Here is a 217,511-nt window from a genome sequence, read left to right as displayed (position 1 = left end):
TGTACAACCTCGCCCTCGCCGGATAGGCCAGCGGATCGCACCGCGACCGACCCTGCCCAGGGCGACTCGAAGATCATTTACGGGACAAGTCTTAGGCTCCATGGTTTGGCGCGCACTGGTTCATGCAGAAAAGCCGGAATCCGCGCTTGGTGCGCAGAGACCGCGTCGGCCATGCGTGAGCAATGCTGCCCTTGGCCGCAGGGCAGTAGTCACCACCGGTAGCGGTTTGGCGCATCGGCCGGGGCTGCAGAGAGCCGGCGATGTCGTCCTCGCCGATCGAAGCCCGTGCGCCGATGTTGGCGTGCCAGACTGCCCGCCGGTCGTTGTACCGCAGGCGGCAGACCGGCCAGCTTGGCGATGGTCAGCTGCTCGGGCTGCGTACGTGCCGGTCCGTTGACCTCCTGCAGCCAGCCGGCAAGCCGGGTGGGGCTGTACTGGCGGTCATCTCCCTCGAAGACCTCGGCGGCCTGCGTACTCACCGGATCTCCCAGACATCGCGGTAGTAGTCGGTCTCGTCGGCTGCGGGCGCGCTCTCCTCGCCTGGGAAGGCGGCTTCCAGCTCGGTGTCCTCGTCATTGTCTCCGCCGGGGACCGGCTCGCCGTCACCGACCGAGCGAACTTCCTCGTCTCCGAAATCCGTCTTGTCTGCCCCGGGCCCGCCCATGGCCGCGAGCCGCCGAAGGGACGGAAGAGAGGCGACCGTGTCTTTCGCCGGCAGGTCCTCGCCTGCCCTGGCCAGCCGCAGCCGTTCCTGCGACAGCCCTAGCGCCATGCGGCGTTCGGTCCGGTCCCGGGGCCCCACGACGCTGCGATGTCACGCAACCTGGAGCGCTCGGCCCCGGCGAGTGCAGGGGACAGGCGAGGTGAATTCGCGAAGACGACGACGGCATCGGGCGCAAGCCGTGCGCTCCTAAGAGGTACGGGCGTGTGTCAGGGCTGTCCAGCCGTCCAGCCTGTGCTGTGTTGGGTGTATGAGCCCGATTGAAATCCGCGTCCACGGCGTCGGCGATCACGGTCCCCTGAGCGCATTGGGCAGTGTGGGCCTTGAACCGTCGGCGCGGCCCCACAGGGGCATCGAGTCCTACGTTGTGCCCAACACCCCGGCTCATGACCTCGCCCTCGTCAACTGGTCGCGGACCTCGCGCGGCGTCGCCGGCTTCCTCTGGTACCTCGCCATCCCCTTCACCCTTCTGAACGTCGTCGGTTACATGAAACCCGCCGGACGGTGGCGCGACTGCTACACAGCCGTCACTCACCTGGCGTGCGTGTTGGCCACCGTGGTGCTGACGGCATGGCTGATCGTCATCACGGAGACGGTGCTGGAGTACGTACCGGGCCTGGCCGGCGAGGCGCTCCTGGCGGAGGCGCTGTCCGCGTGGCTTCCGGCTGCGGCCGTCGCCGTGGCGATCCTGTGCCGGACCTGGCTGCGGCCGGAACGTAGGATCCCCCCGGTCCTCGCGTGCGCCCACGCGCTGTTCGCCCTGGTCGTGGCCGCGGTCGTGTTCGGGTGCAAGCCAGCCCGGATGGAGCGCAGCAGCTGGCCCAACAGCTTCGGCTACGGCGGCGACGTACCCGCTGCGGCACTCGGGACAGGCGCCGATCCACGCGCCGACGCGATGATGCTCTTCGTACTTGGCTCCACCTTCATCGCCCTGGTCCTCGCCTGGGCACTGTGGAACTCGGCAGCCGCAGTCGTAACGATGCTCGTCTTCCTCGTACTCCACGCGACCGGCGCGATTCTTCGGCTCGGCGCCGGGTGGCTGATGGCGTACCTGGAGTACATCGGGGCCGTCGTCGACCGGAGCTCAGGCATGGCAGCTTCGTCCCACCTGCTCAGGGCGGCCGACCCCGAAGGGGACCGGGTCCTGCTTCTCGACCTCGTGCCCATCGTCGCGTGTGCCGCGATCGGGGGCTTCGCCGTGGCGTTCGCGTTCACGGCCTTCACCTCTAAGTGGAAGGACGCAGCCGAGAGGGAGGAGAACCATGCCTACCGGCTTCGGAGTTTCGTCCACCTCGTCGTGACCGCGCTGCCGCAGTTGATCCGGCGTGCCCTCGGCGCGGCTGTCGTCGTCTACGCCGCCCTGGCGGCCGTGGTCTGGGTGGTGGCCATCCTCACGAGCTGGAGCGGCTGGCCGCTGACCGTGGCACTGGTCCTCACACACGCCACCGTCGCCGGAGTGCTCGTGTTCGTCATCATGCGCGGAAGGCTCTCGGCGGTTCCCAAGGTCTTCGGCACGATCGCCGATGTCGCCGGCTTCTGGCCGGTCCGGTACCACCCGCTGGCGGGCAGCTCCTACCGCGACGAGGTCGTGGACGGGCTGCAAGGTGAACTCGAATGCCACCGGGAGGATCGCGTCGTCCTGTTCGCCCACAGCCAGGGTTCGGTCCTGGGCACCTGGTTGCTGGCCAATGAGAAGGTCCCCGAGAATCTCCGGGACGCGGCGGGGCACCTCGCCATGGAAGGGCCGTCATCGCTGCCGCTGAAGGAGAACCTCCATCTCCTCACGTGTGGATCCCCGCTGAAGTCCCTGTACCGGGGCTTCTTCCCGTCCTACTTCCACGACTGGTTCTTCCTCCGCGCCTCGGAGAGAACCGCCGGATGGCTCAACGCCTGGCGGGAGACGGACCCGATTGCGACGGCGATGCCGCAAGCGGTGAGCGATCAGGTGCATAACGAGCAGGTCGCCGAAGTGAATCTCGGCCGCTTGCGTGCCCACAGTGACTACTGGATCGAGGACGTGCCGACAACCTGGATTCAAGCGGCGCTCGCACCGCCCGGTGGAGCCACACCGTGACCGGACTGCGTCGGCACAGCCGCCCGGGGCGCGATCCGCATCCGTAAGCCGTCCCACATCACGGTCTCTGCGGGCCCAGCCTCCCCGTCGGCCCAGGTGTATTGATCACGAGCGCTGTTGACACTGGTCTGGTCTTGAACATGACGAAGACCTCCGGTGTGGTGGGAGCTGCGGCACGGAGCCCCCGGCGTGCCCCTCTCCGAAAGACCGCAAGAGATCGACAACGACAGCTACGGACTGTAACGAATGCGCACTGATCCCTGGATTTGCGCACGTCTTGCGGCAGCCGCCGCGGGACGCGGAAGCCAGGGATGGATGCCGCACCTCGAATTGCAGCCCCCTGAGGGTCCTCGTAGCCTACCCACAGAGGGTCCAAATCTGTCTACTTACATTAGACAAGGCTGTCTAGTATGCTTAGCCAACGACGATGAGACGCAGCGCACTCCTCGCGGAACTGAAGCTGATCGCCGAGAAGAAGGACCTCGACCTGATCCGCGTCCGGGTGGGCCCCAACACTGCCCTCTATGTACTAGGCACGGTGCAGCTCACCGTGCCTCGCCGGGCAGAGATCAACGACATCACTGCTGCGAGGATCATCGAGGAGGCGAGCCGCGCATGAGCTTTTACCGTGCTCTGGCCATTCGCGCCGGGAAGTGGTGGGCCGTTGACGTGCCCGAGGTTCCCGGAGTACACACTCAGGGTCTCAACCTTATCGAGGCGGCCAAGATGGCGCGCGAGGCTGTCGCGCTAACGTTCGACATCTCTGTCGACAAGGTCGAGATCGAGCTTGAGGCGGAGCTGCCGGAGGAAGCCGCAGCGGCGGTGCGTGGGTTCGAGCGTGCCCGGGCTGCGCGGCAGGCAGCCGAGGAAGCGGAGCGTACCGCCCAGCAGGAAGCTGCTCGGTCGCTGATTCGGGCGGGTCTGACCGTGCGGGACGCCGGCGCTGTGCTCGGTGTTTCACATCAGCGCATCGCGCAGCTTGCCCCAGCTGGCGGAAAAGATCGGCCCGGGACGAAACCGCCGGCAAAAGAAGGAGGCACGGTAGGCCAACGGAGAAGGTCGAGCCGTCCAGCGATCGCTCGCATCACAGTGGCAGATCCTCGCATGCATGGCGTCGAGGTGCTCAAGGAGGCCGCCGAAAGGGCTGCGCAGTACTCGCAGCCGCGCGTCAGTCAACGAGCCTGATCCGCGCGGGGTCTCCAGCGCCACATCAGACAGCTACACGGATTCCGCGGCGAGGTAGCGTACAACAGCAGGCATGGTCCCGCCCCCACCTCCCGCATGGCCCGCCTGCGCTCACCCCGGCTGCCGAGGCAGGCGGGTCGAACGGCCGTCCTATAGTCACTGTCTCTCTCATCTATCCAGGCGCCAGCAACGCCGAGCCCTTGCTGGCCTGGGCCCGCGTGCGGACGTCGACTTTAGGGGCGTGCGCTTTACTTCATCCCTGCTGTTTGACCTGCTGAACGCCCTGCGCGATGCGGGCGGAACCGCGATCTTCGGCAATACCTTTTTCGAAGAGGCTGAGTTCAGTGACGCCAGCTTCAGTGAAGTCCAATTTGTCGGCAGCGACACTGTGTTCGCTGACGTCAAGTTTGCGGGCCGCACCAATTTTGACTTCGCTGTTTTCTCTAACGGGAATGTTTCCTTTAAGGAGGCGGAGTTTTCTGGCGGGGTAATTTTCGATGACGCACGGTTCGGTGGCGGTGATGTTGACTTCGCCGGTGCGAAATTTTCAGGGGGTGACGCCTCACTCGCCGGGGTTGATTTCGGGAATGGTGACGTCTCATTTGTAGGGGCACAATTGGATGGCGTCGTGGGCAGCTTCGACGGTGCGCAGTTCGCTGGCGGTCTTGTGGATTTCGGTGGAGTCAGCGCCACGGGGAGCAAGCTTAGCTTCGAAGGTGCGTCCTTCCGAGGTAGGTTCGAAGCGACGATGACTTGCGCCGACGTTCTATCACTTCGCGCTGCGGAGTTCAATGAACAGGTTCACTTGGATGTCGCTGCCGTTTCTCTTGCGTGCCGCGAAACACGCTTCGGTGGTCCAGCTAGAATTCGGGTCCGGTACGCGCTAGTCGACCTGTCCGATGCAGACTTTAGCCATCCGGTTACTTTGGCTGCTCATCCGACACAGTTCAGTGATAGCCAGGGGAGCCTAATGCTTGAGACGCCCCTGGCAGGTCGGGATCCCAAAGTCCGTATTACGTACTTGAACGGCGTTGACGCTGAATACTTGACGCTGACCAATGTCGACCTCTCCGGCACCGTGTTCTCTGGGGCTTCCCACCTTGATCGGCTCCATCTCTCAGGACGCGCCAACTTTCTGCGCCCTCCAGCCAATCGGAGCAGGCGAAGTGTGCTTGCCGAGGAGTACCAATGGCGGGGCTGGCAGAAAAGCGATGCAACAACGCGTGATGGCTCCGCTGCAGATCTACAGCACCTCGCTGCCCATCCTTCCGTCGACCCGGAGCTGCTGGCCTCACTGTATCGGCAGCTACGCAAAAGCCTGGAAGATGGGAAAAATGAGCCGGGAGCCGCTGACTTCTATTATGGCGAAATGGAAATGCGTCGCCGCAGTCCACACACGCCATGGGGGGAAAGTATTCTCCTGAGGGTGTATTGGTTTGTTTCTGGTTACGGACTCAGGGCCTCCCGGGCGCTAGCCTGCCTACTGGCTTCAATGCTCTTGACCATCTTGGCGCTAATGGCATGGGGCCTACCGAACAAAGCCCCAAAGCCGGAGATTACCGGGGTCCTCCCGGCTGCGGGGAAGATGCTGAACCTGAAGGTGGACACCCCTGATGTGAAGTTTCACGGTGGAGGACGGGTGTCCACTGAGCGGCTGGGCAGAGCCGTCCCAGTGGCCCTCAACTCGGTCCTCTTTCGCACCAGTGCTCAAAACCTCACCCCTATCGGGACCTATGTTGAGATGGCCAGTCGGCTAATCGAACCAATCTTCCTAGGCTTGGCTCTCCTCGCCATGCGTGGCCGCATTAAGCGTTAACCAGGCAATGACGTTGTCGGCTTCTGCTGCTTCGGCGGCGGCGTGGACGGCTGTGTGCCTTCGGAGCGAGACTGGAATGTTCTCGCGGAGGGCCAGTTGGGGATCGCTCAGCACCTTGTCCCGAAAGATCACAAGAGGTCAGTACCACAGTTGCGGTCCGGAGTCATTGCGCAATGACTCCCGGATTTGCGCATTCACTGCGCATCAGGCGCCGACATTGCGCATCGACTCGCGGATCCTAGAGGCAGGCGGTGCGGGCCGGTCAGCCGTGCCAGGAGCGCCACAAGGCCGCGTACGCGCCATCGGCCGCGACCAGCTCGTCGTGCGAGCCCAGTTCGCTGATCCGGCCTCCCTCGACCACCGCGATCACGTCCGCGTCGTGCGCGGTGTGCAGCCGGTGCGCGATCGCGATCACCGTACGGCCGTCCAGCACCCGGGCCAGCGAACGCTCCAAATGCCGCGCGGCCCGCGGGTCCAGCAGCGAGGTGGCCTCGTCCAGCACCAGTGTGTGCGGATCTGCCAGCACCAGCCGGGCCAGCGCGATCTGCTGCGCCTGCGCCGGGGTCAGCGCCGTACCGCCCGAGCCCACCTCGGTGTCCAGGCCGCTCTCCAGCGCCCGGGCCCAGCCGTCCGCGTCCACCGCGCCCAGCGCCGCCCACAGCTCGGCGTCACCGGCCCCGGTGCGCGCCAGCCGCAGGTTGTCCCGCAGCGAGCCCACGAACACGTGGTGCTCCTGGTTGACCAGCGCCACCTGCTCGCGCACCCGCTCCGCGGGCATCCGCGACAGCTGCGCCCCGCCGAGGGTGACCTCGCCGGTCCGCGGTGCGTAGATCCCCGCCAACAGCCGGCCCAGCGTGGACTTGCCCGCCCCCGAGGGGCCGACCAGCGCCATCCGGGTGCCCGGCGGCACGGACATCGACACCTGGTGCAGCACGTCCACGCCCTCCCGGTAGCCGAAGCGCACCTCGTCGGCCCGGACGTCCCGCCCCGCCGGGGAGACGCCCGCGTCACCCGCGTCCGGCTCGATCTCCCGTACGCCCACCAGGCGGGCGAGCGACACCTGGGCGACCTGCAGCTCGTCGTACCAGCGCAGGATCAGGCCGATCGGATCGACCATCATCTGCGCCAGCAGCGCACCGGTGGTCAGCTGTCCCACGGACATCCAGCCCTGGAGCACGCAGTAGCCGCCGATCATCAGCACGGAGCCGAGGATCGTCACGAAGGTGACGTTGACGACGGGGAAGAGGACCGTCCGCAGGTACAGCGTGTACCGCTCCCACGCCGTCCACTCCTTGATCCGCCGCTCCGACAGGGCGATCCGGCCCGGCCCGAGGCGGTGCGCCTCGACCGTGCGTCCGGCGTCCACCGTCTCGGTGAGCACGGCCGCGACCGCCGCGTACCCGGCCGCCTCCGAGCGGTACGCCGACGGCGCCCGCCGGAAGTACCAGCGGCAGCCGGTCACCAGCACCGGCAGCGCCACCAGCGAGGCCAGGGCCAGCGGCGGCGCGGTCACCGTGAGCGCCCCGAAGAGCAGCCCGATCCAGACCACGCCGATGGCCAGCTGCGGCACGGCCTCGCGCATCGCGTTGGCCAGCCGGTCGATGTCGGTGGTGATGCGCGACAGCAGGTCACCGGTGCCGGCCCGCTCCAGCACGCCCGGGGGCAGGCCCACGGACCGCACCAGGAAGTCCTCGCGCAGATCGGCCAGCATCTCCTCGCCGAGCATCGCGCCGCGCAGCCGGACCAGCCGCACGAAGAACGTCTGGACCACGAGGGCCAGCGCGAACAGCAGGGCCACGCGCCCCAGATGGAGCTCACGGGCCCCCGCCGCCAGCTGGTCCACGACCCGGCCCAGCAGGTACGGGCCGACCATGGAGGCGGTCACCGCGGCCGCGTTGACCGTCACCAGCACCACGAAGGCCCGCCGGTGGCGGCGCAGCAGGCCGCGCACATAGCCCCGTACGGTCGCCGTCGTGCCCACGGGCAGGGTGGCGGCCGATGCGGGGGCCGCCGGGTCGTATTGCGGCGGCGCCACGCCGATCATGCAGATTCCTCGATCTCTGTGAGTACGTCTTCCAGCCGGGTCAGCTCCAGCCGGGCCACCCGCTGTTCCTCGTCGGTCTCGCGGGTGACGACCGCCCTGTAGAGCGGTTCGCCGTGCAGCAGTTCGCGGTGCGTACCGGTCGCGGCGACCGCGCCCTCGTGGATCAGGACCACCCGGTCCGCGCGGTCCAGGAGCAGCGGCGAGGAGGCCAGCACCACCGTCGTGCGCCCGGCGCGCAGGGTGGTGATCCCGTCCGCGATCCGCGCCTCGGTGTGCGAGTCGACCGCCGAGGTCGGCTCGTCCAGGACCAGCACCTCCGGGTCGGTGGCCAGGGACCGGGCCAGCGCGAGCCGCTGGCGCTGCCCGCCGGAGAGGGACCGGCCGCGCTCGGTGATCCGCGCGTCCATCGGGTCCTCCACCCCGTCCGGCGCCGACTGCAGCAGCGCGTCCAGGACGTCCGCGCACTGGGCGGCGGCCAGCGCCGCCCCGGGCTCGACCGCTCCGGACGCCGGTACGGCGAACAGTTCGCGCAGCGTCCCGGACAGCAGCACCGGGTCCTTGTCCTGTACGAGGACCAGCGTGCGCGCGGTGTCCAGCGCCAGCTCGTCCAGCGCGACCCCGCCCAGCAGCACCGAGACCCGCTCGGCAGCCGGGCCGTCGTCCGCCGGATGCCCGCCGAGGCGCTCGGCGAGCCGCCCCGCCAGGTCCGGATCCCCGCACACCACGGCGGTGAACCGGCCCGCCGGGGCCAGCAGCCCCGTCGCGGGGTCGTACAGGTCCCCGCCCGGGGCCGGAGCCCGCGGGATCCCGGCGTCGGGTGCCTCCGGCTCGGGGGCGTCCGTACGCGTCAGCGACAGCACCCGCGCGGCCCGCGCGGCGGAGGGCCGGGAGAAGGAGTACGCCATGGCGATCTCCTCGAAGTGCCGCAGCGGGTAGAGCATCGTGGCCACCGCGCTGAAGGCGGCGACGAGTTCACCGACCTCCAGCCGGCCGTCCAGCACGAGCACGGAGCCGTACCAGACCACGGTGATCAGCAGGGCGCCCGGGAGCAGTACCTGGATCGCGGAGATCAGCGCCCACATCCGGGCGCTGCGCACGGCCGCCTTGCGGACCTCCTGCGAGGCCTCGCGGTAGCGGCCCAGGAACAGCTCCTCGCCGCCGATGCCGCGCAGCACCCGCAGGCCGGCGACGGTGTCGGAGGCGAGTTCGGTGGCCTTGCCGGCCTTCTCGCGCTGCACGTCGGCGCGCCGGGTGGCGCGCGGCAGCAGCGGCAGCACGGAAAGCGCCAGCACGGGGACGCAGATCGCGACGACCACGCCGATGGCGGGCGCGTAGAACAGCAGGCCGACGCAGATGGCGACGACGGAGAAGGCGGCGGCGAGGAAGCGGGAGACCGCCTCGACGAACCAGCCGATCTTCTCCACGTCGCCCGTGGAGACCGCGACCACTTCGCCCGCCGCGACCCGCCGGGTCAGGGCCGAGCCCAGTTCGGCGGTCTTGCGGGCGAGCAGCTGCTGCACCCGCGCGGCGGCGGTGATCCAGTTGGTGACGGCGGTCCGGTGGAGCATCGCGTCGCCGACCGAGATGGCGACGCCGATCAGTACCAGCAGCACCCCGACCAGCAGCAGCCGGGTGCCGTCGCGCCGGACGACCGCGTCGACGCCCAGGCCCACCACGTACGGCAGCCCGGCGACGCCGCAGAAGTGCACCAGTCCCCAGCACAGGCTCCTGGCCTGTCCGCCGAGTTGGCCGCGCCCCAGCCACACGAGGAAGCGCGGGCCTGAACGGGCGTCGGGTACCCCGGGATCCGGATACGGAAGATCGCTGATCTGCATGACGCCCCATGACTGGTCGAGTGGTCCAAACCGTGCAAGGTTCGCCTTCCGGACCGGTTCCGGGCAATCGATTTTGCGTTGGCCAAGGCCCTACGCAGCGGGGTGTGCGGCGCGTCCGGCCGCGGACCGCCCGGTCAAGGACGGGTCGCCCACTCCAGCTCCAGCAGCGCCGAGTGGTAACTGCGGCCGGTGGCCCGGTCCATGCCCACCTCGCACATCCGGTTCGCCGACAGATGCGCGTCGAACGGGCGCGAGATCACCTCCGCCGCCTCGCGCTCCGTCGCCGAGGCCGTCAGCTCCGGATGCAGCATGCCCCGGTCGCCCGCGAAGGCACAGCAGCCCGCATCGTCCGGAACCACCACCTCCGTCGCACAGGCCTCGGCCACCGCCCGCAGCTGCGCCACGTCACCCAAGTGGTGCATCGAGCAGGTCGGATGGAGCACGGCCGAGCCCACCGTGCGCCGGACCTCCAGGTGCGGCAGCAGCTCGTCCGCCGCCCACACGACGGAGTCGATGACCGTCAGCTCCGCGTGCAGCGCCCGGTTGTCGTCCGTCAGGTACGGGACCACCTCGTGCGCGATGCCCAGCGTGCACGAGGAGGCGTCGACCACCAGCGGCAGCCGCCCGCCGGCGGTCCAGCCGTAGGCGGCCTCCACGATCCGGTTGGCCATCACCCGGTTGCCGGCGTCATAGCCCTTCGAGTGCCAGATCGTCGCGCAGCAGGTGCCCGCGACGTCGCCGGGGATCCACACCGGCTTCCCGGCCCGCTCCGACACCGCCACCACGGCCTCGGGCAGTGAGGGGCCGGGCCGGCCCTGCGGGCCGCCGAAGATCCGGTTCACACAGGCCGGGTAGTACACGGCCGCCGCGCCCACCCGCTCGGTCCGGGGCAGCTTCCCGGCGGCGGCGCCGGGAAGCTGCGGCAGCCACTGCGGAACCAGGTCGGGTCGTACGGCCTTGCGCGCGAGCGCGGTGACGGCCTCCAGCAGACGGTCACCGACCCGGGCAGTGATCTTGTCGGCGGCGGCCACGGCCAGCCGGGCGGAGCCCTCCACGGCCTTGAACCGCTGCGCGGCGAGCTCGGCGGCCCGCTCCTCGCGCGGGCTGTGCCGGCGGTGGCGGAACTCCCGCATCAGCGCACCCGTGTCGATGCCGACGGGGCAGGCCAGCTTGCAGGTGGAGTCGCCCGCGCAGGTGTCCACGGCGTCGTAGCCGTAGGCGTCGAGGAGTCCGTCCAGCACCCGGGAGCCCGGTTGCTGGCGCATCATCTCCCGGCGCAGCACGATCCGTTGGCGCGGCGTGGTCGTCAGGTCCTCGCTGGGGCAGGTCGGTTCGCAGAACCCGCACTCGATGCAGGGGTCGGCCACCGCCTCCACCCGCGGGATCGTCTTGAGCCCGCGCAGATGGGCCGCCGGGTCGCGGTCGAGGAGGATGCGCGGGGCGAGCAGCCCGTCCGGGTCGACGACCCGCTTCGTCCGCCACATCAGCTCGGTGGCCCGGGGCCCCCACTCCAGTTCCAGGAAGGGGGCCATGTTGCGGCCGGTGGAGTGCTCGGCCTTCAGCGAGCCGTCGAACCGCTCCACCGTCAGCCGGCAGAAGGCGTCCATGAAGGCCCCGTACCGCTCGACGTCGGCGGGCTTCGCCGCGTCGAAGGCGAGCAGGAAGTGCAGGTTGCCGTGGGCCGCGTGGCCGGCGACGGCAGCGTCGAAGCCGTGCTCGGTCTGGAGCGAGAGGAGCGCCTCGCAGGCCTCGGCCAGCCGGGAGGGCGGCACCGCGAAGTCCTCGGTGATCAGGGTGGTGCCGGGGGCGCGGGCTCCGCCGACGGCGGTGACGAAGGCCTTGCGGGCCTTCCAGTACCCGTTGATCGTCCTCGCGTCGCGGGTGAACGCGTTGGTGATCGAGGCCACCGGAGCGACCAGGTCCAGCCCGGCGAGGACCTCGGCGGCGCGGCGTTCGTACTCCACGCGGCCCGCCTCGTCCGGCGCGCGGAACTCCACCAGCAGGGCGGTGGTGTCCTTCGGCAGCCCGGCCCAGTCGGCGGGGACGCCCTCGACGCTGACCGAGGCGCGCAGGGTGTTGCCGTCCATCACCTCCACGGCGAGGGCGCCCGCCTCGTTGAACCGCGGTACGGCAGCCGCCGCGGCGGGCAGCGAGGGGAAGAAGAGCAGCGCGCTGGTGAGCTCGCGGTCCAGCGGCACGGTGTCGAAGACGACCTCGGAGATGAACCCGAGCGTGCCCTCCGAGCCGACCATCAGGCCGCGCAGGATCTCGACGGGGGTGGCGCCGTCCAGGTACGCGTCGAGGCGGTAGCCGGTGGTGTTCTTGATCTCGTACTTGGCCCGGATCCGCGCGACGAGCTCCGGGTCGGCCTCGATCTCGCGCCTGATCTCCATCAGCCCGCGGCACAGCGCCGGTTCCGCGTGCGCCAGTTCCTCGTCCGCCAGGGGATCGGCGGTGTCCACGACGGTCCCGCCGGGCAGCACGAAGGTCAGCGAGGAGAGGGTGCGGTACGAGTTCCTCGTGGTCCCCGCCGTCATGCCGGACGCGTTGTTGGCGACGACCCCGCCGAGCGTGCAGGCGATGGCGCTCGCTGGGTCGGGGCCGAGGACGCGGCCGTGCCGGGCGAGGGCGGCATTGGCCCGCGCCACGGTGGTGCCGGGCCGGATCCGGGCGCGGCGGCCCTCCTCCAGCACCTCGATGCCGGCCCAGTGGCGGCGTACGTCGACCAGGATGTCCTCGCCCTGGGCCTGGCCGTTCAGCGAGGTCCCGGCGGCGCGGAAGACGACCTCGCGCCCGCGGCCGTGTGCGTACGAGAGGACCGCGGAGACGTCGTCGATGTCCTCGGCGATCACCACCACCTGCGGCACGAACCGGTACGGCGAGGCGTCGGAGGCGTAGCGGACCAGGTCGGAGATCTTCCACAGCACCTTTTCGGCGCCCAGCAGCGCCGTCAGCTCGGTGCGCAGCGGCTCAGGGGTGCCGGCGCCGCGGTGGTCGGGGACCCGGTCGGGGGCGGGGCCGCCGACGCTGTGCGGCCGCAGGGCGCCGGGCTTCGGTTCCAGCAGCGGCATGCGTGACCCTCGCTTACTCGTTCGGCCCAGTCCGAGGAACTCTCTGCGGCCCCGGGGCGGCCCTCTCAGCAGCCGTGCTCCAGTGGGGCGTCCGTCAGAGCGTTCAGCAGGCCGCCGAGCACCTCGCGCTGCTCGGCGGTCAACGGAGCCAGGATCTCCTCTGCCGCGCCGGTTCGCGCGCTGCGCAGGCGGCGCAGCGTGGCGCGGCCCGTGTCGGTCAGCTCGATCCTTATGACCCGCCGGTTCGCCGGATCGGGCGCGCGGCGTACGCATCCGGCGGCCTCCAGGCCGTCCACCAGCGTGGTCACGGCCCGGGGCACGACTTCCAGGCGGGCGGCGAGGTCCGCCATCCGGGGCGGCCGGTCGCCGTCGTAGTGCGAGACGAGGCGCAGCAGCCGGCTCTGGGCGGGGGTGATGCCGAGCGGTTCCAGGTGGTGCTTCTGGATCCGGTGGAGCCGGCGGGTCAGCCGCAGCAGCTGCTCGGCGAGCACGCCGTCCGTGCTGTCGGTTTCGGAAGCGGTCCTCATACTGGGAAACAGTACCAGGACCACATTCATTGTGAGTATAGGTAACAATGAGCTATGCTCATTTGAGTCTCGTAGTTCTTGTACTCAGTCAGGTCTCGCCAGAAGGAGGCCCATGCGCCCCGAAGAGCCGAAATGGATCCCATCGAAAGAAGCCCTCGATCCCAACCGCCCCGCCCCCGCGGAGCAGCCGCGCGAGCTGCGCCGGATCGTGGGCCTGTTCCGCCCCTACCGCGGCCGCCTCGCCGTCGTGGGGCTGCTCGTCTGTGCCTCCTCGCTGGTCGCGGTGGCCTCGCCGTTCCTGCTGAAAGAGATCCTGGACGTCGCCATCCCGCAGGGGCGCACCGGGCTGCTGAGCCTGCTCGCGCTCGGCATGATCCTCACCGCCGTCGTCACCAGCGTCTTCGGCGTGCTCCAGACCCTGATCTCCACCACCGTCGGCCAGCGCGTCATGCACGACCTGCGCACCGCCGTGTACGCCCAGCTCCAGCGGATGCCGCTGGCCTTCTTCACCCGCACCCGGACCGGTGAGGTGCAGTCCCGCATAGCCAACGACATCGGTGGCATGCAGGCGACCGTCACCTCCACCGCGACCTCGCTCGTCTCCAACCTGACGGCCGTGATCGCCTCGATCGTCGCGATGCTCGCGCTCGACTGGCGGCTCACCCTCGTCTCGCTGCTCCTGCTGCCCCTGTTCGTGTGGATCAGCCGGCGCGTGGGCCGCGAGCGCAAGAAGATCACCCTGCAGCGTCAGAAGCAGATGGCGGCCATGGCCGCGACGGTCACCGAGTCGCTGTCGGTGAGCGGCATCCTGCTCGGCCGCACCATGGGCCGCGCCGATTCGCTGACCCGGTCCTTCTCCGACGAGTCCGAGAAGCTCGTCGACCTCGAGGTGCGCTCCAGCATGGCCGGGCGCTGGCGGATGTCGACCATCGGCATCGTCATGGCCGCCATGCCCGCGCTCATCTACTGGGCCGCCGGCATAACCCTCCAGCCGGGCGCCCCCTCGCTGTCGGTCGGCACCCTCGTCGCCTTCGTCACCCTCCAGCAGGGCCTGTTCCGGCCCGCCGTGAGCCTGCTGTCGACCGGCGTGCAGATCCAGACCTCGCTCGCCCTGTTCGGACGCATCTTCGAGTACCTCGACCTGCCGGTGGACATCACCGAGCGCGCGGACGCGGTACGCCTGGACCGGGCCCGGGGCGAGATCCGGCTGGAGGACGTGCACTTCGCGTACGAGGCCAAGCACGGGCCCACGCTGACGGGGATCGACATCACCGTCCCGGCCGGCGGCTCGCTCGCCGTGGTCGGCCCGACCGGCTCCGGCAAGAGCACGCTGAGCTACCTCGTGCCCCGGCTCTACGATGTGACCGGCGGCCGGGTCGCCCTCGACGGGGTGGACGTCCGCGATCTCGACTTCGACTCGCTGGCCCGCTCCATCGGCGTGGTCTCCCAGGAGACCTACCTGTTCCACGCCTCGGTCGCCGACAACCTCCGCTTCGCCAAGCCGGACGCCACCGACGAGGAGATAGCAGAGGCGGCCCGCGCGGCCCAGATCCACGAGCACATCGAGTCCCTGCCCGACGGGTACGACACCCTGGTCGGCGAGCGCGGCTACCGCTTCTCCGGAGGCGAGAAGCAGCGCCTCGCCATCGCCCGCACCATCTTGCGCGACCCGCCGGTGCTCATCCTCGACGAGGCCACCAGCGCGCTCGACACCCGCACCGAGCATGCCGTGCAGCGGGCCATCGACAACCTGTCCCAAGGCCGCACCACGATCACCATCGCGCACCGGCTCTCCACCGTCCGCGACGCCGACCAGATCGTCGTCCTGGACAAGGGCCGTATCGCCGAGCGCGGTACGCACGAGGAGCTGCTGGAGGCGGACGGCCGGTATGCGGCCCTGGTCCGCCGGGACCGGGAAGCCGCGCTCGTGCCCGAGAAGGTCGCGCAACCCGCACCGGTAAACGTGTGATCGTATGACCGGCGTGCGAGTGTGGTGCCGTAAATATGGCGTTTCGCGGGTTAGCGTGCCCGCATGCGCCATGAGTACCAGCCGCCACGGCGTCGCTCCCGGCTCACTCGCCGGGGCCGTCTGGCGCTCTTCCTCGGCATGATGCTCGCCATCGGTGCGGCCGCTCTGTTTCCGCTGCTGCGGAACGGGGACGCCCCCGAGAAGCCGCGCCAGTTGACCATCCCGGAGGGCTGGCGGGCACCCCAGGTGTACGCCGCGATCGACCGTGAGCTGAAGCTCCCGGCCGGCTCCACCAAGGCGGCGGTTCCCACGGCCGGACTGGCCCTGCCCACGGAGGCGAAGGGCAATCCGGAGGGCTTCCTGTTCCCGGCGACGTATCCGGTGACCTCCAAGTCCACGCCGGCCGCCCTGCTCGCGTACATGGTGGACACGGCCAACCGGAAGCTGGCGGCCAAGGCCGTCGCCGACGGCTCCAAGGCGCACGGGATGACCCCGTATCAGACGGCCACGCTCGCCAGCATCATCGAGGCGGAAGCCGAATCGCGCAGCGACCGGGGCAAGGTCGCCCGGGTGGTGCACAACCGGCTGGCGCGGTCGATGCCGCTTCAGATGGACTCCACCATCAACTACGCGCTGGGCCGCAGCACGGTGGACACCAAGCTGAGCGAAACGCGGATCGACAGCCCCTTCAACACCTACGAGCGCCAAGGGCTCCCGCCGACGCCGATCGACAGCCCGGGCCTTGAGGCCATGACCGCGGCCGTCGCGCCGACGCCCGGAGACTGGCTGTTCTTCGTCACCGTGAAGCCGGGGGACACCCGCTTCTCGGCGACGTACGAGGAGCACAGGAAGCACGTCGCCGAGTTCAACCGGATCCGGGCCGGTGCCGGTGCCGGTGCGAGTACGGGGACGGGTTCGGGGACCCGCGAGGCCGCCGCCGGGCCCGCCCGGGCGGGCTCCCGCGCCGGCTAGGCGGAGTGGACGGCGGCCGGTTCGAGGGTGCCGTCCGTGCCGCCCGTACGGTCGGTCCCGTCCGTGCCGTCCGTGCCGCCGACCAGCAGGCGGCGTATCTCACGGACCGCGGCGCCGCCGGCGCGGTTCGCGCCGATCGTCGACGCCGACGGGCCGTAGCCGACCAGGTGGATCCGCTCGTCGCGGACCGCGCGGGTGCCCTCGACCCGGATGCCACCGCCGGGCTCGCGCAGGTGCAGCGGTGCCAGGTGCTCGATGGCGGCCCGGAACCCGGTGGCCCACAGGAGCACGTCGGCCTCCGCCTGCCGCCCGTCCGCCCAGGCGATCCCCGTCGCCGTGATCCGCTCGAACATCGGCCGCCGCTCCAGCACCCCCGAGGCCAGCCCGGCCCGGACGGCCTCGTTCAGCGGGAGCCCGGTCACGCTGACCACGCTCTGCGGCGCCAGCCCCTGGCGCACCCGCTCGTCGACCAGGGCCACCGCGGCACGGCCCTCGGCCTCGCCGAAGCTCCCGTCGCGGAACACCGGGGGCCGGCGGGTCACCCACGTGGTCTCCGCCGCCACCTCGGCGATCTCCAGCAGGTGCTGTACCGCTGAGGTGCCGCCGCCCACCACGACGACCCGGGCCCCGGCGAACTCCTGGGGACCCGGGTAGTTCGCGGTATGCAGCTGTCGGCCCCGGAAGGCCTCCTGGCCCGGGTAGCGCGGCCAGAACGGCCGGTCCCAGGTCCCGGTCGCGTTGATCAGCGCCCGCGCGGTCCAGATCCCGGCCGGGGACTCCACCCGCAGCCCCCCGTCACCCCCGTCCCGTACGGCCGTGACGTGTACGGGTCGCCGTACGCGCAGCCCGAACCGCTCCTCGTACGCCGCGAAGTACTCCCCGATCACCGCCGAGGACGGCCGCAGCGGGTCGGCGTCCGTGAGCTCCATGCCGGGCAGCGCGTGCATCCCGTGCACCTTGCCGTACGTCAGCGACGGCCAGCGGAACTGCCACGCGCCGCCGGGACGCGGTGCGTGGTCGAGCACCACGTACCCGATCCCGGCCCGGGCCAGGTGGTACGCGCTGGACAACCCCGCCTGACCGCCCCCGACGACCACCACGTCGACGTCCGCCGCACCCTGCCTGAAATCGTTCACGGTTCTACCAACTCGGGGATCCGGCGAGATCTTCCCGGCCGCCCGATGGCGGAGCCCTCCCGGGGACGGGGCCGCTGGCCCGCACCCGTGCGGCAGTGGATCAACGTCGCCGACCGCGGCGACCTCGTGGCGCTGGCCAAGGAGCTCGGGCCGCGCTTCGGGGAGCGGGTGCGGGACCTGTCGGTCCACAACGGGGGCTCGGGCGCACGACGTACGGCCCTATCTGACGGCGGCACCGACCGGCCGGGCGATCGCCGGAGCCCTGACCGGCCCGGGGTGACTCCGGAGGGGTGATTCAGGCGGGGTGATTCGGGCGGGGCGATTCAGGCGGCCGGGTGCTCGCAGAGCCACTCGTAGGCCGCCTCCGCGCTGAAATCGGGCTGCCCGCCGCGGAACAGCAGGCCGGCACCGGCGAACGCCGGGTCGTTGGCGGTCGCTGCCACGTACGGGATCGCCACGCAGGCCATGCCGGCCGCGTGGGCGGCCTGCGCCCCCGGCGCCGCGTCCTCGACCACCACGCAGTCGGCGGGGTCCGCGCCGAGGCGGCGGGCCGCCTCCAGGAACACGTCGGGGGCGGGCTTGCCGTGCGCCACCTCCTCGGCGGAGACCACCGTGGTCAGCAGCGCGTCCAGGCCCGTCCCCGCCAGCACGGCGTCGATCGCCTCGCGCGAGGACCCGGACGCCACCGCCATCGGGACCCCCTCCGCGTGCAGCCGCTCCACGAACTTCCGCATCTCCGGGAAGGACTCGGTCCCGGCCCGGGCCAGCTCCAGGTAGGCGGCGTTCTGCTCGGCGAGCAGCTGTTCCACCGGGGCCTGGATCCCGTACCGGTCCCTGAGGATCTCCAGCGTCTCCAGGGTGCCGATGCCGATGAAGCGCGCGTGCTGCTCCCATGTGAAATCCGGGACCCCGTGCCGCGCCAGGGTGCGGCGCCCGGACTCGTAGTAGTTCGGCTCGCTGTCCACGAGGGTGCCGTCGAGATCGAATATGACGGAGATCATCCGCTCTGCCCGTCCTGCCGGTTACATGCCTGCCCCAGCCATCCTGTCAGGATTTGCGCGCTGCCCGTCCCACGGACTCCACCAGCGGCAGCAGCCGGTGCGCGACGCGCTCGCGCAGCGCCACCTCCGTACGGGTGCGGACCACGCCCGGCAGCCGGATCAGCTGCTGGATCACGTCCTCCAGATGCCCGTTGTCCCGGGCCGCCACCCGGGTCAGCAGGTCCCCGCCGCCGGTGATCGAAAAGGCCTCGATGATCTCGGGTACGGCGGCGAGAGCCTCGCCCACCTCGTCCAGGTGCCCCTGGGTGACCTCGATGTGCACGAACGCCAGCACCGGATGCCCGAGTGCGGCGGGGGAGAGGACGGGACCCGTTCCGGTGATCACCCCGGTGCGTTCCAGCCGGTCCAGCCGGGCCTGCAGGGTGCCGCGCGCGACCCCGAGGGTCCGGGCGTACTCGCGGACGCTGGTGCGCGGCTGTTCGATCAGCAGACGCAGGATCCGGGTGTCGAGCTCGTCCACCGCCATGCCGCGACTGTACCAATGGCCCAGTGCGGTGCCCTTCCGGCGAATGCGGCCGAGGTGCATCCGCCGTCACCGTTCCGCGGGAATCCCTTACGGGACTGCCGGGCGGACACGTTCGAGGAGCGGAGAGAGCGATGAAGGCCACCACCGGTCTGCACTGCCTGGTCACCGGGGCCAGCGGATACATCGGGGGCCGCCTCGTGCCCGAGCTCCTCGACGCCGGACACCGCGTCCGGTGCCTGGCCCGGTCCCCCGAGAAGCTGCGCGACCACCCGTGGGCCGGGGACACCGAGGTCGTCCGCGGCGACGTCGTCGACGCCGAGTCCGTCGCGACGGCCCTGCGCGGCATCGACGTCGCCTACTACCTCGTCCACGCCCTCGGAGCCGGATCCGGATTCGAGGACCGCGACCGCACGGCCGCCCGCGTCTTCGCGGAACAGGCCCGTGCGGCCGGCGTCCGCCGCATCGTCTACCTCGGCGGGCTCACCCCGGCCGGGATCCCGGTCCGCGACCTCTCCCCGCACCTGCGCTCCCGCGCCGAGGTCGGCGAGATCCTCCTCGGCTCCGGGGTGCCGGCCACCGTCCTGCGCGCCGCCGTCATCATCGGCTCCGGCTCGGCCTCCTTCGAAATGCTGCGCTACCTGACCGAACGGCTCCCCGTCATGGTCACCCCCAGCTGGGTCGGCACCCGCGTCCAGCCCATCGCGGTTCGCGACGTCCTGCGCTACCTCGTCGGCAGCGCCGCCATGCCGCCCGAGGTCAGCCGCGCCTTCGACATCGGCGGTCCCGACGTGCTCACGTACGAGGAGATGATGCGCCGCTACGCCGCCGTCGCCGCCCTGCCCCGCCGGCTCATCCTGCGTGTCCCGATGCTGACCCCGCGGCTGTCCAGCCACTGGATCGGCCTCGTCACCCCCGTGCCACGGGCCCTGGCCCGGCCGCTCGCCGAATCCCTGCGCCACGAGGTCGTGTGCGCGGAACACGACATCGCGCGCTACGTCCCCGACCCGCCCGGCGCCCCGATCGGCTTCGACCGGGCCGTGTCCCTGGCCCTGCGGCGGGTGCGCGAGGCGAACGTGACCACCCGCTGGTCCTCCGCCTCCCCGCCCGGTACGCCCAGCGACCCGCTGCCGACCGACCCCGACTGGGCGGGCGGCAGCCTCTACACCGACCGGCGCGAACGCGAGGTCGACGCCACGCCCGCCGCGCTGTGGCGGGTGGTGGAGGGCATCGGCGGGGAGAACGGCTGGTACTCGTTCCCGGCGGCCTGGGCCGTACGGGGCTGGCTCGACCGGCTCGTCGGCGGAGTCGGCATCCGGCGCGGCCGACGCGACGCGGTCCGGCTGCGGGTCGGGGATTCCCTGGACTTCTGGCGGGTGGAGGAGATCGAACCGGGCCGCCTGCTGAGGCTGCGCGCGGAGATGCGGCTGCCGGGGCTGGCCTGGCTGGAGATGTACGCGGACCCGGCCGCGCCGCCGGGCCGGGACCAGGGCGGTGCCGTCCGGGGCGCCCGGTACCGGCAGCGGGCCCTGTTCCATCCGCACGGGCTGCTCGGCCACCTCTACTGGTGGAGCGTGTCGCCGTTCCATGCCGTCGTCTTCGGCGGCATGGCCCGCAACATCGCCCGCGCCGCGCAACGCCTGGACCAGGAGGCCGCCGCGACCCGGGACCCCGCATCCGACGGGCCCGCATCCGACGGACCCGTATCCGACGGGTCCGCATCCGGCCGGCCCCGGTCCGCCGAAGTACCGGACGACAGCCGTCCCCCCGGTCCCGACGCGGAGCGAGAGAACCCATGAACGTCGCGGTGGTCCTGTACACCTCCGACCTGCGCCTGCACGACCATCCGCCGCTGCGCGCGGCCCTCTCCTCCTGCGACCGGGTGGTGCCGCTCTTCGTCCGCGACCGGGCCGTGGACGCGGCCGGCTTCGCCGCGCCCAACCGGCTGGCCTTCCTCGCCGACTGCCTGGCCGATCTCGACGCCGGACTGCGCGAGCGCGGCGGCCGCCTGGTGCTGCGTTCCGGCGACGCCGTCGCCGAAGTCCGCGCCCTCGTCCGGGAGTGCGACGCCGACGAGGTCCACATGGCGGCCGGGGTCAGCGGGTACGCCCACGCCCGCGAGGAACGGCTGCGCGCCGCCCTCGAAGCCGAGGGCGTGCGGCTCTACGTGCACGAGGCGGTGGTCACGGTCGCCGCCCCCGGGGCCGTGCTCCCCGCCGGATCCGACCACTTCGCCGTGTTCACCCCGTACTTCCGCCGCTGGTCGGAACTGCCGCCCCGCGCCGTCGCCCCCGCGCCACGCTCCGTCCGCGTGCCCGGCGGCATCGGCTCCGAGCCGCTGCCGCGCCGCGCGGACGTCACCGGGGTCTCCCCGGGCCTTGCCCGCGGCGGCGAGCGCGAAGCCCGCGACCTCCTCAGGCGCTGGCTGCGCGCGGGCCTCTCCCGCTACGCGGACTCCCACGACGACATGGCCGGCGACGCCACCTCCCGGATCTCCCCGCACCTGCACTTCGGCACGCTCTCGCCCACCGAGGCCGTCCACCGAGCCCGCGCCGCCGCCGGCCCCGCCGCGGACCCCGGAGCCGAGGCCTTCGTCCGGCAGATCTGCTGGCGCGACTTCCACCACCAAGTGCTCGCCGCCCGCCCCGAGACCGCCGTACGGGACTACCGCGACCGCCGCGACCGCTGGCGTACCGGGGCGGCCGCCGAGGAGGAGACCGAGGCCTGGAAGGAGGGCCGCACCGGCTACCCGGTGGTCGACGCGGCCATGCGCCAGCTCCGCCACGAGGGCTGGATGCACAACCGGGGCAGGCTGCTCACCGCCAGCTTCCTCACCAAGACCCTGTACGTGGACTGGCGGGTCGGCGCCCGGTACTTCCTGGACCTCCTGGTGGACGGGGACCTCGCCAACAACCAGCTCAACTGGCAGTGGGTGGCCGGGACGGGCACCGACACCCGACCCAACCGGGTCCTCAACCCGGTGCGCCAGGGCCTGCGTTACGACCCGGCGGGCCGCTTCGTGCACCGCTGGGTGCCGGAGCTCGCCGGGCTGGACGCCCCGAAGGTGCACGAGCCCTGGCGGCTGCCCGCGCCCGAGCGGGCCCGGTACGCCTACCCGGACCGGATCGTGGAACTCGCCGACGGGCTCGACCGGTTCCGGAGCGGCCGGGGAGCGCAGTGAACGGCGGGCCCGGCCCCGGAGCCCTATCGTGAGCGGGTGGACCGCGTGCCCCAGACACCACCGCCGCCCCAGACGCCACCGCCGCCCCAGACGCCACCCCACCCCCAGACACCGCCGCCGCCCCGGCCCGCCGCCGCACTGAGCACCGGCGCGGTCGCCCGCCGCCTCGGGGTCTCGCCGACGACCCTGCGATCCTGGGAGCGCCGGTACGCGATCGGCCCGGCCCGCCGGGAGCCCGGCCGGCACCGCCGCTGGACCCCGGGGGACATCGCCCGGCTGGAGCTGATGTGCCGGCTCACCGCCGACGGGGTGCCGCCGGCCGAGGCGGCCCGGGCCGCGCTCGGCGGGGCCCCCGGAGCGCGCCGCGCCGAGGCGGCGCCGTCGCCTGCTCCCGGCGGGCCCGACGCCCTGCCGCTCGGCGCTGTCCGTCCGGAGTGCCGGGGGCTCTCGCGGGCCGCCGTACGCCTGGACGCGCCGACCGTGGCGGAACTGCTGGAGGTGGCCTTGGCCGAGGACGGCCTCGTCACGGCCTGGGAGGAGGTCATCGCGCCGACCCTGCACGCCGTGGGCCGCAAATGGGCCACCGCCGGGGAGCGCTACGTGGAGGTCGAGCACCTGCTGTCCTGGCAGATCTCCGCGGCGCTGCACCGGATCCGGCCCCTGCCCGAGCCGCCCCGGAGCCCACCGGTACTCCTCGCCTGCGTCCCCGGCGAGCAGCACAGCCTGCCCATCGAGGCCCTGACCGCGGCCCTCGGCCAGCGGGGCGTGCCGGCCCGGATGTTCGGGGCCGCCCTGCCCGCCGAGGCCCTGCGCGACGCCGTGCGGCGCACCGGTCCGCGGACCGTCGTCCTGTGGGCGCAGTCCCGTACGACCGCCGACCCGGCCCTGGCCCGTTCGGTGGCCGGCATCGAGTGGGGACTGCGCGGTGCCCGGGCCCGTCCGGCGCTGCTGCTCGCCGGACCCGGCTGGGGCGCGGACGTACCGGCGCCGCGCACCGAGCGGCTGTACGGGCTGCGCTCGGGCCTCGCGGTCATCGAGTCGCTCGCGCCGCCTCGGGCAGCGACCGGCGCAGCCGGTGCAGGGCCCTTCGCATATGGCTCTTGACGGTGCCCAGGGGGAGCCCCGTGCGGTCCGCGATCTGCGTCTGGGTCAGGTCTGCGTAGAAGGCGAGGTGCAGCACCCTCCGCTGCTCGGAGGGCAGCCTGGCCAGCTCCCCGAGGACCAGCACCCGGTCCAGGACCTGCTCCGCCTCCTGCCGCGCCGGGCCTTCGGGAGGCTCGGCCGCACCGCAGGAGGCGCGCGAGGCGGCCTCGGCCGCCCGGGCCCGCCGGGTCCGCGCCTCCAGGGCGTCGGCCACCTTGTGGCGGGTGATGCCGGTGATCCAGGCCCCTAGCCCGCCGGGCCCGGGCCGGTAGCGGCGCCGGCCGTGCCAGGCGGCGAGGAACACCTGCTGGGTGACGTCCTCGGCCTCCCGCTCGTCGCCCAGGTACCGGTGGGCGAGCGAGTGCACCAGCGGCCGCCAGCGCCGGTAGACGGCCTCCATGCACCGCTCGTCGCCCGCCGCGAAACCCGCCGTGAAACCCGCCGCGGAACCCGCCGCGACGCACTCCTCGCGCTCGCTCTCGTCCATGCTCCGAGCCTCACGAGTGCGCACCCGACGAGCCACTCGCAGCGTTTGCGCATCGATTTCCCGGACCCGTACCCGAACGCGCCGTCCTGCCCCGGAACAGCAGGAATCCTCCGGCGCCGACATGCCGGAGGGTTTAGGGTCCGGAGCATGAGCGACCTGTTGCTGGTGAGGCACGGCGAGACGGCCTGGAGCGCCAACGGGCGCCACACCGGGCGGACCGACATCCCGTTGACCGCCACCGGCGTCGAGGAGGCCATCTCGCTGGCCCCGTACTTCCGTGACCGGCACTTCGCCCTGGTGCTGACCAGCCCGCTGCGCCGGGCCGTCGCCACGGCCGAACTCGCCGGACTGAGCGGCGGCGTCACCGACCCCGATCTGTACGAATGGGACTACGGCGGCTACGAGGGCATCACCACGGCCGAGATCCGGCGGACCCGGCCGCACTGGTCCCTGTGGACCGACGGCGTCCCGCCCGGCGACGCCGAACACCCCGGCGAGAACGCCGCCCAGGTCGGCGCCCGCGCGGACCGCGCCCTGGCCCGGGCGGCCGCGGTCCTAGCCGAGGACCGCGGCGATGCCGTCCTCGTCGCCCACGGCCACTTCCTGCGCGTCCTGACCGCCCGTTACCTGGGCCTGCCCCCGCAGGACGGCCGGCTCTTCCTGCTGCGCACCGGCACGGTCAGCATCCTGTCCACCGAACACGGCCTCCCGGTGATCGCGGGCTGGAACACCCACCCCTGAGTTCCGCGTCCCCGGGTCCCGCGGCCGTACACGTGGGATTCTGAGAACGTGCGAGCCCTTGGGGAACTCGAACGGGAACTCCGGACGGGCACCGGCCCGACGCCGGCGGCCGCACGACGGGCCGTCCGGACCACGCTCGCCGCCTGCACCGGTTTCTTCGTGTTCCTGTACGGATTCGACCGGCCCATCGGCGCGACCTACGCCCTCTTCTCCGCCGTCTCGCTGGCCGGGCTCGCCCGCATCCCGGGCACCGGACGGCAGCGGGCCGCCGTCATGGTCAGGCTGCTCCCGGTGGCCTGCTTCCTGGTGACCGTGGGCACCTTCCTCGCCGTACGGACCTGGAGCGCCGTCCTCGGCATGGCCGTCGTCGGCTTCTGCCTGGCCTTCTCGGCAGCGGCCGGACCCCGGCCGGCGGGCGCCGCACCCGGGCTCCAACTGCTGTACATCCTGCCGAGCTTCCCGCCGTACCTCCCGCACACCCTCGGCGAGCGGCTGGTCGGCACCCTCACAGGCCTCCTGCTGCTGATCCTCGCCGAGGCCTTGATCCTGCCCGACCCCCGTCCGGTGACGTACGCGGAGCGGGCCGCGGGCGCCACGGCCGAAGCGGCCCGGTGCGCCGCCGCGCTGGGGCAGCCGCCCCACGTACTGACCGCTCCGGCTGCCGACCGGGCCCGGGCAGCAGCCGAGGCGCTGCGCCCCTCCCGCGTCCCGGAGGCCGAACGGCCCGCCGGGCCGGGCCTGCGCGAGCGGGCCATGGCCCACACCGGGCTCGCCGCGCGCACCCTGCTCTCCCGGCTGCGGAACCTGCCCGCACCGCCGGCCGGGCGGGAGCCGAGACAGGCCGGGCTCGACCTCCTCGGCGCGGTCCGGGAATCGGCGACCGGGACCGCCACCCTGCTCCGCGACGGGCGCCCGCCCTCGGTGGACTCGGCGGAACTGCTGCGCCTGCGCGCCCGCAACGCCCGTACCCCGGCCGACCTGCCCGAGTCCCGCCGCCGGCAGGCCGCGCTGCTGGAGGTCGCGGACGCCGCCGTGGCGCTCCGCACGGCATCGGAGATCGCCGTTGAGGGGCGCGGGGCGCACCCGGACGCGGACGCGGCGGACCGGTTCTGGTACGTCCGGCTGAGCACCCCCCGCCTCTGGTGGCACCGGCTCGCCGCGCACACGGGGCCGCGCTCCGTGCACTTCCAGAACGCCGTACGGATCGCGCTGGCCCTCGCGGTGGCCCGTACCGTGGCCGGGCTCGACTCCCTCCCGCACGGCTTCTGGGCCATGCTCGCGGTCATCAGCCTCACCCGGACCACCGCCGTGCAGACCCGGGGCACCGTGCGCAGCGCGCTGATCGGCACCTGCCTGGGCGCGCTCGCCGCCGGCACGGTGCTCGCCCTGGCCCGCGAGGAGTCCACCGTGTACGCGATCGCGCTCGCGCCGCTGATGCTGCTCACGTTCACCCTCGGTCCCGTACGGGGCGTGGGCTGGGCGCAGGCGATGTTCACGCTGGTCGTCGCCGTCGTCTTCGCCCAGCTTGCGCCGGTCACCTGGCAGCTGGCCGAGGTCCGCTTCCTGGACGTGCTCATCGGCAGCGCGATCGGGATCGTGTGCGGGCTGTTCGCCTGGCCGCGCGGGGCCCAGGATGAACTGGGCCGGGCGGTGGCCGGGCTGCTGCGCGCCTGCGCCGACGACGTCGAGTCGACCACCGCCGTCGTCGCGGCGCCCGGGCGGCTCCCGGAATCCCCCGGGGACGAGGAGCACCGGGTCCGGCTCACGCTGACGATGGCGGAGTCGGCGTACGCCCAGTACCAGACCGAGACGCAGCGCCCGGTGGGGCCCGGCGCCGACTGGCAGGCCGCGGTGATGACCGGGCACCACGTGCTCTGGGGCGGCGGGCGGGTGCTGGGCAGCGCCGACGGGACGCCGCTCGCGCGCAGTGAGGCGGCGGGACTGCGGGAGTACGCGGCCCGGGTGGCGGCCGGACTGCGCCGCGCGGCGGCGGCGGCCGACGCCCCGCGCAAGACCCGGCACGGCCCGCCGGGCGGCCCCCAAGCCCTCCTTCCGGACACACTGCCCGCGCCCACCGACGCGGCGCCGCCCGATGCCGGGCCCGCGTACTTCGCCACGACGGCCTGGCTCGACTCCCTGACGTCGGACCTCCAGCTCATCGCGTCGGGCCGCGCCGCGGCCCACTCCCCGGGGTGAGCGCCGGGACCCCCGCCGTTTCCCGGCCGCCGGCGCGGGCAGAACCTCCACGGTGTGCGGACCGGCCGGGCCGCTGCGAACACGGATCGAGGGTGAAGGTGGGGGAGCCGATGAAGGGTGGCAAGTCCGCGGCAGAGGTCTTCGACGACGTCGGCGCACGGTACGAGGAGGTGTTCGGGCGCGTCCCCGGACAGCTCGCGGCGCTGGACTGGCTCACCGCCCGCCTCGCCCCCGGCGCCCGCGTCCTGGACGTCGGCAGCGGTACGGGCCGCCCGGCCGCCGAGGCGCTCGCGCGGGCCGGCTGCGCGGTGACCGGCATCGACGTCTCGGCGCACATGGTCGACCTCGCGCGCTCCCGGGTCCCGCAGGCCCGCTTCGAGCAGGCCGACGTCCGGACGTACGAGCCCGCGGAGGGCCCCTTCGACGCGGTGTGCTCCTTCTTCCCGCTGCTCGTGATGGACCAGCGGGCGATCGCGACGGCTCTGCAGCGGATGGCCTCGTGGGTGGCGCCGGGCGGGTACTTCGTTCTGGCGACCGTGCCGGGGGACATCAGCGACCTCGACATCGTCTGGATGGGGCACGAGGTCACCGTCAGCAGTCTGTCCCCGGCGGAGCACCTGCGGCTGCTGGGCGCGGCAGGCCTGGAGGTGGTGGAGCACCACACCGCGCTGTTCCGGCCCGCGGGGGTCGAGCCCGAGGAGCACTTCTTCTGCTACGCCCGCCGCCCCGCCTGAGCGAGCGCTGGTCCGTTGGCCGCAGGTGGCCGAAGAATACCCTTCAGTACTGGGCCAATGGCCCAGTGATACGGAGGTGTGTTGAGCCAGTGGGCCCTCGGATGCTTATCTGTGTCGTATCCATGTACTTACGGCGCCGCGCAGCGCCGGGCGGCAACGAGGCCGGTCCGGAGCGCGGTGCCTTCGCCGTGCCCGCCTGCCGCCCACCACCCCCGGGCGGACGCCGGACCGGCGCGCACCACTGCAAGGGGGGCGGCACACCGCCGTGAAGAGGATGTTCGTGGCTCCGGATCCGGGGCGCCTGAGACTGAGGAACTCGCTGCGGGCCGTGCTCGGCGTCGGGCTCGCCGTCGCCGTGGCCGAGCTCTGCGGCCTCTCCCTCACCGCTTCCATCACCGGGGGACTGGCGGCCCTGCTCACCCTGTTCACCGTGCTCGACACGACCGTGCGGGCCCAGCGCGTGACCAGCGCCCTGCTGCCCGTCGCCGGATTCCCCGTCCTCGCACTGGCCACCACCCTGCACGGGGTGCCGCTCGCCCGGGACGCCGCCTTCCTCGCCGTCGTGTTCGCCGGGGTCTACGCCCGCCGCTGGGGGCCGCGCGGGCACGCCCTCGGGATCTTCGGCTTCATGATGTTCTTCGTCACCCAGTTCCTGCACGCCGTGCCCGGCCAGCTGCCCGAGCTGTACGCCGCCGTCGGGCTGGCGCTGCTGTCCGCCGGAGCGGTGCGGTTCCTCCTCTGGCCGATCGAGCGGCGCACCCCGCCGCCCGCCGCGCCGCCCGGCCTGCCCGGCACCGGCCTGGCCCGGCCGACCACGCGGCAGGCCTTCCAGGCCACCGCCGCCTGCGCCTTCGCGCTCGGCATCGGCCAGGCGCTCTCCGACGACCGCTGGTACTGGGCCGTCGGCACCGCCTGGTGGATCTTCGTCAACACCGCCTCCCGCGGCGAAACCCTCGTCCGCGGGTTCCGCCGGGTCCTCGGCACGGTCGTCGGCATCGCCGCCGGGCTGCTGATCGCCGTACCCCTGCACGGGGCGCCCGCGCCCACCGCCGCCCTGGTCGCGGTATCCGTCTTCGGGATCTTCTACACCGCGGCGCCCTCGTACTCCTGGATGATGTTCTTCGTCACCGTCATGGCCGGACTGCTCTACGGGCTCCTCGGCGTCCTGCACCCCGGCCTGCTGCTCCTGCGCTTCGAGGAGACCGCGATCGGCGCGCTGGGCGCGGCCCTCGCCGTGGTGCTCGTCCTCCCGGTGACCACGCACGCCGCCAACGACGCCTGGATCCAGCGCGCCCTGCACTGCGTACGGGCCTCCACGGCGGCCGCCCAGGGCCGCCTCGCCGGGGACCCCGAGGCCGATCCCGCCCCGCACGCCGCCGAACTCGAACTGCTGCTGGCCCGCGTACGGATGGCCCTCGCGCCCCTCGTCCACCCGCTGAGCCCGCTGCGCGCCCGCAAGGCCCGGGCCCGGCAGGTCCTCGGGCTGCTCGACGACTGCGCCCGCGAGGTGCGCGGACTGGTGGCCGTCGCCGCCGACCCGCAGGCCTCGCACGACGCCCGGCTGGCCGCCGCGTGCTGGCGGGTGGAGAGCGCCGTGGAGGCGCTGACCGCCCCTCGGGCCGTGGCGGAACGCGCCGTTCCCGCCCACCCCCGGCCCGCCGCCGCGGAGCCGGCCCTCGCGCACCTGCACGGCCTGGAGCACGCCCTCGCGGCCCTCCACACCCCTCTGCGCACCGACCCCCGCGCGCCCCTCGCCATCGGCGCCTGATCCGGCCCGGGTCCTGATCTACGAGGTCAGGGGCCTGATGGCGGCAGATCTTACGCCCTGTCAGGACCGCTCCGCAGGGCAATGGCCCGAAGATCACTCGGTGGAGTTGTTCCGGCCGTGCGTGCCATACGCCGCTGACTTGCGGCATGTACAACGGGTGGTTGTTGACAGCACATTCATCTGGCACGTACAGGGTGGATCTGGTCGGACAGGGGGTAACCGCCCGGGATGGAAATACTTCAACAGCGCTCGACCACAGCCCAAGTGTGGGAAGCAGCCGAGGAGTTCATCCGACTCTTCCACCGGGAGAATCCGCCGGCGGGTGATCCGCGGGCCCGGCTCGCCGCCGTGCGGGCCGAGCTCGCGGACACCGGAAGCTATCGGCACACCCCGCAGGAGCTCGTCCACGGGGCCCGTGTCGCCTGGCGCAACAGTAACCGCTGCATCGGCAGGCTGTACTGGAACTCGCTGCGCGTGCGCGACCGCCGCGAGATAACCGACGCCGACGACATAGCCGCCGAGTGCTTCGAGCACCTGCGCGACGCGACCAACGGCGGCCGGGTCAGACCGACCATCACCGTCTTCGCCCCGGACACCCCGGACCGCCCCGGCCCGCTGATATGGAGCGAGCAGCTCGTCCGGTACGCCGGATACGGGGACCACCACTCCGTCACCGTGGGCGACGCCCGCAACGCACCGCTCACCAGCGCCCTGCTCGGCCTCGGCTGGACCGGGGGCGCGGGCACCCCGTTCGATCTGCTGCCGCTGGTGGTCCAGGGCGTCGACGACAAGCCCCGCTGGTTCGAGACCCCGGCGGACGCCGTGCTGGAAGTCCCGATCGAGCACCCCGACGACGCCGGCTGGGCGGACTGGGGGCTGCGCTGGCACGCCGTACCCGCCATCTCCAACATGTGCCTGGAGATCGGCGGCATCCACTATCCGGCCGCGCCCTTCAACGGCTGGTACATGGGGACCGAGATCGGCGCCCGCAACCTCGCGGACACCGACCGGTACAACCTCCTCCCCGCCGTCGCCCGGCGCCTCGGCCTCGACACCGCCAGCGACCGCTCGCTGTGGAAGGACCGCGCGCTCGTCGAGCTCAACCGGGCCGTACTGCACTCCTTCGACCGGGCCGGGGTCACCATCGCGGACCACCACAGCGAATCCCGGCGCTTCCTCAGCCACATGGAGCGCGAGGAGCGCAAGGGGCGGGAGGTGGGCGCCGACTGGTCCTGGATCGTGCCGCCGATCTCGGGCTCCGCGACCCCGGTCTTCCACCGCACGTACGACGACCGGCCGAGCTCGACGGCGTACGTGCACCACCCGGGCGCGCAGGAACGGACCCAAGGGCGGGATCTGGTCTAGACCTTCTGTTACCGTCGGCTCCGCACGGATCGATCCGGAACGGTGGAGAGGGGCATCCCGTGGGCGGCGCGGACGGTACGGATCTTGCGAACGGCACGGACGGCAGGGGCGGCACGGACGGCAGGGATGGCCGGAGCGGCGGACTGCGGGCCCACATCGGCTCGTTCACCTCGGGAGGCGGCCGCGGCATCACCACCGCGGCCGTGGACCCGGCGACCGGTGCGCTGACCTTCCTCTCCGCCACCGACGCGGTCGCGGACCCCTCGTACCTCGCCCTCGACCGGGACACCGGGGTGCTCTACGCCGTGAGCGAGACGGAGCAGGGTGCGGCCGCCGCCTTCCGGCCCACCTCCGAGGGCCTCACCGCCCTCGGCCCCGCCGTCCGCGTCGGCGGCTCCGGTCCGACCCACCTCGGCGTGGCCGGGCGCCGGCTGCTGACCGCCAACTACACCTCCGGCAGCGTCAGCAGCCTCCCGCTCGCCGCGGACGGCAGCTTCTCCGGGCCCGCCTCGGTCCTCGCGCACGAGGGTTCGGGCCCCGACGCGAGCCGCCAGGAACGGCCGCACGCCCACCAGGTGCTGCCCGATCCGAGCGGCCGCTGGGTGCTCAGCGTGGACCTCGGCACCGATTCGGTCCGGGTCTGCGCGCCGGACCCGGCCACCGGGGCGCTGCGCCTGCGCGGCGAGACCGTGCTGCGTGCCGGGACGGGCCCGCGCCACCTCGCCTTCCACCCGGGCGGCGAGGTGGTCTACGTCCTGCACGAGCTGGAGCCGCAGCTGACCGTCTGCCGCTGGAAAGCCGGCTCCGGGCAACTGGAACCGATCGATGAGGTTCCGGTCGCGTCCGAGGCCGCTCCAGGGGCCGTACGGGCCTACCCGTCGGCCGTGGTGGCCTCGCCCGACGGCCGCTTCGTGTGGGCGGCCGTGCGCGGAGCCGACGCCATCGCCACCCTCTCGCTCGCCGACGGGGCCGAGAGGCCGCGGCTGGTGGGCAGCGTGGACTGCGGCGGCAGCTGGCCGCGGGACCTGGCCGCCGACCCCTCGGGGCGCAGGCTGTACGCGGCCAACGAGCGCTCCGGGGACGTCACCTGGTTCGACGTCGACCCCCTGACCGGGCAGCCGCGCCGGGCCGGCTCGGTGCCGGTGCCGGCCGCGACCTGCGTGGTCTTCGCCTGATCCGACTGCCCGACTGCCCGCGGCCGTGTACGCACGGACGAGGGCCCGCGCCCCAGGAGTTCAACTCCCGGGGCGCGGGCCCTCGTACGAGCGGACCTGCGCGGGATCAGTGGGCAGCGGCGCCCTGGGTGAGGCCGAGCGCCGCGGAGTACTGGGTGACGACCAGCTTGCCGAGCGCCGAGTAGGCCCCGAGCACCTCGGCGGCCGCACAGTCGGCCTCCTTGCAGGCCGTGTCCAGCAGCCCCTCGGCGGCTTCCGGGCCGATCAGGTAGGGGGCCAGCGCGAGCTGCGTCGAACCCTCGCTGCGCAGCTGCTCGGCAACCGCGGCCACCGAGCCCTCCTGGTCGAGCGCGGCGGCCTTGACGGGCACCGCGAGGCGCGCGGCCAGCAGCATGCCGGTGACCGCGGCGGCCTGGACGGCCTCCTCGCCGCCGGTGGTGGCCACGATGATGCCGTCGGCGGCGGTGGTGACGGTGAACAGCCGGGCGCGGTCGGCGCGGGCCAGTCCGGCCTCGGAGAGCCGCACGTGCAGGCCCTCGGCGAGCAGCGGGTGCGGGCCGAGCACCTCGGCCAGCTCGGCGGCGGCCGAGGAGTCCATGACGGCCTGGCGCATCCGCCGCAGCAGGTCGGCGTCGGGGCCGGCCAGCAGCGGGACGACCACGGCGTCCGGGCCGGTCGGCGCGGGTACCTCGTGGCCGGCGGTGCGGGCGAACTCCGCGCGGGCGACGCGCTCGGCCGCGACCGAGGTCAGCACGCGGGAGAGGGCCGGGAACTCGGAGCCCTCGGCGTCATCGCCTTCAAGGAAGCCGATGCGGGCGTCCAGGCCCGGCAGCTCGGAGCGGCCGATGCTGATGATCTCTTCCGCGAGCCCACGAGAGGCGGCCGAAGGGGCACCGGGCACGGCGAGCACCAGCGCGGGCGCGCCCTCGGGCGCCACCGCGGGCTCGGGTCGGCGGTGCCGTCCGGCAGGGCGGGGTCGCGGCATTCGTACGGGCAGGCCATTCGCGGGCCCAGTGGGGGAGCTCATGGCGCCGCATGCTACTGGCTTATCGGAACCGAGTGTTCGGGCAGGGCCTCAATGGGCGGCTTCTGTCCGTATTTATCCGTGAAATGTCGTATACCGTTCAACAGAAAGCCCAACAGAAAGATCAACCGAAAGATCAACCGGCGGCCGGAAGGTGCCAGTCCACCGGCTGGGCTCCCTGGCGGACCAGCAGGTCATTGGTCCTGCTGAACGGCCGCGAGCCGAAGAACCCATTGGCGGCGGACATGGGTGAGGGGTGGACGGACTCCACCGCCGGCAGCTCGCCGAGCAGCGGCCGCAGATTGCGGGCGTCCCGGCCCCACAGCACCGACACGAGGGGCTTCCCGCGCGCGGCCAGCGCCCTGATGGCCTGCTCGGTGACGGTCTCCCAGCCCTTGCCGCGGTGGCCCCCGGTCTTGCGCGGGGCGGTGGTCAGCGCGCGGTTCAGCAGCAGCACACCCTGCCGGGTCCACGGGGTCAGGTCCCCGTTCGCCGGCCGGGGTACGCCGAGGTCCGCGTACAGCTCACGGAAGATGTTGTCGAGGCTGGGCGGCCACGGGCTGACGTCGGGCGCCACCGAGAAGGACAGGCCCATCGCGTGCCCCGGGGTGGGGTACGGGTCCTGGCCGACGATGAGCACCTTCACCTCGTCGAAGGGCTGTTGGAAGGCGCGCAGTACGTTCGCCCCGGCGGGCAGGTACGTCCTCCCCGCCGCGATCTCGGCGCGCAGGAAGTCGCCCATCGCGGCGATCTGCGCCGCCACCGGCTCCAGAGCCAGGGCCCAGCCCGGCTCGACGATCTCGTTCAACGGTCGTGCTGCCACAGCGAGTCACTCTACTGGCCGATTCAGTGAGCGACGACCGCCGCCCGCACGCACAGGACGTCGGGCAGATGCCCGGCCAGCAGCTGCCAGCTGTCCCCGTCGTCGTGGCTGGCGTACAACTCGCCGTTGCGGTTGCCGAAGTAGACCCCCGCCGGGTCCGCGTCGTCCGTGCACAGGGCGTCCCGCAGCACCGTCCCGTAGTGGTCCCCGGCCGGCAGTCCGCGCGTGAGCGGCTCCCAGGTCGCGCCCGCGTCCTGCGTACGGAACACCCGGCACCGGTGCTCCGCCGGGACCCGGTCGGAGTCGGCGTTGAGCGGGAAGACGTACGCGGTGTCCGGCCGGTGCGGGTGCGCGGCCACCGCGAAGCCGAAGTCGGAGGGCAGGCCGGCGCCGATGTCGGTCCACCGCGCCCCGGCGTCGTCGCTGCGGTACACGCCCCAGTGGTTCTGCAGGTACAGCCGCTTCCGGTCCCCGGCGTCCTGGGCGATCTTGTGCACGCACTGGCCGAACTCCGGATGCGGATCCGGCAGGAACACCGCCGAGACGCCTTCGTTGGACGGGGTCCAGCGGGCGCCGCCGTCCAGGGTCCGGAACACCCCGGCGGTGGAGACCGCCACCGTCACCTTGGCGGGGTCGGCCGGGTCCGTCAGCACCGTGTGCAGGCCCTCGCCGCCGCCGCCCGGCACCCAGCTCCCCCGGCTCGGGTGCTCCCACAGCGGGCGGACCAGCTCGAAGGACTCCCCGCGGTCCGTCGAGCGGAACAGCGCGGCCGGCTCCGTCCCCGCGTACACCACGTCCGGCGCCTCGGGACCGGCCGGGTGCAGCTGCCAGACCCGCTCCAGCGAGGCCCCGGTGTCCTTCGGGAACTTCACGGCGGGGGCGGCGGGCTCGTGCCAGCTCGCCCCCAGGTCGTCGGAGGTGAACACGGACGGCCCCCAGTGCGAGCTGTCGGCGCCGACGAGCAGCCGGGGCACGGGTCCGCGCCGGTCGACCGCGACGGCGTAGACGGCCTGGGCGTTGAAATGGGGCCCGTCGAGCTCCCAGGGGCCACCGCCCCGCCTGCGGCCGATGAACAGGCCCTTGCGGGTCCCCGCGAGCAGGATCACCTCGGACATGGCCGACATGGCCGACACCTCCGGACTTCGCCGTCCCGGTCACTGCGTACCGTTTCCAGCCAGTCTGCACCCGGCCACCGACAGCGGCCGGTCCGCCGGTCCGCTGCGCCGAGCAGTCGGTCGGCATCGATCAACAGGCGTATCCAAAGGGTGGCTACTTGATCGTAGGAGGCCGATGGGGGTTGACTTCCACCTCTGCCACCGCACGCGAGAGGCAATACGTGGCCACCGAGCACCTGTCACCGCTCGACCTCGCCTTCTGGCGGATCGAATCCGCCGCCCACCCCATGCACCTCGGCGCCCTCGCGGTCTTCGAATCCGCCCCGCGGGACACCCCCGGCGCCGGCCCCGGCCCCGACCCCGCCGTCCGTGCCGCCGCACTGCTCACCGCCCGCTGCCCCGCCGTCCCCGGCCTGCGCCGCCGCATCCATGACGTTCTGCTGCCGATCGGCGCCGCCGCCTGGTCGCCCGACGCGGACTTCGATCCCGCCCGGCACGTGTTCCTCGTCCGCACCCCGGACCCGCGGGCCGCCGCCGGGCCCCTGATGGCGCGGCCGCTGGACCGCGGCCGGCCGCCCTGGGAGGCGCACGTCCTGGCCGGGCCCGATCCGGGCTCCTTCGCGGTGCTCTTCAAGTTCCACCATGCCCTCGCCGACGGGCTCGGGGCCCTGGCGCTGGCGGCCCTGCTCTTCGACGAGGGCCCGACCGTACGGGGTCCCGTGCGACCGGTCCCGGCAGCGCGGCCCGCCGCCGGCTCCGCCCTGCGCGGCCTCCCGGGGATGCTGGCCGCCCGGGTCCAGGACGTCGGCCAGGCCCTGGAGATCGGCGCCTCCGTGGCCCGCGCCGGACTGCCCCTCGGGGTCCCGGCGGCCCTGACGGCCGTCCCGGCGCGGACCGGCTCCCGCGTGGTCGCCGGCCTGGCGCTCGACCTCGACGACGTCAACCGCATCCGGAAGGTCGCCGGAGGCACCGTCAACGACGTGCTGATCGCCCTGGTCGCAGGCGCCCTTCGGCGCTGGCTGCTGGGCCGCGGCGACCCGGAGCCCGAGGGCCCCGGCCCGCGCGCCCTGATACCGGTCTCCCGACGCCGGCCCGGCGGCGCGGCGAAGTACGGCAACCGGCTCTCCGGCTACCTGCTCCGGCTCCCGCTCGCCGAACCGGACCCGCTGCTGCGCCTGGACCGGGTGCGGCTCGGCATGGACCGCAACAAGGAGGCCGGACCCGCCCGCGGCGCCGGGGCCGTCGCCCTGCTCGCCGACCACGTCCACCCCCTCGGCCACCGGCTCGGCGGCCCCCTGGTCGCCCAGGCGGCCCGGCTGCTCTTCGACATCCTGGTCACGAGCGTCCCGCTGCCCGGCTTCACCTTCTCGCTCGGCGGCAGCCGGGTCCGCGAGGTCTATCCGCTGGCCCCGCTCGCCCGCGGCCACTCCCTCGCGGTCGCGGTCTCCACGTACAAGGGCACGGTCCACTACGGCCTGGTCGCCGATGCGGCCGCCGTGCCGGACCTGGCGGCCCTCGCGGAGGCGCTGCGCGCCGAACTCGACGAGCTTGTACGAGAGGTCTCGTAGTACGGGATAAATCGTAGTACGCTGACTCTCGTACAAGCCGCCGATCCGCGGCGTGCCCGGCCACCTCCGGAGAGTCCTTCATGAGTGCTGCCCCCATCGCCCCCGCCGCCCACGTCCCGGCCACCCACGCCGAGGCCCTCTTCGAGCCCTTCACCCTGCGCTCGGTCACCGCGCGGAACCGGATCTGGATGGCGCCGATGTGCCAGTACGTCGCCGAGGCCTCGGGTCCGGCCGCGGGCGTGGCCCACGCCTGGCACTTCGCGCACTACGCGGCCCGCGCGGTGGGCGGCACCGGCCTGATCCTCCAGGAGGCCACCGCCGTCTCCCCGGAGGGCCGGATCTCCCCGTACGACCTCGGCATCTGGAACGACGCGCAGGTCGAGGCACTGCGCCCGATCACCTCCTTCATCAAGGCCCAGGGCGCCGTCCCGGGCATCCAGATCGCCCACGCAGGGCGGAAAGGTTCGACCGGCCGGCCCTGGGAGGGCGGCCGATACGTCGGCCCCGAGGCGGACGGGTGGCTGCCGAGCGCCCCGAGCCCGGTGCCCTTCGCCGAGGGCGACCCGGTGCCGCACGAGCTGACGACCGCCGAGATCCACGAGATCACGGGGCAGTTCGCGGCGGCCGCGCGGCGCGCGCTGGCCGCGGGCTACGAGGTCGTCGAGATCCACGGCGCCCACGGCTACCTCATCGGCCAGTTCCTCTCCTCGGAGAGCAACCGGCGCACCGACGCGTACGGCGGCTCCTTCGAGAACCGGGCCCGCTTCGCCCTCGAAGTCGTCGACGCCGTACGGGCGGTGTGGCCCCAGGAGCTGCCGCTGTTCTTCCGGGTCTCCGCCACCGACTGGCTGGAGGAGTCCGGCTGGACCTCCGAGGACACGGTCCGGCTGGCCGCACTGCTCCAAGGCCGCGGGGTGGACCTGCTGGACGTGTCCACCGGCGGGATGGCCCCGAAGGCCAACATTCCGGCAGGGCCCGGCTTCCAGGTGCCGTTCGCGGCCGAGGTCAAGGCCCGGACCGGCCTCCCGGTGGCCGCCGTCGGGCTGATCACCGAGCCGGAGCAGGCCGGCGCGATCCTGGCGGACGGGCAGGCGGACGCGGTCCTGCTCGGCCGCGAGCTGCTGCGCGACCCGTACTGGGCCCGTACCGCGGCCGCCGCACTGGGCGCCGAACGGGCCGCCGAGCCGGGCACCGGGGTACGGGTGCCCGTCTCGTACCACCGTGCCTGGTAGCCGCCACCGGGAGCACGTGTGCGCGTCCCTTCCGGCGGCAGTCGATGTACTACGGTGGTTCTCGTACGAACAGGGGACCCGGAAGAGACGAGGGCAGACGTGACGGATACGGCCACCACCCGTGCGCTCGCGCATCCCGGGCTCGCCGAGATCCGGCTCGAAGCGGTGCTGCACGCACTGTCGGACCCGATCCGGCTGTCGATCGTGCGGGACCTCGCGGCCACGCCGGACGAGCTGGCGTGCTCGTACTTCGACCTGCCGGTCACCAAGTCGACGACCACGCACCACTTCCGCGTCCTGCGGGAGGCCGGTGTGGTCCGCCAGGCCTACCGGGGGACGGCGAAGATGAACGGCCTGCGCGGCGCGGAGCTGGAGAGCCTGTTCCCGGGGCTGCTCGACAGCGTGCTCGCGGCGGCCGCCGCGGAAGAGGCGCGCCTGGCGGGCTAGATCGCCAGGCACCGGACCGGCCCGAGCTCAGGCGCCCGCGTTCGCCGCCGTCAGCAGGCCCGGCCAGTCCGGGATCTTCACCGAGCGGCGGCCCAGCGAGCGCCCGAGATCGGTCTCCGCCGTCTCGATGGCCAGCCAGCCCGGCCATTCCACCGGGTGCAGCCCCGCCGCCCGCAGGGCGTCCAGCGGGTCGCCCGGCAGCTCCCGCCGGGCCAGCACCGCCGCGTCCTGGAGCAGCGAGGACGCCGTCTCCTTGGCGCAGGGCCGGTTGGTGCCGATCACCCCGGTCGGGCCGCGCTTGATCCAGCCCGCCACGTACTCGCCCACCGAGGCCCGGCCCTCGCGCAGCACCCGGCCCGCGGCGTGCGGAACCGTGGCCTTCACCGGGTCGAACGGCAGGCCCGGCAGCGGAACCCCCTGGTACCCCACCGAGCGCAGCACCAGCTGTGCCTCGATGTCCTCGTACGAGCCCGTCCCGGTGACCCCGCCGCGGCCGTCCGGGGTGGTCCGCTCGAAGCGCATCCCGGCGACCCGGCCGCCGGGGCCGGCCAGCACCTCCACCGGGCGCAGGTAGAACCGCAGGCCGATCCGGCGCTGCGCGCCGCCGGGGTCCTGCCCGGCCCAGCCGCGCAGCACCTCCAGGTTGCGCCGGGCCACCGCGGGCAGCGCGGCGGCCGCGTCCTGGTCGGTGTACGCGGGGTCGAGGGCCAGCTCGGCGGGGTCCACCTCGGCGGCCACGCCCGGCAGCGTGCCCAGCTCCCGCAGCTCCTTGGTGGTGAACTTGCCCTGCGAGGGCCCGCGTCGGGCCACCATCGACACCGACTTCACCCCGCTGTCCGCGAGCGCGCCCAGGGCCGGCTGCGGCATGTCGGTCGGGGCCAGTTCCTGTTCGCCCCGGGCCAGCATCCGCGTCACGTCCACGGCCACGTTGCCCGCCCCGACGACCACCGCCGAGCCCACCCCGGGCAGGTCGAAGGCCTCGGCCACGGCGTCCGGGTGGCCGCTGTACCAGGCGACGAAGGCCGTCGCGGAGTGCACCCCGGCCAGCTCCTCGCCCGGGATGCCGAGCAGCCGGTCGCGGGCGGCGCCCACGCAGTACACCACCGCGTGGTACAGCTCCAGCAGCCGTGCGGTGGGCAGCTGCGGTCCGCCGACCTCGACGTTGCCGAGGAAGCGGATTCGCTCGTCCTCCAGCACGGTGCGCAGGCTGCCCTGGAGCGACTTGATCTTCTCGTGGTCGGGGGCCACCCCGTAGCGCACCAGCCCGTACGGCGCGGGCAGCCGGTCCAGCACGTCGACCCGGACGCCCGGCACCTCACGCTGCTGCACCAGGGTCTGAGCGGCGTAGACCCCGCTGGGGCCCGAACCGACGACGGCGACACGAAGCACGGCGGAGCTCCTCCCGCAGGTGCTCCCAGCATGCCACCGGGCCCGGCGGCCGTCAGCCCATCGCGCGCATCCGGTGGATCTCGGCGGTCTGGGTGGCCACCACCTCGTTGGCCATTTCCTCCACCGCGCCGTTGTTTCCGGCGGCCAGCGCCTCGCCCGCCATCTTGACGGCGCCCTCGTGGTGGGCGGTCATCAGGGTGAGGAAGAGCTTGTCGAAGTCCGCGCCCTTCGCCCCGGCGAGCTGTTCGAGCTGCTGCCCGGTCGCCATGCCGGGCATCGCGCCGTGGTCGTGCCCGGCCGCCGGGGCCCCGGAGGGTGCCGGGTAGCGCGCCGACCACTTCTCCATCGCGCCGATTTCGGGCTGCTGGGCGGCCGTGATCCGCTCGGCGAGCCGTTTGACCGCATCCGCCGAGGCCCGGTCCGGGGCCAGTGCGCTCATCGTGAGGGCCTGCCGGTGGTGTTCGACCATGTGCTGTACGTAGGTCCGGTCGGCCGCGTTGGGGCCGTCGTCCGGCTGCCGCTTCGCCGCCTCCTCGGGGGAGAGGGTGCGGGCCTTCTCGCCCGGTCTGCCTGGGGCGATGACCGCCGCGCCGCCGTTCTTGGCCCCGTCGCCGCCGTCCCCGTCGCGGCAGCCGGCCAGGGCGAGCAGGATCCCGGCGGCCACGGCCGCCGCGGTCGTTCGGCCGAGTAACCCTTTTGCCATGTCCATGAAGGGAACATACTGCCGGGGACCGCTCCGGTACCCCGGCGGGCGCGTTCCCACCACGAGCGGAATCGATCGGACTCCATGGGAGGGCACAGTGACCTCGAAGCTCACCACCAGAGTGCGGCACAGGAGTCTGGGGGCGGCCGTGGCCGCGGCCGGGCTGCTGACCACGCTGTTCGCGGCCGGCCCCGCGGCCGCCACCCCCGATCCCGGGGACTTATCGCCCGGCAGGGCTGCCACGCAGGGCGGCGACCCGGCGGCGGGCGGGCGCGCTCTCGCCCCGGGTGAGATCCCCGGCCAGGACGAGATCGTGCACAGCGCCAACGTCAAGCACCTGACCAACATCCCGAGCACCTACCCGGGCGTCATCAACACCGACCTGGCCTTCCAGGGCAAGTACGCCTACGCCGGCAACTACAACGGCTTCACCATCTATGACATAGGCGACCCGAAGGCCCCGAAGACCGTCAGCCAGGTGCTCTGCCCCGGCGGCCAGAACGACGTCTCCGTCCAGGGGGACCTGCTCTTCCTCTCCACCGACTCCTCGCGCAGCGACGACTCCTGCAACAGCGTCTCGCAGCCCGCGACGGAGAAGTCCTCGTGGGAGGGCATCAAGATCTTCGACATCAAGGACAAGAAGAACCCCAAGTACATCAAGTCCGTGGAGACCGACTGCGGCTCCCACACCCACACGCTGGTGCCGGGCGAGCGCGACATCTACCTCTACGTGGCCTCGTACTCCCCGAACGAGGCGTTCCCCGACTGCCAGCCGCCGCACGACGGCATTTCCGTGATCAAGGTCCCGAAGAAGAACCCGACGCAGGCAGCGGTCGTCGCCTTCCCCGTCCTCTTCCCGGACGGCGGCAACCCGGGCGCGCCCACCAACCCCGGTGTCAGCAAGACCACCGGCTGCCACGACATCACCGTGCTGCCGTCGAAGAAGCTGGCCGCCGGCGCCTGCATGGGCGACGGCATCCTCTTCGACATCAGCAAGCCCGAACAGCCTCGGGTCATCGACCGGGTGCAGGACAACGTGAACTTCGCGTTCTGGCACTCGGCGACCTTCAACGAGAAGGCCGACAAGGTGGTGTTCACCGACGAGCTGGGCGGCGGGGGCGGCGCCACCTGCAACGAGGCTACCGGCCCGAACCGCGGGGCCGACGGCATCTACGACATCACCGGCCGCGGCGACCAGCGCAAACTCGTCTTCCGCAGCTACTTCAAGATCCCGCGCATCCAGGCCGACACCGAGAACTGCGTGGCGCACAACGGCTCGCTGATCCCGGTCGGCGGCGGCCGCGACATCATGGTCCAGTCCTGGTACCAGGGCGGCGTCTCGATATGGGACTTCACCGACTCCGCCCGGCCCCAGGAGATCGGCTACTTCGAGCGCGGCCCGCTCACCACGGACCGGCTCGGACTCGGCGGGTCCTGGTCGGCGTACTACTACAACGGGTACGTCTACTCGAACGACATCGCCAAGGGCCTCGACGTGCTGAGGATCGACGACTGGCGCACCGAGAGCGCGAAGCGGGTGTGGATGGACCGGCTCAACGTGCAGACGCAGCCGGAGTACCACTGATCATGGCCTAGCCCGCTGAGGGAACGTTCCGCCGGGCGGTCCGCCGTCCGGCGGGAAGCCGAGCTCCCAGTCCAGCCCGTAGCGCTGGAACAGCTCCGCCCGCAGCCGCGCCGGCGGCATCGGGGCCCCCGGCAGCAGGACCGCGACCACCGCGCCCATGAGCAGCGCCCGCAGCAGCGGGTAGTCGGTGTCCACGTCCGCCGATCCGTACCGCGTGACCGTGTCCCGGAGCAGCTCCGCCAGCCGCTGCTGCTCCGGGCACTGTACGAACCCCTCGGCCTGGAGGATGCCCGCCATGTGTGTCCGCATCAGCAGCGGTTCGTCCCGGGCGAGCCCGAGGATCGCGTCGACGGCGCGGGCGAGCCGCTCGCGGCCGTCGTCGCTGCGCGGCTCGCGCTCCAGGGCCGAGCCCAGCGTGAGGTGCATCAGCCGGTGGACGGCCGACTGGAGCAGCTGCCGTTTGCCCGGGAAGTAGTACGAGACCAGGCCGCGGGCCGTGCCCGCCCGATCGGCGATGTCGCCGAGCGTCGTGGCCTCGTAGCCGCGTTCGGCGACGAGTTCGACCGTGGCCTGGAGCAGCCGCTCCCGGGAACGTCTGCGCAATTCTTCATTGACCGATGCGCTGCGCGGGGACATGCTTACTCCTGCGTTGACTGGCTCCCAGCCAATATACTCAGCGCACGGGGTCGCCTGCTCTGGGTGACGCGGGGGATCACCCAGAGCAGGGACTTCCACACCTCGGGGCAAGACGACTTTCGGCCTGCCGCCCGGACGGGCGCGATCAGGTCCGGTGAGATCGGGCGGGTGCGCTCAGGTGAGTGCGCTCAGACCCGGCATCAGGGCCACGACCAGCGGGACCGCCGGGACCAGTGTGGCCAGTGCGGTCAGCCGGAGCCGGCGGCCCGCCGACAACCGGGGCGCCGCCGACAGCAGCCGCCGCACCCGCTCCGACACGTGCGGCTGCGGGCTCGGACAGGGCCCGAACACCCCCCGGTCCTCGTTGAGCCCGACCAGCGCCAGCGCGATCGTCAGCCTCCCGAACCGCCGCGAGGCCACGTCGTCGGCGGCCAGTTCGACGAGCCGGTGCATCTCCGCCTCGAACGCCGCGAAGACCGGCACCTGCGGGAACCCGCCCGCCAGCGCCCGCGAGCAGTGCAGCAGCCAGTCGTGCCGGGCCTGCGCGTGCCCCTGCTCGTGCGCCAGCACGGCGTCCAGCTGGCTCCCCTTGAGCCGTCCGAGCGCGGCCGTGGTCACCACCAGCTGCGGGGCCGCGCCCGGCAGCCACCACGCGTCGGGCCGCGTCCCCTCCAGGACGACGAGCCGCGCCCCCGCCGGGTCCTCCCCGGGCAGCAGTGGCGCCCGTACGAGCAGCTCGGCGCCCTGCGCCCGGCGCCGGGCCCGGGCCCGCAGCACCTCCCGGGTCAGCCGGGCCCCGGTCCACAGCCCGCCGCCCGCCAGCGCCAGCGCGGTCCCCACGGCCCACGGGCCGCCGGTCGGGCCCAGCGCGTACGCGTCGACCACCCCGTGCGGGGCCGCCGCGAAGAGCCGCCCGCGGACCGCCAGCCAGGCGGCGGCCGCGCTCAGCAGCATCGACAGGGCGAGGCACAGGAGCACCGCGCCCACCACGCACTGCCACACCCACAACGCGACGACGGGCTCCCGCTCGGGCCATTCGGCCCGGGCCAGCAGACGGGGGGCGAGCACCGCGGTCAGGGCGCCGAGCAACAGGAGTGCGGCGGGGACCATCATGTCCGCCAGCCTATGAGCGCGGGGCTACCTGCGGGTACGGCCTTTCGCGATTGGTGACGCAGGACACGTTTGCCCGTCGGCTCCCAGAGCTTCACAGACTCAGCAGCATCGCCAACATCCCCATTCCCATGGCGAGTCGGCACGCCCGCGTCAGCTCCGCGGCCTTCACGGGCGGCCCGCCCGTGACCGGCTGCGCACCCCCGCCCGCCGTCACCAGCCGGGCCCCGCCGAGCAGCACGTACCCCGCGAAATAGAGGAGCAGCGCCCCGGTGACGAGCGGCAGGCCACCGCTGCGTCCGTGCCCGTGCCCGTCGGCCATCGTCAGCGCCATGTACCCCATGGCCAGCGAGCCGACCAGGTGGTGCGCGTGGTGCACCCCGCCCCTCAGCAGCCACAGCGCGTGCAGCGCGGCCCCGCAGAACACGGCCAGCAGGATCCCGGGCCCCCACGGGCCGATGCCCGAGGGCACGGCCATCACCGCCATCCCGAACGCCATCAGCGCCTCGCCCGCCGCCCCGCCGCGTGCCTCCCGCTGCGATCTGCGCACCCGCCACAGGCAGTACGCACCGCTCACGGCACACAGCAGTACGAGGAGCCAGGCGGAGAGGGAAGCGGAAAGGGACATCGCGGGACCGTGCACGGCGGAACCTCCCGGTTCGTCGGCGTCACGGGAAGAGATGCCCAGGCCCGGATGCCCGCACGCCGCTCCGGGTTAGGCTCTCCTTGCCGCACCGGGCATGTCATATGCCACCGAGCAGAACGGGAGCCCTCGATGTCGACCGCCCACCCCACCGCCCTGAACTTCCGCAGTGCCCTGGAGGCGGACGTACCGGAACTGGTGATCCTGGTCGAATCGGCCTACCGCGGCGACGCCAGCCGCGCCGGCTGGACCACCGAGGCGGACTACCTCGACGGGCAGCGCACCGACCCCGAGGGGGTCCGCGCGATCATCGACTCCGCCGACGGCATCCTGCTCGTCGTCGAGCGCGCCGGCGAGCTCGTCGCCTGCTGCCAGCTCGAACACCGGGGCGACCACGCCTACTTCGGGATGTTCGCGGTCCGCCCGGGGCTGCAGGGCGGCGGCCTCGGCAAGGAGATACTCGCCGAGGCCGAGCACCGCGCCCGCGAGACGTGGGGCGCCAAGGAGATGCGGATGACGGTGGTGAACGTACGGGAGGAGCTCATCGCCTACTACGTGCGCCGCGGATACCGGCGCACCGGCGAACTGAGCCCCTTCCCCTACGGCGACGAGCGCTTCGGCGTCCCGCTCCGCGACGACCTGGCCTTCGAGCTGCTGGTCAAGCCGCTGTAGTACGGAGCGGGAGGCGCCGTCAGGCGATGAACCGGCCCGTGCTGCGGATCTCCGGGAAGTCGGTGGCCGCGCCGTCCAGTTCGAGCGCCCGCGCCACCCGCAGCTGTTGCAGGGTGTTGACGGTCCAGCCGGTCACCCGCAGCCCGGCCGCGTGGACCGACTCCACCGTGTCCAGGGTGAGCTCGCGGATGTTCAGGGCGGCGGTGTGCGCACCGACGGCCAGCGCCCGGTCCACGATGGTCCTGCGGTGCCCGAGGTGCCGGTCCGCGTACAGGCAGCTGCGCACTCCCGGCAGCAGCCGGGCCGCCTCGGCGAGCACCTCGTCGCTGAAGGAGGCCACCTCCAGCCGTGCGCTCAGGTCGCGGCGCAGGACCAGCTCCGCCAGCGCCGCCGCGGTCGGCCCGTCCTGGACCGACACCTGGAGCGGGGTCCGGACCGCGTCCAGGACCTCCTCGAAGACCGGCACGCGTTCGCCCCGGCCGGCGTCCAGCTCGCGCAGCGCGGCCAGGGTCAGGTCGGCGACGGCTCCGGAGCCGTCGGTGGTGCGGTCCACCTCGGCGTCGTGCAGGACGACGAGCACGCCGTCCTTGCTCAGCTGCAGATCCAGCGCGATGACGTCCATCCCGGAACGTTCCGCGCGGACGAACGACCGCAGGGTGTTCTCCGGTTCGACACCCATGACCCCGCGGTGACCGATGGTGAGGAAAGTCAAGGTTCTCTCGCTTCCGTCGACGGCGGCTCGCCGCACGGTCGCGGTGTCCCTACCGGCCGGGCGGTGAGGACGCATGCTAGTGCGCCGGGGATGCGTTGGGACCGCCCGTGCAGCGCCCGGAACGGGGCCTTCGGCCGGTTCCCGCCAGGGCTGTACGCCGCCGCGCGCGCCGCGGCGGGCCTGCAGTGTCACCCGGGCGTGGGCGCGTCCCCGCTGCCTTGACGATCCGCGGCCGGGGCTCCGGCCGAGGTCCCCGTACCGGCCGCGTCCAGCTCCGCGAGATCGGCCAGCAGGGCCTCGCCCAGCTCCAGTTCGGCCAGGTGCTGCCGCTCGCTCCAGCGCAGCGCGAGCGCGGGGAAGGCCCACTCCGGTACGTCGTCCGCCTGCGCCATGGCCTCCCGCACGGCGGCCAGTTCGCCCCGGGTGCGCTCCAGGTGGTCGCCGACCATCGCGCGCAGCAGCTCCGGCTCGGCGAGGTGGCCGAGCCAGATCCGCAGTAGCAGCCCGTGCTTGAGCACCGGCGGTCCGGCCTCCGCGGTCTCCGAGGCCCAGCCGGCGAGGGCCGCGCGCCCCGCGCCGGTGATGGCGTAGCGGCGCTTGGCCCGGGCCTCCTCCGGTCCCGAGCGCGCGGAGGCCGCGTACCCGAGCTCCTCCAGCCGGCGCAGTTCGGCGTAGATCTGGCTGATGGCCGGGGACCAGTAGAAGAAGCGCAGGGAGGAGTCCGCCCACTTCTTCAGCTCATACCCGGTGCGCTCCCCGGGGAAGGACAACAGCCCGAGCACGGCCCAGGCGGTCGCCGGTAGGTCTTGCTTCTTCGACGTCTGACTACTAGTCATATTCCGAATTGAAGTAAGGCCGGGCACGGGACGCAACCCTGGAGGCATCGTGAAATTCTCCGTGATCTTCGAAGCTCAGCTCGCCGACCCGACCGTGGAGCGGGAGCACCAGGTCATCCACGACTGCGTGGAGCAGGCCGTGCTCGCCGAGCAGATGGGATTCGACCGGATCTGGGCCGTCGAGCACCACTCCCTGAAGTGGTACGCACACATGTCGGCTCCCGAGGTCTTCCTGACCTGGGTCGCGGCCCGGACGCACACCATACGCATCGGCCACGGGGTCGTCTGCATGCCCTTCAACTTCAACCACCCGGTCCGGGTGGCCGAGCGGGCCGCCATGCTCGACCTGCTCTCCGGCGGCCGCCTCGACCTGGGCGCCGGGCGTGGCGGCACCGAGCAGGAGACCTCCCTGTGCGGGGTCGACCGGGAGCGCACCACGCAGGAGGTGGAGGAGGCGCTGCGGATCATCGGCAAGGCCTGGCAGGAGGAGGAGCTGGAGTACCACGGCGAGCTGATCGACATCGACCCGCACCCGATCCTGCCGCGGCCGCGGCAGACCCCGCATCCGCCGCTGTTCCTGGCGTGCAGCCGCGCCGAGACCCTCGTACAGGCCGCCGAACTGGGCGTCGGGGCCCTGGTGATGGGCTTCGCCGGGCCGGAGTCCATCGCCGGGATGCGGGCCGTGTACGACGGGGCGGTGGCCGGCCGGGACGGCGCCCGCTTCGTCTCCACCGCGGTCAACGACCACTTCTCGGTGCTCTGCCCGACCATCGTGCTCGACGATCCGGCCGAGGCGCGCCGCATCGGCATCCGCGGCCAGCGGTTCTTCGCCCAGTCCATCGGGCATTGGTACGGCGGCGCCGGCATCCCGGACGAGGCCGTGGTCGCGGGTGCCGACGAGGCGACGGAGATGCGCCGGGCGGCCGAGCAGGTGGTGGCCCGGCTGCACGAGCAGGCCATACCGGTGCGGCCCACCTCCACGGCGACCTTCCATGCCGATCACGCGTACGGGAGCGCCGACGACGCCATCGCGTACGTGCAGCGGCTCAAGGAGGCGGGTGCGGACGAGGTCATGTGCCTGATCCAGATGGGCACGGTGCCGCAGGAGGCCTGCCTGGAGACCCTGCGGCAGTGGGGCGAGAAGGTCATCCCGCACTTCCGCACCGCCTGAGTGACGGACGTCACCCACCGGCCCCGCGGGCACCCGCCCGCGGGGCCGACGGGCGCGGGTGGCGGTGCGCGAAAGGGGCGAAGCGCTCGCTCGGACGGTGGACGGCGGGAAGAATTACGGTGTCGATAGGGGTCGTGCAGGATAATTTCCCGCACAGGCCCTTGAGCAGGACAGGCCCGCACCCATACGCTGTGTTGACGCGAGGTTCTCCTGTGGAGGAAGTGACATGACGGAAATTCTTGTGCCGGGTTCTGGCGGTGCGGTGATAGCCGCCGGTGCGCGGGTGGTCGACCACCCGGCGTGGCCCGAGCTCAAGGCCGCCGTGGAGGAGATCCGCCCCTGGCAGGCCAAGGACGGCTCGATCGACTTCGAGGCCGCGGACGCCCCGGCTCCGACCGAGGTCGCAGCAGCCGTCGAGCGGGCGATCGCCGCCGTGGAGACGCTGTCGCCGCTGCTGCCGCACGCCGCCGCGTACCACCGCGCGCTCGTCTCCGACCTGAGCAAGTGGGTGGCGGACGGCTTCAAGGTGCCGGACTTCCTGGACTCCCTGCTGGCCTTCCACCCGGCCGCCGAGCGCGCCGACGGGCTCCAGCACCTGGTCGTCTTCCCCATGTACACGCAGAACGGCAACCTCGACCGCAACTTCGAGGCCGTCGTCCTGAAGATGGTGTGGCCCGAGTGGCTCTCCGAGCTGGAGCGCACCCGGTACGACAACCCGCTCTTCCTCGGCATCACCTTCGAGGACTTCACCCCGGGCTACGACACGCACTCCGCCGTGCTCTTCCCGGAGACCATCGCCGTCCGCGAGGCCCCCGAGCGCTTCACCTGGGGCGGCATCTTCTGCGACCGCGAGGCCGCCCGCTACCGCAAGGTCACCGAGGCCGCCGTCGACATCCTGGGCATCGAGCTGCCCGAGGACATCGCCCGCATGGTCGAGGACCAGGAGCGCTGCGAGAAGGCCTTCGTCCTGTGGGACATGGTCCACGACCGCACCCACAGCCACGGCGACCTGCCGTTCGACCCCTTCATGATCAAGCAGCGCCAGCCGTTCTGGATGTACGGCCTGGAGGAGCTGCGCTGTGACCTCACCGCCTTCAAGGAGGCCGTGAAGCTGGAGTCCGAGGGCAACGAGCACGGCCGCGACGTGCAGTACGCCGTCCTCTTCGACCGGATGTTCCGCTTCCCGGTCTCCGGTGACCGCAACCGCAACTACGACGGCCTCGGCGGCCAGCTGCTCTTCGCGTACCTCCACAAGCACGACGTCGTGCGCTGGACGGACAACACGCTGAAGATCGACTGGATGCGCGCCCCGCAGGTCACCAACCAGCTGTGCGCCGAGATCGAGGACCTCTACCGGGCCGGCATCGACCGTCCGAAGCTCGTCCACTGGTTCAAGGCGTACGAGCTGGTCTCCACCTACCTCGCCCCCCACCCGGGCTCCAAGTGGGCCAAGGGCCCCGACGCCCTCGACCTGACGCAGCCGCCGCGCAAGCTCGTCGACGACGTGCTTCCCGACGAGTTTCCGCTGAGCATGTTCTATGAGGCGCTCGCCAAGAAGCTCAAGGGAGTGATCGCCTCCACAAAGGGCATCACTGCAGTGAACGCCGATTCGGCCGAGCGGGTCGCCGCGTGAGCGCTCGCGCACAGGAGGCTGCACAGATGAACAGCGCTGGGAAGTCCGGGAACGGCAAGCTCCACGGTGCCGTCGTGGCGGTCGCCGGGGCCGGCGGCCCCGCCGGTCGCGCCGCCCTGCTCCGCCTCGCCGAGGCCGGTGCCGTGGTCGTCGCGGCCGACGCCGACCCGACGCGCCTCGCGGAGTCCGTGGACGCGGCCCGCTATGCCCACGGCGGCGCCACCGTCACCGGTGACACCGTGGACCTGCTCGACCTCGCGGCCACCAAGGCCTGGGCCGAGCGGACCGAGAAGGAGTTCGGCCGGATCGACGGGGTCGTCCACCTCGTCGGCGGCTGGCGCGGCAGCAAGACCTTCACCGACGTGGACCTCGCGGACTGGGACTTCCTGGAGAAGCTCCTGATCCGCACCGTCCAGCACACCTCGCTCGCCTTCCACGACGGGCTGCTGCGCAGTGACCGCGGCCGCTACGTCCTGATCAGCCAGTCCGGCGCGCACAAGCCGGTCGCCAACAACGCCGCGTACAACGCCGGCAAGGCGGCCGCCGAGGCCTGGACGCTCGCCCTCGCCGACTCCTTCCGCAAGGCGGGGGGCGAGGACGGCCCGGGCGCCGCGGCTGCGATCCTGGTGATCAAGGCACTGGTGCACGACGCGATGCGCGCCGAGCGCCCCAATGCGAAGTTCGCGGGCTTCACCGACGTCAAGGAGCTGGCCGAGGCCATCGCCGGCGTCTGGGAGCGGCCCGCCATCGATGTGAACGGACAGCGTCTGTGGCTCACTCCGCAACCGTGAAGACCGATGCCCACCGCCACCACGATCCGGCGGTGCGCGGATTCGCGAGCGACAACTACGCGGGGGTCCATCCGGAGATCCTGGAGGCCCTCGCCCTGGCCAACGGCGGCCACCAGGTCGCCTACGGCGAGGACGAGTACACCGAGTACCTGCAGAAGATCATCCGTAGCCACTTCGGCCCGTACGCGGAGGCCTTCCCGGTCTTCAACGGCACCGGCGCGAACGTCACGGCCCTCCAGGCCCTGACGGACCGCTGGGGTGCGGTGATCTGCGCCGAGTCGGCGCACATCAACGTCGACGAGGGCGGCGCCCCGGAGCGGATGGCCGGGCTCAAGCTGCTCACCGTCCCGACCCCGGACGGCAAGCTCACCCCCGAGCTCATCGACCGGCAGGCCTGGGGCTGGGAGGACGAGCACCGGGCGATGCCGCAGGTCGTCTCGATCACTCAGAACACCGAGCTCGGCACGGTCTACACACCGGACGAGATCCGGGCGATCTGCGAGCACGCACACGCCCACGGCATGAAGGTCCACCTCGACGGGGCCCGCATAGCCAACGCCGCGGCCTCGCTCGACGTGCCGATGCGCACGTTCACCAACACGGTGGGCGTGGACGTGCTGTCCTACGGCGGCACCAAGAACGGCATGATGTTCGGCGAGGCCGTGGTGGTCGTCAACCCGGACGCGGTCCGGCAGATGAAGCACATCCGCAAGATGTCGATGCAGCTCGCGTCCAAGATGCGGTTCGTGTCGGTGCAGCTGGAGGCACTGCTCGCCAAGGACCTGTGGCTGCGCAACGCCCGGCACGCCAACGCGATGGCGCAGCGGCTCGCGGCGGGGGTGCGCGAGACCGACGGGGTGGAGATCCTCTACCCGGTGCAGGCCAACGCGGTGTTCGCGAAGCTGCCGCAGGAGGTGTCGCGGAGGCTGCAGAAGCGCTACCGCTTCTACTTCTGGGACGAGGCCGCCGGCCACGTGCGCTGGATGTGCGGCTTCGACACCCAGGAGGAAGACGTGGACGGCTTCCTCCAGGCGCTGAAGGAAGAGCTGTCCCGCTGAAGATCTGAATAGATATACCCTCGGCCGCAAATCCATTGATCTGCGGTCGGGGGTATGCCTATGCTCCGGGCCATGCAGCTGATCCCGCAAAGCCCGGATGTGCACGCCTATCTGGCGGCAGATGAGGTCATCGACCACGACCACCCGCTCGTACGGGAGACCGCCGACGCCCTGTGGACCGCCACCGGCGACGCATACTCATACGCCAAAGCCGCCTTCGAGTTCGTCCGCGACACCATCCCGCACTCCGCCGACTCCGGGGACCTGCGCGTCTCCTGGCGCGCCTCGGACGTGCTGCGCACCCGCAACGGCATCTGCTTCGCCAAGTCCCATGCGCTGGTCGCCCTGTTGCGGGTCCGTGGCATCCCGGCCGGCCTCTGCTACCAGCGGCTCACCGATGACGACGGCTCGAACCCCGTCGTGCACGGGCTGATCGCCCTCCGGCTGCCGGGGGCCGCGGACTGGGCCCGCCAGGACCCGCGGGGCAACAAGCCCGGCGTGGACGCCCGGTTCGCGCTGGACGCCGAGAGGCTCGCCTTCCCCGTACGCCCCGGGCTCGGTGAGGTCGACTACCCCGAGCTGTACGCCGCCGCGCACCCGGCCGCGCTGGCGGCCCTCCAGGAGTCCGCCGACCGGCCCGAGCTGTGGCGGAACCTTCCGACGGAGATAGGAAAGTTTCCTGTCGGATAGCGTTGTCAACTTGGCATGCCCATGGGTATTTTCGGCGGCAGAACATCCCCGTTCCCCCCACCCCCGAACGGAAGGTGCTCCATGCGCCACGGAGTTCCCGCGGCTCTGGCCGCCCTGGCACTCGGCCTGACCGCGGCCCTGACCCTCACCCCCACCGCCCAGGCCGGGCCCCCGCCGGCTCCCGCCCCCGCCGCAGCCGCCGCTCCGGCGCAGTTCGCGCACCCCGGAGTCCTCAACAGCCGCGCCCAGCTGGACTTCGTACGCACGAAGGTGCAGGCGGGGGAGCAGCCGTGGAAGTCGGCGTTCGACGCCATGCTCGCGAGCCCGTACGGCTCGCAGTCGCGTACGCCCGAACCGCGCGCCGTCGTCGAGTGCGGCTCGTACTCGAACCCGGACAACGGCTGTTCCGAGGAGCGTGAGGACGCCATCGCCGCGTACAGCGACGCCCTCGCCTGGTACATCACCCGGGACGCCAAGTACGCGAAGAAGTCGATCGAGCTGATGGACGCCTGGTCCGCGAAGATCAAGGACCACACCAACACCAACGCCCCGCTGCAGAGCGGCTGGGCGGGCTCCACGTGGCCGCGCGCCGCGGAGATCATCAAACACACGTACACCGGCGGCTGGCCGAACCAGGGGCGCTTCGCCACCATGCTGCGCGACGTCTACCTGCCCGAGGTCATCAACGGGAAGCCGAACAACAACGGCAACTGGGAACTGATCATGATGGACGCCGCCATCGGCATCTCGGTCCATCTCGACGACCGCGCGAGCTACGACAAGGCGATGGCGATCTACCTCGGCCGGGTCCCGGCGTACTTCTACCTCGCCTCGGACGGGGCGCAGCCCACGTACCCGCCGCGCTCGACCATCGACACCAAGAGCGAGCTGATCGACTACTGGCAGGGCCAGAGCACCTTCGTGGACGGTCTCGCCCAGGAGACCTGCCGGGACTTCGGCCACACCGGGATGGCGATCGCCGCGACCATGCACGTCGCCGAGACCTCGCGGATCCAGGGACGCGACCTGTACCCGCAGTTCAAGGACCGGTTCCGGTACGCGCTCGGCTTCCACGCCCAGTACGAGCTCGGCGCGAAGGTGCCGTCCTGGCTGTGCGGCGGGAGCGTGACGAAGGGCATCGGCCCGGCCACCGAGGTCGGCTACAACGCCCTGCACACGCGCCTGGGCGTCAGCATGGACAACACCCGCAAGCTCACCGAGGGGCGGCGCCCGGCGGGCACCGAGAACCACTTCGAGGCATGGGAGACGCTGACCCACGCCGAGAACCCCAACTGACGGTCGGGCTCGACCGGCACACCGGCACGAAACCGCGGCCCCGCCGTGAACAGCGGGGCAGCACGATCACCCGACCTGGTGGTGCGGAATCAGCCCGCTTCCTTGACCTGGGCGGCCGTCGGCGCGGTGCCGCCCAGGTGCGCCGGCAGCCACCAGGTGTCCTCGGGGCCCTTGGGCTTGCCCGGGTAGGCGCTCTGCGCGGCGTCGAGCAGCTCCTGCACCCGCTCGCGCAGGCGGCGCGTGATGGCCCCGGCGTACTGGTCGGTGGGCGCCTCGATGGGCTCGCCGATGCGCATCGTCACCGGGATGTGGCTGCGCTTGAGGTTCTTCGGGCGGCCCTTGGTCCACAGCCGCTGGGTGCCCCACAGCGCCACCGGGATCAGCGGGACGCCGGCCTCCTGGGCCATGCGCGCGGCGCCCGACTTGAAGCTCTTGAGGGTGAACGACTGGGAGATCGTCGCCTCCGGGAACACGCCGATGATCTCGCCCGCGCGCAGCGAGTCGAGGGCGTGCTGGTAGGCCGTCTCGCCCTGCTTGCGGTCGACCGGGATGTGCTTCATCGCGCGCATCAGCGGGCCGGACACCTTGTGGCGGAAGACCGACTCCTTCGCCATGAAGCGGACCAGGCGCTTCTGCGGCCGCGCGGTCAGGCCGGCGAAGATGAAGTCGAGGTAGCCGATGTGGTTCGACACGAGAACCGCCCCGCCCTTGCGCGGGATGTTCTCCGTGCCCTTCATGTCGATGCGGATGTCCAGCGCCTTGAAGAGGGTGTGGGCGGCGCCGATCACCGGAGGGTAGACGAGCTCAGCCATGAGGGGGAGACCCCGCTTTCTGCCTGGGGAGGTGCTCCCGGCCGGAAGTTACGGCTGCGTAGGTACGCTGCCCTTGGGGATCGTGCCCCATACGCGGGCTGCTGGCCAGCCCAGACGACCGTGCCCGAGGAGATTCTCGTCACGCCGGGAATGCGGTGCGTAGCCGGGGCGCTCGGATCACCGTACGAACGCAGTTCAATGATGCGGCAACGAGGTCCGCGGCGACGGGAGCACGGGTGCACGGGGACGAGGACGGGCAGGTCACGGGCCTGGTACGGCTGGGCGCGGCGGAACTGGGCGCACCGCTCGGGCGCCGGGCCAGCCTGGTGCAGTTCTCCAGCGCGTTCTGCCAGCCCTGCCGGGCCACCCGGCGGATCCTCGCCGACGTGGCCGGCCTGGTCGAGGGCGTCGAGCACATCGAGATCGACGCTGAAGCCCGTCTCGAGCTGGTGCGCGCCCTCGGCATCGAGAAGACGCCGACCGTGCTCGTCCTCGACGCCGGGGGCCGGATCGTGCGGCGCGCGGTGGGGATGCCGCGCAAGGCGGACGTGATCGCCGCGCTGGGCGCCGCGGTATGACGGGCACGGCGGCCGGTCCGAAGACCGGTCCGAAGACCGGTCCGATGGCCGGTCCTATGACCGGCGCGCCGGTGCACGCGCCCGCACGCAGCGTGACGCGCCTCGCATCTGCCCGATGCGGCTTGACTGTGTACACGGGAGATCGCCAGGCTGGCGGCATGCGGTATGAACTCCTGCTTTACGGGCGGGTCCACGTGGACCTCGTCCGCTACGCGAGCGCGCGTTGTCAGGGCCACTGAACGAACCCGGTCCCCGACCCGATCCCACCGCGCCCGTGCCCGCCGCCTCCGCGGCAGAAGGAAGCACCTCCATGACGGCCCCGACCGCCTCCACCGTTCCCACCGCCGACTCCGGCCGGCCCGGCTCGCCGGACCTGCTGCGCTCCGTCTTCCGCCGGCATGCCGCGGGAGTGGCCGTGATCACCGCCGAGGACGGCGGCCGCCCGGTCGGGTTCACCGCGACCTCGCTCAACTCGGTCTCCGCCGATCCTCCACTGCTGTCCTTCACCATCGCCACGGGGGCCTCCAGCTGGCCCGCGATACGCGACTCCGAGCACCTCGGCGTCCACATACTCGGCGAGCACCAGCAGGACCTCGCGGGCCTGTTCGCCCGCAGCGGCGCCGACCGGTTCGGGCCCGGCACGGGCTGGGCCCCGGGTCCGCACGGGGTTCCGGTGCTGGACGACGTACTGGCGTGGCTGGTGTGCCGGGTGGTGGCGCGCGTACCGGCCGGGGCGCACCGGGTGATCATCGCTGAGGCGGTGACCGGGGACCCGGCCGGGGAAGGCCGGCCGCTGCTGTACCACCAGGGTCGCTTCAACGCGCTGCGCGACTGAATCGTCCCTGCTGGGGCGGGTTCGGGCGGCGTTGGACAGATCACAGTTCACCGGCCTTGCCACCGTGGAACACCCACGGTGTACTGACGAGTAACATTCCCTTCGGAGCGCGGGCCGCCCCGACCGGGATCCGCCCGACAAGGCGCCTATGCTGCCTGCACAAGGCGGTATCAGAAAAAAGACGATGCGGTAGGAGAGCCGGCGTGAGCCTGAGGATCGTTGTCTGTGTGAAGTACGTGCCCGACGCCACCGGCGACCGGCACTTCGCCGATGACCTGACGGTCGACCGCGACGACGTCGACGGTCTGCTGTCGGAGCTCGACGAGTACGCCGTCGAGCAGGCGCTGCAGATCGCCGAAGACGCCGACGACGCCGAGATCACCGTCCTGACGGTGGGCCCCGAGGACGCCAAGGACGCGCTGCGCAAGGCGCTGTCCATGGGTGCCGACAAGGCCATCCACGTCGAGGACGACGACCTGCACGGCAGCGACGTCATGGGCACCTCGCTGGTGCTCGCCAAGGCGATCGAGAAGGCCGGCTACGACCTGGTCATCACCGGCATGGCCTCGACCGACGGCACCATGGGCGTGCTCCCGGCGATCCTGGCCGAGCGCCTGGGCGTCCCGCAGGTCACCCTGCTCTCCGAGGTCAAGGTCGAGGACGGCACCGTGACGGGCCGCCGCGACGGCGACTCCGCGAGCGAGCAGCTGGAGGCCTCCCTCCCGGCGCTCGTCTCCGTGACGGACCAGTCGGGCGAGGCCCGCTACCCCTCCTTCAAGGGCATCATGGCCGCCAAGAAGAAGCCGGTGGAGTCCTGGGACCTGGAGGAGCTGGAGATCGAGTCGGACGAGGTCGGCCTCGAAGGCTCCTGGACCGCGGTCGACTCCGCGACGCAGCGCCCGGCCCGCACCGCCGGCACGATCGTCAAGGACGAGGGCGAGGGCGGCAAGTCGCTGGCCGAGTTCCTGGCCGGCCAGAAGTTCATCTAAGAGCTTCGGTCACCTCTGTTAGCCCCCAGATACTTCGCAATCGCAGGAGAGCAGTCCCATGGCTGAAGTTCTCGTCTACGTCGACCACGCGGACGGTGCCGTCCGCAAGCCCACCCTTGAGCTGCTGACGCTGGCCCGCCGCATCGGCGAGCCCGTCGCCGTCGCCCTCGGCGCCGGTGCCGAGGCCACCGCCGCGGTGCTCGCCGAGCACGGTGCGGTCAAGGTCCTGACCGCCGACGCCCCCGAGTTCACCGAGTACCTCGTCGTACCGAAGGTGGACGCGCTCCAGGCCGCGTACGACGCCGTCTCCCCGGCCGCCGTGCTCGTCCCTTCCTCCGCCGAGGGCAAGGAGATCGCCGCCCGCCTGGCGGTCCGCATCGGCTCCGGCATCATCACCGACGCCGTCGACCTGGGGGCCGGTGACGAGGGCCCGGTCGCGACGCAGGCCGCCTTCGCCGCGTCCTTCACCACCAAGTCCCGTGTCTCCAAGGGCACCCCGGTCATCACCGTCAAGCCGAACTCGGCTCCGGTCGAGGCCGCCCCGGCCGCCGGCACCGTCGAGGCGCTCGCCGTCACCTTCGGCGCCCTGGCCACCGGCACCAAGGTCGTCTCGCGCACCCCGCGCGAGTCGACCGGCCGCCCCGAGCTGACCGAGGCCGCGATCGTGGTCTCCGGCGGCCGCGGCGTCAACGGCGCCGAGAACTTCCACATCATCGAGGAGCTCGCGGACTCCCTCGGTGCCGCCGTCGGCGCCTCGCGCGCCGCCGTCGACGCCGGCTGGTACCCGCACTCCAACCAGGTCGGCCAGACCGGCAAGTCGGTCTCCCCGCAGCTGTACATCGCCTCCGGCATCTCGGGCGCGATCCAGCACCGGGCCGGCATGCAGACCTCGAAGACCATCGTGGCCATCAACAAGGACGCCGAGGCCCCGATCTTCGACCTGGTCGACTACGGCGTGGTCGGCGACCTCTTCGCGGTCGTCCCGCAGCTGACCGAGGAGATCAAGGCCCGCAAGGGCTGACCTGCGTCGATGCTGTGACTCGGGGCCGCGTGGTGACACTCACCACGCGGCCCCGAGGTGTTTCCTGCAACCATTGACTAGACAAGAACCCCTCATTAAATTCTGCTATGCGGATCTATGCTTCCGTGAAGCGGAAAAAGAGGAGAGTGCGCGATGGGTCAGCAGGAGAAGGTGGCGACGAGCCTCGCAGGCGCGGTCAGCGAGGGAATCAGCGCCTCCCTGGCGCCGGTGGACGCGGAGCTGGCGCGCCACTACCCGGGCGACCCCGGCACCCGCCAGCCCATCCACACGGTCTACGTCCCCGGTGACGTATTCGCCGCCGACACCATCCGCTCCTGGGGCGACCAGGCCCTCGCCGCCCTCGACGAGCACGCCCCGGACGCCGCCACCTTCGCCAAGGTCCTCGGCATCTCCGACGAGCTCGCCGTACCGGTCTACGACCGGGTCCGCGCCAAGCTGCAGCGCGAGCCCATCGAGGACCTCCGCGTCGACTTCGAGGACGGCTTCGGCGTCCGCTCCGACGAGGAGGAGGACCAGGCGGCCGCCCGCGCCGCCCGCCTCGTCTCCGAAGCCTTCTCCAACGGCACGAACGCCCCGTACATGGGCATCCGCATGAAGTGCATGGAGTCCAACGTCCGCGACCGCGGCATCCGCACCACCGACATCTTCCTGTCCGGGCTGCTGGAGCACGGCGGGCTGCCCGAGGGCCTCGTCCTGACCCTCCCGAAGGTCACGTACGCCGAGCAGGTCAGCGCCTTCGTCAAGCTGCTGGAGGCCTTCGAGACCGCCCGCGGCCTGCGCCCGGGCCGGATCGGCTTCGAGATCCAGATCGAGACCAGCCAGTCGATCGTCGCCTCCGACGGCACCGCCACCGTGGCCCGGATGATCGAGGCCTCCAAGGGCCGCGCCACCGGCCTGCACTACGGCACCTTCGACTACAGCGCCTGCGTCGGCGTCTCGGCCGCGTACCAGTCGAGCGACCACCCCGCCGCCGACCACGCCAAGGCGATCATGCAGGTCGCGGCCGCCGGCACCGGCGTACGCGTCTCCGACGGCTCCACGAACGTCCTGCCGATCGGCAGTACCGAGCACGTCCACGAGGCCTGGAAGCTGCACTACGGCCTCACCCGCCGGGCCCTGGCCCGCGCGTACTACCAGGGCTGGGACATGCACCCGGGCCACCTGCCGACCCGCTACGCGGCGGTGTTCACCTTCTACCGCGAGGGCCTCGAAGCCGCTGCCGCGCGGCTGAAGGCGTACGTCGCGAAGATCGAGGGCGACGTGATGGACGAGCCGGCCACGGCCAAGGCCCTGGCCGGATACCTGGTCCGCGGCCTGGACTGCGGCGCGGTGGGTGCGGAGGAGGTCGCCGCCCTGACCGGCCTGACCCGCGCCGAGCTGGACGCGTTCGCGATCCCGCGCCGCTCGGCGACGCTGACGGCGACCGCCTGATCCGCCGCGCGGTGGACGAGGCCCGGCCGGGGACGCCCCGGCCGGGCCTCGCGGCGTCTTACAGCGGGCCGATGATCCAGCGGTTCAGGGTTCCGTCCCGGCCCGCGGAGGCCGGCAGGCGGCCGTCGGGTGAGAAGGCCACGTCCCGGACCGGGGCGAGGTGCCCGACGAGGCGGTGCCGGAGGGCGTACGGGGCCGGGCCGGCGGGAGGGCGGGCCGGCGGGCCGGGGGGGGCTGGTCGGGATCCGGTCGGGATCCGGTCGGGCGGTGGGCCCGGGAGCCGGTCCGGCCGTCGGACCGGTCCCCGGTTCAGGATGCCGTGGTGTCCGGGCCCGGTCGGCCGGGCCGAGGGAGTCGGCAGGTTGGTGGGGCGCGGCGGGGCGCGAGGGCCGGTGGCCGATTCCCCGAGGGCCTCCCGTACTGCTTCCCCGCCCTCGGTGGCGCTCCGCGCGGCACGGGCGGCGCGGGCGGCGCGGGCACGGGAGTGCCCGGAGGACTGCATCGCGGCAGGTTCCCGCCAGCGCCGACGCCAGGCATCGAGTTCGGGTGCCGTGTGGGAGGGGACGGCGGTCGGACGGCCGTATCCGTCGTAGGACAGCATGACCCGGACCAGCGCCATGAAGGTGTCCAACCGGACAAGCCGCTTGCCGTTGAAGATGTCGCTCTGGGTGGCCACCGCCAGCCGGATCTGCGTCATGGATCCGGCCGCGCGCGCTCCCGGATCGCGGTAGGAGGGCATGCCCCGTTCGATCCGTAATCGCGTCAGATCACCGGCGAGCGCGGCGAGTCCCTCTTCGAAGGCGGCGCGCGGTTGCGGCTCCATGTCCCCCATGTCCCCCCTCGGCCATGTGTGGCCGCCCAGGTTGGAACGTCGCGGGCGGAACAGTCCGGAACTTTCCCGAACAGCCGGGAACAGCCGCGGCGTTCCACCGAACAACCCCGTCGTTCAAGGGACTTCCGGGGCGATCGGCTCGGACCGGGTTCGTTGCGTACGTGGGCGCCGGCGGCCCGGCCGGGGGCGCAATCGAGCCATGACCACTCCACGTGAAACGCAGCAGCCGTTCCTGTCCCTGCACACCGCCGTCGTGCTCGTCATCGCCCTGCTGATCGGCGGCGTGGTCGGCGGACCGAGCTTCCTGGGCGGCGTTCCCGTCGCCCTGTCCGCACTCGCCGGGCTCACCGCCACCGGCGGGGCCGTGCCCGTGCTGCGCGGGCTGATCTTCTGAAGCCGAACCCTTATGCGGCCGGGGGGATTTCGCCCGAGCCGCGGGGGATCAGCCGGGTCGGGAGTTCGATGCGAGCCGGGTCGAGGGCGGCGCCCGCGAGGCGCTGGAACAGGCGGTCCGTGGCCACCCGGCCCAGGGCCGCCGGGTCCTGGGCCACCACCGACACCCCGGGGCGCAGCAGGTCGGCCAGCTCGAAATCGTCGAAGCCGACCAGGGCCACCGGCACCGGGTGCTCGGCCAGGACCCGTACCAGCGTCACCGTCACCCGGTTGTTCCCCGCGAAGACCGCCGTGACGGGGTCGGGGCCCGTCAGCATCGCGCGGGCCGCCTCCCCGACGCGGTCCGGGGAGGTCGAGCCGAGGGAGACCCAGGGCTCCGCCACCGGCAGGCCCGCGTCCGCCATCGCCGCGCGGTAGCCGCGCAGGCGCTCCGTAGCCGTGTGGATGTGCGGGTGGTCCCCGATGAAGCCGATCCGGCGGTGGCCGCCCCCGATCAGGTGCGCCACGCCCGCGCGGGCACCGCCGAAGCTGTCCGACAGCACCACGTCCGCGTCGATCCGGCCCGCCGGCCGGTCCACGAACACCGTCGCCACCCCCGCCCGGATCTCCGGCTCCAGGTAGCGGTGGTCGTCCCCGGCCGGGATCACGATCAGCCCGTCCACCCGGCGCGCGCACAGCGCCAGCGCCAACTCCCGCTCCCGGTCGGGATCCTCGGCGCTGGACCCGTTGATGAGCAGCGCCCCGTGGGCCCGGGCCACTTCCTCCACGGCCCGGTTCAGCGGTCCGTAGAAGGGGTCCGCGAGATCCTCCAGGACCAGCCCGACGGTGGCCGTACGGCCCTTGCGCAACACGCGGGCGCTGTCGTTGCGGCGGAAACCGAGCGCCTCGATGGCCTCCTGGACCCGCCGCACGGTGTCCGGGGTGACGCCCGCCTCGCCGTTGACCACGCGCGAGACCGTCTTCAGGCCCACGCCCGCACGGGACGCCACGTCCTTCATGGTCGGCCGGTTGCCGTAGCGGGGGTCGGACGGGCGGCGGGTCTGCGGCACGGGACGGAAACCTCCGGAGGCGGCGGGGCGGGCGGGGCGGGCGGGGCCGGGATCTGACCTTTCCGACCTTGAGGATAAGCACTGGGCCGGGGAGCGGGTTTCCGTGGCAGGGTGATGCGGGCAAGCCACTGGGGGCTCCGGACGAGCCATGGGGAGAGGGGTAGACGTGATTGTCTGGATCAACGGCACATTCGGCGCCGGGAAGACCAGCACGGCCCGCGAACTGACCGGGATCCTGCCGGACAGCACCCTGTACGACCCGGAGCTCGTCGGCGACTCACTACGCCAACTGCTGCCGCGCAAACGCCTCGCGGAGGTCTCCGACTACCAGGACCTGCCGAGCTGGCGGCGCCTGGTGGTGGACACGGCCGCCGCGATGCTCGCGGAGCTGGGCGGGGTGCTGGTGGTGCCGATGACGCTGCTGCGGCAGGAGTACCGGGACGAGATCTTCGGCGGGCTGGCGGCGCGCCGGATTCCGGTGCGACATGTGCTGCTCGCCCCGGAGGAAACGATCCTGCGCGAGCGGATCGCGACGCGGGAGGAGCCGGGGGACCCCGCCGACGTGGACGTGCGGGTGCGGCAGTGGGCGTACGGCCATATCCCCGCCTACCAGCAGGCGCTGGGCGGCTGGCTGGCGGCGGACGCGCACGTCATCGACAACGGCGCCCTGAGCGTGCGGGAGACGGCGGAGCGGATAGCCGAAGCCGTACGCACGGACGCGGCCCGGGTCTGCGACATCGTGCAGACGCCGGAGCCGACCCGGGAGACGGTGGCGGCCGGGGTGCTGCTGTTCGACGACGAGGACCGGGTGCTGTTGGTCGATCCGACGTACAAGCCGGGTTGGGAGTTCCCGGGCGGGGTCGTGGAGGCGGGCGAGGCGCCGGGCGGCGCCGGGGTGCGGGAGGTCGCGGAGGAACTGGGCCTGGCGCTGGACGCCGTACCGGGGCTGCTGGTCGTGGACTGGGAGCCGCCGGTGCCTCCGGCGTACGGGGGACTGCGGCTGCTGTTCGACGGGGGCCGCCTCTCGCCCGCCGCCGCGGCGGGGCTCCGGCTGCCGGGTCCGGAGCTGCGGGCGTGGCGGTTCGTCACGGAGGAGGAGGCGGCGGGCCTGCTCCCACCGGTCCGCTACGAGCGACTCCGCTGGGCCCTGCGGGCCCGCGAGCGCGGCCGCCCCCTCTACCTGGAGGCCGGCCGCCCCACGCCGTGACCCCTGGGGACAGCGGTTACGGGAGGTCCGCGGCTGTGCGGAGGGTGGCCGCCGCGGCCTCGGTGAGCGGGTCGCCGTGGCCGAAGCAGGCCACCGACGGGGACAGCCCCGCCAAGCGCCGGAACGAGGCCTGGGCCCCCGCGCGGTCCACGTTGAACACGCCCAGCATCACCCGGTCCACCCCCGCGATGCAGTCGCCCGCGAACAGCACTCCGTGGCGCGGCAGGTGGATGCCGATGCTGCCCGGCGTGTGGCCCGGGGCGTGGACCACCACCGCGCCGCCGCCGAACGGGAGCACCTCCCCGTCCTCGACCTCCCGGTCGACCCGCGTCGGCGGCGCCGGCGGCACCGTCAGGCCGTGTGCGTACAGCGGGAGTTCCCAGTCCAGCAGAACCGGCTCCGGGACCGGGAGCTCGCCCCGGATCACCGGGGCCTCCAGCCGGTGCGCCAGCACCTGTGCACCCCAGCGCCCGGCGAGTTCCTCCGCGGCGCCGACGTGGTCGCGGTGGCAGTGGGTCAGGACGATCCGCGCCAGCCGCTCCGGGCTCAGCCCCAGGGAGCGAACGGCCTCCTCGATCGCCGCCGCGGCGCCGACGTGGCCGGAGTCGATCAGGGTCAGGGCCTCACCGTCGCGCCACAGGTACGCCTGGCCGATCGGGAAACGGAGCATGTGGAGCCGCTGCGGGAGTACTTCGACAAGATCCATGCCCCGAACGTACGTCCCTGTCCGTCCGTCGGCTCCGCTCCCGGCCGGCCTTTCACCGGGAGCGGAGTTCGCCCGTAGCGCAGGCCGACAGGCCGGCCGGTCCTCAGGTCAGCCGCGCTTGGACTCCGCGTAGTTGACCAGGAACAGGGCCTCCGCGACCGACAGCCGCTCCAGCTCCTCCGGTGAGACGCTCTCGTTCACCGCGTGGATCTGCGCCTCGGGCTCGCTCAGCCCGATCAGCAGCATCTCCGCCTCCGGGTAGAGCGAGTTCAGCGTGTTGCACAGCGGAATCGATCCGCCCATGCCGCTGATCTGCATCTCCTGGCCCGGGTAGGCCTCCTGCAGGGCCGCCCTCATCGACGCGTACGCCGGGCTGTCGGTGTCCGCCCGGAACGGCTGGCCCTGGCCGACGACTTCGAGTTCGAGGCGCGCCTGCCACGGAGTGTGCGCCACCAGGTGCGCCTCCAGCAGCTTGACGGCGTCGGCCGTGTCCACGCCCGGCGGCACGCGCAGGCTGATCAGCGCGCCGGCGCTCGCGTGCACCGAGGGGGTGGCGCCGACGACCGGCGGGCAGTCGATGCCGAGCACGGTGACGGCCGGGCGGGCCCAGAGCCGGTCCGCGATGGTGCCCTCGCCGATCAGCTCGACCCCGTCCAGCACCTTCGCGTCGGTGCGGAAGTCCGCCTCCGGGTACTGCAGGCCCTCCCAGACGGCGTCCGAGGCCAGGCCGTCGACGGTCGTCGAACCGTCCGCGGCGCGCAGCGAGTCCAGCAGCCGGATCAGCGCGGCCAGCGCGTCGGGCGCGGCGCCGCCGAACATGCCGGAGTGCAGGTTGCCGCCCAGAGTGTCGATCTTCACCTTGATCAGGCACATGCCGCGCAGGGTGGCCGTGACCGTCGGCAGGCCGAGCCGGAAGTTGCCCGTGTCGCCGATGACGATCGTGTCGGCGGTCAGCAGCTCCGGGTGCGCCTCGGCGTACTGTTGGAGGCCGCCGGTGCCCTGCTCCTCCGAGCCCTCGACGATCACCTTCACGCTCACCGGCACCCCGCCGTTGGCCTTCAGCGCGCGCAGCGCCAGCAGGTGCATGATGAACCCGCCCTTGCAGTCCGCGGCGCCGCGCCCGTACCAGCGGCCGTCGCGCTCGGTCAGCTCGAAGGCGGGGGAGATCCAGGCGGCGTCGTCCAGCGGCGGCTGCACGTCGTAGTGCGCGTACAGGAGGACGGTCGGCGCACCCTCCGGACCGGGCAGGAAGCCGTACACCGACTGGGTGCCGTCGGGGGTGTCGAGGAGCGCCACGTCCTGGAAGCCGTCGGCGCGCAGCGCGTCGGCCACCCAGTTGGCCGCGCCCTCGCTCTCGCTCTGCGGGAACTGCGCCCAGTCCGCCACCGACTGGAAGGCCACCAGCTCGCTCAGCTCCTGCTTGGCGCGGGGCATCAGCGAGGTGATGGTCTCGGCGATCGGATTCTGGGACATGGGCACGCTCCTCTTGGGTGCGACGTTGTGTAGGTGTACGCCGTGTACGCGTACGCCGAGTATGTGTACGCCGAGTATGTGTACTCGGCGGTACGTGTACACCGCCCGCATCCGCGTGGTGGGCGTATGCCGGGTACGGCGAAAGACAGTCCCGATCCTCGCACAGCAGGACGGGCCGGACTCGCGCCGTAGGATTTGGCTGCATCGGAGCAACCGCATGATCAGGAGCAGCAGCACATCGTGAGCAGCGACGACAGCACCGTCGGGGGACCCGACTCAGCAGCAGGGCAGGCCGCTCAGGGGGCGGAGGACGGGGTGGCCGAGGTGCCCGGGGGCACAGGTGAGGTGTGGGACGTGGTCGTGGTCGGGGCCGGGCCGGCCGGCGCCTCGGCCGCGTTCGCGGCGGCGAAGGCAGGGCGGCGCGTACTGCTGCTGGAGAAGGCCGAGCTGCCCCGGTACAAGACGTGCGGCGGCGGGATCATCGGCCCTTCGCGCGATGCCCTCCCGCCCGGTTTCGTCCTGCCGTTCAAGGACCGGATCCACGCGGTCACCTTCTCGCTGAACGGGAAGCTGACCCGGACCCGCCGTTCGCGGCAGATGCTCTTCGGCCTCGTCAACCGGCCGGAGTTCGACGCGGCGCTGGTCGCCGAGGCCGAGAAGGTGGGTGCCACCGTCCGTACGGGTACGGCCGTCACGCGGGTCGAGCAGCACGGGGCGGCGGTGCCCGACCGGCGCACGGTCGCCGTGGTCCTCGCCGACGGGGAGACCGTCCTGGCGCGCGCGGTGGTCGGCGCGGACGGCAGCGCGAGCCGGATCGGCGCGCACGTCGGCGTCGAGATGGAGCAGGTGGACCTCGGCCTGGAGGCGGAGATCCCGGTTCCGGAGACGGTCGCGGACGACTGGAAGGGGCGGGTGCTCCTCGACTGGGGCCCGCTGCCCGGCAGTTACGGCTGGGTCTTCCCCAAGGGCGACACCCTGACCGTCGGGGTCATCTCGGCGAAGGGCGACGGGGCCGCGACCAAGCGGTACCTGGAGGACTTCATCGCCCGGCTCGGACTCGCCGGGTTCGAACCCGCCATCTCGTCCGGGCATCTGACCCGTTGCCGCAAGCCCGAGTCGCCGCTGTCGCGGGGCCGGGTCCTGGTCGCGGGCGACGCGGCCGGACTGCTGGAGCCGTGGACCCGGGAGGGGATCTCCTTCGCGCTGCGCTCGGGCCGGCTGGCCGGGGAGTGGGCGGTGAAGATCTCCGAGGCGCAGGACGCGGTGGACGCGCGCCGCCAGGCCCTGAACTACGCGTTCGCGGTCAAGGCCGGACTGGGCGTGGAGATGGGCGTCGGCAAGCGGATGCTGACCGCCTTCGAGGCCCGGCCCGGGCTGATGCACGCGGCGATCACCGGCTTCCGTCCGGCGTGGCTGGCCTTCGCCCGCATCACCCGGGGTGCGACGACGCTGCCGGACCTGGTGCGGACGTATCCGATCGCCCGCAAGGCGCTGCACATCCTGGACGGCAAGCAGGCGCGGAACCGGGCCGCGGGCCCGGAGCAGGGACAGGGACAGGGGCAGGAGATGGAGAAGGCTTAAAGCGCCGGCCCGGGCCCGGGGGGCCGGGTACGGCGGCCGGGCTCTTCCTGGCCGGGGTGTGGACGAGGGTGGCGGTCTTGCCGGGTGTGCGGGCAAGGCCGCCGCTGCTTTTGGGCGGGGCGGGGTGCAGCGTGGCGTGCGCCGTGTTCCGTGTGCGTCAGTTCGACACGGTGATGCGGAAGACCGGGTGGTCACCGGATGTGGCCTGGAGCTCCGCGTCGGTGGACCGGGCGGTGACGCCCTGGAAGAACCGGTTGACCTCCCAGCCCCACTTCTCCAGGTAGGTGCGCAGGACGGCGGCCTTCTGCACCGGGTCGGTGATCTCGGTGACCGTGAAGGTACGCACCTTGCGGCCCACGCGCAGCTCACCGCCGCCCGCCACCCGCATGTTGCGGACCCACTGCGAGTGGCCGCGCGCCGACACCAGGTACTGCTCGCCCCGGTGCGTGTGCGGGTTGACCGGGATCCGCTGCATCTGGCCGGACTTGCGGCCGCGCACCGACAGCTCGGCGGTGCCGGCCAGGCTGATGCCGAGCCGGGCCAGCTTCCCGAAGAGGGAGTTGAAGCGGGTGGCGAGCGGGCTGGCCTGGACGTAGTACGGGGTGGGCGCGTTCATGGCTTGCTCCGGGGCGTTGGGAGAGCGGTGCTCTCGCTTGAGATCAGTGTGCACGGATAGCCTTCCCAAAACAAGAGCACCGCTCTCTGAATGGAGCGACGCTCTGATTTTTGGGCAGTGCTCTGACTTCTGGCACACTGCTCGTATGAGTACCGTGCGCGGGGCCCGGGAGCGGGCCCGTATCGAGGTCACCGCCGCCATCAAGGACGAGGCGCGCCGCATGCTCGCCGCCGAGGGCGCCGCCAAGCTCTCGCTGCGCGCCGTGGCCCGCGAGCTGGGCATGGTCTCCTCGGCCCTCTACCGCTACTTCCCGAGCCGCGACGAGCTCCTCACCGCCCTCATCGTCGACGCCTACGACAGTGTCGGCGCCGCCGCCGAGGAGGCCGACGCCCGCGCCCGCGCCGCCGGCGCCGCGCCCCGCGAGCGCTGGACGGCCGTCTGCGAGGCCGTCCGCGCCTGGGCCCTGGACCACCCGCACGAGTACTCCCTGATCTACGGCTCCCCGGTCCCCGGCTACAGCGCCCCCATGGACACGGTCGCCCCCGCCTCCCGGGTCGGCAACACCTTCATCGGCATCGTCCGGGCCGCCCACGCCGGGCGCGGCCTCGCGCTGCCGCCGCTGCCCGCCGCCCTGCGCCCCGAGGCCGTACGGATGACCGCGGACTTCGCCGAAGGGCTGCCCCCGGAGGTCACCGCCGCCCTGGTCGCGGCCTGGGCGCAGTTGGTCGGCCTCATCTCCTTCGAGCTGTTCGGCCAGTTCAACCGGGTCGTCGAGGACCGCGCCACGTTCTTCACGCACGCCGCGGGCCAACTGGCCCACGGGGTCGGGCTGCCCGCGGTATGACGGCCCGGGCGGCCGTCCGCACGACTTCTCGTACGGCCGTCCGTACGACTGCCTGTACGGCCGTCCGTACGGCCGCGTGATGCGCGTGATTCGCATGATGAGGTGACAGATCGCTTGTCTGTTCCTCACATCAATACGAGTGGTTCGGCTTTCACCGAACGGGCGCCCGTCTAGTGTTCGTCGGGTCGTGCTCCTGCCCCCGCCCCTTGTCGGAGGAACAGCCATGGCCCGCGCCGTGAAGGCCCTGTACGCCGTCCTGGTCACCTCCTTACTGGCCGCGCCGGCGCCCGCCGTGCCCGCCTCGGCCGGCACCGTGGCCGAGGACGCAGTCCCGGCCCCGAGACCCCGGGCAGCCGGCGTGCGGGGCCTGGAGATCGGCGTCCCCGCGTACGCATGGGCCGGGGACCACATGCTCGGCGACCTCGTCGCCACCACGCCCGCCGCGTCCGTGGTCGTCCTCAACCCGGGCAACGGCGACGCCCCCTTCGACGCCCGCTGGCAGGCCCGCGCCGACGCCCTGCGGGCCGGGACCACCGCCACCGGGGAGAAGACGAAGGTCCTCGGCTACGTCCACACGGACCACGGCAACCGCGACGTCGCCGCCATCAAGGCCTCCGTCGACAACTACCTCAAGACCCGCGACGGCCGCCTCCACGTGGACGGCATCTTCTTCGACGTCGTCAGCCGCGACTGCGGCCCCGGCAACGCCACACGCGACCACTACGCGCAGCTGCGCGAGTACGTGCAGGACACCATGGACGCCGCGGACCCCACGGCCGCCGAGCTCGTGGTCGACAACCCCGGCACCGCCATCGCCGACTGCTACCTGGAGCCTGGCCACCGCACCGCGGACGTCTTCGTCACCTTCGAGGACACGTACGCCGCGTACACGGGAAGCGGCTGGCTCGGAGGGAACGTTTTCGCAGAGTCGGGCGGCTACCGCGCCGGCACGGAACTCGACCCGACCGGCACCGCGTTCTGGCACCTCGTCCACGCCGTCCCGGACGCCACCGCCATGCGCACCACGCTCCGCACGGCCTTCGACCGCGGCGCCGGATACGCGTACGCGACCGGCACGCGGATGCCCAACCCCTGGGACGAGTCGCCGAGTTGGAAATACCGAAGCCAGACGCTGTACGCCGCCACGCTGGGCTGACGGACGAGGCGGTCAGCGGCCGTCGTTCTCCGGGCGGCGGGCGAAGCGCCACAGGACGTGGGTGATCCGGAACAGGAACACCGCCCCCGCCAGGACCCCGGCCGCCACCGTGAGCACCGCGTCGGCGGTGGGGGAGACGTCGAAGACCAGAGCGGGGCCGTACACCGCCCCGAAGACGAGCGCGGCCGCGAAGCACCCGCTGACGAACGCGTAGCCGATCTCTATCGTGATCGCGTCGCGATCCTCCTGCGTCCGTCGCCCCATGCACGCAGTGTCACAGCCCGTACCGCCCCGTCACAAGAGTGCCTTGAGGCTGTTTCGACTTGCCCGCGCGGCGCGCCCCCGGCTCCCGCCCCGCCCCGCCCCCCCCGGAATCCGTCAGCCGATCCCGGCCGCCTCGGCCCACTGCCGCGCCAGCGACTCGTCCCCGGTCACCCCGGGTCCCATCAGCGGAAGGCGGTTCCACAGCGCCGCGTACAGCCACGACGCCGTCCCGATCACCTCGCAGTCCGCCGGGTCGCCCGTGTCGCCCGACACCGTGCGGGGCGGCTCCGGCGACAGGTGTACGGTCCACACCGCGCCCGTGTCGGCGGCGCGGACCCGCATCACCCGCGGCTCCTGCGTCCGCATCCGGCTGCGCGGCCGCGCGTGGAAGCCGGTCAGCAGCTCGTCCACCCCGTCCTCGGCGAACTCAGGTGCCACCGGCGCGTAGACCACGCCGAGCGCCGCCTCCGCGTCCATCCGGTGCACGGCCGTCTCGTGCGCCTGCCGGCGCGCCCAGAACGCCAGCGGTGACGGCGCGGCCGTCGGCAGGAAGGTCCAGCACTGCACGTCGGCCGGAGCCTCGGTCAGCGTCCGCACCAGGGCCTCGTGACCCTCCCGGTACCAGGCCAGCAACTCGGCGCCGACCAGCTCCGGGGCGTCCGGGAACGGGCCGGGCTCCACGACCGCGTCCCTGACGTACCCGGCGGCCCACCGGTGCACCGCGCCCGTGTGCCGCACCAGATCGGAGACCCGCCATCCGGGACAGGTGGGCACGGGGGCCTCCGTACCCGCCCGCTCGGCCGTGTCGGCGAGCAACTCGCCTTCCTGCGCAAGCGTCTCCACATACTCCGGGATCTTCATGCGGGCAGTCTCGCACCGGCCACTGACAATGCCGGTGAGAATGGAGCCATGGACGGGGAACTCTTCCCGCGCGAGCGGACCGAGATCGCCCCCGGCGCCGTGCACGTGCCCGACTGGCTCGGGCCCGGGCGCCAGCGGGAGCTGCTCGCCGCCTGCCGCGCCTGGGCGCGGCCGCCCGCAGGCCTGCGCACCGTACGGACACCCGGCGGCGGGACGATGACCGCCCGCCAGGTGTGCCTCGGCCTGCACTGGTATCCGTACGGGTACGCCCGCACCGCCGTGGACGGCGACGGGGCTCCCGTCAAGCCGATGCCCGGCTGGCTCGCGGAGCTGGGGCGGGAGGCGGTGGCGGCGGCGTACGGGAACGACGATGAGGCCGAGGCCGAGGCAGCGACCGCGGCTCCGTACGCGTACGACATCGCGCTGATCAACTTCTACGACGGCGACTCCCGCATGGGCATGCACCGGGACGCCGAGGAGAGGTCGGGGGCTCCGGTGGTCTCCCTCAGCCTTGGCGATACGTGCGTCTTCCGCTTCGGCAACACCGACTCGCGGGGCCGCCCGTACCAGGACGTCCGGCTGCGCAGCGGCGATCTGTTCGTCTTCGGCGGCCCGGCCCGGCTGGCCCATCACGGGGTGCCGAAGGTACTGCCCGGCACCGCCCCGCCCGGGCTCGGGCTGACCGGGCGGCTGAACATCACCCTGCGGGTCGGTGGCCTCGGGGCGGCCCCCGACTGATCGGCGGCGCCGCGCACACCGCCGATCATGCGAGGATCGCTGTCATGAACGGCAACGGGGCCCCGCCGCGGGTGGGGGATGTGACCGCGGTGTCCGCGCTGTCCGCGGCGTCTTCCGCATCGGCGGCCGAATCCGCGTCTTCGGGTGCGTCTTCGGCCGGGTCTGCGGCTGCGTCTTCGGCGAGGACCAAGCTGGAGCGGGGCCGCGGCGCCCTCGGCCCGGCGCTGGAGCTCGTCCACACGGGCCGGGCCCCGACCCGCGCCGTCCTGACCGCCGAGCTCGGTGTCACCCGCGCCACGGCCGGGGCGGTCGCCGCCGAGCTGGAGGCGCTGGGCCTGATCCGCGTCGACTCCCGCCCGGGCGGCGCGGGAGGCACCCAGGGCCGCCCCTCGCACCGGCTCTCCATCGACGAGAACGGTCCCGTGGCGCTGGCGGCTCAGGTGCACTCCGACGGGTTCCGGGCCGCGCTGGTGGGCCTCGGCGGCCGGATCGTGGCCACGGCGCCCGGCAAGGTCACCGTCTCCGCGGATCCGGCCCAGGTGCTCGGCGAGGTCGTCGAGGCGGGCGCGGCCCTGCTCGCCGAGACGGGCCGCCGCTGCATCGGCGCGGGGCTCGCGGTGCCGTCGGCGGTCGCGGAGCCGGAGGGTACGGCGCTGAACCCGCTGCACCTGGCCTGGCCGGCCGGGGCCCCCGTACGGGCCATCTTCACGCAGTGCGTGAAGGCGGCCGGGATCGACGGCCCGGCCCTGACCGGGAACGACGTCAACCTCGCCGCGCTCGCCGAGCACCGGCACGGCGCGGGCCGCAGCGCCCAGCACCTGCTGTGCGTGGCCACCGGCCACCGCGGGGTGGGCGGCGCGCTCGTACTGGACGGGCGCCTGCACACCGGGAGTTCGGGGCTGGCCCTGGAGGTCGGCCACCTCACGGTCAACCCGGAGGGCCGGCCCTGCCACTGCGGCAGCCGCGGCTGCCTGGACGTGGAGGCCGATCCGCTGGCCTTCCTGACCGCGGCGGGCCGCACCCCGGGCCCGGAGGTGTCGCTGCTCCAGCAGGCCCGCGACCTGCTGCGCGAGGAGTACGCGCAGCAGGCGGTACGGGCGGCCGCCGAGGAGCTCATCGACCGGCTGGGCCTGGGCCTCGCGGGGCTGGTCAACATCCTGAACCCGGACCGGATCATCCTGGGCGGGCTGCACCGGGAGCTCCTGAACGCGGACCCGGAGCGGCTGCGCGCGGTGGTCGCGGACCGCAGCCTGTGGGGCCGCAGCGGGGGAGTACCGATCCTGCCCTGCACCCTGGACCACAACAGCCTGGTGGGCGCCGCGGAGCTGGCCTGGCAGCCGGTCCTGGACGACCCGCTGGGCACGCTGGGGGCGGCGGCTTAGGGGGTGCCGGGCGGGCCGGGCCCGGCCCTGATCCGCCAGACACCCCCCCCGACCGTCCCGGCCGCGCCCGGCGCCGGGTGAGGCTTGGCGCCGGGCGGGGCCCGCCGCCGGGTCGACGGCAGCCCGCCGGCGCCCTGGCAGCACTGGTGCTGCCGGGGCGTGGTGCGCGGGGTCCGCGGGGTGCGGCGGCGGAACCCCTACCCGGGCCTGGCGCCGACCGAGGCCGCCACCGGCACGGCTGCCGGGAGGGCGGTCGGGTCCACCGCGACCACCACCGCCGGCGCGGGCTCCCGTACGGGCTTGGAGCCGCTGCCGACCGGGGCGGCGCGGAGGGAGAACCAGACCACCTTGCCGGGGCCGTCGGCCTGGTTCCGCGCCCCCCAGGCCTCGCTGACCGCCGCGACCAGCGCGAGCCCGCGCCCGCAGGTCTCCAGCGCGTCCGCGGCCGCCTCCCGCAGGACGGGAAGCCGCGGATCGCTGTCGTACACCGAGACCGTGAGCCGCCCCAGCCGCAGCTCGATCTCGACCGTGCACGTCTTGTCCGGCTGCGCATGGCGGTGGACGTTGCTGAGCAGCTCTGTCACGCCGAGCGCAGCCCGGTCTATGAGCGGATCGAGCTGCCAGTGGCGCAATTGTGCTGAAACGATCCTTCGGATCTGTCCGATCCGGGACGGCAAGGCCTGCAGTTCGACGACGCAGTGCCTGCGGGAATGACTGATCACGGCTGCGACTCCCCGACATGAGTGTTACGGGTGCTGCACCCTCAGTAATGCTCCACCAGGGTCACCCACGGTGCCCGTGTATGCAACCGAACGCGATCGAAAGCGATCCGCATAGATACCCAAAGTGACTGTTTGTGCAGGTGAGGGAGGTACATTGCGAAAGCAGGGGGCGAAAAAACGCACGAAGGAGCAAGGCGCATGAGCACCACCCGAACCTCCGGTACGACGGCTACGACAATCGACGTCGACCGTAGCGACGCGGATTACCGCGCCTGGCTGAAGGAGGCCGTCCGCAAGGTTCAGGCCGATGCCAACCGCTCCGCCGACACCCATCTGCTGCGCTTCCCGCTCCCCGAGGAATGGGGCATCGACCTCTACCTCAAGGACGAGTCCACGCACCCGACCGGCTCCCTCAAGCACCGCCTCGCGCGCTCGCTCTTCCTCTACGCGCTGTGCAACGGCTGGATCCGCCCCGGACGCCCGGTCATCGAGGCCTCATCCGGCTCGACCGCCGTCTCCGAGGCGTACTTCGCGAAGCTGATCGGCGTTCCGTTCATCGCCGTCATGCCGCGTACGACCAGCCCGGAGAAGTGCCGGCTCATCGAATTCCACGGCGGCGAATGCCACTTCGTGGACGACTCGATGAAGATGTACGAGGAGTCCGCGGAGCTCGCCGCCCGCACGGGCGGGCACTACATGGACCAGTTCACGTACGCGGAGCGTGCGACGGACTGGCGCGGCAACAACAACATCGCGGAATCGATGTACCAGCAGCTGCGGTTGGAGCGTTATCCCGAGCCGGCGTGGATCGTGGCGACGGCGGGTACGGGCGGTACGTCCGCGACCATCGCGCGCTACGTGCACTACATGCAGCACGACACCCGGGTGTGCGTCCCGGACCCGGAGAACTCCTGCTTCTTCGACGGCTGGACCAACAACGACCCGCACGCGAGCAGCGATTGCGGCTCGCGCATCGAGGGCATCGGGCGGCCGCGGATGGAGCCGAGCTTCGTGCCCGGAGCCATAGACCGCATGATGAAGGTCCCCGACGCGGCGAGCGTCGCGGCCTGCCGCGCCCTCGAACAGGCCATCGGCCGCAAGGCGGGCGGCTCGACGGGGACGGGCGTGTGGAGCGCGCTGAAGATCATCTCGGAGATGGTCGCCGAGGGCCGCAAGGGCAGCGTGGTCACCCTGCTGTGCGACCCGGGCGACCGCTACCTGGACAAGTACTACTCGGACGAGTGGCTGGCCGCGCAGGGCCTGGACATCGCCCCGTACACGCAGACCCTCGATACCCTGCTGGCGACCGGCGTCTGGCGCGAGCCGGCGGCCTGACGGGGCGGGCGCCGCCCACGACGGGTCGTGTCACCGACCGGCGGCCGGGCGGTGGGACGTCAGACGGGCGTCCAGTGCGCGGACCGCCGACCGGAACGACCGCCCCAGGAGCGGACGCGCGGCGGTGAGGGCGAACCGGAGCGGCGCCGAGCCGTCCACCGCGAACGTCCAGCGGACGAGGGTGCCGGAGCAAGGGTCGGCCGGGGTGAGCCGCCACTCCTCCAGCAGGGCGCGGATCCCGGGGACGTTGGTCTCGTCGACCCGGTACGCATAACGCCGCTCCGGGTCCGCCGCCATGATCGTCTCCTCGAAGCGGGTCCCGCCGGCCAGCCGGACCTCCCGGCCCGCGCCGCCGTGCGTCGGCCGGGCCAGGGTCACCGCCCCGAACCATTGCGACCACCCCTCGACGTCCTCGGCCAGGGCCCGGTACACGGCCTCGGGCCCCGCCGTCGTCCGGGCGGCGAAGCGCAGCCGGGTCGGGGCGTCCTCGATGAAGTCCAGCCCCACCGGGCGGAGTCGGCGAACCATGGTGGTCCCTCCTGGGGGTGCGCAGTGGAACGTGCGTCCGCGTACCTTAGCTGTCGGATCGTCAGATGTCCGCTGCCCGGACGCCGCTGCGCGGGCCCGCGCACGAGGCCCGGTACGAGGCCCCGGTACGAGGCCCCGGGCCGCGAAGGTCACCCGGACACCCCCTAGGCAGGGGGTCCGGGGCGCGGGATGCTGGAGGTGCGCTGAACCCCGCCCCGCGAGCGGAGGCCGTTGTGCCGGACACCCCCCAGCCCCCGCAGCCCCTGCATCCCCTGGCCCTCGAACTCCTCACACCTCCACGCCCCCTGGCCCTCGAACTCCGAGTGCACGGAGTCCACGGCGCGCCCCCCGAGGAACTGCTCGGTGATCCGCGCACCGTGCGGATCACCGGGGACTCCACCGCCGCCGTGTTCCGGCGCGCCGCGGACGTCGACGCCGAGGCCCACCCCGAGTGGTACGCCGGCCGGCCCGTGGTCGAGGCCTACTGCTGGTCCCGGCTCACCTCCGGCAACGGCTCCCGCGCCCTGTGGCTGCTGCTCCTGCCGTTCATGGTGGTCAACCTCGCGCACTGGGCCAGGCCGGCCGCGCCCGCCACCGGTCCGGCCCCGCGTGCGGTGCGCACGTACGGGGTCCTCGTACGGGTCCTCGCGCTCAGCCTCACCCTGCTGCTGATCGCGGCCGCCTGCGAGGTCGCGCTCGACCTCCTCGCCTGGCAGTGCGCGGGGTCCGGCGCCTGCACCGGCTCCCGGTCCTGGCTCGGTTTCCTGGAGCCGGGTGGCTGGTGGGGCCAGCCGGGGCGGCGGCTCGCGCTCGGCGCGCTGGTCCCGGCCGCGCTGACGGGGCTGCTGTGGTACCTGTCGAACCGTACGTGGAGCGCCTACGAGTCCCAGCCCCCGCCGGCGGACACCGCCGTCCTCGCCGCCGAGCCGGACGGTACGCCCGCGCTCGGCCGGCCCGGATTCTGGTACGGGCGGCGCATCGTGGCCCGGCTGCGCGCCGCGCACACCGCCGCCGGGCTGCTGATCGTCGCGGCCGCCGTCGCCGCGCCCACCGCCCGCTACGACCGCCGCTCCGGCGGCGGCCCCGTACTCGAAGCCCTCGGCTGGGCGGTGGAGGCGGCGCTCGCCGCCGGGGCCGTCGCCGTCGCCTGGGTCGTCTGCCGGCGCGGCCGCACCGAGGACCGCGCCGACCACCGCCTCGACCGGGCCGCCGTCACCCTGCTGCCCGGCTCCGCCCTCGCGCTGCTCGCCGCCGTGCTGTTCTACGCCGGCTGGTCGCGCCCCGGGTGGACCTCCACCGGGCGGCTCCCCGGCGACTTCGCGTTCGGCGTGCTCATGCTCGGGCAGGGGTGCTGCGTCCTGCTGCTCGCCGCCGTCGCCGTCCGCCTGTACCGGCTGGCCCCCGACCCGGCGACCGCCCTGTACGGGCTCGGCGGCCCCGGCATCGCCATGCTCGGCTGCGCCCTCGGCGGGGTGATGTCCGGCGGGGTCGCCCAGCGGGTCGCCGACTGGCTGGACGGCGGGGCCTCCCCCTCGGCGGCCGGGGCGCCGGTGCCCGCGCCGCCCGTGCTGCTGTCCTGGCAGGCGGCCGTACTGCCTCCGCTGCTCCTCGTACTGGCCCTGCTCGCGGCCTGGTTCGCCGTACGCGGGGTCCTCGCGCGGGGCCGGCTCGCCGCCGGGGTGGCCGCCGAGTACCCCGGGGAGCCGCCCGACGAGAACCGCAGCCGCCGGATCGCCGGAGCCCGGGCCGCCGCCGCGCTCACCGACTCCGCGCCCTGGTTCGTGGCCGCGGTCTCCGGGATCACCCTGCTGCTCGGCGGGGGCGCCCTCGCCGGGGCCTGGCTCAGCGGGCAGGTCCCGGGTGAGGCGGCCCGCGGCGCCCACCCGCTGCTGGAGACCGCCGCCCGCGCGGCGCAGGACGCCGGGTCCTGGCTGATAGGCCTCGGCATCGCCGCGTTCGTCGCCTGGGGCCGCCGTGCCTACCGGGATCCCGCCGCCCGCCGCACCATCGGCGTGCTGTGGGACGTCGGCACCTTCTGGCCGCGCGCCGCCCATCCGTTCGCACCGCCCTGCTACGCCGAGCGTGCCGTCCCCGACCTGACCTGGCGGATGACCGGCTGGACCGGCCGCACCGGCGGCCGCCTGGTCATCTCCGGCCACTCGCAGGGCAGTGTCCTCGCGGCCGCCGCCGTCTGGCAGCTGCCGCCGCAGGTCCGCCGCCGGGTCGCGCTGCTCACGTACGGCTCCCCGCTCCGGCGGCTCTACGGGCGTTGGTTCCCGGCGTACTTCGGCCCGGGCCCGATCGCCGCGCTGCACGCCGACATCGACTGCTGGCGCAACCTCTGGCGCGCCACGGACCCCATCGGCGGCCCCGTCCTCCCACCGGCCGGCACCACCCCGACAGGCCCCGTCCTCCCACCGGCCCCGAGCTCCGCCCAGACCGTGGCCCAGGCCGGTCCAGCCGCCTCGGCTGCCGCTCCTACCGGCCCTGCCCCCGCCCCCGCCGACTCCGTCGACCGGGGGCCGCTGGCCGATCCGCTCGCCTACGGACGCAGCGCCCGCTACCCGCTGCCCGCGCCGATCCTCGGCCACTTCGACTACCAGGCGGACCCGGCCTTCGCCGCCGAGCGCGATGCCCTCCTGGCGCGGCTGGCCGGACCGGCCCGCCACGCCCGGTTCCGGCCGACCGGGCACGGCAACACACCGGCCCCACACTCCGCAGCCGCCGCACCACCCGCACCCGTCACACCGGATCCGGCCACCCCGGCCGTGCCCGGCCCCAGGGTCAGCAAGGCGTCGACAGCGCCGGAAGCGTCGGAAGCGTCGGGAGATCCTCCGGGAACAGGAGGGTGAGTTCGTCCGTGCCCGGGTCCGGGAGCTGCGCCACCCGGCCCGCATGGCGCTCGACCATCGACTCGAAGGTCTGACGCGCCGTGCGGCCGTTGCCGAAGGCCTGCCCCTTCGGCAGCTCCGTGAAGTACGCCAGCAGCGCCTTCGCGGTGCCCTCCCCGAGCCGGTACTCGTGCTCCTCCGCCTGCTGCTCCACGATCCGCAGCAGCTCCTGCGGACCGTAGTCCCCGAAGGTGATGGTCCGCGAGAACCGCGAGGCCACACCCGGATTGACGGTCAGGAACCGGTCCATCTCCGCCGTGTACCCGGCGACGATCACCACGACCGCGTCCCGGTGGTCCTCCATCAGCTTCACCAGGGTGTCGATCGCCTCACGCCCGAAGTCCCGCCCGGAGTCCTCCGGAGCCAGCGCGTACGCCTCGTCGATGAACAGCACCCCGCCGCGCGCCCGGTCGAACGCCTCCTGGGTACGGATCGCCGTGGAACCGATGTGCTCGCCGACCAGGTCCACCCGGGAGACCTCGACCAGGTGGCCGCGCTCCAGGACCCCGAGGGAGGCCAGGATCTCCCCGTAGAGCCGGGCCACCGTGGTCTTGCCCGTGCCGGGGCTGCCGGTGAACACCAGATGGCGGCGTACCGAGGCGGCCTTGAGGCCCGCCTGCTGCCGCCGCCGGCCCACCTCGATCATGTCGGTGAGCGCCCGCACCTCGCGCTTGACGCTGTCCAGGCCCACCAGCCCGTCGAGCTGCCCCAGGACCTCGCCGGAGCCGCGCGCCGCCCCCGGCGGCTCCCGGTCCGCCTCCTCCACGCCTCGCGGGGCCGGCACCTGCGTGGCCTCCACCGCCGGGCCCCGGACCGCGCCGACCGTACGGATCCCCGCGCGCTCACCGGCCGGAGCCCCGGCCGCGGCTCCGGCCGACTGGGCGGCGAGCCGTGACCCGGACTCGTCGCTGGTGCAGTCCTCGGCCACCGGGCCGTCCTCCGCGAACTCGTAACCCCCGCGCGCGCAGCGCTCGGTGTGGCAGCGGGTCAGCGTGGTGCGGCAGCCGTCGATGACGTGGAAGCCGAAGCCGGAACTGCCCGTCACCCGGCAGGACTGGAAGCTCCCGCGGCCGCCCGCCGACACGTAGAACCCCGCCTCGGAGGGGGAACTGACCGTGCACCGCTCCAGCTCGGGATCGGCCCCCTTGGTGACGATCACCCCCGTCTGGACCGCGTCGATCGTGCAGTTGGCGAGGGTGCCGCCGCTGCCGTGGTCGCGGAACCAGGCCCCGGTCGCCGCCTCCCGGATCCTGCAGTCGTCGACCTGCGCGGTGGCCCCGTCGCTCACCGAGACGGCCGTGTTGCGCACCTGGGAGAGGTCGCTGTCGACCACGTCGGCGCGCGAGCCCCGGTCCAGGACGAACACGGCGTCCGGTACGTCGTGCACCCGGCAGGAGCTCAGCGAGGCGGTGGCCCCGTCGCTGATCCACACCGCCGGATAGTCGCCCGTACTGTCGTGGATCTCGCACGACTCGGCATCCACCCGGGTACCCGGATCCCACACCGACAGGCCGTTGCGGCCGAACCTGCGGACGGTGGTGCGGCTGAGCGTGAGCACGGAACGGGAGCGCAGGTCCACCGCGTTCTCCGGGATGTCGTGGATGTCGCAGCCGGCGATCGTCAGCACCGCGTCCGTGTCGAGGGTGACCCCGTCCGTCGAAGTGCGGTGCACCGAGCAGTCGGTGAGGCGGGCCGCCGCACGCGAGGCGATCTGTACACCCGTGCCCTTGATCTCGTACACCTCGCAGCCCAGCGCCTCCAGGCCCGAACCCTCGCCGGTGACCGCGATGCCCGCACCCGAGGCATGGTGGATCCGGCAGCGCTCCAGCCGCGGCCGCCCGCCGCCGCGGACGGAGACCCCGGTCTGCCCCGCGGCCACCACCTCGCACTCCTCGAACACCCCGCCGCCGCCGTCCAGTACGGCGATCCCGACGCCCGCCGGGTTCTCCACCGTGCACCGCCGCACCAGGGGCCGGGCTCCGCCGCGCACCTCGATCCCCGCCGCGGACCGGGTGCTGACCCGCAGATCGGTGAGCTCGGGCGAGCCGTCCTCGACCAGCAGCGCGGGCGCCGCCCGGTCCTGCCCCTCCAGGTGCAGGTCCTGGACCACGGCCGAGGCGCGCACCGTCAGCGCGACCCCGTCGAGCGGGGCGATCCGTACCGACCCCACCGAGCCCTCCGGCCCGCGCAGGGTCACGGCATGGTTGAGTACCAGGTTCTCCCGGTAGGTGCCGGGAGCGATGGACAGCACATCCCCGTCGCCCGCGACGGCGAGCGCGGCGGCCAGCGTCGGATACTCACCGGAGCGGCGCCGCCACCGCGAAGACCCGCCGTGCGTCACCTGGACCGTGCCCTGTGCCATGGTGCTGTCGTGCCCCCGCCCTCGTGCTCGTGCCATCGAAGCGACTGAAACCACCGCCGCCGCCCGCCGCCTTGGCGGCGACCGACTCTGGCCGCTCCACCGTAGCGCGCGCGGAGCCGGTGAGATGCCAGGTCAGCTGCCCGCGCCCGCCCGGCCCCAGTCCGGTCCCGCCGCCGCCCACGCGCGGTCCAGCCGTATGTACCGACGATGCATGAGCCTTCGTACGACGAGGCGGCGGACCGTCTCCACCAGCGCGGCCGCGCCGAGAGCGGCGGCCAGGCCCACCACCGCCGCGTGGGCGCTCGCCAAAGACGCGTCGAGGGGACGCCCCACGAGCCGGCCCTGCGTATCGGTCCATATCCGGAACCGGTCGCCCGCCTGCGGCGGTTCCTCCGCGGCCGGCACCGTGCCCTGGTGGCTGCTGCCGTCGGGCGCCGTCCAGGACGCCACGATCTGCGTGCGCTGCGGGGTCTGCCGCTGCGCCGACGGATCGGCCTCCGTCCCCGCGGGCGGCTCCGCGGGCGGCTCCGCGGCCGGCCGGACCACCACCGCCGGGACGAGGTACCGCTCCTGCCGCTGTTCGCGCGCGGCCCGCTGCAGCGTGCCGTCCACCTCCAGGCCCGCGACCGTGCCGACGGCCGGAGCCACCAGCAGGACGCACACCAGCGCGGCGAACGCCACCCATGCCTCGAAGAGATCAGTCTGCCGGCGCAGTGGATTGCGCCGCCAACGCCACACACCCGTTGCTGTCCACACGGTCCGGCACCCCCTTTGCCTCCGTCTGCCTGCGGTCCAAGCCTCCCGCGCCCCCGGGCAACGCGCATTCCGGGACGCGCGGCAGCCGTGTCACCCGATCCGGTGCATGAAGTCCCGGAAGCGCGGCCTCAGCCGCAGCCGTAGTCACAGTCGTAGCCACAGCCGTCGCCGAGCTTGCTTCCGCACCTTCCTGTCACAGCCGTCGAATGCACCAACGGTCCGCTCACGGTGCTTGGTTCCAGCGTTCCCCCACAGCCCCTCGAAGGTGTCATTCCGAGGGGTCGCCGCCGCCCCGCTCACTCCAGGACGCGGACCTCGTCGCCCACCCGCACCGTCCCCGTCCGCACCGGCACCAGCTGCCGCCCGAAGGCCAGCGACTTGCCGATCCGCCGGTGCCGGGCCAGGGTCTTGAGGGGCTCCTTGCCCCGCTCCGCCGTCGCCTGGTCGGTGGTCGTGACGATGCACCGCCCGCACTCCCGGGCCCCGCGGAAGACGGCGTCGCCGATCGCTATGCGCCGCCAGCCGTCCTCCGCCCACGCCTCGGCGCCGGCGACCACCACATTGGGGCGGAAACGGTTCATGGGCAGCGGACCCTCCGCGGGATGGTCCCCCTGCGCGATCAGCGAGTTGAGCGCGTCCAGCGATGCGAGGGTCGTGAGCAGCACCGGATAGCCGTCGGCGAGGCTCACCGTCTCGCCCGGCAGCGCGTACTGCGGGTCGACGGGCCGCCGTACGGCAGGGTCGTCCATGTGCACCAGCCGCGCCGGCACCCCCAGGTAGGCGCTGAACCAGTCGGCCGCGGCGCTCGCCGCGACCACGGTCTCGATCTTCTTGCCGAACAGGGTGACGGGCTCCAGCGGACCCGGCTCCGGCACCTCCACGGCCAGCTCGGCCATGCCCGGCGCCGACAGGGCAACCGCGCCGCCCTCCAGCGGACGCGCCGCAGCCAACGCCAGCCGGGGCTGCTGGCGTTGGGTGATGACCGTGCCCTCGGTGTCGACCAGTGCCCACCGCCGGTCCCCGGAAAGGCCCCAGGGCTCCACGGCCATCTCGTCGGGAGCTGTCCCCGCTACCGACTTGACGGGATGGATGTGGAGCGCCTGGACGTACAAGTTCGACATGGGAGCATCCTGCCAGGAGCCCCCGCGCCCGCGCTGGTGAGCGTCCCCGGATCTGTCAGTACCGGCTCCGTCAGTAGCCGCGCCCCTGGTACGGGCGGCCGTACGGGTCCTCGTACGAGGCGGCCGGAACCGGAGCCGGAACCTGCATCGGGCGCGGTGCGGCCGGACGCATCGCCTCGTACCCGGTGCCCGTGGCCACCGGCCGGGGCTGCTGCGGCTGGGCCTGCTGCATGTAGCCCGCGCGGGCCACGGCCGGCTGCTGCTGCGGGATGTACGGAGCGGGCGCCTGCTGCAGGGGCATCGGTGCGGGTGCCTGCTGCTGGTACGGGTACCCGTACGCCGGGGCCTGCTGCTGCGGCATGGCCGGGGGCAGTGCGGCCGGCAGGGCGGGCAGCGACGAGGCGAGGGCCGGGAGGTACCCGCCGCTCGAATAGCCGGAGCTGGGGGAGTCGTACGCGGCCGGAACGCGGATCGGGGCGATCTGCGGGGTGCCGCGTTCGGCGACGAGGGAGTCGTAGATGGGGGTGTCCGGGAAGGAGGGCGCGGAGTAGTAACCGCCGCCATAAGTGGAGCGGGGGGAGGTCATGGGACCTAAGTTAAGCCCACGACTTCACCGGGTCCATAGCGAGGTGTGACGAACACCGCGCTGACCTGCATATTCCCAGGTCAGAGCCACACCCTTCACTTCGTGTTCACGTGCACGTTTTCGCCACTTCCGCCCCGGGTTGCTCCTACTCGTACTCACTGGTTGGCTGTTGCACCGACTTGCCGCTGACGTAGCGTCACAATGCGGTGACCTGGGATGACATCGGTAACGGGGGTGGTCGGGGGGTGGTTTTCCGTTTCAGGCGTCACTCGGGCGGGCATAGGTTCGGCCCTTCCATGCGGCGCCGCGGCCCCGGTAGTGCTGAACGGCGGAGTCGACGGTCATCAGGAGGTACAGGAGGGCCGTGAGCGGAAGGAGTGGCGCGAGTGCTGCGGGCTGCCGGTAATAGCGCAGCATCGGCAGATAGGTGCCCGCCATCAGCAGCCAGGCCAGCCCGCCCGCCCAGGCGGTGGCGGCATGCCCCGTCGCCAGCCCCGCGAGGAGGGCGGCCGGGGGGACGAGGTAGACGAGCACGAGCCCGGCCACCGTCCCGGCCAGCAGCAGCGGCTGGTGGCGCAGTTGCGCGTACGCGCTGCGCGAGACCATCCGCCACAGGTCCCCGAGCCCGGTGTACGGGCGCACGCTGTCCACCCGCTCCGCGAGTCCCAGCCAGATCCGGCCGCCCGAGCGACGGACGGCGCGGGCGAGGGAGACGTCGTCGATGACGGCGTGCCGGATCGAATCCGGCACGCCGGCCCGTACGGCGGCCTCGGTGCGCAGCAGCACGCAGCCGCCGGCGGCGGCGGCGGTCCGCCCGGTCGGGCGGTTGATCCGGCGGAACGGGTAGAGCTGCGCGAAGAAGTAGACGAAGGCCGGTACGACGAGCCGCTCCCAGGGGCTGACGGCACGCAGGCGGGCCATCTGCGAGACGAGGTCGAGCTCGGCGCTGGTCGCGGCCGCGACCAGCTCGCGGAGGCTGTCGGGCTCGTGCGCGATGTCGGCGTCGGTCAGCAGGAGGTACTCGGGCTCGGTGGCGTGGGCGGTCCGGGCGAGCGCGATGCCGTGGCGCAGCGCCCACAGCTTCCCGGTCCAGCCGGGTTCCGGCTCGCCGGGGGAGGTGAGGGTGAGGGGCAGTCCGGGGTGCTCCCGGGCCAGCCGCAGGGCGAGGTCGCCGGTGCCGTCGGTGCTGCCGTCGTCGACCAGGATGACCTCGGCTTCGCCGGGATAGTCCTGGGCGATGAGAGAGGGCAGGCTGCACGGCAGCACCTCGGCCTCGTCCCGGGCCGGGACCACGATGGCGACGGACGGCCACCGGTCGGGGGCGCCGCGCGGCGGGAGCCGCACGTCGGTCCGCCAGAACATGCCCTGGGCGAAGGTGAGCCAGATCCAGGTGGCGAGGGAAGCGCAGGCGGCGCAGAGAAGGCCCATGCGGGCAGTGTGCCGAAGATGGAGGGGGGTGTCGTGGATTTGGGCGAGGCGGCGGGGTGGCCGTGGGGTGGGCGCGGGGTCCGTCGGGTCGGGGTCGGCGGGTCTCGGGGGGCGGGCTTCCATTAAGGTGACCAGGTGAAGATCGCCCTCATGGACTCCGGGATCGGCCTCCTCGCGGCGGCTGCCGCGATGCGGCGGCTGCGGCCCGACGTCGATCTGGTCCTCTCCTCCGACCCCGCCGGCATGCCCTGGGGGCCTCGTACGCCCGCCGATCTGACCGGGCGGGCCCTCGGTGTGGCCCGGGCCGCCGCCGGGCACCGGCCGGATGCCCTGATCGTGGCCTGCAACACCGCCACCGTGCACGCCCTGCCCGCCCTCCGGGCCGAGCTCGAACCCGGGATCCCGGTGATCGGGACCGTGCCGGCGATCAAGCCCGCCGCCGCCCCGGGCGGGCGCGTGGCCATCTGGGCCACCCCCGCCACCACCGGCAGCCCCTACCAGCGCGGGCTGATCCGTGACTTCGCCACCGGGGCCCGGGTCACCGAGGTGCCCTGCCCTGGACTCGCCGACGCCGTCGAGGCGGGGGACGACAGCGCCGTCGCGGCCGCCGTTGCCGCGGCCGCCGCGCTGACCCCGGCCGATGTCACCGACGTCGTCCTCGGCTGCACGCACTACGAGCTCGTCGAGGTGCCCATCCGGGCCGCCCTGGCCGAGCGGACCGGCGGCGCCGAGCTCCGCTACCACGGCTCCGCCGAGGCCGTCGCCGTACAGGCGCTGCGCCGTCTCGGCGCCCTCCCCGAACCGGGCCTGCCGCGTACCGGAACCCTGACCGTCCTGCTCAGCGGGGAGGAGGGCACGCTCCCCGCCGCCGCACTCGGGTACGCCGAAGGGCGGCTGCTCGCGGGCGAGGGCGCGGCCGTCGGGCGCTGACCCCGCAAGCGCTACGTCCGGCCCGCCAGCGACCGAGCGAGCGCGCGCAGCCCGTCCGCGTCCAGCACCCGGTCCCCGTACCCGGGCAGCGGTACGTGCAGCGGAGCCGTCCACTCCGGCGGGATCGCCGCCTGGCCGTAGCGGGCCCCGGCGAGGGTGCCGGTGACCGCCGCCACCGTGTCGGTGTCCCCGCCCAGGTCCACGGCGGCCCGTACGGCCCCGGCGAACCCGGTGGTCGTCCGCAGCGCCCACACCGCGGAGCCCAGGCAGGGCCACACCGCCCCGTTGAACTCGGTGGCCAGCCCCGGATGCCAGTCGGGGCCGAGGACGACCCCGTATCGAGCGCGGTGCTCCGGGTGCACCGCGTCGAGCACTTCGGGCAGCGCGGCCAGCGGATCGCCCCCGTCGAGCATCACCCGTACGAGCTCGTGCAGTACGGCCGTACCCTCCCAGGCAGCCCCGTCGCCGTGCGTCAGGGCCGCGATCCGCCGGGCGGCGTCCATCGTCCCCGCCCGCCCCTCGGCGGCGAAGTACACGGCCGAGGTGGAGGCCCGCATCAGGGAACCGTTGCCCGCCGCCCGCGCGTTGATCTGGAAGTGCAGTGCGGCGGCCAGGTCCCAGGCGTCGCCGCTCGTCAGCACGTACTCCGTCTGGAGGCCGATGTCCTTGGGCTCGGCCGCCGCCCAGCGCTGGAACCGCCCGAAGACGTCGGGGAGTTCGAGGCCGCCGTGCTCCAGGAGGGACTCGCCGACCAGGACCGCCATCTGCGTGTCGTCGGTCGCCTCGCCCGGATCCCAGCCGCCGCCCCCGCGCATCTCCTGGCCGCGCGCGGTCAGTTCCCCGGCGGGCCCGAACTCGTAGGGCGCACCGAGGGCGTCTCCGACGGCCGAGCCCAGAACGGCGCCCACGGCGCGGTCGAGTCGAGTGATCACAATTCCTCCTCGGCGGTTCGGGGCATGTGCAGGCCAGTACACCGCGTGCGAAGCCCTCCAGGGAGACGGCCCGGTGCGTCGGTCCGCGCCCGCCCGCCCGCTTGCGCCGGCACGGCCCTGGTCGGCGACGCGGCCCACGCCGTGACGCCCCACCTCGGCCAGGAGGCCTGTACCGCCCCCCTCGACGCCGAAACCCCTGCCCCGCGCGGTCGCCGCCCACGAGCGGGCCGCCCTGCCCGCCGCCCTGCGCGCGTACGACCGCGAGCGCCGCCGTACCCAGCGCGTCGCCTTCGCCTCGCGGAGCCCGCACCGTTTCATGCCCGGCCCGGCCCCGCCCCGCCCCGCCCTGTGCGACGCGCTCGTCGGCCCCTTGCCCGGCGGCTGAATCCGCCGGGGGTCACGCGTCCGTCAGCCGGCCCTCCAGCTCGTCCCAGGACACGTCCTCCAGGTGGGTCAGGAACACCCACAGATGCCCGAACGGGTCCCGGAGGATGGCGGTCCGGTCGCCGTGGAACTGGTCGGCCGGCGGCTGGAGCAGCTCCGCGCCCTCGGTCACAGCCGCCCGTACGAGGGCGTCCACGTCCGGTACGAACACGTGCAGCGCGGCCGTGGTGCCGCCCAGTGCCGACGGGGCGGTGAACGGCCCTTCGGAGACGTCGCCGAGCATCAGGGTGGCCCCGGCGATGCGTATCTCGGCATGGATCACCCCGCCCTCGGGGTGGTCGAGCCGGAAGTCCTCGACGGCGTCGAAGGCCCGTCGGTAGAAGGAGAGTGCGGCCGGCGCGTCGGCCACCATGATGTGCGCCACCACCGCCGTGCGGTAGCGGTCCGGGACGGTCTGTACGGCCTTCTGGTCTGCCTCGTGTGTGCTCATGAGGGCGAACGTAGGACCTCAAGTTTGCTTGAGGTCAAGGCCGGGCAGACGCCCTACGGCGCGTCCGCGCCGCGCGGGCGAGAGGCAGTGGCGCACATGCGGAACGTGAGTACGCTGCTACACATGACGGTTCACCCCCCGGGTCCGCTGTGGACGGGACGGGCCTCCAACCGCGTGCAATGGCTGCTCGCGGCGGCCGGCGCGGCCTGCCTCGCGCTCGGCGTCGAGCTCGCCGTCGACTCGAACTGGACCTCCGGCGTCGTCCCGCTGCTGATGTCCGTGATCGGCTGCCTCGCCGTCGGACTGCTGATCCTCTACGGCACGCTCGCCTTCGTGTACGTCGCCGTCACCGTCGACGCCGAGGCCATGGAGGTCCGCTGCGGCCACATCGGGCTGCCGCGCCGCAAGATCCGGCTCGCGGAGGTGGCCTCCGCCGAGTTCGTTCCCCGGATCACCCCCCAGCAGTGGGGCGGCTGGGGTTACCGCTGGCGGCCCGAAAGGGGAACCGCCGTGATCGTCCGGCGCGGCGAGGGAGTGGAGCTGCGGCTCGGCGACGGCAAGGTGTTCACCGTCACCGTCGACGACGCCGAGAACGCGGTCCGGGTCATCCGCACCCACCTGCGCGCACTTGCCCACTGAGGGTTCTCCCGCTGCCTGCGGGCGGGCACGTACACTCCGGCAGATGAGCAGCAGTGTCACCGCAGAGCCCGGCCCCGGTGTCGACGGAGAAGCGGAACTCGCAACCCTGGCCGCGTCCCCCCGACGGTGGGCGGCCGCCTGGCCGGTGCGCGCCGCCCTGGCCGTCGGCTCCGGCGTGCTGCTCTACCTGAGCTTCCCGCCCCGCCCGCTGTGGTGGCTGGCCCCCTTCGCCCTCGCCCTGCTCGGCGCCTGCCTCCGCGGCCGACGTGCCCGCGCCGGCTTCGGCCTCGGTTTCCTGCACGGCCTGGGCTTCCTGCTGCCGCTGCTCATCTGGACCAGCGAGGGCGTCGGCCCGGTCCCGTGGCTGGCCCTCGCCACCCTCGAAGCCCTCCTGATCGGCCTCACCGGCCTCGGGATCGCCCTCGTCAGCCGGCTCCCCGCCTGGCCCCTGTGGGGCGCGGCCGTCTGGATCGCCGGCGAGGCGCTGCGCGCCCGGGCCCCCTTCGGCGGCTTCCCCTGGGGCAAGCTCGCCTTCGGCCAGGCCGACGGCGTCTTCCTCCCGCTCGCCGCCCTCGGCGGCACCCCGCTGCTCTCCTTCGCCGTGGCCCTGTGCGGATTCGGGCTCTACGAGGCGCTGCGCGTCGGCATCGACACCCGGCGGGCCACCGCCGCGCTGCTCGCCGCGACCGCCGTGGCCGCCCCGCTCGCCGGGGCCCTGGCCGCCCGGCCGCTGGTCTCGGACGCCGCCGAGGAGGGCACCGCGGTGGCCGCCGTCGTCCAGGGCAACGTCCCGCGCGCCGGATTCGACTTCAACGCCCAGCGCCGCGCGGTCCTCGACAACCACGCCAACCGCACGCTCCAGCTCGCCGCGGACGTCAAGGCCGGCCGCGTCCCGAAGCCCGACTTCGTGGTCTGGCCGGAGAACTCCTCCGACATCGACCCGTACACCCAGCCCGACGCGTACGGGGTCATCGACAACGCGGTCAAGGCGATCGGCGTGCCGGTCGCGATCGGCTCCGTGCTGGCCCCGGAGACCGGGCCGCTGCGCAACACGATGATCTTGTGGGACCCGGTCAAGGGGCCCGTCGACACGTACGACAAGCGCAAGATCCAGCCCTTCGGCGAGCGGATCCCGATGCGGTCCTTCGTCCGGCTCTTCAGCTCGGACGTCGACCGGGTGCAGCGCGACTTCGGCCCCGGCAAGGAGCCGGGCGTCTTCGCCATGGCGGGCAGCGCGGTCGGCATGGTCACCTGCTTCGAGGCCGCCTTCGACGACGCCGTGCGCTCCACGGTCCAGGACGGTGCGCAGGTGATCGCCGTACCGAGCAACAACGCCACGTTCGGCCGCTCGCAGATGACGTACCAGCAGCTCGCGATGGACCGGGTGCGCGCGGTCGAGCACAGCCGTACCGTGCTCGTGCCCGTCACCAGCGGTGTCAGCGCCGTGATCCGCCCCGACGGGGAGATCGTCCGGCAGACGAAGATGTTCACGGCCGACGCGCTCGTCGCCGAGATCCCGCTGCGCTCCACGCAGACCCCGGCCACCCGCTACGGCCCGCTGCCGGAGTACCTGCTGCTCCTGGTCGCCGCGGGCGGCCTCGGCTGGACCCTCGCCCGCCGGGTCCGGTCCCGCCGGACGGCCGCCTGAGGGCCGACCCGGGGGACCGCACCGCCCTGCCCCGCACCGCCCCCGCCCCGTCGGTGCGCGCGGCCTCGTAGGGTCGGAGGATGACCACACCCGAGTTCATCCGCCAGATCCGCACCTCCGCCGGGAACCAGCTGCTCCTGCTGCCCGGGGTCACCGCCATCGTCTTCGACGACGAGGGGCGGGTGCTGCTCGGCCGCCGCTCGGACACCGGCCACTGGTCCGTGGTCGGCGGGATCGCGGAGCCGGGGGAACAGCCCGCGCAGACGGCGGTGCGCGAGGTGTACGAGGAGACGGCGGTGCACTGCGTCCCGGAGCGGGTGGTGCTGGTCCAGATGCTGGAGCCGATCACCTACCCGAACGGCGACGTCTGCCAGTTCCAGGACATCACCTTCCGCTGCCGCGCCACCGGCGGCGAGGCCCGCGTCAACGACAGCGAGTCACTGGAGGTGGCCTGGTTCGAGGTGGACGCCCTGCCCCCGCTGGAACCCTTCGCGGTGGACCGCATCCACCGCGCCCAGCGCGAGGACCCGACCTGGTTCGCGCCCGTCGCCGGTTTCCGGGCGGAGCAGCGCCAGGCGTCCGAAGGCGGTACGGAGGGTCAGCCGGCGGAGACGGCCGCCTCGCGGTAGAGCTCCAGGGCCTGGTCGTCCATGACCGCGCTGTACGAGACCTCCGGGACCGTGCCGCCGCCCTCGTAGCCGCCGAGGACGCCGGCCAGGGCGCCGTCCGCCAGCCAGGGGCTGCCGCTCGTGCCGCCGCTGAGGTCCGGGCAGTCGATCCGGCGCTGGGTCTCGGAGAACAGGCTCGTGGCGTTCGCGCAGCGCAGCGGGGCCTCGTCGCCGCTGGGGTAGCCGAGGATCGTCACCGTCACCTCGTCCGGCTGTTCGGTGGCCACCGGGAAGCCGCCCACCGCGTCCTCGATGCGCGCCGTGCCGCCGTCCGCCGGGGCGACCGTCGCGAAGGCGACGTCCGCGTCCGGGTCCTTCCCGTCCGTCCAGGCCGGGGCGAGGGACACGCCCGTCAGTTTCCACACCCCGTACGGGGCCCTGCCGTCCCGGTAGCCCGGCGCGAACACGGTGGTGTCCGGGTTGTCCAGGCAGTGCGCGGCCGTGGCGATCACATCGCGGTCGTCGCTGTGCACCACGGCCGCGGTGCAGAAGTGCCCGCCGTCGAGGGAGCCCGCGAACAGGGCGCCGACCCGGTTCGCCGTCGGGTCGGACCCGGCCTCGGCGGTGACCCCCAGCGGCGGCACGGCCGCCGCGTCGGGCAGGTCCATGCTCAGCAGCGCGGCCATCGCGGCCAGCGCCAGCAGGATCCGGGACGCCCGCCGGGTGCGGGGGCCGTGGGCCGGTCGGGGAAGCATGCGCGGGATCATGCACCGAGCCTCCCCACCGAAGCTATGCCCTGAGCCCGGTATTCCATATGAATGTCCTGTGAATCGGGGCTCCGTGCACGTGCCGTGGTTTCGGGCTCCGCAGGCGGCCGTGCGCCGCGCGGGCGAGACTGGCAGAGGCGGCAGGGGGGTCCAGGAGGTGTCCCGCCATGACCGCACAGCACCGCACGCCCGTGGTGTTCATCCACGGCCTCTGGCTGCATTCCACGAGCTGGGAGGGGTGGGCCGACGCCTTCCGCGAAGCCGGGTACGAGCCCGTCCTGCCGGAGTGGCCCGGGATCCCCGACACCGTCGCCGAGGCCCGCCGCCGGCCCGACGACCAGGCCGGGGTCGGACTCGTCGAGATCTCCGACGCGCACGCCAGGGTGATCCGCGCCCTGCCCGCCCGGCCCGTCCTCGTGGGGCACTCGGTCGGCGGGTTCATCGCCCAGCACCTGCTCGGCCAGGGCCTCGCCGAGGCGGCCGTCGCCATCTGCCCCGGCCAGATCAAGGGCGTCAAGGCCATCGCCCCGGCCCAGGCCAAGTCGACGTTCGCCGTCCTGCACAACCCGGGCAACACCCGCCGGTCCGTCTCGCTCAACCGCGAGCAGTTCCGCTACGGCTTCGCCAACGCCGTCTCCGAGGAGGAGTCCGAGGAGCTGTACGACGAGTGGACCATCCCGAGCACCGCCCGGCCGCTGTTCCAGCTCGCGCTCGGCAACTTCACCCCGCACTCGCCGGCCGAGGTCGACACCGGCAACGAGACCCGCGGCCCGCTGCTCCTGCTGTCCGGCAGGCTCGACCACACCGTCCCGGACCTGCTGACCCGCTCGACCTACAAGCAGTACCGCCACTCGCACGCGACGACCGAGTACCAGTGCTTCGAGGACCGCGGCCACTCCCTGACCGTCGACCACGGCTGGCCGGACCTGGCCCGCGCCTCGCTGTCCTGGCTGGACTCCCACACCGAGGCGGCCCACCCCCGAGCCGCGTGAGAGGGCCTACCGGCGCTCGTACACCGTGACTCGGCGGCCCCGGATCTGGCGGTCCTCCACCACCGTGAAGCGCTCCTTCAGCACCGCCGCCTTCGCCGCGTCCCGGGCGGCCCCCGAGGGCTTCGCCACCTTTGCCGCGTCCGTCACCAGCAGCACCCGCGACTGCCGGAGCAGCGCCTCCCGGATCCGCGCCGGGTCGGCCTCCTCGCCCTTGAGGGTGGCCGAGGCCACCGGGCTGCGCTCCAGGGCCACGTCCGCCAGCCCCGCGAACGCCCCCGGCGAGACCAGCGCCGTGTCCCGCCGGGCAGCCGGCACGAACAGCACCGCGTCCCCGGGCCGCCCCAGGCGGGCCACCTCCCCGGCCACCGCCAGTACGTCGTCGACCCGGCTGGCCGGAGCCCGCTTGCCCAGCTCCACCGGCAGCAGCGCCAGCACCGCGACCCCGACCACGCCCGGCACGAGCAGGTCCGCCGCCCTCGGGAACCGGGGCCGGGCCGCCCGTACCGCCGCCCCCAGCCCCGCCCCGATCAGCAGGGCCAGACCCACCATGCTGAACAGCACGTACCGGTCCAGGAACAGCGGCTGGACCAGCGAGATCCCGATCAGACCCAGCTGCGGCACCGCCAACAGCGGCAGCCCCACCGCGGCCGCCGAGAGCCGGCCCGCGCGCGGCCGGTCCAGCCAGGCCCCGAGACCGCCGACGGCCAGCAGGATCGCCGGGCCGATCATCATGTGCCAGGTCAGCGGCGGTATCCAGGACACCTGATCGGACTGGCTCCGGCTGAACAGCACCAGCGGCAGCGCCCCCGCGACCGCGCAGGCCCCGTACGCCGCCCAGCGCAGCCACACACCGCGCCCGGCCCGCACCCACCACAGCGTCGCCGCGTGCGCGGGCAGGACCAGCAGCGACAGCCAGTTCAGCAGCGCGCACACCAGCACCGTGACCGCGTACGCCGTCCACCGCGGCCAGGCCCGCCGCCCCGGCCCGGACGGGACGGACAGCAGTGACACCAGCAGCAGCGTGGAGAGCCCGGCACCGGCCGCGACCAGCGCGTACGGCCGGCCCTCCTGGAGGTAGAACTGCACGGCCGGCAGCAGCCCGAGCGCCAGCCCGCCGCCCAGCCCCGCCCAGAACCCGGCCAGCCGCCGCCCGATCACGGCCACGCACGCCGCTGCGGCCGCCACCGCCAGGACCGACGGCAGCCGCAGCGTGGTCGTACTCGCCCCGAAGAGCTCGAAGAGCCCGTGCATCAACAGGTAGTACAGCCCGTGCACGGCATCGACATTGCCGAGCATGTCCACGATCTCGCCCGCCGACCGCCCGGCCACCTGCCAGGTCGCCGCCTCGTCCCGCCACACGCTGTCCTGCCGCGAGAGCCCCCACAGGCCGAGGGCGACGGTCCACAGGAAGGGGAGCAGCCGGATGAGGGGCCCGCGTCGGGCCGGGGGTATGTGGCAAAGCATGAAGGTGCTGGAATCCTCGGTCTGGCGTTCGGCGGAAGGCACCAGTCTATGGACGCGGCGGAGGACTTCCGGACCGGCTGTTGTGCACCGCGGAGCGTGATCGCAGGGCCCGCCCGCCCCTAGCCTCGCCGCAGGAGCACGAACGAGGGGCGGTACCCGGTGAACTGGCTCATCCACGACTACCGCGAGAGCGATCTCGCCGCTGTCGTCCACCTGATCGACACCACGGCCGAACTCGGCCAGGAATCCGTCTTCTCGCTCGCCGAGTGCATCAGCGCCCTCACCGACCGGCAGCCCTGCGTGGTCGCCGTCCACCAGGGCGTCCCGATCGGCGCGGCCCTCGCCTGCGTCACCGGCGAGCGGGCCTGGGTCATGCGGATCGCGATCGCCGCAGGCTGGCGCGGCCGCGGCCTGGCCAGCGCCCTCCTCGTCGAGCTGGAGCGGCGGCTGATCGCCGCCCGCGTCGGGCGGATCGCGTACGTCCTGCCCGAGGAGGACCTGCTGGGCGAGGGCCTGCTCAACGCGGGGTACACGCGCCAGCCCGCCGTCGCCTACTTCGAGAAGACCGAGCCGCTGCACGGACCGGCGGCCGGCCTCCTCGACGACCTCGGCGGCCGCTTCCTGCCCAATGACCTGTGGACCAAGGTCGCCGGAATGGAACACGAGAAGGACCTCATAGAACGGCGCGTCGTGCTCCCGCTCGCCGAGCCCGAGCGGGCCGCCGCTCACGGGGTGCGGCCGCCGCGCGCCATCACCCTCTTCGGCCCGCCCGGCACCGGCAAGACCACCTTCGCCCGGGCCATCGCCTCCCGGCTCGGCTGGCCGTTCGTGGAACTGCTGCCCTCCCGCCTCGCCGACGAGGGCAACCTGGCCACCGCGCTGCGCGACGCGTTCGCCCGCATCGCCGAGCTGGAGCGGGTCCTCGTCTTCATCGACGAGGTCGAGGAGATCGCCCCCGTACGCACCGAGCCCGCGCAGCCCGGCGGGATCCACGGGGTCACCAACGAGCTGCTGAAGCTGATCCCCGGATTCCGGGAGGGCGACGAACGGCTGCTGGTGTGCGCCACCAACTCCATCCGCTCCCTGGACCCGGCGTTCCTGCGGCCCGGGCGCTTCGACTACCTGATCCCGATCGGCACCCCGGACGCCGGGGCGCGCGCCGCGATCTGGTCCCGCTACACGGCGGGCCGCACCGACGTGGACGTGGCGGCTCTGGTGGCGGCGAGCGAGCTGTTCACCCCGGCCGACATCGAGCACGCGGCGCGGATCGCGGCGCAGGTGTCGTTCGAGCGGGATCTGGAGGCGGTGGGGGCGCGCGGAGCGGCGGCGGCCCAGCTCGGCGCCTCCACGCAGGACTACCTGGCGGCGGTCGCGCAGTGCCGGCCGACGGTGACCCCGGCGATGACGGGGGAGTTCGAGGCGGACATCACCGCTCACGCCAGGTTCTGAGAACTCCGGAACGTCCGGGAAAACGGGGCACGGACCCGGCCTGCCACGGACAGGTCGGCAGGATGGCCCGCAGCCACTCCCCAAAGCGGCTGCGGGCCTCCCGCGCGGACTGGCATCCGTGCGGGACGGCCACGCTCCGGTTGGGGTGTTCGCCGGCTGGAACGTGACGCGCAGGGGTGCCGGAGGGCGTCCCTGAGCCCTCGTCAACGCCTACGAGTCAACCAGCGGGCGGGGTGCGCGCGCCTCGGCCGGACGGCCAGCGCTGAGGCGGCCGCCCCGGCCGGAAGGACGGTGCCGATGGTCCCGCTGCCCGCCCTCCGCTAGCCCGCGCAGCGGTACGTGAACTGCGTCGCCGCGGTGCGCTGCCCGGGCGAGACCAGCTGGAGCTTCGCCTCGGCCCCGTACGTGCCCCGGCCCTGGAAGGTCCACAGCAGGTGCAGCCGGGCCTCCTTCCGCCCGCGCGGCACCCGCTCGGTGAGCTGCTCCGACTGCGTGCCGTCGGAGCGGATCCACCGGTACGTGAGGGTCCCCGGCCGCCCGTTGGTCCGTACGACGGCCACCACATCGGCTGTCGAGTCGCAGCCGGGACCCTGCGGGTCGGCGGTGGCGACCGTCACGTCCCGTACTTCGAGGGCGGGTCCGTACCGCTGCCAGGCCAGGTACGCGAGCACCACGAGCAGGATCACGGCGGCCAGGGTGTACCGCCGCCACTCCCCGCGCCGACGGCGGGGCGGCACCGGTTCCGCGATCACGGGGAAGGGGGCCGGCATGGCGGCCGTCACCCCGGGTCCGAACCTCAGGACCGAGCCCTCGACCCGGTCGGGCACGGCCTCCTGATGCGGAACCTGCGGCTGGGGCCGGGTCTGCTGCGGCCCGCTGAACCAGTGGCTGCCGAGGACGGTGGCGCTGTAGTCGTCGTCGCTGTCGCTCATGAGATCGTGCACCGCCTGATGAAGACCTGGCTGGTCGAGGAACCGTTGCCGGCGGCGGGCTTGGTGGTGGCGCGCACGCCCCAGTAGCAGCCCGTACCGGAGAAGGTGTGGGTCTTGACGAGCGGCGCGGCGGCGCCCGGCTGGTAGGTCAGGGCGTCCGCGGCGCCGTCCGGCTTGCCCAGCCGCCCCTCCACGTCACCCGTGAACCATTCGAGCACCACCGTCACCGGCGCGGTGCCCTTCGCCTCGACGGACACCGTCGCCTGGCCGATGGAGTTGCCCGTCTGGCGGACGGTGACGGACACCGCGCCGACGACCACCGTCGGCTTCGGCGAAGGCGGCGCAGTGGTGGGCGGAGCGGTCGTCGGCGCCGTGACCGTGGGCGTCACCACCGGCGAGTAGCTCGGGCTCGGAGTGGAGGACGGCGACGCGGACGCGGACGCGGACGGGGACAGGGACGGGGAAGGGGAAGCGGACGGCGAGGGGCTCGCCGACGTGCTCGGGCCCGGCGCCGGCGACGGGCCCCCACCGCCCGGGCTCGCGCTCGACGTGGCGAACGCGTTGAGCGCGGCGGCCCCGCCGGCCTCCCCGCCGGCCGCGCTGTAGGTGAGCGCCATCAGGACGCCGAGGACCAGGGCCGCGCCGCCCGCGATCAGCCCGCGCCGGCCCGGGGACCAGCGTGACGGCGCCGCGATCGTGGTCGTCGCCACCGCCGTGGTTCCCGCGGCCGGGGCGCCCGCGGAGGGGAACAGCAGGGGCAGCAGCGCGGCCAGCGCCGCCAGCTTGCGCTGCCCGCGCTCCTCCCAGCCGGCCCCGTACGCGGCGAGCGCCACGTCCTCCAGCTCCGCCACGAACGCCTCGGCGTTCTCCGGCCGCTCCTCCGGGGCCTTGGCCAGACCCCGCCGGATCAGCGGGCGGACCGGCTCCGGGGCCTCGGTCTCCGGGACGGGCGCCTCTATGTGCTGGACCGCGAGCTCCGCGAAGTTCTCCCCCGCGAACGGCTTACGGCCGGTCAGGCATTCGAAGAAGGTCGCCGTCGCCGCGTACACGTCCGCCGCGGGCGAGGCCGGGCGGCCCTGCCACTGCTCGGGGGCCATGTAGGCCGGGGTGCCGGCCACCCCGGGCGTCGTACCGCGGCGCGCCGCGATCCCGAAGTCCACCAGCTTCGAGGAGCCGTCGGCGGAGACCAGGACGTTCTCGGGCTTGTAGTCGCGGTGGACCACGCCCGCCCGGTGCGCCGCGGCCAGGCCCAGCAGAGAGCCCTTCAGCACCACCAGCGCGGCCTCGGGACCGGCCTGCCCTGTCTGCTTCAGCAGGGCGCGCAGGGAGATCCCGTCGACCAGCTCCATGACGATGGCGGCGCCGGCGGGCGCCTCCACGTACTCGTACAACCGGACCACGTACGGGGTGTCCAGGCCACCGAGGAGGCGGGCCTCGGCCCGGAACTCCGCGACGAACGCCGGGTCCTCGCGCAGCCGGTCGCTGAGGTACTTCACCGCGACCGGCGTGCCCGTGGCCTCGTGGACGGCGAGGACCACGCGGCCGCTGCCGCCCGAGCCGAGCTCCCGGACCTGCGCATAGCCGGGCACCGTCCACGCGTTCTTCATCGTCATGCCCCCGTCCCCGTGTCCTTGTCGCCCGCGTCACCGGGCCCGCCGGGCCCCGGGCTGCCCGTTCCCGCCGAGCGGCCACACCCAGGGACACGGTTTCCGCCACGGCCGGTTCCCAACCGCGCGGAGCATTTCACACGGTGGTCAGGGCGGTTTTACGGGGGCTGTACACGGGTCGTCAGGGGGTCACGCCGCGGCCCGCGCCGCGCCGATCATGGTGTGCAGCCGGTCGGCCGCCGCTCTCCCGAAGTCCGGGTCGTTGATGTGGGTGTCGTAGTCGTAGAGCCGGGCGGAACTGCCCCGCAGCCCCTCGCGCAGCGCCGAGAACAGGGCCCGGTCCGCGTCCGGGTCATGGTAGGTGCCGCCCGGGGCGCCGAGCGTGGACAGTCCGCGGAGCGGGACGCAGACGGCCGTGGGACCGGTCGCGGCGCGCAGTTTCGCGGCGACCCGGCGGCCGAGCTCCGCGCATTCGGCGGGGGTCGTACGGACCACCGTGATGGACGGGTTGTGTACGTGGACCCGGCGGTAGCGGGCCCGTTCGGGCAGGGTTTCCAGTGGGCCGAACTTCACCATGTCCAGCGCCCCGAGGCTCACCACCTGCGGAATCCCGGCCCGCCCGGCGGCGCTGAGCCGGTCGGGTCCGGCAGTGAGGATGCCGCCGCACAGGTCGTCGGCGAGCTCGCTGAGCGTGAGGTCGAGGACGCCCGCGAAGATGCCCTGGCCGGCCAGGGTCTCCAGGGTGCGGCCGCCGGTGCCGCTGACGTGGAAGACCAGTACCTCGTAGCCGAGTTCGGTCAGTCTCTCGCGGGCGGCGTCCACACCGGTCGTGGTGACGCCCGCCATGCTCGCGGCGATCAGCGGGCGGGAGCCGGCGCCCAGCCGGGCCGGGCGGCGCAGCTCCCGGGAGGCCCGTTCGAAGGCCTTGGCCATGCCCGCGGCCGCCTCGACCGCGTTCGCCATGACCGGCGCGGAGATGCTGTTGATCCCCGCGATGTCCACCACGCTGTACATCATCGTGATGTCCGAGGATCCGACGTACGGGGCCACGTCCCCGGACGCCATGGACGAGACCATCAGCTTCGGCACGCCGAGCGGCAGCGCGCGCATGGCCCGGGTGGCGATGGAGGTGCCGCCGCTGCCGCCTATGGCGAGCACCGCGTGCAGCCGGCCCTCGGCGTGCAGGCGTAACAGCGTCGCCTCGGCACCTTTGGCCATCGCCGTCACGGCCGCGCCCCGGTCGGCGGCCGCACGTAGTTCCGACAGCTCCGTTCCCGCTGCCCGGGCCACCGCTTCGCGCGGTACGTCCGCGGGCACCCGGGGATCGCCCATGATTCCTGTGTCGATCATGATCACTTCGACGCCGGTGCGCAGCAGCCTCTCGCGCAGCCAGCCGTACTCGACACCCTTGGTGTCCAGGGTTCCCACCAGCACGACGTTCGTCATATGTGCAATGTCCACGCAGGCGGGGTTTGTTGGCAAGTCAAGGTCGGGTCAACCTCGCGGCAGCCCCAACAGCCTCTCCAGGAAGGGGATTTGAGAGGCAATCAGCTTGGTTTTGGCCACGGGGGGAGTGAACCAGGCCACCCGGTCCAGTTCGGGGAACTCCTGCGTCCGACCCGAGTGCGGAGGCCACTCCATCGTGAAGGTCCCGGGCACCATCAGCGCCGGATCCAGGTCCGCCCGTACCGCCCAGATCGTCACCAGCTTGCCGCCGGGGATCCGCAGCTCGCCCAGCGGGAGGTACGGGCCCTCCGGCGGCGGCAGGCCGATCTCCTCGGTGAACTCCCGCCGGGCCGCGTCGATCGGGGCCTCGTCCTCCTCGTACTCGCCCTTGGGGATGGCCCAGGACCCGTCGTCCTTGTGCTCCCAGAACGGGCCGCCCATATGGCCGAGGAGCACCTCGATGCCGTCGTCGGGGGAGCCGGCGGGCTCGGCGGCCTGGCGGAACAGGAGCAGTCCGGCGCTGCGCTTCTGTGTCATGCGTCCATATATGCCCCGTGCACGGGCCCCTCAGTGGTCGTGCGGGCCCTGCCGGTGCACCGGGCCGTGCGCGTCGGCGCAATGCGGGTCGGCCGGGTCCTCGCCCGGCCGTCCGACCGTGAGCAGGGCCTCCTGTACGTGGTCCACCTGGAGGGTGGTGTGCGTGATCCCGTACTCCTTCTCCAGCAGCCGCTCCAGGTCGCGCCGTACGGCATGGCAGTCGCCGGCCGGTTCGACCAGGACGTGCGCGGACAGCGCCGCCTGCCCGGAGGTGATGGTCCAGATGTGCAGGTCGTGCACCTCGGTCACCGGCGGGTGCCCGACGAGCCGGTCGCCGACCGCGTCCGGGTCCATGTGGGCCGGGGCGGCCTCCAGGAAGATCCGGCCGGATTCGCGGACCAGCCCGTAGCCCGCCCGGACCATCAGCACCACGACCACCAGCGTGGCGATCGCGTCGGCCTGGACGAATCCCGTGGTGAGCACGATCAGACCGGCGACGGCGGTGCCGATGAAGGCGAACAGGTCGTTCAGGATGTGCTGGTAGGCGCCCTCGACGGCGAGCGAGGAGCGGTTCGCCTTGGAGATGCACCAGGCGGCGGCCACGTTCACGACGATGCCCGCGAGGGCCGTCACGAGGACCAGCCCGCCCGCCACGGGCGGCGGGTCGAGCAGCCGCCGGACCGCCTCGTACGCCAGCCAGACCGCGAGCAGGAGCAGGGTGAGCCCGTTGGCCTGGGCGGAGAGTATCTCCGCGCGCTTGAGGCCGTACGTGAATCCGCCGCGCGCCGGGCGGGCCGCGAGCCGCATCGCGATCAGGGCGAGGACGATCGAGACGGCGTCGGTGAGCATGTGGGCGGCGTCGGAGATCAGGGCCAGCGACTGGGCCACGATGCCGATGACGACCTCGATCGCCATGAACGCGCCGATGAGGCCGAGCGCGATGGCCAGCCAGCGGCGGTCGGCGTCCGCGGCGACGCCGTGGCTGTGCCCGCCGTGCCCGCCGTGATCGTGGCCGGCGGCCTGATCGTGGCCGTGGCCGTGGCCGTGGCCGTGGTCGTGCGGCGCGTGGCCGTCGTGCGCGTGGTCGTGCCCACTCATGGCGTCCCCCGTGTGTTCGGTTCCGACGCGTGAAGTGAAGCGCACCGTGACGCAATGGGCAAAGGCTGCAACGGGGACCGTTGTCATTACCCATAAGAGGCTGCTGACCTGCGGTGATGTAGATCTCTGCCGAGCCGGGCGGATCGTGGGAAAATCTGCACATGGCCCAGCGCCCCGGTGTGCCGACCGCGCCCGAGCTCGTCCTGGAAACCGACGCCGGCACCACCGCGATGGTCCCGGGCCGGACGTACCACGTCGGCCGCGACCCCCTCTGCGAGATCTGCCTCGACGACGCCCGCGTCTCCTGGCACCACGCGATCCTGCGCCCCGAGGGCGACCACTGGACCGTGGAGGACGAGGGCAGCACCAACGGCACCTGGGCCGACGGCCACCGCATCCACGCCTGGAGCGTCGGCGCCGGCAGCGAGCTGCGCTTCGGCAGCGCGGCCGACGGCCCGCGCGCCCTGCTGCTCGGCCCGGCCCCGGCACCCGCCGCTTCGGCGGCTCCGGCCGGCGGCTCCCGTCCGTCCTCGGTGTCCCACCCGTCCCTCACCGGCACCTTCCGCCGGCCCACCACCGTGCGCCCGCTGCCCGCCCGTACCGCCGTGCGCATCGGCCGCGCCCCCGCCAACGACCTCGTCATCGACGACCTCGTCGTCTCCCGCCGCCATGCCGAACTGCGCGCCCTCGCCGACGGCACGTACGAGATCGCCGACCTCGGCAGCCACAACGGCACCTTCCTCAACGGCACCCGCACCGACCGCGCCCCCGTCACCGAGGGCGACATCATCGGCATCGGCCACACCGCCCTGTGCCTGGTCGGCGACCAGCTCCAGGAGTACGTCGACACCGGCGAGGTCTCCCTCGACGTCCAGGACCTCGCCGTCGCCGTCGACCACGGCCGCAAGACCCTCCTCGACCACGTCTCCTTCCCCGTCGGCGCCAAATGCCTGCTCGCCGTCGTCGGCCCCAGCGGAGCCGGCAAGTCCACCCTGCTCGGCGCCCTCACCGGACTGCGCCCCGCCGACCACGGCACGGTCCTCTACGACGGCCGCGACCTCTACCGCGACTACGCCGAACTGCGCAGCCGCATCGGCCTCGTCCCCCAGGACGACATCCTGCACGCCCAGCTCACCGTCCGACGCGCCCTCACGTACGCAGCCGAACTGCGCTTCCCGCAGGACACCGCCCCGGCCGAACGCCAGGCCCGCGTCGACGAGGTGATCGGCGAACTCGGCCTCGGACAGCGCGCCGCCCAGCCCATCCACACCCTCTCCGGCGGCCAGCGCAAACGCGTCTCCGTCGCCCTCGAACTGCTGACCAAGCCCTCCCTGCTCTTCCTGGACGAACCCACCTCAGGGCTCGACCCCGGCATGGACCGCTCGGTCATGCACATGCTGCGCGGCCTCGCCGACGACGGCCGCACCGTCATCGTCGTCACCCACAGCGTGCTCAGCCTCGACGTCTGCGACCGGCTGCTGGTCCTCGCCCCGGGCGGGCGCATCGCGTACTTCGGACCGCCCGACGAGACCCTCGCCTTCTTCGGCTTCGCCCAGTGGCCCGAGGCCTTCGAAGCCTTCGAGAACGAGCGGGACCGGGACTGGGCGGGGGAGTACCGCAGCTCCCCGCAGTACCGCACGTACGTACGCGACGCCGCGCGGCAGCCCCGGTCGGCGGAGGACCGGTCCATGGCGGCCGCCTTCGCCGCCCCGCCGCCCAAGGCGCAGAGCTGGGGCTCCCAGCTCTCCACCCTGATGCGCCGCTACGCCGCCGCGCTCAGCGCGGACCGTACCTTCCTCGCCATCATGATCGCGCTGCCGTTCGTCATGGGCGCCATGGCCAGGGCCCTGGCCGGCAGCACGCTCACCCCGGAGACCGCGATCAACGCCCTGCTCATCCTGTGCGTGGGCGGCGTGCTGACCGGCGCCGCCAACGCCGTGCGCGAGCTGGTCAAGGAACGCGTCATCTACCAGCGGGAACGGGCCGTCGGCCTGTCCAGATCCGCCTACCTGATGTCCAAGGTGCTGGTGCTCGGCGCCATCACCGTCGCCCAGGCCGTCGTACTCACCCTGGTCGGCCTGTACGGAGTGGACACCAACGCCCCCGGCGGAAAGGGGGTCTTCATGCCGCCCCTCGTCGAGATCACCCTCGCCGTCGCCCTGCTGTCCTTCACCGCGATGGTGCTCGGCCTGCTGGTCTCCGCCCTGGTCCGGAAGGAGGAGGTCACCATGCCGCTGCTGGTCCTCCTGGCCATCGTCCAGGTGGTCTTCTGCGGTGCCCTGCTCCAGCTCGACGGCGTACCGGTGATCGGACAGCTCGCCTGGCTGGTGCCCTCCCGGTGGGCGCTCGGTGCCATGGCCGGCACCATCGACCTCGGCGCGATCGTGCCGGGAAAGCTCACCGACGACCCGCTCTTCGCGCACAGCGCGGGCGTGTGGCTGCTCGACCTCGGGATGCTCGTCGCCCTGTCCGTCCTGTTCGGGGTGCTGGTGCTGCGGCTGCTGCGCCGCCACGAGCCCGCGATCATGCGGAAGTAGCCGCCGATGACCAGTACGACCGGTTCCGCCGGCTTCCACCCCACCCACGTGGTCCCCCGGGAGGGGCTGTCCGCCTGGGAGGAGCCCGACCTCTCCCGGCCGACCGCGGCCCTGGACCCCTTCCTGCCCGTACAACTGCTGTCCCGGCGCGGGGAGTGGGGGGAGATCCTGTGCGCCAACGGCTGGTCCGCCTGGGTGGACGCGCGGCTCCTGGTCTCCGTACCCGAGCCGCCGCCGACCGGCGGCCGGCCGACGTCGCGCTCCGAGGACCCGCTGCCGCTGCTCGTGCACGGGGCCGAGGCCCTGGAGCGCTACCGGCAGGCCGCCGCCGACCTCGCCTCGGGGAGCGCGGACACCGAGGCCTTCCGGCGGGCGACCCGGGGACTGCGGGCCGGCATCGTGGTCGACGGGGAGTCCGTCTGGCTGTACGAGGAGGCCACCGGGCGCTGGATGTACGGGGACGGCACCGGCCTCGTGACGTACGCGGTCGGCGAGGGTCCCGGGGTCCCGGCCGAGCCCGAGCCGCCGGAGCCGCCGGAGCCGTCGGTCGGACACGAGCCCACGCGGATCGTGACCCCGCCCGGGAGCGGAGGGCCGTGATGGCCGCCGAGCCCCTGGGCGGGCGCCCCTCCGACCTGCGTGGCAGGCAGATCGCCGGATACCTGGTGGAGAGCGAGATCGGCCGCGGCGGCATGGCGGTCGTCTACCTCGCCCGGGACCTGCGACTGGACCGGCCCGTCGCCCTGAAGCTGCTGGCCCCCGAACTCGCCCGCAACGACGTCTTCCGGCAGCGCTTCGCCCACGAGTCGAAGGTCGCCGCGGCGATCGACCACCCGCACATCGTGCCGGTCTTCGACGCGGGCGAGGCCGACGGGCTGCTGTACATCGCGATGCGCTACGTCCCCGGACAGGACCTGCGCGCCCTGCTGGACCGCACCGGGCCGCTGCCGGTGGAGACCGCGGCCCGGATCGCGGGCCAGGTGGCCTCGGCGCTGGACGCGGCGCACGCCCACGACCTGGTGCACCGGGACGTGAAACCCGGGAACATCCTGGTCGCGGAGGGGACGGACAGCGAGCACCCCGAGCACGTGTACCTGACGGACTTCGGGCTGACGAAGAAGTCGCTGTCGCTGACCGGGTTCACGAGCGTCGGGCAGTTCGTGGGCACCCTGGACTACGTGGCGCCCGAGCAGATCTCCGGCAAGCCGGTCGACGCCCGCTGCGACGTCTACAGCCTGGGCTGCGTCGTCTACGAGACGCTGACCGGGAGCCCGCCGTTCCGGCGGGACGACGACATGGCGCTGCTGTGGGCCCACCAGTTCGATCCGCCGCCCGCGGTGAGCTCACGGCGGCCAGGCCTGCCGGCGGCGGTGGACGAGGTGCTGGCGAAGGCCCTGGCCAAATCCCCGGACGACCGGTGGAGCAGCTGCCTGGAGTTCACGGGGGCGCTGCGCCGGGCCGGCGCGCAGGAGGCTCCGCCGCCCGGCGACCCACCCCCGCCACCGCGCTGGGCGCTGCCGGTGTTCCGGGGTGAAGGCACCACAGGCACCGGCTGAGGACCGGTCACCTCTCCGTGGCGGCGGGCGGCTTCTCGACGAGACCGCGCCGGTGGACCGGGCGGGCCAGCAACGCGCCCAGGAAGCCCGCGAGCGCACCCCAGACCAGGGCGAGGCCCACGTTGCGCCACAGCACCGGGCGCAGCTCCACGTTGCCGCCGAGCCCGCCGACGTCCCCGATGCCCAGCAGCGACAGCCCGAACCGGGCCTGGACACCGGCCAGCAGGCACACCATCAGGGTGGCGAGGGCGAGGGCCACGCCCAGGTGGAGCGCGTGCTGCCAGGCGCGGACGCCGGCCGGGGAGCGTACGGCGGCCAGGAAGCCCGTGCCGAGCAGCAGCACGGCGGCGACGGCCACCAGCCACCAGGCACGGGAGTCCCGCTGCGCGAGCGAGGCCACATCGACCCGGGACAGGTCGGGCCCGCGCAGCACCTCGTCCAGCAGCTGCGGAACCGGCAGCCCGAACGGCCCCTCGGCCTTGCCCTCCCAGGCTCCGCCGAACCCCAGGGTGAGCGCGAACCAGGCGAGGTTCGGCAGGCCGAGCAGGATCACGGCGAAGGTCCGGTCCGCGTGCCCCTGGGTGGCGGCCACCACCAGGCCGACGCCGATGCCGAGGACCACGTACGCGAGGAGCAGTGCCACGGTGGCGAACGCGGCGGGCCGCACCGCCGTGTGGAAGCGGACGAGGCCGGCCGGGAGCGGCGCGCGGCGCGAGACCAGCAGGGCGATCAGCAGCAGGCCGAGGATCCACAGGAGTCCGCAGCCGAGCGTCGCGGGCAGGGCTGCCCGGAAGCCGACCGTCGGGGAGGCGTCGAGGAGTTCGCCGAGGTCGGCCACCGGGGAGTCGCCGGTGGCGATCCCGAAGGTGTGGCGGGCGAGGAGCGCGGCGCCGGTGAGGGCGAGCAGCCAGAGCACGACCAGCGGGCCTGCCCGGGCCAGGAGTTCCCCCGGCCGGGCCACCGCCCGGTTGTGCAGGGGGCGCAGGAAGAGGGAGCCGGCTGTGAGGGCCCCGGCGAGGCTCACCGAGAGCGGGAGTACGAACAGGCTCGCGTCGGCCTCGGCCAGGAAGCCGGCCCCGCCCGTCACCTCGACCGATCCGCCGACCGCCATCACGACGACCGCCGCGACCACCCGGGGGAACGCGCCGCCCGGCAGGCCGGTCGCTCCCGCGCAGGCCAGACCGGCCGCGGCGACGGCGGCCATCACCGCGAAGCCCGCCACGACGGCGACGAGGGCGTCCCGCCAGGCCCGCGCCGAGACCCCGGATGCCGAGCGCGGTGGTACCGGACCCGGTGACGACGGACTGCTCACGCTCACGCTGCAACCGTAGGCACGCTCGGCTTGCGGCCACCACCGGGACGACGCACACAATGGTCCGCAGGGACCGGAACTCCGCCGCCTGGAAGAAGAGCCCGTGACCACGCAACCTTCCGGCCCCGGCCAGGAGCCGCAGCGGCCCACGCAGCCCTCGCAGCCGCCGGGCCCGCGCCCCACCGGTCCGCCGTCCGGCCCCCTCTCGGGCGGGCGGCAGGGCCCGCCGCCCACTCCGCCGGCCCCGCCGACCGGGGGGACGCCGCCTGGGCCACCCGCCAAGGGGCCCTGGTGGCGGTCCGTACCCCGGCTGGTCACCGCACTCGTCGCGGTGGCCGCCGCCGTGGTCCTGGCCGTGGTGCTGACCCGGCCCGGCGGCTCCCCTTCCGCCCGCGGCGAGGTGTTCCTCCAGCCCGCCTCCGCCACCGGCCCCGCCCCCTTCACGGAGTCCACCGCCACGCAGGAGGCCGTGGAGCCGCCGCAGAGCCCGGCGCCGTCGGCGCAGAGCGCCACGCCCGGCACCGGCACCACCGCCACGCGCAGCATCAGCGGCTCGGCGCCGGGCCTGTACGGCGGCACCCGGTCCGTGGCGAGCTGCGACGTCGAGAAGCAGATCCGGCTGCTGTCCGCCCAGCCCGCAAAGAACGGGGCCTTCGCCTCGACGCTCGGCATCCGGCCCGAGTCCGTACCCGGATACCTGCGCGCGCTCACCCCGGTGCAGCTGCGCACGGACACCCGGGTCACCAACCACGGCTACCACGACGGGAAGGCCACCGGCTTCCAGTCGGTGCTCCAGGCCGGGACGGCGGTGCTGATCGACGACAGGGGGGTGCCGCGGGTGCGGTGCGCGTGCGGCAACCCGCTCGGGGCCCCGGTCGCGCTGGCCGCCGACCCGAAGCGGCACGGGGAGCCGTGGAGCTCGTACGAGCCGTCGAAGGTGGTGGCCATCGCGCCGTCGGTGACGGTCGTCCACAAGTTCGTGATCTACGACCACCACGACGGGCGCTGGTTCGCGCGGGACCGGGGCGACCACCGGGGCAAGCACGACAAGCCCGTGGCGCCGCCGCCCGTGCTCCCGCCCGCGCCGGTCACACCGTCGCACCCCGCTCCCGCGACCTCCGCGGAGTCCCCGACCGCGCCGACCCCCTCGCACCCCCCGGCCGAGTCGGCGTCCGAGTCGGCGTCCGAGTCCTCGCCCCCGCCGCCGTCCCCGTCCGAGCCCCCGTCCGAGCCTGTGTCGAAGCCCGCGCCCCCGCCCTCGTCCGAGCCCCCGTCCGAGCCTGTGTCGAAGCCCGCGTCCGCGCCTGTGTCCGAGCCTGCGTCCGCGTCCGAGCCCGCGTCCGAGCCCGCGTCGAAGCCCGCGTCGAAGCCCGCGTCCGCGCCTGTGTCCGAGCCCGCGTCGAAGCCCGCGTCCAAGCCTGCGTCCGCGCCCCCGCCGGGGAACCCGTCCGACTCCGGCACACCGTCCGCCCACGGCGCCGGCTGACCGGCGGGAGGCCTGTGCGGGCAGGCGTCCGGGAACGGTGAGACCCTGGCTGCATGGCCGAAAGGGGAGCGAGCCCCGAGGTCGACTGGCCCGCGCGGCCGGACATGAGCCTCGCGCTCAACCGCATGGGCACCTTCGACTGGGACCTCGACAGTGGGCAGATGCATCTGGATCCCACCGCCCTCGAGGTCCTCGACCTGCGCCCCGAGGAGTTCACCGGCACCCCCGAAGGGCTGCGGGTACGGGTGCCGCCCGGCGAGGAGGTCCGGCTCGACGCCCGGGTCGCGCAGGCGCTCAAGGACGGCCGCAGCCACTACGGGGCGTACGTACGGACCCGCCTGCGTGACGGGACCCCGGTCTGGACCCACATCCAGGGCCACATCCTGCGCGAGGCCAACGGCCGCCCGTACCGGATCATCGGGATCCTGCGCGACGCCGCCCACGACCCCGGCGAGCCCGGCGCCGGCGGGGAGCAGGCCGAGGGGCGGCGCCGGATGACCGGCGTCGTCGAGCGGACCAGCACGATCCTGGCCCACGCCCGCACCGTCAACGACGTGACCGACGTCCTCAAGGACCCCGAGGCCCTCGGCCACCTCGGCGCGGTCAGCGTGATGCTCGGTATCGTCGACGGCGGCCGGATCCACCTCGTCGCCGAGGGGCAGCTCGGCTCGTACGTCCCCGAGATCGAGTACACCCGGATCGACGCGCGGCTCCCGATGAGCGAGGCCGTACGCAATCTCCAGCCGGTGTTCATCGCCTCGCGCGAGGAGTTCCAGGAGCACTACCCGCAGCTCTGGCCGTACATCGAGCCGCTCTCCGTGCGCAGCGGCGTCTACCTGCCGCTGATCGCCCAGGGCCGGGCCGTCGGCGCGCTCGGGCTGCTGTACACGCGGGACGGAGACTTCACCGCCGAGGAGCGGAACCTGCTCGTCGCGCTCGGCAGCGGCATCGCGCAGAGCCTCCAGCGGGCCATCCTCTTCGAGCAGGAGCACGATCTGGCGGAGGGCCTGCAGCGGGCGATGCTGCCGCGCCGGATCCCGGAGGTGCCGGGCGCGCGGATCGCCGTACGGTACCGGGCCGCCCGGATGGGGCGGGACATCGGCGGTGACTGGTACGACGTGGTCCCGCTCGGCGAGGGCCGCGTCGGGGTGATGATCGGCGATGTGGAGGGGCACGACACGGACGCGGCGGCGGTCATGGGCCAGCTGCGGATCGTCCTGCGCGCGTACGTCGCCGAGGGACACACCCCCGGCACGGCCATGGCGCGGGCCTCGGCCTTCCTGCGGGAGCTGGATACGGAGCGGTACGCCACCTGTACGTACGCCGAGGTGGACCTGAACACCGGCAGGCTCCAGTTGGTCCGCGCCGGCCACCTCGAACCGGTGGTGCGGCGCGGCGACGGCAGCTGCCACCGCATCGCGGTGGCCGGCGGACTCCCGCTCGGGCTGCCGCCCCGCGACAATCTGGGAGTCGGCTCCGGCTACCCCGTCACCAGCCTCGAACTGCACCCCGGGGACACTCTGGTGCTGTGCACGGACGGCCTGCTCGAACGGCCGGACGGCGCCCCCGAGGCAGGGATGCAGGAACTCATGGAGGCCGTCCGCGCCGGGCCCGTGGACGTAGAGGAGCTCGCCGACGTCCTGTGCGACCTCGTCGGGGACGCGGGCGCCGGCGACGACATGGCCCTGCTCCTGCTGCGCCGCCGCGGCACCCCCGCCCCGCGCGGCGGCGGCCCGCTGCGCCTGCCGCTCACCCCGGGCGACCCCGACGGCCCGGCGATGGCGCGCCACCTGATCCGCGCGGCGGTGGCCGCGTGGGGCGCCGCGGACCGGGCCGACGAGATCGAACTGGCGGCGGACGAGCTGATGACGAACGCCCTCGTGCACACCGAAGGCGGCGGCCACGTCAATGTACGGCTGACCCCGGAGGGCCGGATCCGGATCGAGGTCGAGGACTCCAGCAGCGCCCTGCCGCGCCGGCGCGAGGCGGACGACTGGGCGGTGTCGGGGCGCGGCCTGCTGCTGGTGGACCGGCTGGCCGGGGAATGGGGCGTGGAGCCCCGGGGCGGCGGGAAGAGCGTGTGGTGCGAGTTCGCCGTACCGGGGCACCCGGCTCCGCCGTGACCTGCGGGGGCGCCGCCGGGCGGCGGGTCAGACCGCCGCGTACGGGCCCTGCTCCGCCTTGATGGTCTGCATGGCCGTCAGCTTGCGGACGAAGACGATGGCGAGGACGGCGGCGGCGACCGTCACCAGGTCGGTGACCATCCCCACGGCGGACGCGTCGCGCAGGGCCTCAGGGGTGTCGGCCCCCTTGTACATCGAGCTGAACACCCGGTCGAGCACCAGCGAGGAGGCCCACAGGGCCCACCAGGCGTTGAGGGGCGCGGCCGAGACCTCGCGGAAGGAGCCGTCGGGCCCGAGCTGGGTGCTGGCCGTCCAGGTCTGCCTGGCGATCTGGAACGGCAGGAAGAAGTTGCCGATCGGGATGAACCAAGCGCCGATGGCCCAGCCGCGCTTCTGGACGAAGGCGTCGGGGCGCATGATCTCGCCGTTCACGCGCACGCGGTGGAACCAGATGATGAAGACGACCGCCGTGGCCAGCAGGATCAGGGCCTGGAGGGAGCCGGCGACAGCGGTCATGACGTCCGACCGGTCGAGCGTGCCCTGGCCGACGTCCGCCGGGTCGGTGCTCACGCGCTTCATGAGCGTGAAGACGTACCCGCTGATGGCCGCCGAGAACAGGTTGACCGCGGCCGCGACCCCCAGCAGCGCGGTGACCGCGACCGCCAGGCCGCGCGGGGAGCGCAGCACGTCGGTGGGGGGCAACGGAGCGGCGTACGGCATGCCGGGGTACGGGCCGCCGGGGTACCCGGGCTGGGGTGGGCCGGGGTACGGGCCGCCGGGGTACCCGGGCTGGGGTGGGCCGGGGTACGGCTGTCCGGGGTAGGGCTGGGCCGGGTGGGCCTGCGCCGGGTGGGCCTGCGCCGGGTACGGCTGCGGCTGCGCGGCGGGCTGCGGCTGCTCCGGTGCCGGAGCCGGTGCTGAGGCTTTGGCCTCGGTCGGGGGCTGCGGCGCGGCCGGGGCTTCGGCCGGGGCTTCGGCCGGGGCTTCGGCCGGGGCCGCGGCCTCGGCCGGCGGCTGAGCCGGAGGTGGAGTCGGCGGGCCCTGCGGCTCGTTCGAGGACATGCGGTGTGTACCCCCCACGGGAACATGTGACTGAGATGCGGATGCCCGCTGACCTGCGGCGGGCACGCTCGAACCTTGCCAGCCCGGCATCCGGCGGCCAAATCCTTTCTGCGGGCCGAATGACGGGCGAATGGCTGAAACCGCGGGGCACGGACGGTCGTGCCCGCCCAGGGCGGGCCGAGTGGCCGATCCTGCCTGGGTGCTGAGCCTGCGTCCGCTGCTGCCCGTCCTGCTCGCCGCCGTACTCGTCGCTCCCGCCCCTGCGCCCGCGCTCGCCGCCGGTGCGGGGTCCGACGGGATCGAGACCGCCCGTACCGGCCGGCAGATCGCCCCCGGGATCCGGCTGGAGTCGTACGACCGGCTGGAGGCCGACCGCTGGCTGCGGATCGACGAGCTCCTCGTCGACCTCGGCGGGAGCGGCGGGGTGCGCGCCGAGTACCTGGGCGGGCACGGCCCGGCCACCGTCGCCGAGTCCGCCGCCCGCCACCCCGCGGGGCCCGGGCGGCGCGTGGTCGCCGCCGTGAACGGCGACTTCTTCGACATCCGGGGTACGGGCGCACCGCTCGGCCCCGGCCTCGGCGACGGCCGGCTGCTGCACTCCGCGGGCCCGGGGCCCGGCGAGGCCCCGGCCGCCGGGTTCGGCGCCGACGGCAGGGGCCGGATCCTGCGCCTCGGCCTCGACGGGAGCGTCACCCTGCCCGGTGGCGCGGTGCGCCCGCTGACCGGCTACAACGCGGCCCGGCCGGCCGCCGGGGGCCTGTCCGCGTACACCTCCGACTGGCCGGGGGCGGAGTTGCCCGCCCTGGGTACCGCCGTGGCGGTCCGGGACGGCCGGGTCACGGCCGCGGCCCCGCCCGTACGGGGCCCGGCCCGCCGGGAGCGTCCGGAACCCGGCACCACGCTGCTGTCGGCGGCCGCCGGCGGGTCGGCCGCCGCCGAACTCGCCGCCCTGCGGCCCGGGGACGCCGTGGCCGTCGCAGCCCGGGCCGTCCCGGGCGCCGGACCGGTCCCGGTGGCGGCCGTCGGCGGTCGCGAGGCCCTCGTGGTGGCCGGTGTCCCGCAGAACCACGACGGCGAATCGAACGACACCGCCGCGCCGCGCACGGCCGTCGGGTTCTCGCGCGACGGGCGTCGGCTGCGGATCCTCACCGTGGACGGCCGCCAGCGGGACAGCGGCGGCCTGACCCTGACCGCGCTGGGCGGGCTGATGCACCGGCTCGGCGCGTACGAGGCCTTGAACCTCGACGGCGGCGGCTCCTCGACCCTGCTCGCCGGGCTGAGCGGGGCGACGGCCCTGGCGTTGGAGAACTCCCCGTCGGACGGGCGGCCGCGGCCCGTGCCGAACGGGCTCGTCCTCACGGCCCCGGCGGGCTCCGGCCGGACCGCCGGGTACCGGATCGAGCCCGTCGGCGGCACCACCGAGGACTTCACCCGGGTCTTCCCCGGGCTCACCCGGGGACTCTCGGCCACCGGGTACGACGCGCTGCTGGGTCCGGCCCCGGGCGCGACGGTGTGGTACGCCGAGGGGGCCGGCCGGGTCGATTCCGCCGGGGTGTTCCACGCCGTGCGCCCCGGTCGTGCGACGGCGCACGCCCGGCGCACAACGGCGCACGGTGCGCTGTCGCTTGAGGTGCTCGGCCCGCTGACCCGGATCCGGCCCGCGCCGGCCCGGATCGGGCTCGCGGAACAGGGGGAGAAGGGCGGATTCCGGCTGACCGGGTACGACGCACAGGGCGCCGCCGCCGTCGTGGAACCCCGGGACGTGGCCTTGGAGTTCGACCGGTCCCGGTGGAGCGTCGCCGATGACGGCCGCGGCGGCTTCACCGTCACCGCCCTCGTCCCCCAGGCCACGGGCCACCTGCGCGCCACGGTCCGGGCGGCCGGCGGCTCGCCGGGCGCGGCCGTCGAAATCCCGCTCGGCGTCGGGCTGGTGACCCTGCCGCTCGCCGATCTGGCCGATGCCGGGGAGTGGACCGGAGCGGGCGCCTCCGTGGCCGAGGGGCATCCGGGCGCGGGGCTCGCCCTGGATCTGCCCCGGGCCGGGGCGCAGGGGAGTGCCGCTCCGCCGCGCCCCCTGCCCGTGCCGGAGCTCGCCCGTTCGCTCACGCTCTGGGTCGGCGGCGACGGCTCCGGGGCCCGGCCCGCCGCGGAACTGGCCGACGCGGACGGGGCCGCCGTCACGGTGCGCGGGCCCGCCGCGGACTGGACCGGCTGGCGGGAGGTCACCCTTCCGCTCCCGGCCACCGCCCGGCCGCCGCTCACCGTGACCCGGCTCTCGGCGGTCGGGGGGACCCGCCCCGGACGGCTCGGGCTCGACACGCTCGGCGCCCGGACCCCGCCGACGGGACCCGCCGCCGTGCCCGTGGTCCGGGATCCGATCGTGGCCACCGAGGCCGGGGTCCGGGCGCGGCCCTGGCGGTTCGCCGTCGGGGGCGGGGCCGGGGGCGGGGACGCCGGTGCCGACTTCGTGCTGACCGGCGCCGACCGGCCGGAGTTCGTGCACCGCGGGGTGCGGTTCCTGTCGCTCGACACCGCCAAGCCCACCTTGGGGGGAGGCGGCCTGTACCGGATGCGGGCCCTGCGCGAGGCCCTGGCGGCCGCCGCCCGGGAGCCGGACACGGGCGCGCTGGCCGTCGTACGGGCGTACGCGCCGGACCGCGTGGACCTCAAGGAGGCTGCCCTGACGGGGCGTCTGCTCGCCGGGTTCCGGCGCACCACCGGCAAACGGGCCGCCGTACTCACCCTCGGCGCCCCGGAGTTCGCGGCGGACCGCTCCGAGGGCGTCCTGTCGGTGGCAGCCCCGAGCACCGGCCGGACCCTGGTCGGCGTCGACGCCTTCGCCCCGGGGGACTGGCTCGCGGTCCGGCACACGCCCTGAACCCGGTACGAGTCAGAGCTCCACGAGCGTGACCTCGGTCGCCTTCACGCTGGTCCACACCTTCGAGCCGTCGACCAGCCCCAGTTCGGCCGCGGCCTCGGGGGTGATCTCCGCGACCAGGTCGGGGGCCTCGGCCGAGCCGACCAGCACGCGCAGTCGGCTGCCGACGGCGGTGATCTCCCGTACGGAGCCCTGCCAGACGTTGCGCGGGCTGCCGGCCGGGCGGTCGCGGTGCACCGACACCGCCTCCGGGCCGATGATCGCCAGCGCCCGGGACCCCTCGGGCAGCGCCTCCGCCACCACCAGGCGGCCCCCGGCGGCGAGTACGAGGCCGTCGGCCGACGCGGTGCCGGACCAGGCGTTGCGGCCGAGCATCCGGGCGACCCAGGGGGAGCGGGGGTGGCGGGTGACCTCGGCGGGCGGGGCGTCCTGGAGGGTACGCCCGTCGGCGAGGACGAGGACCCGGTCGGCGAGGGAGACCGCCTCGACGGGGTCGTGCGTGACGATGAGGCAGACTCCGCCGAAGCCGGCCAGGTGCGTGCGCAGGGTGTGCCGGACCCGGGCCCGCGTGGTCTGGTCGAGGGCGGCGAGCGGTTCGTCGAGGAGCAGCAGACGAGGCCGGGCGGCCAGCGCGCGGGCCAGGGCGACGCGCTGGGCCTGGCCGCCGGACAGCTGCGCGGGTTTGCGGGCGGCGAGGTGGCCGACACCGAGCCGGTCCAGCCACAGCTGCGCCTCGCGGCGGGCCTCGGCGCGCGGCACCCGGCGGGCGCGCAGCCCGTACGCGGTGTTGGCCAGCGCGCTCAGGTGCGGGAACAGTGCGCCGTCCTGCGGGACCCAGGCCACCTGGCGCTTGTGCGGGGGCAGCTCGGTGACGTCGGTGTCGCCGAGCCGGAGTTCGGCGTGGGCGCGCGGGGTGAGGCCGAGGAGGGCGCGCAGCAGGGTGGTCTTGCCGGCGCCGTTCTCGCCGACGACGGCGATGGTGGTGCCGGGATCGGCATCCAGGGTGAGCTCGTTGAAGCCGGTGACGGTGGCGTGCAGCGGCCAGTGGCCGCCGTCGTCGGGGGCGGCGGACGGGCCGGCGGGCAGGCCGTCGGGCAGGCCGTCGGGCAGGTCCGCCGGCACCGGTGCGCCCGGCGTCCGCTCGGTCCCGGGGGCCGCGGCCGCCGCCTCGTCCGGTATCCCCGGGGCCGCGGCGGGCCTGGCGGCGGCCGGGGTGCCGGTCCAGCGGCCGCGCAGGGCGATCAGTACGGCCATGGCGATCACGAGCAGCAGCAGTGAGACGGAGGTGGCGGCCTCCGGCTCGTCCTGGAGCAGCAGGTACACCTGGAGCGGCAGGGTCTGGGTGGTGCCGGGCAGGTTGCCCGCGAAGGTGATGGTCGCGCCGAACTCGCCGAGCGCGCGGGCCCAGGTGAGGGCGGCGCCCGCGATCAGGCCGGGCGCCACCATCGGCAGGGTCACGGTGAAGAACACCCGGACCGGCGAGGCGCCGAGGGAGGCGGCGGTCTCCTCGTAGCTCTGCTTGAGGCCGCCGAGCGCACCCTCCAGGCTGATGACGAGGAAGGGCATGGCGACGAAGGTGGCCGCCACGACGGCCCCTGACGTGTGGAACGGCAGAGTGATCCCGAACGTCCCCTCCAGCCAGGGCCCGAGCAGCCCGCGCCGGCCGAAGCCCAGCAGCAGCGCCACGCCGCCGACCGTCGGCGGCAGCACCATCGGGAGCAGCACCAGCGAGCGGACGAACGCCTTCCCCCTGAACGGGACACGGCCCAGCAGCCAGGCCAGCGGCACACCGAGGAGCAGAGAGAGGCCGAGAGCCCACAGGGAGACGAAGAGCGAGAGGCGCAGCGCCTGGACCACACCCGGGCTGGTGAGGTGGGTGCCGACCTCGCCCCACTCGGTGCGGCTGAGGATGCCGATGAGGGGCAGCAGCAGGAACGCGACGGCGAGCAGCGCGGGCAGCGCCAGGGTCACGGGGGGCCGGGTGCGGGTGCGGTGTCTGCTCATGTGGATTCCTGGCCGAAGCGTACGGGGGACGGGAAGCGCGGGGAGTACAGGAGCGCGGGGAGTACGGCGCGTCGGCGGGGATACGCGGAAAGGGACCGCCCGTCCCCCCGGACCAGGCAGTCCCTCTCGATCCTTGCGGCTGCGGCGCCGGTTACGCCTTCTGGAAGCCCGCGTCCTGGAGGATCTTCTGCGCCTCGGGGGTGCTCAGCCAGGCCACGAACGCGGCGGCGGCCTCGGCGTTCTTGGACGCCTTCAGGGTGGCGGCCGGGTAGGAGGCCACGGCGTTCTCGGCGTCCGGGATGTCCACGACGGAGACCTTGTCGCCGGACTTGATGGTGTCGGTCTTGTAGACGAGGCCGGCGTCGGCCTCGCCGAGCTCGACCTTGCTCAGCACGGCGCGCACGTTGGGCTCCTGGGAGACCGGCTTCACCTCGATCTTCTGGGCGTCGAGGATCTGCTTGCTGTAGCGGCCGACCGGGACCTCGGGCGCGGCGAGCACGACCTTGATCTTGGTGTCGGCCAGGTCCTTCAGCTCGTCGACCTTGAACGGGTTGCCCTTGCCGGCCGCGATGACCAGGCGGTTCTTGGCGATGATCGCCGGGTCGTTGGTCTCGGCCTTCAGCCCGTCCATGGTCTTGGTGTCGGCGGTGACCAGCGCGTCGGCCGGGGCGCCCTGCTTCACCTGGGCGGCGAGCTCCTGGGAGCCGGCGAAGGAGAAGGTGACCTTCGTGCCGGGGTGCGCCTTCTCGTACGCGGCGCCCGCGGTCTTGAAGACGTCGGTGAGGGAGGACGCGGCGAGGACGGTGAGGTTCGCGGCCTTGGGCTCGGCGGAGGCGGAGGCGTTCGCCGAGGGGGAGGCCGCGGCGCCGGAATCCTTCTTGTCGCTGCTGCCGCAGGCGGCCAGCGCGGGTACGAGGAGGGCGGCGGTCAGCGCGGCGGTGAAGGCACTGCGGCGGTTCAGGATCGGGGACATGAGCTGGTGCTCCTCGGTCGGGTCGGCGGCCGGCCTGGTGCCGGTTCCGCGTGGTGGTGACCCGCGCCGGTGACGGGCGGAGCGGGTGAGAACGTGCGCTGGTGCTGGAGGGTCAGGTGCGGTCGATGTGCACGCTGGTGGACTTCACGCGGGCGGTGGCCTGCATGCCGACCTCCAGTCCGAGTTCCTCGACGGCCTCACGGGTGAGCAGGGAGACCAGGCGGTGGGGACCTGCCTGGATCTCGACCTGGGCGGCCACGTCTCCGAGCTTGACGGCGGTGACGATGCCGGGGAACGCGTTGCGGGCCGAGGTGTACGGCTCCTCGTCCTCGGCGTGGGCGCCCTGGCCCACTGCCACGGAGAAGGCGGCCAGGTCGCGGCCGTCGATCAGTCGCCGGCCGGCGTCGTCGCGGTGGGTCGCGACACGGCCGGCGTCGGCCCAGCGGCGGGCGGTGTCCGGGCTGACGCCCAGCAGGCGCGCCGCCTGTCCGATGGTGTAGGACTGCATGAGCGACAAGGTAGGGGCACGTGTCCCGCATTTGCAATTCCCTTGGGCTGATACACATGGCAGATGCCATGCCCTTTGGCATTTCCGCCAATATGAATTCCGCTTGGGGCCGGCCGGCTGGCTAAAGTTTCGGCATGGCTGATGAAGCAACGGGAACGGGCGCGGGAACGGCTACGGGAACGGGGACCACGGGATCCGCCCGGGTGGACGCCTGGATTTGGTCGGTCCGCCTGACGAAGACCCGTTCGGTCGCGGCGACCGCGTGCCGGGCGGGCCATGTGAAAGTCAACGGGGAGCGCGCGAAGCCGGCGCAGGTGGTGCGGGCGGGGGACGAGGTACGGCTGTTCCACGCGGGGCGCGAGCGCATCGTCGTGGTGAAGCGGCCGGTGACGAAGCGGGTGGGTGCGCCGGTGGCCGCGGAATGCTTCGTCGACAACAGCCCGCCGGCGCCGACGCGCATCGAGGCCGAGGTGGTCGGTGTCCGCGACCGCGGCACGGGCCGCCCCACGAAGCGCGACCGCCGCGAAATCGAATCCCTCCGCGCCCGGGGCCGCTGACCGGACCAGGCCGAGCCGGGCCGGCGCGATCCGAAAGGGGACGCCCCGGCCCGCCGGTCAGACCTTGCGGTACGTGTAGGCCTCCTCGGCCGCCGCTGCCACCGCGTCCAAGGGGGCGCCCGCGGAGGCTGCCACCACCGCGGCCACCGCTCCCTCCAGGAACGGGGCGTCCAGCAGCCGGGACCCCGGCGGGAGTTCGTCCTCGACCAGCAGCGCCTTGACCGTCAGGACCGAGCTGCCCAGGTCCGCCAGGAGCGCGACCCCCGCGCCCCGGTCCACCTCGTGCGCGGCCGCCGCGATGCGGTCCGCGTCCGTACCCAGACCGCCGTCCGCGGTGCCGCCCGCGGCGGCCACCGGGACCACCGGGCCGCCCGCCGCCAGGCCCCGCGCCAGGTCCGCCACGGATTGCGCGACCGCCGCGCTGTGCGACACCAGCACGATCCCGACCGCCGGCCCGCTCATGCGGCGTCCGCCGCATCCGTAGCGTCCGCCGTGTCCGCGAGAGCCCCCAGCAGCAGGGCCGCCGAGGTCGCCCCTGGATCCTGGTGGCCGATGCTCCGCTCACCGAGGTAGCTCGCCCGCCCCTTGCGGGCCAGCATCGGCACCGTCGCCTGCGCCCCGTTCTCCGCCGCGCCCGCGGCCGCCCGGTACGAGGTGCTCAGCGCCGCCACCCCCGGTACCAGCGCGTCCAGCATCGTCTTGTCGCCCGGCGCCGCCCCGCCGAGCTGCGCCACCGCGCCCACTCCCGCGTACAGAGCCTTGCGCAGCGCTTCGTCGGAGACCTCGGCGGCCTCCCCGAGCTCCTTGCCCGTGCGCCGCAGCAGCGTCCCGTACAACGGGCCCGAGGCCCCGCCGACCGTCGAGATGAGGGTCCGCCCCGCCAGCACCAGCACCGCCCCCGGACTCGCGGCGGGATCCGCCGCCAGGGCCGCCCGTACCGCCGTGAAGCCGCGCAGCAGATTGCTCCCGTGGTCGGCGTCCCCGATGGGGGAGTCGAGCTCGGTCAGCCGGTCCGCCTCGCGCTCCACCGCGGCCCCGGCGGCTGTCATCCAACGCCGGAAGAATTCCACGTCACGCAATTCCGTCTCCTCACCGTGTCCACAACCTTGTCCGCACCGTGCCCGCCCACCCTCTCAGCAGCCCCACCGCAGGGCCGGAGTCCGGACGGGCGCGTCCCACAACCGCAGCAGCTCCTCGTCGGCGCGGCACAGCGTCACCGAACACCCCGCCATGTCCAGGGACGTGACGTAGTTTCCGACCAGCGTCCGCGCCACCGGCACTCCGCGCTCCGCCAGCACCCGCGCCACCTCCGCGTGGAACCCGTACAGCTCCAGCAGAGGCGTCGCCCCCATGCCGTTGACGAGTGCCAGTACCGGCCCGTCCGCCGGAGCCACCTCCCCGAGCTCCTCCAGTACGGCTCCCACCGCGACCTCCGCGATCTCCCGGGCCGGCATCATGGCCCGCCGCTCGCGGCCCGGCTCGCCGTGGATGCCGATCCCCAACTCCAGCTCCCCGTCGGGCAGGTCGAACGTCGGGCTGCCCTTCGCCGGTGTCGTACACGCGCTGAGCGCCACCCCGAAGCTCCGCGAGGACGCGTTGACCCGCCGGGCGAGCTCGGCGACCCGCTCCAGCGGGGCGCCCTCCTCGGCGGCCGCACCGGCGATCTTCTCGACGAACAGCGTGGCCCCGGTGCCGCGCCGCCCCGCCGTGTACAGACTGTCGGTGACGGCCACGTCGTCGTTGACCAGCACGCGTTCCACCCGCAGGCCGTCCTCCTCGGCGAGTTCGGCGGCCATCTCGAAGTTCAGCACGTCCCCGGTGTAGTTCTTGACGACGAACAGCACCCCCTGCCCGGAGTCCACGGCAGCCGCCGCCCGCAGCACCTGGTCGGGCACCGGCGAGGTGAACACCTCCCCGGGGCACGCGGCCGACAGCATCCCGTACCCCACGAACCCGGCGTGCAGCGGCTCGTGCCCCGACCCGCCCCCGGACACCAGCCCCACCCGGCCCCCGGCCCGGGCGTCCCGCCGTGCGACGACCCGCCGCTCCACATCGACGTCCAGCTCGGGATGCGCGGCCGCCATCCCCCGCAGCGCATCGGCGACGACGGTCTCGGGACTGTTGATCAGCATCCGCATGGGTATCTCCTGGTGAGGCCGACAAATGGTGGGCGGGAGGGGGACAGCGCGCTCGCTCCCCCTACCCAGCCGGACGGCGCGCTCATGCCGACCGGCGGTCCAGTTCCTCGTCGAGCGCCAACGCGGCGTCGATGAGCGCCAGGTGCGTGAACGCCTGCGGGAAGTTGCCCAGCTGCTCGCCGGAGGCCCCGATCTCCTCGGCGAACAGGCCGACGTGGTTGGCGTACGTGAGCATCTTGTCGAACGCGTACCGTGCCTGGACGATCCGGCCGGCCCGGGCCAGCGCCTCGACGTACAGGAAGCTGCACAGGTTGAAGATGCTGGGCGAGTCGAACCGCGGCGTGCACCGCCAGCCGACGGTCCCGGCGCTGGAGACCAGCGCGACCGTCTGGAGATCGCCGATCAGACCGTGGTCCGCGATCGGGGGATAGGCAGTCATGGCGACTCCGGTGGTGAGTGGCTGCCCTCCCACGGTACGTACGGTGCCCGGATCGCGCCCGGCCGGACGGTCGCGGACGCGGACGCGGACGCGGACGCGGTGAGCGTGCACAGCCGGACGTCATCACCGGCCGGGACGGCGAGCCGTGCGTCACTCCGCGAGTTCGCGCGTGTCCAGCGGGAGCCGCCAGACGTTCCGCCGGTGGACGGCGTCGAGTTCGGCCTGGAGCGGGGACGGCGGCACGGTCAGTACGGGGCAGGGCGCGTGCGCCAGGCAGTGGCGGGCCACCGAAGGCCGCAGCAGGCGGCGTACGGTCCCCCGCCCGCCCGTCCCCACGACCAGCAGGTCCTCGGGGCCGCCCACCGCATCGACGAGGGCCGCGCCGGCCGTGGCCCGTACGGCGTGGCCCGCGAGAGTCACGCCCGGCCCGGCCGGGCCGAACGCTGCGTCGAGGGCCAGCCGCAGCCGCTCCTCGGCCGCGGCCTTGGCGGCGGCCAGCACCGGGACCCCGCCCGGGCCGCGGCTGCCGATGTCCCCGCCGGGCGCCTGCCAGGCCAGGACCACCCACAACTCCGCGCCCCGCACCCGGGCCTCGGCGGCGGCCCGGTGCAGGGCCGTCAGGCTGCCCGAGCTCCCGCTCACACCGACCACGACCCTGTGCCGCACTGCGTCCACCGTCCACCCCTCATCCGGTCTGCTGCCGGCTCCCATGCAAGCGCCGGGCGGGCGGATACGGGTGGTCCGCTGACGGCTTCCTGACGGGGAAGCCGCGAACCATGACGGGTTGCTGATACCGCTCGCCGTCAGCCGGCGTGGACGTGGGGGCGGCGGTTGCGGTCGGGTTCGGCCTCGCGGATGACCTCGCGGGTGACGGGGGCGACCTCGCCCTGCCCGAAGAGGAAGAAGCGGAAGAAGTTGGCCATCGGGTTGCCCTCGGTCCACTCGAAGTAGATGTGCGGGCGCTGGCCGGTCTCGTCCCGTACGTGGAGGAGGAGGGCGGCGAGCGCGTTGGGGATGCTGGAGCTCTCCAGGGTCAGGACGCGGTAGCGGCCGTGCAGGACTTCACCGCGCACCCGCATGCCGGATTCGAACTCCGACGCGTCCAGGACGGTGACCTCGACGAACATGACGTCGTCCTCGGCCGGGATGTCGTTGTCCGCGCGGATCTGCGCCTTCTTCAGCCGGTACTCGTCGAGGTCCCGGTTGTCGGGCTCGTTGGCGATGAAACGCATCGTGCGGTTGGCGGTGTCGCGGATGAACCGCTGCGCCATGTCGTCGAACTCCACGTGCGTGACGCGCAGCTCGAAGACCCGGGCGAGGCGGGAGAGCAGGGAGAGGGCCATGATGCCGGCGATGAAGCAGGCACCGATCTTCACGCCGTCGGGGCGCTCGGCCACGTTGACCGCGGTGGTGTAGACGAAGACGGCGGAGATCACGCCGAAGCCGATCGCCCAGCCGCGCTCCCCGGCCCGTCGGGCGGCGATGGTCACGGCGACGGCCGCCGAGGTGATCAGGACGAGGACACCGGTGGCGTACGCGCCGCCCTGGGCGTCGACGTCGGCGTCGAAGATCCACGTCACCAGGAAGGCGATCAGGGTGAACACGATGACCATCGGGCGCAGGGCGCGGGCCCACTGCGGGGCCATGCCGTAGCGGGGCAGGTAGCGCGGCATCAGGTTGAGCAGGCCGGCCATGGCCGACGAGCCCGCGAACCACAGGATGAGGATGGTCGAGATGTCGTAGACCGTGCCGAACGCGGAACCCAGGTACTCGTGGGCCAGGTAGGCCAGGGCGCGGCCGTTGGCCTCGCCGCCGGGCTGGAACGCTGCGGGCGGGATCAGCAGGGTGGTGACGAAGCTGCTGGTGATGAGGAACACGCTCATGATCACGGCGGCGGTGGTGAGCAGCTTCTTCGTGCCGCGGATCCGGCCCGCGGGTTTCTCCTCCGTGTCGTCCGGGGAGCCCTGGACGTGCGGCATGACCGCGACACCGGTCTCGAACCCGGACAGACCCAGCGCCAGCTTCGGGAAGACCACGAGCGCGATGGCGATCATCATGAACACGTTGCCGTGCTCGGCGGTCAGCGCTTCCTTCCAGTCGCCGATGACCTGCGGCTCGCTGGCGACCTGCCACAGGCCGACCGCGATGACGACGACGTTCAGGGCGAGGTACGAGAAGACCAGGACCACGGCCACCCCGATGGCTTCGCTGAACCCCTTGAGGAACACCGCGCCCAGCAGGGCGATCATGATCAGGGTGATCAGGACCTGATGGCCGTTGAGCGTGCTCGTCAGATGCGGGTTCTCCACCAGGTGCGCGGTCGCGTCGGCCGCCGACAGGGTGATCGTGATCAGGAAGTCGGTGGCCGCGAAGCCCAGCAGGGTCAGGACGAACAGCTTGCCCTTCCAGAACGACAGCAGCCGTTCCAGCATCGCGATGGACCCCTCGCCGTGCGGGCTCTCCTCCGCGACGCGGCGGTAGACCGGCAGCGCCCCCAGCAGGGTCAGTACCACCAGCACGATCGTCGCCAGGGGTGACAGCAGGCCGGCCGCGAGGGCCGCGATGCCCGGCTGGTAGCCGAGGGTGGAGAAGTAGTCGAGGCCGGTCAGGCACATCACGCGCCACCACGGCCGCCCGTGGTCGGCGGCCCCGGCCGCCGGGCTCCCGTCCGGCTCCTCCTCCGGCCGATGGCCCGACCGGTGTTTCGTCTGGTCGGTCAGGCCTTCCAGGAGCCATGCCCTCAGGCGGCTCGGCTGGGTGGGGGTGGCCATCGCGGGTGCTCCTTCGTACGGCTTGGATCCGGCCATCGGTGCGACGGCTGGGCAAGCGTACGGAACTCGATCATTCGTGCACGCGCGCGTTCTCATGCTGACGGGCCCTTGACGGTGCCGCTCGGGGGATTGCTCCGGTTGGGCGGAGCCCCGTACTTCGCCCGGAACCCGCCTCCCACCTGCGTAGACGTGCCGTACCACGGCCCTGCCTGGACGGCCGTCCAAGTTCGCGACCCCCACCGGTCTTGACGGCTCCTTAACGCCTCCCTAGCGATACCTTGACGGCCCGATTCCGGGGGAGCGGGCGCCTGTGGGCCATGAATCGATCGAATGTTCGAGTGGCGCGATATGATGGATCCGTGCGTACGATCCCCGGCCTTCAGGGCTCCCTCTTCGACCAGGGCGACGAGATCCGCCTCGGCCCCCTCCCGGGGCTGAGCCGAACCGGGCTGGGCGCCGGGGCCTGGGTCGACCACCTGCCCGGCTGGCTCTCGGGCGCCGACACGCTGTTCGAGCGGCTGGCCGAGGACGTGCCGTGGCGCGCCGAGCGCCGCCAGATGTACGAGCGCGAGGTCGACGTACCCCGCCTGCTCGCCTTCTACGACGAGGGCGAACCGCTGCCGCACCCGGTGCTCACCGAGGCCGGCTCCACGCTGACCCGGCACTACGCCCCCGAGCTGGGCGAGCCCTTCGCCACCGCCGGACTCTGCCTCTACCGCGACGGCCGCGACAGCGTCGCCTGGCACGGGGACCGCATCGGCCGGTCCGCCACCGAGGACACGATGGTCGCGATCCTCTCGGTCGGCGACCCCCGCGATCTCGTCCTGCGCCCCCGCGACGGGGGACCCACCCTGCTGCGCCTGCCCCTGGGGCACGGCGACCTCGTCGTGATGGGCGGCTCCTGCCAGCGCACGATGGAGCACGCCATCCCCAAGTCCACCCGCGCCGTCGGCCCGCGCATCAGCATCCAGTACCGCCCCCGCGGCGTCCGCTGAGCCGTGGTCCCCGGTCGCCGGGGCCCCGCTCAGTACCCGTAGACGCTCAGCTCCGTGATGGACGCGAAGATGTGCTCCCAGACCGCGGCGCCGGGCTCTTCGGGATCGTCGGACTCCAGGACCTCCGGCTCCAGGTTCCCCACCTCGCAGAGAAAGGAGCCGTAGCCGTTCTCCTCGGGATACGGGTCCCAGCACGCCCCCATGAACCGCCGCACGGCCTCCAGGAGGCGTACGAACGTCTCCGTGTCCCGGGCGAACGGGAACGGCCCCTCGCCCTCGCGGACCAGGGACACCGCGCCCGTCTCCGGGTGGACGAGCACATGGCCCTCGTCGGCGTAGCCCAGCTCGAACGTCCCCAGGCGCAGCAGTCCGCCGAAGCCGGCCTCGGACTCCGGCTCCCCGGGCCCGTCCCCGGGCCCGTCCTCGGTCCAGGCGAGCTCGAACGAGGTCACGCCCGCCGCCCAGTGGCGCGGCAGGCCCACGGTGCTGATCAGCTCCCGGGTCGGGAGGTGGGTCAGTTCCGCGGGCAGCCGCGCATCCGGTACGCGGACCGTGCGGTCGGCGCCGAACACCGCCTCCACGCGGGCCGCGTCCAGCGGGGTCTCACCCGGCTCCGGGCCGGCGAACCACGGATCGCTCGCGCCCTCGTTCCACGAGGAGGTGTCGGCGCCGCCGGCGGGCCAACCGGTCGCGGACACCGCCCCGTTGCGCTCCACCACCACGATCCCGCGGGCCTCGGCAAGCAGGAAGCGGCCCCCGCCGAGGGGTACCGGGTCCTCCCAGGTGCCGGGGCAGTGCAGGGCCCAGGCCTCCTCGTCCGGGTCGAAGAGGAACGGCTCCGCCTCCTCGGGCTCCGCCGTGCGCCGGGTGAACTCCCCGGCGGCGGGCGCGGGGCACGGCGCGCCGGTGGCCAGGTCGAACCAGCGTTCCTCGGTCCACAGCGACCAGACCTTCAACAGGCTCCGGCCTTCCGGCCCGTCGAAGACCAGCGCCGAGGCGTCCCCGCTGAGGTTCGGTTCGGCCCGGAAGGCCCCGACCGGCCGCCACCAGGCCCATACGGTCCGCCACGGCATGCCGGGCTCGGCCGCGGCTATCCGCTCCGCGTACGCGTCGTGTCCCAGCACCTTCGCGGCGAAGTGGAGCCACGAGCCGAACTCCGCCCGCGATACCTCCGCGTACCCGAACACGGCCTCGGCCTGGCTGAAGACCTCACGGGCGACCCCGCCCCCCGTCTCGGGGCCGGGCCACTCCCGTATCCGGGCGGCTCCGGCCTCCGGCGGGGCGGCGGCGGAGGGGAACAGGGCGTCAAGATCTTCGCGAGGCATGCCGACCATGGTGCCGGAGGCCACTGACAGTCCCCGACCCAGGGGATGTTGGGCCCGTGGCGGCCCGTGGCGGCCCGCGCCGCTACGCGGGGTCCGGCTCCTTCGCCGCGGCGGGCTTCGAGGCCGCCGTCACGCCCGGCCGCACCGCCGCGGCCGCCGCGTGCAGGGAGCGCAGCGCCAGCAGCAGTACGCCGATGTCGTCGAGGTACACGGGGTCCGGGATCAGGTCCACCGGTGAGACGGTGTAGATCACCGCGACCCAGAACAGCGCCTTGTCGCGCAGCGGGATCCCGGCGTCGAGCAGCAGCCGCCGCGCCGCGAAGACCCGTACGAGGAGCACGCCGGCCGTGATCGCCAGCCCGAGGGCGACGAGCGCGGCGATCGTCAGCCAGACCGTTGCGTCCATGTCACCCCTATACCCCGTCCGGCCGCGCCACCCGCGCCCTGCCGTCCACTATCCGCCGTCCGTCAACCGCCGTGCGTGCGCAGCCGGCGGCTGACCTCGCCCAGCCCGTCCGCAAGCGCTTCGAGCTGCGCGGGCGTGAGCACGTCGATCAGTGCCTTCCGGACCGCCGCCACATGCCCCGGCGCGGCCTCCTCCAGGCGGGCCCGGCCGGCGTCCGTGAGGACGGCGAAGACCCCGCGCACGTCGGATGGGCAGCTGCGGCGGCGGACCAGGCCCGCCTTCTCCAGCTGCGTGACCTGGTAGGTCAGCCCGCTTTTCGAATTGATCAGGCCATTGGCCAGTTCTGTCATCCGCAGCTCGCCGTCCGGAGCCGCGGCGAGTCGTACGAGTATCTCGTACTGCGGGTGCGAGAGGCCGGAGTCGTCCTTGAGCTGCTGGTCGAGGTGGCGGTTCACCAAGGCGGACGCGGCCAGGAAGCCGCTCCAGGCGCGCATCTCGCGCTCGTCCAGCCATCTCGTTTCAGCCATGCGCCCAGCCTACACGGGTTGTTCCAATTTGAATCACTCGCTAGGGTCGGGGCTGGCGGTTCGAATTTGAACAACCCTGCTCCACCGCAACCCCGTCCCCGCCCGGACCGCCCGACCGGAAGGATCCCCCCCATGACCAGCCCCTCCGTCACCGCGACGAAGCCGCAGGCCGCAGCCGTACCGGCCGTCCCGCTCGCCCTCTCCACCTCCGCCCACGACGCCGGCCTGCTCCTCCTGCGCGTCGTCCTCGGACTCACCATGGCCGGCCATGGCGTCCAGAAGCTCTTCGGCTGGTTCGGCGGCGGCGGCATCAGCGGCACCGGCCAGTTCTTCACCGCCAGCGGCTACCCCGCGGGCGACGCCATGGCCGTCGTCGCCGGCCTGACCGAGACCCTCGGCGGCCTCGGCCTCGTCCTCGGGCTGCTCACCCCGCTCGCCGGGGCCGCCGTCGTCGGCACCATGATCAACGCGATCGCCGTGCACGGCGCCGGCGCGTTCTTCGCCCCCAAGGGCATCGAGTACGAGCTGCTCCTGACCGTCGCCGCGGCCGCCGTGGCCCTGACCGGCCCCGGCAAGTACGCCGCAGACCGCTTCCTGCCCGTACTGCGCAGCCACCGGCTGGCCCACGGCCTCCTCGCCGTCGCCCTCGCCGTGGTCATCGCGGGCGCGCTGCTCCTCGTACGCAACTGACCGTCGCGCTCCAGAGGGTGCCCGGGTCCCGGATTGATTGGACCCGGGCATTGGGGGGAACAGCGCACAAATGACACAACCCATCGAAGACTACGCACTCATCGGCGACCTCATGACCAGCGGGCTCGTCGGCCGCGACGGGTCCATCGACTGGCTGTGCCTGCCGCGCTTCGACTCGCCCGCCTGCTTCGCGGCGCTCCTCGGCGACAAGGAGAACGGCCACTGGCGCATCTCGCCCGCCGGGGCCGCCGACGACGAGCAGTGCACCCGCCGCGCCTACGTCGACGGCTCGCTGGTCCTGGAGTCGTACTGGGACACCCCGGACGGCGGCTCGTTCAAGGTCACGGACTTCATGCCGCAGCGCGACAACGCGCCCGACGTGATGCGCATCGTCGAAGGCCTGACCGGCGAGGTCACCGTACGCAGCGTCCTGCGCCTGCGGTTCGACTACGGGCACGTCGTCCCCTGGGTCCGCCGCGCCGAAGGCGACCGGGTCGCCGTCGCCGGGCCCGACTCCGCGTGGTTCCGCAGCGAACCCTCCGTACCCACTTGGGGCGAGGCCAACAGCACCTGCTCCGAGTTCACCGTCGCCCCGGGCGAGCAGGTCGCCTTCGTCCTCACCTGGCACGCCTCGCACGAACCGCGCCCCGCGACCGTCGACCCGTACGACACGCTCCGGCAGAACCTCGCCGCCTGGCGGGACTGGTCCGCCCAGTGCACCTACGAGGGCCCCTACCGGGAGGCGGTCACCCGCTCCCTGATCACCCTCAAGGCCCTCACGTACGCCCCGACCGGCGGCATCGCGGCCGCCGCCACGACCTCCCTGCCCGAGGAGCTCGGCGGCGTCCGCAACTGGGACTACCGCTACTGCTGGCTGCGCGACTCCACCCTCACCCTCGGCTCCCTCCTGGAGACCGGCTTCCTGGACGAGGCCCGCGCCTGGCGCGCCTGGCTGCTGCGCGCGATCGCCGGAGACCCCGCCGACCTCCAGATCATGTACGGGATCGGCGGCGAGCGCCGGATCCCCGAATCCGACCTGCCGTGGCTGCGCGGCTACGCCTCCTCCGCCCCGGTCCGGGTCGGCAACGCGGCCGTGGACCAGCTCCAGCTCGACGTGTACGGGGAGGTCCTCGACTCCCTCTACCTGGCCAGGTCGAACGGGCTGCCCTCGGAGCGGCACGCGTGGCGGATCCAGCTCGCGCTCCTCGACTTCCTGGAGCGCAACTGGCGGCGGCCGGACGAGGGCCTGTGGGAGGTGCGCGGGCCGCGCCGGCACTTCGTGCACTCCAAGGTGATGGCCTGGGTCGCCGCGGACCGGGCCGTGCGCACGATGGAGAGCGACCCCTCGCTGCTCGGCGACGTGCAGCGGTGGCGGACCATGCGGGACGAGGTCCACCGGGACGTGATCGAGAACGGCTTCGACCCGGTGCGGGGCACCTTCACGCAGTACTACGGCTCCCGCGAACTGGACGCCGCCACCCTGCTCATCCCGCGGGTCGGATTCCTGCCGCCCGACGACCCGCGCGTGATCGGCACGGTCGACGCGGTGCGGGTGGAGCTCGGCAGCAGCGGCCTGGTCCGCCGCTACAGCACCGAGGGCCCGTCGGTGGACGGGCTGCCCGGCGACGAAGGGGCCTTCCTGGCCTGCTCGTTCTGGCTGGCCGACGCACTGCACATGACCGGGCGGGAGAAGGAGGCCCGGGAGCTGTTCGAGCGGCTGCTGGCCGTACGCAACGACGTGGGACTCCTCGCGGAGGAGTACGACCCGGTGTCCGGCCGCCAACTCGGCAACTTCCCACAGGCGTTCAGCCACGTCGGCCTGGTGAACACGGCCATCACTCTGGGCCGCCCCGCCGGCCCGCCCGCGGGCTGAGCGCCCTGGGGCGGGGCAGCCGGGGATCTACGGGGACGGTGGCGCGGCCGGGTTCATCAGGCGGCGCAGCAGCTGGGTGAGAGGGCGCTCCAGCAGGCGCTGGAGCAGCCAGGCGATCAGTACGACGCCGGCGATCACGCCGAGCAGGGTGGGCCACGGGCCCCACTGCTCGTTCCAGCGCCAGATCACCCGTACGCCCAGTGACTGGTGAACGAGGTAGAGGGGGTATGAGATCGCGCCCGCGACCGGCAGCCAGCGCCACTGGATCCAGTCCAGTTTGCCGAGCGCGATCAGGCCCATCAGCAGGTACATGGCGGTGATGGCGGCCAGGCAGACCTTCCAGTTGATGCCGTGCCCCTCGCCCTGCATGATCGCCGGGAGGCGGTGCTGCATCAGCAGCCAGGACAGCGCCAGGATGCCCAGGGTCTCCCCCTCGATCCTGCCCGCCCGGCGGACCAGGTAGAACGCGATCCCGGCGATGAAGAACGGCGCCCACCGGGGCACCAGCAGCTGGTCGAGCAGCGGGATGCCCGACGCGGGTGCCAGGACCGAGCCCAGCGCCCAGACCCAGCAGAAGGTCGCGACGCGGCGGTAGCCGGTGCCCAGCAGGACGACGAGCGAGAAGACCAGATAGAAACGCAGCTCGATCCAGAGCGTCCAGTAGACGTTGTCCACGCTGTTCACACCGAGGGGCTCGTGCAGCATCGTGAGGTTGGTGAGCATCTGGCCGACGGTGACCCGCGGCTCGCCCGGAACGTGCGGGCCCAGGCGCGCGGCCGCCGAGGAGAGCAGGACCGCCACCCAGTAGAGGGGGAACAGCCGCAGGATCCGGCCCTGCCAGAACTTCTGGAGCGATTTGCCCCAGCCGGACATGCAGATGACGAACCCACTGATCATGAAGAAGAGGACCACGCCGAGCCAGCCGAACTCGGCGACCTTGTGCAGCGTGGGAAACAACTCCACTGCGGCCCGCTGCCACGGGATCGTCCCCGACCCGGCCAGGTAGTGGAACAGCACCACCGACAGCGCCGCCAACAGCCGCAGACCGTCGAGTACGGCTATTCGAGGCGCCCGCGCGGCCCCGGCCCCACCGCTCCTCGACCACACCCGCTGGCCGCTTCGGCCGGGGGCGGCGGCTGTCTGCGGCGCCTCGGCGGGCTCCGGGACATGGTCCCCGGTGAGGACGAGCCTGTCGGACATGACACCTCTGAAAGTCATGGGGGTGTCTGCGACACCGATACGTTCGGGGGGTCTGGAACCGTGCGATCGTATCGGTGCTCTGTGCACCCACACGCATCCGGGGCCCGGCTTCTCTGCTTCCCGACCGGGTCAGACGGCGGCCGTGCGGCGGTGGAGGAGGGTGGCCGTCTGGGGGTCGGCCGGGAGGAAGGCTTCCAGGTGCAGCTCGGCCAGGGTGACGTCCACGGCCGTCGCGAACGACGTCAGCGTCGTCAGGAGCCGGAGCTCGCCCTCGGCGATGTGCAGGCGCAGGGGGACCGCGAAGCCCAGGTGGTCCGGGCCCGGCGGTGGGGTCGGCGGCAGGTAGCCGGTCAACTCGCCGATGATTGCGTCGAGTTCCGGGTCCGGGTGGGCCGTGGCCCGGGCTCGCAGGCTCTCCGTGATGTGCCGTCCCCACGCCGCCAGGTTCGCCACGCGCGGCGCCATGCCCTCGGGATGCAGTGCGAGCCGCAGCACGTTCACCGGCGGCGCGAGCAGATGCGCGGCCGCGCCCTCGCTCAGCACCTCGAACGCGGCGTTCGCCAGGACGAGTTCGCCGCGTGGACCGGCGACCACCGCCGGGTACGGCAGGTGTCCGGTCAGGATGGAGCGCAGGGCCTCCATGGCCGGCCCGACGGCGGCCGACTCCGGCGGCGATTCCGCGTACGCCGGCGCGTAACCGGCGCTCAGCAGCATCGAGTTGCGCTCCCGCAGCGTCAGCCCGAGGGATTCGGAGAGCCGGACCACCATCGCCCGCCCCGGCACCGAACGGCCGCTCTCGATGAAGCTGAGGTGGCGCTGGGTGGTCCCGGCCAGGGTGGCCAGTTCGAGCTGGCTCATCCGGCGCAGTGCCCGCCGCCGGCGGACCTCACGGGCGAACGGGGTGGGTGCGGGGGCAGCGGTGGTGGCCATGGGCCCTTTCTAGCCGCCGCCGGCCGGACCGGGCGATTCCCCGGAGGGAATTGCCGGCGTGTCCCCGACCCCGGAATCTGGGCGTCACACCCCGCCGCACCCCGCCCCACCCCGCCACCGACAAGCCCGGAGGACGCAATGCGCTCGTACCACCTGGAAGCATTCGGCGGCATCGAGGGAATCGCGCTGCGCGACTCCGGCGGACCCCGGCCCGAACCGGCCGGCCCCACCGGCATCGTCGTCGCCGTCCGGGCCGCCTCCCTCAACAAACGGGACCTGCTCATCCTCGACCGGCTCTACCCGCTGCCCGCCGTACCCGGCGTGGTCCCGCTCAGCGACGGCGCCGGTGAGGTGGTCGCCGTCGGGGAGGCGGTGACCCGGTTCGCGGTGGGCGACCGCGTGTCCTGCGCGTACTTCCCGCGCTGGCGCACCGGCCGGATCACCCCGGACGCCCTCGACCAGCCCGGCTGCACCCTCGACGGGATGCTCGCGGAGTACGCCGTACTCGACGAGCAGTGGGCGGTCCGCGTCCCGGACCACCTGACCTGGGAGGAGGCGGCCACGCTGCCCTGCGCCGGGGTCACCGCCTGGCACGCGCTGACCGGCGGGGACCCGCTGCTGCCCGGCCAGACCGTACTGACGCTGGGTACCGGTCCGGTCGCCCTCTTCGCCGTGCAGTTCGCGAAACTGCTGGGCTGCCGGGTGGTGTCGACCACATCCAGCGCCGGCAAGGCGGACCGCCTCAAGGCACTCGGCGCCGACGAGGTCGTCGACCACCGGCGCACCCCCGACTGGGGCCGGGCCGTACGGGACCTCACCGGCGGCCTCGGCGCCGACCTCGTCGTGGAGACGGGCGGCCCCGAGACCATCGAGCAGTCGGTGCGGGCGAGCGCCCTGTACGGGCAGATCGCCCTGCTGATCACCGCGAGCCCCGCCAAGTCCGGGATCGAGATCTCGCACGCGGCGTACGCGTCGAGCCTGGCCACGATCCGCCGGGTCTTCGTCGGCAGCCGCACGCAGTTCGAGGACATGAACCGGGCGGTGGCCGCCCACGGGCTGCGCCCGGTCATCGACCGCGTACACCCCTTCGAGGAGGCGCGCACGGCCTACCGCGAGTACGCGACGGACGCGCCCTTCGGCAAGGTCGTCATCACGATGGACGGGGCCGACGGGAACTGAACCCGTACGGCCCCGTCCATCGGGGAGCGCGGATCAGACGGCGGCGGGCTCGTCGTCCTCCGGGATGCTGACCAGCCAGCGGGTGTCCTGCCGCGGCCGCAGGTACAGCGCCCAGTACAGCGTGGCCACGGCCACGATCCCGCCGGTCCACAGCAGGTACTGGGTCTCCTGCTGCGTGAGGATGTACGCGAGTACGGCGATCAGCACGATCGGCACGGCCGGCCACAGCGGCATCCGCCAGGCGGCCACCGCGCGGTGCGCCCCGCCCCGGGCGAACAGCGCGGCCACCGCGACCAGCAGGTACATGCCGGTCACCGAGACGCCGGTGACCCCGTACAGGGTGTCGAGGTTGACGAAGCACAGCGCCGCACCCGGGACGCCGACGAGGAGGGTGGCCACCCACGGGGAGCCGAAGCGGCCCAGCTTGGACAGCGCGTGGTTGACCGGCGCGGGCCAGGCCTTGTCGCGGGCGGAGGCGAACAGCACGCGCGAGTTCTGGATCACCATGACGATGCCGGCGTTGATGATGGCGAGGGCGACGCAGAGGCTGACGAAGGTGCCGACGGCCGAGTTGGACCAGGCGGTGACCATGCCGCCGAGGTCGCCCTCGGACAGCGCCGTGAGGTCGGGCGCGCCGACGGTGATCGCGATGACCGGGATCAGGATGACGGCCGTGGAGATGGCGAGGGTGGCGAGCACCGTACGGGCGACGTTGCGCCGCGGGTTCTCCAGCTCCTCCGACAGGTAGACGGCGGTCGAGAAGCCCTGCGTGATGAACAGGGCGATGGCGAGCCCGGAGACGACCATCATCGCGGTCACCGTGGACGTACCGCCGCCCTCGGCCGCGACCGTGCCGTGCACCAGCGCGTCGGCGCCGCGCTCGCTGTGCGCGAAGCCCAGTACGGCGACCAGCGCGGCGGCGACCACCTCCAGCACCAGGAAGATGCCGGTGATCCAGGCGTTGGCCCGCAGGTCGAGGAGGCCTGCGAGGGTGGCGAGCAGCATCACGCCGCCGCCCGCGACCGGGGCCGGTATGTGCACGATCGGCGCGAGGTAGTCGGCCGTGCCCATGGCGATCACGGGCGGCACGATCATCACGACCAGCAGGGAGAGGACGAACACCAGCCAGCCGGCCAGCCGGCCCGCCATGGTCGACACCATCGCGTACTCGCCGCCGGCGCTGGGGATCAGGGTGCCGAGCTCCGAGTAGCAGAACGCGACGCCGATGCAAAGCAGCGAACCGATGGCGATCGTGAGGGCGGTCCACGAGCCGAGGCTGGCGAACAGGTCGGGCACGACGACGAACAAGGTCGAAGCGGGCGTCACGCACGAGAGCGTCAGCAGTGTGCCGCCGACGATGCCGATGGAACGCTTGAGCTTCTGGGGGACGGGCCCGGTGGCGGGGGCGAGGGCCTGAGGGGCGCTGATCGTTTCAGACATCGGTGCGGGGTTCCGATCGGCAGGTGCGGTGAACTGAGGTGCGGGAGCGGTATCGCCTCCGAGGCGGTGGTGAGCAGAGTGGTTCAGTGGCTCCCGGGCCGACATCGAATCCCTGCGGGATTCGCAGGTCAAGAGCAGTTCTCCTGCGGATTCCATCGTCGGGTCCCGCGGCGGTGGCCCTACGGCAGCGTTAAGACCGCGTAAACGCTGCACGGAGTGCGGGTGCGGGAACCGCAGCGGGGGGCGGGCAAATTTTCTTCCGCTTTGCCGACATGTGCCCGGGGCGACACCACCTGCCCACGGAGTGGGCACCCGGGTGGGGGCTCCGGGTCGCTCCGGGGTCGCTTCCGGGTCGCTCCGGTTCAGCTGCTCGCGGCGGCCCGGCCGCCCGTACGCCAGGCCAGCAGCAGGGCGATGTCGTCCGGCCGGTCCGCGGAGCCCCCCGCCCCGCCGATCAGCCGGTCGGCCATCTCGGTCAGCGGCGACGGCCCGGCCGCGGCCAGCGCCGCCCGCAGCCGCTCCACGCCGACGTCGATGTCCGTGCCCGCCTCCTCCACCAGCCCGTCCGTGTACAGGGCGAGCACCGAGCCCGGCGCCAGCCGCAGGTCCGTCACCGGGTACGTGGCACCGGCGTCGATGCCGAGCACCACCCCGCCCGGCAGGTCCAGCACCTCGGCCCGCCCGTCCGGGTGCCGCAGCAGCGGCTGCGGGTGCCCGGCCCGGGCGGCCCGCGTCCGGCCCGACACCGGGTCGAGCAGCACGTAGCAGCAGCTCGCGAACTGGCCCGGGTCGAGATCGATCAGCAGCCGGTTGGTGCCCGCCACCACCTGGTCCGGCGCACTGCCGGCCAGCGTGAAGGCCCGTACGGCGCTGCGCAGTTGGCCCATCGTGGCGGCGGCCGCCACCCCGTGGCCCTGCACGTCCCCGATGACCAGCGCCAGCAGGCCGTCGATCGTCTCGATCACGTCGTACCAGTCGCCGCCCACGTCCATGCCCTGGGTGCCGGGCAGGTACCGGGCGACGGTCTCCACGTTCTCGTGCACCGGCAGCCGGTGCGGCAGCAGCGCCGCCTGCAGTCCGCGGGCCAGCGCCGCCTCGGTGTCGTAGCGCTGCGCCCGCTCCAGGGCCTGCGCGATCAGCCCGGCCAGCGCGGTCAGCACCGTACGCTCCTCCGGGCCGAACCCGCGCGGCGCGTCGAAGCCGAGGATGCAGGAGCCCACCGGCCGGCCCGAGGCGATCAGCGGCAGGAACGCGCGGGCCCCGACGTGGGCGTCCAGCGGGATCCCCGGATAGGCGGCGGCCAGATGCTCCATCGACTCGAAGAACATCGGCCGGCCCGTGGTCAGCGTCTCCACGCCGGGCAGCCGCACATCCAGCGCCACCCCGTCGAACCGGTCCAGGAAACCCTGCGGGAAGCCCGTCTCCCACGCCAGGTGCAGATGCCGCTCGCTGAGCAGGTAGATGGCCAGCTGGCGGCCGCCGAACGCGGGCAGCAGCTCCTGCGTGACCACCGCCGACACCTGGCGGGCCGTGACCGCCTCCGTCAGCGCGATGGCGAGGGCCACCGGCCGGTACAGCGCCGAGGCCCGGTCGGCCGGCGAACCCAGCCCCAGCCCCACGCCCGGGCGGACCACCGATCCGGGCGCGTAGGCGGGCGGCTCGGCCGCGTCGATCGTCACGGTCACCCCGTCCACACCCGGGTACAGGTCCACCTCCACCCAGCCCGCGTCCGGCTGCCGGCCAAGCCGGGCCGGGAAGCGCACCGGCTCCCCGGACATGAACACCCCGCGGAAGTGGTCCTCGTACGCCGGCTGCCCGAGCCACGGCACCGCCTGCCACAGCACCCGCCCATGCAGCTCCGGCGCGCCCAGCCCCAGCAGGTCGGCGGCGGCACGGTTGACGTAGCGGATCCTGCCCTCTCGGTTCATGGAGAGCACGGCCAGGGTCAGCCGCTCCACGGCCTCGTGGGCGCCCTGCGCGGTGTCCGGTGGCGGCACGCCGACCGGGTCGCCCGTCCAGAGCACCGGTTCGCCGGCCGCGCTGAGCGCGGCGAGCCCCTCGGCCAGCCCGTCCGCGGCGGTACGCAGCCGCTCCCGGTCGGCCGCGTTGACCGAGGCCCCCGGGGTGGCGGGGCGCAGGACGAACAGCACCCCGAACCGCTGGGACCCGGCCATGAGGGGCTCGTACAGCGAGCCGAAGGGGAACGGCAGCCCGGCCATCAGCTGCGGGAAGCGCCGCATGGCCACTTCCGCGTCGGGCAGGTGCACCGACTGTCCGGAGCGGTAGGCCTCGGCGACCGGGTACGGGCGGTTCACGTGCATCCGCCACCACGGACGGAACAGCCGCACCGGCAGCCCCGTCACCACGGCCAGCAGCAGCGAGCCCTCTGCGCCGGAGCGCAGGTAGATTCCGCCCGCAAACCCGCCGACGGCCTGCACCGCATCGACGCAGGTCCGCGCGAGCACCCGGACCGTGGCGTCGGTGGCGGGGCCGCTGTCCGGTCTCGCCGTCACACAGTCAGCATGCCCCCCTGACGCCGGACGCTGCATCCCGGCGCCGGCGGGCGGGGGCCGGGCGTCAGCGCCCGGTCTCCCGGCTGCCGCGCCCCGCACCGGCGCCGTTCCGGTAGCCGGCCACCACCGCGAGCGCCGCCAGCAGCAGCACCGAGGCGACCGTGCGCAGCGCGGCCCCCATCGCGTCCGTGAAGGCGCCGACCTGCGCCGGATCCTGCGGATCGCCGTGGAACCGGGAGGCCAGCACCGTGCCCACCACCGCCACCCCCAGCGCGGCGCCGATCTCCCGGGCCGCGGTGTTCAGCCCGGAGCTCAGCCCGGCCTGGTGCGCGGGCAGCTCGGCGACCACGGTCAGGGTCAGCGAGGGCGCGCACAGGCCGGTCCCGACCGACAGTACGAGCAGGTGGCAGGCGTACAGGGCGTACGGGGTGTCCGCGTCGGTGGTGGAGACCAGCAGCAGCCCGGCCCCGATCAGGCCCAGCCCGGCGCCGACCGGCAGCCGCGGCCCCGTCCGCTCCGCCAGCCGGGCGCCGAGCTTCGGCACGACGGCCATGCCGATGGTCAGGGGGACGATCGCCAGACCGGCGACAGCGGGCGAGAAGCCCTTCGCGTACTGGAGGTACTGGGCGTTGACGAAGAAGAGGGAGAAGAGCCCGAAGAACGCGGCGCCGATGCCGAGCGACCCGGCGCGCAGCTTGCGCGAGGCGAAGATCCGCGGGTCCAGCAACGGGTGCGCGGCGCGCAGCGCGTGGCCGGTGAAGGCCGCGAGCAGCCCGGCGCCGGCCCCGAAGGCGATCAGCACCGCCGCCGAGGTCCAGCCGTACGAGGGCCCCTCGATGATCCCGTAGACGACCGCGAGGAGTGCCCCGGCCAGCAGGAGCGCGCCCAGCGGGTCGACGGAGGCGTCGGACCGGGCCGGCGTGCGGGGGACCGTACGGGCGACGGCGAGCGCGAGCAGCGCGCCGAGCGGAACGGCCGCCCAGAACAGGGCCCGCCAGGTCAGGTACTCCCCGGCCAGGCCGCCACCCACGTTGCCCGCCAGGCCCCCGAGGCCGGCGGCCAGCGTCCAGGTCGCCAGCGCCTGGCCGCGGCGCTCGGGCGGGCTCAGGTGGATCAGTACGGACATGGTGGCGGGCATGATCAGGGCCGCACCGGCCCCGCACAGGCCGCGCCCGGCGATGAGCACCGCCGGGGCCGCGGCGAGTGCGCTGAGCGCCGCGCCCGCGGCGAACAGCCCGAGCCCGGCCAACAGGGCGCCCTTGCGGCCGTACCGGTCACCGAGGGCGCCGGCCGGGATGAGCAGCGCGGCGAACACGATGACGTAGGCGTCGACCGCCCAGACCAGCTGGCCGGGGGTGGGGTGCAGGGAGGAAGCGGCGAGCTGCGGTATCAGCAGGTTGACGGCCGCGACCATGGCCTGCGCGACGAGCACGCAGGCGCACAGGACGAGCAATGCGGGCCGGGTGAGGGCGGCGGGCGCCGGGGCGGACGGACCTGTGCCGGGATCTGCTTCGGGATCTGCGGCATCCCGCTTGAGGGCATGGCGGAGCACGGCTCCTCCTCGGAGTCGGTGACGGTGAAGTGGTGTGGCGTGGGTGTGGTGTGGCGTGGGGGAGGGGAACGCGGTCGGCGCCATCCCCTGTGCCTCACCGTAGAGTTGGTGTGACCTGCTTTCCAGTGCAAGTTCTGCAAGGAATGAATGCGTGTGACGCAATCCGGCCTGGACCTCAATCTCCTCGTCGCCCTGGACGTCCTCCTGGAGGAGTCGAGCGTGTCCCGCGCGGCCGCCCGCCTGCACCTCTCCGAGCCCGCCATGAGCCGCACCCTCGGCCGGATCCGCAAGGCCCTCGGCGACCCCGTGCTCGTGCGCGCCGGGCGGAGCATGGTCCCCACGCCGCACGCCCTCGCCGTCCACGGCGAGGTCCGGGCCGTCGTGGAACGGGCCCGGGCCCTGTTCCTGAGCGGCGGGCAGGTCGACCTGCCCACCCTCACCCGTACCTTCACCGTGCTGGCCCACGATGCCTTCGCCGCGACCTTCGGGGGCACGCTCTTCTCCCGGGTGGCCCGGGAGGCGCCGGGCGTACGGCTGCGCTTCCTGTCGGAGAGCCACGTGGACACCCCGGCGCTGCGCGAGGGCATCGCCGACCTCGAACTCGGCGTCGTGGACAGCCGGTCCCCCGAGGTGCGCGTCGAGCACCTCTTCGACGAGCACATGATGGGTGTGGCCCGGGCCGGCCACCCGCTGCTGAAGGGCCGGATGACCGCCCGCCGGTTCGCGGCCGCCGAGCACCTCATCGTCTCCCGTCGCGGCCGGCTGGAGGGCCCCGTGGACGCGGCCCTCGCCCGACAGGGCCTGTCCCGGCGGGTGGTGGGCAGCGTCGGCTCCTACCCCGCCTCCCTGTTCCTGCTGCGCGAGAGCGACCTCGTCGGCCTGATCGCCACTCAGGCCGTGCCGCTCGCCACCGAGCTGGGGCTGGAGGCCTTCGAGGTGCCGCTCGACCTGCCGACACTGCCCTTCGGCATCGCCTGGCACCCGCGCCACGACGCCGACCCGGCGCACGCCTGGCTGCGGGACTGCGCCCGCGAACTGCTCCCGGCGGTGGCCGGGCACCCCGTACGCCGTACGCACTGACCCGAACGCCACCCCCGTCCGGGGGACGGGCCGCCGCACCCGGTCCTGGCCGGCCGCGCTCCGGGGAACGATACGCACGCGTCCCACCCCGCCACGGAAGGCAGAGCATGCGGTTCCAGTACGACACCATCGGCGAGCGCTTCGTGGAGTCGAAGACCACGGCGGCCTTCGCGGCGGCCGACACCCACACCCTGCTCGGGGCGCTCGACGCGCTCGGCGGGGTGCGCGGGCTCGACACCCTCGACCTGGCCTGCGGATACGGCTACAACACGCGGCTGCTGGCGCGCGGCGGGGCCCGGCGGGCCGTCGGCGTGGACATCTCCGAGGAGATGATCCGGCTGGCCCGTGCGCACGGGGTGATCGGCGGGAACGGCGTGGGCGCGCTGGAGCTCGCCGTGGGTGCGGTACGTCCGGTGGGCGCGGCGGCTTCGGGAGCGGACGAGGACACCGGGACGGGCGGCGGCACGGCGGCGCCCATCGGGGCCGCGTCCACTGAGGCAGCGTCCATCTCGGCTGCATCCATCGAAGCCGGCTCTATCGAAGCGGGCTCCATCGAAGCCGGCTCCATTGAATACGTGGTCGCCGACGCGGCCAAGCTGCCGCAGATGGGCCCCTTCGACCTGGCCACCGCCGTGTACCTGTTCAACTACGCCGGCGACCGGTCCGCCCTGCACGCCATGTTCCGCTCCATCCGCGCCAACCTGCGCGAAGGGGGCCGGCTGCTGGCCATCGTGCCGAACGCCGGCGCGTACCCGAACGTCGACTGGTCGCCCTACGGGGTCCGGATCGTCGACCGCGTCCAGGAAGGCGACGCGCCGCTGCTGAAGGCGCAGTTCCTGACCCAGCCCCCGGCCGACTTCGAGTTCCGCGAGTGGGCGCACGCCGACTTCGCCGAGGCCGCCGTCGAGGCGGGCTTCTCCACGGTCGGCTGGCAGCCGACCCGGACCCCGCCCGCCGACGGCGCGCGCGACGAGGCGTACTGGACCGCCTACCGGGCCTGGCCGGTCAGCTCGCTGATGACCTGTACCGCATGACGGCCCGCACCCCGGCCCACCCGTCGGGCGGCCCGTCGGCCCGCCCGCCCGGCCTCACTCGTCGTCGGCGGACCTGATCAGCTCCACGATCCGGTCCCGGGCCGCCCGCCCCTCCGGCACCGGCAGCAACGGGTACCCGTGCGGCAGGCCCTGCTCCTCGTTGAACTCCACCTCGACCCCGTCCGCGCGGGCCCGGCGCAACAGCTCCCGGCTGTCGGTCGTCAGCACGTCCCTGGTGCCGGTGAACACCGTCAGCGGCGCCAGCCCCGCGAAGGAGCCGTGCAGGGGGCTCACCCGCGGGTCGTCGGTGGCCAGGGTGCCCGCGTACAGCCGGCCCGCCTCCAGCAGCCCCGACCGGGCCTGGAGCGGGTCGGCCGCCTCGATCGCCGCCTGGTCGGGGTGGCTCATGGTCAGATCCAGCCAGGGCGAGATCAGTACGATCCGCGAGGGCTGGGCCCCCGTACGGTCGCGCAGGCGCTGGGCGGCGGCCAGCGCCAGCCCGGCTCCCGCGGCGTCCCCGATGAGCACCGTGCCGCCCGCTCCGCCGCTCGCGATCAGCCCGCTCAGCAGGTCCGCGGCCACCGGAACCGTCCGGTCGGCGGTCCCCCGCGGGGCAAGTATGTACGCCGGTACGACGACGCGGGCCCGCGCCTCCGTGACCAGGGTCCGGATCATCGACCAGTGCGGCCGGACCAGCTCGTTGATGTACCCGCCGCCGTGCACGTACAGCACCTGGGCCGCGGGCTCGATCCCGCGCGGCGAGGCGTCGTACACCGGCCAGGCACCGACGAAGGTGCGGGAGACGTCCGCGACCCGGCCCAGCGAGCGCGGCGGCAAGTGGGACGCCGGCCGGCGGGCCGTCTCCGCCACGCGTGCGCGTACCGCCTCGGCACTCGCGAACCGTCTTCGCCGCCCCGCCGCGATCAGCGCGACCGACAGCGCCCTGCTGCGCAGACTCGGCACGCCCCTCACCTCCCCATTCCCTGCCCCGACCGCGGGCCCCTGCCCAGGCCACAGCCCTTCACGTGAGGAGCATAGGCGTGAAGCTGGGCTGTCGACCCGCTTAAGAAATCCTCGATGGACTGATCACCTCCGCGCTCGGCAGATTGGTACCTGTCGATACGTCGCACCCGCACCAGTGGTTGCAACGCCCCCTCCGCATGCCTGGAGCCACCCCCATGAAGGCACTCGTCAAGCACAAGGCCGAGCCCGGGCTGTGGCTCATGGACGTCCCCGAGCCCGAGTACGGCTCCGGCGACGTGCTGATCAAGGTGCTGCGCACCGGCATCTGCGGCACGGACCTGCACATCCGCTCCTGGGACGGCTGGGCGCAGGGCGCGGTCAAGACCCCGCTCGTGCTCGGCCACGAGTTCGTGGGCGAAGTCGCCGCGCTCGGCGCTGACGTCCGGGACATCGAGATCGGCGCGCTGGTCAGCGGCGAGGGTCACCTGGTGTGCGGCAAGTGCCGCAACTGCCTGGCCGGGCGCCGCCACCTGTGCCGCAGCACGGTCGGCCTCGGCGTCGGGCGCGACGGCGCCTTCGCCGAGTACGTCGTCCTGCCCGCGCAGAACGTGTGGGTGCACCGGACGGCCGTGGACCTGGACGTGGCGGCGATCTTCGACCCGTTCGGCAACGCCGTGCACACGGCGCTGTCGTTCCCGCTGGTCGGCGAGGACGTACTGATCACGGGCGCGGGCCCGATCGGGATCATGGCGGCGGCCGTGGCCAAGCACGCCGGTGCGCGCAACGTCGTCATCACCGACGTCAGCCCCGAGCGCCTGGAGATCGCCCGCAAGGCCGGCGCCACGCTCGCGCTCGACGTCTCGAAGTCGACGATCGCCGACGCGCAGGCGCAGCTGGGCCTGCGCGAGGGCTTCGACATCGGCCTGGAGATGTCCGGCCGCGCCGAGGCCATGCGCGACATGATCGACAACATGACGCACGGCGGCCGGATCGCCATGCTGGGCCTGCCGGCGCAGGAGTTCCCGGTGGACTGGGCGAAGGTCGTCACCTCGATGATCACGATCAAGGGCATCTACGGCCGCGAGATGTTCGAGACCTGGTACGCGATGACGGTGCTGCTGGAGGGCGGGCTCGACCTCAGCCCGGTCATCACCGGCCGCTACTCGCACCGGGACTTCGAGGCCGCGTTCGACGAGGCGGCCACCGCCCGCAGCGGCAAGATCATCCTGGACTGGACGGCGTAACGGCCCTTCCGGCCCCTGGACCGGAGGGCGCAACGGCCCTCCGTTCCTCCGCGCCTCCGTCCCACCGAACCATCTCCCTCCGGCCGGGCCCCGCCCACCCTCCCCCCTCCGCGGGGCCCGGCCCCCTTCGTCCGCCGCACAAGGAGAAGCCGAAGCCCATGTTCGAGTCCGTACGCGAAGACCTCCGCACCACCCTCGACGAGATCCGCGCCGCGGGCCTGCACAAGCCCGAGCGCGTCATCGGCACCCCTCAGAACGCGGCCGTGGCGGTCACCGCCGGCGGCGCCCCCGGCGAGGTCCTCAACTTCTGCGCCAACAACTACCTGGGCCTGGCCGACCACCCCGAGGTGGTCGCCGCGGCGAAGGACGCGCTGGACCGCTGGGGCTACGGCATGGCCTCGGTCCGCTTCATCTGCGGTACGCAGGAGGTGCACAAGGAACTGGAGGCGCGGCTGTCCTCGTTCCTCGGCCAGGAGGACACGATCCTCTACTCCTCCTGCTTCGACGCCAACGGCGGCGTCTTCGAGACCCTGCTCGGAGCCGAGGACGCGGTGATCTCCGACGCCCTCAACCACGCCTCGATCATCGACGGCATCCGCCTGTCCAAGGCCCGCCGCTTCCGGTACGCCAACCGCGACATGGCCGAACTCGAAGCCCGCCTGAAGGAAGCCACCGAGGGCGGTGCGCGCCGCAAGCTGATCGTCACCGACGGCGTCTTCTCCATGGACGGCTACGTCGCCCCGCTCGCCGAGATCTGCGACCTGGCCGAGCGCTACGACGCCATGGTCATGGTCGACGACTCGCACGCCGTCGGCTTCGTCGGCCCCGGCGGCCGCGGTACGCCGGAGCTGCACGGGGTCATGGACCGCGTCGACATCATCACCGGCACCCTCGGCAAGGCCCTCGGCGGCGCCTCCGGCGGCTACGTCGCGGCCCGCGCCGAGATCGTCGAGCTGCTGCGCCAGCGCTCGCGCCCGTACCTCTTCTCGAACTCCCTCGCCCCGGTCATCGCCGCCGCGTCCCTGAAGGTCCTGGACCTGCTGGAGTCGGCGGGCGACCTGCGCGAGCGGCTCGCCGCCAACACCGGGCTCTTCCGTACGAAGATGACCGAGGCCGGCTTCGAGATCCTCCCCGGCGACCACGCGATCGCCCCGGTGATGATCGGTGACGCGGCGGAGGCGGCCAAGATGGCGGACTTGCTGCTGGAGCGCGGCGTGTACGTGATCGGCTTCTCCTACCCGGTGGTCCCGATGGGCGCGGCCCGCATCCGGGTCCAGCTCTCGGCGGCCCACTCGACGGCGGACGTGGAACGCGCGGTGGCCGCCTTCGCGGACGCCCGCGCGGCCCTGGCGGCCACGGAGGCCTGAGCGCGGGTCGGGCGGGGCGCTCCACCTGCGAGAATGGTGGGGTGATCGACCCCCGCCGGCTGCGCATCCTGCGGGCCGTGGCGGACCACCGTACGGTGACCGCCGCGGCCGCAGCCCTGTACCTCACCCCCTCCGCCGTCTCCCAGCAGCTCGCGGCGCTGGAACAGGAGACCGGGCACGCGCTGCTGACCCGCAGCGGTCGCGGCGTACGGCTGACGGCGGCCGGCGAGATCCTGCTCGGGCACGCGCACGAGGTCCTCGCCCAGCTGGAGCGCGCCGAAGCCGAGCTCGCGGCCTACGCGGGAGGCGCGGCGGGCGAGGTGACGGTGGCCGCCTTCGCGACGGGCATCGCCGAGGTCCTCGCCCCGGCGATCGCCCGACTGGCCCGCGAGCACCCGGGCATCCGGCTGCGCGTACGGGACGCGGAAGGCGATCAGAGCCTGCCCCTGCTGCTCGACGGCGCGGCCGACCTCGCGCTGGCCGTCGAGTACCGCGGCGCCCCGGGCGCCGACGACGGCCGCCTGTCGGTCCTCCCGCTGTACGCGGAGCCCTTCGACGCGGTGCTCCCCTCGGGGCACGCCCTGGCCGACCTCCCGGAGGTCCCGCTGGCGGAGCTCTCCGGCGCGGACTGGGTGGGGCAGTACCCCGGGAACCCGTGCCACGACGTGACCCTGCTCGCCTGCGAACTGGCCGGCTTCCAGCCCCGGTTCGTGCACTCCTCGGACGATTTCCGCGCCGTGACGGCCCTGGTGGGCGCCGGGGCCGGGGTGGCTCTGGTCCCGCGCTCGGCGCTGCGCGGCATGGACCTCAAGGAGGTCCAGGTCCGCCCGGTATCGGGCGCGACGCCCACCCGGAGGGTCTTCGCCGCGACCCGCCGGGGCGCGGAATCCCACCCCCTGATCGCCCCGATCCTGGCAGCCCTGTCGGAGGAGGCGGGAAGACTCCCGACGCACTGAGGGGCGGGGGCCGGGGCGGGGCGCGTCGGGTCGACCCGGCGTCGACTACACCCTCCGGACCTCCACCCCCGCCGCCTCGAACTGTGCCGCCACCCGGTCCGGGAGGGCCGTGTCCGTCACCAGGACGTCCACCGACCGCGTCGGGCAGATACGGGCGAAGGCGCGGACCCCGAGTTTGCTGGAATCCGCCGCGATCACCACCCGGCGGGCCCGTTCGCACAGGAGGCGGTTCATCGCCGCCTCGTCCTCGTGGCGGGTCGCCGCACCGTCCGCCGGGTCGAACGCGTCCACGCCGACCACCGCCGTGTCCATCGTCAGCTGGCCCAGGACCTGCTGGGCCAGCGGGCCCGTCAGCTCGTACGACTGGGGGCGGGCGACCCCGCCCGTCAGGACGATCTTGAACTGGGGTCTGATGACGAGCTCGCCCGCGATGTTGAGCGCGTTGGTCACCACCGTCAGCGCCGGCGTGCCCGCCGCGAGGTCCGGGCGGCCGGCCAGGGCGCGGGCCACCTCCGTGGTCGTGGTCCCGCCCGTCAGGCCGATCACCTCGCCCGGGGTGATCAGCTCCGCCACCGCCGCGCTGATCCGGTGCTTCTCGGCCGCGCGACGCGAGGTGCGGTAACGCAGCGGGAGCTCGTACGAGACGCCGTGCACCACCGCCCCGCCGCGCGTGCGCACCAGCAGCTGCTGCTCGGCCAGCTGGTCGAGGTCACGGCGGATGGTCGCGGCGGACACGCCGAGGGCCTCCGCCGTCGGCTCGACCTCCAGCTCGCCCCGCTCCACCAGCAGGTCCAGCAGCGTCTGCCAGCGCTCCTTGCGGGTCATGGACCCCACGGCGATCGACCCCCTCGGGTGTGCTCCAACGGCCTACGCGTCGACATTAACTCAGGAGATCAACCCCCCAGGTGCTTGAAGTTGCGTGAAATGGGCCGCTACCTTGCAGGAAACTGCACCCACCACGCCAGGGAGCCGCCATGAGCCACGTCGCGTACGAGTTGGGCACGCAGCCCGAGTGCTGGGAGCGGGCCGCCGAACTGGCCCCGGCCCACCGGGCATTGCTGCCGCAGCCGGGGGAGCGTACCGCGATCGTCGGGTGCGGGACCTCGTACTACATGGCCCAGGCGGCCGCAGCCCTGCGCGAGGAGGTGGGGCAGGGGGAGACCGACGCCTTCCCGGCCTCGGAGTACCCCCTGCACCGCCGCTACGACCGGGTCATCGCGCTCACCCGCTCCGGCACCACCACCGAGGTGCTCGACCTGCTGGCCGGGCTGCGGGACACCGGAGTGCGTACCACCGCCGTCATCGGGGACCCGGCGACCCCGGTGATGACCCTCGCCGACGAGCTAGTCGTCCTCGACTTCGCCGACGAGCAGTCCGTCGTGCAGACCCGCTTCGCGACCACCGCCCTGACCCTGCTGCGCGCCCACTTCGGCCAGCACACCCCCGCCGCCGTCGCCGACGCCCGGACCGCGCTCGCCGAACCGCTGCCCGAACAGGCGGCGAGCCGCGGGCAGTTCACCTTCCTCGGCCGCGGCTGGAGCGTGGGCCTCGCGCACGAGGCCGCGCTGAAGATGCGCGAGGCCTCCCTCTCCTGGTCCGAGTCGTATCCGGCGATGGAATACCGGCACGGCCCGATCAGCGTCACCGGGCCCGGCACCCTCACCTGGTCGCTCGGCGAGGCCCCCGAGGGGCTCGCCGATCAGGTGCGGGCCACCGGCGGCCAGTGGGTGGCCGGCCGGCTCGACCCGCTCGCCGAGCTGGTACGGATCCACCGGCTGGCGCTCGCCGTGGCGGCCCACCAGGACCTCGATCCGGACCGGCCGCGGAACCTGACCCGCTCGGTGATCCTCACCGCCGGTGAGGAGGCGGTCCGATGAGCCTCGTCTCCGCCGGGACGCTCGTCCTCGACGCGGCCGCCGCGGGCCGCGCCGTCGCCGCGTTCAACATCATCACGCTGGAGCACGCCGAGGCCGTCGTCGCCGGGGCGGAGCGGGCGGGTCTGCCCGTCATCCTCCAACTCAGCGAGAACGCCGTGAAGTTCCGCGGCGGGCAGCTGCTGCCGATCACGCGCGCCGCCGCCGCGTGCGCGGAGGCCGCCGGGGTCCCGGTCGGCCTGCACCTGGACCACGTCAAGAGCCCCGACCTGCTCCGGCAGGCCGCGGACGCCGGGTTCAGCTCGGTGATGTACGACGCCGCGCAGCTCCCGTGCGCGGAGAACCTGGAGGCCACCCGCTCCGCGGCCGACTGGGCGCACGCCAACGGACTGTGGGTCGAGGCCGAGCTGGGCGAGGTGGGCGGGAAGAACGGCGCAGCGCCGCTGGACCCGCACGCGCCGGGCGCCCGTACCGATCCGGACGAGGCCCGGCGGTTCGTGGCCGACTCGGGTGTCGACGCACTGGCCGTCGCGATCGGCAGCAGCCACGCGATGACCAGCCGCACCGCCGAGCTGGACCACGCGCTGCTGGCGCGCCTGGCCAAGACCGTGGACGTGCCGCTGGTGCTGCACGGCTCCTCGGGGCTGCCGGACGCGGAACTCGCGGCGGCGGTGGCGGGCGGCATCCGCAAGGTCAACATCGGCACCGCGCTGAACCTGGCCATGACGGAGGCGATCCGCACCCACCTGACCCCGGCGGACCCGCGGCCCTACCTGACGGCGGCCCGTACGGCGATGGCGGCGACGGCCGCGGCGATGATCACGGCGCTGAACTGACGGCGGGGCGGGGCGGTCCGGCGCGGGGGTCGGTCAGCGGGGGACGAGCCGGGCCTCGTGGCACGTGAGGGTGTGCCAGCGGGCCCGGTCCGGTGTCGCCCCCCGCTCCAGGGTGCGCCGGGCCTCGATCGCGGTGACGTGGCGGTCGGTGGACAGGCACAGGAGGACGAGCAGACCGGTGTGCGTGGGCTCTGCGGTCTCCTCGTAGTACCACTCGGCCGTGACGGTCCGCCGGCCGGCCAGGAAGGGCCGCTGGAGGAAGTCCTGCACGTCGAGGGGGAAGTGCCCGAGCACCCCCTGCGCCTCCGGCGGGTCCAGGACCAGCCGTTCCACCGGCGCGCCGGGACGGCCGGGCGCCGCGGCCGGGCCGCCGGCCACCTGCGGCGGACGTACGTCGAAGGAACGGGTCCGCAGCGAGCCGGGCTCCACCCGGACCCGCTCACCCCGGTGCTCCCGCGCCCTGCCGTCCCGGTACACCGGCTGGACCCGGCACAGACCCCGGTCTCCCAACACGAGCGCGAACGGCGCGCCGTCGGAGTAGACCTGGGCCCACCACACCAGGGACCGGCCGGCCTTCTCGAGCGCCTTGGCCCGTACGTCGTCCGGCAGCAGCTCCCACGAGCGCAGGCGGTCGGGGGCCTCGGGGTCGACGGGCAGCGCTCCCGGCTCGTGGATCTGGGTCACGCCCCCGGAGCCCTCGGACCGGCCGGCGGGCAACCGGTCCTGACGCCCCGGCATCCGGTCCTGGTCTCCCGGCAGATCCCGGCGCTCCGGCATCCCGTCCCGGTGCTCCGGCAGCCGGTCCCGCCCGGCGAATTCCCGCTCCCAGGCCTGCTCGTCCACGTGTCCCCCCGGATCCTCGAACTCCCGCGCCCCGCAGGCCCATTGTCGGTCACGGACCGTCGCCCGTAGGGCCGATCGGCGGAAACGGCGGCCCGCGAGTCCTTCCCCCTTCTTGGAACACGTTCTACTCTGTGCGCCGCCACCACAGCGACCGGCTGGACCGCGAGACACCCGGAGGGGCCGTGCACCTCGAATACACGCCTGAGCAGCTGCAGTTGCGCACCGAGCTGCGCGCCTACTTCGCCGAGCTGGTGCCGGAGGACGTCTACGCCCGCTACGAGGACCCCGCCGCCCAGAAGCGCTTCTACCGGGAGACGATCCGCAAGCTCGGAGCCGACGGCTGGCTCGGGGTCGGCTGGCCCAAGGAGTACGGCGGCCGCGGGATGTCGCCCATGGACCAGTTCATCTTCTTCGACGAGGCCGCGCAGGCCGTCGTACCGCTGCCGCTGATGGCGCTCAACACCGTCGGCCCCACGATCATGCAGTTCGGCACCGACGAGCAGAAGTCGTACTTCCTCCCGCGCATCCTCTCCGGCGAGATCGACTTCGCCATCGGCTACAGCGAGCCGGACGCCGGTACGGACCTCGCCGCCCTCAAGTGCAAGGCGGTCCGCGAGGGCGACGAGGAGACCGGCACGTACGTGGTCAACGGGCAGAAGATCTGGACCACGAACGGGGACACCGCCGACTGGGTCTGGCTCGCGGTCCGCACCGACCCGGACGCCCCCGCGCACAAGGGCATCACCATGCTCCTCGTACCGACCGCCGACCCCGGCTACTCCTGCACCCTGATCAACACCCTTGCCTCGCACGACACCACCGCCAGCTACTACGAGAACATCCGGGTCCCCGCGAGCCGCCGGGTCGGCCAGGAGAACAAGGGCTGGCGCCTGATCACCAACCAGCTCAACCACGAGCGCGTCACCCTCGCCGCCCACGGCACGATGGCGATCCGCGCCCTGCACGACGTCCAGCGCTGGGCCGCGGAGACCAAGCTCGCCGACGGCCGCCGCGTCATCGACCTCTCCTGGGTCCGCGGCCGCCTCGCCCGCACCCACGTCCGCCTCGACGCGATGAAGCTGCTCAACTGGCAGATGGTCAACGCGGTCCAGGACGGCACCCTGACCCCGCAGGACGCCTCCGCCGTCAAGGTGTACGGCTCCGAGGCCCGCAGGGACGCGTACGCCTGGCTGATGGAGGTCGTCGGCGCGGCCGGCTCCCTCAAGGACGGCTCCGCGGGCGCGGTCCTGCACGGAGAACTCGAACGCGGCTACCGCAGCGCGGTCATCTTCACCTTCGGCGGCGGCAACAACGAGATCCAGCGCGAGATCATCTCCTGGATCGGCCTGGGCATGCCCCGAGTCCGCCGCTGAAAGCTGATCCGAGCCGTGCTCCGGCATCCGGGCGGCCTGCTCGGCGACGGCGCCCCGGTGAAGGACCTCTTCACCGGGGCGCTCGCGCATTCCGTGAGGTGGGTGTGGTGGGTGCGGTTACGGGGCGGGCTGCTGCTGGGTGACGCAGTGGATGCCGCCGCCGCCCGCGCCGAGGCTGTCGATGTCGAGCTGCTCGACCGTGCGGCCCGGGAAGAGGCGCTGGAGGGTGGACTTGGCTCCGGCGTCGGCGCGGGTGTCGCCGAACTGGGGGGCGATGACCGCCCCGTTGCACACGTAGTAGTTGGCGTACGCGCCCACGAAGTTCGGGTCGGTGGACCGGATGAGGTCGTAGTCGGGGCCCTGGAGCTTGGTGACCGAGATGGGGTTGCCCTGGGCGCCGGTGGAGGTGGAGAGGATCTGGTACTGCTGGCGCGCGTCGTTCGACCAGGGGTCGGTGTCGCTCGACAGCGGCATCTGGACCAGCCCCTGGCCGGGGGCCGGGAAGCGGGAGGTCGCGTCGACGTGGTCGTCGGTGATGTCCCGGCCGAGGATGCCCTTGAACCAGATCACCTTGGAGGCGCCGAAGGCGCCGCACATCGCCGTCTCGATCTGTGACTGCGTCAGGCCGGGGTTGCGGTCCGGGTTGATGATGCTGCTGCGGGTGGCCATGAGGGTGCCGGCGCCGTCCGTCTCCACCGCGCCGCCCTCGCCCACGAAGGCGGCGGTGGTGAACGGGACCCCGACGTAGGCCGCGATCCGTGCGGCGACCAGTGAGTCCTTGGCGTGGGTCTGCTGGTTGCCCCAGCCGTTGAAGTTCAGGCCGACCGTGTCGAGTCCGCCCGCGCCGTTCGTACGGAACACCGGTCCGCTGTCGCGCATCCAGCAGTCGTCGACGGGTATCGTGCCGATCACCGTGACGGCCGGTCCGCAGGCGCTCTTCGCCTTCGAGACACTCGCCGAATTGGCGCACATGACGACCGGCTCGTACTTGGCGACGGTCTTCGCGATGAGCGCGATGTCGGCCTGGACGCCCGCCAGCTTCCGCCCCCAGATGGCCGAGCTGTCCGGCCATGCCATCCAGGTGCGGGTGTGCCGGACGGTGTCGAGCGGGACCGTGAACCCGCCGGCGGCTGCCGTCCTCCCCGAGGGGCGGGTGGTCGCGTAGGCCTCGCCGCCCGCGGCCGCCAGTGCGGCGCCGGCGGCCGCGAGACCTGCCGCCGTCAGGAAGCCTCGCCTGTCCAGGCTCCGCCGTGGCGTTCTGCCGGCCGGGTCCTGGGGTGAAGCGTGATCGTTCATCACTGTTCTCCGATCAGCCAGGGGTGGATCGCTCCACCGATTGGCCCGGAACGTATTACTGACCGAGCGCTCGGTCAATAATTCGTGCAGCGTCAACTTGCTTATATGAAACGGGAGTTGGAGGTGCTTGATCGTTCCTCCGGTGCGGTGGACGCGGGGTCGTTAGAGTGACGCCGTGGCAGCAGAACTGGCAGCACAAGGCGAGAGCGGGCGGCGGCCGTCCGCCAAGGGCGAGCAGACGCGCGCGCGGCTGATCGCCGCCGCCCGTACCCTGCTGGCCGGCGAGCGATTCGCCCGGTTCAGCACCCGCAACGTCGCCGCGCTCTGCGGGATCTCGCACGGGATGTGCCACTACCACTTCCAGGACCGCACCGACCTGATCGTGGCCGTGGTGGCGGACATCGGGCCCGAGTGGATCGGCCCGATGGAAGCCGCCGTCGACCGCCCCGGCTCCTTCGCCGAGCGCGCCGAGCGCGTCGTCGGACTGCTCACGCAGCCCGAGGGCCCGGACCTCTCACGCCTGCACTCCGCCCTCCACTGGTTCGCGTTGAACGACGACCGGGTCCGGGCCGCGGTGGACGCGGAGTACCGGCGCTGGCGGGAGTGCTTCGTCCGGCTGTTCCAGGTGCTGGCGGACGAGCACGCCGGAGCCTTCGACCCCGTTCCGCCGGGAACGGCGCTGGCCGCCGCCGCCGACGGGCTCGCCGCCCTCCAGTCCCTGGACCCCCGCGTCGACCCCGAGGCGACCGTACGCGTCCTCGTCGAGGGCCTCACCGCGGCAGCCGTACGCCGCCCCTGAGCCGCGCCGCCCCCGCCCCCCTCAGAGCGCGCGCCGCGCCGCCGCGATGCCCTGCGGATCCCAGCCCGGCCGGGGAACGGACTCCAACAGCAGCCGGGTGTACGGGTGCTCCGGTGCGGCGAGGACCTGCGCGGTCGGGCCCGCCTCGACGATCCGGCCGCGCCGCATGACGACCACATCGTCGGTGACACAGCGCACGACGCCGAGGTCGTGGGTGATGAACAGGTAGCCGATTCCCATCTGTTCACGGATGTCGGCGAGCAGGTTCAGGATCTGCGCCTGCACGGACACGTCCAGCGCGGCCACCGCCTCGTCGAGCACCAGGACGGCGGGCTCCACCGCCAGCGCCCGGGCGATCGCGACGCGCTGGCGCTGCCCGCCCGACAGCTGCCGCGGCAGGGCGTCCGCCTCCCGTGCCCCCAGGCCCACCTGGTCGAGCAACTCGGTGATGCGCCGGCCGTGGTCGGCGTCGGGGAAGTGCAGCCGCAGGGTTTCGCGGAGCGCCCCGCCCACGGTCGTGCGCGGGTCCAGGGAGAGGAACGGGTCCTGGAAGACCATCTGCACCTCCCGGGCCCGCGCGAGGCGTTGCGCCCTGCCGCGTACCCGATCGCCCCGGTCCCGGCCGTGGACACGGACCCGACCGGCGTCCGCCTGTTCGAGACCGACGACGATACGGGCGGTGGTCGTCTTCCCCGAGCCCGATTCACCGACGATGCCGAGCGAGCCGCCTTCGGCCAGCCGGAACGAGACGTCGTCCACCGCCTGGACGGGCCCGTACGCGCGGTGCAGGCCGACGGCCTCCAGCACGGTCTTCCTCATCGGTGGCTCTCCTTTCGGGCGGGGGACCGGTCCTGCCCGGCCGACGCGGCGCGGACCCGGTCACTGTGGTGGCACGAGGCAAGATGACCAGCCGCCCCCGCGGAGCCCGCCACAGGCGCAGCGCCCGCCACGCCCTCCGTGAGCGGAAGCAGGGTCGGCGCCTCCCGGCCGCACAGGTCGGTCGCGTACGTGCACCGCGCCGCGAACGGGCACCCCACCACCTCCTCGCGCAGGCTCGGAGGCCGGCCCTCGATCGCGGCGAGCCGCCCCCGCGGCGCGTCCAGCCGCGGGGTGGAATCGAGCAGCGCGGCCGTGTACGGGTGGCGTGGCCGCGCGAAGAGCTCCTCGGCGGGGCCCGTTTCCACGATCCGGCCCGCGTACATCACGTACACCCGGTCGCTGATGGCCGCGGCGAGCCCGAGGTCGTGGGTGACGAACAGCAGCCCGGTGCCGAAGCCCTCGCGCAGCTCGCCGAGGAGCGCGACCACCTCCGCCTGCGTCGTGACGTCCAGGGCGGTGGTGGGTTCGTCGGCGAGGATCAGCGCCGGGTCGCCCATCAGCGCCGCCGCGATCATGACCCGTTGCAGCATGCCGCCGGAGAGCTGCCCCGGGTACTTCCGCAGCGCGGCCGCCGAGAGGCCGACGGCCTCCAGCATCTGCACCGCCCGCGCCTGCGCCGCCTCCTTCTTCATCCTGGCGTTCAGGCGCAGGCTCTCGGTGAGGAAGTCGCCGACGCGGCGCATCGGGTTGATGGCGGCCCGGGGGTCCTGGAAGATCATGGCCGCCGTGCTCGTCCGCAGGAGCCGCAGCTGCCGGGCGGTCATCGTCAGGACGTCGTCGCCGACGACCCGCACCGCCCCCTCCGCCACCGCACCCGCCGGCAGCAGGCCGAGCACGCTGCGGGAGGTGAGGGTCTTGCCGGAGCCGGATTCGCCGACCAGGGCCACGGTCTCCCGGGCGGCGACGGTGAGGTCGACGCCGTCGAGGACGGGCCTGGCACTGTCCGGCAGCAACAGCCGCAGCGCCCGGATCTCAAGGGTGTTCAACGGTCCCTCCTGGCGACCTTGTCGGCCTGGCGTTCGCCGACGACGTTGAAGGCGACCACGGTCAGGACGATGGCCGCGCACGGCACGATCGCCGAGAGCGGGTACCCGGACTGGATGGCGGTCTTGCCGTCGAAGACCATGCGGCCCCAGTCGGGCGTCAGGGCGGGTACGCCCAGGCCGAGGAAGGAGAGGCCGGCCAGGTCGATCAGGGCGTAGCCGAAGTTGATCGTGGACTGGGCGAGGACGACCGGGGCGACCCCGGGTACGACGTGCCGCAGGCAGATCTGCAGTCCGGAGTGGCCCTGTACCCGGTAGGCCTCCACGTACGGGCGCATCCGCTCGGCGAGGACGAGGGAGCGGGTGAGCCGGCTGACGTACGGGAGGTACGCGATCGCCAGCGCGATGACCGGCGCCAGCAGCCCCTCCCCGTAGACCGACACGATCAGGATGGCCAGCAGCATGCCGGGAAAGGCGAAGACGAGTTCGGTGCTGCGGGACAGGACGGAGTCCAGCCAGCCGCCCCGCCAGGCCGCGGCCGTCCCGATGGCGACCCCGGCCAGGGTGGAGAAGACCACCACCCCGAGCGGGCCGAGCAGGGAGGTACGGGAGCCCAGGACCAGCCGGGACAGCGTGTCGCGGCCGGAGGCGTCGACCCCGAGGAGGTGCTCCGCGGACGGCCCGGCCAGGGCGTTGCCCAGGTCGACGGCGTTCGGATCGTACGGGGCGATCCAGGGGGCGAGCAGGGCGGTGAGCACGACCAGGGCGACGAAGCCCAGGCAGAGCACGGACAGGGGTGCGCGGGAGCTCCGGATCCGGGCGAGCCCGGGCCGGCGCAGCAGGGCGGTGGCGCTCATGCGGCCTGCTTCCGGGGGCCGAGGGCGACCCGGGGGTCGACCAGCGGATGGAGCAGGTCGACGAAGAGGTTCACGGTCATGAACAGGGCGACCATGATGAGGGAGATGGCCTGCACCGTGGGGAAGTCCTTGGTGGTGGTGGACAGTTCGAGGAGCTGGCCGATGCCGCCCACGCTGAACGCGGACTCCACCAGGACGGTGGTGACCAGCAGGGTGGAGACGATCAGCCCGCCCGTCGTGAGGACGGTGCCCAGGGCGTTGCGGAACACGTGCCGCCGGACCACCAGGTGTTCGGCGACCCCGCGGCTGCGGGCGACGGTGACGTGCTCCTGGCCGAGGACTTCGAGCATCGCGGCCCGGGTGACGCGGGCGAGCATCCCGATCAGGTAGAGGGCCAGCGCGACCGCGGGCAGCGTCAGGTGCCACAGCATCTGGCCGGGGCCCGCGCCCGTGCCCCCGGTGGGGAACCAGTGCAGTTTCACCGCGAACAGGCCCTGGAGCAGGACCGCGGCCACGAACGACGGGGTGCCGATCGCGAAGGTGGTCGTGACGAGGATCGTCGAATCGGCGGCGCCGCCGCGGACCGCGCCGATCCAGCCCAGCAGCAGGCCGGCGGCGAGGACCAGTACGAGCGCCATGGAGATCAGCAGCAGGGTGCTGGGCAGCCGGTCCGCCAGCAGCCGGGACACGTCGGTGCGGTACGTGATCGAGCGCCCGAAGTCGCCCTGCACCACCTGGCCGAGCCAGCGCACGTACTGCACCGCGAACGGATCGTCCAGGTGGTATTGCGCGTTGATCGCCCGCAGCGCCTCCGGGGAGGCCGACCGCCCGGCGAGCAGGAAGCCCGCCGGATTGCCGGGCGCCAGGTACATGGCGCCGAAGATGACGAACGAGGCGCCGAACAGGGTGGCTGCCATCTCGGCCAGCCGCCGTACGGCGAATCTCAGGAAGTTCATCGCGCGGCCGCCCCGACATCGGCGGCCCACGGGTAGTACAGGTACGAGATGGTGGTGGGCGCGCCGGTGATCCGCTTGTTCAGGAAGACGGCCGTCGGCCACTCGGCCACGGGGATCCACAGGACCTCGTCGGCCGCCTTCTTCTGCAGCTGGGCGGCCGTCGCCATCCGGCGGGCCGGGTCGTACTCGGCCCGGGCCTTGGTGACGAGGTCGTCGTAGGCGGGATCGCTGTACCCGGCGTAGTTCTGGAACGCCCCGGTCTGGAAGTTGCTCAGCAGGTCCATCGGATCGGTGATGGAGTCGTAGTACGTCTCGGGGAACATGTCCAGGCCCTCGCGTGCCTGGGGGTCGGTGAACAGGGCGGTGAAGGCGTTCGGGGCGATGGTCTTCAGCTGGACGTCGAGCCCGATCCTGCTCCCGGCGGCCTGGACCGCGGTGGCCAGCAGCGATACGTCCTGGCCGATCGCGCTGGTCGCGATGGTCACCGTCTTGCCGGTGGCGCCCGCCTCCTTGATCAGCGCCTTGGCCCGCTCGATGTTCTGGTCGGGTGACGGCAGCCCGTCGAAGGCGGCCTTGCGGACGTCCTCGGGGGCCGCGGCCCAGACCGCCTTGGTGGTGAGGGAGTTGGTGGCGGTGCCCGCGCCGCCCAGGCCCGCCTTGACGAACCCCCGGCGGTCCAGCGCCATGGACAGGGCCCGGCGGACCCGTACGTCGCCGAGCGCCCCCTTCATGCTGGTGACGTTGACGTTGACGGTGCTGAGTCCCTCGCCGAAGTAGAGCGTGCCCACCCCGCTCCCGCTCAGCCGGTCGTAGCTCTCCGTGGGGATCAGGTACCCGCCGTCGGCCTCGCCGTTCAGCATCGCGTTGGTACGGGCGGACGGGTCGGTGAGGAAGGTGAAGACCGCCTTCGCCGATTTCGCCTTGGCGCCCCAGTAGCCGTCGAAGCGCTGGAGCTCGATGGACTGGCCCTTGTTCCAGGCGCCGAGCTTGAAGGGGCCGGTGCAGTCCAGGCTGCCCGAGGTGCCGTAGTCCTTGCCCGCCTTCTCGACACCGGCCTTCGAGGCCACGACACCGGCCGCGGTCGCCATGTACTGGGGGAACTGCGCATCCGGCTGCTTCAGCTTGACCGTGACCTGGAGCGGGCCCGTCTTGGTGATCGACTCGACGTTGGCGAAGTTGCTGTTCCAGGCCGATCCGCCCTCCGGGTCGAGCTGCCGGCCGAGGCTGAAGACCACGTCGTCGGCGGTCATCACCCCGCCGTCGTGGAACTTCACGCCCGGGCGGAGGTCGTAGACCCAGGTGTTCGGGTCCGGGTTGGCGGCCTTCTCGGCCAGGCCCGGAGCCACGGTGAGCTGCGGGGTCCACCGCATCAGGCTCTCGCAGACGTTGGAGACGATGGTGTTCTGCGGGTAGTCGAAGGCGGCGATGTAGTCGAGCGTGGGCGGTTCGGCGTACAGGGCCCAGGTGAAGGAGTCCAGCTCGCCGGCGGCGGCCGGGGTGCCCGCGGAGAGCTTGAAGGCGGCGCTCCCGGGGGCCGGTCCGTCCTTGGGCGGGCCGGAGCAGGCGGCGACCAGCGAGACGGCGGCGAGGGCGGTGAGGGCGGCCGCGGTGCGGGCGGCGGACCGGGGAAGGGATCTCGGCATCGGTGCTCTCTCTTCCTTGCTCGGCGCTCAGCGGGAGGTGGCGACGGGCACCGGGGACGGCACCTGCTGGGTGATGCAGTGGACGCCGCCGCCCCCGTACGCGATCACGCGGGAGCGGACGCCGACGACCTTGCGGCCGGGCAGCGCGGCCGCGATGACGGCGAGCGCCCCCTCGTCCTCGGGGACGCCCGCGACCGGGACGACGACCCCGCCGTTGGCGATGTAGAAGTTCAGGTAGCCGACCTCGGTCTCACGGCCGGCCACCTCGACGAAGGTGCTCTGCGGCAGGTCGAGGATCTCCAGCCGGCGCCCGGCGGCGTCGGAGGCCTCCTCCAGGACGGCGCGGTTGACACGCATCCGCTCGTGGTCGGGGTGCTCCGGGTCGCTCGGCAGCTGTACGACCACCTTGCCGGGGGCGACGAACGCGCAGACCCCGTCCACGTGCCCGTCCGTCTCGGTGTCCAGCAGACCGCCGTACGGCAGCCAGATCACCTTGGTGACGCCGAGGCGGGCGATCAGCTCGGCCTCGATCTCCTCCTTGCTCATCCCCGGGTTGCGGTTGGGGTGCAGCAGGCACTGCTCGGTGGTGATCAGCGTGCCCTCGCCGTCGACGGTGATCGCGCCGCCTTCGAGGATCATCGGGGAGGCGACGCGCTCCACGCCGAGGTGCTCCAGCAGGGCGGCCGCTATCTTGTCGTCGGTGTCGTACGGGTGGTGCTTGCCGCCCCAGGCGTTGAAGCGGAAGTCCACGCCCGCACGCCGTCCGTCGGGCCCGAGCACGAAGATCGGCCCGGAGTCCCGGAACCAGGAGTCGTCCAGCGGCAGTTCCACGACGGTGACGCCCTCACCGCACCGCTCACGGGCCTCGGCGCCGGAGCCGGGCAGCGCCACCATGGTCACCGGCTCGAACTGCGCGATGGCGGCGGCGACCTGCGCGTACTCCGCCTTCACCTCGTCGAAGACCTCGCCCCACAGCTCCTGACGCGTGGGCCAGGCCATCAGGCAGCCCTCGTGCTCGGTCCACTCGGCCGGCATCCGGAAATCCGTCATGATCACTCCTGCGTGAATATTCAGTCAGTGTGGAAGGGGGACTGCGCCTGCGGTAGGGAGGAGGTGAGGGGAGGGGCGGCTGGGTGGTGGCTCGCCGGTGGACCGCATCTTCCTCCGTACTGAAAATTCAGTCAATGGTTCCGGCCAAGCAGTTGCCGAATCAGCCAGAGGTGCGCCCTGTGCGGGGGAGCGGCGGGCGCGCGTCGAGCGGGTTCATCCGGGGTGATCGGCCCCTGATCAGGGGTGATCGAGGCACCGTCGGGGCAGAAGGGCCCCTGATGCTCTGGTCAGGAAATAGCCCCAGGTGACGCACTCGGCGGGTAGAGTGACACCTCGTGTCAGACCGTCGAACGGAAATACTCAGGGCCGCCACGCGAGTGATCGCGCGCCGCGGCGTGCGCGGACTGCGCGTGGGAGAGCTCGCCGCCGAAGCGGGGGTGTCCACCTCGCTGATCTACTACCACTTCACCGACCGTGCCGGGATCCTCCGCCGGACCCTGGAGTTCATCAGCGACCGCGCCGACCGTTACACGGCGGAGCGCGATCCCGGACTGGACTCCGCCGACCCGCGGACCGAGCTGGCGCAGGTACTGCTCCTCGAACTCCAGGACACCCCGGAGGTGCGGGAGAACAGCACCGCGTGGGGAGAGCTCAGGGCCAGCGCCGTCTTCGACGCCGACCTGCGCGAGGACGTGGCCAAGGCCACGCACACCTGGGTGCACGAGATCGCCGACCTCCTCGCACACGCCCGGCCCATGGGCACGGCTCCGGCGCACGCGGCCGCGGCCGAACGCCTGACGGCGCTCCTCGAAGGCCTCAGCGTCCGCTGGCTCAGTGGCTCGCTGCCCCTGGAGCACGCACGCCGGCTCCTCATGGACGCCATCGAGGTGGAGCTGAACACCACCGCTGAGCCTGAGGCGTTCGGAGCGGACTACAGGAAGTAGAGGCGGCTGAGCGAGACCGAATCGGCGGGCGCCGAGACGAGGGGCTCGCCGTCGAGCGAGACCAGGCCCGTGCCTGGGTGTACGTCGACCGTGCCGGTACGGGCGTTGCGGAGCATGTTCCGCGGTCCGATGCCCCGCGTCCCGCGGACCGCCACGCGGCGCCGGCGCGTCGGCATCTGATCGCCGTTCTGGACGGCGGCCTGCGCGACGAACGCGACGGAGATGTCGGCGGCGGTGGCGCCGTGCGCTCCGAACTGCGGTCCGAGGACGAGCGGTTCGCACCGGTCGGTGGAGGCGTTCGGATCGCCGGTCACCCCGTACGCGGGGAAACCGGCCTTGAGGACCAACTGCGGTTTGGCGCCGAAGTACTGGGGCCACCACAGGACGATGTCCGCGAGCTTGCCGACCTCGATCGAGCCGACCTCGTGCGCGAAGCCGTGGGCGATGGCGGGGTTGATCGTCAGCTTGGCCATGTAGCGCAGGACGCGCTCGTTGTCGTCCCCGCTCGCCTCCGTGCCGTACGAGCCCACGCCGTCCAGGGGGCCGAGCTCGCCCTTCATCTTCCCGGCCATGGCGAACGTACGGCGTACCGTCTCGCCGGCGCGGCCCATGCCCTGGGCGTCGGAGGAGGTGATGCCGATGACCCCGAGGTCGTGCAGGACGTCCTCGGCGCCCATCGTCCCGGCCCGGATCCGGTCGCGGGCCATCGCGGCGTCGCCGGGCAGGTCGACCTTGAGGTCGTGCGCCGAGACGATCATGCCGTAGTGCTCGGCCAGCGCGTCCCGGCCGAAGGGCAGGGTGGGGTTGGTGGAGGAGCCGATGACGTTCGGCACGCCCGCCATCTTCAGTACGTTGGGGACGTGTCCGCCGCCGCAGCCCTCGATGTGGAAGGCGTGGATGGTGCGCCCGTCCAGGACGCGCAGGGTGTCCTCGACGGACAGGCACTCGTTCAACCCGTCCGTGTGCAGGGCGACTTGGACGTCGTACTCCTCGGCGACCCGCAGGGCGGTGTCCAGGGCGCGGGTGTGCGCGCCCATGTCCTCGTGGACCTTGAAGCCGGACGCGCCGCCCTCGGCCAGGGCCTCGACGAGCGGGGCCGGGTCGGAGGAGGAACCACGGGCCAGGAAGCCGATGTTGACGGGCCAAGCGTCGAAGGCGTTGAACGCGTGGCGCAGCGCCCAGGGGGAGTTGACGCCCACCGCCCAGACCGGGCCGAACTCCTGGCCGATGATCGTGGTGACGCCGGAGGCCAGCGAGGCCTCCATGATGCGGGGCGAGAGCAGGTGGACGTGCGTATCGACGGCGCCGGCGGTGGCGATCATGCCTTCGCCGGAGACGATGGTCGTCCCGGTGCCGACCACGACCTCGACCCCGTCCAGCGTGTCGGGGTTCCCCGCCCGCCCGATGGAGGCGATACGGCCCTCGCGGATGCCGATGCTGGTCTTGCGTATGCCGAGGACGGCGTCGATCACGAGGACGTTGCTGATGACCAGGTCGCAGGTCTCGCGGACGGCGGCGGCCTTCAGGTGCAGCCCGTCGCGGGCGGTCTTGCCGAACCCGGCCAGGAACTCGTCGCCGGGCTGCTGGGAGTCGGACTCGACGCGCACGATGAGGCCCGAGTCGCCCAGCCGCACCCGGTCCCCGGCCCGCGGCCCGTGGACGGCGACGTAGTCGTACGGGTCCGTGCCGTCGGCCGGGGCCGCGCCGGGGCGGCCGTGACAGCCGGCGGTGTCGAAGATGCTGCCACTCATGCCTGCTCCTGGTATGCGGTGAGGTAGCCCGTGGCCCGGGCCTTGGCCAGCGCCGCCTCGCGGGCGCCCGGGGCGTCCAGCGGGCCGTCGACGAGCCCGGCGAAACCGATGGCGACGCGCGCCCCGCCGATCGGCAGGAGCTCCACGAAGACGGTGGATCCGGAATCGAAGCGGACCGTGGAGCCGGCCGGAACGGCGAGCCTCGTGCCGTACGCCGCCGCGCGGTCGAAGGCGAGGCGGGGGTTCGCCTCGAAGAAGTGGAAGTGCGAGGAGACGCTGATCGGCACGGTCGCGGTGTTGCGCACCGGCAGTCGCAGCGTCGGTTCGGCGGACCGGTAGCCCTCGCCGTCCCCGGGCAGGGTCGCGCCGGGGGCGGCGAGGCCGAGTGAACCCCGCTGCCTGAACGGGTCGTCGATGACGCAGAGCCGGGTCCCGTCGTCGAACACCGCCTCGACCTGGAGGCCGGTGACCACGTCGGGTACGCCGGGCAATACGTCGTCGGCGCCGAGGACGCTGCGCCCGGCCTCGATCGCCTCGGCCAGGCGGCGGCCGTCCCGGGCCGCCTCGCACACGGTGTCCGTGATCAGCGCGGTCGCTTCGGGAACGTTGAGCTTCACACCCCGGCGGCGCCGGGCGCGGGCCAGTTCCGCTGCCGTGAAGATCAGCAGCCGGTCCCGCTCGGTCGGTGTCAGTCGCATACTGCCTCGTCTGGAAGGGATACGGCGGACTGGTGCTCGGAGGTCTTACGGGAGCTACGGGAGCTACGGGAGCTACGGGAGCTACAGGGGCTCTGGGCGTTACGGGAGTTACGGAAGTTATGGGAGTGGCTCGTGCATCGTGGAGCAGTGGATGCCGCCGCCGCCCGCCATCAGCCGGTCGACGTCGATCTGGACGACCGCCCGCCCCGGGAAGGCCTCCGCCAGGGCGCGCAGGGCGGCGGCGTCCTTCACCGCGTCCCCGAACTGGGCGGTGATGACGGCCCCGTTGACCACGTGGAAGTTGAGGTAGGAGTCGACGAACTGGGAGTCCTTCGACCGGACGGTGTCGGGGCCCTCCACCCGGATCACCTTCAGCAGCCGCCCCCGGGCATCCGTGGCACGGGAGAGGATCGAGAACTGCTCGCGGGCGTCGCGGGCCCAGACGTCGTCGCGGTCCGCGGGAGGGACCTGCACCATCACCACGCCCGGGCGTACGAAGCGCGAGGTCACGTCGATGTGGTCGTCCGTGATGTCCTTGCCCTTGATGCCGGGGACCCAGATCATCCTGTCCGCCCCGTACGCGTGCAGGACGGCGTCCTCGATCTCGGCCCGGCTCATGCCCCCGTTGCGGTTCTTGTTGACCAGGCTGCTCTCCGTGGCCATGACGGTGCCGTCGCCGTCCGTCTCGATCGCCCCGCCCTCGCCGACGAAGTCCGTCCTGATGAAGGGCAGGTGGCCGTCGTCCGCGACGAGCCGCGCGACATCGGCGTCGTAGGAGTGCGTCTGCTTGCCGCCCCACCCGTTGAAGTTGAGGCCGAGGGCTTCGAGTCCGCCGCGGCCGTCACGGCGGAAGACCGGTGCGATGTCCCGCATCCAGAGGTCGTCCGTGGGGATCGAGTCGAGCACGGTGACCCCCGGTCCGCACAGGGACCGCGCCCTGGCGGCCGTGTAGGAGTCCGGGGCGCACAGGACCACCGGCTCGTGGCGGGCGACGGTCCGGGCGATCAGGGCGATGTCCTCCTGTACCCCGGCGAGGCGCCGGCCGCCCCAGATGGAAGACCGCGAGGGCCAGGACATCCACGTACGCGCATGCGGTACGTCGTCCCGGTCCACCCAGCGGCTCGGTATCGCAGCGCTCGCCCGCTGCGGGGCGGCGGCCACGGATCCCAGCGCCACACCCGCGGCTCCGAGCCCCGCGGCGCCGAGGACGCGCCTGCGTGAGGGCTGGCCGGAACCGAACAGGCGGCTGAGGAGGGAGCGGCTGTTGTCGTGGGAGGTGCTCATGTCCCGACTCTGTCATTGACTGAAAATTCAGTCAATACGTAGGGCGAACAGAAGCCCCTACCCGGAGGGAGGGGCTTGAGGTGGGGCTCGGGGGACTCGCCGCGGCGGCTACCCGCCCGGCTGAGCCAGGTGCCGGAGCTCGGCCGCGATGGCCGTGGTCACCAGTTCGCGCGCGTGCGCCAGCGGCAGGCTGCCGCTCAGCCAGCGCGAGCTCAGGCCTTCCACCAGGGCCGTCAGGCGCTCGGCGGCGCCGGCGAGCGCCGCGGCTCCCGCCATGGGCCGGACCCGTCCCAGCAGCTCGCCCACTTCCTGCACCCAGACGAGCGTGGCGCGGGCCAGGTCCTCGCGCAGGTCGGGTTCGAAGACGGCCGTCGCGCGCAGCTCTCCCCAGGCCGTGCTGTTCTCCCGTACCTCGGGGCTGTCCTGGAATTCGAGGAGGAGGGTCTCCTCCAGCTCGCCCTGGGCGTCCAGCGGGGGAGCGTCGGGCTCCCGCTCCGTGGTGTACCGTCCGGCGCGGTCGTTGATGAACTCCAGCGTCGCGCGCAGGATTCCGGCGCGGTCCTTGAAGTGGTAGTAGATCAATGCCGTGGACACGCCCGCCTCGGAGGCGAGCTCCTCCACGCGCAGGCCGCGCACGCCGCGTCGGGCGATGACCCGCGCGGCCCCTTCCATGATTGCTGTTCGACGGTCCGCCACGCCGACACCCTACCTGGGTGCGCATGACACCTACGACCCCATTCCTGACTGAAATTCCAGTCGGATAGGATCCGAGGCCGTTCGGGCGACCGCACCAGCCGCCGATCCGTCCTCGTCGCCGGGAGAGCCATGACGACACGACACCCGGGTACCGCCCCGCACCACCTCCGGGAGCCCGCCGCCGACGATCCGCGCGAGGTGGGCGGCTACCGCGTGGTCGCGCGGCTCGGCGCCGGCGGAATGGGCCGGGTCTACCTCGCCTACACCCCGGGCGGCCGCCCGGTGGCGCTGAAGGTGGTCCGGCCCGAGCTCGCGGGTGACCCCGAGTTCCGCCGCAGGTTCGCGCAGGAGGTGGCCAGCGCGCAGCGCATCCACGGGCTGTACACCGCCCAGGTCGTCGACTCGGGGACCGACGAGCCCATGCCGTGGCTGGCCACCACGTACGTCCCCGGCCCCTCGCTCCAGCAGGCGGTGCACACCTACGGCCCGCTGCCCGTGCGCACCGTGCTCCTGCTCGTCGCCGGCATCGCCGAGGCGCTCCAGGAGATCCACCGGGCGGGCGTGGTCCACCGCGACCTGAAGCCCGCCAACGTCCTGATCGCCGCCGACGGGCCGCGCGTCATCGACTTCGGCATCGCGCGGGCCGCGGACGCCGGCGCGCTGACCGGCGCCGGGCTGCGCGTGGGAACGCCCGCCTTCATGGCCCCCGAACAGGCGCTGGGCCGGCCGGCGGGCCCAGCCACGGACGTCTTCGCCCTGGGCGCGCTCGCCGCCTACGTGGCCGGGGGCGTGCCGCCCTTCGGCGCGGGCCCCGACTCCGCCGCCCTGTACCGGGTGGTGCACGAGGAGGCGGACCTGGGCGGGGTCCCGGCCGAACTGCAGCCGCTGCTGTGGCACTGCCTGGCCAAGGATCCGGCGCACCGGCCGACCACCGCCCAGGTGATCGAGGCCGTACGCGGCCACCCCGCGGTCGGCGGGGAGCTGCGCTTCACGGACGACTGGCTGCCGCACCAGGTCACCACCGAGCTCCGCCGCCATGCCGACCTGCCCGTACCGCCGGACGGTGCGCCGGCCACCGCCACCGCCACCGCCGCCACCGCCTTCGACGCGGCGCACACCGTCGCCGCCCCGCGCGTACCGCGTCCTCCCGCGCAGGCTCCGGCCGAAGCCCTGCATCCCCCGGCTGCGCAGGACCCGCAGCCGCGCGGTCGCAGACGGGCGCCGGCGTCCGGGCGCGGGCGGGGTCGTACGGTGGCGGTGGCCGGCGCCGCCCTGCTGCTGGGCGCCGCCGGGGCCTTCGCGCTGCTCGACCCGTACTTCGAGGACGGTGAGGACGCGGACGCCGCCGCTCCGGCCGAGGTCGTCGCCGGGGCGCCCGTCTCCACTCCTGCCGCCACCCCGACCCCGGCCCCGCCCCCGACCGCCGCGGCCGCCGGGTACGCCGCCGTCCACACCGGCACCGAGCTCACCTCTCCGGACCAGAGCTACGAGTTCGACGTCAAGGCGGGCCGGGTCGTACCGCAGGAGACCGCCTCCTGGTACGTCGGCCGGAGCACCACCGAGTTCTACGTGCCCGAGAGCAGCGACGCGTACGTCATGCAGGCCGGCCGGCCGGGGCTCGCCGACTGTCTCAAGGGCATCGAGAGCCAACCCGTCACGGCGCTGCCCTTCACCGCACTGCACGCCGGCCGGGCCTTCTGCGTACGGGCCCAGGACGGCCGGGACGTCGGGATCGTGACCGTGCTCACGGCGAGCCCCGGCGAAGGCCCGGTGAAGGTCTCCGTGGACTACTACCGCCGCGACGGATGACCCGCTCGGCCGATTGACTGAATATTCAGTCAGTGTCACAGTGGAACCATGACCTCCCCTTCCTCCATGTCCCGTCGCACTGCTCTGCGCGCCTTCGCCGGCATCGGCGGTGCGCTCGCCCTCGGAGCCGGTGCCTGCGCTCCGGCCGATTCCGGCGATGCCGGGACCGACGCCTCGCCGACGCCCAGCCCGGGTACGATCACGGCCGCCGGGCGCAGGTTCCCCGCCGAGTGGGAGAGCCACGCGCGGACGTTCATGTCCTGGCCCGCGCTGGACCGGGTCTGGTACGAGCAGCTGCCGGCGGTACGGGAGGACATCGCGCGGGTGGCCCGTGCGGTCGCCGCGTACGAACCCGTCGTGATGCTCGCCCGGCCCGAACAGCAGGCGGCGGCGCAGAAGGCGTGCGGCTCGGAGGTCGAGGTGATCGCCGTTCCGGTGGACGACCTCTGGGCGCGGGACATCGTGCCGGTGTTCGTCGAGGAGCCCGGCAGGCTGCTCGGCGTCGACTTCAACTTCAGCGGGTGGGGCAACAAGCAGGAGCACCGCAACGACGCCCAGGTCGGCCGGGTCCTGCTAGCCAAGTACGGGATCGAGCGGCTGCAGGCCCCGCTCGTCGCCGAGGGCGGCTCCTTCGAGACCGACGGCCAGGGCACCCTGCTGGTCACCGAGAGCTCGGTGGTCAACAAGAACCGCAATCCCGGCAAGAGCCGCGACCAGATCGAGGCCGAGCTCAAGAGCACCCTCGGCATCAAGAAGGTCATCTGGCTCGCCGGAGTGCGCGGCCAGGACATCACCGACGCGCACGTGGACAGCCTCGTCCGGTTCACCTCCCCGGGCGTCGTCCTGCTGGACCAGGCGTTCCCCGGCAGCCCGCCCGACGTGTGGTCGCGCGCGGCCGATCAGGCGAGGACGGTGTTCAAGGACGCGACCGACGCGCGCGGCAAGCGGCTGGAGGTCGTCGACCTGCCCCAGCCCGACCTCGACAGGATCACCGGCCGCGGCGACGCGTTCGTGTCGACGTACGCGAACTTCTACGTGGCCAACGGGGCCGTCTTCATGCCGAGGTTCGGGGATGCCAAGGCCGACGACCGGGCGAAGGGGATCCTCCAGGAGCACTTCCCCCAGCGGGAGATCGTGCCCGTGAAGATCGACACCATCGCCTCCGGCGGTGGCGGCATCCACTGCTCGACGCACGACCAACCGGGCAAGCCCGCGGCCGGGTAGAGGTGGTTCGACGGCGCGGCCCAGGGGCGCGCGGGGTGGTGCGGCATGGGGTGGGCGCGCTTCCGCGCGCCGGGGTGCGCACCTCTGCTCCGGCCCGCCGCGCCTCGGTAGGCTGGGGCGGAGGCGATACGGGAGGTACGGGAATGACCGCGACCCCGGGGAGCGCACCGACCCCCTCCGAGCCCGAGCCCGACCGCCGGCCCGACCCCGGGCTCTTCGGGCCCGCGTCCGTCACCTGGCAGTGCCACGGCGACCCGATCATGTGGATCGCCGGAGTCCGCGCGCTCTACCTCCAGGCCCTGCACCCCCGTGCGGTCCGCGGGGTCGTGGAGAACAGCGACTTCCGCTCCGACGCCTGGGGCCGGCTGCTGCGTACCGCCGACTTCGTCGGCACCGTCACCTACGGCACCACCGAGGCCGCCGAGCGCGCCGGCGCCCGCGTCCGCCGGATCCACCGGGCGCTGTCCGCGACCGACCCCGCCACCGGCGAGCGGTTCCCCGTCGACGACCCAGAACTGCTGCTCTGGGTGCACTGCGCGCAGATCGACAGCTTCCTGCACGTCCTGCGCCGCTCCGGGATCCCCCTCACCGCCGCCCAGGCCGACCGCTACGTCGACGAGAACCGGGTGGGCGCCCGCCTGGTCGGCCTCGACCCGGCGCACGTCCCCGCCGACACGGCGGCACTCGCCGCGTACTTCGAGAAGGTCCGCCCCGAGCTCGCCGCCGGACCCGACGCCCGCGCCGTGGTCGCCTTCCTGCGGAGCCCGCCCACCCCTGCCCTCCTCGTCCCTGGCCGAAACCTGCTGTGGCGCCCGATCGCGGAGCTGGCCTACGGTTCCCTCCCCGGCTACGCGCACCTGCTGTACGGGCGCGCGGCGCCACCGGCGCCGGTCATCACCCGTCGCCTGCGCCTCACCGGTACCCTGCTGCGCAGCATTCCCGCAGGTCTGCGGTGGCAGCTGCCTCCAGGTCACATCTTGAAAGCGATGCGCCGCATGGGCCCCGGGAGCCGCCCCTCGGCGTACACACTGCGTACACCAGCGGCCATACTGGAGCGGCCGGGGAGGGCGTAGGACGGAGTACGACAACGGGGGCGGCTTTAAGACATGGCGGAGTCCAGACTGATCCAGGGCCGTTACCGGTCACTCGATCTGATCGGGCGCGGCGGCATGGGCGAGGTGTGGCGCGCCCGGGACGAGTCGCTGGGCCGGCAGGTCGCCGTGAAGTGCCTCAAGCCGCTCGGGCCCGAGCAGGACAACCACTTCACCCAGGTCCTGCGCGAACGCTTCCGCCGGGAGGCGCGCGTCGCCGCCTCCCTCCAGCACCGCGGGGTCACCGTCGTCCACGACTTCGGCGACGACAGCGCCGCGGGCGGCCCCCTCTACCTCGTCATGGAACTCCTCGACGGCCGCAACCTCAGCCAGCTGCTGGACGACAACGAGACGCGCCCGCTCCCCGTGGACGTGGTCGTCGACACCGCCGAACAGCTCGCCGCCGCCCTCGGCTACACCCATGACCAGGGCGTCGTCCACCGCGACCTGAAACCGGCCAACATCATGCGGCTCACCGACGGCACGGTGAAGATCTGCGACTTCGGCATCGCCCGCCTCGCCCACGACATCGGCTTCACCGCCAAACTCACCGGCGGCGCCATGGCCATGGGCACCCCGCACTACATGTCGCCCGAGCAGATCGCGGGAGGCGAGGTCGACCACCGCAGCGACCTCTACTCCCTCGGCTGCGTCCTGTACGAGATCGCCACCGGCGCCCCGCCCTTCGACCTCGGCGACTCCTGGTCGGTGCTGGTCGGCCACCGCGACAACGCACCCGTACCGCTGCGCCGGCACCGCCCCGAACTGCCCGAGTACTTCGAGCAGGCGGTCCTGGACCTGCTCGCCAAGCGCCCCGAGGACCGCCCCGGCGACGCCCGCCACCTCCACCGGCGCCTCGTCGAGGGCCGCCTCGGCCCCGGCGGCCTGCCCGGCGCCCAGGCGCCCCTGCCCGCCTGGGCCGGCGGTATGACCGCCGGCCGCAAGGCGGGCCCGGCCGCCCGCCCCGCGAGCGGCGCCTGGGCCGTGCTCACCGGCTCCTGGACCGCCGGGCGCCCCAGCGGCGAGCACCGGATCCTGCGCCCCGCCGCAGCCGAGGACCCGCGGCTCACCGCGCCGTACGGGGTCCCGTACGTGCGCCCGGCCGCGTCCGGCTCCGACGCGACCGGCCTCGACGGGGCCGGTCCCGGCGCGCTCGCCGCCGGCCACACCCGGGCGTTCGCCCTCAGCCGCGCGGGTCGGCCCGAAGAGGCCCTGGCCGTGTACGAGGCCGTCGTCGAGGGGCGCACCCGGGTGCTCGGCGCCGACCACCCCGACACCCTCGCGGCGCGCCAGGAGGCGGCGTACGAACTGGGCCGGCTCGGACGCCACCGCGAGGCCCACGACATCTACCGCGCGGTGCTCGTCGCCCGGGAGCGCGCCATGGGCCCGCTCCACCCCGACACGCTGCGCTGCCGCCACAACCTCGCCTGCGAACTCGGGGCGCTGGGCCGGTTCGCCGACGCCCACCGCACCGCCGCCGAGGTCGCCGCCGACCGGGCGGCCGTGCTGGGCGCCGAGCACGCGGACACGCTGCTGACCCGGTACGAGGTCGCGTACGCGCTGGGCCGCCTGGAGCGCTGGCAGGAGGCCCTGGACGGGTTCCGCCACGTCGCCGCCGTACGGGAACGGGTGCTCGGCCGGGACCATCCGGACACCCTCGCCGCCCGCTACGAGGCCGGCATCGCGCTCGGCCGCACCGGCCACGCCGCCCAGGCCCTGGACCTGTTCCGGGGCCTGGTCCGCGACCGCACCCGCGCGTACGGGGCCGCGGACCCCGAGACGCTCCGCGCCCGGCACGTCCTCGGCGTCAACCTGGGCCGGCTGGAGCGCTGGGAGGAGGCGGTGGCCGAAGCCCGGCAGGTGGCCGCCGCCCGCGCCAAGGCGCTCGGCGCCGAACACCCCGACACCCTCGTCAGCCGGCGCGAACTCGCCGTCGGGCTGGGCCGGCTGGGCCGCTGGGACGAGGCCCTGCCCGTCTACCGGGAACTCTCCGGCATCCGCGAGCGCTCCCTCGGCGACGACCATCCGGACACGGTGGCGGCCCACGCCGACGAGGCGCACTGTCTGGAGCGGCTCGGCCAGGTGTGTTACCAAGAGCCATGACGAGCTTCGGGCACGATGTATACGACGACGTGATCGTGGGCGGCGGGCACAACGGACTGGTGGCCGCCGCGTACCTGGCCCGGGCGGGCCGTTCGGTGCTGGTCCTGGAGCGGCTCGGGAACACCGGCGGCGCCGCGATCTCCACCCGCCCCTTCGTCGGCGTCGACGCCAGGCTCTCGCGCTACTCCTACCTCGTCTCCCTGCTCCCGGCGAAGATCGTGCGCGACCTGGGGCTGAACTTCGCCGTACGCAAGCGCACGGTGTCCTCGTACACGCCCGTCGAGCGCGACGGGCGGGCCGGCGGGCTCCTCGTCGGCGGGGATGAGTCCCGCACCCGGGAGTCGTTCGCGCGGCTGACCGGCTCGGAGCGGGAGTACGAGAGCTGGCGCGCCTTCTACGGGCGGACCGGGCGGCTCGCCGGGAAGGTGTTCCCGACGCTGACGGAGCCGCTGCCCACGCGGGCGGAGCTGCGGGCCCGGATCGACGACGAGGCAGCCTGGCGGATGCTGTTCGAGGAGCCGCTCGGGCGGGCCGTCGAGGAGCACTTCACGGACGACCTGGTGCGGGGCGTCGTACTCACCGACGCCCTGATCGGTACGTTCGCGGACGCGCACGACGCCTCGCTCGTACAGAACCGCTGCTTCCTGTACCACGTCATCGGCGGCGGCACGGGGGACTGGGACGTTCCGGTCGGCGGGATGGGCGCGCTCACCGACGCGCTGGCGGCGGCGGCCCGGGCGGCCGGGGCCGAGATCGCGACCGGGCACGAGGTGCTCCGGATCGAGACGGACGGGCGGGCTCCGGCCGAGGTGACGTTCCGTACGGCGACGGGTGAGGGACGGGTCGTCGGACGGACGGTGCTGGTCAACGCCTCGCCGCGGACTCTGGGTGAACTGCTGGGCGAGGCGGAGCCGGCGCCCCCGGCCGAGGGCGCGCAGCTCAAGGTCAACATGCTGCTGCGGCGGCTGCCGCGGCTGCGGGACACCTCGGTGGATCCGCGCGAGGCCTTCGGCGGCACGTTCCACATCGCCGAGGGGTACGCGGAGCTGGCGCGGGCCTACGCCGAGGCGGCCACCGGGGAACTCCCGTCCGTACCGCCCTCGGAGATCTACTGCCACTCGCTGACCGACCCCTCGATCCTCGGACCGGAGCTCGTGGCGCAGGGGTACCAGACACTGACCCTGTTCGGCCTGCACACCCCGGCCCGGCTGTTCGAGAAGGACAACCAGGGGGCGCGCGAGGTGCTGCTGACCGGCACGCTCGCGCAGCTGGACGCGCACCTGGCCGAGCCGCTCACCGACTGCCTGGCCTTCGACGCGGACGGGAGGCCGTGCATCGAGGCGAAGACCCCGCGGGACCTGGAGCGTGAACTGCGGCTGCCCGGCGGACACATCTTCCACCGGGACCTGTCGTGGCCGTACGCGGACGACCAGGGCGCGGCGGGCCGCTGGGGCGTGGGGACCCCGTACGCCAACGTCCTGCTGTGCGGCGCGGGCGCCGTGCGCGGAGGAGGCGTCAGCGGGGTCCCCGGCCACAATGCGGCGATGGCCGTCCTGGGGCACTGACCGCCGTTACGCGGCGAGTCCGGCGGGCTCGATGACGACGATCGGGATCTCGCGGTCGGTCTTGGTCTGGTACTCGTCGTACGCGGGCCAGTGCTTGACCATCACCGGCCAGTACGCGGCGCGCTCCTCGGGGGTCGCCGTGCGGGCCGTGCCCTGGATGACCTTCGGGCCGACCTGGATGCGGACCTCGGGGTGGGCCGTCAGGTTCTTGTACCAGAGCGGGTGTTCGGGGTCGCCGCCCTTGGAGGCGACGAGGAGGTAGCGGCCGTCGGCCTCGCCGTAGATGAGCCCGGTGCGCACGGCCTGGCCGGAGACCCGGCCCACGGTGGTGAGCAGCAGGGTCTGGGTGCCGTTCCAGTGGTGGCCCTCGGCCCCGTTCGTCGCGACGTACTGCTTGACGTGGTCGAGCTGCCAGGTGCCCTGCTTGGGGTCCTTCGGGTGGTCCCAGTCGATGTCGGTGGTCGCCATGTGCCTGTACCTGCCTTCGTTGTTGAGCTGCCTGCGGGGGTTGAAGACTCAACGAAACTCAACGAGTGCCAACAGCGTCGGGCACGGTTTTATGCCTCCGGGGCCTGGGTCGGCGCCGGGAGGCGCTCTAGGATCGGGCCATGATCGCCGAACTTCAGTGTGTGGTGCTGGACTGTCCCGATCCGCTGCGGCTTGCCGAGTTCTACCGGGAGGTGCTGGGCGGGACCGTCAACCGGCCGGATCCGCGCTGGACGGTCGACGTGCACTGGGCCACGCTGCACACCCCGTCGGGTCAGGTGCTCGCCTTCCAGCGGGTGGCGGACCACCAACCGCCGCGCTGGCCGGACCCCGCCCACCCCCAGCAGTTCCACCTGGACTTCGCGGTGCCGGACCTGGACCGGGCGCAGGAGCAGGTGCTGGCCTGCGGTGCGAAGCTGCTGGACGCCCGCACCGGCGCCGTGCCCGACGACTGGCGCGTCTACGCGGACCCGGCGGGCCACCCCTTCTGCCTGGTCCGCGAGGCCTGACGCCGTGGCGGTGGCCGTTCGCCCGGGGCGTCAGTCCGTCGAGCGGGTCCAGCCGGTGGCCTGCATACGGGAGGCGTCGGCCGGGCGGTCTTCCGCGAAGAGGAGCCGGGCCGGTTCCGCCACCCGTACGACGTCCACGTACACCCCGCGGCCGACGTAGCGGCCGGTCGCGGTGTGCCGTAAGCGCAGGTGGACCGGGCGGCCCGCCCAGGCGGTGAGGGGGGCCTCCAGACGGTGCCAGATGCGGCCGGACCAGCCGCCGGCGCTGCCCTGCGGCCACTGCTCGGGTGTGCCGCCCGTGGACCGCAGGGTGCTGAACGGCAGCGGCTCCCAGGTCTCCCCGTCGGCCGAGGCCTCCACGTGGAAGGCGCCCTCGCCGGGCACGGTGTCCCACCACACGGCGCAGCGCAGCCGCGCCGCGGCCGTCGCCGGGGTCAGCGGCGGCAGGGTGAGGGTGCCGGAGCCGCCGGTCTCCATGCCGGAGTACCAGGCCGGGCCACCGTGCTTCGTACGGACGGGGACGGCGCGGGCGAAGCGGTTGCCGACCGCGACGCGCGGTGCGCTGCCGGCCCGCCAGGTGCGGACGGGGTGGACGGAGTTGCCGAGCAGGATGAGGAAGGAGTCGGTGGAGGGGTCCAGGACCAGGGAGGTGCCGGTGAAGCCGGTGTGGCCGGCGGAGTGCGGCGTGGCCATGGCGCCCATGTACCAGTGCTGGTAGAGCTCGAAGCCGAGGCCGTGGTCGTCGCCGGGGAAGGCGGTGTTGAAGTCGGTGAAGAGCAGTTCGACGGAGGCGGGGCGCAGGATGCGCTTGCCCGCGTAGACGCCGCCGTCGAGGAGGGTGCGGGCGAGGACGGCCAGGTCCCAGGCGGTGCCGAAGACGCCGGCGTGGCCGGCGACGCCGCCGAGGGCGTACGCGTTCTCGTCGTGGACCTCGCCCCAGACCAGTCCGCGGTCCAGGCCGGACCAGGGGGGCCGCTGCACTTCGGTGGCGGCGATGACGCGGCGCCAGGAGAGCGGTGGGTTGTAACGCGTGCGGTGCATCCCGAGTGGAGCGGTGATCTCGTCGTGGAGCAGGAGATCCAAAGTGTGACCGGTGATCCGTTCCAGGAGCAGCTGTAGCGTGATCAGGTTGAGGTCCGAGTACCGGTACACCGTCCCCGGCGTGTCCTGCGGGCGCACACCGCACAGCATCCTCAACTGCCCGGCGCGGGTCGGCTGCTGGTAGAAGGGGGCCCACGAGCGCAGCCCCGAGGTGTGCGTGAGCAGCTGGCGTACCGTGATCAGCTCTTTGCCGCCGCCGGTGAACTCGGGCAGGTACCGGTCCACCGGAGCCTCCAGCTCCAACCGCCCGCGCTCCATCTGCTGCACGGCCAGGAGCGAGGTGAACAGCTTGGTCAGCGACGCCAGGTCGAAGACGGTGTCCTCGGCCATCGGGATGCGCTGCGCCGCCGGGAACTCCCGGACCCGGTCGGTGCGGCCGTCGTAGTCGGCGTACCGCACGGCCTCGCCCATGGCGCGGTGCAGGGCGATCGTGCGGCCCCGGCCGGCGAGCACCACGGCCCCGGCGTAGTAGGGGTGCTCCGGGGAGGGGCCGAGGAACCGCCGGGCCTCGTCGGCCGCCGCCTCCAGGTGCCGCTCGACCAGCCCCGCCTGCCGCGCCGACCCGTACCGCAGGCGCAGCCCCTGCAGAGCCCGCCGCTCGGCCGGATTGCCCGCGGCCCCCGCGGCCCCCGCGGCCCCCGCGGCACCCGCGGAACCGGGCAGCGCGGCGTGCAGGAGCAGCACCCCGCCCAGCGCCAACAGCCGCCCCCCGAGCCGCCGTCGGCTCAGCACCGCCCCGACGGGGTTTCCTCGGCGTGCTTCCCCGTCCCCCGTGAGCTCCTCCACCACCGGCCTCCTGTTCGCCGAACCGCCCTCCCGAAGTATCTGCCCGCAGGCGCCGCGTGCCCCGCACCGACCGGCCCGTAAAGAATCTGACGAGTCATCAGAAACCTCTTCCCTCGGCCGCCGGGCTGCGGCATGCTGCCGCCCATGGAGACGGAGCTGAGCAAGAAACTGGGAGTCGAGCACGCCATCTTCGGCTTCACGCCCTTTCCGGCGGTCGCCGCGGCCATCACCCGCGCCGGCGGCTTCGGCGTCCTCGGCGCCGTCCGCTACACCGCCCCCGACGACCTCAAACGCGACCTCGACTGGATGCAGGAGCACACCGACGGCAAGCCGTACGGCCTCGACGTCGTCATGCCGGCCAAGAAAGCCGTCGACGGCATCAGCGAAGCCGACATCGAGGCGATGATCCCGGCCGCCCACCGCGCCTTCGTCCGCGACACCCTCGCCAAGCACCACGTGCCCGAGCTCGCCGAGGGCGAGGCCTCCGGCTGGCGGATCACCGGCTGGATGGAACAGGTCGCCCGGCGCCAGCTCGACGTCGCCTTCGACTACCCCATCAAACTCCTGGCGAACGCCCTCGGTTCCCCGCCCGCCGACGTCATCGCGCGCGCCCACGACCACGGGGTCCTCGTCGCCGCCCTCGCCGGCAGCGCCAAGCACGCCCGCCGCCACGCCGAAGCCGGCATCGACATCGTCGTCGCCCAGGGCTACGAGGCCGGCGGCCACACCGGCGACATCGCCACGATGGTCCTGGTTCCCGAGATCGCCGAGGCCGTCGCCCCGCTCCCCGTCCTCGCCGCAGGCGGCATCGGCAGCGGCGAGCAGATCGCCGCCGGCCTGGCCCTCGGCGCCCAGGGCGCCTGGCTCGGCTCCCTCTGGCTCACCACCACCGAGGCCGACCTGCACTCCCGCGCCCTCACCGAGAAGCTGCTGGCCGCCGGCTCCGGCGACACCGTCCGCTCCCGCGCCCTCACCGGCAAGCCCGCCCGCCAGCTCCGTACCGAGTGGACCGACGCCTGGGACGACCCGGCCGGTCCCGGCGCGCTCCCGATGCCGCTCCAGGGCCTGCTCGTCGCCGAGGCCGTCTCCCGCATCCAGAAGTACGAGGTCCGGCCGCTGCTCGGCACCCCCGTCGGCCAGATCGTCGGCCGGATGAACTCCGAACGCAGCGTCCAGGCCGTCTTCGACGACCTCACCGGCGGCTTCGAGCGCGCCATCGACCGCATCAACCGCATCGCCGGCCGGGCCTGAGAGGTGTGATCAGCATGAGTGGCACGAACGACCAGCCTCCGAACGGCTTCTGGGCCCAGGCGGCCGCGGACCCCGAGCGCACCGTACTGATCACCCCCGAGGGCGAGGAGTGGAGCGCCGGCCGGCTGCACGCCGACGTCAACCGCCTCGTCCACGGACTGCGCGCCGCCGGAATGGAGAAGGGCGACGTCTTCGCCGTCGTCCTCCCCAACGGCGTCGAGTTCCTCACCGCCTACCTCGCCGCCTCCCAGGCCGGCTTCTACCTGGTCCCGGTCAACCACCACCTCGTCGGCCCCGAGATCGCCTGGATCGTCTCCGACTCCGGCGCCAAGGTCCTCATCGCCCACGAGCGCTTCGCCGAAGCCGCCACCGCCGCGGCCGACGAGGCGGGCCTTCCCACGAGCCACCGCTACGCCGTCGGAGCGGTCGCGGGCTTCCACCCGTACGCCCGGCTCCTCGGCGGACGGCCCGCGACACCGCCCGAGGGGCGCACCCTCGGCTGGGTCATGAACTACACCTCCGGCACCACCGGGCGTCCGCGCGGCATCCGCCGCCCGCTGCCCGGCAAGCTCCCGGAGGAGACGTACCTCGGAGGCTTCCTCGCCATCTTCGGCATCCGGCCGTTCGACGACAACGTCCACCTGGTCTGCTCCCCGCTGTACCACACCGCCGTCCTCCAATTCGCGGGCGCCGCCCTGCACATCGGGCACCCGCTGGTGCTGATGGACCGCTGGACCCCGCAGGAGATGCTGCGGCTCATCGACGACCACGCCTGCACGCACACCCACATGGTCCCGACCCAGTTCCACCGGCTCCTCGCGCTCCCGCAGGAGACGAAGGACGCGTACGACGTCTCCTCGATGCGGCACGCGATCCACGGGGCCGCGCCCTGCCCGGACCACGTCAAGCGGGCGATGATCGACTGGTGGGGCACCTGCGTGGAGGAGTACTACGCGGCCAGCGAGGGCGGCGGTGCGTTCGCCACCGCCGAGGACTGGCTGAAGAAGCCGGGAACGGTCGGCAAGGCCTGGCCGATCAGCGAGCTCGCCGTCTTCGACGACGACGGCCACCGGCTGCCGCCCGGCGAACTCGGCACCGTGTACCTGAAGATGAACACCGGCGGTTTCAGCTACCACAAGGACGAGGGCAAGACGAAGAAGAACCGCATCGGCGACTTCTTCACGGTGGGCGACCTCGGGCTGATCGACGAGGACGGGTACCTCTTCCTGCGCGACCGCAAGATCGACATGATCATCTCGGGCGGGGTGAACATCTACCCGGCGGAGATCGAGTCGGCCCTGCTCGCCCACCCGGCGGTCGCGGACGCCGCCGCCTTCGGGATTCCGCACGCCGACTGGGGCGAGGAGGTCAAGGCGGTCGTCGAACCGGCCGAGGGCTTCGTTGCCGGGGACGCCCTCGCCGCGGAGATCCTGCACCATTGCGAGCGGCAGCTCGCCGGCTTCAAACGGCCGAAGTCGGTCGACTTCATCGAGACGATGCCCCGCGACCCGAACGGCAAGCTGTACAAGCGGCGGCTGCGCGATCCGTACTGGGAGGGCCGCGAGCGCGCGATGTGAGCGCCCGGGCGTGACGGGCCGGGACCCGGTCCGCCACGCCCGACATGTCGTGAGAAGTGCCACGTCAGAGCCCTGGAAGCGTCCCTTGCGCCGCACTCGGGGGACACTTCTGGCAAGTTGGCTGATATGAGTACGGCACCCCGCAGATTCCCCCTGACCGACTGGACCGTCGTGGTCCCCGTGGTGGCGCTCCTCGCGCTCGTCTTCAGCTGGGGACGCGATCTGCCCGGATACGCCGTGGCCCTGGTCGCCCTCTGCCTCGGAGGCGCCGTGCTGGCGGCCGTGCACCATGCCGAGGTCGTCGCACTGCGCGTGGGCGAGCCGTTCGGCTCGCTCGTCCTGGCCGTCGCCGTCACCGTCATCGAAGTGGCCCTCATCGTCACCCTGATGGCCGACGGCGGCGACAAGACCGCCTCACTCGCCCGGGACACCGTCTTCGCCGCCGTCATGATCACCTGCAACGGAATCGTCGGCCTGTCCCTGCTCGTCGGCGCCCTGCGCAACCGGGTCGCCGTCTTCAACCCCGAGGGGTCGGGGGCGGCCCTGGCCACCGTGGCGACCCTGGCCGTCCTCAGCCTGGTCCTGCCGACGTTCACCACCAGCAAGCCGGGGCCGGAGTTCTCCACCGCCCAGCTGGCCTTCGCCGCCGTCGCCTCGCTCGCCCTGTACGGGCTGTTCATCGCCGTCCAGACGGTCCGCCACCGGGACTACTTCCTGCCCGTGGCCACCGAGGCCGGTACGGGTGGAGCGGCCGGGGCCGGGGCCGCGGCCTCCGGCGGCGGCGAGGGGGACGGCGGCGGGGGCGGCGAAGGTGAAGGTGACGGTGCCCACGCCGCGCCGCCCACCTCCCGCGCCGCCCTGGTCAGCCTCGGCCTGCTGCTGGTCGCGCTCATCGCCGTGGTCGGCGACGCCAAGGCGGTCTCGCCCACCATCGAGGCGGGCGTCGCCAGCGCGGGCCTGCCCAACGCCGTCGTCGGTGTGATCATCGCCCTGCTCGTCCTGGCCCCCGAGACCCTCGCCGCCGTCCGCGCCGCCCGCCGCGACCGCGTCCAGACCAGCCTCAACCTGGCCTACGGCTCCGCCATCGCGAGCATCGGACTGACCATCCCCGCCATCGCCCTCGCCACCATCTGGCTGTCCGGCCCGCTACTGCTGGGCCTCGGGCCGATCCACATGGTGCTGCTCGCCCTGACCGTCGTGGTCAGCGCCCTCACCATCGCGCCCGGCCGGGCCACGCTGCTCCAGGGCGGCGTGCACCTCGTACTGCTGGCCGCGTACCTGTTCCTCGCCGTCAGCCCCTGAGCCCGCGGCGGGGCCGGAACGATCCGGCCCCGCCGGGCAACGGCGCAGGTCAGTGGCGCAGGTCAGTGGTGCAGGTCAGTGGCGCTCGCGCGGCCGGACCACCTTCAGCCGCGGCGAGGTGAGGATGTCCCGCTCGCAGAACCGCGAGGTCACCCACCGCTCCTGGGAGAACAGCCGGGTCTGGTCGGCGTAGTACGGCGAGTCCGGGTTCGACGACTGACCGTACGTCAGCAGCGTGCGCGCCACCGGGCACCGGCCGCCGTCCCAGCCGACCGCCTGGATGTGGCTGGAGCCGTGCACGACCTCCGGGTAGCCGCCGGCCGCCGCGTTCCACGGCGCCTCGATCTTGTTCCACACGCCCAGTGCCTCGGTGCCGCCCGGCACCGGCAGCTTCTGCCCGCCGCGCACCACGAACTGGTGCTCGCCGAGCGGCGCGTCCAGCGCGATGCCGGCCGCCCCCAGCTCCACGACCGCGTCCGCGAGCGCCCGTCCGATCCCGGGCGCCGCCCGGTTGAGCGTACGGGGCGTGCGTACGGGGTCGGCCGCCGAGAACGGCACCAGCCACAGGTCCTTGGCCGGCGTGCTCGCGGTCAGCTTGCGCCAGAACCGGTCGAAGAGCAGCGCGCCGCGGCTGCCGGTGTCGGCCCGGTGGTCCCAGCCCGCCAGCACCGTACAGGCCGCGGCGACGTCCACCGACCGGCCGTCGCTCGCGGTGGCCGCGCCGCCGGGCAGGGCGGCGCAGGCCTTCGCCGCGTCGGCCGCGGCCAGGTCGCCGGCCGGCACCCGGTTCGCGAACTGCTGCTTCTGCAGGTCCGCCACGGTCAGCCCGCCCTTGGCGGCCATCGCGGAGACGTCCTCCACCGCGCCCCGGGTCCGCAGCGAACGCGGGGTGCCGAGGCTGCCCCAGATCCGCTCGTAGCCGGTCACCGGCGTCTCGGCATTGGCCAGCCAGGCGCTGTCGTTGGAGTTCTCGGCGTACGGGGCGTCGCGCAGAGTCGGCGCCTTTCCCGGGCCGAACACCCCCGGCTGCACGGCGTCCGGGTCCGAGCCGAGCGCGCAGTCGCCGCGCGCACCGTCGAGGACCGCGAGCCCGGACGCCGGGTACGTGGCCCGACCGAGCGGGGTGGAGCAGCGGGCGGCGAGCTCGTCGGTGATCCGGGGGAGCACCTGGGACTGGGTGAACAGCGTGCCGCCGGCGGAGTCCGCGGCGATCGTGTTGACCCACGGCAGGCCCTGTGTGCGCTTGAGCGCGTCCTGGATCCCGGCGACGGAGCGGGCCTTGCCGATGGCGAGGGCGGTGTCGGAGCCGCGCAGGTTGGCCGCGTTCGGGTCGTTCAGCGCGTACGCCGTGCCGGCCGTCCAGGGCAGTGGCAGGCCCGGGCCGAGACCGGTGATCACCGGCCCGTAGCGGGTCCACCACTGGGTGCGGCTGACCGGAGCGCCGCCCGCCACCTGCACGGTCACCTGGCGCTGCGTCATCTTCTCCGGTTTGCCGTCGACCAGGTAGGCGGTCGGGTCGGCCGGGTCCAGGGTGAGCTGGTGCAGGTTGACGGGGGTGCCGGTGGCCACGGTGTGGCTCCAGGCCACCTTCTCGTTGAAGCCGATGTTCACGACGGGCGTGCCCAGCAGGGAGCCGCCGGAGACGTTCAGCTCGCCGGGTATGGTCTGCTGCGACTGCCAGAACCGGCGGCCGCCCTGCCAGGGGTAGTGCGGGTTCCCGAGCAGCAGGCCGCGGCCGTTCGAGGTGGTGGAGCCGCTGAAGGCCACCGCGTTGGAGCCCATGTCGTAGCGGCCGGTGTCGAAGAAGGCCCGGGAGGCCTCGGCGGCCGCGGGGTCGGTGGTCGGGCCGGTGGTCGGGCCGGCTGTGAGGGAGGCCGCCCGGCCCGGCGGCTGCGCCGCCGCGATGTCGTCGACGGCGCGCCCCTGGCCACCGATCACCGAGACGGCGAAGGCGCGGGCGGCCACGTCGAGGCCGGTGACCGGGCGCACCCAGGCGGCGCCCTTGCAGGCCGGGTCGGTGATCTTGTTCTGGGCCAGCCAGGCGTTGTACCCGGCGGCCCAGCCGCGCATCAGCTCCTTGAGGTCCCGGGTGGGACCGGCCGGGGCGGGCGTGGCGAGGAGCTTCTCGACGGTCCCGGACTCGCGGACCCCCTTGAAGTACAGGTCGCTGGTGAGGTTCTTGCTCGCGGAGGACAGCGAGCCGTCGGTCGCCGCATCGGCGCCGAACCAGCGCGAGCGCTCGCCGGCCACGGTCACGAACCCGTCGGCGAGCACACAGGCCTGGTCGGCGGCCTGGGCCCAGCCGGTGCCGAAGCCGAGGTGCGCGTAGTCCTGGGCCAGGACGTGCGGGATGCCGTTCTCGGTGTACCGGATGACGGCCGACAGGCCGCCGCCGGAGGGCGCGCGGTCGGTGCCGGCCGCCCCGGCGGTCGCGGCCGAGGCCTGCGGGGCCGCCGCGACGGCGGCGAGCAGAGCGGCGCCGATGAGCGCGGCGCGCCGGAGCAGCGGGCGGGTGCGACCGTATCCATCGAAGAAGCGCAACATGCCTCCCAAGTAGCCTGCGGATGGGCTGGGTTGCCCGCGGTACAGGCGGTGCTTGTGTGCCCCCACACTCATGCAGGCGACCTGATGATCTGTCAACATCCCGTTTGGTATCCCGGCTGTCCGGGTTATTGACCTTGGGTGTGCGCGGAGACGAGGATCACGCCATGACGGCAGCGCGGGCGGTGCGGCAGAACACGGTCGACGGGCTGGTGCGCGACAGCGCGCTGCGGGTCCCCGACCGGCAGGCCGTCCGCTACCGCGAACGGACGTGGACGTACGCGGAGCTCGACGCCGCCGTCTCCACCGGCGCCGCCGTCCTGCGGGAGCGGTACGGGCTGGCCGACGGCGACCGGGTCGCGACGTTCGCCCACAACTCCGACGCCTACCTGCTCGCCTTCCTGGCCTGCGCCCGCGCCGGACTCACGCACGTCCCGGTCAACCAGAACCTGACCGGCGAGGACCTCGCGTACATCCTGGACGACTGCACGAGCGCGCTGGTCCTCGCCGATCCGGACCTGGCCGGACGGATCCCCGAGGGCCATGCCGTACGGCCGCTGCGCGACGCGCCCGGCTCGTTCCTGGCGGAGCTCGCCGATCCGCTGCCGTTCGTACCGGACCGCGACCCGTACGCCGTGGTGCAGCTGCTCTACACCTCGGGGACCACCGCGCTGCCCAAGGGCGCGATGATGACGCACAAGGCGCTGGTCCACGAGTACGAGAGCGCGATCGAGGCGCTGGACCTGGCCGGGGCGGACCGGCCGGTGCACTCGCTGCCGCTCTACCACTCGGCGCAGATGCACGTCTTCCTGCTGCCCTACCTGGCGGTGGGCGCGCAGAACACGATCCTGGACGCGCCGGTCGCCGAGGAGGTCTTCGCCCTGGTGGAGGAGGGGCGGGCGGACAGTCTCTTCGCGCCGCCCACGGTGTGGATCGGGCTGGCGGGCCACCCGGACTTCGGGCGCCGCGATCTGGGCGCGCTGCGCAAGGCGTACTACGGGGCCTCGATCATGCCGGTACCCGTGCTGGAGCGGCTGCGGGCTCGGCTGCCCGGGCTCGGCTTCTACAACTGTTTCGGGCAGAGCGAGATCGGCCCGCTGGCCACCGTCCTGGGTCCGGACGAACACGAGGGTCGGATGGAGTCCTGCGGGCGGCCGGTCCGCCACGTCGAGGCGAAGGTCGTCGACGAGGACGGCGCGGACGTGCCGGACGGGACGGCGGGTGAGGTGGTGTACCGCTCGCCGCAGCTCTGCCTCGGGTACTGGAACGACCCGGAGGCGACGAAGAAGGCGTTCCGGGACGGCTGGTTCCGCTCCGGGGACCTCGCGGTACGGGACGCGGAGGGGTACTTCACGGTCGTCGACCGGGTGAAGGACGTCATCAACTCGGGCGGTGTGCTGGTGGCCTCGCGACAGGTCGAGGACGCGCTCTATACCCACCCGGGGGTGGCCGAGGCGGCGGTGGTGGGCCTGCCCGACGAACGGTGGATCGAGGCGGTCACGGCGGTCGTGGTGCCGCGCGGGGAGGTGACGGAGGCGGAGCTGCTGGCGTACGCGCGGGAGAAGCTGGCCCATTTCAAGGCCCCGAAGCGGGTGGTGTTCGTGGACGCCCTCCCGCGCAACGCGAGCGGCAAGATCCTCAAGCGCGAACTCCGCGACCGCTTCGGTCAGGAGGAGCAAGAGGGCCAGGAGGGCCGGTAGGCCGGCCGGGCCGGCAGGGCCGGCAGGGCCGGTGGCCCGGTAGTCCCGGCCGGGGCGTCACTCGGACAGCAGGCCGGTGCCCCGGAGGCGGCGCAGGGTGAGGTGCTCGTGGGTCAGGCGTCCGACCAGGGCGCCGCCGTAGACCACGAAACCGACGCCGACCAGCCAGGACTGGACGACCAGCAGCGTGCCGAAGGGGCCGTACGTGACGGCGTTGGAGGCGATCAGCGGGGAGAACACCAGCTGGGAGAAGACCCGCAGGCCGAGCAGGCCCAGGCTGGTCGCCACCGCCCCCGGCAGCAGGGCCCGCCAGCGGACCCGGCCGCCGAGCAGCAGCCGCTGGGAGCCCCAGAAGAAGAGCATGGTGCCGAGCAGGTCGCCGGAGGTGCCGAGGATCGTGCCGACGGCGTCGTTCGAGGGTGCGGGGATCTCGACGAGCAGCCCGAGGTAGCAGACCAGCAGGGCCAGCCACACGACGTGCCGCCACATGGTGTGCCAGCGGGCGGTGGGCAGGTCCCAGACCTTCTCGTACCCGGTCTGCACGGCCGAGCCGAAGGTCAGGCCGAAGACGGCGAGGGCCGCGAGCCCGAACGCGGTGGTCCGCTCCAGCGCCAGGTCCGCGGCGGCGAACAGCATCTCGACCCGGGCCCGCGAGGACTCGGTGACCCCGAGGGCCTGGCCGAGCCAGCGGCCGAAGCCGGAGCCGCTGCCGGGGGCGGCGGCCGCGACGACCACCAGCAGCGGCACCAGGGTCAGGAAGCCGAGGGCGGCGAAGCCCATGGCCCGGTGCATGAGCTCCATCTCCCGCCCCCGGCTCCACGCCAGCCCGGCCGGGGAGGCCTGGAGCCGGTCGTGGAGCTGGCGGAGGATCGAGGTCACGCCTCATGGACTACCCGGACGGACCCGCCGACTCTCGGAGGCTCCCCGCAAGTGGGCCCGAAGGGGTGGTTCCGGGACCCGGCCGAGGCCGCGCCGGATCCCGCCCCGGCGCCTCGCACCTCCCGGTCGGCTACCGCGGCTCGCGGAGGTCCATCAGGCGCTTGATCTTGCCCACCGAGCGTTCCAGGGTCTCCGGGTCGACCACCTCGACGGCCACCGAGACCCCGATGCCGTCCTTGACCGCGCGGACCACGGAGGCGGCCGCGGACTGCCGCTGAGCGGAATCCGCCTCCCGGCGCGCCTCCACCCGTACGGTCAGGGCGTCCATCCGGCCCTCCCGGGTCAGCCGCAGCTGGAAATGCGGGGCCAGACCGGGGGTACGGAGCAGGATCTCCTCGATCTGCGTCGGGTAGAGGTTGACCCCGCGCAGGATGATCATGTCGTCGCTGCGGCCGGTCACCTTCTCCATCCGCCGGAAGGCCGGCCGGGCCGTACCGGGCAGCAGCCGGGTCAGGTCCCGGGTCCGGTAGCGGATGATCGGCATGGCCTCCTTGGTGAGCGAGGTGAACACCAGCTCCCCGGACGCGCCCTCCGGCAGCACCTCTCCGGTGAACGGGTCCACGACCTCCGGATAGAAGTGGTCCTCCCAGATGTGCAGGCCGTCCTTGGTCTCGACGCATTCCTGGGCCACGCCCGGGCCCATCACCTCGGACAGGCCGTAGATGTCCACCGCGTCGATGTCGAGCCGCTGCTCGATCTCGCGGCGCATCTCCTCGGTCCACGGCTCGGCGCCGAATATCCCCGTGCGGAGCGAGGTGCCGCGCGGGTCGATGCCCTGGCGCTCCATCTCGTCCAGCAGCGTGAGCATGTACGAGGGCGTCACCATGATGACCTCGGGCCGGAAGTCCTGGATCAGCCGGACCTGCCGGTCGGTCATCCCGCCGGACGCGGGGACGACCGTACAGCCGAGCCGCTCCGCGCCGTAGTGCGCGCCGAGGCCGCCGGTGAACAGACCGTATCCGTACGCGATGTGCACCAGCTGGCCCGGTCTGCCGCCCGCCGCCCGGATGGACCGCGCCACCACGTCCGCCCAGGTGGAGAGGTCCTTGTCGGTGTACCCGACGACGGTGGGGCGGCCGGTGGTGCCGCTGGAGGCGTGGATGCGGCGCACCTCGGAGCGCGGCACGGCGAACATGCCGAACGGGTACTGGTCGCGCAGGTCGGTCTTGGTGGTGAAGGGGAAGAGGGCGAGATCGGAGAGGGAACGGCAGTCGTCGGGGTGCACACCGGCCTTGTCGAAGGCCTGCCGGTAGTGCGGCACCCGCTCGTAGGCGTGGTTCAAGGTCGCACGCAGCCGCCGCAGCTGGAGCGCGGCCAGCTCGTCGCCGCTCAGCCGCTCTCCGTCGTCGTGGACATCCGCATGCGCCGTCATGCCGTCACCTCATCTTGAACCGTGAACCGGAGCCTTGATTCGAGTTAACCGACCGATCATTCGGTAGATTGCCCCAGCCCCGCGGCGAAATCAATGACTCGAACGAGTGATCGCATGATGGGATGGGCCCATGTCGATCTTCACCACCTGCGACGGAACCGAACTCGCCTACCACGTCCGGGGCGAGGGCGAGCCGCTCGTCTGCCTCCCCGGCGGCGCCATGCGGGCCTCCACCTACATGGGCGACCTCGGCGGGCTGGCCGCCGGACGCCGGCTGGTCCTCCTCGACCTGCGGGGTACGGGCGGCTCGGCGGTCCCGGCCGACGAGTCCACGTACCGGGTCGACCACCAGGTCGCCGACGTCGAGGCCCTCCGGATCCACCTCGGCCTGGAGCGCATGGACGTACTGGCGCACTCGGCCGGCGGCAGCCTCGCCCAGCTGTACGCGGCCGCGCACCCCGACCGGCTGCGCCGCCTGGCCCTGATCACCCCGACCTGCTGGGCCGTGGGCCTCGACTCGACCCCGGAGCAGCGCCTGGAGGTGGTCCGCAAGCGGGCGGGCGGCGAGCCGTACGACACGGCCATCGCTGCGTACGAGCAGATCCTCGGGATCCTGGCGGCCGGCGGCGCCCCCACCCCGGCGGACTGGCGCCGGGTGATGCCCCTCGCGTACGGGCGCTGGGACGCGGAGGCGCGCGCCCACGTCGAGGCGAGCGACCGCGAGAAGAACGCGGTGGCGGCCGCCGCCTACGCGGGGCCCGGCGCCTTCGACCCGCCCGCCACCCGGGCCGCCCTGCGGCGCGTGGCGGGCGAGGTGCTGGTGCTGGCCGGGGAGCTGGACAACAACCCGACGGCCGCCCTCGCCGCCGAATTGGCGGGGCTCTTCCCGCAGGGCGTTGCCGACGTGCAGCCGGGCGGCGCGCACTTCCCGTGGCTGGACGACCCGAAGTGGTTCGCGGCCCGCGTGGAGGGCTTCCTGGCCACCGGAGCCTGAGCGGCGCGAGCGCACCCGGCCTCCGGCCGCGGCGGCCGCCCGGGACCGCACGGCGGTGGGCGGGACCCGAGAGGGTCCCGCCCACCGCCTGCCGCAACCGCGCGGGTCAGCGCGCCGCGTCCGCGTCCGCCTCCGTCGCCACCGACTTCGCCCACCGGTAGTCCGCCTTGCCGCTCGGCGAGCGCTGGACGGCCGGCGTCACGACCAGCTGGCGCGGGATCTTGTACCCCGCCAGCCTGGTCCGGCAGTGCCGCTGTATGTCGTCCAGGCTCGGCTCGGGCGCGCCCGTCCGCAGCTGCACCACCGCGGCCACGTGACTGCCCCACTTCGCGTCCGGCACCCCGGCGACCAGGGCGTCGTACACGTCGGGATGGGACTTCAGCGCCTGCTCGACCTCCTCCGGATAGACCTTCTCGCCGCCCGTGTTGATGCACTGTGAGCCGCGCCCGAGGACCGTGACGATGCCCTCCTCGTCGACCGTCGCCATGTCACCGAGCAGCACCCACCGCTCGGATCCCTTCTGGAAGAAGGTCTCGGCGGTCTTCGCCGCGTCGTTGTAGTAGCCGAGCGGGACGTGGCCGCGCTGCGCGAGCCGCCCCGGTACGCCCACCGGCACCGGCTCGTGCGTCACCGGGTCCACCACCTGCGTACGGTCGTTGACCACGAGCCGGAAGCCCTTCTCGGGGCCGGAGTCGTCGGCCGCCCGGCCGTTCGACCCGGACTCCGAGGAACCGAAGTTGTTCAGCAGCATCACGTTCGGCACCAGCCGCTGGAACTCGGCCCGTACCGTCTCCGACATGATCGCCCCGGACGAGGAGACGCTGAACAGCGAGGACAGGTCGGTCCCCTTGAGCGGCCCCGTCAGGGCGTCGATGAGCGGCCGGAGCATCGCGTCGCCCACCAGCGAGACGCTCGACACCTTCTCCTTCTCGATCGTACGGAGCACTTCCGCCGGCGCGTACTTGCGGTGGATGACCACCCGCTGGCCGTAGTTGAAGGCGATGAACGAGGTCAGCGTCGAGGTGCCGTGCATCAGCGGGGGCGCGGGGAAGAAGGTGAGCCCGGCGCCCTTCGACGCGACCCGTTCGGCGAGTTCCTCGGGCCGCTTCACCGGCTCGCCCGAGGGTTCGCCGCCGAAGAGCCCCGCGAAGAACAGGTCCTCCGCCCGCCACATGACGCCCTTGGGCATGCCGGTGGTGCCGCCCGTGTAGATGATGAACAGGTCGTCGGGGGAGCGGGGCGCGAAGCCGCGCGCGGGCGAGCCGGCCGCCTCCGCGTCCGCGTACGCGACCGGCGCGATCGAGGGCTCCGGGGCGCCCTCGGGGGCGGCCCCGACGCGGATCAGGTGGCGCAGCTTCGTCGTCTGCGGGAGGGCGGCGGCCACGCGCTCGGTGAACTCGCCCTCGAAGACGAGCGCGGCGAGGTCCGCGTCGTTGTAGAGGTAGACCAGCTCCTCCTCCACGTAGCGGTAGTTGACGTTCACCGGTACGAGGCGGGCCTTGAGACAGGCCAGGACGGTCTGTAGGTACTCGATGCCGTTGTAGAGGTGCAGTCCCAGGTGCTCGCCGGCCGTCAAGCCGCTGTCCAGCAGGTGGTGCGCGATGCGGTTCGCCGCGGTGTCCAGCTCCGCGTACGTGAGGCGGCGCTCGGCGCCGGTGCCGGGGTGGTCCACGTACACCAGGGCCTCGCGGTCCGGAACCACGTCGACGACCGACTCGAACAGGTCGGCAAGGTTGTACTCCACCGTTCCTCCTCACCCCCGAGGTTTCCCGTTGCCGGGGCCGTGGCTGTTGCCCCGCGGCGGTCATTAGAGCGCCGCTCAGCCCAAGTGGGAAGGGCGCGGCCAAGAAAACTGACTGTGTGTCAGAAAACTATTGAACTGCACCCGGCCCTCCTGCAACCTGTTCTAGGTCTTGAGACGGGAGGACGGCAATGGGTGGGACGGAACACCTGACCGTGGAGCGCCACGGCGCCACGCTGGTGCTCACCATGAACCGGCCGGAGGCGAAGAACGCGCTTTCGCTGCCGCTGCTGGTGGGGCTGTACGACGGCTGGCTGGAGGCGGACGCCGACGACACGATCCGCTCGGTGGTCCTGACGGGCGCGGGCGGGGACTTCTGCGCCGGGATGGACCTCAAGGCACTTGCCGGGAAGGGGATGGCGGGCGACCAGTACCGGGACCGGCTCAGGGCCGACCCCGACCTGCACTGGAAGGCGATGCTCCGCCACCACCGCCCGCGCAAGCCGGTGATCGCGGCGGTGGAGGGGTACTGCGTGGCCGGCGGGACCGAGATCCTGCAGGGCACGGACATCCGGGTCGCGGGCGCGGGCGCCACCTTCGGACTCTTCGAGGTCAAGCGGGGTCTGTTCCCGATCGGCGGCTCGACGGTACGACTGCCCCGGCAGATCCCGCGCACGCACGCCCTGGAGATGCTGCTGACCGGCCGGCCGTACTCGGCGGACGAGGCGGCCCGGATCGGACTGGTCGGGCAGGTCGTCCCCGAGGGGACCGCACTGGCCAAGGCCCTGGAGATCGCCGAGCAGATCAACGCGTGCGGGCCGCTGGCCGTCGAGGCCGTGAAGGCCTCGGTCTACGAGACCGCCGAGCTGACGGAGACGGAGGGCCTGGCCTCGGAGCTGCTGCGGGGCTGGCCGGTCTTCGACACCGCGGACGCCAAGGAGGGGGCGCGGGCCTTCGCCGAGAAGCGGCCCGCCGTGTACCGGCGGGAGTAACCGCCGGCCGTCCGGAAGTGGCCCAGCGCGTGATCCCCGCCCCCAGCCGTTCGGAACATCAGAACATCGGAGAGACAGCCATGACACCCGCCGCGTCCCCGCCAGAGGTGCTGCGCGCGCCCCTCGTCGTCGAGTTCCCCTTCACCCGCTCCCTCGGGCCCGTCCAGAGCGCCTTCCTCACCGGGCTGCGCGAGCGCGTCGTCCTCGGCGTCAAGACCGCCGACGCCAAGGTGATGGTTCCGCCCGTCGAGTACGACCCCGTCACCGCCGAGGAGATCCGCGAGCTCGTCGAGGTCGGCGCCACAGGGACCGTCACCACCTGGGCGTGGAACGGCTCCCCGCGCCCGAACCAGCCCCTCGCCACCCCCTTCGCCTGGGTCCTGGTCCGCCTGGACGGCGCCCACACCGCGATCCTGCACGCCCTCGACGCCCCCGGCCCCGAGGCCGTCCGCACCGGCATGCGGGTACGGATCCGCTGGGCGGACGAGCGCACCGGAGCCATCACCGACATCGCCTGCTTCGAACCCCACGACAGCCCGGACGGCGCCGAAGCCGCGCAAGCGACCCCGCACGACGGGCAGTTCACCGACGCCGTCACCGGCATCGTCGCCGCCGCCCGCCTCGACTACACGTACAGCCCCGGCCGCGCCCAGACCGCGTACATCAACGCCCTCGCCGAGCGGCGGACCGTGGGCGAGCGCTGCCCCTCCTGCCACAAGGTGTACGTACCGCCGCGCGGCGCCTGCCCCACCTGCGGGGTGGCCACGACCGACCAGGTCGAGGTCGGCCCGGCGGGCACGGTCACCACGTACTGCATCGTCAACATCAAGGCGAAGAACCTGGACATCGAAGTCCCCTACGTCTACGCCCACATCGCCCTCGACGGCGCCGACCTCGCCCTGCACGGCCGGATCGGCGGCATCCCGTACGACCAGGTCCGCATGGGCCTGCGCGTCGAACCCGTGTGGACCGAGGGCGGCCGCCACCCCGACCACTACCGCCCCACCGGCGAGCCGGACGCCGACTACGACGCGTACAAGGAGCTCATCTGATGCCCACGACGAGCAGGTACGCGCGGGACGTGGCCGTCGTGGCCTTCGCGCAGAGCGACCACCTGCGCCGCAGCGACGAACTCAGCGAAGTCGAGATGGTCATGCCGGTCCTGCACCAGGTGCTGGCCCAGACCGGTCTGAAGGCCGGCGAGATCGGCTTCACCTGCTCCGGATCCAGCGACTACCTCGCCGGCCGGGCCTTCTCCTTCACCATGACCCTCGACGGGGTCGGCGCCTGGCCCCCGATCTCCGAGTCGCACGTCGAGATGGACGGTGCCTGGGCCCTGTACGAGGCCTGGGTCAAGATCCAGACCGGCGACGCCGACACCGCGCTCGTGTACTCGTACGGGAAGTCCTCCCCGGGCTCCGTACGGGACGTCCTGACCCGGCAGCTCGACCCGTACTACCTCGCTCCGCTCTGGCCCGACTCGGTGGCCCTGGCCGCCCTCCAGGCCCAGGCGCTGATCGACGCGGGCGAGACCGACGAGGACGCCCTCGCGGCCATCGGCGCCCGCAGCCGGGCCGCCGCCGAGGCCAACCCGCACGCCCAGCTCAGCGGCGGCGCCGTCCCGCAGGGGGACTACCAGGTCCGGCCGCTGCGTACGGGAGACTGCCCGCCCGTCGGCGACGGCGCGGCGGCCGTCATCCTCGCCGCGGGCGACACCGCGCGGCGGCTGTGCGCGCGCCCCGCCTGGATCACCGGCATCGACCACCGCATCGAGGCGCACGGCCTGGGCCTGCGCGACCTCACCGACTCCCCGTCCACCCGGCTCGCCGCCGAGCACGCGGGCGTGTTCGACGCCCCGGTCGACACCGCCGAACTGCACGCGCCGTTCTCCTCCCAGGAGGTCGTGCTCCGCAAGGCGCTGGGACTGGGACTCGGCGGGAACGACGTCGCCGTCAACCCGTCGGGCGGGGCACTCGCCGCGAACCCGGTCATGGCCGCCGGCCTCATCCGGATCGGCGAGGCAGCCGCCCGGATCCACCGCGGCGAGTCCGACCGGGCGGTCGCGCACGCCACCTCCGGCCCCTGCCTCCAGCAGAACCTGGTCGCCGTCCTGGAAGGGGAACCCGCATGACGCGTACGGGAAAGGAGCCGGTCGCCGTCGTCGGCATCGGCCAGACCAAGCACGTCGCCGCCCGCCACGACGTCTCCATCGCGGGGCTCGTGCGCGAGGCCGCGGTGCGCGCCCTCGCCGACGCCGAGCTGACCTGGGCGGACATCGACGCGGTCGTCATCGGCAAGGCCCCCGACTTCTTCGAGGGCGTGATGATGCCGGAGCTGTACCTGGCCGACGCCCTGGGGGCCGTCGGCAAGCCCATGCTCCGCGTCCACACGGCCGGTTCGGTCGGCGGCTCCACCGCCCTCGTCGCCTCCAACCTCGTCGCCGCCCGGGTCCACCGCACCGTCCTGACCCTGGCGTTCGAGAAGCAGTCCGAGTCCAATGCCATGTGGGGCCTGTCGCTGCCCGTTCCGTTCCAGCAGCCGCTGCTGGCGGGGGCGGGCGGGTTCTTCGCCCCGCACGTGCGCGCGTACATGCGGCGCACCGGCGCGCCCGACGCGGTCGGCTCGCTCGTCGCGTACAAGGACCGCCGCAACGCGCTGAAGAACCCGTACGCGCACCTGCACGAGCACGACATCACCCTGGAGAAGGTCCAGGCCTCGCCGATGCTCTGGGACCCGATCCGGTACTCCGAGACCTGCCCCTCCTCGGACGGGGCCTGCGCCATGGTCCTCACCGACCGTGCGGGCGCGGCCCGTTCGCCGCGGCCGCCGGCCTGGGTGCACGGTGGGGCGATGCGCAGCGAGCCGACGCTCTTCGCGGGCAAGGACTTCGTGTCGCCGCAGGCGGGCAAGGACTGCGCGGCCGACGTCTACCGGCAGGCCGGGATCACCGATCCGCGGAGGGAGATCGACGCGGTGGAGATGTACGTACCGTTCTCCTGGTACGAACCGATGTGGCTGGAGAACCTCGGCTTCGCGCAGGAGGGCGAGGGCTGGAAGCTGACGGAGGCCGGGGTCACCGAACTCGACGGCGACCTCCCGGTGAACCCGTCGGGCGGGGTGCTGTCCACCAACCCGATCGGCGCCTCGGGCATGATCCGCTTCGCGGAGGCGGCGCTCCAGGTCCGCGGTCAGGCCGGTGAACACCAGGTCCCGGACGCCCGCCGGGCCATGGGCCACGCGTACGGCGGCGGCGCGCAGTTCTTCGCGATGTGGCTGGTGGGAGCCGAACCGCCCGCCTCCTGAACGGACTCGGGCCGCGGGGCGGGCGCGCGGCGTGGTGCCGGACCGGCCACGGGTGACTCACCGTGGCCTGTGCGGCACCCGCTGCGATGGTTACTCTGGCCCCCGGACGACGTACCGGGAGTACCGGGAGGAGCACGCACGTGGCCGAGAGCATGACTTCACAGCCCCTGGCAGCAGGCTGGGGCAAGCCGGACCTCGATCTCAGCGGGGCGGACTGGCAGTCGAGCAGCCGGGGAGCGGGCGACGTCCAGATCGCCTTCGTCGAGGGGTTCATCGCGATGCGCAACAGCGAGAGCCCCGAGAGCCCCTCGCTGATCTTCGCTCCCGACGAGTGGCGCAAGTTCGTACTGGGCGCGAGGGGCGGCGAGTTCGACCTGACGTAGCCGGCGCGCGGTGCCCCCGGAGCCCGCACCGACCGCGGGCTCCGGGGGGCTGGGGGTCCGGGGGCCCGGCCGGAACGGCCGCGCCCTCGCCCGGTGGCACCCCCGCGGCCACGCCGCCCCGAGGCCGCAGGCGCGGAATCGGGCATAGCAGGACGATAGGTAGGATGGCGGCATGAGCGGCGAGAGCGACCTGAGGAAACTGCTGAGCGGCATGCGCCCGGAGCTGCACGAGGGGCGATACGTCTTCTGCACGGTCCCCGGAGCCACGGCGCCCCCGGCCGGAACCACCCCCGTCGCCACCGTCCTGGAGGCCGAGGGGCTCACCCTCGTCCTGCGCCAGGAGGAAGCCGACGCCACCGGCCTCGCCTACGACTACACCGCCGGGTGGATCACCCTGCGCATCCACTCCGCCCTCGACGCCGTCGGCCTCACCGGAGCCTTCGCCGCCGAGCTCGCCGCGCACGGACTCAGCTGCAACGTCATCGCCGGGTACCACCACGACCACCTCTTCGTGCCCGCCGAGCGGGCGGCCGAAGCCGTGGCCGTACTGGAAGAACTGGCAAACCGTTCGATGTAATTGAGACACCGGTAAACGGCCCGGCCGCCTGATCGACGAAGATTCCGATCCTTCTCGGGCGAACGCCTTTCCGCGTGAGTGCGCGGGCGTACGCTGATCCCCCGAACCGGCCTGGGGGGTACCAGCCATGACGGAACGCCCGACCCGCAGACGGCGCAAAATGTTCGAACGCGAGGCCGAACTCGCCACCGTGGACGAGGCCCTGGAGCAGCTCGGCGACTCCGGGACCGGCGACGCGACCGCTTCGGGCGCCAGAACCGGCTCCGGCTCCGGCTCTGGCTCCGGCCGCAGCGCAGGCGGCACGCTGCTCGCCTTCTCCGGCCCCGCCGGCCTGGGGAAGACCACCCTCCTCGCCGAAGTGCGCCGCCGCGCCCTCGCCCGCAACTGCACCCTGCTGGCCGCCCGCGGCGGCGAACAGGAGCAGAGCCAGCCCTTCCACGTCGCCCGCCAGCTCATCCAGCCCCACCTGGCCGGCCGCTCCGAGGAGGAACTGCGCGCCGCCCTCGGCAGCTGGTACTCCATCGTCGGCCCCGCGCTCGGCCTGTGCGCCCCCGAACAGGGTGCACCGCCCGACCCCCAGGGCCTGCGCGACGGCCTCGACTGGGTCCTCACCCACCTCGCCGTGCAGCGCGCCCCCGTCGCCCTCGTACTCGACGACGCCCACTGGGCCGACCCCGAATCCCTGTCCTGGCTCGCCGCCTTCGCCCCGCGCGCCGAACACCTCCCGCTGCTGCTCGTCGTCGCGTACCGCCCCGAGGAACTCCCGGCCCACGCCGAGGCCTTCCGTACGCTCCCCGGCCGCGCCGGACACCGCCCGCTGGCCCTCGCACCGCTCACCGAGGCCGCCGTCTCCACCCTGGTCCGCGAGGCCGTCGGCGACCACGCCGACGACGCCTTCTGCCGGGAGGCCTGGGCCGTCACCACCGGCAACCCCTTCGAGGCCGTCGAACTCACCGCCAAGGTCCGCGACAAGGGCCTCGACCCCACCTCGGCCAGCGCCCCGCTGCTGCGCGACCTCGCCGCCGCCCAGCGCGGCAGCGGCCTCGTCGCCCGCTTCGAGCGGCTCGGCCCGTCCACCGTCCGCTTCGGCTGGGCCTGCGCCGTCCTCGGCACCGCCATCCCGCAGGAGCTCGCCGCCCGCGTCGCCGGACTCGGCTCCGAGGAGGCCGCCGACGCCACCGCGCGGCTGCAGGAGGCCCGCATCCTGTCCGGACCCGGCGAAGAGCCCGACGCCGGGCTGGAGTTCGTCCATCCGCTCATCGCCACCGCCCTCTACCGGGCCATCCCCGACGCCCTGCGCGTCGCTCTCCACGGACAGGCCGCCGTGGCCGTCGTCGACGCCGGACTGGGGTCCTCCGCCGCCGCCCGCCACCTGCTGGAGACCCACCCCGAGAACGACCCCTGGGTGGTACGGACCCTGCGCGAGGCCGCCGCCGAGAACCTGCGGGCCGGCGCCCCCGAGGCCGCCCGCCGCCAGCTCGCGCGCGCCCTGCGCGAACCTCCGGACTTCGACGAGCGCGCCGCCGTGCTGTACGAGCTCGGCTGCGCCTCCCTCCTCACCGAACCGGCCAACACCGTCAACCACCTGCGGGCCGCGCTCGCCGAACCCTTCGACGACCCGGCCCTGCGCCAGGGCATCGTCATCCGGCTCGCCCAGGTCCTGGCCCACAGCGACCGCCTCGCCGACGCCTCGGACTCGCTCGCGCGGGAGATCCCGTACACCCGGGACGTCCGGGCCCGGCTGCGCCTGCAGTCCGAGCAGTTCATGTGGGACGCCTTCAACGCCGTCGAGCCCGACTCCCCGGCGCGCTCGCGCCGGCTGGCCCGGCTCGCGGACCGGCTGACCGGCCGCGACCTCACCGAGCGGTACGTCATCGGGCTGCGCGCCTGGGACGCCTGCCTGCGCGGGGAGGCGGTGGACGTGGTCCTGCACCACGCGGTACGCGCCCTGGGCACGGAGTTCAGCTGGGCGTACGAGGACCGGGGCTTCGAGGTGCCGGTGCTCGCCGCCATGGTCCACATGTACGCGGACCGGCCCGGCCGGGCGGAGGAGCTGTTCGAGGCGGGCACGGCCGAGTTCGAGCGGCAGGGCTGGCGCGGGGCCCACCTGTCGTTCGCGTACAGCCTGCGCGCGTACATCCGCTACCGGCGCGGGCGGCTCGCGGAGGCCGAGGAACTGGCCCGGGCCGGGCTGCGGCTCGCCGAGCGCGTGGGGCGCGGCACGCCCGTGCACTGGTACGCCATCGCGATCCTCGCCACGACCCTGCTCGCGCGGGGACGGGTGGACGAGGCGTGGGAGCTGGCGCGCGAGCACGCGTTCGGGGAGTCCTTCCCGGCGGCGGTGGTCTTCCCGGACTCGCAGACCGTGTACGCCGAACTGCTGCTGGCCCGCGGCCAGACGAAGGCGGCGGCGGCCGAACTGGAGGCCGTGGACCGCAGGCTGAGCCCGCGCGGCATCCGGAACCCGTCCTGGTGCCCGTGGCAGCTGCACCTGGCCCGGGCGGTGGCGGCGGAGGACCCCGACCGGGCGAGGGCCCTGGCGGGCGACGCGATACGCCGGGCCCGCGCCTTCGGCGCCCCGTCGGGGGTGGGGCAGGCGCTGCGGGTGGCGGCGGAGGTGGCGGCTCCGGAGGAGCGGCAGGGGCTGCTGCGGGAGGCGGTGGAGCTGCTGTCCGCCTCGCCGGCGGGGTACGAGCTGGCGTGCGCGCTGGCCGCGCTGGGGACGGAGCTCGGGGACCCGGAGCTGTTGGCGCGGGCGGTGGTGACGGCGCGGGAGTGCGGGGCGGACGCACTGGTGGCGAGCCTGGGCGGCGCCGAGGGGGAGGGGGTGTGGGCGGCCGGGCTGACGGAGGAGGAGTACCGGCTGGCGGAGCTGGCCGTACGGGACGCCCCTGCGGCCCGGGGCCGGGACCTGTCCCCGGTGTACCGGAAGCTGGGCACGGACCGGGCCGGACTCGCGGAGGCACTGGAGTCGCACGCGCGGGACCGGTGAGGGCCCCTTCCGCCGGCGGCCAAATCCAGCCCCGCCGGCGTTCGAGGCGCGGGTCCGGGCCGAGCCCGGGAAACGGCGGGCAGGGGGCGGACCCGCGCAGCGGACCGCTCGTGGGGGTCCGAGCGGTCCGCCGTGCGGGGGCCGGCCCCCGCACGGCGGACCGCTCGGTGTGGGGTCCGGGGCGGAGCCCGGGGTTGGGACACCGCACAGCGGCAGCTGGGCCAGAGGGTCCGGGGCGGGGCCCGGGAAACGGAGAAGGGGCGGGGCGGGGAGACGGCTCCGCGCAGCGCCGGCCCGCCGGCTCCGGGCCGGCGTGCCTCCCCCGGCTCCGGGAGTCCGGCGGCGGAGCGATCGGCTCCGTACCCGGCAGCGGGCGGGGAGGCGACGGGTACCGGGAGCTGCCCGGGGCCCGGGGCCCGGGGGTCCGGGGCCCGACCCCGGAGCACGGACTGCGGGGGCAGGGGCCCTGGGACGCCCGGTGGGCTGAGCCGGCCCCGGCCGTCGGCACGGCCTGCCCCGAAGCGCGGGCCCCGGGGGCAGGCGTGGCGCCCCGGGGGTGCGGCCCGGAGGTGCGGGCCGGGGGGTGCGGCCCGGGGGGTGCGGGCCGGGGGGTGCGGGCCGCACCGCGGAGGTGGCGCCCCCGGAGGTGCGGTCCGGGGGGCGGGCGGCGTTCCGGGGGTGCGGCGAGGGGGCAGGGGCGGCGCCCCCCGGGGGTGCGGGCCGGGGGCGGGGCCGGAAATGCGGGGCGGGCACGTACCATGGCGGCATGTCCTTCCTCCGCCGCAACCGCGCCGCCACACCCGCCGGCCCGGACTTCGACGTCCTGGCCATGGACCCGGGGGACTGGCCGGGCAATCTCGGGGCCGGGCTGCTGCCCGCGCCCGACGGCAGCTGCCAGGGCGTCTTTCTCCGCTACGACCTGTTCGGCGGACGCGGCCCCGCAATGATCATCGGAAACCTCCCCGAGGGCTCCCCGGCCCGGGAGCTCACCGACGGCCAGGTCCCCTTCGAGGTGGCCCAGCTCCTCGACGCCCTCGAGAACGACGAGGACGTCGAGGTCACCGGCATCGAGGACTGCCCCGTCATGCAGGGCGACAACCTCCTCATCGTCCGGAAGGTCAAGCTCTCCGAGGGCCGGATCAGCTGCGTGCAGTTCGACCGCAGCGACAACGTGCTGGTCACCATCGCCAGCTGGGACCGGCCCATCACGGACGACCTGTACGCACTGCTCAAGCCGCTCCCCGCCGAGCTCTTCCAGCAGGGCTAGGCACCCGCAGCGCTACGCGTCCGCGATGTCGTTCGCCGCCACGTAGCCGAACGTCATCGCGGGGCCGATCGTCGATCCCGCCCCCGCGTAGCTGTGGCCCATCACCGCCGCGCTGGCGTTGCCCGCCGCCCACAGGCCCCGGATCACCGAGCCGTCCGGGCGCAGCGCGCGGGCCCGCGCGTCCGTGACGATGCCGCCCTTCGTGCCCAGGTCACCCGGCACGATCTTGAAGGCGTAGAACGGCGGCGCCCAGATCGGGGCCAGGCACGAGTTCGGCTGGACGCCGGGGTCCGTGTAGTAGTGGTCGTACGCCGTGTCTCCCCGGTGGAAATCGGGGTCGGCGCCGTTCCACGCCTGGGCGTTGAACCGGTTCAGGGTCGCCCGCAGCGCCCCCGCCGGAACCCCGATCTGGCCCGCCAGCGCGTCCCAGGTCCACGCCTTCTTCGCCGCGCCCGCCTCGTACCAGGCGTCCGGGAAGACGATCGTCGGCAGGACGTCCTTGAACAGGTATTTGTTGCGGTAGTTCTGATCCACGATCAGCCAGGCCGGGATGTGCGAGCCCGTAGCCCCCCGGTCCTTCTCGTACATCACGTGCACCACATCGCTGTACGGGGCCGCCTCGTTGACGAACCGCGCACCCGCCCGGTTCACGATCAGCCCGCCGGGAAGCGTGCGCTCCGCCAGGCAGAAGTACGGCTCCCCGGGCAGCGGGATCGACGGTCCCCACCAGGCGTCCTCCATCAGCGCCAGCGCAGCCCCGGCCCGCTGCCCCGCCCGGATCCCGTCGCCCGTGTTCTCCTTGGCGCCGACCGACCACTGGGTGGCGATGGGCTGCTGCTGGTACTGCGCCCGCATCTCCGCGTTGTGCTCGAAACCGCCCGAGCCGACGATCACGCCCTTGCGGGCCCGTACGACACCCCGTACGCCCTCCTTCTCCACCACGACACCGGTGACGGCGCCCCCCTCCTGCACCAGGTCGACCAACGGGCTGTTCAGCCACACCGGCACCCCCGCCCGCATCAGCCCGGCCCGCAGACCGGCCGCCAGCGCCTGGCCCATCGTCAGCGGCTTCTGCCCGCACAGCGCGGCCTTGGTGCCGCGCGCCAGGCACTCCGTGGACACCGCGAGGCCCTTGGCGTTCACGGCCGCCAGGTTCAGCCACTTGTAGTCCTGGCTGAAGACCACCATCCCGGCCGGCACCGACATGTACGCCGGGTTCAGCCGGGCCAGTTCGGCGCCCAGGAGATGGCCGTCGATCTGGTCGGGCTCGATGGACCGGCCGTTCGGCAGCCCGCCCGGCAGGTTCGGATAGTAGTCGCTGTACCCGTCCATGTACCGGAAGCGCAGCGGGCTGTTGGCCATCACGAAGTCCAGCATCCGGGGGCCGTTGGCGAGGAAGGCCGCCTGCCGGTCCGCCGGCGAGCCGTCGCCGACGACCGCCGCGAGGTACGTCGCCGCCTTCTGCGGGGTGTCGGGCACGCCCGCCGCCAGGATCACCGAGTTGTTCGGCAGCCAGATCCCGGCCCCGGAGCGCGCCGCCGAACCGCCGAACGTCGGCGCCTTCTCGACCACCAGCACGCTCAGGCCCCGCTTGGCGGCGGTGAGCGCGGCGGTCATCCCGGAGGCCCCGGACCCGACCACGACCACGTCGTACTCGCCGAGCGGAACCCCCGTACCGGCTCCGTCGGCGGCCCGAGCGGTGGCCGACGGCAGCGCGGCTGCGGCGAGCACCCCCGCCCCGGCCCCGGCGAGGACCGTACGGCGGGAAGGAGGGGTGGGGCATGCGGACTCGGCGCTTGCGGACATGGGCGGGCTCCAGCGAAGTGGGAGGGCGGGGGCGTCGGCGGCTCCAGCATTTCTGATGCTGAGTCAGAAAAGGTGTTCGCGGGATCATGTGATGTCAAGGCATGTGCAGGGGTGGCGAGACGGCCCCGAACGCACGAAATCCCGTGGTACGCACACCGGGTGCGTACGGCACGGGATTTTCGTACGGGGTCGGGCCGCCGGGATCAGCGGGTCCCGACCGCCGCGCGGACCGCCCTGCGGGCCATGCCGCAGTCGTCGTGCAGACGGCGCAGCAGCAGCCGCTGCTCCTCGCCGGAGGACAGGGAGCCCACCGGCAGCGGGTGGCTCGGGGCGGTGGCCAGCATGGAGCGCTGGACCGCCGTCTCACACATCCGGATCTCCCGCGTCAGCACCAGCATCAGGTTGACCAGGAACGCGTCCCGCGAGGCCGGACCGGCCGACTGGGCGAGCCGGCTGATCTGGCTGCGGGCGGCCGGGGCGTCGCCCAGCACCGTCCACAGCGTGGCCAGGTCGTAGCCGGGCAGGTACCAGCCCGCGTGCTCCCAGTCGAGCAGCACCGGCCCCGCCGGGGACAGCAGCAGGTTCGACAGGAGCGCGTCACCGTGGTTGAACTGCCGCTGGACGCCCGCCAGTTTCAGCCCGCACAGCAGCTTCTGGAGATCACCCAGATCCCGGTCGGTGAGCAGTCCCAGCTCGTGGTAACGCGCCACGCGCTGCCCGTAGTTCAGCGGGTCCCCGAAAAGATCGGCCGGCGGACGCCACTGGTTCACCCGGCACACCGCGCCCAGCGCGGCCCGTACGTCGGCCCGCGGCGGGGCCTCCACGGGGTGCCTCTGCAAAGCCGCGACCCGGCCCGCCATCCGCTCGACCACCAGCGTGCAGTTCTCGGGGTCCGCGGCGATCAGCCGCGGCACCCGGACCGGCGGGCGGTGCCGGACGAACGCCCGGTACGACGCTATTTCGTGCCGGTACCGCTCGCGCCATTCCGGCGAGTGGTCCAGTAAGACCTTGGCGACCGCGGTCGTCCGGCCTGTCGTCCCGACCAGGAGGACCGACCGGCCGCTGCGCCGCAGCACCTGGACCGGCGCGAACTCCGGACAGATCCGCTGCACCGAGGCCAGCGCGGTGCGCAGCTGCGCACCTTGCGGCCCCGAGAGGTCGATTCTTCCGCTGAGCGGCTGCGATCCGGCACCCGGCATCCGCCGCGCCCGTACGGCGCCCTGCGCCGGTGCCGCCTGGCGGCCGGGATCGAGGTAGGGGCCGCCGCCCGCCTGGAGCGTGCGGTGCGGCCGGACCGGGGCGGACACGGAGGACGTTGCTGCGTACATGGCGTTACGGATCCCTTCGTGCGCCGACGAGTTGCGTACGCCACCCCGCCGGTCCCGTACTTCACCCTGGGGAGTTCCGCCCGGAGACCGGGTCGGGGAGGCGCATTCCTACCTGACACCCGGCCGTGGGTGGCGGACCACGAAGCGTGCCCTGGCGAAGCCTGGCGAATATGCACGGGGCCTCTGACGGCGGGCTACTGTCAAATCAGCCGAGAACCTGGGGGCTTGACGTGAGCAAAGGACCAAACACCCGCCTGAACGACTTGTTCGGTCTGGCCGGCTGGTCGAAGGGTGAGCTGGCGAGGATGGTCAACCGGCAGGCGGCGGCCATGGGCCACCACCAGCTGGCCACGGACACCTCGCGGGTACGGCGCTGGATCGACGTGGGGGAGACCCCGCGCGAACCGGTGCCCACCGTACTGGCAGCCCTGTTCACCGAGCGGCTCGGTCGTGTCGTGACCATCGAGGACCTCGGGTTCGTACGGCAGCGGCGCACCACCAAACGGCAGCCGGACGGGGTGAGGGAGAACCCCGACGGAGTGCCCTGGGCGCCCGAACGCACAGCCGCGGTCCTCACCGAATTCACGGGAATGGACCTCATGCTCAACCGTCGCGGTCTGATGGGCGCGGGTGTCGCGCTCACCGCCGGCTCCGCCCTCACCCATGCCATGAACGACTGGCTCCACACCGATCCCGCCCCCGCCAAGGCCCCGCAGAACTTCGGCGACTCCTACCAGGCCGATCCGATCGGCTACGACCGCTACGAAGCCGCCCCCATCGGCTCCCAGGAGATCGAGGCGCTGGAGCGCTCCGTGGAAGTGTTCCGGGCCTGGGACGCCTCGCGAGGAGGCGGACTGCAGCGCAAGGCCGTGGTCGGCCAGCTCAACGAGGTCGGCGGCATGCTCGCGTACCACCACCCCGACCACCTCCAGCGGCGGCTGTGGGGGGTGGCGGCCAACCTGGCGGTGCTGGCGGGCTGGATGTCCCACGACGTGGGTCTCGAACCCACCGCGCAGAAGTACTTCGTGATCGCCGCGCACGCGGCCCGAGAGGGCGGGGACCGGCCGCGGGCCGGCGAAGCGCTGTCCCGGGCCGCCCGCCAGATGGTCCACCTGGGCAAGCCCCACGAGGCCCTGGACCTGATGAAACTGGCCCAGTCCGGTTCGGGCGAGCAGACCCTGCCCCGTACCCGCGCCATGCTGCACACCATCGAGGCCTGGGCGCAGGCGGCGATGGGCAAGGGCCAGGCCATGCGCCGCACCCTGGGCGAGGCCGAGGACCTGTTCGTCTCGGACAAGGGCGATGTTCCCCCGCCGTCATGGATGCAGAACTTCGACGAGGCGGACCTGCACGGCATGCAGGCCCTGGCCTTCCGCACCCTCGCCGATCACGACCCGTCGGCCGCGCCGATCGCCCAGCGGCACGCCCAGGAGGCGCTGCGGCTGCGCTCCGGCGGCCACCAGCGCTCGCAGATCTTCGACTACATCTCCATGGCGTCGGCCTGCTTCATCGCCGACGACCCGGAGCAGGCCGACCGCTACGCCCGGCTCGCGCTGGTCTCGATGAACGAGACCTCCTCGCACCGGACCTGGGACCGGCTGCGCGAGATGTACCGGCTGACCGGGCAGTACGCCGGGTACGCGGGGATCGAGGACCTGCGCGCGGAGATCGAACTGGCCCTGCCGAACAGCCCGTCGCAGCGCACCGTCTAGCCCCCCATGGCATCTGTCCCCACGACACCTGTCCCCATGACACCTGTACGGAGACGAGAACGGCCGCGCCTTGCGGCGCGGCCCTGAAGCGGTACCCGTCGGCCCGTCGCGGGGCGGTCAGCCCCCGACCCTGGCCACCAGGACGCAGGCATCGTCCTCGCGTTCACCCACACCGAACTCCTCGACCACCATCCGCACGCAGCCCTGCGCCGACCGCGCGCCCGCGAACCGCGGCGCGAGGGCCAGCAGCCGCTCGGTGCCGTCCGCCCGGCTGAACTCGATGCTGCGCGGCGTCAGCCCGTCCGTGTGCAGGACGAGCACGTCGCCCGGTTCCAGCCGCTCCTCGGCCTGCCCGTACGCCGCCCCGGAGGTCGCGCCCAGCAGTACGCCCTCCGGCGGCTGCAGGGTGCGGCCCGAGCCGCCGCGGAACAGCAGCGGGGCCGGGTGGCCGGCCTGCGCCCAGGACAGCACACGGCGGGCGGGATCGTAGCGGCAGCACACCGCCGAGCCGAGCGCCGGCTGGACGGAGGACTCCAGGAGCTGGTTGAGCCAGCCCATCAGCGGGCCCGGCTCGATCCCGGCCATCGCCATGCCGCGCAGGGCGCCGAGCATCATCGCCATCCCGGAGGTGGCCGTCACCCCGTGCCCGGTCAGGTCGCCCACGGTCAGCAGCGAGCGCCCGTCGGGCAGTTCGAGCGCGTCGTACCAGTCCCCACCGATTAGCGCGCTCTTCGCGGCGGGCAGGTAGTGCGCGGCGACGTCGAGTGCGCCGGTGGTGTGGTGCGGGAACCGCAGGGAGCCGCGCCACGGGGGGAGCACGGCTTCCTGCAGCTCGACCGCCAGCCGGTGCTCGGTCTGCGCGATCTCCCGCCGGCGCTGCAGCGAGTCACGGGACTCGCGTACGGCGCGCTGGCTTCGGCGCAGCTCACTCACGTCCCGGAGCACGGCCCACATGGAGGCCGTGCAGCCGTCGGAGTCGAGTACCGGCTCGCCTCGCATGTGCAGCGTCCGGACGCGGCCGTCGGACCGGACGATGCGGAACTCGCCGTCGATCGGCCTCCCGTCGACCAGACAGGCCGTCACCATCGAGGTCAGCAGCGGCTGGTCCTCGGAGAAGAGGGTGGAGCCGAGTTCGTCGAGGGGGAGCGGGCCCGCCTCGGGCGAGCGGCCGAAGATCTGGAACAGCTCCTCGGACCAGTTGACTTCGTCGGTGAGCAGGTTCCACTCGGCGCTGCCGACGCGGGTCTGCTGCGCCTCGGGCCCGGCCGCCTCGTTCTCCGTCGCGCCCTCGGCGAGCTCATCGAGTTCGTCGAGTTCGGGGGCGGCCGGCAGGCCCTCCTTGAGCTGGCCCAAGTGCTCGCCCAGGTCGTCGAGCTGGTGGACGGCCAGATCGCACAGCGCCCGCTGCCAGCGGCCCTGCGCGTCGTCGTCGTCGACGACGGTGTCGCGGCGCACCGCGTCCACCTCGCCGCGGAGCCGCCGGGTCTGCGAGATCAGCGCGTCCACCGACCCTGGCTCGGGCGGCTGCGCGGGACGGTCCGCGAAGAGGTGGGACGGCATGAGAACTCCGATACAGGCGGCGCGGTACGGCCATGTCTGAAGGAAGGACCGGTTACGACTGTTGCACAGGCGGCGACGACCCGTAAGTCGTTTGGCAACATCCGTAACGGCCTTGCTTCAGGCATATGCCAAGGGCCTCCCGGCCCCCCCTTCGCGTGTACGAACGTTTCCGGTCAGCCCTTCCGGGGCCTGCCTGCGGTCTCCGGCGTCACACGCTGAGCGGCACCGGGTGGATCTCGCTGGCCGGGTGCCCGGTGCGCTCGTGGATACGCATCACCGCGTCGGCCGAGGGCGCCTCGGACAGGCAGTACACCGTGCCGGAGGTGGGGTCGGCCCAGGCGCGCTCGAAGTGCACCTTCTCCTCGTGCTCGATCGCCAGATCCGCCTTGTGGGCGGCCATCAGCTCGGCTGCCGTAATGCCCTTCATGCCGTGGTGGACATCCATGTACATGGTCACCGCCGCACACCTCCTCGCGTGATTTCGGCGCGTACGGCCGTCTCTCCTCCCATCGTCCTCCCGCGGCCGGAAACCGGCCCTCCGGAGGGCGCGGATCGATCGTACGGGCGAGACGTACGCCACTTCCGGGCGGCGAAATCCGTACGCGAGCCGGATCAACGCCCCCGCGGGGGTACCCCCGAACGAAGGACCCCGTCCGTGCGCGGGCTGGACGGCACTCGCTTCCCAGATCATCCCGAGATCGCTACGCTACGTGCCGGTAATGAGGCGGTGGAGGTCCGTGCAGGCGGATCCGCGCAGGGTGGGGACGCAGAACATGACCGGGCAGAGCCGCCGCTCCTTCCTCACATACCTCGTCGCGGCGCCGACGCTCGCCCTCGTCACCCGGGCCGGGGCCGATGCCCTCGCCCCACAGCCCGCCCACGCCGTGGTCCCGAGCCTGCCCGCCCCCGCCGATCTGGTGGATCTCGGCGACCTGTTCATCCTGGCCGGCGCGCCCACCTCGGCCCTGCTGGCGCTCTCCGTGGAGGCGGACGGGAGCATCCGCTTCCGGCTGCCCCGCGAGGAGGTCGGCCAGGGGCTCACCACCGCCGTCGCCATGCTCGTCGCGGAGGAGCTCGACGCGCCGCTGGCCGCCGTCCGCGTGGAACTGGACGACGCGCGGCCCGAGCTGCTGTTCAACCAGCTCACCGGGAGCTCCAACTCCATCCGCTCCCTCTACGGGCCGGTCCGGCAGACCGCCGCCACCGCCCGGGCCCGTCTCGTTGCCGCGGCCGCCCGCCGCTGGAACGTCGCCGCCTCCTCGCTGACCACCGCGAACGGCGTCGTACGGGCGCCCGACGGTCGTACCGCCGCGTACGGCGGCCTCGCCGCGGCCGCCGCCGACCCCGCCCTGATCGTCCTCGGCGCCACCCCCAAGAAGGCGGCCGAGCACTCCCTCGTCGGCCGGCCCACCGGCCGGATCGACGCCCGCGCCATGGTGACCGGCGCCCAGCAGTACACCCTCGACCTCGACGTGCCCGGCGCCAAGCCCTGCGTGGTGCGCCGCCCGCCCAGCCTCGGCGGCAGCGTGAAGGGCGTCGCCAACCTCGCCGCCGTCCGGGCCATGCCCGGCGTCCTGCACGTGGTCACCGTCCCGACCGGCGTCGCCGTCGTCGCCGAGACCTTCGGCCAGGCCCTCGACGCCAAGGCCGCCCTCCAGGTCACCTGGGGCCCCGGCCCCGCCGACCAGCTCTCCGACGACCAGATCCGCGCCAAGCTGCGCGCCGCCACCCCGCCGCTGCTGGTGCCGCCGCTGCTCACCCCGTACGTGGACGCCGCATTCGACTTCGCCTTCGTCAGCCACGCGCCCATGGAGACCAACTCCGCCGTGGCCGACGTACGGGAGGACCGCGCCGAGATCTGGTCCGGGCTCAAGTCCCCCATCGTGGCCCGCGAGACCATCGCCGCCGATCTCGGCCTGCCGCTCGACAAGGTCACCGTGCACGTGGTCCAGGCCGGCGGCTCCTTCGGGCGGCGGCTCTTCTTCGACGCCGCGCTGGAGGCCGCCCGGGTGTCGAAGGCCTGCCGCCGTCCCGTCAGGCTGATGTGGACCCGTGTCGACGACACCCGGCACGGCCGGATGCGCCCCGCCACCCACCACAAGATCCGCGCCACCCATCTGCTGGGCGAGGTGCTCTCGTTCGAGCACCGGGTGGCCGCCGCCGAGACCGACTTCCGGCACGGACTCGGCGAGATCATCACCGCCACCGCCGCCAGCCTGCCGCTCGGCATCGGCAACGCCACCCTCGCGCAGACCCTGTTCCACACCACGATCAAGTCCCCCTACCACTTCGGGCTCACCACCCACGGGCTCAGCGAGGTGCCCACCGGCATCCCGACCGGGTCCTGGCGCTCGGTGTACTCCGCCAACACCCGGGGCGCCGAGGAGATCGTGGTCGACGAACTCGCCGCGCGGACCGGCAAGGACCCGTACCAGTTCCGGCGCACCTTCCTGAAGACCGACGCCCAGCGCGCCGTGCTCGACAAAGCGGCGACGGAGGGGGAGTGGGGGCGGCCTGTGCCGGCGGGCTGCGCGCAGGGGATCGCCTTCCACGAGGAGTACAAGTCCCGTACGGCCTGCCTGGTCGAGATCGACGCCCGGGACCCGGAACGCGTCCGCGTCACCAAGGCCGTCATCGCGGTGGACGTGGGCCTGCCCGTCAACCCGCGCGGACTGGAGGCCCAGATGATCGGGGGTCTCACCGACGCGATCTCCACCACCCTGAGGGCCGGGCTGCACCTGGACAAGGGCCTCCCGCTGGAGGGCAGTTACAGCCAGTTCCACTGGGCGCGGCAGCGCGACACCCCGCAGGACGTACGGGTCTTCGTGCTGCCGGCCACCGGGGAGGAGCCGGGCGGCGCGGGCGAGCTCGGAGTCCCGGCGGCGGTCGGCGCGATCGCCAACGCCTGGGCCAGGGCCACCGGTGCCAAGCCGCGCAGCTTCCCCCTCGACTTCGACGTCGACTTCACCCCGTACCCCCGCTAGCCGGTAGCCCAGTTCAGGAGAGTCCGCCGTGCCCTCGCACACCTTCACCGTCAACGGGCGGAGCGTCACCGTGGACGCGCCCGACGATCTGCCCCTGCTGTGGGTCCTCCGCGACATGCTGGGCGTGCGCGGCCCCAAGTACGGCTGCGGCGTGGACGTCTGCAAGGCCTGCACCAGCCATCTCGACGGGTCGGACATCCGCCCGTGCGTGGTGCCCGTCTCCGCGTGCGCCGGCAAGACGGTGACCACCATCGAGGGGCTGGCGGAGGGGGACGCGCTGCACCCCGTGCAGGAGGCCTGGCTCGAACAGGACGTCGCCCAGTGCGGTTTCTGCCAGCCCGGCCAGATCATGGCCGCCGTCGCGCTGCTGAAGCGCACCGGCGCGCCCACCGACGAGGACATCGACGCGATCGCCAACATCTGCCGCTGCGGCACCTACTTCCGTATCCGGGAGGCCATCCGCAGCGCGGCCGCCCGGATGTGAGCCGCCCGGCTGTCAGCCGCGCGGCCGTGAGCGAGAGGGGCCCCGGCGACTCCCCCGTCGATGCCGGGACCCGACCGCTCGGGGACAAACCTAGGCGCCCGGCCGCAGGTTGGCAGGGTCCGCCCTGCACAGTGACGGGGCGGGACGGGTATCACGGAGCACAGTGATACGACGGGTGGCCGACCGCGACGGCGCACCCCGGACCGAAGGGAGCCCCTCATTTCGCACCCGCCCGTCCCTCATACGCCCGCGGCGGCGCCACCGCCCGCCGACCGGGCCCGCAGCCGGTCCGAGGACATCCTCAAGGTGCACCGGATCGCCCACTCCGGCGGCTCGGCCGCCCTGTTGGAGTGGCTCGCCGCCCGGCTGGGCGGCTGGACCGGCGTGGTGGACGCCGACGCGCCCGCAGGCCCCGAGCTCGCCGTCCGCGGGGCCGCGGAACTGAGCACCCGGGGCGTGCGTTCGGCCGTCCTGCACGGCGAGCGCGCGGCCGCGCTGCTGTTCGCGCTGGACGGGGGCCGCGCCCTGGCCGCCGTACTCGACCTGCCGCACCACCCGGAAGCGCCCGCGCTGCTCGCGGACTCCGCCGCGGTACTGGCCCTCGTCCTGCGCGCCGAGGAGGCCGAGCGGCGCGAGGAGCGGGCCGAGCTCGCCGAATCGCGTGCCCGCGAGGCGGTCCTGCACCTGCTGATGAACGGCCGGCTCTCCACCGCCCACCAGATCGCCGAGGCGCTCACGCCCTCGCTGCCGGATCCGCTGCGGATGTACGTCGTGGAATGCGGGGCCGGGCAACGGGGCGAGGTGGCCCGGCTCTGCGCGGAGCTGACGGGCGGCCGGGCCTGGATCGTGCGCTGCCCGGTGTACGTAGGCCACCTCATCGCCTTGGTCCCGGCCGGTCCCGCGACGGTCTCGGCCGAGCACGATCCGCTGTCCGAGGCGCTGGTGGGCGTGGCCCGCGACCGCGCGGTCGGGGTCAGCGGGCACCTGCGGCTGCGCGAGGCCCCGGCGGCGTACACCCAGGCGTTCCACGCCCTGGCCGTCGCCCGCGGCCGCGCCGGGCGGCACGCCCGCTTCGGCCCCGGGCCCGAGCTGGAGCTGGCCGCCCACGGGGCCGGAACCGGCTGGGCCGAGACCCTGCTCGCGCCCCTGCACACCTACGAACCCCGGCGTCCACAGGACCCCGGCCCGCAGGAGCTGCGGGCCACGGCCCACGCGTGGCTGAACTTCGGCCCGCACGCGACGCGGCTGCTGAAGATCCACCGCAACACCCTGGCCACCCGGCTGCGCCTGATCGAGTCGGTGCTCGGCAGGGACCTCGCGCGCCTGCCCGAGCAGGCGGAGCTCTCGCTCGCGCTCCGGCTGACCCCGGGCGGGCCGGGCGCCTCCCCGGGTGTCCGGCTCGGCGCTCCGGCCGATCTGGACGGCGTACTGCGCCACCCCGACCTGGCGGCCTGGGCCCGTGCGCACCTGGCGCCGCTGACCGGGCGCGAGGCCCCGCCCGGCGCCCGTGAGACCGTACGGGCCTGGCTGCGGCACGACGCCCACCTGGTCCCGGCGGCGCTCGCGCTCGGGATCTCGGTGCCGGGCACGCGCAAGCGGCTGACCCGGATCGAGGTCCTGCTGGAGCGCTCGCTGCTCCAGTCGCCGAGCGCCCGCCACGACCTGTGGCTGGCCCACCGGGCCGAGGAACTGGCCCGGCTCGCCGGGCCCGCGGCATGACACAGTCCCGATAAGGGACAAACCGCATGAAACATGCACGATCATGCCGGGATGAGGCGTATCAATCTCAAGCGCGTGCTGGTGGGTGAACCGCTCGACACCGCACGGTTGGGCGAGACCCTGCTGCCCAAACGGCTCGCGCTGCCGATCTTCTGCAGTGACCCGCTCTCCTCCGTGGCCTACGCCACCGAGGAGATCCTGCTGATCCTCGCCCTCGGCGGCGCGGCGCTGCTCCACCTCGCCTGGTACGCGGCCGCCGCCATCGTCTTCCTGATGATCGTGGTCGTCGCCTCCTACCGGCAGACCTGCTACGCCTATCCCGGCGGCGGCGGTGCCTACGTCGTCAGCTCGGAGAACCTCGGCCAGACCGCCGCCCTGACGGCGGCCAGCGCACTGCTCGTCGACTACGTCATGACCGTCGCCGTCTCCGTGGTCTCCGGCGTGGACGCCATCACCTCCGCGATCCCCTCGCTCAGCGACCACGAAGTCGGCCTGTCGGTGGGGTTCGTGGTGGTGCTGATGCTGATGAACCTGCGCGGCGTACGGGAGTCGGGACGCATCTTCGCCGTTCCGACCTACGGATTCGTCCTCGTCATCTACGTCATGTTCGCCGTGGCGGCCGTCCGGATCGCGACCGGCGACACCATCCGCGCCGAGTCCGCCGACCTCCCGATCACCGCGGAGGCCACGTTCACCGGCCTGGGCCTGGTGCTCCTCGTGATGCGGGCCTTCGCCTCGGGCTGTACGGCGCTGACCGGCGTCGAGGCGATCAGCAACGGAGTGCCCGCCTTCCGGAGGCCCAAGAGCCGCAATGCCGCCAACACCCTGGCCGTGATGGGCGTCCTGTCGGTGACCATGTTCCTCGGCATCACCATCCTCGCCATGGTCTACCAGGTGCACGTCGCCGCCGACCCGACGGAACTGGGCCTGCCGGCCGGCACACCGATGTCCACCGCGCTCGCCCAGATCGGCCGTGCCACCTTCGGGAGCTGGCACTTCCTCTTCTACCTGCTCCAGGCCGTCACCGCGGGCGTGCTGATCCTCGCCGCGAACACCGCCTTCAACGGCTTCCCGATGCTCGCCTCGATCCTGGCCAAGGACCGGTACGCGCCGCGCCAGCTCTTCAACCGCGGCGACCGCCTCGTCTACTCCAACGGCATCGTGCTGCTCGCGCTCACCGCCGTCGCCCTCATCATCGCCTTCGACGCCCAGCTGACCCGCCTCATCCAGCTCTACATCATCGGCGTCTTCGTCTCCTTCACCCTCTCCCAGTCGGGCATGGTCCGGCACTGGCGGCGGGAGCTCGCCTCCCCGGCCACGCCCAAGGCGGAGCGGATCCACATCCACCGGAGGCTGGCGATCAACGCGGTCGGTGCCACCCTGACCGCCGTGGTCCTGATCATCGTCCTGACCACCAAGTTCACGCACGGCGCCTGGCTGGTCGTCATCGCGATGCCGCTGCTCTTCCTCGGCATGAAGGGGGTCCGCCGGCACTACGACAGGGTCTCGGCCCAGGTCGCCGTCGCCTCCGGGGTCAAACCGCGCAAGCCCTCCCGCCACCATGTGCTGGTGCTCGTGTCCAACGTGCACGCCCCGACGCTGAAGGCACTCGGCTACGCACAGGCGCTGCGGCCGGACACCCTGACCGCCGTCACCGTCGCCGCCGACGAGGAGGACGCGCGGCGGCTGCGCGAGGCCTGGGCGGAGCACGACCCGGGCGTACCGCTGAAGATCCTGCACTCCCCGTACCGCGAGGTCATCGGGCCGGTGCTCGCGTACGTGCAGGAGCTGGCCGCCGCCGAGGGGACGGACATCCTGTCCGTGGTGATCCCCGAGTACGTGGTGGGGCACTGGTGGGAGCAGCCCCTGCACAACCAGAACGCGTTCCGGCTGAAGGCGAGGCTGCTGTTCACCCCCGGGGTCGCGGTGATCGACGTACCGTACCTGCTGGAGTCGGCGCGGTCGGGGGAGTCGGCGGAGTCGGCGAGTTCGGCGAGGTAGCGGGGGCGTTCGCGCGCTGGAGCACCGCCGCATGGGCCAGTGCCAGCTCCACCACGTGCGCGGGGTCGGAGAGCGTGCGGCCGGTGAGCTGCTCCAGGCGGCGCAGCCGGTTCGAGACGGTGTTGCGGTGGCAGTACAGCCGCTGTGCGGCGTACGTCGTCGAGCCCTGGCAGGTCAGCCAGGTGCCCAGCGTGGTCAGCAGCACCCGGCGGTCCTCCGCGGGCAGCGCCAGCACCGGGCCGAGCACCACCTGCCGCAGCCGGCCCGCGAGTTCGGCCTGGGAGGCGACCAGCGCGGTCGGCAGCCGCTCGTCCAGCAGGGCGGTGCACGGACCGCCGGACGCAGGGGCGGTGCGCAGCGCGAGCGCGGCCAGCCGGTGCGCCCGGGCCAGGTCCCCGGGGCTCTCCACGACCGGGCTGACCCCGGCCCGGGCCCCGAGCGGGCCGAGCAGCTCCCGTACGGACTCCAGGGGATGGTGGCCCAGCTCCACCAGGCCGATCTCCCCTTCGGCGCGGATCCGCCACAGCACGCGCAGGCCGTCAGGGGCGAGCGGGCCGCCGGAACCACCCGGACTTCCCGGGGCGCCCGGTGCGCCCGGGGCGAGTACGACGACCGCGAAGCGGCCGCGCCCGGGGAGGCCGAGCCGGTCCGCCGCATCCACGGCCGCGGGGCCGTCCGGCGGGCCCGCGCCGTCGAGCAGCGCGTCGAGCAGGGCGGCCCGGCGCTCCTGGTCGCGGTCGCGGCGCGCGGTTTCCGTGCCGCGGTACGCGTCGGCCATGGCGTCCGTCAGCTGGTCCAGTACGTCCCACAGCACGGCCGCGGCCGGCAGCAGCCGGGGCAGCGCCGCCGGGTCGTGCGCGGCCACCGCCTCGTTGAGGGTCTGCCACACCATGCGGCCGCCGCGCCGGTAAGTGCGCAGCAACGAGGCGAGCGGCAGACCCTGTTCGGCCAGGAGCGTGCCGGTGGCGCGGGCGCCGGCGAGCTCCACGGGCAGCCCGCGGATGCCGCGGTCCAGGCCCTCGACGCACTGCCGGAGGCCGAGGCGGATCCGCTCGCGCAGCTCGGCCCGGCCGAGCAGGGCGCAGTATGCGGGATCCTCGGCCAGCGTCCGGTCGGCGAGCCGGTCCGCCGTCACGGTGATACGGCGGGACAGGTCCTCGCGTATCTCCTCGGTGATCCGCTCCATGACGGGCAGGGTGACACGGGGGAGGGGGCGGTGGGGAGGGCCGGGACCGGGCGACCGCCGGGGCGTGGTGATCTTATGTCCGGATGTGCGCGAGTCAGCTGGGATTGCGGGCCGGGAACGACTTTTATGGGGGTGCCAGGACTCGTACCGGAGCAGGGGGAGTATTCATGGTCACCGACGGCGGTCAGAAGGACAGCGAGAGCAGCGGCGAGGGCGGCGAGAGCGCACCCACCCTGATCGGTTCCGTGCAGCGGGCGCTGCGCCTTCTGGAGGCGATGTACGCCGAGGGCGGGGTGACGGCGAAACGGCTCGCGCGGCTCACCGGCATTCCGCTGCCCACCGTCTACCACCTGCTGCGCACCCTCAGCCACGAGGGATACGTCGAGCGCGAGGGCGGTGCCTTCCGGCTCGCGGAGCATCTTCCGCTTGCGTCGTGAGCCGCCGACCGAGCCCCCCGGTGACACCCGCGCGCCCTGTGCGCCCCGTGCGCCGTCTTGTGTGATCCACAGCCGTGATCAACATTCGTGATCAGAAGTCGACGGGTTCCGGCCACGCAGCCGCGTGGTTCTGTGCATGTTCCCGCGGAAAATGCCAGAAGCCCCTTCCGTGCAGTGGAACGTGAGTAAGTTCCCTCCTGTCGCGCCGTAGACCGTGCACTTCGCACGTCTGGCCGGGAGGGGAGCCCGCGTGCCCGGGATCGACGAATGCCTGCTCGAAGCCATGGCCCTGCCTGGTGCGCGGGGGGCCGCGCTGGTCGACTGGAGCAGCGGACTGGCCCTCGGCACCGCCGGGGACTCTCCGGTCGGCGACCACGAGACCACCGCCGCCGAGACCGCCGAGCTGGCCCGGGCGGCCGCCGAGTACGAGTCCTTCGCCCAGCCGGCACCCGAATCCGCACCGGGACCGGACCTGGGCCAAACGGGCCTGGGCCTGCCCGTGGAGGACCTGATCGTCACCACCCGCACCGGCTACCACGTCCTCCGCTTCGTCGAGACCAGCTTCGACAGCAGCGTCTTCCTCCACCTTTGGCTGGACCGCACCGACGGCAACCTCGCCCTCGCCCGGCACAGACTCCGCATCCTCGCCGAGGGGCTGGTCCTCAGATGACCGCCGCCCAGGTGGGCGGCCTAGCCGCCGTCGCCGTCTCGCCCCTCCTGACCCGGCTCGCCGCGGAGCGCGCCACCGGCGCCCTGCTCCGCGACCGCGGCACCCTCTTTCTGGAGGACGGCCGCATCGTGCACGCCGAGAGCCCGGCCACCCCCGGCCTCGACGTCCTGCTCACCACCGGCGGCGGCCTCGCCCCCGAACGCTGGCGCGAGGCCGTGGACCGGGCCGGCGCCCGCCGCCAGGTCGCCCGCTTCCTCGTGGACAGCGGTGGCCTCGCCGGCGGTGAGCTGGAGATCTGCCACCTCGCCGCCATCTTCGACGCCGCGTTCTTCGCCCTCTCCCCGGGCACCGGACCCTCCCGGTTCCGCCGCGGGGCCACCCACTGGATCGGCTCCGTCCGCTCGGTCCCGGCCGCCGCCGTCGAACGGGAGACCCGGCGCCGGCGCGAGCTGCTCGACGCGGTGTGGCCGTACCCGCTGCTGGACACCTCCCCCGTGGTGCCCCGGACCGCCGCCCCCGGCCAGACCGTCACCCCCCGCCAGCGGGTCCTGCTCGCCAGGGCGGACGGCGCACGGACCCCGGCGGACCTCGCGTGGGTGCTGGGCCGCCCGGCCTTCCACACGCTGCTCGACGTACGGCGCCTCGCGGCGGCAGGGCTCGTCGAGACCCCGCACGCGCCGGCCCCGGCACCGGTCGAAACACCCCTGCCCGACTGGATCACCCAGACGCAATCCCCGGACGTGGCGCTGCTCCGCCGGTTACGCGACGCACTGGAGGCAAGCCTGTGAGGCTCCCGCTGCGACCGGCTCTGCGCTCAGAGCGCGCCGACCGCTCCGAGCGGAGGCAGCCCGAAAGGAGAAAGGCCGACATGAGCACGGCGATGGTGCCCCCCGAGGCCGAAGCCGACATACTCGCCGAGCTCCGCAGGCTGCGCGCCCGGGTCCCCCAGCTCACCGGCGCCCTCGCCGGCAGCGCCGACGGCCTGGTCCTCGCGCAGGACAGCGCCGCCATCGAGGTGGAGTCCGTCGCGGCCCTGACCGCCGCCGCCCTCGGCGTGGCCCAGCGGCTCAGCGACACCACCGGCCAGGGCGGATTCCGTGAACTCCTGATACGCGGCGAACACGGATACGTGGCCACCTACGCGGCCGGGGACGCCGCCGTCCTCACCCTGATCGCGGAGCCCCGCGTCAACGTCGGCCGGCTCCACCTGGAGGCCCGCCGCTCCAGCCTCCGCATAGCCGAGCTCATCGACCAGGTCCTCGGGCGCCGCGGCCCCGAGGACCCGCACGTCCATGTCGGTACGGACCAGGCGTAGTCAGTACAGACCGGGCATGAAAACCCACCGGAATCCGCCGGAACCCACCGGAACCCACCGGTAAACCGCCTGAAATTCGCCAGAACACAGAGACAAGAAAGAAGAGGAGCCACTCATGGCCAACGTGGAGACCGCTCTCAAGGAAACCCTCGCCACCATCGACGGCGCGATCGGCGCCGCCCTGGTCGACTACGGCAGCGGCATGGCCCTCGGTACCATCGGCGGCGGCAAGGACCTCGACCTCGCCGTGGCCGCGGCCGGCAACACCGACGTGGTCCGCGCCAAGGTCCGCACGATGGAGATGCTCGGCCTCAAGGACGAGATCGAAGACATCCTGATCACCCTCGGCAGCCAGTACCACCTCATCCGGCTGCTGAAGAGCCGCGACTCCAAGGGGTTCTTCCTCTACCTCGCGCTCGACCGCGGCCGGGCCAACCTCGCGATGGCCCGGCACCAGCTCAAGAAGATCGAGGCGGAGCTCGAAGTCTGAGCAGACGTTCGGTCCGATCCCGACGCCGAGGTGGCGGGCGGCTGAATTCTTTGCCGTCCGCCCCGGGCGTCACGGGTCATATGTCCAGGATGGGGGGACTTTATCATCCCGTTACCGAGTAGGATGCTCTCATCACCTGATCATCGAAATAGCTTGAAACGCTGGAGAACCCGCCACCCATGCCCCCGCGCCTGAGCATCGTCGTCCCCGTCTACAACGTCGAGCTCTATCTCGACGAGTGCCTGGAGTCCATTGCCGCCCAGACGTTCGCCGACTTCGAGTGCATCCTCGTGGACGACGGGTCCACCGACACCAGCGCCGTCATCGCCAAGGCTTTCGCCGCGCGGGACAAGCGTTTCCGGGTCGTCATGCAGGAGAACGCCGGACTCGGCGCCGCCCGCAACGTGGGCGCCCGCCACGCCTCCGAGGACAGCGAGTACCTGGCCTTCGTCGACAGTGACGACACGATGCCGGACTACGCGTACGAGCGCCTGATCGCCGCCCTCGACGAGACCGGTTCGGACTTCGCCGGCGGCAACGTGAAGCGTTTCCGCTCCGTCGGCATGCAGCAGTCCTGGGGCCACCGGGCCGCCTTCGCCAAGACGCAGCTGAAGACCCACATCTCCAAGTTCCCGGCGCTGGTCACCGACCGCACCGCGTGGAACAAGGTCTACCGGCGCAGCTTCTGGGACGAGCACGGCTTCCAGTACCCCGAGGGCATCCTCTACGAGGACGCCCCGGTCAGCATCCCCGCGCACTACTTCGCGTCCAGCGTCGACGTCATCAGCGACTGCGTCTACCACTGGCGCGTGCGCGAGACCGGCGAGCGCTCCATCACCCAGCGCTCCACCGACCCGGTCTCCCTGATCGACCGCGTCACCTCCGTCCGCCTGGTCCGCGAGGCCCTCAAGGCCAAGGAGGGCGCCAAGTACGCCCGCTACCTGCGCGACTACGACTACAACGTGCTGAGCGAGGAACTCCCGCTCATCTACAAGTACGTCGGTGAGGGCGGAGCCGACTTCCGCGCCGCCTTCGTCAAGGAGGTCGGCGGCCTCGTCCGCGAGATCGGCACCGGCCCCTGGTCCGACCTGACCGTCGCCGACCGCCTCAAGGCGTACCTGGCCCGCGAAGGCCGCGTCGAGGACTTCATCGCCCTCACGCAGCACCAGAGCGACTACTCGTACAGCGTCCCCGTCAAGGGGCTGGCCCGCCCGCAGGCCGACTACCCGTTCCTGCACGGCCGTCCGCCGGTCCCCGCCAAGATCCTCACCCTCGGCCCGCGCGAGCGCCGCGTCGTCAGCCGCCTCGAGCAGGCCGTCTGGAGCGACGGCAAGCTGCTGCTGCGCGGCTACGCGCTGCCCGGCCACCTCGGCGCGGAGAGCCGCCTCGGCTCGCGCAAGATGCTCGTCTTCCGCGAGGGGGGCAAGCGCCGCCGTACCGTCGTCACCGCCCGTACGGTCGCCTCCCCGATGGCCACCGTCAACGCCGCGCACCTCGCGCTGCGGCACGCCGACTGGGCCGGTTTCACCGCCGTCGTCGACCCCACCGCCTTCCAGTCGGGTGGCAAGTGGATCGACGGCATATGGACCACCTCCGTCGCCGTCACCGGCGCCGGCGGCCTGCACCGCGCCCGCCTCAAGGGCGGTGAGTCCGACTCCGGCCAGAACCCGCCCGCCCACTGGGTGACCCCGGACGTCCGCATCGTCCCGAACGCCACCGGCGCCCTCACCATCCAGGTCGAGACCGTCCGGGCCCGCGCCCTCGACGTCCGCCGGGCCGGCGAAGACGCCGTCGAGGTGGCCGGCGAGCTCGCCGCCGAGATCGGCGTCGGCGCCACCCTGCGCGCCGAGCACGTCTCCACCGCCGCCGTCCTCACCTTCCCGATCGAGACCGCCGCCGCGAGCGGCTCCCGCGGCGCCGGCCGGATCCCGTTCACCGTCCGCGTACCGCTGGCCGAGCTGGCCGCCGTACCGGACGCGGAGTGCGAGCCCGGCGAGTGGGCCCCCGAGCCGTGGAGCCTGACCGTGGTCGGCGCCGACGGCTCCGAGCACCGCCTCGCGCACGACGAGCGCGGCGGATTCGCCGGCCTGGTCGTTCCCCTGACCGGCGGGAACGCCGACCGCGCCCTCTTCGCCAAGCGCGGCAACACCGGACACCTGACCCTCTCCGTGCAGCCCTCGCCGCCGCTCGTCGACTCGGTCACCGGCCAGGACGGCACCCTCACGATCAAGGGCCGGCTCGTCGCGCCCGCCGACGAGCCGTACGAGCTGGTCCTGCACGACGCGCACGGCGTCGAGTTCAGCTACCCCGTCACCCGGGACGGCGACCGCTTCGAATCCGTCTTCGAGCCCGTCCTCCCCGAGTCCTACGCCGGCCGCACCACGCTGCCGAAGGGCCGCTGGTGGCCCACCCTGCGTCCGCTCGCCCAGGGCGGCACCACCGCGGGCCTGCTCGGTGTCGACCGAGGCGCCCCGGTGCAGCTCGCGCCCACCGCCCTGCACGCCGGACCGCACGCGATCACCGTCCAGGGCCGCCGGATGCGGGTCGAGGCCCGCTTCTACGACCGCATGGTGCTCGTCGCCGACCCGCTGCTCAGCCCGCACGACCGGACCCGGTACGCCACGCGCGTCACCCGGTACGAGACCTACCCGGCGCAGCGCGCCCTGCCGGTCAAGGACATCGTCGTCTACGACACCCACCAGGGGAACGGCGCGGGCGACTCGCCCCGCGCCATCCACGAGGAACTGCTGCGCCGCGGCGAGAAGCTGGACCACGTCTGGCTCGTCCGCGACGGCCGCGCCGAGGTCCCCCCGACCGCCCGCGCCGTGCAGTACGACAGCACCGAGGCCTGGGAGGTCCTGGCCCGGGCCCGCTACTACGTCGTGAACGACAGCGTGCCGCAGCGCTTCCAGCGCCGCGCCGGCCAGATCGTCGTCCAGACCTGGCACGGGACGCCGATCAAGGAGATCGGCCACGACTTCATCCACGACTACTACACGAGCCCCGAGATCCTGGAGGCACTGGAGCACGACAGCGCCCAGTGGTCGCTGCTCGCCTCCCCGAGCTCGTACGCGACGCCGCTGCTCAAGCGTGCCCTCGGCTACCAGGGCGAGGTCATCGAGTCCGGCAGCCCGCGCACGGACGCGCTCGTCAAGCCCGACGCGCAGCGGATCGCCGAGGTCCGCCGCCGGCTCGGCCTGCCCGAGGGCAAGAAGGTCGTCCTCTACATGCCGACCTGGCGCGAGAACCGCGAGGGCTGGTCGGGCGGCTACAAGCTCGACCTCCAGATCGACCTGGACGCGGCGCGGCGCGAGCTCGGCGAGGACCACGTCCTGCTGGTCCGCGGCCACCACCACGTGACCGAGCAGGTACGGGACAACGTGCGCGACGGGTTCGTCGTCGACGTGTCCCGCTGGCCCGACGCGACGGACCTGCTGCTCGTCGCCGACGTCCTCATCTCGGACTACTCCTCGGTGCTGTTCGACTTCGCGCTCACCGACCGGCCGATCCTGCTCTTCACGTACGACATGGAGCACTACCGGACCACGCTGCGCGGCTTCAACTTCGACCTGGCCGCGAAGGCCCCCGGCCCGCTGCTGGCGGACTCGGCGAGCCTGATCGAGGCCGTACGGGGCGCGGACGCGCTCGGGGCGGAGTTCAAGGAGGCGCGGGCCGCGTTCCGCGCCGAGTTCTGCGACCTGGACGACGGCGGCGCCGCCGAGCGCGTCGTCGACCGGATGCTCTCCATGGCGGCCAAGCCGGCGGTGTAAGCCGTTGGAGTGCATTCAGGAAGCGTTGCCGACCGGCCCCGGGCCCACCGATGAATTTCGGGCCCGGGGCCGGTCTGTATAGGAGCGAGACGGTGCCCCACCGCACGGACTCGACCACGCACCCGCCTGGAGGCAGTCATGAGCAGCAGCAACGGATTCACCACGTGTCTGTGGTTCGACGGCAACGCGGCGGCCGCCGCCGACTACTACGTGTCCGTCTTCAAGGACGGGAAGATCGGGCGGACCGGCTACTACAACGAGGCGGGAGCGGGCAAGGCCGGTGACGTGATGGCCGTCGAGTTCGAGATCAACGGCCAGAAGTTCATCGGCCTCAACGGCGGCCCGCAGTTCCCGTTCACCGAGGCGATCTCGTTCCAGATCCACTGCGCCGAGGAGGCGGAGTCGGACTACTACTACGACGAGCTGACGAAGGACGGCGGCCAGGAATCCGCCTGCGGCTGGGTCAAGGACAAGTTCGGGGTGTCCTGGCAGGTCATCCCGCCCGGCGCCATCGAGCTGGTCACCGACGCGGACCCGGGGCGCTCCGCCCGCGCCACCGCGGCCATGATGAAGATGAAGAAGCTGGACGTGGCGGAGATGCGCAGGGCGGCCGACGCGGGCTAGAGGGTGTCTGGCGGGCCGGGCCCGGCCCGCCAGACACCCCCTAGGTGTTCTGTCCAGGGAGGTTGTGGACGGGTGATGCAGGTCTCGGCTGAGGGATCTTGAACGAGTGAGGGCCTTCCGGGTTCGGTGTGGATTGCGACGTCTACACCGACCAGAAAGGCCCTCGTGCCCCACCGTAATGCACCCCTGACCGAGACCGGA

The 217,511-nt window shown here is 73.2% G+C and carries 186 protein-coding genes and 2 pseudogenes; 100 read left to right on the top strand and 88 right to left on the bottom strand.

All coding sequences use genetic code 11. The annotated features are described in order from the left end of the window. Window positions 1-209: 209 nt before the first annotated feature. Both ACIQU4_RS35950 and ACIQU4_RS35945 read right to left on the bottom strand, forming a co-directional pair. The gene (locus tag ACIQU4_RS35950; RefSeq protein WP_403740029.1) at window positions 210-479 is read right to left on the bottom strand and encodes a hypothetical protein; all 270 of its coding nucleotides are present in this window, start codon (window positions 477-479) and stop codon (window positions 210-212) included. Beyond that, window positions 476-772 (bottom strand): hypothetical protein, encoded by a 297-nt coding sequence (locus tag ACIQU4_RS35945; RefSeq protein WP_403740027.1) that lies wholly within the window; start codon window positions 770-772, stop codon window positions 476-478. Before ACIQU4_RS35945 ends, ACIQU4_RS35950 begins: the two co-directional genes overlap by 4 nt. A gap of 316 nt (window positions 773-1,088) precedes the next feature. Between ACIQU4_RS35945 and ACIQU4_RS35940 the strand changes: the two genes are divergently transcribed. The 4 genes from ACIQU4_RS35940 to ACIQU4_RS35925 all read left to right on the top strand — a co-directional run bounded on the left by ACIQU4_RS35940 (window position 1,089) and on the right by ACIQU4_RS35925 (window position 5,796). After that, entirely contained in the window at window positions 1,089-2,795 is a 1,707-nt protein-coding gene (locus ACIQU4_RS35940) for a hypothetical protein (RefSeq protein WP_403740024.1), read from the top strand. Between the two features lie 427 nt (window positions 2,796-3,222). Beyond that, window positions 3,223-3,414: a hypothetical protein gene (locus ACIQU4_RS35935; protein ID WP_403740021.1), complete on the top strand. Its 192-nt coding sequence runs from the start codon at window positions 3,223-3,225 to the stop codon at window positions 3,412-3,414. After that, window positions 3,411-3,980: a type II toxin-antitoxin system HicB family antitoxin gene (locus ACIQU4_RS35930; RefSeq protein WP_403740019.1), complete on the top strand. Its 570-nt coding sequence runs from the start codon at window positions 3,411-3,413 to the stop codon at window positions 3,978-3,980. Before ACIQU4_RS35935 ends, ACIQU4_RS35930 begins: the two co-directional genes overlap by 4 nt. 241 nt (window positions 3,981-4,221) lie before the next feature. Then, a complete protein-coding gene (locus tag ACIQU4_RS35925) occupies window positions 4,222-5,796 on the top strand; it encodes a pentapeptide repeat-containing protein (RefSeq protein WP_403740016.1) in 1,575 nt (524 codons plus the stop codon). A 262-nt stretch (window positions 5,797-6,058) separates the two neighbouring features. Here the strand turns inward: ACIQU4_RS35925 and ACIQU4_RS35920 are convergent, their stop codons facing one another. The 4 genes from ACIQU4_RS35920 to ACIQU4_RS35905 all read right to left on the bottom strand — a co-directional run bounded on the left by ACIQU4_RS35920 (window position 6,059) and on the right by ACIQU4_RS35905 (window position 13,273). After that, entirely contained in the window at window positions 6,059-7,840 is a 1,782-nt protein-coding gene (locus tag ACIQU4_RS35920) for an ABC transporter ATP-binding protein (RefSeq protein WP_403740014.1), read from the bottom strand. Further along, on the bottom strand, window positions 7,837-9,675 hold the full coding sequence (locus ACIQU4_RS35915) for an ABC transporter transmembrane domain-containing protein (RefSeq protein ID WP_403740011.1): 1,839 nt from the start codon (window positions 9,673-9,675) through the stop codon (window positions 7,837-7,839). The genes ACIQU4_RS35920 and ACIQU4_RS35915 overlap by 4 nt, the downstream gene beginning before the upstream one ends. 134 nt (window positions 9,676-9,809) lie before the next feature. Beyond that, on the bottom strand, window positions 9,810-12,746 hold the full coding sequence (locus ACIQU4_RS35910; protein ID WP_403740008.1) for an FAD-binding and (Fe-S)-binding domain-containing protein: 2,937 nt from the start codon (window positions 12,744-12,746) through the stop codon (window positions 9,810-9,812). Between the two features lie 65 nt (window positions 12,747-12,811). Continuing rightward, window positions 12,812-13,273: a MarR family winged helix-turn-helix transcriptional regulator gene (locus tag ACIQU4_RS35905; protein ID WP_403740005.1), complete on the bottom strand. Its 462-nt coding sequence runs from the start codon at window positions 13,271-13,273 to the stop codon at window positions 12,812-12,814. 112 nt (window positions 13,274-13,385) lie between these two features. Between ACIQU4_RS35905 and ACIQU4_RS35900 the strand changes: the two genes are divergently transcribed. Further along, on the top strand, window positions 13,386-15,242 hold the full coding sequence (locus tag ACIQU4_RS35900) for an ABC transporter ATP-binding protein (protein WP_403740003.1): 1,857 nt from the start codon (window positions 13,386-13,388) through the stop codon (window positions 15,240-15,242). 63 nt (window positions 15,243-15,305) lie between these two features. Further along, on the top strand, window positions 15,306-16,214 hold the full coding sequence (gene mltG / locus ACIQU4_RS35895) for an endolytic transglycosylase MltG (protein ID WP_403740001.1): 909 nt from the start codon (window positions 15,306-15,308) through the stop codon (window positions 16,212-16,214). On the opposite strand, the gene ACIQU4_RS35890 is transcribed toward mltG, so the two are convergent. Further along, window positions 16,211-17,350: an FAD-dependent oxidoreductase gene (locus ACIQU4_RS35890; RefSeq protein WP_403739998.1), complete on the bottom strand. Its 1,140-nt coding sequence runs from the start codon at window positions 17,348-17,350 to the stop codon at window positions 16,211-16,213. The genes mltG and ACIQU4_RS35890 overlap by 4 nt on opposite strands. Before the next feature lie 45 nt (window positions 17,351-17,395). On the opposite strand from ACIQU4_RS35890, the gene ACIQU4_RS35885 reads away from it, so the two are divergent. Continuing rightward, window positions 17,396-17,644, top strand: a complete 249-nt coding sequence (locus tag ACIQU4_RS35885; RefSeq protein WP_403739994.1) for a hypothetical protein — start codon at window positions 17,396-17,398, stop codon at window positions 17,642-17,644. 29 nt (window positions 17,645-17,673) lie between these two features. On the opposite strand, the gene ACIQU4_RS35880 is transcribed toward ACIQU4_RS35885, so the two are convergent. Both ACIQU4_RS35880 and ACIQU4_RS35875 read right to left on the bottom strand, forming a co-directional pair. After that, on the bottom strand, window positions 17,674-18,351 hold the full coding sequence (locus tag ACIQU4_RS35880) for an HAD family hydrolase (RefSeq protein ID WP_403739992.1): 678 nt from the start codon (window positions 18,349-18,351) through the stop codon (window positions 17,674-17,676). A gap of 46 nt (window positions 18,352-18,397) precedes the next feature. Then, window positions 18,398-18,877 carry an Lrp/AsnC family transcriptional regulator gene (locus tag ACIQU4_RS35875; RefSeq protein WP_403739989.1) on the bottom strand — a complete coding sequence of 160 codons (480 nt, stop codon included), beginning with the start codon at window positions 18,875-18,877 and terminating at the stop codon, window positions 18,398-18,400. 131 nt (window positions 18,878-19,008) lie between these two features. On the opposite strand from ACIQU4_RS35875, the gene ACIQU4_RS35870 reads away from it, so the two are divergent. The 3 genes from ACIQU4_RS35870 to ACIQU4_RS35860 all read left to right on the top strand — a co-directional run bounded on the left by ACIQU4_RS35870 (window position 19,009) and on the right by ACIQU4_RS35860 (window position 23,159). Beyond that, window positions 19,009-20,673, top strand: a complete 1,665-nt coding sequence (locus ACIQU4_RS35870) for an SDR family oxidoreductase (RefSeq protein WP_403739986.1) — start codon at window positions 19,009-19,011, stop codon at window positions 20,671-20,673. Next, on the top strand, window positions 20,670-22,055 hold the full coding sequence (locus ACIQU4_RS35865; protein WP_403739984.1) for a cryptochrome/photolyase family protein: 1,386 nt from the start codon (window positions 20,670-20,672) through the stop codon (window positions 22,053-22,055). The genes ACIQU4_RS35870 and ACIQU4_RS35865 overlap by 4 nt, the downstream gene beginning before the upstream one ends. 138 nt (window positions 22,056-22,193) lie before the next feature. Beyond that, entirely contained in the window at window positions 22,194-23,159 is a 966-nt protein-coding gene (locus ACIQU4_RS35860; protein WP_403740066.1) for a MerR family transcriptional regulator, read from the top strand. On the opposite strand, the gene ACIQU4_RS35855 is transcribed toward ACIQU4_RS35860, so the two are convergent. Further along, window positions 23,086-23,685: an RNA polymerase sigma factor gene (locus ACIQU4_RS35855; protein WP_403739982.1), complete on the bottom strand. Its 600-nt coding sequence runs from the start codon at window positions 23,683-23,685 to the stop codon at window positions 23,086-23,088. The two genes, ACIQU4_RS35860 and ACIQU4_RS35855, sit on opposite strands and share 74 nt — an antisense overlap. Before the next feature lie 147 nt (window positions 23,686-23,832). Between ACIQU4_RS35855 and ACIQU4_RS35850 the strand changes: the two genes are divergently transcribed. From ACIQU4_RS35850 to ACIQU4_RS35825, 6 genes are all read left to right on the top strand, one after another. Then, a complete protein-coding gene (locus tag ACIQU4_RS35850) occupies window positions 23,833-24,426 on the top strand; it encodes a histidine phosphatase family protein (protein WP_403739980.1) in 594 nt (197 codons plus the stop codon). 48 nt (window positions 24,427-24,474) lie between these two features. Then, the gene (locus tag ACIQU4_RS35845; RefSeq protein ID WP_403739976.1) at window positions 24,475-26,622 is read left to right on the top strand and encodes an FUSC family protein; all 2,148 of its coding nucleotides are present in this window, start codon (window positions 24,475-24,477) and stop codon (window positions 26,620-26,622) included. Window positions 26,623-26,732: 110 nt separating this feature from the next. Beyond that, window positions 26,733-27,356, top strand: a complete 624-nt coding sequence (locus tag ACIQU4_RS35840) for a class I SAM-dependent methyltransferase (protein WP_403739974.1) — start codon at window positions 26,733-26,735, stop codon at window positions 27,354-27,356. Window positions 27,357-27,630: 274 nt separating this feature from the next. Continuing rightward, window positions 27,631-29,124 carry an FUSC family protein gene (locus tag ACIQU4_RS35835; protein WP_403740063.1) on the top strand — a complete coding sequence of 498 codons (1,494 nt, stop codon included), beginning with the start codon at window positions 27,631-27,633 and terminating at the stop codon, window positions 29,122-29,124. A gap of 228 nt (window positions 29,125-29,352) precedes the next feature. Continuing rightward, window positions 29,353-30,489, top strand: coding sequence for a nitric oxide synthase oxygenase (locus ACIQU4_RS35830; protein ID WP_403739970.1), 1,137 nt, complete (start codon window positions 29,353-29,355; stop codon window positions 30,487-30,489). A 143-nt stretch (window positions 30,490-30,632) separates the two neighbouring features. Next, entirely contained in the window at window positions 30,633-31,664 is a 1,032-nt protein-coding gene (locus tag ACIQU4_RS35825) for a lactonase family protein (protein WP_403740060.1), read from the top strand. A 106-nt stretch (window positions 31,665-31,770) separates the two neighbouring features. Here the strand turns inward: ACIQU4_RS35825 and ACIQU4_RS35820 are convergent, their stop codons facing one another. From ACIQU4_RS35820 to ACIQU4_RS35810, 3 genes are all read right to left on the bottom strand, one after another. Further along, window positions 31,771-32,691, bottom strand: coding sequence for a sirohydrochlorin chelatase (locus tag ACIQU4_RS35820; protein ID WP_403739967.1), 921 nt, complete (start codon window positions 32,689-32,691; stop codon window positions 31,771-31,773). A 133-nt stretch (window positions 32,692-32,824) separates the two neighbouring features. After that, window positions 32,825-33,511: a uracil-DNA glycosylase gene (locus ACIQU4_RS35815; protein WP_403739965.1), complete on the bottom strand. Its 687-nt coding sequence runs from the start codon at window positions 33,509-33,511 to the stop codon at window positions 32,825-32,827. Window positions 33,512-33,534: 23 nt separating this feature from the next. After that, complete coding sequence (locus ACIQU4_RS35810; protein WP_403740058.1) at window positions 33,535-34,626, bottom strand: WD40/YVTN/BNR-like repeat-containing protein; 1,092 nt, start codon at window positions 34,624-34,626, stop codon at window positions 33,535-33,537. A 221-nt stretch (window positions 34,627-34,847) separates the two neighbouring features. Between ACIQU4_RS35810 and ACIQU4_RS35805 the strand changes: the two genes are divergently transcribed. The 3 genes from ACIQU4_RS35805 to ACIQU4_RS35795 all read left to right on the top strand — a co-directional run bounded on the left by ACIQU4_RS35805 (window position 34,848) and on the right by ACIQU4_RS35795 (window position 37,873). Next, on the top strand, window positions 34,848-36,194 hold the full coding sequence (locus ACIQU4_RS35805) for a wax ester/triacylglycerol synthase family O-acyltransferase (protein WP_403740055.1): 1,347 nt from the start codon (window positions 34,848-34,850) through the stop codon (window positions 36,192-36,194). Between the two features lie 80 nt (window positions 36,195-36,274). Next, window positions 36,275-37,426 (top strand): NADH:flavin oxidoreductase/NADH oxidase, encoded by a 1,152-nt coding sequence (locus ACIQU4_RS35800; RefSeq protein WP_403739963.1) that lies wholly within the window; start codon window positions 36,275-36,277, stop codon window positions 37,424-37,426. A 99-nt stretch (window positions 37,427-37,525) separates the two neighbouring features. After that, a complete protein-coding gene (locus ACIQU4_RS35795; RefSeq protein WP_403739961.1) occupies window positions 37,526-37,873 on the top strand; it encodes an ArsR/SmtB family transcription factor in 348 nt (115 codons plus the stop codon). A gap of 27 nt (window positions 37,874-37,900) precedes the next feature. Here ACIQU4_RS35795 and ACIQU4_RS35790 read toward each other — a convergent pair whose 3' ends face one another. Both ACIQU4_RS35790 and ACIQU4_RS35785 read right to left on the bottom strand, forming a co-directional pair. Continuing rightward, window positions 37,901-39,262: an FAD-dependent oxidoreductase gene (locus tag ACIQU4_RS35790; protein ID WP_403739958.1), complete on the bottom strand. Its 1,362-nt coding sequence runs from the start codon at window positions 39,260-39,262 to the stop codon at window positions 37,901-37,903. 52 nt (window positions 39,263-39,314) lie between these two features. Then, the gene (locus tag ACIQU4_RS35785; protein WP_403739955.1) at window positions 39,315-39,971 is read right to left on the bottom strand and encodes a DUF305 domain-containing protein; all 657 of its coding nucleotides are present in this window, start codon (window positions 39,969-39,971) and stop codon (window positions 39,315-39,317) included. A gap of 91 nt (window positions 39,972-40,062) precedes the next feature. Here ACIQU4_RS35785 and ACIQU4_RS35780 point away from each other — a divergent pair, with 91 nt between their 5' ends. After that, window positions 40,063-41,550, top strand: a complete 1,488-nt coding sequence (locus ACIQU4_RS35780; protein WP_403739953.1) for an LVIVD repeat-containing protein — start codon at window positions 40,063-40,065, stop codon at window positions 41,548-41,550. Here ACIQU4_RS35780 and ACIQU4_RS35775 read toward each other — a convergent pair whose 3' ends face one another. The 3 genes from ACIQU4_RS35775 to ACIQU4_RS35765 form a co-directional block, all read right to left on the bottom strand. Beyond that, window positions 41,551-42,186, bottom strand: a complete 636-nt coding sequence (locus tag ACIQU4_RS35775; protein WP_403739950.1) for a TetR/AcrR family transcriptional regulator — start codon at window positions 42,184-42,186, stop codon at window positions 41,551-41,553. It lies immediately after the preceding gene. 174 nt (window positions 42,187-42,360) lie between these two features. Further along, window positions 42,361-43,299 (bottom strand): M56 family metallopeptidase, encoded by a 939-nt coding sequence (locus ACIQU4_RS35770; RefSeq protein WP_403739947.1) that lies wholly within the window; start codon window positions 43,297-43,299, stop codon window positions 42,361-42,363. Window positions 43,300-43,390: 91 nt separating this feature from the next. Then, complete coding sequence (locus tag ACIQU4_RS35765) at window positions 43,391-43,924, bottom strand: DUF5134 domain-containing protein (RefSeq protein ID WP_403739944.1); 534 nt, start codon at window positions 43,922-43,924, stop codon at window positions 43,391-43,393. 147 nt (window positions 43,925-44,071) lie between these two features. Between ACIQU4_RS35765 and ACIQU4_RS35760 the strand changes: the two genes are divergently transcribed. Next, window positions 44,072-44,611, top strand: coding sequence for a GNAT family N-acetyltransferase (locus tag ACIQU4_RS35760; protein ID WP_403739941.1), 540 nt, complete (start codon window positions 44,072-44,074; stop codon window positions 44,609-44,611). 19 nt (window positions 44,612-44,630) lie between these two features. On the opposite strand, the gene ACIQU4_RS35755 is transcribed toward ACIQU4_RS35760, so the two are convergent. Both ACIQU4_RS35755 and ACIQU4_RS35750 read right to left on the bottom strand, forming a co-directional pair. After that, complete coding sequence (locus tag ACIQU4_RS35755) at window positions 44,631-45,323, bottom strand: glycerophosphodiester phosphodiesterase (protein ID WP_403739938.1); 693 nt, start codon at window positions 45,321-45,323, stop codon at window positions 44,631-44,633. Between the two features lie 188 nt (window positions 45,324-45,511). Then, window positions 45,512-46,159, bottom strand: coding sequence for a PadR family transcriptional regulator (locus tag ACIQU4_RS35750; protein ID WP_403739936.1), 648 nt, complete (start codon window positions 46,157-46,159; stop codon window positions 45,512-45,514). Between the two features lie 49 nt (window positions 46,160-46,208). Here ACIQU4_RS35750 and ACIQU4_RS35745 point away from each other — a divergent pair, with 49 nt between their 5' ends. From ACIQU4_RS35745 to ACIQU4_RS35720, 6 genes are all read left to right on the top strand, one after another. Beyond that, complete coding sequence (locus tag ACIQU4_RS35745; protein WP_403739933.1) at window positions 46,209-47,330, top strand: LLM class flavin-dependent oxidoreductase; 1,122 nt, start codon at window positions 46,209-46,211, stop codon at window positions 47,328-47,330. A gap of 226 nt (window positions 47,331-47,556) precedes the next feature. Then, the gene (locus ACIQU4_RS35740; protein WP_403739930.1) at window positions 47,557-48,963 is read left to right on the top strand and encodes a DUF6421 family protein; all 1,407 of its coding nucleotides are present in this window, start codon (window positions 47,557-47,559) and stop codon (window positions 48,961-48,963) included. Window positions 48,964-48,989: 26 nt separating this feature from the next. Next, the gene (locus ACIQU4_RS35735; RefSeq protein WP_403739927.1) at window positions 48,990-49,754 is read left to right on the top strand and encodes an SDR family NAD(P)-dependent oxidoreductase; all 765 of its coding nucleotides are present in this window, start codon (window positions 48,990-48,992) and stop codon (window positions 49,752-49,754) included. Then, entirely contained in the window at window positions 49,751-50,812 is a 1,062-nt protein-coding gene (locus ACIQU4_RS35730; protein ID WP_403739925.1) for a threonine aldolase family protein, read from the top strand. Before ACIQU4_RS35735 ends, ACIQU4_RS35730 begins: the two co-directional genes overlap by 4 nt. A 72-nt stretch (window positions 50,813-50,884) precedes the next feature. Next, complete coding sequence (locus ACIQU4_RS35725; RefSeq protein WP_403739922.1) at window positions 50,885-51,502, top strand: transglutaminase family protein; 618 nt, start codon at window positions 50,885-50,887, stop codon at window positions 51,500-51,502. Window positions 51,503-51,583: 81 nt separating this feature from the next. Next, window positions 51,584-52,798 (top strand): alginate lyase family protein, encoded by a 1,215-nt coding sequence (locus tag ACIQU4_RS35720; protein ID WP_403739920.1) that lies wholly within the window; start codon window positions 51,584-51,586, stop codon window positions 52,796-52,798. An 89-nt stretch (window positions 52,799-52,887) separates the two neighbouring features. On the opposite strand, the gene ACIQU4_RS35715 is transcribed toward ACIQU4_RS35720, so the two are convergent. Next, on the bottom strand, window positions 52,888-53,610 hold the full coding sequence (locus ACIQU4_RS35715) for a lysophospholipid acyltransferase family protein (RefSeq protein WP_403739917.1): 723 nt from the start codon (window positions 53,608-53,610) through the stop codon (window positions 52,888-52,890). Window positions 53,611-53,846: 236 nt separating this feature from the next. Here ACIQU4_RS35715 and ACIQU4_RS35710 point away from each other — a divergent pair, with 236 nt between their 5' ends. From ACIQU4_RS35710 to ACIQU4_RS35685, 6 genes are all read left to right on the top strand, one after another. Beyond that, window positions 53,847-54,188 (top strand): thioredoxin family protein, encoded by a 342-nt coding sequence (locus tag ACIQU4_RS35710; protein ID WP_387283115.1) that lies wholly within the window; start codon window positions 53,847-53,849, stop codon window positions 54,186-54,188. Further along, window positions 54,185-54,427 carry a putative leader peptide gene (locus tag ACIQU4_RS35705; RefSeq protein ID WP_403739914.1) on the top strand — a complete coding sequence of 81 codons (243 nt, stop codon included), beginning with the start codon at window positions 54,185-54,187 and terminating at the stop codon, window positions 54,425-54,427. Before ACIQU4_RS35710 ends, ACIQU4_RS35705 begins: the two co-directional genes overlap by 4 nt. Before the next feature lie 71 nt (window positions 54,428-54,498). Further along, window positions 54,499-55,023, top strand: coding sequence for a flavin reductase family protein (locus tag ACIQU4_RS35700; RefSeq protein ID WP_403739911.1), 525 nt, complete (start codon window positions 54,499-54,501; stop codon window positions 55,021-55,023). Between the two features lie 203 nt (window positions 55,024-55,226). After that, on the top strand, window positions 55,227-56,012 hold the full coding sequence (locus tag ACIQU4_RS35695; RefSeq protein WP_078988286.1) for an electron transfer flavoprotein subunit beta/FixA family protein: 786 nt from the start codon (window positions 55,227-55,229) through the stop codon (window positions 56,010-56,012). 58 nt (window positions 56,013-56,070) lie between these two features. Then, complete coding sequence (locus ACIQU4_RS35690; protein ID WP_403739907.1) at window positions 56,071-57,033, top strand: electron transfer flavoprotein subunit alpha/FixB family protein; 963 nt, start codon at window positions 56,071-56,073, stop codon at window positions 57,031-57,033. 153 nt (window positions 57,034-57,186) lie between these two features. Continuing rightward, window positions 57,187-58,485 carry a DUF6986 family protein gene (locus tag ACIQU4_RS35685; protein WP_403739904.1) on the top strand — a complete coding sequence of 433 codons (1,299 nt, stop codon included), beginning with the start codon at window positions 57,187-57,189 and terminating at the stop codon, window positions 58,483-58,485. A 58-nt stretch (window positions 58,486-58,543) separates the two neighbouring features. Here ACIQU4_RS35685 and ACIQU4_RS35680 read toward each other — a convergent pair whose 3' ends face one another. After that, entirely contained in the window at window positions 58,544-59,308 is a 765-nt protein-coding gene (locus ACIQU4_RS35680) for a hypothetical protein (protein ID WP_403739901.1), read from the bottom strand. 208 nt (window positions 59,309-59,516) lie between these two features. Here ACIQU4_RS35680 and ACIQU4_RS35675 point away from each other — a divergent pair, with 208 nt between their 5' ends. Next, on the top strand, window positions 59,517-59,711 hold the full coding sequence (locus ACIQU4_RS35675) for a hypothetical protein (RefSeq protein WP_403739899.1): 195 nt from the start codon (window positions 59,517-59,519) through the stop codon (window positions 59,709-59,711). 10 nt (window positions 59,712-59,721) lie between these two features. Here the strand turns inward: ACIQU4_RS35675 and ACIQU4_RS35670 are convergent, their stop codons facing one another. Beyond that, a complete protein-coding gene (locus tag ACIQU4_RS35670) occupies window positions 59,722-60,759 on the bottom strand; it encodes a LacI family DNA-binding transcriptional regulator (RefSeq protein WP_403739896.1) in 1,038 nt (345 codons plus the stop codon). A 166-nt stretch (window positions 60,760-60,925) separates the two neighbouring features. On the opposite strand from ACIQU4_RS35670, the gene ACIQU4_RS35665 reads away from it, so the two are divergent. Beyond that, complete coding sequence (locus ACIQU4_RS35665; RefSeq protein ID WP_403739893.1) at window positions 60,926-61,966, top strand: NUDIX domain-containing protein; 1,041 nt, start codon at window positions 60,926-60,928, stop codon at window positions 61,964-61,966. A gap of 16 nt (window positions 61,967-61,982) precedes the next feature. Here ACIQU4_RS35665 and ACIQU4_RS35660 read toward each other — a convergent pair whose 3' ends face one another. Both ACIQU4_RS35660 and ACIQU4_RS35655 read right to left on the bottom strand, forming a co-directional pair. Continuing rightward, window positions 61,983-62,672, bottom strand: coding sequence for an MBL fold metallo-hydrolase (locus tag ACIQU4_RS35660; protein ID WP_403739891.1), 690 nt, complete (start codon window positions 62,670-62,672; stop codon window positions 61,983-61,985). Between the two features lie 108 nt (window positions 62,673-62,780). Next, window positions 62,781-64,145: a dipeptidase gene (locus ACIQU4_RS35655; protein ID WP_403739887.1), complete on the bottom strand. Its 1,365-nt coding sequence runs from the start codon at window positions 64,143-64,145 to the stop codon at window positions 62,781-62,783. A 345-nt stretch (window positions 64,146-64,490) separates the two neighbouring features. Here ACIQU4_RS35655 and ACIQU4_RS35650 point away from each other — a divergent pair, with 345 nt between their 5' ends. Beyond that, window positions 64,491-65,726: a geranylgeranyl reductase family protein gene (locus ACIQU4_RS35650; RefSeq protein WP_403740052.1), complete on the top strand. Its 1,236-nt coding sequence runs from the start codon at window positions 64,491-64,493 to the stop codon at window positions 65,724-65,726. A 157-nt stretch (window positions 65,727-65,883) separates the two neighbouring features. Here the strand turns inward: ACIQU4_RS35650 and ACIQU4_RS35645 are convergent, their stop codons facing one another. After that, window positions 65,884-66,342: a nitroreductase/quinone reductase family protein gene (locus tag ACIQU4_RS35645; protein WP_403739884.1), complete on the bottom strand. Its 459-nt coding sequence runs from the start codon at window positions 66,340-66,342 to the stop codon at window positions 65,884-65,886. Between the two features lie 145 nt (window positions 66,343-66,487). On the opposite strand from ACIQU4_RS35645, the gene ACIQU4_RS35640 reads away from it, so the two are divergent. Continuing rightward, window positions 66,488-67,186 carry a TetR/AcrR family transcriptional regulator gene (locus ACIQU4_RS35640; RefSeq protein WP_403739881.1) on the top strand — a complete coding sequence of 233 codons (699 nt, stop codon included), beginning with the start codon at window positions 66,488-66,490 and terminating at the stop codon, window positions 67,184-67,186. Between the two features lie 223 nt (window positions 67,187-67,409). Continuing rightward, window positions 67,410-68,342, top strand: coding sequence for a spherulation-specific family 4 protein (locus ACIQU4_RS35635; RefSeq protein WP_403739879.1), 933 nt, complete (start codon window positions 67,410-67,412; stop codon window positions 68,340-68,342). 12 nt (window positions 68,343-68,354) lie between these two features. Here ACIQU4_RS35635 and ACIQU4_RS35630 read toward each other — a convergent pair whose 3' ends face one another. Both ACIQU4_RS35630 and ACIQU4_RS35625 read right to left on the bottom strand, forming a co-directional pair. Beyond that, complete coding sequence (locus tag ACIQU4_RS35630) at window positions 68,355-68,606, bottom strand: DUF6332 family protein (RefSeq protein ID WP_403739876.1); 252 nt, start codon at window positions 68,604-68,606, stop codon at window positions 68,355-68,357. A 114-nt stretch (window positions 68,607-68,720) separates the two neighbouring features. Further along, complete coding sequence (locus tag ACIQU4_RS35625; protein ID WP_403739873.1) at window positions 68,721-69,467, bottom strand: maleylpyruvate isomerase family mycothiol-dependent enzyme; 747 nt, start codon at window positions 69,465-69,467, stop codon at window positions 68,721-68,723. 48 nt (window positions 69,468-69,515) lie between these two features. Between ACIQU4_RS35625 and ACIQU4_RS35620 the strand changes: the two genes are divergently transcribed. Both ACIQU4_RS35620 and ACIQU4_RS35615 read left to right on the top strand, forming a co-directional pair. After that, entirely contained in the window at window positions 69,516-70,205 is a 690-nt protein-coding gene (locus tag ACIQU4_RS35620; protein WP_403739870.1) for an alpha-ketoglutarate-dependent dioxygenase AlkB family protein, read from the top strand. Between the two features lie 44 nt (window positions 70,206-70,249). Continuing rightward, on the top strand, window positions 70,250-71,587 hold the full coding sequence (locus ACIQU4_RS35615) for an ROK family protein (RefSeq protein ID WP_403739867.1): 1,338 nt from the start codon (window positions 70,250-70,252) through the stop codon (window positions 71,585-71,587). Window positions 71,588-71,784: 197 nt separating this feature from the next. Here the strand turns inward: ACIQU4_RS35615 and ACIQU4_RS35610 are convergent, their stop codons facing one another. Continuing rightward, window positions 71,785-72,309, bottom strand: coding sequence for an ATP-binding protein (locus ACIQU4_RS35610; RefSeq protein ID WP_403739864.1), 525 nt, complete (start codon window positions 72,307-72,309; stop codon window positions 71,785-71,787). Window positions 72,310-72,507: 198 nt separating this feature from the next. On the opposite strand from ACIQU4_RS35610, the gene ACIQU4_RS35605 reads away from it, so the two are divergent. Then, window positions 72,508-73,644: a PLP-dependent cysteine synthase family protein gene (locus tag ACIQU4_RS35605; protein ID WP_403739862.1), complete on the top strand. Its 1,137-nt coding sequence runs from the start codon at window positions 72,508-72,510 to the stop codon at window positions 73,642-73,644. A gap of 30 nt (window positions 73,645-73,674) precedes the next feature. On the opposite strand, the gene ACIQU4_RS35600 is transcribed toward ACIQU4_RS35605, so the two are convergent. After that, entirely contained in the window at window positions 73,675-74,172 is a 498-nt protein-coding gene (locus tag ACIQU4_RS35600) for an SRPBCC family protein (RefSeq protein ID WP_403739859.1), read from the bottom strand. A 263-nt stretch (window positions 74,173-74,435) separates the two neighbouring features. Between ACIQU4_RS35600 and ACIQU4_RS35595 the strand changes: the two genes are divergently transcribed. Then, window positions 74,436-77,024 carry a hypothetical protein gene (locus tag ACIQU4_RS35595; protein WP_403740049.1) on the top strand — a complete coding sequence of 863 codons (2,589 nt, stop codon included), beginning with the start codon at window positions 74,436-74,438 and terminating at the stop codon, window positions 77,022-77,024. Here ACIQU4_RS35595 and ACIQU4_RS35590 read toward each other — a convergent pair. The 5 genes from ACIQU4_RS35590 to ACIQU4_RS35570 form a co-directional block, all read right to left on the bottom strand. Then, entirely contained in the window at window positions 76,957-79,425 is a 2,469-nt protein-coding gene (locus ACIQU4_RS35590; protein WP_403740046.1) for a right-handed parallel beta-helix repeat-containing protein, read from the bottom strand. The genes ACIQU4_RS35595 and ACIQU4_RS35590 overlap by 68 nt on opposite strands. A 132-nt stretch (window positions 79,426-79,557) precedes the next feature. After that, on the bottom strand, window positions 79,558-80,181 hold the full coding sequence (locus tag ACIQU4_RS35585; protein ID WP_403739856.1) for a hypothetical protein: 624 nt from the start codon (window positions 80,179-80,181) through the stop codon (window positions 79,558-79,560). A 296-nt stretch (window positions 80,182-80,477) separates the two neighbouring features. Then, a complete protein-coding gene (locus ACIQU4_RS35580) occupies window positions 80,478-81,302 on the bottom strand; it encodes an MOSC domain-containing protein (RefSeq protein WP_403739853.1) in 825 nt (274 codons plus the stop codon). 70 nt (window positions 81,303-81,372) lie between these two features. Next, the gene (locus tag ACIQU4_RS35575) at window positions 81,373-81,888 is read right to left on the bottom strand and encodes a DUF6643 family protein (RefSeq protein ID WP_403739850.1); all 516 of its coding nucleotides are present in this window, start codon (window positions 81,886-81,888) and stop codon (window positions 81,373-81,375) included. 258 nt (window positions 81,889-82,146) lie between these two features. Beyond that, window positions 82,147-83,316 carry a glycosyltransferase gene (locus ACIQU4_RS35570; RefSeq protein WP_403739847.1) on the bottom strand — a complete coding sequence of 390 codons (1,170 nt, stop codon included), beginning with the start codon at window positions 83,314-83,316 and terminating at the stop codon, window positions 82,147-82,149. A 135-nt stretch (window positions 83,317-83,451) separates the two neighbouring features. Between ACIQU4_RS35570 and ACIQU4_RS35565 the strand changes: the two genes are divergently transcribed. Next, a complete protein-coding gene (locus ACIQU4_RS35565) occupies window positions 83,452-84,246 on the top strand; it encodes a glutamate racemase (RefSeq protein ID WP_403739844.1) in 795 nt (264 codons plus the stop codon). An 11-nt stretch (window positions 84,247-84,257) separates the two neighbouring features. Here the strand turns inward: ACIQU4_RS35565 and ACIQU4_RS35560 are convergent, their stop codons facing one another. Both ACIQU4_RS35560 and ACIQU4_RS35555 read right to left on the bottom strand, forming a co-directional pair. Next, window positions 84,258-85,175, bottom strand: coding sequence for an ADP-ribosylglycohydrolase family protein (locus tag ACIQU4_RS35560; RefSeq protein ID WP_403740044.1), 918 nt, complete (start codon window positions 85,173-85,175; stop codon window positions 84,258-84,260). 400 nt (window positions 85,176-85,575) lie between these two features. After that, a complete protein-coding gene (locus ACIQU4_RS35555; protein ID WP_403739841.1) occupies window positions 85,576-86,052 on the bottom strand; it encodes a VOC family protein in 477 nt (158 codons plus the stop codon). Between the two features lie 123 nt (window positions 86,053-86,175). Here ACIQU4_RS35555 and ACIQU4_RS35550 point away from each other — a divergent pair, with 123 nt between their 5' ends. The 3 genes from ACIQU4_RS35550 (at window position 86,176) to ACIQU4_RS35540 (ending at window position 88,968) form a co-directional block, all read left to right on the top strand. After that, window positions 86,176-86,691: a hypothetical protein gene (locus ACIQU4_RS35550; protein WP_403739839.1), complete on the top strand. Its 516-nt coding sequence runs from the start codon at window positions 86,176-86,178 to the stop codon at window positions 86,689-86,691. Window positions 86,692-86,734: 43 nt separating this feature from the next. Continuing rightward, complete coding sequence (lnt, locus tag ACIQU4_RS35545) at window positions 86,735-88,339, top strand: apolipoprotein N-acyltransferase (RefSeq protein WP_403739837.1); 1,605 nt, start codon at window positions 86,735-86,737, stop codon at window positions 88,337-88,339. Between the two features lie 80 nt (window positions 88,340-88,419). After that, window positions 88,420-88,968 carry an NUDIX hydrolase gene (locus tag ACIQU4_RS35540; protein ID WP_403739835.1) on the top strand — a complete coding sequence of 183 codons (549 nt, stop codon included), beginning with the start codon at window positions 88,420-88,422 and terminating at the stop codon, window positions 88,966-88,968. Here the strand turns inward: ACIQU4_RS35540 and ACIQU4_RS35535 are convergent. Continuing rightward, window positions 88,938-89,702: a trypsin-like serine peptidase gene (locus tag ACIQU4_RS35535; RefSeq protein WP_403739832.1), complete on the bottom strand. Its 765-nt coding sequence runs from the start codon at window positions 89,700-89,702 to the stop codon at window positions 88,938-88,940. The two genes, ACIQU4_RS35540 and ACIQU4_RS35535, sit on opposite strands and share 31 nt — an antisense overlap. 179 nt (window positions 89,703-89,881) lie before the next feature. Between ACIQU4_RS35535 and ACIQU4_RS35530 the strand changes: the two genes are divergently transcribed. After that, window positions 89,882-90,706, top strand: a complete 825-nt coding sequence (locus ACIQU4_RS35530; protein ID WP_403739829.1) for an alpha/beta hydrolase — start codon at window positions 89,882-89,884, stop codon at window positions 90,704-90,706. Between the two features lie 6 nt (window positions 90,707-90,712). Here ACIQU4_RS35530 and ACIQU4_RS35525 read toward each other — a convergent pair whose 3' ends face one another. After that, complete coding sequence (locus tag ACIQU4_RS35525) at window positions 90,713-92,170, bottom strand: hypothetical protein (RefSeq protein ID WP_403739826.1); 1,458 nt, start codon at window positions 92,168-92,170, stop codon at window positions 90,713-90,715. Between the two features lie 159 nt (window positions 92,171-92,329). Here ACIQU4_RS35525 and ACIQU4_RS35520 point away from each other — a divergent pair, with 159 nt between their 5' ends. Next, entirely contained in the window at window positions 92,330-93,619 is a 1,290-nt protein-coding gene (locus ACIQU4_RS35520; protein WP_385573972.1) for an ATP-binding protein, read from the top strand. 320 nt (window positions 93,620-93,939) lie between these two features. On the opposite strand, the gene ACIQU4_RS35515 is transcribed toward ACIQU4_RS35520, so the two are convergent. The 5 genes from ACIQU4_RS35515 to ACIQU4_RS35495 form a co-directional block, all read right to left on the bottom strand. After that, the gene (locus ACIQU4_RS35515) at window positions 93,940-94,551 is read right to left on the bottom strand and encodes a hypothetical protein (protein WP_403739823.1); all 612 of its coding nucleotides are present in this window, start codon (window positions 94,549-94,551) and stop codon (window positions 93,940-93,942) included. After that, complete coding sequence (locus tag ACIQU4_RS35510) at window positions 94,548-96,164, bottom strand: serine/threonine-protein kinase (protein WP_403739820.1); 1,617 nt, start codon at window positions 96,162-96,164, stop codon at window positions 94,548-94,550. The genes ACIQU4_RS35515 and ACIQU4_RS35510 overlap by 4 nt, the downstream gene beginning before the upstream one ends. 183 nt (window positions 96,165-96,347) lie before the next feature. Next, window positions 96,348-97,604 carry a Tm-1-like ATP-binding domain-containing protein gene (locus tag ACIQU4_RS35505; RefSeq protein WP_403739817.1) on the bottom strand — a complete coding sequence of 419 codons (1,257 nt, stop codon included), beginning with the start codon at window positions 97,602-97,604 and terminating at the stop codon, window positions 96,348-96,350. 48 nt (window positions 97,605-97,652) lie between these two features. Beyond that, entirely contained in the window at window positions 97,653-98,141 is a 489-nt protein-coding gene (locus tag ACIQU4_RS35500) for an NUDIX domain-containing protein (protein ID WP_403739815.1), read from the bottom strand. 30 nt (window positions 98,142-98,171) lie between these two features. After that, the gene (locus ACIQU4_RS35495) at window positions 98,172-99,239 is read right to left on the bottom strand and encodes a cation diffusion facilitator family transporter (RefSeq protein WP_403739813.1); all 1,068 of its coding nucleotides are present in this window, start codon (window positions 99,237-99,239) and stop codon (window positions 98,172-98,174) included. Window positions 99,240-99,400: 161 nt separating this feature from the next. On the opposite strand from ACIQU4_RS35495, the gene ACIQU4_RS35490 reads away from it, so the two are divergent. Genes ACIQU4_RS35490 through ACIQU4_RS35480 form a run of 3 tightly spaced genes read left to right on the top strand, consistent with a single transcriptional unit; the run spans window position 99,401 to window position 103,332 of the window. Continuing rightward, entirely contained in the window at window positions 99,401-101,776 is a 2,376-nt protein-coding gene (locus ACIQU4_RS35490) for an FHA domain-containing protein (protein WP_403739811.1), read from the top strand. A gap of 6 nt (window positions 101,777-101,782) precedes the next feature. Then, entirely contained in the window at window positions 101,783-102,376 is a 594-nt protein-coding gene (locus ACIQU4_RS35485) for a hypothetical protein (protein WP_403739808.1), read from the top strand. Next, window positions 102,376-103,332, top strand: a complete 957-nt coding sequence (locus ACIQU4_RS35480) for a serine/threonine-protein kinase (protein WP_403739805.1) — start codon at window positions 102,376-102,378, stop codon at window positions 103,330-103,332. The genes ACIQU4_RS35485 and ACIQU4_RS35480 overlap by 1 nt, the downstream gene beginning before the upstream one ends. 7 nt (window positions 103,333-103,339) lie before the next feature. On the opposite strand, the gene ACIQU4_RS35475 is transcribed toward ACIQU4_RS35480, so the two are convergent. Beyond that, the gene (locus ACIQU4_RS35475) at window positions 103,340-104,644 is read right to left on the bottom strand and encodes a streptophobe family protein (protein WP_403740041.1); all 1,305 of its coding nucleotides are present in this window, start codon (window positions 104,642-104,644) and stop codon (window positions 103,340-103,342) included. A 103-nt stretch (window positions 104,645-104,747) separates the two neighbouring features. Here ACIQU4_RS35475 and ACIQU4_RS35470 point away from each other — a divergent pair, with 103 nt between their 5' ends. Together ACIQU4_RS35470 and ACIQU4_RS35465 are read left to right on the top strand one after the other, a co-directional pair. Next, complete coding sequence (locus ACIQU4_RS35470; RefSeq protein ID WP_403739802.1) at window positions 104,748-106,130, top strand: DUF6777 domain-containing protein; 1,383 nt, start codon at window positions 104,748-104,750, stop codon at window positions 106,128-106,130. Window positions 106,131-106,183: 53 nt separating this feature from the next. Further along, complete coding sequence (locus ACIQU4_RS35465; protein WP_403739800.1) at window positions 106,184-108,253, top strand: SpoIIE family protein phosphatase; 2,070 nt, start codon at window positions 106,184-106,186, stop codon at window positions 108,251-108,253. Window positions 108,254-108,280: 27 nt separating this feature from the next. On the opposite strand, the gene ACIQU4_RS35460 is transcribed toward ACIQU4_RS35465, so the two are convergent. Further along, on the bottom strand, window positions 108,281-109,315 hold the full coding sequence (locus ACIQU4_RS35460) for a DUF4328 domain-containing protein (RefSeq protein ID WP_403739798.1): 1,035 nt from the start codon (window positions 109,313-109,315) through the stop codon (window positions 108,281-108,283). A gap of 199 nt (window positions 109,316-109,514) precedes the next feature. On the opposite strand from ACIQU4_RS35460, the gene ACIQU4_RS35455 reads away from it, so the two are divergent. Continuing rightward, window positions 109,515-112,193 carry a phosphodiester glycosidase family protein gene (locus ACIQU4_RS35455; protein ID WP_403739796.1) on the top strand — a complete coding sequence of 893 codons (2,679 nt, stop codon included), beginning with the start codon at window positions 109,515-109,517 and terminating at the stop codon, window positions 112,191-112,193. A gap of 12 nt (window positions 112,194-112,205) precedes the next feature. On the opposite strand, the gene ACIQU4_RS35450 is transcribed toward ACIQU4_RS35455, so the two are convergent. The 3 genes from ACIQU4_RS35450 to ACIQU4_RS35440 all read right to left on the bottom strand — a co-directional run bounded on the left by ACIQU4_RS35450 (window position 112,206) and on the right by ACIQU4_RS35440 (window position 115,678). Then, window positions 112,206-114,197 (bottom strand): ABC transporter permease, encoded by a 1,992-nt coding sequence (locus ACIQU4_RS35450; protein WP_403739793.1) that lies wholly within the window; start codon window positions 114,195-114,197, stop codon window positions 112,206-112,208. 151 nt (window positions 114,198-114,348) lie between these two features. Continuing rightward, window positions 114,349-115,170: a molybdate ABC transporter substrate-binding protein gene (gene modA / locus ACIQU4_RS35445; protein WP_403739790.1), complete on the bottom strand. Its 822-nt coding sequence runs from the start codon at window positions 115,168-115,170 to the stop codon at window positions 114,349-114,351. Between the two features lie 112 nt (window positions 115,171-115,282). Continuing rightward, window positions 115,283-115,678, bottom strand: coding sequence for a molybdopterin-binding protein (locus ACIQU4_RS35440; RefSeq protein ID WP_053692665.1), 396 nt, complete (start codon window positions 115,676-115,678; stop codon window positions 115,283-115,285). A gap of 134 nt (window positions 115,679-115,812) precedes the next feature. On the opposite strand from ACIQU4_RS35440, the gene ACIQU4_RS35435 reads away from it, so the two are divergent. Then, complete coding sequence (locus ACIQU4_RS35435; protein ID WP_403739787.1) at window positions 115,813-116,235, top strand: RNA-binding S4 domain-containing protein; 423 nt, start codon at window positions 115,813-115,815, stop codon at window positions 116,233-116,235. Window positions 116,236-116,292: 57 nt separating this feature from the next. Here ACIQU4_RS35435 and ACIQU4_RS35430 read toward each other — a convergent pair whose 3' ends face one another. From ACIQU4_RS35430 to ACIQU4_RS35405, 6 genes and pseudogenes are all read right to left on the bottom strand, one after another. Then, on the bottom strand, window positions 116,293-116,697 hold the full coding sequence (locus tag ACIQU4_RS35430; RefSeq protein ID WP_403739783.1) for a PTS-dependent dihydroxyacetone kinase phosphotransferase subunit DhaM: 405 nt from the start codon (window positions 116,695-116,697) through the stop codon (window positions 116,293-116,295). Beyond that, window positions 116,694-117,314, bottom strand: coding sequence for a dihydroxyacetone kinase subunit DhaL (dhaL, locus tag ACIQU4_RS35425; protein ID WP_403739780.1), 621 nt, complete (start codon window positions 117,312-117,314; stop codon window positions 116,694-116,696). The genes ACIQU4_RS35430 and dhaL overlap by 4 nt, the downstream gene beginning before the upstream one ends. A 54-nt stretch (window positions 117,315-117,368) precedes the next feature. Beyond that, window positions 117,369-118,373: a dihydroxyacetone kinase subunit DhaK gene (dhaK, locus tag ACIQU4_RS35420; protein ID WP_403739777.1), complete on the bottom strand. Its 1,005-nt coding sequence runs from the start codon at window positions 118,371-118,373 to the stop codon at window positions 117,369-117,371. A gap of 82 nt (window positions 118,374-118,455) precedes the next feature. Beyond that, window positions 118,456-118,701: pseudogene (locus ACIQU4_RS35415) on the bottom strand (glycoside hydrolase family 15 protein); the annotation flags it as partial. A 261-nt stretch (window positions 118,702-118,962) separates the two neighbouring features. Continuing rightward, window positions 118,963-119,523 (bottom strand): universal stress protein, encoded by a 561-nt coding sequence (locus ACIQU4_RS35410; RefSeq protein WP_403739774.1) that lies wholly within the window; start codon window positions 119,521-119,523, stop codon window positions 118,963-118,965. Window positions 119,524-119,615: 92 nt separating this feature from the next. Continuing rightward, window positions 119,616-121,583, bottom strand: a complete 1,968-nt coding sequence (locus tag ACIQU4_RS35405) for an APC family permease (RefSeq protein WP_403739772.1) — start codon at window positions 121,581-121,583, stop codon at window positions 119,616-119,618. Between the two features lie 359 nt (window positions 121,584-121,942). On the opposite strand from ACIQU4_RS35405, the gene ACIQU4_RS35400 reads away from it, so the two are divergent. Further along, window positions 121,943-122,578: an alpha-ketoglutarate-dependent dioxygenase AlkB gene (locus ACIQU4_RS35400; RefSeq protein ID WP_403739770.1), complete on the top strand. Its 636-nt coding sequence runs from the start codon at window positions 121,943-121,945 to the stop codon at window positions 122,576-122,578. A 29-nt stretch (window positions 122,579-122,607) separates the two neighbouring features. On the opposite strand, the gene ACIQU4_RS35395 is transcribed toward ACIQU4_RS35400, so the two are convergent. From ACIQU4_RS35395 to ACIQU4_RS35385, 3 genes are all read right to left on the bottom strand, one after another. Further along, on the bottom strand, window positions 122,608-123,903 hold the full coding sequence (locus ACIQU4_RS35395) for an SUKH-4 family immunity protein (RefSeq protein ID WP_403739767.1): 1,296 nt from the start codon (window positions 123,901-123,903) through the stop codon (window positions 122,608-122,610). A gap of 82 nt (window positions 123,904-123,985) precedes the next feature. Further along, a complete protein-coding gene (locus tag ACIQU4_RS35390; protein ID WP_403739765.1) occupies window positions 123,986-124,309 on the bottom strand; it encodes a YkvA family protein in 324 nt (107 codons plus the stop codon). A gap of 62 nt (window positions 124,310-124,371) precedes the next feature. Continuing rightward, complete coding sequence (locus ACIQU4_RS35385; RefSeq protein ID WP_403739762.1) at window positions 124,372-124,836, bottom strand: MarR family winged helix-turn-helix transcriptional regulator; 465 nt, start codon at window positions 124,834-124,836, stop codon at window positions 124,372-124,374. 132 nt (window positions 124,837-124,968) lie between these two features. Here ACIQU4_RS35385 and ACIQU4_RS35380 point away from each other — a divergent pair, with 132 nt between their 5' ends. Beyond that, complete coding sequence (locus tag ACIQU4_RS35380; RefSeq protein ID WP_403739759.1) at window positions 124,969-125,526, top strand: DoxX family protein; 558 nt, start codon at window positions 124,969-124,971, stop codon at window positions 125,524-125,526. 70 nt (window positions 125,527-125,596) lie between these two features. Beyond that, complete coding sequence (locus ACIQU4_RS35375) at window positions 125,597-127,399, top strand: glycoside hydrolase family 15 protein (protein ID WP_403739756.1); 1,803 nt, start codon at window positions 125,597-125,599, stop codon at window positions 127,397-127,399. A 27-nt stretch (window positions 127,400-127,426) separates the two neighbouring features. Here the strand turns inward: ACIQU4_RS35375 and ACIQU4_RS35370 are convergent, their stop codons facing one another. Both ACIQU4_RS35370 and ACIQU4_RS35365 read right to left on the bottom strand, forming a co-directional pair. After that, entirely contained in the window at window positions 127,427-128,599 is a 1,173-nt protein-coding gene (locus ACIQU4_RS35370; protein ID WP_403739754.1) for an acyltransferase family protein, read from the bottom strand. Between the two features lie 129 nt (window positions 128,600-128,728). Next, on the bottom strand, window positions 128,729-129,529 hold the full coding sequence (locus tag ACIQU4_RS35365; RefSeq protein ID WP_403739751.1) for a helix-turn-helix domain-containing protein: 801 nt from the start codon (window positions 129,527-129,529) through the stop codon (window positions 128,729-128,731). 138 nt (window positions 129,530-129,667) lie between these two features. Between ACIQU4_RS35365 and ACIQU4_RS35360 the strand changes: the two genes are divergently transcribed. Further along, complete coding sequence (locus ACIQU4_RS35360) at window positions 129,668-130,708, top strand: NAD(P)-dependent alcohol dehydrogenase (protein ID WP_403739748.1); 1,041 nt, start codon at window positions 129,668-129,670, stop codon at window positions 130,706-130,708. A 33-nt stretch (window positions 130,709-130,741) separates the two neighbouring features. On the opposite strand, the gene ACIQU4_RS35355 is transcribed toward ACIQU4_RS35360, so the two are convergent. The 3 genes from ACIQU4_RS35355 to ACIQU4_RS35345 form a co-directional block, all read right to left on the bottom strand. Continuing rightward, window positions 130,742-132,148, bottom strand: a complete 1,407-nt coding sequence (locus ACIQU4_RS35355) for an APC family permease (protein WP_403739745.1) — start codon at window positions 132,146-132,148, stop codon at window positions 130,742-130,744. A 362-nt stretch (window positions 132,149-132,510) separates the two neighbouring features. After that, window positions 132,511-134,697 carry a SpoIIE family protein phosphatase gene (locus tag ACIQU4_RS35350; protein ID WP_403739742.1) on the bottom strand — a complete coding sequence of 729 codons (2,187 nt, stop codon included), beginning with the start codon at window positions 134,695-134,697 and terminating at the stop codon, window positions 132,511-132,513. Window positions 134,698-134,725: 28 nt separating this feature from the next. Next, the gene (locus tag ACIQU4_RS35345; protein ID WP_403739739.1) at window positions 134,726-136,297 is read right to left on the bottom strand and encodes an MFS transporter; all 1,572 of its coding nucleotides are present in this window, start codon (window positions 136,295-136,297) and stop codon (window positions 134,726-134,728) included. Window positions 136,298-136,360: 63 nt separating this feature from the next. Here ACIQU4_RS35345 and ACIQU4_RS35340 point away from each other — a divergent pair, with 63 nt between their 5' ends. Both ACIQU4_RS35340 and ACIQU4_RS35335 read left to right on the top strand, forming a co-directional pair. Further along, a complete protein-coding gene (locus ACIQU4_RS35340) occupies window positions 136,361-137,293 on the top strand; it encodes a LysR family transcriptional regulator (RefSeq protein ID WP_403739736.1) in 933 nt (310 codons plus the stop codon). Window positions 137,294-137,400: 107 nt separating this feature from the next. Continuing rightward, window positions 137,401-138,327 (top strand): class I SAM-dependent methyltransferase, encoded by a 927-nt coding sequence (locus ACIQU4_RS35335; RefSeq protein WP_403739733.1) that lies wholly within the window; start codon window positions 137,401-137,403, stop codon window positions 138,325-138,327. A 54-nt stretch (window positions 138,328-138,381) separates the two neighbouring features. Here the strand turns inward: ACIQU4_RS35335 and ACIQU4_RS35330 are convergent, their stop codons facing one another. Then, window positions 138,382-139,290: an alpha/beta hydrolase fold domain-containing protein gene (locus ACIQU4_RS35330; protein WP_403739730.1), complete on the bottom strand. Its 909-nt coding sequence runs from the start codon at window positions 139,288-139,290 to the stop codon at window positions 138,382-138,384. A 215-nt stretch (window positions 139,291-139,505) separates the two neighbouring features. Between ACIQU4_RS35330 and tdh the strand changes: the two genes are divergently transcribed. The 3 genes from tdh (at window position 139,506) to ACIQU4_RS35315 (ending at window position 142,857) form a co-directional block, all read left to right on the top strand. Further along, complete coding sequence (gene tdh / locus ACIQU4_RS35325) at window positions 139,506-140,534, top strand: L-threonine 3-dehydrogenase (protein WP_403739727.1); 1,029 nt, start codon at window positions 139,506-139,508, stop codon at window positions 140,532-140,534. 158 nt (window positions 140,535-140,692) lie between these two features. Further along, window positions 140,693-141,901, top strand: a complete 1,209-nt coding sequence (locus tag ACIQU4_RS35320) for a glycine C-acetyltransferase (protein ID WP_403739725.1) — start codon at window positions 140,693-140,695, stop codon at window positions 141,899-141,901. A gap of 41 nt (window positions 141,902-141,942) precedes the next feature. Further along, the gene (locus tag ACIQU4_RS35315; protein WP_385577171.1) at window positions 141,943-142,857 is read left to right on the top strand and encodes a LysR substrate-binding domain-containing protein; all 915 of its coding nucleotides are present in this window, start codon (window positions 141,943-141,945) and stop codon (window positions 142,855-142,857) included. A gap of 45 nt (window positions 142,858-142,902) precedes the next feature. On the opposite strand, the gene ACIQU4_RS35310 is transcribed toward ACIQU4_RS35315, so the two are convergent. After that, the gene (locus ACIQU4_RS35310; protein WP_403739721.1) at window positions 142,903-143,682 is read right to left on the bottom strand and encodes a DeoR/GlpR family DNA-binding transcription regulator; all 780 of its coding nucleotides are present in this window, start codon (window positions 143,680-143,682) and stop codon (window positions 142,903-142,905) included. Between the two features lie 149 nt (window positions 143,683-143,831). Here ACIQU4_RS35310 and ACIQU4_RS35305 point away from each other — a divergent pair, with 149 nt between their 5' ends. Beyond that, entirely contained in the window at window positions 143,832-144,734 is a 903-nt protein-coding gene (locus ACIQU4_RS35305; protein WP_403739718.1) for an SIS domain-containing protein, read from the top strand. Then, window positions 144,731-145,567: a ketose-bisphosphate aldolase gene (locus ACIQU4_RS35300; RefSeq protein WP_403739715.1), complete on the top strand. Its 837-nt coding sequence runs from the start codon at window positions 144,731-144,733 to the stop codon at window positions 145,565-145,567. The genes ACIQU4_RS35305 and ACIQU4_RS35300 overlap by 4 nt, the downstream gene beginning before the upstream one ends. Window positions 145,568-145,600: 33 nt before the next feature. On the opposite strand, the gene ACIQU4_RS35295 is transcribed toward ACIQU4_RS35300, so the two are convergent. Next, window positions 145,601-146,410 (bottom strand): hypothetical protein, encoded by an 810-nt coding sequence (locus ACIQU4_RS35295; protein WP_403739713.1) that lies wholly within the window; start codon window positions 146,408-146,410, stop codon window positions 145,601-145,603. A gap of 182 nt (window positions 146,411-146,592) precedes the next feature. Here ACIQU4_RS35295 and ACIQU4_RS35290 point away from each other — a divergent pair, with 182 nt between their 5' ends. After that, window positions 146,593-147,783, top strand: coding sequence for an acyl-CoA dehydrogenase family protein (locus ACIQU4_RS35290; protein ID WP_403740038.1), 1,191 nt, complete (start codon window positions 146,593-146,595; stop codon window positions 147,781-147,783). 117 nt (window positions 147,784-147,900) lie between these two features. Here ACIQU4_RS35290 and ACIQU4_RS35285 read toward each other — a convergent pair whose 3' ends face one another. Beyond that, complete coding sequence (locus tag ACIQU4_RS35285) at window positions 147,901-149,079, bottom strand: agmatine/peptidylarginine deiminase (RefSeq protein WP_403739710.1); 1,179 nt, start codon at window positions 149,077-149,079, stop codon at window positions 147,901-147,903. 175 nt (window positions 149,080-149,254) lie between these two features. Between ACIQU4_RS35285 and ACIQU4_RS35280 the strand changes: the two genes are divergently transcribed. Next, a complete protein-coding gene (locus ACIQU4_RS35280; protein ID WP_403739707.1) occupies window positions 149,255-149,878 on the top strand; it encodes a TetR/AcrR family transcriptional regulator in 624 nt (207 codons plus the stop codon). A 21-nt stretch (window positions 149,879-149,899) separates the two neighbouring features. Here ACIQU4_RS35280 and ACIQU4_RS35275 read toward each other — a convergent pair whose 3' ends face one another. The 6 genes from ACIQU4_RS35275 to ACIQU4_RS35250 are packed head-to-tail and all read right to left on the bottom strand — an operon-like array spanning window position 149,900 to window position 156,246. Next, window positions 149,900-150,697, bottom strand: a complete 798-nt coding sequence (locus tag ACIQU4_RS35275) for an ABC transporter ATP-binding protein (protein WP_403739704.1) — start codon at window positions 150,695-150,697, stop codon at window positions 149,900-149,902. After that, on the bottom strand, window positions 150,694-151,743 hold the full coding sequence (locus ACIQU4_RS35270) for an ABC transporter ATP-binding protein (protein ID WP_403739701.1): 1,050 nt from the start codon (window positions 151,741-151,743) through the stop codon (window positions 150,694-150,696). The genes ACIQU4_RS35275 and ACIQU4_RS35270 overlap by 4 nt, the downstream gene beginning before the upstream one ends. Further along, complete coding sequence (locus ACIQU4_RS35265; protein WP_403739698.1) at window positions 151,740-152,597, bottom strand: ABC transporter permease; 858 nt, start codon at window positions 152,595-152,597, stop codon at window positions 151,740-151,742. Before ACIQU4_RS35265 ends, ACIQU4_RS35270 begins: the two co-directional genes overlap by 4 nt. Then, window positions 152,594-153,553: an ABC transporter permease gene (locus ACIQU4_RS35260; protein ID WP_403739695.1), complete on the bottom strand. Its 960-nt coding sequence runs from the start codon at window positions 153,551-153,553 to the stop codon at window positions 152,594-152,596. Before ACIQU4_RS35260 ends, ACIQU4_RS35265 begins: the two co-directional genes overlap by 4 nt. Further along, window positions 153,550-155,196, bottom strand: a complete 1,647-nt coding sequence (locus ACIQU4_RS35255; protein ID WP_403739693.1) for an ABC transporter substrate-binding protein — start codon at window positions 155,194-155,196, stop codon at window positions 153,550-153,552. The genes ACIQU4_RS35260 and ACIQU4_RS35255 overlap by 4 nt, the downstream gene beginning before the upstream one ends. 27 nt (window positions 155,197-155,223) lie before the next feature. Continuing rightward, entirely contained in the window at window positions 155,224-156,246 is a 1,023-nt protein-coding gene (locus ACIQU4_RS35250) for an agmatine/peptidylarginine deiminase (protein ID WP_403739690.1), read from the bottom strand. A 335-nt stretch (window positions 156,247-156,581) separates the two neighbouring features. On the opposite strand from ACIQU4_RS35250, the gene ACIQU4_RS35245 reads away from it, so the two are divergent. Continuing rightward, window positions 156,582-157,190 carry a TetR/AcrR family transcriptional regulator gene (locus ACIQU4_RS35245; protein ID WP_403739687.1) on the top strand — a complete coding sequence of 203 codons (609 nt, stop codon included), beginning with the start codon at window positions 156,582-156,584 and terminating at the stop codon, window positions 157,188-157,190. Here ACIQU4_RS35245 and ACIQU4_RS35240 read toward each other — a convergent pair. The 4 genes from ACIQU4_RS35240 to ACIQU4_RS35225 form a co-directional block, all read right to left on the bottom strand. Then, a complete protein-coding gene (locus ACIQU4_RS35240; protein WP_403739684.1) occupies window positions 157,178-158,941 on the bottom strand; it encodes an urease subunit alpha in 1,764 nt (587 codons plus the stop codon). The two genes, ACIQU4_RS35245 and ACIQU4_RS35240, sit on opposite strands and share 13 nt — an antisense overlap. Continuing rightward, complete coding sequence (gene ureA, locus ACIQU4_RS35235; protein ID WP_403739681.1) at window positions 158,938-159,639, bottom strand: urease subunit gamma; 702 nt, start codon at window positions 159,637-159,639, stop codon at window positions 158,938-158,940. Before ureA ends, ACIQU4_RS35240 begins: the two co-directional genes overlap by 4 nt. A 117-nt stretch (window positions 159,640-159,756) precedes the next feature. Then, a complete protein-coding gene (locus tag ACIQU4_RS35230) occupies window positions 159,757-160,923 on the bottom strand; it encodes an agmatine/peptidylarginine deiminase (RefSeq protein ID WP_403739678.1) in 1,167 nt (388 codons plus the stop codon). Between the two features lie 108 nt (window positions 160,924-161,031). Then, the gene (locus tag ACIQU4_RS35225) at window positions 161,032-161,595 is read right to left on the bottom strand and encodes a TetR/AcrR family transcriptional regulator (RefSeq protein WP_403740035.1); all 564 of its coding nucleotides are present in this window, start codon (window positions 161,593-161,595) and stop codon (window positions 161,032-161,034) included. A gap of 153 nt (window positions 161,596-161,748) precedes the next feature. Between ACIQU4_RS35225 and ACIQU4_RS35220 the strand changes: the two genes are divergently transcribed. The 5 genes from ACIQU4_RS35220 to ACIQU4_RS35200 all read left to right on the top strand — a co-directional run bounded on the left by ACIQU4_RS35220 (window position 161,749) and on the right by ACIQU4_RS35200 (window position 169,411). Further along, the gene (locus tag ACIQU4_RS35220; RefSeq protein ID WP_403739675.1) at window positions 161,749-163,428 is read left to right on the top strand and encodes a serine/threonine-protein kinase; all 1,680 of its coding nucleotides are present in this window, start codon (window positions 161,749-161,751) and stop codon (window positions 163,426-163,428) included. A 48-nt stretch (window positions 163,429-163,476) separates the two neighbouring features. Beyond that, a complete protein-coding gene (locus ACIQU4_RS35215) occupies window positions 163,477-164,652 on the top strand; it encodes an agmatine deiminase family protein (RefSeq protein ID WP_403739672.1) in 1,176 nt (391 codons plus the stop codon). Window positions 164,653-164,795: 143 nt separating this feature from the next. Next, window positions 164,796-165,725: an oxygenase MpaB family protein gene (locus ACIQU4_RS35210; protein ID WP_403739669.1), complete on the top strand. Its 930-nt coding sequence runs from the start codon at window positions 164,796-164,798 to the stop codon at window positions 165,723-165,725. Window positions 165,726-165,758: 33 nt separating this feature from the next. Beyond that, window positions 165,759-167,846, top strand: coding sequence for a tetratricopeptide repeat protein (locus ACIQU4_RS35205; RefSeq protein ID WP_403739666.1), 2,088 nt, complete (start codon window positions 165,759-165,761; stop codon window positions 167,844-167,846). After that, window positions 167,843-169,411 (top strand): phytoene desaturase family protein, encoded by a 1,569-nt coding sequence (locus ACIQU4_RS35200; protein WP_403739663.1) that lies wholly within the window; start codon window positions 167,843-167,845, stop codon window positions 169,409-169,411. Before ACIQU4_RS35205 ends, ACIQU4_RS35200 begins: the two co-directional genes overlap by 4 nt. Window positions 169,412-169,417: 6 nt before the next feature. Here ACIQU4_RS35200 and ACIQU4_RS35195 read toward each other — a convergent pair whose 3' ends face one another. Continuing rightward, window positions 169,418-169,879 (bottom strand): nitroreductase family deazaflavin-dependent oxidoreductase, encoded by a 462-nt coding sequence (locus ACIQU4_RS35195; RefSeq protein ID WP_403739660.1) that lies wholly within the window; start codon window positions 169,877-169,879, stop codon window positions 169,418-169,420. Between the two features lie 140 nt (window positions 169,880-170,019). On the opposite strand from ACIQU4_RS35195, the gene ACIQU4_RS35190 reads away from it, so the two are divergent. Continuing rightward, window positions 170,020-170,406: a VOC family protein gene (locus ACIQU4_RS35190; protein ID WP_403739658.1), complete on the top strand. Its 387-nt coding sequence runs from the start codon at window positions 170,020-170,022 to the stop codon at window positions 170,404-170,406. A 30-nt stretch (window positions 170,407-170,436) separates the two neighbouring features. On the opposite strand, the gene ACIQU4_RS35185 is transcribed toward ACIQU4_RS35190, so the two are convergent. Continuing rightward, entirely contained in the window at window positions 170,437-172,296 is a 1,860-nt protein-coding gene (locus tag ACIQU4_RS35185; protein ID WP_403739655.1) for a serine hydrolase, read from the bottom strand. A 141-nt stretch (window positions 172,297-172,437) separates the two neighbouring features. Between ACIQU4_RS35185 and ACIQU4_RS35180 the strand changes: the two genes are divergently transcribed. The 3 genes from ACIQU4_RS35180 to ACIQU4_RS35170 all read left to right on the top strand — a co-directional run bounded on the left by ACIQU4_RS35180 (window position 172,438) and on the right by ACIQU4_RS35170 (window position 176,423). Further along, window positions 172,438-173,544 (top strand): nitronate monooxygenase, encoded by a 1,107-nt coding sequence (locus ACIQU4_RS35180; RefSeq protein ID WP_403739652.1) that lies wholly within the window; start codon window positions 172,438-172,440, stop codon window positions 173,542-173,544. Between the two features lie 14 nt (window positions 173,545-173,558). After that, entirely contained in the window at window positions 173,559-175,121 is a 1,563-nt protein-coding gene (locus tag ACIQU4_RS35175; protein ID WP_403739650.1) for an acyl-CoA synthetase, read from the top strand. A 126-nt stretch (window positions 175,122-175,247) separates the two neighbouring features. Next, entirely contained in the window at window positions 175,248-176,423 is a 1,176-nt protein-coding gene (locus ACIQU4_RS35170) for a calcium:proton antiporter (protein WP_403739647.1), read from the top strand. A 75-nt stretch (window positions 176,424-176,498) separates the two neighbouring features. On the opposite strand, the gene ACIQU4_RS35165 is transcribed toward ACIQU4_RS35170, so the two are convergent. After that, entirely contained in the window at window positions 176,499-178,967 is a 2,469-nt protein-coding gene (locus tag ACIQU4_RS35165; protein WP_403739644.1) for a penicillin acylase family protein, read from the bottom strand. Between the two features lie 164 nt (window positions 178,968-179,131). Between ACIQU4_RS35165 and ACIQU4_RS35160 the strand changes: the two genes are divergently transcribed. Further along, complete coding sequence (locus ACIQU4_RS35160; protein ID WP_403739641.1) at window positions 179,132-180,664, top strand: fatty acyl-CoA synthetase; 1,533 nt, start codon at window positions 179,132-179,134, stop codon at window positions 180,662-180,664. A gap of 57 nt (window positions 180,665-180,721) precedes the next feature. Here the strand turns inward: ACIQU4_RS35160 and ACIQU4_RS35155 are convergent, their stop codons facing one another. Continuing rightward, the gene (locus ACIQU4_RS35155) at window positions 180,722-181,543 is read right to left on the bottom strand and encodes a YhjD/YihY/BrkB family envelope integrity protein (RefSeq protein WP_403739638.1); all 822 of its coding nucleotides are present in this window, start codon (window positions 181,541-181,543) and stop codon (window positions 180,722-180,724) included. A gap of 130 nt (window positions 181,544-181,673) precedes the next feature. Continuing rightward, complete coding sequence (gene paaK, locus ACIQU4_RS35150) at window positions 181,674-182,975, bottom strand: phenylacetate--CoA ligase PaaK (protein WP_403739634.1); 1,302 nt, start codon at window positions 182,973-182,975, stop codon at window positions 181,674-181,676. Between the two features lie 130 nt (window positions 182,976-183,105). Here paaK and ACIQU4_RS35145 point away from each other — a divergent pair, with 130 nt between their 5' ends. Next, window positions 183,106-183,969, top strand: a complete 864-nt coding sequence (locus tag ACIQU4_RS35145) for an alpha/beta fold hydrolase (RefSeq protein WP_403739631.1) — start codon at window positions 183,106-183,108, stop codon at window positions 183,967-183,969. Window positions 183,970-184,075: 106 nt separating this feature from the next. Here the strand turns inward: ACIQU4_RS35145 and ACIQU4_RS35140 are convergent, their stop codons facing one another. Further along, window positions 184,076-185,713 carry an acyl-CoA synthetase gene (locus ACIQU4_RS35140; protein WP_403739628.1) on the bottom strand — a complete coding sequence of 546 codons (1,638 nt, stop codon included), beginning with the start codon at window positions 185,711-185,713 and terminating at the stop codon, window positions 184,076-184,078. Between the two features lie 188 nt (window positions 185,714-185,901). Here ACIQU4_RS35140 and ACIQU4_RS35135 point away from each other — a divergent pair, with 188 nt between their 5' ends. The 8 genes from ACIQU4_RS35135 to ACIQU4_RS35100 all read left to right on the top strand — a co-directional run bounded on the left by ACIQU4_RS35135 (window position 185,902) and on the right by ACIQU4_RS35100 (window position 195,224). Next, window positions 185,902-186,702, top strand: a complete 801-nt coding sequence (locus ACIQU4_RS35135) for a crotonase/enoyl-CoA hydratase family protein (RefSeq protein WP_403739625.1) — start codon at window positions 185,902-185,904, stop codon at window positions 186,700-186,702. An 80-nt stretch (window positions 186,703-186,782) separates the two neighbouring features. Beyond that, on the top strand, window positions 186,783-187,754 hold the full coding sequence (locus ACIQU4_RS35130; protein WP_403739622.1) for a Zn-ribbon domain-containing OB-fold protein: 972 nt from the start codon (window positions 186,783-186,785) through the stop codon (window positions 187,752-187,754). Then, the gene (locus tag ACIQU4_RS35125) at window positions 187,754-188,833 is read left to right on the top strand and encodes a thiolase domain-containing protein (protein WP_403739620.1); all 1,080 of its coding nucleotides are present in this window, start codon (window positions 187,754-187,756) and stop codon (window positions 188,831-188,833) included. The genes ACIQU4_RS35130 and ACIQU4_RS35125 overlap by 1 nt, the downstream gene beginning before the upstream one ends. After that, window positions 188,830-190,005 carry a thiolase domain-containing protein gene (locus tag ACIQU4_RS35120; RefSeq protein ID WP_403739618.1) on the top strand — a complete coding sequence of 392 codons (1,176 nt, stop codon included), beginning with the start codon at window positions 188,830-188,832 and terminating at the stop codon, window positions 190,003-190,005. Before ACIQU4_RS35125 ends, ACIQU4_RS35120 begins: the two co-directional genes overlap by 4 nt. Before the next feature lie 152 nt (window positions 190,006-190,157). Then, a complete protein-coding gene (locus ACIQU4_RS35115) occupies window positions 190,158-190,388 on the top strand; it encodes a DUF397 domain-containing protein (RefSeq protein WP_403740032.1) in 231 nt (76 codons plus the stop codon). 172 nt (window positions 190,389-190,560) lie between these two features. Then, window positions 190,561-190,965, top strand: a complete 405-nt coding sequence (locus ACIQU4_RS35110; protein ID WP_403739616.1) for an ACT domain-containing protein — start codon at window positions 190,561-190,563, stop codon at window positions 190,963-190,965. Window positions 190,966-191,092: 127 nt separating this feature from the next. Continuing rightward, on the top strand, window positions 191,093-193,957 hold the full coding sequence (locus tag ACIQU4_RS35105) for an ATP-binding protein (RefSeq protein ID WP_403739613.1): 2,865 nt from the start codon (window positions 191,093-191,095) through the stop codon (window positions 193,955-193,957). Window positions 193,958-194,723: 766 nt separating this feature from the next. Beyond that, the gene (locus tag ACIQU4_RS35100) at window positions 194,724-195,224 is read left to right on the top strand and encodes a hypothetical protein (protein WP_053692757.1); all 501 of its coding nucleotides are present in this window, start codon (window positions 194,724-194,726) and stop codon (window positions 195,222-195,224) included. A 12-nt stretch (window positions 195,225-195,236) separates the two neighbouring features. Here the strand turns inward: ACIQU4_RS35100 and kstD are convergent, their stop codons facing one another. Then, window positions 195,237-197,030 (bottom strand): 3-oxosteroid 1-dehydrogenase, encoded by a 1,794-nt coding sequence (gene kstD, locus ACIQU4_RS35095; protein ID WP_403739610.1) that lies wholly within the window; start codon window positions 197,028-197,030, stop codon window positions 195,237-195,239. A gap of 203 nt (window positions 197,031-197,233) precedes the next feature. Then, complete coding sequence (locus tag ACIQU4_RS35090) at window positions 197,234-198,358, bottom strand: aminoglycoside phosphotransferase family protein (RefSeq protein WP_403739607.1); 1,125 nt, start codon at window positions 198,356-198,358, stop codon at window positions 197,234-197,236. Between the two features lie 230 nt (window positions 198,359-198,588). Between ACIQU4_RS35090 and ACIQU4_RS35085 the strand changes: the two genes are divergently transcribed. Next, on the top strand, window positions 198,589-200,070 hold the full coding sequence (locus ACIQU4_RS35085) for a hypothetical protein (protein WP_403739604.1): 1,482 nt from the start codon (window positions 198,589-198,591) through the stop codon (window positions 200,068-200,070). A 117-nt stretch (window positions 200,071-200,187) separates the two neighbouring features. Here the strand turns inward: ACIQU4_RS35085 and ACIQU4_RS35080 are convergent, their stop codons facing one another. Next, the gene (locus ACIQU4_RS35080; protein WP_403739601.1) at window positions 200,188-201,630 is read right to left on the bottom strand and encodes a PP2C family protein-serine/threonine phosphatase; all 1,443 of its coding nucleotides are present in this window, start codon (window positions 201,628-201,630) and stop codon (window positions 200,188-200,190) included. A 208-nt stretch (window positions 201,631-201,838) separates the two neighbouring features. Beyond that, window positions 201,839-202,087: an SCO4226 family nickel-binding protein gene (locus ACIQU4_RS35075; protein WP_403739598.1), complete on the bottom strand. Its 249-nt coding sequence runs from the start codon at window positions 202,085-202,087 to the stop codon at window positions 201,839-201,841. Between the two features lie 316 nt (window positions 202,088-202,403). On the opposite strand from ACIQU4_RS35075, the gene ACIQU4_RS35070 reads away from it, so the two are divergent. The 4 genes from ACIQU4_RS35070 (at window position 202,404) to ACIQU4_RS35055 (ending at window position 208,818) form a co-directional block, all read left to right on the top strand. Then, entirely contained in the window at window positions 202,404-204,614 is a 2,211-nt protein-coding gene (locus ACIQU4_RS35070; RefSeq protein WP_403739595.1) for a molybdopterin cofactor-binding domain-containing protein, read from the top strand. A 28-nt stretch (window positions 204,615-204,642) separates the two neighbouring features. Further along, window positions 204,643-205,098 (top strand): (2Fe-2S)-binding protein, encoded by a 456-nt coding sequence (locus ACIQU4_RS35065; protein ID WP_403739592.1) that lies wholly within the window; start codon window positions 204,643-204,645, stop codon window positions 205,096-205,098. A gap of 306 nt (window positions 205,099-205,404) precedes the next feature. Continuing rightward, a complete protein-coding gene (locus tag ACIQU4_RS35060; RefSeq protein WP_403739589.1) occupies window positions 205,405-206,817 on the top strand; it encodes a helix-turn-helix domain-containing protein in 1,413 nt (470 codons plus the stop codon). Window positions 206,818-206,868: 51 nt separating this feature from the next. Continuing rightward, complete coding sequence (locus ACIQU4_RS35055) at window positions 206,869-208,818, top strand: APC family permease (RefSeq protein WP_403739586.1); 1,950 nt, start codon at window positions 206,869-206,871, stop codon at window positions 208,816-208,818. Here the strand turns inward: ACIQU4_RS35055 and ACIQU4_RS35050 are convergent. Further along, window positions 208,727-210,004: a helix-turn-helix domain-containing protein gene (locus tag ACIQU4_RS35050; RefSeq protein WP_403739583.1), complete on the bottom strand. Its 1,278-nt coding sequence runs from the start codon at window positions 210,002-210,004 to the stop codon at window positions 208,727-208,729. The genes ACIQU4_RS35055 and ACIQU4_RS35050 overlap by 92 nt on opposite strands. A gap of 167 nt (window positions 210,005-210,171) precedes the next feature. Between ACIQU4_RS35050 and ACIQU4_RS35045 the strand changes: the two are divergent. The 7 genes and pseudogenes from ACIQU4_RS35045 to ACIQU4_RS35015 all read left to right on the top strand — a co-directional run. Continuing rightward, a pseudogene (locus tag ACIQU4_RS35045) lies at window positions 210,172-210,420 on the top strand (helix-turn-helix domain-containing protein); the annotation flags it as partial. A gap of 271 nt (window positions 210,421-210,691) precedes the next feature. Further along, window positions 210,692-211,111: a hypothetical protein gene (locus ACIQU4_RS35040; RefSeq protein WP_403739580.1), complete on the top strand. Its 420-nt coding sequence runs from the start codon at window positions 210,692-210,694 to the stop codon at window positions 211,109-211,111. Continuing rightward, on the top strand, window positions 211,108-211,899 hold the full coding sequence (locus ACIQU4_RS35035) for a transcriptional regulator (protein WP_403739578.1): 792 nt from the start codon (window positions 211,108-211,110) through the stop codon (window positions 211,897-211,899). The genes ACIQU4_RS35040 and ACIQU4_RS35035 overlap by 4 nt, the downstream gene beginning before the upstream one ends. 80 nt (window positions 211,900-211,979) lie before the next feature. After that, complete coding sequence (locus ACIQU4_RS35030; protein ID WP_403739575.1) at window positions 211,980-212,426, top strand: roadblock/LC7 domain-containing protein; 447 nt, start codon at window positions 211,980-211,982, stop codon at window positions 212,424-212,426. 115 nt (window positions 212,427-212,541) lie between these two features. Beyond that, complete coding sequence (locus ACIQU4_RS35025) at window positions 212,542-212,916, top strand: hypothetical protein (RefSeq protein WP_365956099.1); 375 nt, start codon at window positions 212,542-212,544, stop codon at window positions 212,914-212,916. 179 nt (window positions 212,917-213,095) lie between these two features. After that, the gene (locus ACIQU4_RS35020) at window positions 213,096-216,686 is read left to right on the top strand and encodes a CDP-glycerol glycerophosphotransferase family protein (protein ID WP_403739571.1); all 3,591 of its coding nucleotides are present in this window, start codon (window positions 213,096-213,098) and stop codon (window positions 216,684-216,686) included. Window positions 216,687-216,824: 138 nt separating this feature from the next. After that, complete coding sequence (locus tag ACIQU4_RS35015) at window positions 216,825-217,310, top strand: VOC family protein (protein ID WP_403739568.1); 486 nt, start codon at window positions 216,825-216,827, stop codon at window positions 217,308-217,310. The last annotated feature ends 201 nt before the right edge of the window (window positions 217,311-217,511 follow it).

Source organism: Streptomyces sp. NPDC090741 (assembly GCF_044769045.1).
GTDB lineage: Bacteria > Actinomycetota > Actinomycetes > Streptomycetales > Streptomycetaceae > Streptomyces.
Note: the sequence above shows the minus strand (reverse complement) of the source record. Positions and strands in the feature narration are given on the sequence as shown.

Bases quoted from the DNA above. Each gene is read 5' to 3' on its own strand.
- ACIQU4_RS35945 (WP_403740027.1), bottom strand. From the start codon at position 772: ATGGCGCTAGGGCTGTCGCAGGAACGGCTGCGGCTGGCCAGGGCAGGC.
- ACIQU4_RS35935 (WP_403740021.1), top strand. From the start codon at position 3,223: ATGAGACGCAGCGCACTCCTCGCGGAACTGAAGCTGATCGCCGAGAAG.
- ACIQU4_RS35930 (WP_403740019.1), top strand. From the start codon at position 3,411: ATGAGCTTTTACCGTGCTCTGGCCATTCGCGCCGGGAAGTGGTGGGCC.
- ACIQU4_RS35920 (WP_403740014.1), bottom strand. From the start codon at position 7,840: ATGATCGGCGTGGCGCCGCCGCAATACGACCCGGCGGCCCCCGCATCG.
- ACIQU4_RS35915 (WP_403740011.1), bottom strand. From the start codon at position 9,675: ATGCAGATCAGCGATCTTCCGTATCCGGATCCCGGGGTACCCGACGCC.
- ACIQU4_RS35910 (WP_403740008.1), bottom strand. From the start codon at position 12,746: ATGCCGCTGCTGGAACCGAAGCCCGGCGCCCTGCGGCCGCACAGCGTC.
- ACIQU4_RS35905 (WP_403740005.1), bottom strand. From the start codon at position 13,273: ATGAGGACCGCTTCCGAAACCGACAGCACGGACGGCGTGCTCGCCGAG.
- ACIQU4_RS35900 (WP_403740003.1), top strand. From the start codon at position 13,386: ATGCGCCCCGAAGAGCCGAAATGGATCCCATCGAAAGAAGCCCTCGAT.
- mltG (WP_403740001.1), top strand. From the start codon at position 15,306: ATGCGCCATGAGTACCAGCCGCCACGGCGTCGCTCCCGGCTCACTCGC.
- ACIQU4_RS35885 (WP_403739994.1), top strand. From the start codon at position 17,396: ATGGCGGAGCCCTCCCGGGGACGGGGCCGCTGGCCCGCACCCGTGCGG.
- ACIQU4_RS35880 (WP_403739992.1), bottom strand. From the start codon at position 18,351: ATGATCTCCGTCATATTCGATCTCGACGGCACCCTCGTGGACAGCGAG.
- ACIQU4_RS35875 (WP_403739989.1), bottom strand. From the start codon at position 18,877: ATGGCGGTGGACGAGCTCGACACCCGGATCCTGCGTCTGCTGATCGAA.
- ACIQU4_RS35870 (WP_403739986.1), top strand. From the start codon at position 19,009: ATGAAGGCCACCACCGGTCTGCACTGCCTGGTCACCGGGGCCAGCGGA.
- ACIQU4_RS35865 (WP_403739984.1), top strand. From the start codon at position 20,670: ATGAACGTCGCGGTGGTCCTGTACACCTCCGACCTGCGCCTGCACGAC.
- ACIQU4_RS35855 (WP_403739982.1), bottom strand. From the start codon at position 23,685: ATGGACGAGAGCGAGCGCGAGGAGTGCGTCGCGGCGGGTTCCGCGGCG.
- ACIQU4_RS35850 (WP_403739980.1), top strand. From the start codon at position 23,833: ATGAGCGACCTGTTGCTGGTGAGGCACGGCGAGACGGCCTGGAGCGCC.
- ACIQU4_RS35840 (WP_403739974.1), top strand. From the start codon at position 26,733: ATGAAGGGTGGCAAGTCCGCGGCAGAGGTCTTCGACGACGTCGGCGCA.
- ACIQU4_RS35835 (WP_403740063.1), top strand. From the start codon at position 27,631: ATGTTCGTGGCTCCGGATCCGGGGCGCCTGAGACTGAGGAACTCGCTG.
- ACIQU4_RS35830 (WP_403739970.1), top strand. From the start codon at position 29,353: ATGGAAATACTTCAACAGCGCTCGACCACAGCCCAAGTGTGGGAAGCA.
- ACIQU4_RS35820 (WP_403739967.1), bottom strand. From the start codon at position 32,691: ATGAGCTCCCCCACTGGGCCCGCGAATGGCCTGCCCGTACGAATGCCG.
- ACIQU4_RS35810 (WP_403740058.1), bottom strand. From the start codon at position 34,626: ATGTCCGAGGTGATCCTGCTCGCGGGGACCCGCAAGGGCCTGTTCATC.
- ACIQU4_RS35800 (WP_403739963.1), top strand. From the start codon at position 36,275: ATGAGTGCTGCCCCCATCGCCCCCGCCGCCCACGTCCCGGCCACCCAC.
- ACIQU4_RS35785 (WP_403739955.1), bottom strand. From the start codon at position 39,971: ATGGACATGGCAAAAGGGTTACTCGGCCGAACGACCGCGGCGGCCGTG.
- ACIQU4_RS35775 (WP_403739950.1), bottom strand. From the start codon at position 42,186: ATGTCCCCGCGCAGCGCATCGGTCAATGAAGAATTGCGCAGACGTTCC.
- ACIQU4_RS35770 (WP_403739947.1), bottom strand. From the start codon at position 43,299: ATGATGGTCCCCGCCGCACTCCTGTTGCTCGGCGCCCTGACCGCGGTG.
- ACIQU4_RS35765 (WP_403739944.1), bottom strand. From the start codon at position 43,924: ATGTCCCTTTCCGCTTCCCTCTCCGCCTGGCTCCTCGTACTGCTGTGT.
- ACIQU4_RS35760 (WP_403739941.1), top strand. From the start codon at position 44,072: ATGTCGACCGCCCACCCCACCGCCCTGAACTTCCGCAGTGCCCTGGAG.
- ACIQU4_RS35750 (WP_403739936.1), bottom strand. From the start codon at position 46,159: ATGACTAGTAGTCAGACGTCGAAGAAGCAAGACCTACCGGCGACCGCC.
- ACIQU4_RS35740 (WP_403739930.1), top strand. From the start codon at position 47,557: ATGACGGAAATTCTTGTGCCGGGTTCTGGCGGTGCGGTGATAGCCGCC.
- ACIQU4_RS35735 (WP_403739927.1), top strand. From the start codon at position 48,990: ATGAACAGCGCTGGGAAGTCCGGGAACGGCAAGCTCCACGGTGCCGTC.
- ACIQU4_RS35725 (WP_403739922.1), top strand. From the start codon at position 50,885: ATGCAGCTGATCCCGCAAAGCCCGGATGTGCACGCCTATCTGGCGGCA.
- ACIQU4_RS35720 (WP_403739920.1), top strand. From the start codon at position 51,584: ATGCGCCACGGAGTTCCCGCGGCTCTGGCCGCCCTGGCACTCGGCCTG.
- ACIQU4_RS35715 (WP_403739917.1), bottom strand. From the start codon at position 53,610: ATGGCTGAGCTCGTCTACCCTCCGGTGATCGGCGCCGCCCACACCCTC.
- ACIQU4_RS35705 (WP_403739914.1), top strand. From the start codon at position 54,185: ATGACGGGCACGGCGGCCGGTCCGAAGACCGGTCCGAAGACCGGTCCG.
- ACIQU4_RS35700 (WP_403739911.1), top strand. From the start codon at position 54,499: ATGACGGCCCCGACCGCCTCCACCGTTCCCACCGCCGACTCCGGCCGG.
- ACIQU4_RS35690 (WP_403739907.1), top strand. From the start codon at position 56,071: ATGGCTGAAGTTCTCGTCTACGTCGACCACGCGGACGGTGCCGTCCGC.
- ACIQU4_RS35685 (WP_403739904.1), top strand. From the start codon at position 57,187: ATGGGTCAGCAGGAGAAGGTGGCGACGAGCCTCGCAGGCGCGGTCAGC.
- ACIQU4_RS35680 (WP_403739901.1), bottom strand. From the start codon at position 59,308: ATGGAGCCGCAACCGCGCGCCGCCTTCGAAGAGGGACTCGCCGCGCTC.
- ACIQU4_RS35675 (WP_403739899.1), top strand. From the start codon at position 59,517: ATGACCACTCCACGTGAAACGCAGCAGCCGTTCCTGTCCCTGCACACC.
- ACIQU4_RS35660 (WP_403739891.1), bottom strand. From the start codon at position 62,672: ATGGATCTTGTCGAAGTACTCCCGCAGCGGCTCCACATGCTCCGTTTC.
- ACIQU4_RS35655 (WP_403739887.1), bottom strand. From the start codon at position 64,145: ATGTCCCAGAATCCGATCGCCGAGACCATCACCTCGCTGATGCCCCGC.
- ACIQU4_RS35645 (WP_403739884.1), bottom strand. From the start codon at position 66,342: ATGAACGCGCCCACCCCGTACTACGTCCAGGCCAGCCCGCTCGCCACC.
- ACIQU4_RS35640 (WP_403739881.1), top strand. From the start codon at position 66,488: ATGAGTACCGTGCGCGGGGCCCGGGAGCGGGCCCGTATCGAGGTCACC.
- ACIQU4_RS35635 (WP_403739879.1), top strand. From the start codon at position 67,410: ATGGCCCGCGCCGTGAAGGCCCTGTACGCCGTCCTGGTCACCTCCTTA.
- ACIQU4_RS35630 (WP_403739876.1), bottom strand. From the start codon at position 68,606: ATGGGGCGACGGACGCAGGAGGATCGCGACGCGATCACGATAGAGATC.
- ACIQU4_RS35625 (WP_403739873.1), bottom strand. From the start codon at position 69,467: ATGAAGATCCCGGAGTATGTGGAGACGCTTGCGCAGGAAGGCGAGTTG.
- ACIQU4_RS35620 (WP_403739870.1), top strand. From the start codon at position 69,516: ATGGACGGGGAACTCTTCCCGCGCGAGCGGACCGAGATCGCCCCCGGC.
- ACIQU4_RS35615 (WP_403739867.1), top strand. From the start codon at position 70,250: ATGAACGGCAACGGGGCCCCGCCGCGGGTGGGGGATGTGACCGCGGTG.
- ACIQU4_RS35605 (WP_403739862.1), top strand. From the start codon at position 72,508: ATGAGCACCACCCGAACCTCCGGTACGACGGCTACGACAATCGACGTC.
- ACIQU4_RS35600 (WP_403739859.1), bottom strand. From the start codon at position 74,172: ATGGTTCGCCGACTCCGCCCGGTGGGGCTGGACTTCATCGAGGACGCC.
- ACIQU4_RS35590 (WP_403740046.1), bottom strand. From the start codon at position 79,425: ATGGCACAGGGCACGGTCCAGGTGACGCACGGCGGGTCTTCGCGGTGG.
- ACIQU4_RS35580 (WP_403739853.1), bottom strand. From the start codon at position 81,302: ATGTCGAACTTGTACGTCCAGGCGCTCCACATCCATCCCGTCAAGTCG.
- ACIQU4_RS35575 (WP_403739850.1), bottom strand. From the start codon at position 81,888: ATGACCTCCCCCCGCTCCACTTATGGCGGCGGTTACTACTCCGCGCCC.
- ACIQU4_RS35570 (WP_403739847.1), bottom strand. From the start codon at position 83,316: ATGGGCCTTCTCTGCGCCGCCTGCGCTTCCCTCGCCACCTGGATCTGG.
- ACIQU4_RS35555 (WP_403739841.1), bottom strand. From the start codon at position 86,052: ATGAGCACACACGAGGCAGACCAGAAGGCCGTACAGACCGTCCCGGAC.
- ACIQU4_RS35550 (WP_403739839.1), top strand. From the start codon at position 86,176: ATGACGGTTCACCCCCCGGGTCCGCTGTGGACGGGACGGGCCTCCAAC.
- lnt (WP_403739837.1), top strand. From the start codon at position 86,735: ATGAGCAGCAGTGTCACCGCAGAGCCCGGCCCCGGTGTCGACGGAGAA.
- ACIQU4_RS35540 (WP_403739835.1), top strand. From the start codon at position 88,420: ATGACCACACCCGAGTTCATCCGCCAGATCCGCACCTCCGCCGGGAAC.
- ACIQU4_RS35535 (WP_403739832.1), bottom strand. From the start codon at position 89,702: ATGCTTCCCCGACCGGCCCACGGCCCCCGCACCCGGCGGGCGTCCCGG.
- ACIQU4_RS35530 (WP_403739829.1), top strand. From the start codon at position 89,882: ATGACCGCACAGCACCGCACGCCCGTGGTGTTCATCCACGGCCTCTGG.
- ACIQU4_RS35525 (WP_403739826.1), bottom strand. From the start codon at position 92,170: ATGCTTTGCCACATACCCCCGGCCCGACGCGGGCCCCTCATCCGGCTG.
- ACIQU4_RS35515 (WP_403739823.1), bottom strand. From the start codon at position 94,551: ATGAGCGACAGCGACGACGACTACAGCGCCACCGTCCTCGGCAGCCAC.
- ACIQU4_RS35510 (WP_403739820.1), bottom strand. From the start codon at position 96,164: ATGACGATGAAGAACGCGTGGACGGTGCCCGGCTATGCGCAGGTCCGG.
- ACIQU4_RS35505 (WP_403739817.1), bottom strand. From the start codon at position 97,604: ATGACGAACGTCGTGCTGGTGGGAACCCTGGACACCAAGGGTGTCGAG.
- ACIQU4_RS35500 (WP_403739815.1), bottom strand. From the start codon at position 98,141: ATGACACAGAAGCGCAGCGCCGGACTGCTCCTGTTCCGCCAGGCCGCC.
- ACIQU4_RS35495 (WP_403739813.1), bottom strand. From the start codon at position 99,239: ATGAGTGGGCACGACCACGCGCACGACGGCCACGCGCCGCACGACCAC.
- ACIQU4_RS35490 (WP_403739811.1), top strand. From the start codon at position 99,401: ATGGCCCAGCGCCCCGGTGTGCCGACCGCGCCCGAGCTCGTCCTGGAA.
- ACIQU4_RS35485 (WP_403739808.1), top strand. From the start codon at position 101,783: ATGACCAGTACGACCGGTTCCGCCGGCTTCCACCCCACCCACGTGGTC.
- ACIQU4_RS35480 (WP_403739805.1), top strand. From the start codon at position 102,376: ATGGCCGCCGAGCCCCTGGGCGGGCGCCCCTCCGACCTGCGTGGCAGG.
- ACIQU4_RS35465 (WP_403739800.1), top strand. From the start codon at position 106,184: ATGGCCGAAAGGGGAGCGAGCCCCGAGGTCGACTGGCCCGCGCGGCCG.
- ACIQU4_RS35460 (WP_403739798.1), bottom strand. From the start codon at position 109,315: ATGTCCTCGAACGAGCCGCAGGGCCCGCCGACTCCACCTCCGGCTCAG.
- ACIQU4_RS35450 (WP_403739793.1), bottom strand. From the start codon at position 114,197: ATGAGCAGACACCGCACCCGCACCCGGCCCCCCGTGACCCTGGCGCTG.
- modA (WP_403739790.1), bottom strand. From the start codon at position 115,170: ATGTCCCCGATCCTGAACCGCCGCAGTGCCTTCACCGCCGCGCTGACC.
- ACIQU4_RS35440 (WP_053692665.1), bottom strand. From the start codon at position 115,678: ATGCAGTCCTACACCATCGGACAGGCGGCGCGCCTGCTGGGCGTCAGC.
- ACIQU4_RS35435 (WP_403739787.1), top strand. From the start codon at position 115,813: ATGGCTGATGAAGCAACGGGAACGGGCGCGGGAACGGCTACGGGAACG.
- ACIQU4_RS35430 (WP_403739783.1), bottom strand. From the start codon at position 116,697: ATGAGCGGGCCGGCGGTCGGGATCGTGCTGGTGTCGCACAGCGCGGCG.
- dhaK (WP_403739777.1), bottom strand. From the start codon at position 118,373: ATGCGGATGCTGATCAACAGTCCCGAGACCGTCGTCGCCGATGCGCTG.
- ACIQU4_RS35410 (WP_403739774.1), bottom strand. From the start codon at position 119,523: ATGGGAGCCGGCAGCAGACCGGATGAGGGGTGGACGGTGGACGCAGTG.
- ACIQU4_RS35405 (WP_403739772.1), bottom strand. From the start codon at position 121,583: ATGGCCACCCCCACCCAGCCGAGCCGCCTGAGGGCATGGCTCCTGGAA.
- ACIQU4_RS35395 (WP_403739767.1), bottom strand. From the start codon at position 123,903: ATGCCTCGCGAAGATCTTGACGCCCTGTTCCCCTCCGCCGCCGCCCCG.
- ACIQU4_RS35390 (WP_403739765.1), bottom strand. From the start codon at position 124,309: ATGGACGCAACGGTCTGGCTGACGATCGCCGCGCTCGTCGCCCTCGGG.
- ACIQU4_RS35385 (WP_403739762.1), bottom strand. From the start codon at position 124,836: ATGGCTGAAACGAGATGGCTGGACGAGCGCGAGATGCGCGCCTGGAGC.
- ACIQU4_RS35380 (WP_403739759.1), top strand. From the start codon at position 124,969: ATGACCAGCCCCTCCGTCACCGCGACGAAGCCGCAGGCCGCAGCCGTA.
- ACIQU4_RS35375 (WP_403739756.1), top strand. From the start codon at position 125,597: ATGACACAACCCATCGAAGACTACGCACTCATCGGCGACCTCATGACC.
- ACIQU4_RS35370 (WP_403739754.1), bottom strand. From the start codon at position 128,599: ATGTCCGACAGGCTCGTCCTCACCGGGGACCATGTCCCGGAGCCCGCC.
- ACIQU4_RS35365 (WP_403739751.1), bottom strand. From the start codon at position 129,529: ATGGCCACCACCGCTGCCCCCGCACCCACCCCGTTCGCCCGTGAGGTC.
- ACIQU4_RS35360 (WP_403739748.1), top strand. From the start codon at position 129,668: ATGCGCTCGTACCACCTGGAAGCATTCGGCGGCATCGAGGGAATCGCG.
- ACIQU4_RS35355 (WP_403739745.1), bottom strand. From the start codon at position 132,148: ATGTCTGAAACGATCAGCGCCCCTCAGGCCCTCGCCCCCGCCACCGGG.
- ACIQU4_RS35350 (WP_403739742.1), bottom strand. From the start codon at position 134,697: ATGCAGCGTCCGGCGTCAGGGGGGCATGCTGACTGTGTGACGGCGAGA.
- ACIQU4_RS35345 (WP_403739739.1), bottom strand. From the start codon at position 136,297: ATGGCGCCGACCGCGTTCCCCTCCCCCACGCCACACCACACCCACGCC.
- ACIQU4_RS35340 (WP_403739736.1), top strand. From the start codon at position 136,361: ATGCGTGTGACGCAATCCGGCCTGGACCTCAATCTCCTCGTCGCCCTG.
- ACIQU4_RS35335 (WP_403739733.1), top strand. From the start codon at position 137,401: ATGCGGTTCCAGTACGACACCATCGGCGAGCGCTTCGTGGAGTCGAAG.
- tdh (WP_403739727.1), top strand. From the start codon at position 139,506: ATGAAGGCACTCGTCAAGCACAAGGCCGAGCCCGGGCTGTGGCTCATG.
- ACIQU4_RS35320 (WP_403739725.1), top strand. From the start codon at position 140,693: ATGTTCGAGTCCGTACGCGAAGACCTCCGCACCACCCTCGACGAGATC.
- ACIQU4_RS35310 (WP_403739721.1), bottom strand. From the start codon at position 143,682: ATGACCCGCAAGGAGCGCTGGCAGACGCTGCTGGACCTGCTGGTGGAG.
- ACIQU4_RS35305 (WP_403739718.1), top strand. From the start codon at position 143,832: ATGAGCCACGTCGCGTACGAGTTGGGCACGCAGCCCGAGTGCTGGGAG.
- ACIQU4_RS35300 (WP_403739715.1), top strand. From the start codon at position 144,731: ATGAGCCTCGTCTCCGCCGGGACGCTCGTCCTCGACGCGGCCGCCGCG.
- ACIQU4_RS35285 (WP_403739710.1), bottom strand. From the start codon at position 149,079: ATGAACGATCACGCTTCACCCCAGGACCCGGCCGGCAGAACGCCACGG.
- ACIQU4_RS35275 (WP_403739704.1), bottom strand. From the start codon at position 150,697: ATGAGGAAGACCGTGCTGGAGGCCGTCGGCCTGCACCGCGCGTACGGG.
- ACIQU4_RS35265 (WP_403739698.1), bottom strand. From the start codon at position 152,597: ATGAGCGCCACCGCCCTGCTGCGCCGGCCCGGGCTCGCCCGGATCCGG.
- ACIQU4_RS35260 (WP_403739695.1), bottom strand. From the start codon at position 153,553: ATGAACTTCCTGAGATTCGCCGTACGGCGGCTGGCCGAGATGGCAGCC.
- ACIQU4_RS35255 (WP_403739693.1), bottom strand. From the start codon at position 155,196: ATGCCGAGATCCCTTCCCCGGTCCGCCGCCCGCACCGCGGCCGCCCTC.
- ACIQU4_RS35250 (WP_403739690.1), bottom strand. From the start codon at position 156,246: ATGACGGATTTCCGGATGCCGGCCGAGTGGACCGAGCACGAGGGCTGC.
- ACIQU4_RS35240 (WP_403739684.1), bottom strand. From the start codon at position 158,941: ATGAGTGGCAGCATCTTCGACACCGCCGGCTGTCACGGCCGCCCCGGC.
- ureA (WP_403739681.1), bottom strand. From the start codon at position 159,639: ATGCGACTGACACCGACCGAGCGGGACCGGCTGCTGATCTTCACGGCA.
- ACIQU4_RS35230 (WP_403739678.1), bottom strand. From the start codon at position 160,923: ATGAGCACCTCCCACGACAACAGCCGCTCCCTCCTCAGCCGCCTGTTC.
- ACIQU4_RS35225 (WP_403740035.1), bottom strand. From the start codon at position 161,595: ATGGAAGGGGCCGCGCGGGTCATCGCCCGACGCGGCGTGCGCGGCCTG.
- ACIQU4_RS35220 (WP_403739675.1), top strand. From the start codon at position 161,749: ATGACGACACGACACCCGGGTACCGCCCCGCACCACCTCCGGGAGCCC.
- ACIQU4_RS35215 (WP_403739672.1), top strand. From the start codon at position 163,477: ATGACCTCCCCTTCCTCCATGTCCCGTCGCACTGCTCTGCGCGCCTTC.
- ACIQU4_RS35210 (WP_403739669.1), top strand. From the start codon at position 164,796: ATGACCGCGACCCCGGGGAGCGCACCGACCCCCTCCGAGCCCGAGCCC.
- ACIQU4_RS35205 (WP_403739666.1), top strand. From the start codon at position 165,759: ATGGCGGAGTCCAGACTGATCCAGGGCCGTTACCGGTCACTCGATCTG.
- ACIQU4_RS35200 (WP_403739663.1), top strand. From the start codon at position 167,843: ATGACGAGCTTCGGGCACGATGTATACGACGACGTGATCGTGGGCGGC.
- ACIQU4_RS35195 (WP_403739660.1), bottom strand. From the start codon at position 169,879: ATGGCGACCACCGACATCGACTGGGACCACCCGAAGGACCCCAAGCAG.
- ACIQU4_RS35190 (WP_403739658.1), top strand. From the start codon at position 170,020: ATGATCGCCGAACTTCAGTGTGTGGTGCTGGACTGTCCCGATCCGCTG.
- ACIQU4_RS35180 (WP_403739652.1), top strand. From the start codon at position 172,438: ATGGAGACGGAGCTGAGCAAGAAACTGGGAGTCGAGCACGCCATCTTC.
- ACIQU4_RS35175 (WP_403739650.1), top strand. From the start codon at position 173,559: ATGAGTGGCACGAACGACCAGCCTCCGAACGGCTTCTGGGCCCAGGCG.
- ACIQU4_RS35170 (WP_403739647.1), top strand. From the start codon at position 175,248: ATGAGTACGGCACCCCGCAGATTCCCCCTGACCGACTGGACCGTCGTG.
- ACIQU4_RS35165 (WP_403739644.1), bottom strand. From the start codon at position 178,967: ATGTTGCGCTTCTTCGATGGATACGGTCGCACCCGCCCGCTGCTCCGG.
- ACIQU4_RS35160 (WP_403739641.1), top strand. From the start codon at position 179,132: ATGACGGCAGCGCGGGCGGTGCGGCAGAACACGGTCGACGGGCTGGTG.
- paaK (WP_403739634.1), bottom strand. From the start codon at position 182,975: ATGACGGCGCATGCGGATGTCCACGACGACGGAGAGCGGCTGAGCGGC.
- ACIQU4_RS35145 (WP_403739631.1), top strand. From the start codon at position 183,106: ATGTCGATCTTCACCACCTGCGACGGAACCGAACTCGCCTACCACGTC.
- ACIQU4_RS35135 (WP_403739625.1), top strand. From the start codon at position 185,902: ATGGGTGGGACGGAACACCTGACCGTGGAGCGCCACGGCGCCACGCTG.
- ACIQU4_RS35130 (WP_403739622.1), top strand. From the start codon at position 186,783: ATGACACCCGCCGCGTCCCCGCCAGAGGTGCTGCGCGCGCCCCTCGTC.
- ACIQU4_RS35125 (WP_403739620.1), top strand. From the start codon at position 187,754: ATGCCCACGACGAGCAGGTACGCGCGGGACGTGGCCGTCGTGGCCTTC.
- ACIQU4_RS35120 (WP_403739618.1), top strand. From the start codon at position 188,830: ATGACGCGTACGGGAAAGGAGCCGGTCGCCGTCGTCGGCATCGGCCAG.
- ACIQU4_RS35115 (WP_403740032.1), top strand. From the start codon at position 190,158: ATGACTTCACAGCCCCTGGCAGCAGGCTGGGGCAAGCCGGACCTCGAT.
- ACIQU4_RS35110 (WP_403739616.1), top strand. From the start codon at position 190,561: ATGAGCGGCGAGAGCGACCTGAGGAAACTGCTGAGCGGCATGCGCCCG.
- ACIQU4_RS35105 (WP_403739613.1), top strand. From the start codon at position 191,093: ATGACGGAACGCCCGACCCGCAGACGGCGCAAAATGTTCGAACGCGAG.
- ACIQU4_RS35100 (WP_053692757.1), top strand. From the start codon at position 194,724: ATGTCCTTCCTCCGCCGCAACCGCGCCGCCACACCCGCCGGCCCGGAC.
- kstD (WP_403739610.1), bottom strand. From the start codon at position 197,030: ATGTCCGCAAGCGCCGAGTCCGCATGCCCCACCCCTCCTTCCCGCCGT.
- ACIQU4_RS35090 (WP_403739607.1), bottom strand. From the start codon at position 198,358: ATGTACGCAGCAACGTCCTCCGTGTCCGCCCCGGTCCGGCCGCACCGC.
- ACIQU4_RS35080 (WP_403739601.1), bottom strand. From the start codon at position 201,630: ATGCCGTCCCACCTCTTCGCGGACCGTCCCGCGCAGCCGCCCGAGCCA.
- ACIQU4_RS35070 (WP_403739595.1), top strand. From the start codon at position 202,404: ATGACCGGGCAGAGCCGCCGCTCCTTCCTCACATACCTCGTCGCGGCG.
- ACIQU4_RS35055 (WP_403739586.1), top strand. From the start codon at position 206,869: ATGAGGCGTATCAATCTCAAGCGCGTGCTGGTGGGTGAACCGCTCGAC.
- ACIQU4_RS35050 (WP_403739583.1), bottom strand. From the start codon at position 210,004: ATGGAGCGGATCACCGAGGAGATACGCGAGGACCTGTCCCGCCGTATC.
- ACIQU4_RS35035 (WP_403739578.1), top strand. From the start codon at position 211,108: ATGACCGCCGCCCAGGTGGGCGGCCTAGCCGCCGTCGCCGTCTCGCCC.
- ACIQU4_RS35030 (WP_403739575.1), top strand. From the start codon at position 211,980: ATGAGCACGGCGATGGTGCCCCCCGAGGCCGAAGCCGACATACTCGCC.
- ACIQU4_RS35025 (WP_365956099.1), top strand. From the start codon at position 212,542: ATGGCCAACGTGGAGACCGCTCTCAAGGAAACCCTCGCCACCATCGAC.
- ACIQU4_RS35020 (WP_403739571.1), top strand. From the start codon at position 213,096: ATGCCCCCGCGCCTGAGCATCGTCGTCCCCGTCTACAACGTCGAGCTC.
- ACIQU4_RS35015 (WP_403739568.1), top strand. From the start codon at position 216,825: ATGAGCAGCAGCAACGGATTCACCACGTGTCTGTGGTTCGACGGCAAC.